Origin of the sequence: Alcaligenes sp. CHO6 (assembly GCF_037120595.1) — a bacterium.
Classification (GTDB): domain Bacteria; phylum Pseudomonadota; class Gammaproteobacteria; order Burkholderiales; family Burkholderiaceae_B; genus Alcaligenes; species Alcaligenes ammonioxydans.
On sequence record NZ_JBANCI010000001.1, the window covers coordinates 901,853 to 1,132,538 of the forward strand.

Genomic DNA, 230,686 nt, shown 5'->3' on the forward strand with positions numbered 1-230,686 from the left:
CCGCAATGGTCTGGACTGCGAGCGTGAAGCTTTGCTCAACCCTGAAGGCAAGGACCTGCCCGTACCGTACGTGACGGCCCAACTGGCCAAAACCGATGGCCCTATCGTGGTCTCGACCGACTACGTCAAGGCTTTTGGCGACCAGATTCGTCCTTTCGTGCCCAAAGATCGTACCTTCAAGGTGCTGGGTACCGATGGTTTCGGTCGTTCCGACTACCGCTTCAAGCTGCGTGAGCACTTTGAGGTTGACCGTCACTTTGTGGTGTTGGCCGCGTTGCGCGCACTGGCTGAAGAGGGCAAGGTTCCGTTCAGCAAAGCGTCCGAGGCCATTGCCAAGTACGGCATCAATCCTTCCAAGGCCAACCCGCAGCACGCATAAGGGACTGAACCATGAGCAATATCATTCAAGTCAAAATCCCGGATATCGGTGCTGACGACGCAGTCGAAGTGATCGAAATCCTGGTCAAGGAAGGCGAGACCATCGAGGTCGAGCAAAGCCTGATTACCGTGGAGTCCGACAAGGCTTCCATGGAGATTCCCTCGTCCGACGCGGGCGTGGTCAAGTCGATCAAGGTCAAGCTGGGCGACAAGGTTAAGGAAGGCAGTCTGGTTCTGGAACTGGAAGCCGCCGAAGGCGCGCAGGCCGCGCCTGCCGCTGAGCCTGCCAAGGCCGACGCTGCTCCTGCTGCTCAAGCTGAAGCGGCGCCTGCCGCTGCCGCGGCAGCTCCCGCCGGTGTCGAGCAGCAAGTGACCGTGCAGGTTCCTGATATCGGCGACGCTCGCGATGTGGACGTCATTGAAATCATGGTGCAGGTGGGTGACACCGTTGAGGTGGATCAAAGCCTGATTACCGTGGAGTCGGACAAGGCCTCCATGGAAGTGCCGTCTTCCCACGCTGGCGTGGTGACCGCCATCAAGGTCAAGCTGGGTGACAAGGTCAGCCAGGGCAGCGACATCCTGGAGTTGACGGTGCAAGGTAACGCCGCAGCGCCTGCGCCAGCCAAAGCCGAGGCCGCCCCCGCTCCCAAGGCCGAAGCGGCACCCGCTGCAGCAGCTTCTGCTGCCAGCTCTTCGGTGGTGGTGGGTGCGGGTGCTCCCGCCCCAGAGCGTGTTTCGCCTACTGCAGCGTTTGCGGATGCCGAAGTTTCCTTGCGCAATCTTCCCCATGCGTCGCCCAGCGTTCGCAAGTTCGCTCGCGAACTGGGCGTGGATCTGGCCAAGGTCCATGGCTCCGGCGACAAAGGCCGGATTACGGCGGACGACGTGCGCGGCTTTGTCAAGCAGGTCATGGCGGGCGGTGCCGCTCCGGTTACCGCTGCTGGTACTGCTGCCCAGGTCGGTGGTCTGGACGTGTTGGCCTGGCCCAAGGTGGACTTTGCCAAATTTGGTCCTGTCGAAACCCAAGCCCTGTCGCGCATCAAGAAAATCTCGGGTGCCAACCTGCATCGCAACTGGGTCATGATTCCGCATGTCACCAATAACGATCTGGCTGACATCACGTCGCTGGAAGCGTTGCGCAAAGAGCTGAACGAGGAATACAAGAAGTCCGGCGCTCGCGTCACCATGCTGGCTTTCGTCATCAAGGCTGCCGTGGCTGCCCTGAAGAAATTCCCCGAGTTCAATGCGTCGCTGGACGGCGACAATCTGGTGCTCAAGCAGTACTACCACATCGGCTTTGCCGCTGATACGCCTAACGGTCTGGTTGTGCCTGTCATCCGTGATGCCGACAAGAAAGGCATTCTGGATATCGCGCGTGAAACAGGCGAACTGGCCGCCGCGGCCCGTGACGGCAAGTTGAGCGCAGCTCAGATGCAGGGCGGTTGCTTCACCATTTCTTCGCTGGGCGGTATTGGCGGCACGGACTTCACACCCATCATCAATGCGCCAGAAGTGGCCATTCTGGGTCTGTCGCGCTCCTCCATACAGCCAGTCTGGAATGGCAAGGAGTTCGAGCCACGCTTGATGTTGCCGCTGTCCCTGTCCTACGACCACCGTGTTATTGATGGTGCCTCTGCCGCCCGTTTCAATGCCTTCCTGGCAACGATGCTGGCTGACTTCCGTCGCATCGCATTGTAAGGAGTTGTCATGAGTCTGATTGATCTGACGGTCCCGGATATCGGTGACTCCGGCGAGGTGGATGTTATCGAAGTGCTGGTGCAGGTCGGTGATACGGTCGAAGTCGAGCAAAGCTTGATCACCGTGGAGTCCGACAAGGCCTCCATGGAAATTCCTGCCGCTCAGGCAGGGGTGATCAAGGAATTGCTGGTCAAAGTGGGTGACAAGGTCTCCCAGGGGTCGGCCATTGCCAAGATCGAAGTAGCGGAGGGCCAGGCGGCCCCCGCTGCAGCACCCGCCAAACAGGAAACACCTAAAGCAGCGGCTCCTGCCGCTGCCGCTCCGGCCGCGGCACCTGCTCCGCAGGCTGCCAGCCATCAGGGTGCTGCGGATGATTCCGTGGATGTGGTCGTTCTGGGCGCGGGCCCGGGCGGTTACAACGCGGCTTTCCGTGCCGCTGACCTGGGCCTGAAAGTGGCTCTGGTCGAACGCTACAGCACCCTGGGTGGTGTGTGTCTGAACGTGGGTTGTATTCCTTCCAAGGCCTTGCTGCATACCGTAGCGGTCTACGAGGAAGCCAAGTCCCTGGCAACACACGGCATCAAGTTCGGTGAAGCGCAAATCGACATCGACGCGCTGCGCGACTACAAGAACAAGGTGATCGGCAAGCTGACCGGTGGTCTGGCCGGTATGGCCAAGGGCCGCAAGGTGCAGGTTGTGGTCGGTAACGGCCAGTTCCTGGATCCCAATCACATCGAAGTGACCGCCAACGACGGCACCAAGAAAGTGATCAAGTTCGCTTCGGCCATTATTGCGGCCGGTAGCCAGTCGGTAAAACTGCCGTTCCTGCCCGACGATCCACGCGTAGTGGACTCCACCGGCGCGCTGGAACTGAAGTCTGTGCCCAAGCGCATGCTGATCGTGGGTGGTGGCATCATCGGTCTGGAAATGGGTACGGTGTACTCGGCGCTGGGCGCACGCCTGGACGTGGTGGAAATGCAGACTGGCCTGATGCCGGGCGCAGACCGCGACGTGGTCAAGGTGTGGGAGAAGATGAACAAGCACCGCTTCGACCACATGATGCTGGAAACCAGCACGGTGGCTGCCGAAGCTCGTGATGATGGCATCTGGGTGACATTTGAAGGCAAGAATGCGCCAGCCGAGCCGCAGCGTTACGATCTGGTTCTGCAAGCCGTGGGCCGCTCGCCCAATGGCAAGAAAATTGGTGCTGAGAAAGCGGGCGTACATGTCACCGACCGTGGCTTCATTCCGGTTGACAAGCAACAGCGCACCAACGTGCCACATATCTACGCTATTGGCGATATCGTGGGGCAGCCCATGCTGGCACACAAGGCCGAGCATGAAGCGCATGTGGCCGCTGAAGTCATCGCCGGCGAGAAATCCTTCTTTGATGCTCGTGTGATTCCTTCGGTGGCCTACACCGATCCGGAAATCGCCTGGGTGGGTCTGACCGAAGATCAGGCGAAAAAAGACGGTATCAAGGTCGAGAAGGGCGTGTTCCCCTGGGCTGCGTCTGGTCGTGCCATTGCCAACAACCGCGATGAAGGCTTTACCAAGGTTCTGTTCGATGCGGAAACCCACCGTATCGTGGGTGGCGGCATTGTCGGTACCAATGCAGGCGAGCTGATCGGTGAGCTGGTGCTGGCCATCGAAATGGGGGTGGACCCGGTCGATCTGGCCAAATCCATTCACCCGCACCCCACCTTGTGCGAGTCGGTCAGCAAGGCTGCGGCCGTCGCTGAAGGGACGTGCACGGACTTGCCGCCAACACGTCGCAAGTAATACCAGTATTCGCCTGATAGTTAAGGCGTATTGGCTCACGGCAGGTGCTATCATCAGCGCCTGCCGTTTTTATTTTGTAATTGGTGTTGTCCATGACTCATCCTGTTCTGAAAGCCGACTCTTCGCTAAGCGATTGGCTGTCCTATTTGGAAACCTTGCATCCGTCGACCATCGACCTGGGTCTGGGCCGGATTCGCGAGGTTGCCCAACGTCTGAACATCAAATTGGATGGGGTGGTCATCACCGTGGGTGGTACCAATGGTAAAGGGTCGACCTGTGCCATGCTGGAAGCGATTCTGCTGGCCGCGGCCTACAAAGTAGGGGTGTACGCCTCCCCGCATCTGGTGCGTTATAACGAGCGCATCCGCTTAAATGGCGAGATGGCGGAGGACGCGCAGATCACGGCGCAGTTCGCTCGTATCAACGAAGCCCGTGGTGATCTGACGCTCACCTATTTTGAGTTTTCCACGCTGGCTGCCTTGATGCTGTTCCAGGAGCAGCGTGTGGACGTGGCGGTGCTGGAAGTCGGTCTGGGCGGGCGTTTGGACGCCGTCAATATCGTGGATGCCGACTGTTCGATCATTACCAGCATTGATATTGATCACGCAGAATACCTGGGCAATACCCGCGAGCAGGTGGCTTGGGAAAAAGCCCATATTTTCCGTCCCGGTCGTCCCGCCATTTGCGCCGATCCAGTGCCACCACAGACCATGCTGGATTACGCCCAGGAGATTGGCGCCGAACTCTGGTTGTTTGGCAAGGATTTCAACTACTCCGGCGACCGCCAGCAATGGGCGTATGGCGGGCGTAGTCAACGACGGGCTGCCTTGGCCTATCCGGCCCTGCGTGGCGCCAATCAGCTGCTCAATGCATCTGCCGCCCTGGCGGCGCTGGAGTCCTTGCATCCTCGTTTGGCCGTCCCTGCCCAGGCGGTGCGTGCGGGCTTGCTGCGTGCGCATATGCCGGGACGTTTCCAGATTCAGCCAGGTCAGCCTTGTGTCATTTTCGATGTGGCGCATAATCCGCATGCTGCTGCCGCTCTGGCGCAGAACCTGGACAATATGCCTCCTTACCCCAAGACAATTGCCGTTGTGGGTATGTACAAGGACAAGGATGTGGATGGCGTCATCGCACGTCTGGCAAGCCGTATTGACCACTGGATGTGCGCCAGCCTGGAAGGGCCGCGCAGCCTGTCGGGTCACGAGTTGGCGGAGCATGTGCGTACCGTTCTGGCCAGCGATCAGATGCCTGCTGATGTGTTGGCACCTGAAGCGGAAAGCAGCGGGCATCGACCCGGTGTGCGCCCTGTTGCGCGTGCTTCGGTCAGTAAAGCGTCAGCGGTCGTATCCAGTTACAACAGTCCCCGGCTCGCTTACGAGGCGGCATTAAAAGAGGCCGGTGACAATGATAGAATTGTCGTGTTTGGCTCGTTTGCGACAGTCGGGCCGATTCTTGAAGCCGCAAACGAGCGCACATCTTCCTGATTATCGGCAAGACTGCTTATTTCATAGGTCTAGGGCTCATGGGTTTATTTTCACGTAACGATACTTCCTCATCGTCGGGTCGCCGCTCCAGTGCTTCCAGCGATTCACAATTATCGGAACTGCGTGGACGGGCTCGTCGCCGTCTGATCGGTGCGCTGGCGCTGGTGCTGGCCGTGGTGGTGCTGGTGCCCATGCTGACTGCTGACAAAACTCCGCCCGAGCCGGAACAGTCGCTGGCGCTGGGCCCGATTACTCAGCCCGCAGGGCAGGGTACGACGCAGACTCGCCCTGGCGAGCTGGTGGTGCAGGAAAACACGCCCACCCCGGTGATTGAGCAGCCCGACGAACCCTTGGTCGCCGACCCTGCTACCAGTAGCGATGGTGGACTGGCCGTGGTCGATCCCGGCTTGCAAACCGATCCGGCCCAGACTGGCACGCCTGCTGTACCAGCGCCTGAGACTAGCCCTCCAGAGCCCGTCAAGCCCGTGGAAAAACCCAAGCCTGTTGAAAAACCCAAGCCAGCTCCCGCCCCGGCTCAAAACGGTCGTACGGATGATGGTTCGTATGCCTTGGCTCTGCTGGAGGGGCGTGTACCCAACAAGCCTGCGCCTGCCGCTAAACCGGCCGCGCAACAAGGCAACTTCATTTTGCAGATTGTCGCCTACTCCAATCAGAACGATGCCCAGTCGCGCCGTGATCAACTGGTATCGGCCGGTGTGACCAATGCCTATGTGGAGACAGCGCAAAGCGGTGGCAAACCAACCTATCGTTTGCGCGTGGGGCCATTCCCTACGCGCGAAGCGGCTCAGGCGGCCCAGGCGCGCTTGCGTTCGCTCGGTTACGAGAACAGTTTTATCTCGGCTAAGTGAGCAGCTTCGACTATATCGTCCTTGGGATTGTGGGTGTGTCAGGCCTGCTGGGCCTGATACGCGGATTGATCAAGGAAGTGCTTTCGCTCAGCGCCTATTTGCTGGCTTTCATGGCCGCAATCTGGTGGGGGCCACGCACATCAGGCTGGATACAAGTCTGGGTAGAAAACGGCTTATTACGTACGGCTTTGGCTTACGGAGCCGTTTTTTTTATGGTCTTGCTGCTGGTGGGGCTGTTGAACATGCTGCTGGCCAGCTTGATCGAGCAAACGGGGCTGACGCCTGCCGACCATGGTTTGGGCGGCCTGTTTGGCGTGGCCCGTGGCGTGCTGCTGGTGCTGATATTGGTCATCCTGGCCGGGCATACCGATTTACCTAAAGAGCCGTGGTGGGAGCAGGCCAAGCTGGCTGAACCTGCAATCCGCGCGGTGCAGTCGATTAAGGCCATGCTGCCGCCGTCTTTGGCAGAATGGCTACCTTATTGAGAACACACTAACGGGAACCAATCATGTGTGGAGTTGTAGGGGTTGTTGCGCGCAGCCCTGTAAATCAGTTGATCTATGACAGTTTGCTCTTGCTGCAGCACCGTGGGCAGGATGCCGCGGGGCTGGCGACCTGGCACGACCAGTTCTTCAGCATGCACAAGGCATTTGGCCTGGTGCGGGACGTATTCCGTACTCGCAACATGCGCTCCTTGCCCGGCAATAGTGGTATTGGCCATGTGCGCTACCCCACGGCCGGCTCCAGCCAGAGCGTGGAGGAGGCGCAACCTTTTTACGTGAACGCCCCCTTTGGTCTGAGCTTTGTGCATAACGGCAATCTGACCAATTGGCGTGAGCTGCGTGAAGAACTGTTCACCATTGATCGTCGCCACATCAACACCAACTCGGACTCCGAGGTTCTGCTGAATGTGTATGCGCACGAGTTGCAGCGTGCCGCTACCGGCCCTGAACTCTCTCAGGACGAAGTGTTTGAGGCCGTGGCTGCCGTGCATCGTCGTGCCCGGGGCGCCTATGCGGTGGTGTCGCAAATCGCGAACTTCGGTCTGGTTGCCTTTCGTGACCCGAACGGGATTCGTCCCTTGTGCCTGGGTCGCAACGTGACCCCGAAGGGTGAAGAATGGATGATCGCCTCCGAGTCCGTAGCCCTGACGGGTTGCGGTTTCGAGCTCGTCCGTGATGTGGAGCCCGGCGAGGCCATCATCGTGGATCTGGACGGTAATCTCAGCAGCCGTCAGTGCGCCGAGAACCCACGCCTGAATCCCTGTGTCTTTGAATACGTGTATTTTGCTCGTCCTGACTCCACGGTCGACGGCGTATCGGTTTATGACGCCCGCTTGTTAATGGGTGAGTACCTGGCCGAGAATGTCGCCAAGAACCTGCGTCTGGCCGATATTGATGTCGTCATGCCTATCCCTGACTCGGCCCGTCCATCGGCCATGCAGTTGGCGGCTCACTTGAACCTGAACTACCGCGAAGGGTTTATCAAAAACCGTTACGTGGGCCGTACCTTCATCATGCCCGGTCAGGAAGTGCGCAAGAAGTCGGTGCGTCAGAAACTGAGCGCCATTCCCATGGAGTTCCGTGGCAAGAATGTGCTGTTGGTGGATGACTCCATCGTGCGTGGCACAACCAGCCGTCAGATCGTGGATATGGCCCGTGCCGCGGGTGCAAACAAGGTGTTTTTTGCGTCGGCCGCGCCACCGGTTCGCTTCCCGAACGTTTACGGCATTGATATGCCTACGGTTTCTGAGCTGATCGCCACTGGTCGCGATGTGGACCAGGTTGCCAAGGAAATTGGGGTGGACGGACTGGTCTATCAGGACCTGCACGACCTGGAGCAATCACTGCGTGATCTGAATCTCCGCTTTGCTGGATTTGAGTCTTCCTGCTTTAGTGGCGACTACGTAACTGGCGATGTGGATGAGGCATATTTGAATCTGTTGGCGGAAGGTCGTAAAAGTGGCCGTGATGTTCCGGATGTGACCGATTAAGCGGATGCCCGCTCGTTGGAGAAAAGCCCGCTCTAAAGCGGGCTTTTTCTATTCCCTGTTCCGGATGCCTTGCGTGTAGGGTGATGTAAATTTTTCTTGTTCGCCAGTAGTGCGCCTGCTTCTTTGGCTTGGTGTCATGTGCTTGGCGTCACGGGCCCCTAATAGGCCTGTTTTCGCTTTTGGGGATTGCTAGGCTCTGACAGGGGTATGGAATCGAGCGCAGCACTTTGCGCGTTCATAGGAGTGCTACGGTTATCCACCCGATGTGCCGATTGACACCGTAGCCGTGGTGCGTAGAGCTGAACTGGGCTGTGCTTTGCTGTGCTTGTGTCAAGGGCAATGCGCTTTGAAAAAAAGCCCTGCAAGACTGCAGGGCTTTTCAGGAGGGCTGGCTGTATCAAGCACGGCGTCGCGTGAGCAGGGTCAGCAGCAAGCCCAGCCCCAATAGCACAAACAGTCCCAGGCTCCAGTAGGCATATTCAATGCCCAGCAGGTCTTGACGGGCATCCATGCAGGAGGCGTAAATGCCAAACAGCCAGGGCAGGCTGCTTTCCAGGCCGGACTGGGTGATGAAGCGGTCCGCAAAGGTCTGGTCGCAGCTGAATAAATGCTGTGCGACCGAAACCTGATACCAGGCCGCCAGCACACCGCCCACGCTCGTCGCCAACCCTAGCAGGCTGAACAAGGTGGAGCTGCCCGAATGGCCGAGCTGACGCAGGACGCCGGCCACCAGGCTACATAGACCCAGCACAATGAAAATCAGACGTTGCAGTACGCACCATGCGCAAGGCGGGATGCTAAAGACGTGCTGCGATAGCAGGGCGATACCCACACCTGCGAAGGCGAGCAGGGCAATCAGATAAAAGGGTGCAGCGGACTGGCGGAAAGAGGCGGCCATGGTATCAAGATGCATTTAAAGAATGGAAGGTAGATGCTTCGTGCAGCAAACCCAGGAAAAGTTCATGGAAACCGGCCCAGGTAATCTGCACGCCCAGGCACAACAGGATGAAGGCGGATAGACGCATCACGACAGCCGTGCCATTTTTACCCAGTTTGTATAAAAACTGGGAGGCAAAGCGCAGGGCCAGAAACACGATGACGCTGGCTGCGGCAATCGCCGGTAAGGCCCCCGCGAGCTTGCTCATGGTGCCGGTGACCGAGTTGTCGTGCAAGGTCGCGCCGACCGTGAGCGCCGCCGATAGCGAGCCAGGGCCGCACAGCATGGGAAAAGTCAGTGGATAGAAGGCTTTGGAGCGAATCTGCTCCCAGGAATAGGACTCGGCCATGTTCTGGGCATGGGCCGCGTCAAAGTCCGAGGCATTGATCAGGCGCCAGGCGGTGCCGATCACCAGCAGGCCCCCGCCAATGCGAATGATAGGCAGGGAAATGCCAAAAAAGTTCAGCACGATATTGCCAGCGACCATTGCAATGGCCAGCATGATGAAGATGTTGACGGCCACTTTTTTGGCCAGGCGGGCACGATCGGGCACGCTGGCGCCTTCGGTCAGCGTCAGAAAAATAGGAGCGGCCGCAGGCGGGTTGAGCATGGGCAAGAGCGTGGCCAATGCAAACAGGAAGCTGCGGCTGACATCGGCGAATACGGAGGAGAGTTCCATTAAAGGGGGCGGGCTTATTGAGAAAGGGCTAAACGGACATCGCGCTCCAGGCGCAATTGATGACGGTTGTGTTCGAGGGCGGCGCCACTGAGGATAAAGACGTCTTCGACGCGATCACCCAAGGTCATGACCTTGGCCGAGCGCAGCCGTACGTCGTGGCGCTCGAATACCTGGGCGAGACTGTACAACAAACCGCGCCGGTCCGTGGCGCTAAGTGTCAAAATCCAGTCTTGTCCCTGCTCGTCCTGACGCAGGTCCACGGTAGGCTGGATAGGAAACACACGGGCCCGGCGAGAACGAATGTCGCGGTAGGGGTCATGAGCTGGCTCTGAGGGCAGCACTTCCTGCTCCAGTGCCTGACAGAGCTCGGTTTCGATCAGCAACGGGTCGCGTCGCAGCGCATGGTCGTAGGCGGGCAGCATGACAACAAAGCTGTCCAGCGCCCACCCATGCCGGGTGGTGTAGATACGGGCATCCTGAATGCTGACGGACTGGCTGTCAAAGTAGCGGCAGATGCGCAGAAACAGGCCGCTGGCATCCTTGGTATAGACCAGCACTTGCAGGGCGTCGGTTTGTCCGGCCGGCCGTATGCGCACAATGGGCGTCTGGCTGTGCGACTGGTGGTAGAGCTGAATGGTATGCCAGGCGATTTCGCTGGCGTCGTGGCGCAGGAAATAGGGTTTGTCCAGCCACTGCCAGAATTCCTCGCGAGCCTCGTCCAGCAAGCCCGCCAGACGGATTTCCCCTGCGGCATCGCGCTTGCGCTGATCCAGGACGGAAACCCCGTCCTTAGCCTGCCTCCCCAGCGCTGCCAGCGTCAGGTTGTACAGGTCCTCCAGCAGTTTGCCTTTCCAGGAGTTCCAGACGGTCGGACTGGTGGCGCGGATGTCGGCGACGGTCAGCAGGTACAGCGCGGTCAGGCGTCGTTCCGTTCCCACGGTCTGCAGGAACTGGAAGATGACATTCGGGTCGCTCAGATCGCGTTTCTGGGCGACCTGAGACATGGTCAGATGTTCCCGCACCAGAAACACCACCAGTTCCGCGTCCACGGGTATCAGATTGTGATCCAGGCAAAACGCCAGTGCGTCCTGTGCGCCCAGTTCGGAGTGATTGCCGCCACGGCCTTTGGCGATGTCATGGAACAGGGCGGCAATGTAGAGCAGCCAATGACGGTCAAAGCCGCTCATCAACTGATTGGCCATGGACAACTCTTCGCTGTGCTCGGCCATGGTGAAGCGGCGCAGATTGCGTATGACCTTCAGCGTGTGCTCGTCCACGGTGTAGGCGTGAAAGAGGTCATGCTGCATTTGTCCGACCACGCGCCGGAAAACCGGCAGGTAGCGGGGAAGCAGATTCAGTAGATTCATCAGCCGCAGGGTATGCACAATCCCCTTGTTCTGTTGCAGGATCTCCAGAAACAGGCGTCGATTTTTGGGCTCGGCCCGAAACTTGGCGTCGATCAGCCGCCGTGCATGCCACAGGGCCCGCAAGGTGTCGGCCTTCAGGCCGCGCAGATTGGGCTGCTGCTGCAAATGCAGCATGGCCACAAAGATCAGCGACGGGTCCTGCTCGAAGCCGTCGGGCTGGCGCAGCTCAAGCTGGCCGTGATGAATCTGGAACTGGCTGTCCAGAATGATCGGGTCCTGATCGGTTTGCGGAAATAAATGTTCCTCAATGCTGCGCATCAGGATCAGATTGAGCTGGCTGACAATTTTGGCGGCCCAGTAGTAGCGCTGCATCAGCAATTCACTGGCGCGGCGGGTGGCGGTGGGCTGGAAACCGTAGATTTCTGCCAGACGCGGCTGAAGATCAAACAGCAGCCTGTCTTCGGCGCGGCCCGTTAACAGATGAAGCTCAATGCGCAGGCGCTTGAAGGCTTGCTCGACGCGTTGCAGGGCGTTCAGTTCGGATTCGGTCAGTAATTCTGACTGGGCCACAGCCGCCCAAGTGCGTCCCAAGCCGGCGGCCCGGGCCATCCACAGCAGTACCTGCAAATCGCGCAGGGCACCTGGAGACTCTTTGCAATTGGGCTCCAGCGAATAGGGGGTGTCCTGCAGATGGGCATGACGTTGCTGCTGCTCGGCCTGCTTGGCCAAGAAGAAGGCCTGCGGGTCCATCTGGCTTTGTAGCTGCCGTTGGGCGTGGCGCAGCAGGAGTGATGAACCCGCCAGCCAGCGACTCTCCAGCAAGGCGGTTTCCGTTGTGATGTCCTGGCTGGCCTGTTCCAGACATTGAGCGGGCGTGGCCACATTGTGGCTGGGTGCCAGCCCGATGTCCCACAGAGCGGCAACCAGAGCCTGAATGCGATCAATATCCTGCGCATTAGGTTCGCGCTGCAGGAGGATCAGCAGGTCTACGTCCGAATGCGGGTACAGTTCGCCGCGCCCATACCCGCCCAGAGCCGCGAGGCTGGCCTGGCGGGGCAGGGGATAATGCTCCAGCAACTCACGCAGGCCCTGATCGCAAATCCTGCACAGGCTCTTGAGCAAGCGGTCGCAATGCAGATCCTGTCTGAAGCGCTCGTAGGCCCGAGCCCGGCGGCCAGCAATTCTGTCGCGAAGCTGGGCCAGGAAAGACATGGTTCAGGCCTTGTTGATGATGGCTGGAGGGGCCGGCATGCCGGGCGAGACTGTCAGCACTTCGTAACCGGTGTCGGTCACCAGGACTGCGTGCTCCCATTGGGCTGACAGGCTGTGGTCGCGGGTCACCACCGTCCATTGGTCGGCCAGGGTGCGCAGTTCACGACGACCGGCGTTGATCATGGGCTCAATGGTGAAAATCATGCCCGGTTCCAGTTTTACACCGGTGCCGGGCTTGCCGTAATGCAGCACTTGCGGGTCCTGGTGGAATTTCTGGCCCACGCCGTGTCCGCAGTATTCGCGTACGACGGAAAAGCCCTGCTTTTCGGCGTGCTGTTGAATGGCGTGACCAATATCGCCCAGCGTGGCGCCCGGCTTGACCTGGTCAATGCCCAGCCACATGCATTCGTAGGTGGTCTCGGTCAGGCGGCGGGCCAGGATGCTGGGTTCGCCCACGTAGTACATGCGGCTGGTATCGCCAAACCAGCCGTCCTGGATGATGGTGACGTCCATATTGAGAATGTCGCCATTTTTCAACACTTTATCGCCAGGAATGCCGTGGCAGATCACGTGGTTGACGGAGGTGCAGATAGAACCGGGAAAAGGCGGGTAACCGGGAGGCGCGTAGCCAACTGTGGCGGATTTGACTCCCAGCTCATTGATCCGCTCCATGCACAGACGGTCCAGTTCGCCCGTGGTGACACCTGCTTTGACAAAGGGGGTCAGGTAGTCAAGGATGGATGCCGCCGTCTGGCAAGCGGCGCGCATTTTTTCGAGATCAGTGGGGTCTGTGACGAGAATACTCATAGCAACTTGAACAGGTCTATTGAAAAATAGTAGAATTATAGGCTTTTGTGAATTTTGCAGTTGTGCGCTGGGTCGGTTTAGCCCCGCTTTGGCTCATTCGGACGGTTTGGTTAATCCGAATAAGTGGCTTAAAGAAGAGCCGGAAGGGAGCCCGAACAACGGGTTTCAAACAACGGCGTGCAACAACAGGGCTTGCAAATAACAGCTTACCCGGCAACGGGTGCCAAGCAACAGCCGCCAGGCAAAGCGGGCCACAGGTTGATCCTTCAGGCTTGCTGGCTTGTAGACGCTGGCAGGACCAGGAAAATACGGCCGGACAAGTGCTTGGATCAAACTCAGGCTTTATCCAGTCTGCCCGGACTAGCCGGAACTGAGATAAACGTGCTGCTGTTTTAAAAAGAAGCGTGTTGTGTAGCACAGGCATGATTCACAACGAATATATGGTCAGCCAGCGTTGCCAGGCCTTGCAAGAGCAACTTGGGCAACGCCCGGTTCTTGTTCGGGCGGTGCTGGCTAGGCAATCCTCTAGGATACACCTGCAAACCCGGTGCTGTATGCAGGCGGTGGCCAGAAAAGTTACAGATTTGGGCCTGGGTGGCGGACGTGTGGTCCGTTACAAGGTGCAAATCCGTTGTAGTGCAGGCGTATGCCCATGTTGGGCTGCGTTTTTATGTTTTAAGTTGTAAATCGCGTGATTGCCCGTCTCGGGGTGTCTGGAATGCAGCCTAGGCTGCGGCCCTTACCGGATACCGGGCAGTTACAAGACCAAACCCTTGGAGAACTTTATGTCTTTGATGCGTGAAATGCTGGAAGCCGGTGTGCACTTTGGCCACCAAACTCGTTACTGGAATCCCAAGATGGCTCCGTTCATCTTCGGTCAGCGTAACAACATCCACATCATCAACCTGGAAAAAACGGTTGTTCAGTACGAAGAAGCAACCAAATTCTTGCGTCAACTGGCCGCTCGTGGCGGCAACGTGCTGTTCGTAGGCACCAAGCGTGCTGCTCGCGAACTGGTGGCTGCTGAGGCCGAGCGTTGCGGTATGCCTTACGTTGACAGCCGCTGGTTGGGTGGCATGATGACCAACTTCAAAACGGTCAAGACTTCCATCAAGCGTCTGAAAGAAATGGAAGGTCAGATGGCTGAAGGCCGTCTGGAAACCATGAGCAAGAAAGAAGCCTTGATGTTCGAACGCGAACTGGAAAAGCTGAACAAGGCCATCGGCGGTATCAAGGACATGAACAACCTGCCTGATGCCCTGTTCGTGATCGACGTCGGCTACCACAAGATTGCCGTGGCTGAAGCCCGCACGCTGGGTATCCCCGTTGTGGCCGTGGTTGATACCAACCACTCCCCAGAAGGTCTGGATTACGTGATTCCTGGTAACGATGACTCGGCCAAGGCAATCGCTCTGTACGCCCGTGGCATGGCTGACGCCGTGCTGGCTGGCCGCGAGCAGAACCTGAACGGTCTGGTTGAAGAAATTGCCGCTGACGAAGAGTTCGTTGAAGTTCAGGCTGACTCTCAGGAGTAACAGGCTCACGGCTGCCTGTCAGACGCCATAAGTTGTCATGGCAGGCAGTTACAGTGACCTTTCGTATCGCCCCGGCTTGGCCGGGGCACGTTCTACAGAATTGGAGAAAACCGTGGCTCAAATCACCGCATCGATGGTTAAAGAATTGCGCGAGAAAACCGACGCGCCCATGATGGAATGCAAAAAAGCACTGACTGAAGCCGACGGCGATATGGCTCGTGCTGAAGAAATCCTGCGCGTGAAGCTGGGCAGCAAGGCAAGCAAGGCAGCTACCCGCGTTACCGCTGAAGGCCTGGTGTCGGTCTACATCGCTGAAGATGGCAAGACCGGTTCCGTGGTTGAAGTGAACTGCGAAACGGACTTTGTCGCCAAGAACGATGATTTCATCGGCTTTATCAACGATATCGCTCAGTTGGTTGCCAAGAATAATCCTGCTGATCTGGCCGCTCTGGCTGAATTGCCACTGGCTGACAGTAACGTTGAAACCGTGCGCGCCGCTCTGGTGGGCAAAATCGGTGAGAACATCTCGATCCGTCGCTTCCAACGCTACGAAACAGCTGGTCAGCTGGCCAGCTACGTTCACGGTGGCAAGATCGGCGTGCTGGTGGATTTCGCCGGTGGCGACGAAGAAGTGGGCAAGGATCTGGCCATGCACATCGCGGCAACTCGCCCCAAAGCCATGGACGCGTCGGGTGTTGACGCTGCCGAAATCGAAGCTGAGCGCTCTGTGGCAGCTCAGAAAGCAGCTGAATCCGGCAAGCCTGCTGATATCGTTACCAAGATGGTCGACGGCGCTGTAGCCAAGTTCCTGAAGGAAGTGACGCTGTTGAGCCAGCCTTTCGTCAAGAACGACAAGCAAAGCGTGCAGCAAATGCTGGACGAGAAAAAAGCATCGATCGCTGGCTTTACCCTGTACGTAGTGGGTGAAGGCATTGAGAAGCGTGTTGAGGATTTTGCCGCTGAGGTAGCAGCCGCTGCCGGCCAAGCCTAATTCAGCTTGTTTTTTCAGGGCAGGCACCGTAGTGGCGGTGCCTGCCCTGCTGCTTTACACTCTCTTCTGTCTTCGTCACTTGGAATCCCACCCATGACTACCCCTCATTACAAACGTGTTCTGTTGAAGCTCTCCGGCGAAGCGCTGATGGGCGAGGACTCGTTCGGTATTAATCGCAGCACAATCATTCGTATGACGGAGGAGATCGCCCAGGTTGCCCAGTTGGGGGTACAACTGGCTATCGTGATTGGCGGGGGCAATATCTTTCGCGGCATCGCTCCGGGTGCCCAGGGCATGGATCGTGCGACAGCCGATTACATGGGCATGATGGCCACCGTCATGAATGCCCTGGCCTTGCAAGATGCCTTAAAGCACCGTGGCCTGGATGCCCGGGTGCAATCCGCCCTGAATATTGAACAGGTCGTAGAGCCTTACATTCGTCCCAAGGCGCTGCGTTATCTGGAAGAAAACAAAGTTGTTATTTTTGCGGCTGGTACGGGCAACCCGTTCTTCACCACGGACACGGCAGCGGCTCTGCGCGGCGCCGAAGTGGGAGCGGAAATCGTACTGAAAGCCACCAAAGTCGATGGCATCTACAGTGCCGATCCCAATAAAGATCCAGGCGCGACTCGTTATTCGCGTATCAGCTTTGACGAAGCGATCGTGCGTCGTCTGGAAGTGATGGACGCCACGGCCTTTGCGCTGTGTCGCGACCAAAAACTGCCCATTAAAGTGTTTTCGATCAACAAGCCCGGTGCGTTGACTCGCGCGGTCTCTGGCGAGGACGAGGGCACCCTGGTTCACGTTTAAAGTTATAGGAATTTAGTCCATGAGTCTTTCCGAGATCAAAGCATCGACCGACAATCGTATGGGCAAGTCCATCGAGTCTCTCAAGACGGGCCTGGCCAAGATCCGCACAGGCCGCGCCACTGCGGGCTTGCTGGATCACGTGCAAGTGGAGTACTACGGCTCTATGGTTCCCGTCAGCCAGGTGGGCAATATCACGGTGGTCGATGCCCGCACGCTGAATGTGCAAGTGTGGGAAAAGCATATGGCCGGCCCGATTGAAAAAGCCATTCGCGACAGCGACCTGGGATTGAACCCGATTTCCATGGGCGAGAGCATTCGTGTTCCCATGCCTGCCTTGACCGAAGAGCGTCGTCGCGATCTGGCCAAAGTGGTGCGTAGCGAAGGTGAAGATGCCAAGGTCGCCATCCGTAATCTGCGCCGTGATGCCAATGACACGCTCAAAAAGCAAGTCAAGGACAAGGAAATCTCCGAGGACGAGGAGCGTCGTGCCCAGGACGAGGTCCAGAAGCTGACCGACAAGTATGTTGCCGAGGTCGACAAGTTGATCGCCCAGAAAGAAGCCGAGATCATGACGGTCTAACGGCTTTTGCACAGGTGGCTAGGTGATTTCATTCAGTTCTACCCAAACGATTCCGGAACACGGTCAGGTTCCTGGCCACCTGGCGATTGTCATGGACGGCAATGGACGATGGGCGACCCGTCGTCTGTTGCCTCGCACGGCAGGGCACTTGCGGGGTGTGCAAACTGTCCGGCGTGTTGTTGAAGCCTGTGGCGAGCTTGGCGTGCGCTATCTGACCCTGTTTGCGTTCAGTTCCGAAAACTGGCGACGCCCTGCGGAAGAGGTGTCCCTGTTGATGGGCCTGTTTGTCAAGATGCTGCAAAAAGAAGTGGCAACACTGAAAAAAAACGGCGTCCGACTTCATGTTATTGGCGAATTGTCTGCGTTTAGTGAAGAGTTGCGCGGCCTGATTGCCGACGCTCAAGAGCAGACTCGCGATAACGACACCTTACATTTGACGATTGCCGCCAACTACGGCGGTCGTTGGGATATTTTGCAGGCGACGCAAAAAGCATTGGCTGCCAATCCCCAGCTGGTCGATCATCCCGAACAACTGGATGAGGCCCTGTTCAGTCCCTACCTGGCGATGTCCTACGCTCCTGAGCCGGATCTGTTTATCCGCACGGGGGGCGAGCGCCGTATTTCGAATTTTCTGATCTGGCAGATGGCCTATACCGAGCTGTATTTCACAGACGTGTACTGGCCGGATTTTGACCGGGCGCAGCTTGAACAGGCCTTTGAGTGGTATCGTGGGCGCGAGCGGCGCTTTGGGCGCACCAGTGCCCAGGTGCAGGGTACCCTCGCGCCTTGACGGAGCCTAGTCTATGTTGAAACAACGAGTCATTACCGCCCTGGTCCTGCTGGTCATTCTGGGCGCGGCCATGCTCGCTCCCGTACGCTGGCCTTTGCTGGCGATTTTTGTGCTGATGAGCACCTTGGCCTGCTGGGAGTGGGAGCGTTTGAGCCTGTCTCAGGCGCAGCAGCGCTGGGCCTGGCCGCTGGCCTTGCTCAATGGTGCCCTGATGCTGTGGCTCAGTGTGTACTGGTATGAAACCGGTCCGCAGGGGCAGGCTGCTGACCTGGTGTACCGGGGGCTTGTACCAATAATGGCGGCCTTGTGGGTGGTGGGTGCCACTGGGCTGGTGCTGCAAGGTCAGGCCACACAACGTGCTCAAGGTGTTTTGCTCAGTGTGATGGGCGTACTGGCGCCCCTGGTCGCCTGGGCCAGTCTGTATTTGTTTCTGCATACGCAGGGCATGGTCTATGTGCTCTCCCTATTGGTCCTGATCTGGGTGGCGGACATCGCCGCTTACTTTGCGGGCCGTGCCTTTGGCAAAGCCAAGCTGGCTCCGCGTGTCAGTCCCGGCAAGACCTGGGCCGGGGCAGTGGGTGGTATGGTTGCCGCTTCCGCCTGGATGCTGATCAGCGCCAATTGGCCCGGGAGTTTTGGTGCTGATGTGATGCAGCGCTGGGGCTGGGTGGCCACGGCGGTATTGGGTGTTGCCCTGGCCGCCCTTTCCATCGTGGGTGACTTGTTCGAGTCTTTGCTCAAGCGCCGTGCTGCAGTCAAGGATTCCAGCCAATTGTTGCCTGGCCATGGTGGCGTATACGATCGTATCGATGCCTTGTTGCCGGTTGCTCCTGTGGCCTTGTTGTTAAGTGGGGCGTGGCTCTTTTAGTCCGGTGTGACTTGGACGAGTATGCGTCAAGGAAGAACTCATGAGTTTCCAGCAAGTATGTGTGTTAGGGGCCACTGGCTCTATTGGTGTCAGCACACTTGATGTGATTGCTCGTCATCCTGATCGGATGGCGGTATATGCCTTGAGTGGCCATAGTCGCATGGAGCTGCTCGCCCAACAGGCTCAGGACAGTGCGGCTCGCGTTGTTCTGGTGCCGGACGAGGCGGCTCGCAGCCGTTTTCTGGATGCATGGCAGGGTGGTGCTTTGCCGGAAATCCGGGTAGGCGCACAGGCGCTGGCCGACACGGCTGCCGACCCCCAGGTAACTACCGTCATGGCGGCCATTATTGGCGCGGCTGGTTTGCCTTCGGCCTTGGCCGCCGCGCGTGCCGGTAAGCGGGTATTGCTGGCTAATAAAGAGGCCTTGGTCGCCGCAGGACGTATTTTCATGCAAGCTGTGCAAGAGGGCGGGGCACAGTTGATGCCCATCGACTCCGAGCACAGTGCCATTTACCAATGTCTGGCGGGCGAACTGCCTGCCGAGCCTGGCCAGCCGGTTGCCGGCTTGCGTCGTTTGTTGGTGACGGCTTCGGGTGGGCCCTTTCGCTCGCGCGCACTCTCTGAGCTGGAGACGGTTACACCGGAGCAGGCATGTGCTCATCCCAACTGGAGCATGGGTCGCAAGATTTCGGTGGATTCGGCCACCATGCTCAACAAGGGTCTGGAGGTCATCGAGGCGCATTGGCTGTTTTCTGTGCCCGTTGACCAGATTGATGTGGTGGTGCATCCGCAAAGCGTGATTCACTCCATGGTCGAGTATATAGACGGGTCCGTCATGGCGCAGTTGGGGCAGCCTGATATGCGTACGGCGATTGCCTATGGTCTGGGCTTTCCGGAGCGCTTGTACAGTGGCGTGGGTCTGCTCGATCTGGCCACGATGGGACGCCTGGACTTTGAACAGCCCGATTTTCAACGTTTTCCCTGCTTGAAGCTGGCGTATGAGGCCTTGCGCGACAGTCAAGCCGCCTGTGTGACCCTGAATGCGGCCAATGAAATTGCCGTGGACCGTTTCCTGGAAAGGCAGATTGGCTATACTCAAATTCCGGCGGTGATCGAGCACTGTCTGGACAAGCTCAATGGCCGGGCCAGTCAGGCTTTGGATGCCCTGGATGGGGTTCTGGCACTGGATAGCGAGACACGGTCACTGGCGCTGGACTATTGTCGATTTTCAGCGCGTATTTAACAGGAATTAACATGCTCTTCACCGTTCTGGCTTTCCTGGTGGCCCTGGGCGTGCTGGTGACCTTTCACGAGCTGGGTCATTACTGGGTGGCTCGTCGTTGTGGAGTCCGTGTCGAGCGCTTTTCCATTGGTTTTGGCAAGGTGTTGTACCGTCGTTTCGACAGGAACGGCACTGAATGGGCCGTATCGGCGCTGCCCTTAGGTGGCTATGTGGCCATGCAGAACGATCCACCTGCTCACGCGACGCAGGCGCAGATCAACGAATCCTTCAATCACAAACCCTTGCGTCAGCGGGCCGCCATTGTGCTGGCCGGTCCCCTGGCGAACCTGATCCTGGCCGTGGTGATCTACGCCGTGGTCGGTTTGTTGGGCACGCAAGAGCCCATTGCGCAAATCGGCCCCGTGCCTGCAGGGACGCCTGCTGCACAGGCCGGCTTTCAGGCGGGAGACCGTTTGGTGTCGGTCGATGGCAAGCCTGTTGATTCCTGGTTGCAGGCGCGTTGGGCATTCATGGATGCCTTGTCTTCCGGCGGCGAGCTGGAAGTGGGGGTGAAAGACCAACTGGGGCGGGAACAAAATCGTTACCTGACTTTGCCGGCCGGCGAGATTTTGCCGGATGGACAGGACCTGATGGCCCAGGCAGGCCTGGTTCTGCGTCCGGCTCGTTCGATTGTGCAGGAAGTGTTCAAGGAAAGTGCGGCCGAGCAGGGCGGGTTGAAAGAAGGGGATGTCATCGTCCGCCTGGGTGATCTGGCCGAGCCCGGCATCACCCCGTTTGTCCAAAAAGTGCAACAATCGGCCGGCCAGACCCTGGAGCTGGATGTACTGCGTGCGGGTGAGCTTGAGCGTTTGCTGGTCACGCCCGCGAGCGATTCGCAAGGGCTGGGACGCATTGGTGCGCAGGTGGCGGCAGACATGCCCATGACACTGGTACGTTATGGCCCTATCGAGAGCGTGGAGCGCGGATTTACCCGTACGGCTCAGACATTCTGGTTCTCTTTGAAGATGATTGGGCGCATGATTACCGGGGAAGTCTCTGTACGGAATGTCAGCGGGCCGGTTACTATTGCCGATTATGCGGGTCAGACCGCCAGAATAGGCTTGATCGCCTACCTGAATTTCCTGGCGCTGATCAGTATTAGCATTGGTTTACTGAATTTATTGCCCGTACCTATGCTGGATGGCGGGCATCTACTGTACTATGCCATCGAAGCCGTACGCGGCAAGCCCGCTTCGGAGCGCATGATGCTGCTGGGTCAGCGCCTGGGTTTGGCCTTGTTGGCCGTACTGATGAGTATTGCTTTTTTTAATGACATCACCCGCCTTTTCAGTTGAGAGCGGGTGGCATACAATTTCCAACCATTTGACCGACCAAGGATTGTCCAGGATGTCGTTTAGCCGGAAACCTACTTTTGCGTTGCGTGTTCTGCCCGTATTGGTGGCAAGTTTGCTTGCTCCCGCCTTGGCGAATGCATTTGCACCGTTTGTCGTGCGCGATATTCAAGTCAACGGTATCCAGCGGGTCGATCCCGGCGCCGTGTTCGCGTCTTTGCCTGTCAAGGTTGGTGAGTCCTTCTCGGAAGAGCAGGCCGCAGATGCCATTCAGCGTCTGTACGCCACAGGCTTTTTTAGTGATGTGCAAATTGACACGGGCACCAATGTGCTGATCGTCAATGTCAAAGAGCGCCCAACCATCGCCTCCATATCTTTTAACGGCATGCGCGAGTTCGATGCCAAGAATATTACCAACTCCCTGGCTCAGGTAGGCTTTGGAGAAGGGCGGGTTTTTGACCGTTCCATGCTGGAACGGGCCGAGTTTGAGCTGAAACAGCAGTACTTGTCCAAGGGCAAGTACGGGGTGGAAATTACCCCTATCATCACGCCGTTGCCGCGTAACCGTGTCGGCGTCAGCTTTGACATCTTTGAAGGCGGTCTAGCCAAGATCAAGGAAATTCGCATTGTCGGTACCGAGGCGTTCTCGCAAAGCGATTTGCTCGACCAGATGGAGCTGACCACCTCGGGCATGATGACCTGGTACACGGGCACCGACAAGTATTCCCGCGAGAAGCTGGAAGGTGACATGGAACGCATCCGTTCCTACTACCTGAATCGAGGGTTTCTGGAGTATTCCGCCGAGCCGCCTCAGGTGTCGATTTCGCCCGATCGCAAAGACATTTACATCACCCTGACGATTCACGAAGGCAAGCCGTACACGCTGAGCAGCGTGAAGCTGGCCGGGGATTTGCTGGGTCTGGATGATCAGATTCAACCACTGGTTCAGCAAAAAGAGGGGGAAGTGTTCTCCTCGGAGAAAACCAGCGGTACGGTGAAAGCCATTACCGAATACCTGGGTGGCCTGGGCTATGCGTTCGCCAACGCCAACCCCAATCCGGTCCTGGATCGCGAAAATCATACGGCTGACCTGACCTTCTATGTTGATCCGGGCCGTCGCGTGTATGTGCGCCGTATCGAGGTGGGCGGCAACGTCCGCACGCGTGACGAGGTCGTGCGCCGTGAGATGCGTCAGCAGGAGGCTGCCTGGTACGATTCGGACGCCATCAAGTTCTCCCGTGATCGCGTGGATCGTCTGGGCTACTTCAATGAAGTGGATGTCAATACCAAGCCTGTGCCCGGCTCGCCGGATCAGGTGGACGTCCAGGTGGACGTCAAGGAAAAACCCACGGGTCTGGTCAACCTGGGTGTCGGGTATGGCTCCACCGATAAGCTGATGCTCTCGGCCGGGATCAGCCAGGACAATATTTTCGGTAGTGGCAATAGCTTGTCCTTGCAGGTCAATACCAGCAAGGTGAACCGTACAGCGGTAATCAGCCATACCAATCCGTATTGGACAACAGACGGCATCAGCAAAACGACCTCGATTTACTATCGTCGTACCACGCCCTACCAGTCCAATGACGGCTGGGGCGACTACCAGAACACCGCGATCGGTGCCGGTTTGAACTTTGGTGTGCCCATCTCGGAATACGACCGTATTTTCATGGGCGTCAATTTCGAGCAGAACAAACTATCGCGTCTGAGTCCTCAGTACACTCCGCTTGCCTACCAGGATTACGTGCAGGAGTATGGTGAGCGTACCAACACCTTCATTTTCAATCTGGGTTGGTCCAAAGATACCCGTGACAGCGCGATTGCTCCCAAGAAGGGAAGCCTGACCAGCTTGTCGGCCGATATGGGTACGCTGGATTTGCGCTACTACATGCTGCGCGCCAGCCATCAGCACTACATTCCATTGGGTCGCGCATACACGCTGGCCTTGAATGGAGCGATTGACTATGGTCGCAGCATTGGCAGCAAGACTTTCCCGGTTATCAAGAACGTTTACGCCGGTGGTATCGGTTCGGTACGTGGTTACGAGGGTGCGTCCCTGGGCCCACGAGACACCCTGACCGGTGACTATCTGGGTGGTTCGCGCCGTATGGTGGCCAATGCCCAGCTGTACCTGCCGTTCCCAGGCGCATCACGTGACCGCACCTTGCGTTGGTTCGTTTTTGCCGATGCTGGCAAGGTCGACAACACGAGCGGTGGTTGTGCAATGGGTCGCCCTGATCGTCGATCTGAAGATCCCTGCGGCTGGAAGTACGCCGCCGGTCTGGGCTTGTCGTGGGAATCCCCGCTGGGTCCTTTGCAGCTGTCCTACGGTCGCGCCTTGCGCGCCAAGGAAGGCGACGACAAACAAGCCTTCCAGTTCCAGATTGGTACCGCTTTCTGATGTTCGTGTTTAGTGGCACAATTGCACTATTCTGCAGCCTAATTTGCAAGGTAGATTTTTCATGAAGTCAAACATCGCATTAAAACTTACAAACATCGCCCGCAGCTTGTCGCGTGGCAATAAAGCGCTCGTTCTGGCTGCCGCGCTGGGTGTTGGCGCCATGACCGCTGCACCTGTTGTTCAGGCACAGACAAAAATCGGTTTTGTCAGCACAGAGCGCATTTTGCGCGACTCCAAGCCAGCCAAAGCGGCCCAGACCAAGATCGAGGCAGAATTCAAGCGCCGTGACGAAGAGCTGGAGCGCATGGCCAACAACCTGCGTTCGCAAGCTCAGAAATTCGACAAGGACGCTCCTGTGCTGTCCGAGTCTGATCGCGTCAAGCGTCAGCGCCAGCTGGCTGATCTGGATTCCGACCTGCAGCGCAAACGCCGTGAGTTCCAGGAAGACTTCAATCGTCGCCGCAACGAAGAATTCTCGGCCATTGTTGAGCAGGCTGATGCCGCCATCAAACGTATTGCTGACTCCCAGGGCTACGACCTGATCATTCAGGACGCCGTAACGGTTAGCCCACGTGTGGACATCACCGAGGAAGTTCTGAAAGCATTGGGCGGTTGATGCACTATGCCGGTATTGCTGAACGTTGATCAGGCTGTACAGCTGTCTGAACTTATAGACGCCATCAACAAGACCGGACTGGATTGCAAGCTGCCAGAAGGCGTGAAAGAGCCTATGCCCCGGATTCGGGGCCTAGGCTCTTTGCTTTCTGCGGGCCCGGAAGAAATCAGCTTTCTATCCAATCCCAAGATGCAGGATCTGCTGCAGCAGACTGCCGCCGCGGTGGTGATTTTGACGCCGCAAGTCTACGAAGGTCTGGACGTTGAGCCCTCCTTTATCCCGGTTCTGTGCTCTCAGCCGTATTTGATGTATGCGCTGCTCGCACAGCGTTTTGATCAAGTGCGGATGGCTCAGTTGCCCACGGGTATTCACCCCAGCGCTGTGATTGATCCCAGTGCTGCATTGGGCGACGGTGTGTCGATCGGTCCATTTTGTGTGGTGGAGGCAGGCGTCAAGATCGGACGGGGCACCCGTTTGGGTGCGCATTGCGTGATTGGCGCAGGCTCTACCTTGGGGCAGGACTGTTTGCTGCATGCGCGCGTGACCCTGTATCACGAGGTGCATATTGGTGATCGCGCCATTTTGCACTCGGGTGTGGTGCTTGGTGCAGACGGCTTTGGCTTTGCTCCGGACCCCGTCAAGGGCCAGGGCGCCTGGGCCAAGATTGCGCAGATCGGTCACGTGCGGATTGGTGATGATGTTGAAATCGGAGCCAACACCACGGTGGACCGAGGAGCGTTGGACGATACGGTGCTGGCCAATGGGGTCAAGCTGGACAATCAGATCATGATCGGGCACAACGTGCAGGTCGGTGAACATACGGCCATGGCGGCCTGTGTGGGGGTGGCCGGCTCAACCCGGATCGGGGCGCGGTGCACGATTGCCGGGGCGGCCATGCTGTCCGGGCATCTGGTCTTGGGTGATGATGTGCACATCTCGGGCGGTACCGCCGTTACCTCCAGCATCAGCCAGCCCGGACGTTACACCGGAGTTTATCCCTTTGCGGGGCATCAGGACTGGCAGAAAAATGCTGCCGTGCTGGGGCAATTGAGCGGTTTGCGCCGTCGCCTGCGTTCCTTGGAACGGCAGCAGGCGGATGGAGCAAATGAATCATCTGAACATATCAATAAAAATTAAGCAGGACAGGACATGGAACTCGACATTCGACAAATTATGGATCGCCTTCCTCATCGTTACCCGATGTTGCTGGTGGATCGCGTTTTGGAACTGGTGCCTGGCAAGAGCATCGTCGCCATCAAGAACGTGTCGATGAATGAACCCTTTTTTACTGGCCACTTTCCGCACATGCCGGTTATGCCTGGGGTCTTGATCATTGAAGCCATGGCCCAGGCCGCCGCCTTGTTCTCGTTTACTGATCCTGAAGATCCGTACGCGAAAGTGGACAACAAGCTGGCTTACTATCTGGTCGGTGTGGATGGTGCGCGTTTTCGCAAACCCGTGATGCCGGGCGATCAACTGCGCCTGGAAGTGACGGCTGACCGCATCAGCCGCGCGTTGTGCAAGTACACGGGTCGCGCATTGGTGGACGGCCAAGTGGTCGCCGAAGCCAAAATCATGTGTGCTATCCGACAATTGGAAGAATAGTTTATGCGTATTCATGAAACGGCCATTATCGAAGCGGGCGCTCAGCTTGCCGATGATGTCGAGGTCGGGCCCTACAGCATCATTGGGCCCAATGTCACGATAGGGGCGGGCACCAAAGTAGGCCCGCACTGCGTGATAGATGGCGTGACCACGATCGGTCGCAACAACCATTTCTACCGTTTCTGCTCCATCGGGGGCATGCCGCAGGACAAGAAGTACGCCGGGGAACCCACTCGTCTGGAAATCGGCGATGGCAATATGGTTCGTGAATACGTCACCATTAACACCGGCACGGTGCAGGACGTGGGAGTGACCCGTGTTGGCAACGACAACTGGATCATGGCCTACACCCATATTGCGCACGATTGCCAGATCGGCAGTCATACGATTATTGCCAATAGTGTTCAGTTGGGCGGCCATGTGCATATTGGCGACTGGGCCATTCTGGGCGGCTTGACCGCCGTGCATCAGTTCGGTCGCATCGGTGCGCACAGCATGATTGGTGGCACCAGCTCGGTCCGTCAGGACATTCCTCCTTACGTGATCGGTGCAGGTGATCCATTCCGTCCAGTCGGTGTCAATAGCGAAGGCCTGGGTCGTCGTCACTTTTCTGCCGACGCGATTTCGGCCGTCAAGGAAAGCTACAAGCTGCTGTACCGTCGTAAATTGACCGTCGAGCAGGCCGTTGAGCAGATGCAGGCCTTGCAGCAGGCGCAGCCCGACTGCCGGGCAGCGGTTCAGGTCATGATCGATTTTCTGAACGATTCCAGTCGGGGTATTTGCCGACCATGAGCAGCGCCTCCAGCCCAGTAGCGGCACGTTCAGGCGGGTCGGGGCAGACAGGGGTCAAGCAGGATTTGCGCATTGGGATGGTGGCGGGTGAGCCCTCTGGCGATTTGCTGGCTGCTCGCATCATTCAAGGCTTGCGCCAAGGCCATCCCGACTTGCGGGTAGAGGGCATAGGCGGACCCGAAATGGCGGCGCAGCAATTTCATCAGTTTTATCCCATGGATGCCTTGACGGTATTCGGTTATGTCGAGGCGCTGAAACGCATTCCCGGGCTGGTTTCTACCTACCTGGGCATGCGCAATCAGTGGTTGCGGCAACGCCCTGATGTGTTTGTAGGCATCGATGCCCCCGACTTCAACTTGCGTCTGGAACATCGTCTGCGTCAGGCCGGGGTTCCAACGGTGCATTTTGTGGGGCCCTCCATCTGGGCCTGGCGCTATGAGCGCATCCATAAAATCCGCGAAGCCGTGTCTCACATGTTGGTGCTGTTTCCTTTCGAGACCGAGATCTACGAGAAGGAAGGCATTCCCGTGACCTATGTGGGTCACCCCCTGGCGGCGAATATTCCCTTGCAGCCGGACAAGGCCGACGCGCGTCGGCGGCTGGGCTTGCCCGAGACAGGGCGTATATTGGGCGTCTTGCCTGGCAGCCGGTCTTCCGAGGTCAAGATGCTGTCACCCCGTTTTTTGCAGGCGGTGCAGATCTTGCAGGATCAGGAGCCGGATTTGATGATTCTGGTGCCCATGGTCAATCCTAAGCGCCGTCAGGAATTTGAGGAAGCACTGGCCCAACACCCCGTCCGTAACTTGCACATTATTGATGCCAATACAGCCGGTATTCGTCAGCCTGATTCGGAAGGCGTGGTTCGTCCACCCGCCTGGACGGTGATGGAAGCCAGTGACGCTGTGCTGGTGGCCAGTGGTACTGCCAGTCTGGAAACCGCCTTGTACAAGCGGCCTATGGTTATTTCATATGTGCTCAGCCCCATGATGGAGCGCATCATACGGTGGAAGTCTGGTCAGGACCGGCCTTATGTGCCTTGGGTGGGTTTGCCTAATGTGCTGGCTCGGGATTTTGTCGTACCAGAACTGCTGCAAGAAGACGCCGAGCCCAGGAAGCTGGCGCAAGAGTGCTGGAAAGCCTTGAGCGATCAGAGCTATGTGGCACATATCGAGCAAGTCTTTACCGAAATGCATTTGATCTTGCGTCGGGACACACCCGCGTTGGCGGCCGAGGTCATTGTGAATATGGCGCGTGCATGAAGCAGCTGGATTTATTAGTCAGTAATGCCTCGACGGGTTTGGTGGCGGGGCTGGATGAGGCAGGACGTGGCCCTCTGGCAGGTCCCGTCTTTGCCGCTGCCGTGATTCTGGACCCGAGCAATCCCATTGAAGGCCTGAATGATTCCAAGAAGCTGACCGCCAAACGGCGTGAAGCCTTGGCGGTGTTGATCAAGGAAAGGGCGTTGGCCTGGGAAATTGCCAGCGCTAGTGTGGCGGAAATTGACGACATCAATATCTTGCACGCGGCCATGTTGGCGATGCAGCGAGCCTGCAATGGCCTGAGTGTCAAACCCGAACAGGCCTTGGTGGACGGCAATCGCATTCCCACTGGCCTGTGTTGCCCGGCAGAAGCCATCATCAAAGGTGACGCCAGCCATGCTGCCATTGCGGCTGCATCAATTTTGGCGAAAACAGCGCGGGATGCAGTCTGTCTGGAATTGCACCGAGACTATCCCGAATACGGTTTTGACCAGCACAAAGGCTATGGGACGGCCTTTCATCTGCAACGTTTGTCCCAGCACGGGCCGTGTCCCGAGCATCGTCGAAGTTTCGCGCCGGTACGCGCATCTCTAGTTAGGTAAGTTGAAGAAAATGAGGCTGATTGAATCCAAAGATAATGCGCTTTTCAAACGAGTGCAGCGCCTGGCTCACGACAAACGCGAGCTGGATGGGGGCGATCAGCTGATTTGGTTGGAAGGCATCCATCTCTGCCAGATGTGGCTGGAGCGCCGTGGCTTGCCGGAACTGGCGGTGTTTGAAATGGATCGCCATTCGGACGAGCTGTTGGAACTGGCTCGTTTTTTACCGGGTCATCTCAGTGTGACGTTCAATGCCACGCTGATGAATGCGGTGTCCCAGGTAGGCCAGGGGCAAGGCGTGGGCTTTATTGTGCGTGTGCCGCGCGGGCAGGCGTGGACAGCGCCTGCTGGAAGTGCAGTCTTGCTCGATCAGGTGCAGGACCCCGGCAATGTGGGCACCGTACTGCGAACCGCCGTGGCGGTGGGCATGGAGGCGGTCTACTTGACGCCGGGCTGCGCCAGTGTCTGGTCCCAGAAGGTGCTGCGTAGCGCACAAGGCGCGCATTTTTCTATTCAGATTCATGAGCAGGTCGAGGGCCTGGAACTGCTTGAGAAAGCCGGCTTGCCGGTTTTGGTGACCTCTCTGGGGCCTGACACTCAAGACCTGTATGAATCTGCCTTGCCTGCACACGCAATATGGGTGTTTGGCAACGAGGGGCAGGGCGTCAGTCCTGCTTTGCTGGTCAAAGCCAGCCAGCGTTTGTTCATCCCCCAGGCGCCCGGGGTGGAGTCCCTGAATGTGGCCATTGCCACGGCGCTGTGTTTGTACGAACAGCGTCGCCAGCATAGAAAGTAATAGCGCTGCTGTGGGTGGGTGGCAGCGGCATGCTCCTTGCGTGGCCTGGGCAAGACGTGGGTTGAATTTGTCGTGGCACGGGTCGGACAGACAGCCTTGAAATTCCCCTCTCCACGACCTTGACGATGTCGCGTGCGGCGTGTCTTGAGGGGCTAAACAAGCGGTGATGACTCTGCCGTCCAGCGTGATGGGCATGCTCGCGCCTGAGAGCCGGGGCGAAGGCTGATCAGGGGGGGGTACATTCTGCCGTACATACGGCTGGTGCTGCGGGATAAGTGGGCCGGAGAAGGATTAAATAAAAAAAGCCCGAGTTCGGTGAAACACCGACTCAGGCCTTACGCTCATTGCCGCTCCGCTTTGTTGCACTGCGGGCAAACACTGGCGTCGACTTCAGTAAGAACGGCGGTCCAAACCTACATCATCCAGAATCTTGGTGGAGATTTCCTCAATCGATTTGGTCGTGGTCGACAACCAAGGGATGCCTTCCATGCGCATCAGGCGTTCTGCCTCGGCGACTTCCATGCGGCACTGCTCAATCGAGGCGTACTTGCTGTCGGGACGACGTTCATTGCGCACTTCGGACAGGCGGTCCGGATGAATGGATAAACCAAAGATCTTTTTTCGGTAGGGGGCCAGGGTGGCTGGCAGGGTGCCGCGCTGAAAGTCTTCCGGAATCAGCGGGTAATTGGCGGCCTTGACAGCGTACTGCATGGCCAAGTACAAGCTGGTCGGGGTTTTGCCGCAGCGTGACACGCCCACCAGAATCACATCGGCTTGTTCCAGGCCATTCACATACTGGCCATCGTCGTGGGCCAGGCTGAAGTTGATGGCTTCAATGCGGCTGTTATAGCGCTTGGACATGCCGCCCGAGTGCGAACGGCCTACGGAACGGCTGGATTTCACGCCCAGGGCACGCTCAATGTGTCGTACAAAGGCACCAAACAAATCCAGGAAAGTGCAGTTGGCCGCGCCAATGATGTGGGCCATCTTGGGGTCGACCAAGGTGCTGAACACCAGGGGCTGCTGACCCTGGTCCTGGGCACACTGATTGATGCGGTCTGCGACAGACTGGGCTTTCTCGATGGTGTCGATGAAGGGAATCCGGACGGCCTGAAATTCGAATTGAGCGAATTGCGACAGGACGGAGTTGCTGAAAGTTTCGGCGGTAATGCCCGTGCTGTCGGAAACGACAAAGACGGTACGCTCAATAGGAGAAGAAGACATGGAATAAGTCGTGCACAAAGCTCGGGAAACGGTACAATTTGCAAGATTACCATTTACCGCTCGAATCGGGGTATGGAAAGGCAGGTTTGCTTAAGACAGATTGCACAGACACCGCTGTGACGGTCCCTGTCTTAAGCAAACACGCTTTTTTTTCTATTCAAGGTGACTTATGTCTTACGTAATTGGTTTCGACAAGCTCCGCATGACGGACGTCGACACAGTAGGCGGTAAAAACGCCTCGCTGGGTGAAATGATCAGCCAACTGGCCGATGCCGGTGTGCGCGTGCCAGGTGGTTTTGCCACCACAGCCGAAGCATTCCGCGTTTTCCTGAAAAACAACGATCTGGACAAGCGCATTCAGCAGCGTCTGGACGCTTTGGATGCCGACGACGTTCGTGAACTGGCTGCGGCCGGTGCCGAAATCCGTCAGTGGATCATCGACACGCCGTTCCCGGCCGAGTTTGAAAAAGCCGTACGTGAGGCGTTTGCCGAGCTGGACGCTGACGGCAAGGGTTCCTTTGCCGTGCGTTCGTCCGCCACCGCCGAAGACTTGCCTGATGCTTCCTTTGCCGGTCAGCAGGAAACCTACCTGAACGTGGTGGGCATCGACGAGGTGCTGAGCAAGATTCACCACGTGTTTGCTTCCCTGTACAACGACCGCGCTATTTCTTACCGCGTCCACAAGGGCTACGCCCACGCTGAAGTGGCTCTGTCTGCGGGTATTCAGCGTATGGTGCGCTCGGACAAGGGCAGCGCTGGTGTGATGTTCACCCTGGACACGGAATCGGGCTTCAAGGACGTCGTCTTTTTGACTTCCTCCTACGGTCTGGGCGAAACCGTGGTTCAAGGTTCGGTCAATCCGGACGAGTTCTACGTGTACAAGCCAACCCTGGCTTCCGGTCACTACCCCATCATCAGCCGTCGTATCGGCTCCAAGCTGATCAAGATGGAATTTGACGAAAGTCGTACCACCGATCACGCTGTGCGTACCGTGGACGTACCTGTGTCCGAGCGCAATCGTTACTCCCTGAGCGACGAAGAAGTGATCGAACTGGCCCGTTACGCCACCATCATTGAAAAACACTACCAGCGTCCTATGGACATTGAGTGGGGCCGTGATGGCATCGATGGCAAGATCTACATCCTGCAAGCCCGTCCCGAGACTGTGAAGTCCCAGCAAGGCAGCAACGATGTGCAAGAGCGTTACCGCCTGAAAGCCACGGGCGAGGTGCTGGTCACTGGCCGCGCCATTGGCCAGAAGATCGGCTCGGGTAAAGTCCGCATCGTGGCTGACGCCTCCGAGATGGATCTGGTCAAACCCGGCGACGTGCTGGTGACTGACATGACGGACCCCAACTGGGAACCCATCATGAAGCTGGCGTCGGCTATTGTCACCAACCGTGGCGGCCGTACCTGCCACGCTGCGATTATTGCTCGCGAACTGGGCATCCCCGCCGTGGTCGGTTGCAACAACGCCACCGACGTGCTGAAAGAAGGTCAGGAAGTGACGGTGTCGTGTGCGGAAGGCGACGAAGGCCGTATTTACGACGGTCTGCTGGAAACCGAGATCGAAGAAGTCAGCTGGGGCCAGATGCCCGAGATCGGTCTGAAAATCATGATGAACGTGGGTAACCCACAACTGGCTTTCGATTTCTCGCAAATCCCCAACGATGGTGTGGGTCTGGCTCGTCTGGAATTCATCATCAACAACAACATCGCCATTCACCCCAAGGCGGTTCTGGACTACCCGAATGTGGATAGCGACCTGAAAAAGGCGGTGGAATCGGCTGCTCGTGGCTACGCCAGCCCACGTGCTTTCTTCGTGGAGAAACTGGCTGAAGGTATCGCGACCCTGGCCGCTTCCTTCTACCCCAAGCCCGTCATTGTGCGTTTGTCGGACTTCAAGTCCAACGAATACCGCAAGCTGGTGGGTGGTTCGCGCTACGAGCCCGAGGAAGAGAATCCCATGCTGGGCTTCCGCGGTGTGGCTCGCTACCTGTCCGAAGACTTCGCAGAATGCTTCAAGATGGAATGCGAAGCCCTGAAGAAAGTGCGTGACGAAATGGGTCTGACCAACGTCGAGATCATGGTGCCATTTGTGCGTACCCTGGGTCAGGCAGAGCGTGTGGTTGATCTGCTGGCTTCCCACGGTCTGGCTCGTGGCGAAAACGGCCTGCGCCTGATCATGATGTGCGAAGTACCTTCCAACGCCATTTTGGCCGACAAGTTCCTGCAATACTTTGACGGATTCTCCATCGGTTCCAACGATATGACTCAGTTGACTTTGGGTCTGGATCGCGACTCCGGTATGGAACTGCTGGCTGCCGACTTCGACGAGCGCGACGAGGCGGTGAAGTTCATGCTGAGCCGTGCCATCAAGGCATGTCTGGCCCAGAACAAATACGTTGGTATTTGCGGCCAAGGCCCCAGCGACCATCCTGATCTGGCCAAGTGGCTGAGCGAAGAGGGCATTATTTCGCTGTCGCTGAACCCTGACACGGTTGTGGACACCTGGCAGCGTCTGGCCAAGGCTTAAGTCCTGATTCCTGCCAGCGTCTGCCTGGCAGGGTGCTGGCGGAAGCCAGTGGCTAAGCGCCACAACAACACCTCGGTGTGCAATAGGCAGGCCGGGGTGTTGTTGCATCTGGGGGCAGGGTTATCTTGCTGGCGGTTCAATCCCTGTGAGTGACTTTGCTTTTGCCTTAGCCGCTCCTTCGATATTGCGAAACGTCTCTGTAGGCCGCTACGGTTTTTCAACGCACCGTTCGCGAACACGGACACGGTCAGGCCTAGGAGGGGCAGTTCCTTATCGATCGGACAGGGTAGAGGGAGGGAGGGGTGTAAGCCCCTTTGCTAGGCTGCCTTCGCGCAGAGGGCGGGCTCGGTGTGTGGGGTGCGTGTGCCGGGTTGGCGGCGCAAAGACGCTGCGGGCGGCGCAGCGTAGTCGGGTAGGTTTCCAGGAAGCCAGTGTCTTAACTGGCTGGGTCAAGCTGATAAACGTGTAGGAACATATCCAGAATGTGTTCGGTTTCGTTTTGAATGCGTTCTTCGTTCCAGGGCTCCATGGCTCCCATGAGCAGCAGCACAATCTCGCTTTCACTCAGGCAGCGAAAGTGTTCCACCATTAAGGTCGGGTCCAGCTTGCGCAGGGTGCCGCGCTCGATGTGGCGGGCAAAAAAACGCTTCACACCATCCCAGATCTGGTCGTCCAGCATGTCCATGAAGCGCTTGCCAATATCGCTATGGCCACCTACCGAAACTACAATACGTAGCAGTTGAGCCGTTTGCTTCGAGTACAGGTTGCTCAACATGGGAAGCAGGAAACGCCGCAACTCCTCGCGAATATCACCTTCATAGTCCAGCTTGGTCAGGACCTGCTCGGTAAATCTCTGGGCTCCCGTCAGCAGGACAGCCAGCAAGAGGTCTTCTTTGGAGGGGAAGTAATTGTAGAGCGTGCCCTTGGAACCGCCTGCCAATGCGGCGATTTGGGACATGGACGTAGCCTCAAAACCATTCTCACGAAAAACCTCGGAAGCGACTTCCAGGATTTTGTCGCGGCGTTCGCGCCCCTTTCGAGTCGCACGTTGGGATTTTCGGGGAACATCGTCATGCATAGTGGCAGGCAGAAAGGAAGTGAACAGGACAAAGTCAGCATCATACCGTATCAATGGCTGTTGTGCTGCTGCCCTATTTCGATCGTTAAGGGAAGGCAAGACTAACGTCCCGATTTTACGCCATGCACCACGCAAAGACGTATTTCTTTGCGTCAGTCTTTGATCTGCTACCCATTCAGGCCTCTAAAAACAGCACGGGTCCTTGGCGGTCCACAAGCTCGTCTGGCTGAGTGACCCAGATCGTGTTTGCGTATCGCTATAGTCCTTATCTGTTTTGATTTAAAGTATAAGGCGACGGTTCTGATACTCTCTTTGCTTGAGGTAAGTCCCAAGGAGTTTTGGATGTCTACTACGCAGCCGTATCAAGTGGTAATCGTTGGGGGTGGGGCAGGTGGGCTGGAGCTGGCCGCCAAGCTGGGGCGTCAGTTCGGGCGCCAACATATCTTTTTGGTCGATAAAGACAGCGACCATATCTGGAAGCCGTCCTTGCATGAGGTTGCTGCGGGCACCTTGGATATTCATCGCGAGGGCCTGTCGTATTTCATGCTGGCGCGCGATTGTGGCTTTACCTTTATTCAAGGTGAGATGACCGGCATAGACCGTGCCCGACGCACGATCACGCTGGCCCCGGTTCTGGGGCCCGATCATGACGAGGTCTTTCCCGAGCGCAGCCTGAGCTACGGCACCTTGGTGATGGCTGTGGGTAGCAAATCGAATTTTTTCAATACGCCGGGCACCCATGAGCATGCGCTGGCGCTGGACTCGACACATCAGGCCGAGCGTTTTCGTTTGAAGTTGCTCAATGAACTGATCAGTGTGACCCGTCGCGCGCAGCGAGAACCGGGGGCGCCACTCTATATCAATATTGTGGGGGGCGGGGCAACCGGGGTGGAACTGGCCGCTGAGCTGCTCGAGGCTCGTGCGGATTTGAGTATTTACAGTATTCCAGGCAGCAGTTCTGACCGCGAGGTGTGCATTACCCTGTTGGAAGGTGCTGATCGTATTCTTTCAGCCTTGCCGCCCAAACTGTCTGCCACCGCGCAAAGTTTGCTGGCGCAGCGTGGCGTGGCCGTGCGTACCTCGGTCAGGGTCAGCCGAGTGGCCGCTGATTACATTGAGGACGCGCAAGGGGGGCAGTATCCCAATGATCTCTGCGTCTGGGCGGCTGGAATTGAAGCCCCCGCCTTTTTGGCGCAGTTGGGTCTGCCCGTTAACCGAATCAATCAACTGGTGCTCGATGCCTGCCTGGCCACGCCGGACCCTTACATCTGGGCCTTGGGAGACTGCGCACAGGTGCCATGGGACAAAGAGGGTCAGTTTTTGCCTGCCCGTGCCCAGGTCGCTCACCAGCAAGCCAGCTATTTGCGCAAGCGGCTGGCGGCACGCATTCAGGGCAGGCCGGTTGATGAAGCGCCCTTTGTTTACAAGGATTATGGTTCGCTGGTATCGGTGGGCCACAGTCGCGGTGTCGGCAGCCTGATGGGGGTGCTGTCCGGCAAAAGCTGGTTTGTGGAAGGGCTGCTGGCGCGCATCATGTACATGAGCCTGCACCTGATGCATTACATGGCGATTTTGGGGTTTGCACGTACCGCAACCCTGGCTTTGGGCCGCTTGCTCAGCAAACGGGCCGCCCCTCGTGTTAAATTACATTGAGATTTAGAACAAAACGGGCTTTTCAGCCCGTTTTATTCATTTGTCTTACGGCGGGTGTCGTGTTTCATCAAGCGTTCTTGTTCGCGCTTCCAGTCTTTGTCGCGGGAGACATCACGTTTATCGTGCAGTTTTTTACCGCGCCCCAGACCGAAGTCCAGCTTGATACGACCTTTTTTGTAGTGGAGGTTCAGGGGAACCAGGGCGTAACCGCGCTGCTCAACCTTGCCGATCAGTTTACTGATCTCCTCGGCTTTGAGCAGCAGTTTACGGGTACGAGTCGCGTCGGGCCGGATATGGGTTGAGGCGGTGGGCAAGGCACTGACGTGCATGCCCAAAATAAACAACTCGCCCTCGCGCACGATGACATAGCTTTCTTTGAGCTGGACATGCCCAGCCCGGATCGCCTTGACCTCCCAGCCTTCCAGGACCAGACCGGCCTCAAAGCGCTCTTCGATAAAGTATTCGTGGGTAGCCTTGCGATTATCAACAATACTCATGAATTAATTGCCAACCATAGATTGTAAAATCAGAACATTCTATCTATTAACCAGACCTGATGCATACAGTAAAACGCTCCGTCCTTCTTCCTTATAGCTGCGAACAGATGTTTGACCTGGTTGCAGAGGTGGAAAAATACCCTGAGTTCATGCCTTGGTGTGGTGGCGCCAGTGTCAGCCAGCGCGACGAAAAGGGGATGGAAGCCTCAGTCACCATCAGCATCGCGGGTATTCGCCAGACCTTCACCACCCGTAACGAACACGACTATCCTAACCGCATTGTGCTGCGCCTGGTCAAAGGGCCGTTTTCTGCCCTGACGGGGGACTGGCAGTTTACGCCCTTGGGGGAAGACGGGTGCAAGATCGTGTTCACCATGGAGTACGAGTTTTCCAGTCGCGCCCTGGAGATGGTGGTCGGTCCCATTTTCAACCGTGTTGCCAACAGTTTCATCGACTCCTTCACCCGTCGCGCACAAGAGGTGTACGGTGACTGAATTATCCGTTAGCGTTGTGGTGGCAACCCAGGCCCAGGTCTGGAAAGCCGCCTTGCGCTTGCCGGCTGGCAGTTGTGTGCGTGACGCTTTGCTACAGGCCGGTATTGCGCAAGGATTGCGTGAATGTGGCTTGCCGCCCCTGGATGAGGCGTCGAGCCTGGAGGGCTTGAAGGTCGGCGTCTATGGCCAGCGCTGTCAGCTCGATCAGGTGTTGCGTGATCAGGATCGCGTTGAGATCTACCGTGAACTGGTCTTTGACCCCATGGACTCCCGCCGCCGCCGCTATGCGCACAAGCTGGCGGCTCGCGCTGCTGCCCGACCCCGCCGCAAGCCCGTCCGCGCCTAGTTCTTCTGCGCCTGCGCGTCAGGCCGCTACTTTCGGCTAGACTGTCGCCTCCTGCCTTGCACTGCCCCCTATGAAACGGCTGATTGTCATCAGCACGACAACTAAAGGGGGCAGCTCGCATTATGGTGGGTAAAAATAAGGAGACGGACATGATACTGACAGACGATCAGAACGCGTTTGCGCAAGCGGCTCGCGAGTTTGCGCAAGGTGAGCTGGCACCCCATGCGGCGCATTGGGACGAGGAACAGATTTTCCCGATCGAGGCCTTCCGTAAAGCGGGTGAATTGGGTTTTTGCGGCTTGTATGCTCCGGAGTCCATCGGCGGCCTGGGGCTGGGGCGTCTGGAGTCCAGCCTGGTGTTTGAGGAAATGGCGGCGGTTGATCCCTCGACCACGGCATTTCTGACGATCCACAATATGGTGACCTGGATGGTTGGCACCTGGGGCACGGATGAGGTCAAGTCCCAATGGGGCGAACTGCTCAGCAGCGGACAGAAACTGGGCTCATATTGCTTGACAGAGCCTGGTTCGGGTTCGGATGCGGCGTCGCTGCGTACCCGTGCCGAGCGTGACGGCAATGACTATCTGATCAGTGGCAGCAAGGCCTTTATTTCCGGAGCGGGCGATACCGATGTGCTGGTGGTGATGGCCCGTACCGGAGGCGGTGGTCCCAAAGGCATTTCGGCTTTTGTGGTTCCTGCGGATGCGGCGGGTATTACCTATGGTCGCAAAGAACTGAAAATGGGCTGGAACAGTCAGTCCACGCGCGGCATTACCTTTGAGCGCGTGCGCGTTCCTGCCTCGGCCATGCTGGGCCAGGAAGGCGAGGGCTTCAAACTGGCCATGAAGGGCCTGGACGGTGGGCGCATCAATATCGCCTGCTGCTCGGTAGGCGCCGCCCAAGGCGCTTATGATGCGGCCCGTCAGTATATGCAGGAGCGCCGCCAGTTCGGCAAGCCGCTGGATCAGTTTCAGGCGCTGCAGTTCAAATTGTCCGATATCCTGACCAGCGTTGTGGCTGCCCGCCAAATGGTGCGGCTGGCGGCCTCTCATCTGGACGCCGGTAGCAGCCAGGCCAGTACCTACTGCGCCATGGCCAAACGTATGGCCACCGATCTGGGTTTTCAGGCCTGCGTGGATGCGCAACAGCTGTTTGGCGGTTATGGTTACCTGAAGGATTATCCTGTCGAGCGTCTGGTGCGCGATACGCGGGTGCATCAGATACTGGAAGGCACCAACGAGATCATGCGTGTCATCATTGCACGACAAATCATTGATCTTGGAGCTGATATTCGATGACGGATTCTGTTTTGTTTGATCGGCTGCCCGGCCAGAACGGGAAGGCGATCGGTGTTGCTACGCTGAACCGCCCGCAAGCCCTGAATGGACTTAATCTGGAAATGTGCCAGCTGCTGTTCAAGCAGTTTCAGGAATGGGCGCAGGACGCCAGTATTGCCATGATCGTCTTGCGCGGTGCCGGAGAAAAGGCGCTGTGCGCAGGGGGCGATCTGCATTCGCTGTACGCCTCGATGCAAAAGAACCAGGGGGGCTCGGCCTGGAATAATGAGTATGCCCGCGAATTTTTCGATGTGGAGTACCGCCTGGACTATCTGATCCATACCTTCCCCAAGCCGATTTTGTGCTGGGGTGACGGTATCGTGATGGGTGGGGGCGTGGGCCTGTTCAACGGCGCCAGCCATCGTGTGGTGACAGATACCACGCGTTTTGCCATGCCCGAGATCTCCATTGGTCTGTTCCCGGATGTGGGCGGTACCTGGATGCTGTCGCATCTGCCTGCGGGGATCGGCCATTTCCTGGCCCTGAGCGGCGCGCAAATCAACGCCTCGGACTGCCTGTTCCTGGGCTTGGCGGATGCGTACTTGCCACGAGCGCATTTCGACGCCTTGCTCAAGGCCCTGCAAGCCACGGATTGGTCTGATGAACGCGCTGCTCGTGACAGCAGCCTGCATCAGGTCCTGCGCACTCTGGCAGAGGGCGCTCGCCCCGATAGCGGCCCACTGGAGCAAAATTACGCCATGCTGCGTGATGTCTGCGCCAGCCGTGAATTTGAACGCATGACACAGGCTCTGCAGCAGTGGCAGGATAGTGCCGACCCCTGGCTGTCGCGTGCTGCACAAACCTTCGCCAAAGGGGCTCCTGGTTCGGCTCGCTTGTCCTTTGAGCTACTGGAGCGCGTGCACCACCTGTCCTTGGCCGATGTTTTCCGTCTGGAATACATCGTCTCGCTCCAGTGTGGCGTGCAAGGCGATTTCCAGGAAGGCATACGCGCACTGCTGATTGACAAGGACAAACAGCCACGCTGGAATCCGGCGTCACTGGAACAGGCCGATGCCCGCTGGGTGGAACGCTTTTTTGTTCCGGCGTGGCCTGCAGACAGGACTCATCCCTTGGCTGACCTGTAATTCAGGCAGACCGCTGCGGCGCCTGACGGCGCCGTTTTCATAATGACGAGGAGACAAAATGAGTAACACGATTGCATTTATCGGGCTGGGCCATATGGGCAAACCCATGGCGCTGAATCTGCTCAAAGCCGGTCATCGTTTGAAAGTCTTTGACCTGAATGCGGAAGCCATGAAGGAATTGCAGGCGGCGGGGGCGCAGGTGGGCGAGTCAGCCGCGCAAATCGCCAAAGAGGCACAGATGGTCTTTACCATGCTGCCCGCTGGCCGCCATGTTCGTCAGGTTTACGAGGTCGAGAACGGCTTGCTGCAGGCGGTGGCCCCGGGCACGGTGCTGGTCGATTGCAGCACGATTGATGCGCAAACCAGCCAGGATCTGGCGGCCAAGGCAGCCAAGCTGGGCTTGTTGATGCTGGATGCGCCTGTCTCCGGTGGTACGGGTGGCGCAATTGCCGGTACCTTGACCTTTATGGTTGGGGGTGAGGATCAGGCGCTGGAAAAGGCGCGTCCTTATCTGGATGCGATGGGCAAGAACATTTTCCACGCCGGTAAAGCCGGTGCGGGTCAGGTTGCCAAGATTTGCAACAATATGCTGTTGGGAATTTTAATGGCGGGTACCGCTGAAGCCTTGGCGCTGGGCGTTGCCCATGGTCTGGACCCTGCCGTGTTGTCGTCCATCATGGCGCGCAGCTCGGGGCGCAACTGGGCCACCGAACTGTACAACCCATGGCCCGGTGTCATGCCGGATGTGCCGGCCTCGCGTGACTATCAGGGGGGCTTTGCCACCGGTCTGATGCTCAAAGACCTGGGTCTGGCTGCGGATGCTGCCGTGAGCCAAAATAGCGCGACGCCGTTAGGCGAACTGGCCCGTAACCTGTTCGCCTTGCATGCGGCCCAGGGTCAGAATGCCGGACTGGATTTTTCCAGCATTCTTAATTTGTACCGTCAGAGGCGCTAAGTTCTGGGAGAGCGTAGGGCAGGGGCTGCAATTCCAGTGCCTGTCCTTGCTCCAGTTGAAACTGGCCTTGCTCCAGGTCCGCCAGTACCACTTCCATCAAGACATACAGACGCTGCTGCTGGGCCTGCCAGGCACGATTAATGATACGGGCGGCAACGATCGGCTCGGCCCCTCCCTCGGACGGGACTAAGAATACGTCTGCTGCTTCCTGGCCCGCAGGGGGCGCATCCAGCCGGTCCGTGCGGGCGGCCATCATGCGACGCTTGATGGTGCCCCGATAGTGGCTGCGCGCCACGACCTCCTGGCCGGGATAACAGCCTTTTTTGAAGTTGATCCCGTCGATCAGGTCCAGGTTCAGGGTCTGGGGAATGAACAGGTCCTGCGTAGCGGCGCTGATCCAGGGCAAGCCCGCCAAAATATCTGCTGTTTCCCAAAGGCCTTCAGAAGCCTGCGCGTTCGCATCTTGCTGCGAAGAAATCCGCCAGTGCCGATTCATGCCCTCCAGCGTGCCGGGGGCTTGAATCAGGGTGTCGCCACCCTCGCGCTGCAAATTCCAGACGGCTTGGGCGGCAGATTGATCGGCCACACCATAAACCTGCAATTCGGCCAGGCTGATGGTGACCTTGCTGCGCAGCACGAACATGCGCAGGCGCTTGATCAGCGCTTCGCTGAGATCACGACGCACCAGAGCAAATACGGTGTCGGTCGCTTCGCGCCAGAGCACCAGGGTCGCCAGGCTGCGCCCTTTGGCGGTGCAGTAGGCGGCCAGACAGGCACGATCGGCAGCCAGATGCTCCAGGTCATTGCTGACTTGGGCATGAAGAAAGGAGACGGCATCCGCTCCCTGAAACTGGAGGACGCACAAATCGGGCAAGGTGAACGAGAGAGGGGCAGACATTCCGGTCATGGCTGAGCGAAAGAATAAATTTAAACATCAATCATACCGTGGGTAGGGCCTGTTCCAGGCTCATATCCCCGCTGACAACAGGGCATGTGCGTGTTCGCGTGTTAAGGGGACGATCGGCGCACGTCATTTCCATGCCGCCTTGTGACACATCGTCAAGAACAGGCCGCCCCATTCTGTTTACAATAGCGCTCGCATGAAAAAAAACGTCAAAATCTTCTCTGCCCTGTTGGGCCTTGTGGTGGTTGCCGCCTGTGTTCTCGCGGGTGGCGCCTGGTATTGGGCCAAGAAGCTGCCCGTGAACATGAGTGCTGAACGCATTGATTATGTGGTCCCTGCCGGTTCAGGGCCGCGTGCGATTGCGCGCAGCATGCAGCAGGCTGGCATTGATATCCAGGAGGACGCCTTCGTCTGGATGGCGCGCCTGACGGGTCTGGATACCTCGCTGCAGGCCGGCGCCTATGAGGCGGTGCGTGGTGATACCCCCTGGACAGTGATGGAGCGGATGTCCAGCGGCAATATGCTGCAGACCCGCCTGACCATTCCGGAGGGGTGGACCTATCAGCGCATTCGTGACACGCTGGCGAACAACCCGCAGGTTCGACAGACCTTGGGCGAGGTCAGCGATGCCGATTTGTTAAGCCGCCTGGGTGTTGAAGTCGGACATCCCGAAGGTTTGTTTTACCCCGATACCTATGTCTTTGTTCCGGGTACGGCTGACGTGGATATCTTGCGACGCGGTTTTCTGGCCCAGCAGGAGCTCTTGGAGCAGTTATGGGCCGACCGTGATCCTGATTTGCCGTTGAAAACGCCTTATGAGGCGCTGATCATGGCCTCCATTGTGGAACGTGAGACGGGTCACAGCCAGGATCGGGCGCGAGTGGCGGGGGTGTTCATGAACCGCTTGCGCGTGGGTATGCCTTTGCAGACGGATCCGACGGTGATTTATGGAATGGGTTCAGCCTATGAGGGTCGTATCCGCAAGCGTGATTTGACAACCGATACGCCCTGGAACACGTACACTCGTGCGGGTCTGCCGCCCACTCCGATCGCCAGTCCGGGCAAGGCCTCCTTATTGGCGACTTTGCATCCGGAAAAGCACGATTTTTACTATTTTGTGTCGCGGGGTGACGGTACCAGCGAGTTCTCGGCCAATCTGGCGGCGCATAACCGGGCCGTGGCCAAGTACATTCTCAAGCGTTAGCGCCAGAGTGCAAGACAGGCCGGCGCTCGATGAAGGAAGGCCGGCCATGGCAGATCCTGTCCGACCGGGGCCGAGCTGGCGGCCTCTTACGCCAGCAAGCCGTGGCGCTGGGTAAATCCGCGCCAGAGGTCATGGACCTTGTTTGCCAGCTCTGGCAAGCCGGCATCGTTTCGGATCAGGTAGTCTTGCGGGGCACGCGCGATCCCCCATTCCGAGGAGTGCTGGCTGATGACCGGGTTGCCAGGGCGTTCAATATGCCATATCTCCCCGCCATTTTGACGGATGAAGTCGGCTTCGTTTTCGTAGCGAATATCTTTAATCAGCAGGCAGCGTGCCTGGCTCATATCCGGTAGCTGGTGGCTCGGTGCACGCAGGGGCAAGGCCTGACGGCGTTGCTCGAAGTCGGGATACTGCGACAGGACCCGGCTGCGCAGGTGTTCAACGGCCTGACGTGGACTGAGTCCCCAAAAGCTGTCCACACGGTCGGCTTGCTCGCCGTCCAACTGTTCGGCCGACAAGCCGTAAAGAGCGGGCAAAGCCAGGGCCCAGACCGAATAGTCCTGCGGTTTGCGAACCAGGGCGGCGCCTGGCCCGAACTTCAGCAGATGTTGGGCGCGGCGCAACCAGTGATCGGGATCGCGTTCGCGCATCCAGTCTGTTCCCAGCAACTGAAAGCACTGCCGCGGGGAGCGCTGCCATAGCGCGATAGGGACTTCTTTCAGGCTGTCGTCAGTCCAGGCCTGGGCGGGACTCAGGCCAAACAGCACCTCGCAGCCCATTTTGACAGGGTCGGCCAAGGCATAGGCAGCCAGTAAAGGGGTGTGGGCCAGCAAAAGATTGGCCACGGTATCTTTGCCTGAACGCGCTTTGGCGGCCAGCCCGATCAATAAGCTCACTTCATCATCCTTGGTAGTGGAGCAGGCATTTTACCGGTTCATATTACAATGTGCGCTGAGCCGTTCAGGCAAGGGAGACCATCTTGTCTTTCTGGCGTGAATCAGGCCTGTTGATGTGCAACCTTGAGGCAATACGGTGTCTGATAGTTTGACTTTTCTACCCTGGCAAATCGAGACGGCTCAGGCCTGGCTGGGTAATCGAGAGCGTTTTGCCCATGCCTGGCTGATCCATGGTCTGCCCGGTATCGGCAAGACGCAGTTCGCCCGGGCGGCTGGAGCCAGTTTATTGTGCGAGCAGCCTGTTCAGGGACTGGCTTGCGGCCACTGTCAGGCCTGTCAGTGGGTGCGTGGGGGCAATCACCCGGATTTGCGTCTGTTGCGTCCTGATGCGATTGCCTTGGAGGAGCAGGGACCCGACATGCAGGAGGGCGATCTGGCCAAGGACGCGGCAGCCCGTAAAAATCCGTCTCGGGAAATCCGGGTGGAGCAGTTGCGACAGTTGCAGCACTGGTTCAATACGGCCACGCATCGGGGAGGCTGGCGCGTCGCGGTCGTGTATCCGGCTCAGGCCTTGAATCTGGTGTCTGCCAATGCCTTGCTGAAGGTGTTGGAGGAACCGGCCGATCGTACTGTTTTTTTGCTGGTGGCCGATGCCCCCGATCGACTGCTGCCAACGCTTGTCTCACGCTGTCGCCGCTTGCCTTTGCCGGTACCGGATGCTCAGCAATCGGTGCAATGGCTGCAGCAGCAGGGGCTAGAGCACGCATCTGATTGGTTGGCAGCCTGGGGGGGAGCTCCCTTAAAGGCGTTCAGCGCCAGTGAGGCGATGCAGGCGCCGTGTCCGGACTGGCTCAGTGCCTGGATCGAGGGTGTCTTGAAAGCTGGCCGTGAAGCGGACTTGTCGCTGGCCGATACGCTGGAAAAACTTCCGGTTCAGGAATGGGTCGATCATTGGCAACGTTTGTTCGTTGATATTCAGTTAAGTGGTTTTGCCCAGTCGGCGCGTTACTATCCCTCGTTGCAAAAACAGATTGATGCGCTGGCGGCTCAGGCCAATTCGGCGGCCCTTACCGAAGCGCTCAAATGGCTGGCCCAGCAAAAGGCGCTGGGCAATCATCCGCTCAATGCTAAATTGTTGGTTCATCATGCCTTGGACCGCTTGCACCAGGCATGTCGTCGTGTTTAAGAAAAGTACCTCTCATCATGTTTGTTGATTCGCATTGCCATCTTAACTTTCCCGAACTTGCTGAAAATCTGGACGCCATTCTGGATAAGATGCGTCAGAACCAGGTGGGCTGTGCGCTAGTGGTCAGCGTCGATATGGACGACTGGCCCGGTTTGATGGAGTTGGTCCGTCCGCATACCCATTTGTTTGCCTCGGTCGGTGTACATCCGGACTACGAAAAGGTGACCGAGCCCACCGTGCAGGAGCTGGTGACGCTGGCTCAGGACCCGAAAGTCGTGGCTATCGGAGAGACGGGCCTGGATTACTACCGTTTGCAAGAGCCGTTGGAGTGGCAGCGCGAGCGCTTCCGTACCCATATACGGGCCAGTCGTGAATCGGGCCTGCCCTTGATTATTCATACGCGTTCAGCCAGTGAGGACACGATTGCGATCATGCGCCAGGAGCAGGCTCAGCTTGCGGGGGGCGTCATGCATTGCTTTACGGAAACCTGGGAAGTGGCGCAGGCGGCCCTGGACCTGAATTTCTACATTTCCTTCTCGGGCATCGTCACCTTCAAAAATGCCACCCAGCTCCAAGACGTGGCGCAACGGGTGCCGCTGGACCGCTTGCTGATTGAAACCGATTCGCCCTTTCTGGCTCCAGTTCCGTATCGAGGTAAAACCAATAATCCTGCTCTGGTCATTCATGTGGCCGAGAAGATTGCAGAATTGCGGGGTATTTCCGTCAAGGAGGTGGAAGAAGCCAGCACAGAGAATTTTTTCAGATTATTCAATAAGGTACGGCTCTAAGTTAATCTGAATGAGAGATTCGTTTATTACTCTGCGGGATTGAGTAGAGCATAGCCAGCAGAACGTGGGATGCCTTTTGATTCTTAGGCAATGTGTCAAATAGTCAGGCTAAGTGATTGATTTTAAATAAGTAGTGCCTGTGTTTTCGGGATGAGGCAAACGCGGATAAGCCCTCGCTCCAGACGGAGCAATAGGCGGTGACATTGACAAACAAGGCGGCGCGGTCATGCTAGTCACGCACGGCTTTGACGGGCTCCTCGTGTCTGAGACATGCTCAGGTTTTTTGATATTAAATTTCTGTTTATTATCAATTGCTTAGCGGATTTATATGATCCTTTTTCTGAGAAAATACCTACTGCCAAGAGGGAACGGCTTGAGATTCGAAAGAGCTTGTTTTTCCGCTTCAATACCTCATCAAGCACCTTAAGAAAAGGACTTAAGATAATGATTTTTAATAAAAAAGTAATAAGAAAGCCTGTTCTTTCCATGATGCTGCCTCTGGCCCTGCTGCTGTCCACCTCTGTGCAGGCGCAGGAGCCTGAGTTGGAAAGCCGGAACTGGTATTTGGCGCTGGAAAATGATCGCCCCAACATCATTGAGCAGGAGTTCATCAAAGGGGCGAACCCTAATGCGGTGGACTCCAAGGGCAATCCCTCTTTGATGCTGGCGATCCGCAACAAGTCCTGGAAAGTGGTGGATACCTTGCTGGCCAATCGCCAAACCAATGTGAACATTGAGAACGAGGCCCGTGAAACCCCCATGATGTATCTGGCCCTGATGGGGGAAACCGACCGTTTACGTGATTTGCAGGCACGAGGAGGGCAAGTGAACCGAGTGGGTTGGTCGCCCTTGCACTACGCAGCCTCTAAAGGCCATGAAGACACGGTACGCTACCTGCTGTCGCAAAAAGCGATTGTGAATGCGCCCGCACCCGACGGTACCAGTCCCTTGATGATGGCGGCCTTATCGGGCAAACGTGCGGTGGTGGATCTGTTATTGGCGGCCGGTGCAGACCCAGGCATGCAAAATGCCCAGGGTTTGAGCGCTGCAGACTGGGCGCGTTCAGCCAACCACGATCAATTGGCCGCCTATCTCGAACAGACGCTTGCCCGCAAGGCCGGCTCGACTCCTCCTCCCGCAGGATCATCTTCGGGAGAGAGTGTACAGACCTATGGTGTGCCCGAACGCGTGGAGCAGCCCGATCTTAATCGGGTCCAGACTGTCACGGTCGAGCCTGCCGCTTCGCCTGCGGCGGACAGTACAAGTCCTGCTCCCGCCGCTTCCAGTGGTACCAGTCGTTACTTTGATCTGGATCGTTTCGACAAGCCCGTTCAGCCTTAAGCCTTGGGCAATAAAAAAGGAGCCTTCAAGGCTCCTTTTTGCTGAGACGGCGAACTTGTAAGGCTTGCTGGTGCTGGTCCCACCGTTTTCTGTTGTACCTGTGCGTGTCGATTTGCTTTGTAAAAGCGATCAGGCCACCTGGCACTTCTGGCCGTGTCGGCTACGCGCTTGTTTGATGTGCTCTGCTTGGCTGGGAGGCCTGGACAAAACGGTGGAAACCCTGCAGATACGTGCTCAGCAGGTTCAGGGTGTGCTCATCGTGTAACGTGCCCGCTGCGTCAAAGGAGTTCTGTGCGCGAGACACCATCAAAGATCCCCCGCTGTAGAGGGACACACCCAACATTTTCAGTGTGGGCAGCCAGGCCGCCTGGGATGAAATCGTGCCAAATCCCCCCATGGAGGCACCGACCAACCCCGTTAAACGTCCTGAGAAAATGGCGTTCCTATCAGTGCGTGACAGCCAGTCAATGCCGTTCTTGAACACGCCGGGTACGCCATTGTTGTATTCGGGGGTGACCAGAAGGAGCGCGTCTGCATTCAGAATTTTTGCTTTCAAGCTCAGTACCGCCTCTGGAATGCCGTTGCTGCTTTCGAGATCGCCGTCATACAGGGGGATGCCGTGCAAGGTTGCCACTTCAACCGTCATGCCCTGAGGGGCCTGGGCTTGGGCTGCATGAGCCAAGGCGGTATTGAAAGAGCCCTGGCGCAGGCTCCCAGAGAGGGCCAGCACACGACAAGGCCTATCTGAACTTACGACGTCCCTGGTCTCACGCAGCGCTTCGCTGAGTTGATCAATGACCTGAATCCATTCGGGCGCATCCTGCAGGCGTTTTTCCCGAATGAAATCCGCCTGGGAGGCATCCCAAAAAGGGGCATCCGCCAGCAGGACGTCGTTGGGCAAGGGGCGGTGTTCGTTCAGAAAGCGGGCAATCGCCTCAGGTGAGTTCGGCAAACCCAATTGGGCAAACAGGTCGTGAAAGCGGAACAAATTATCAGACATGATGGCGGGACCAGGTAAAGAGGGAACAGGGCGCTGGCAGCAGGCTGGGTTTCGGATCGGCAGGGCAGCGATGCCGGGCTTGGGGTAGCGTGCAACAGCGTGTGGGCTAGGACAGGCAGCCAGAGGAAGGCCGCCTGTCTGCTCAGTCAAGCGGTTTGGCTAGTTGGCGGGCAGATAGTCGGGGCGCAATATGCCTTTCAATTGGGAGTAAGGCAGCAAGAACTCAGGCTGACCGAAGGAATAGGGGGCGATCTCATAGGGGTTGTACTTCACCAGCAGCCCCTGGTCCGTCAGCGCAACATTCTGAGCGGGCTGGAAAGGCCACATTCTGTCCCAGCCGGCGCGATCCTCGCGCGCTTCGCTCAGGCCGGAGAGCCAGTTCTGATGGGCTTGACGTACCAGTTCCTGGAAAGGTTTGATCTGGCCTGGGGCGATAATACGATCCAGGGGCAGGGCCATTTTCAGGCGATTGTCCCAGTTGATGAACTGCGTGGCCGTAATACCGTGAGCGGCACCGGTCATGTAAATGCCTGAACTTAGCTCTACAACGGTCAGATCGCGGTTGCGGTAGCGCGTACGGGCTGACAGATGAACTTCATCGCGATGATTGGCCGTGGCCCAGTAGTAGTTCTCGAACTCTTTCAAACCACGATAACCGGGATGACGGTCGGTGATGACGGTCATGTGTGCCAGGCTTTCATCGACCAGCCCGGTTAGCTCAGGATTACCGGGGAAAATCAGGGATTTGACTTCCAGGCGCGGGCATTCGCCGGTACAGCCAGGCTTGATGTGCTTGTAGTTCAGGGATTGGGTAAAGACACCGTCTTTCTCCGTCTGATCCTGGGTTTGCGTGGGGATCAGGGAAATATTGGAGCTTGGCGTGCTGGAGCACGCCGACAGAGCCAGGGTTGTCAGGCCAATAAGCAGCAGCTGATAAGGGCGCTGTAAGGTCATGGAGTCGTAGTCCTATCGAATGGTTTTGGAATCTTGGCCAAAAAGGATTTGACGGGCTTTCTCATCATGGACGGGAGAGCCAGGGTTGATTGTCTCGACCAGTGCGTAGGCACGACCCGTAGCAGGCCGTTCGGCAATACGCTGGAACCAACGCTTCAAATGGGGAAAGTCGTCCAGGTTCTGGCCTTGGCGCTCATGCGAGACAATCCAGGGGTAACTGGCCATGTCCGCAATGGAATAGTCTCCAGCGATAAAGTCGCGCTGCGCCAGATGCTTGTTGAGCACGCCATAGAGGCGACCTGTCTCACGCACATAACGGTCTATCGCATACTCGATTTTTACCGGGGCATACACATTGAAATGATGGTTCTGACCGGCCATGGGGCCCAGCCCTGCCATTTGCCAGTAGAGCCACTGCAAGGTTTCGGTGCGGATGCGCAAGTCTGCGGACAGGAATTGTCCGGTTTTTTCGGCCAGATACTGCAAGATGGCGCCTGACTCAAACAAGGAGATGGGCGCGCCGCCGTCTTGCGGAGCGTGGTCGACAATGGCGGGAATGCGATTATTGGGGGCGATACGCAGGAACTCGGGTTTGAACTGGTCGCCCTGAGCAATATTGACGGGGTACAGGGTGTAAGGCAGACCGGACTCTTCCAGAAACATCGTGATTTTATGTCCGTTGGGAGTGGTCCAGTAATACAGGTCGATCATGGGTTCTCCTGGCTGAATGAAGATGCGGGCCTGTTTGCCGCAAGCAAGCCGGATGACGGGGCCGGCAGCACTGGGCTACTATTGTTTGCCTGAATACGGTTTATAGGAAGTCAAAGACTGTTATGAGCAAAATCTATCATAATCCGCGCTGCAGCACTTCGCGCAATGCCCTGGCCCTGATGCGAGAAAAAGGACGGGAGCCCGAGATCATTGAATACCTGAAAACGCCCTTGTCGCGCAGCGAACTCAAAGCGCTGATTGCGGCCACGGGTCTGACGGTGCGTGAGGCCATGCGCAGCAAAGAAGCGATTTACAGCGAGTTGAATCTGGATAATCCGGATTTAAGCGACGAGGAGTTGCTCGCTGCCCTGGAAGCCAACCCCATTTTGCTGAATCGTCCCATTGTGGTGACGGAAAAAGGGACGCGTCTGGCGCGTCCCCTGGAAGTGGTGCAGGAAATCCTGTAACTGGATTTCCTGCAACGGCGGGCAGGTCTGGATCAGGGCGCGATGGCCTCCAGGGCGATGCGGATGGTGACCTCATCACCGACATGGGGCACATTGGCAGCCATGCCAAAGTCGCTGCGCTTGATCTCGATCTTGCCATCCGCACCCAGGGCGGGTTTATTCAACATCGGGTGCTTGGGCATGGTCAGGAACGACTCAATGTTCATGGTAACGGGCTTGGTAATGCCCTTGATGGTCAGATCGCCTTTGGCGGACACAGGCTTGTCGCCGTCGAATTGAATTTCCTTGGATACGAACGTGGCTTCAGGAAACTGGGCCGTATCAAAGTAATCCTTGCCTTGAATGTGTTCATCGAACAGGGGAAAGCCGGTGCTGACCGAACGGGTGTCGACTTTCATGTCGATGCTGCCGGTTTTGGCTTGCTGATCCAGGGTAACCGTGCCTTGTGCTTTGTCGAAACGCTGGTTTTGAGTGCTCAGGCCCAGGTGCTTGTAGCTGAAGTGTACAAAGGTGTGGCTGGGCTCAACCTGATAGCTCACCGGCGCGGCTTGAGCGGCAAAGACAAGGAGGAAGCTGGCGGACAGAGCAATCACTGGTTTGATCATGAGGGTGTAATCCTTGCTGATGCGGGTAGAAAAGAGGAATGAGGGCTGATGCGTCGGTTTACCGGGCATCAATCTTGAAATTGACGGTGATCTCGTTGGCCACGATGTCGTAACTGGACCAGGAGCCTTCACCGATCGAGAAGTCGCCACGCTTAATGTCAAAAGCGCCGCTGAACGTAGCTTTATCGCCTTCGGGTGCCATGGTTGCCATGACAGTAACGGGCTGTTCACGGCCTTTGATCTGCAGCGTGCCTTGCACTTCATATTGCTGGGCGCTGACGGCACGGAAACGCTTGGAGCTGAAAACGGCCTGGGGATGCGCGTCAATGTCGAACCAGCGTACGTCCTGCAATTCGTCATCGGCTTCTTCCGAACCGGTATCCACGCTATCCAGTGCCACTTTCAACACCACCTTGGACTGATCCAGGGCGTCGGGGTTGAAGTTCAGCTCGCCTTCAAACTTGCGAAATTGGCCATCCAGCTTCACGCCCATTTGCGAATACTGAAAGCCGATTTCGCTATTTTGGACATCCAGCGTCTGGTAGTTCTTGGCATTGGCCGCCAGACTGAGACTGAGACCCAAGGAGCCGGCCAGAAGGGACACGAAGACAGATTTTTTCATGATTTGGCTTTGCCTAAAGTAAAGGTGATGCGGCCGAGCAAGCCGTCACGGTCAATGAACTGATGCTTGAGGGCCGCCAGAACGTGCAGGCTGACCATGGCAATCAGGGCGTAATTCAAAAAGATGTGTACTTGGACCAGCAACTCTCCCAAAGGTTTGTCTTTGGAGACCAGATCGGGCAGGGGGATCACGCCAAACCAGACCGTCTGGAATCCTTTGGCCGAGCTCATCAGCCAGCCGGTCAGAGGGATGGCCAGCATCAACAGATACAGGAGGGCATGGCCGCTATGCGCCAGCGCCCGGCTCCAGAAAGACATGCTGGCGGGCAAGGCAGGGGGGCGGTGCAACAAACGCCAGATCAGGCGCAGCACCAGCAGTAGCAGCAGGGTGATGCCAGCCCACTTGTGCCAGGAATAGACTTGCAGTTTCAGGGGGGACAGCGGCAAGGTTTTCATGGTGTAGCCCACGATGACCAAGGCAGTCAGCGCCAATGCCATGATCCAGTGCAAGATGCGGGCGATGCGGGTGTAACGGGGCTGATCCTCTGGGACAGAAGTGTTGCTCATTGATAATGCCTTTCATTTACGAAGCCTGGAAACTTTAACCTGTTTGTAAGCTTCCTAAAAGACCAGATTTTGCAATGCAGTAATGCAAATTTGAGGGTAGTCGCGCTGCGACCTTGCTATCGGCGTCTTTTCTTGTCAGCGTGTGACAAGGCTGTTAGGGTGGTGCGAGCGCGGGATACACTCGATTTTTCAGCTCGCGAGCAAGGAAGTATCTATGTGGAAGACAGCGTTGGTCGTTGGGGCAGCCGCCTTGTTGGCAGGGTGTCAGGACTCCAGGCAGGCCAATGAGGAAAATTTCAGCACAGCTATCCAGTCTTATCTGGATAGCCGGGATGGTTTATGTGTCGGTGTGCCGGGACGAAGTTATCCTTACCAGGCTGAGCATGACTCGCCCCTGATCGTGGAGGATCGGGCTCGTCTGGCGGCCTTGGCCTCGGTGGGGCTCGTGCGTCAGGTGGGGACAGAGCAGGCACCGCGCTACGAATTGACGCCTCAGGCCGATACCTATTTGCGACGTGCAGGCTCCGAGCCGTCCCAGGGCGAGCGTGATGCCTTTTGTACGGGCCGTCTGGTTCTCAAACGCATCAACTACTTCACAGAGCCGGCCAGTGCAGGCGGATTTACCGTCAGCCAAGTTAACTATGTTTATCATCTGGCTGATGCCGCGCCGTGGATTACGGATGGAGCCGTTCTGGATGCCTACGAGGACCTGCGTGCACTGACAGCACCAGAAGTTCAAGGGCAGGCACGGTTGATTCTGACCAATAAGGGTTGGGTACACCAAAATCTCTTTCGTTAAGTCAGGCGGTCTGGCTGCCGTCTGTCTTGCCTGGGGGGCGGCGCGCCGGACTTGAACAACCAAGACCAGGGGAGGGCACCGATGGCAGTACCGCAAAACAAACAGGAGTTACTGCAGGCTATCTCTAGTAGCTATCAACAACTCAGGGCAGAGTTGCTGACGGTTCCTGAGGAGCGATGCCGCGAGCGCAGCCTGCAAGGGCATGTCAAAGGAACACAGATGAGCGTGTCGGATCTGGTGGCTTATTTAATCGGTTGGAACGAACTGGTATTGAAGTGGAGTCACGCCAAAGCCCGGGGGGAAGCGGTCGATTTTCCCGAACGTGGTTTCAAATGGAACGAGCTGGGGGCCTTGGCACAGAAGTTCTACGCGGATTATGCCGATCTTTCTTATTCGGAACTGCTTACCCGTCTCCAGGATGTCTATGGCCGGATTGTGGAGCTGGTCGGACACTGTACCGACCAGGCCTTGTACGGTGCCCCTTGGTACAAGACCTACTCACAGGGGCGCATGATTCAGTTTAATACGGCCTCGCCGTATGCCAATGCGCGAAATCGGCTGCGCCAATGGAAGAAAGCAAATTCACTGGCCTGAGCCGGCCATATTGCACGCTGCTCCCTGGGGGCTTATCATAAAATGCAATTAACGGAAAAGACGGGCACGCCATGAAAAAAAGGTCTACACGCGAAGAAGGGCAGTTTGACCTGCCACTATTGGGCGTAAAAGCCGCCGACATTTCGGCGGAAGCCTTGTTTGATACTTGGCTGCAGCATCAGCGTCCCCCCATGGCAGCCAGTACGCAACGAGTGTATCGAACCTTATGGCGGCGCTTTTTGCAGGCCCTTCATGAGCATCAAAAACAGTACACGCAGATTCAGCCCACGGATATTCGTGACTTTTTGAGCAATCTGGACGATGTGCGCCGACCTCAGCGCGAACGCTATCAACAAGTCATCGCCCGCGCCTACGAGGAACTGTGTCGTCAGGATGGTCGCTCCGAAAACCCCGCTCTGGCGCCAGCCATCAACGATCCCTTCAAGGAAAGCTGGCGGCAAGCGCCCGACAATCAGGCCACTCAATTTCTGTCGGTCGAACAATGTCGGGCGACGATCAAGTCATTGCGTCATCGGCGCCGCGTTCTGGAGCTGGCCACTGATATGACGGTCGCCACCCGGTGGCGTGAATATCGGGACATGACCATTGTGGCGGTGATGCTGGCGACGGGTCTGCGTCCGGTAGAGTTGGGACACCTGCATCCCTCGGCCATCAGAGCCACCCAAGTGGGGGTTGAACCCCTTTCTGACGGGCAGGCCGATGAGGACGAGGGCATGGCCCTCTGGCGCGATGGCTCCCTGCTCATCAGTCTCCCGGGCGCGGCAAAGCGCGATGTCAGGGTGCCCGTATGGTGTGATGAGATGTTGCGTAGCTGGTTGATCTTCAGTGGCCTTCAAGACGCTGGAGCCTGGGTGAAAGAGAGTCGCGTCTTTCCGGGCAGCCGTCAGATCAGCGCGGCTCGTCCCCAGGCGCAGATGAATCCAGCCACCCTGGCGCGTATCGTCAGTAAATGGGGCATCAAGCAGATGGATTTGTTGATGACGCCACAACGCTTGCGCAACACCTTTGGTGCTGGCCTGATTGAACGCGGCTTTTCTCTGCCTGAAATTGAAGAGGTGATGGGTTACGCCCCGGGCGCGGCCAGCGCCTGGCGTCTGCAGGCTGCCTGGCTGGCTTGGTTGCAGGCGCAAAAAGTGGTGGCGACCTCATTAACGAGGCCCAGTACGCAATCAGACTGAAGGGCTAGTCATGGTTTGTTCGCTTCCAAGGGGCATAATTTCAAATCCATTAAGCCGGTTTTTTTGACCAAGGAGTTTGAATTGACATCCACACCTGTTTTTCGTCGGGCGCTTGCAACCGATCTTGAGGCGATCGTCACCATGTTGGCCGACGACATTCTGGGCCAAAAACGCGAAGATACACGCTTGCCCCTAGCCCGGTCCTACCTGGATGCCTTTGCCGCCATAGAGGCTGATCCCAATCAGTATCTGGTCGTGGTGGAACTGGATGGTCGTGTGGTGGGTACGTTGCAGATCAGCTATATGCCGGGACTCTCTCACCAAGGCGCATGGCGGGGCGAGATCGAGTCTGTTCGTATTGCCAGCTCGGCCCGTGGTTCCGGCCTGGGCCGTTTGATGATCCAGTGGGCCGTCGAGCAGTGCCGTCAGCGCCAATGTCGTATTGTGCAGTTGACTTCCGATATGGCCCGAACGGATGCACATCGGTTTTATGAACAGCTGGGCTTTACGGCCAGCCACAAGGGTTTCAAGCTGACTCTGTAAACCTGTCTTGTTGAGGCAGTTTGCCAGGGAGCGCGGTGCGAACAAGAACGATAAAGACCGCTCAGACAGCAAGGAGTTTTTTCGAATTCAAGAACAAGCGCTCGAGCCTGTCTGTAGGCAGAATAAGGCGCAGCCGAGGTATTATGGTTTTCTGACTCTGAGCCATTTCATTGAACATGGATTTTATCTATTCTTCGTTCAAAAAATATGTTCTCGTGTGTGCGCAAAAAAATCCGGCGTGACGCTGCCTAATGATGAACCCGGCGTTATTTCTAAAGGGCCTGATAATAAGGAATCAATGAAACTGAGTATTCTGGTTTGATTGACGTTTGACTCTTGCTCGATCTATCTTTCCTGTTGCTGCTTTCTATTCTTAATCACCATATAGTCAAAGACGGAATGGATTGACGCTGCAGTACATGTCTTAGACAGGGAGAGAGTCCGATGAGTGTCAAAGCGAAAACAAGGGAGATCGCCATTGAGCCCGGCCCGACCGGCGTGTTTCTGGGCTACAAGTCCGCTGGTGTCAGCGCCAATGACAAGCGCTATCGCAGCACGATCAAGTCTTATCCGGAAGGCAAAAAAGACGATTGGTCGGGTTTGTATGTGGCTGAGGATAGACTCACGGCAGAAGGGTATTTACCGGACGCTTTACCGCCGGATGGTACCGGCGAAGCCTATATCAATCTGATTTATATAGAGACCTCAACCGTTAACAATTTCGCAGGTAAGGGGAAAAAAACCCATTTTGTTGATATTGCCGGTAATGAAATAGCAGACCCTGAAATTCCGCAATCAGAAAAATCAAAATTGGTCAGGGAAGCATTAAGTGAAATTGGTATAAAAATTCCAGATGACAAACCGCTGATTCAGAGTCTGGGACTGCAAGGTTTCATCTATCGAGGGCCGCATACCGCCAGTGAAGAGGAAATTATCATCCCTTTCCATTTTATTAATGGTATACGGGCGATTTCATTGGCTAATTTTCAGACTTTCAAATTCAGAGATCATATGCCGGTAGGAAGTCCGGTACTGAACCCTGCACTTGGCATTCGCAACCCCGATGCCTCCATGCGATCCAATGCGGCTCTACCCTTAGCGCCTTGAGAAAACAGCCCCAGAAATAACCGGTTCCCGTCTTATCCAACCTTCCCGCCCCCAGACTCCTTGATGATGTCAAGTGGCACTGTTGTCTAGCACATCCGCTTTGCGGGAGCTGCAGCCAAGCTGCGGGTGTAAACGGCTGAGCGTTTACCAAGTGTTTATTGAATCGTCTCAAACGGTGAAACAGCAACAATAAGATTTGGACGGTCATTAAACGTGACATTTCTACACTAGGTTCATCAGTAGCAGATCGCCGTTTTTCCGGTGATCCGACTCAGGGAGCACGTAGAGATGTTGGACAAGCAGCTAGGCGTACGGGCCATCAATGAAACACTCACTCATGGGCACATGCCGCGTGACGGTGAGACATTTGCGTCGCTTCAGGCTGAAGTCGGAAAGCGTGTGGACATGCATGCCGCCACGCCGGTGGACTGGTCACTGGTCGCCTCTCTGGCAACTCAGGTACTGGATAAAGAGGGCAAGGATTTGAGTGCCGGGGTGTGGTTGTGCGCAGCCTGGTTGCATGAGTACGGTACGCGTGGTCTGGCAGCTGGACTGCAGGTGATCCGCGATCTGCATACGGTGTACTGGGACGTCATGAGTCCGCCTGCGGCACGCATTCGTGGCCGGCGCAATCAGGTGCAATGGCTGCTGGACGAATGTGACGCAGTATTGTCCGAGCCCGATTGGGACACAGAGGGACTGGATTCGCAGCAACGCGACGAGGTTCTTGCCCTGTGTGATGAGCTGGATGCGTTCTGGCAGGCTAAAGACGATGAACCGCCGGCGTGGTGGCGTTTAGGCAAGCGTCTGGGAGAGTTGTTGCCGACCGCCCAGAGCGAGGCCCCTGATGCACAGACTTCGTCTGAAACGCCTGTTCCTGATTTCCCGCGTTCTGAACCGGCTCAGGACGAGCCTGCGGTAGCGACCCAGACGGCCGCCCCGGTACGTGTAGCCAAAGAAGTCGCTCAGCCTGTGCACTCTGAGGTGGCGCCTGATTCCGTGAGCGACAAGGCCCTTGCCATCGCTGCTGCAACGCTAAGCGACGTGGTCGCGGCCGAGCGCTATGTAGAGCAAAGCGTCGCGACGATCCAGGAGTCTTTGCTGACTCTGGACGATGCACTATTGGCTACGGCCTGGCTGCTGCGGTTGAACCGGCAAAGCGCCTGGCTGTTTCTGGATACCTTGCCGCATGCCCAGGAAGGGGTGACGCGTGTTGCTCCGCCGCCTGTCGCGGACTTGGCAGTGCTGGAGCGCCTGAGCGAAGCCCAGGACCCGGCGGCGATATTGCGCTTTGCAGAGTCGCGCCTGGGACGCATGCGTTTCTGGCTGGATTTGAACCGCCTGTCCTATCAGGCGGCGCAGGCTTTGCCTCAGGGACAGCCCGGTGCGCAAACCATTCTGATCGAAACGCAAGCGATCTTGCAGCGTTTACCGGGGCTGGAGCGCTTGGCTTTTAGCGATGGGCGTCCCTTTGCCGATGAGCAGACGCGTGCGTGGCTGACCGCGTCCGGGACGCGGGTGACTGAGCCTGCACCGGCCGCTGGCCATGCCGAACCGCCTACAGAGACGGCGCGGGACGGTGAAGGATTGGATGTGTTTGGCCTGACCTCTCTGGTCATGGCGGCTGGAGCCGAGGCCGAAGCTGCGCGACGCTTGCTGGATGGAGCGTTGGCGCGGTTAAAGACGGGTGGCGAGCAACTGATGCGCGCCCGATGAAAGAACAGACCCCGATTTTCTAAACAGGAGAAACCGACATGGCTGCTGATGGTTCCGTCGCCCCCAAAGAGCGCGTCAATATTGTGTACAAACCCGCCACGGGTGATGCCCAGGAGCAGGTGGAGCTGCCGTTTCGCCAGTTAGTGCTGGGCGACTTTACCTTGCGCGAAGACAGTACGCCCCTGGATGCGCGTACGCCGGTCAGCGTGGACAAGGATACGTTCAACGACGTGCTCAAGGCCCAGAATCTGTCGCTGACCTTGCTGGTGCAGGACAAGCTCAATGAGCAGGCCGGGCCGGACGATCAACTGACTGTGGACCTGCGGTTTGAGTCCATGCGCGACTTTCAGCCCGATGCGCTGGTCGATCAGGTGCCCGAACTGCGCCAGTTGATTGCCTTGCGCGACGCACTCAAGGCATTGAAAGGGCCACTGGGCAATCTGCCTGATTTTCGCAAGCGTCTGCAGGGACTGGTACAGGACGAAGGCACGCGTCAGCGTCTGCTGGCTGAGTTGGGCGTACAGGACAAGCAAGGGGAATAAACATGACTGCAAACACACCGGAACAGCAGGCTCAGACTGCGCAAGGCGCCCAGGAAGGCGGTTCGCTGCTCGATGAGTTGATTGAATCGACTCGCCTGCGTCCTGATGATGAGGCCTATGCCATTACCCGCCAGGGGCTGGAAGCCTTTGTAGCCGAGCTGCTTGAGCCAGGTCGCCAAAGCGAGAAGATCAGCCAGGGCCTGATCGATGAAATGATCGCCAATCTGGATCGCAAACTGTGCCGTCAGGTGGACCAGATTTTGCACCATGCCGATTTTCAACGTCTGGAGTCGGCCTGGACAGGGCTGAAATTTCTGGTCGATCGCACGGATTTTCGTGAGAACAACAAGCTGGCCATTCTGAATGTGTCCAAGCAGGCACTGCTGGAAGACTTTGAGGATGCCACCGATATCACCCGCTCGGGCTTGTATACCGCTGTCTACACGGCGGAATTCGGACAGTTCGGTGGTCAGCCGTTTGGTTCGATCATCGGCAATTACGAATTTGGTCCCGGCACCCAGGACATCAAGCTGCTGCAGTCCTTGGCCAGCGTGTCGGCCATGGCGCACGCGCCCTTCATTGCATCGGCCGGACCGCAGTTTTTTGGCGTGGATAATTACTCGGCACTGCCCAATCTGAAAGATCTGAGTGCGGTTTTTGAAGGCCCGCAATTTACCAAGTGGAATTCATTTCGTCAGTCCGATGACGCCCGCTTCGTGGGCCTGACCTTGCCGCATTTTCTGCTGCGCGTGCCTTATGGCGAGGACACGGTACCGGCCAAGACCTTCAATTACAACGAAGATGTGTCGGGCGGCAATCAGAACTTTCTGTGGGGCAATGCGGCCTTTGCGTTTGCAGACCGACTGGCCGACAGCTTTGCACGTTATCGCTGGTGCGCCAACATCATCGGTCCGCAAGGCGGCGGGGCGGTCGAGGATCTGCCTATTTACAACTACGAGGCCATGGGCGAGACCCAGACCAAGATCCCGACCGAAGTGCTGATCTCCGAACGACGCGAATTCGAGTTGGCCGAACAAGGCTTTATCGCCCTGACCATGCGCAAGAACACGGACAATGCGGCCTTCTTTTCGGCCAATTCCTCGCAAAAGCCTAAGTTCTTTGGCAACAACAAAGAAGGCAAGGTGGCCGAGACCAACTACAAGCTGGGCACGCAACTGCCTTACATCTATGTGGTGAGCCGTCTGGCGCACTACATCAAGGTGATCCAGCGCGAGAACATCGGCACCTGGAAAGAGCGCAATGACCTGGAAGCCGAACTGAACGAGTGGATTCGTCAGTACGTGGCCGATATGGATAACCCGAGCGCGGGTGTACGCAGCCGTCGGCCTTTGCGACAGGCCGAGGTGACCGTTTCGGATGTGGAAGGCGATCCAGGCTGGTACCGCGTGGGCTTGAAAGTGCGTCCGCACTTCAAGTACATGGGCGCATCGTTCACCTTGTCGCTGGTGGGCAAGCTGGACAAAAACTGAGTTTGAGGGCGGGCGATCCTGCTGACACAGGATCGCCGCCTTGAGGCACCGGCGCGACGCCAGCCAGACGTCGTGGTGTACCCGGTATTGGCAACTACTGCTTAAGTCATCACACAGTCAGTTAACAACAGGAGTAATTTACCATGCCTATGCCATGCTATCTCACGCTTGAAGGCGAAACCCAGGGCAAGATCGAAGGGTCCTGCGAAGTTCAGGGTCACAGCGGCAAGATTCTGATCCAGGCCGTCGATCATCGTATTGAACTGCCCAAGAGCCCCCAGACGGGCCTGCCCTCGGGCAAGCGCCAGCACCTGGGTATTACCTTGACCAAGGAAATCGACAAGTCCTCGCCCAAGATCTTCCAGGCACAGTGCTCGGGCGAACAACTGAGCAAAGTCGAGCTGGAGTTTTACCGTATTAGCCCCAAGGGCACGGAAGAAAAGTACTACACGATTCGCCTGGAAAAGGCCGTCGTCACCAGCTCGCGCACCTGGGTCCCTAACTGCCTGGCTCCCGAGAACCGCCAGTTCGGCCACATGGAAGACATCGCCCTGACCTACGAAAAAATCGTCTGGACCTGGGAGCCGGACGGCATCGAGGCCGAAGACTCCTGGCTCACACCAAAGTAAGAGGGAAAAGGGATGCGCGAGTTGCGTCTGCTGGAGCGCATTGCTGCGCTGGAGACGGGACAGATCCAGACCCAGGCCACGCGTGCCCAGGTGCTGGTGGTCTCGATACGCGAGCATCTGCAGCGCATCCTCAATACCCGGCGCGGCAGCGTGCCACTGGACCCGGAGTTCGGGGTGCCGGATTTCACCAATCTGGCCGGCTCCTTTAGCAGCGGGTCCACGCGCGAGATCATCGACAGTATCACCCGCATGATCGAACGCTACGAGCCGCGCCTGAAAGCGCCCAAAGTGCAGGTCAGCGAGCAGGGCAGTGAAGTGCTGTCCTTGAGCTTTTCGCTCGAAGGTCTGGTGCAGGTAGACGACCACGAGCTGCCAATACGGCTGGCTACGTCAATCTCCTCGTCTGGCCGGGTGTCGTTGCAAGCGCAATGACAAACGTGTTGGCCATTGCGTGTGCTCCAGGGAAATGGGAATGTTGAATCGATACTACGAACAGGAACTGCATAATCTGCGCTCCTTGGCCGCTGAGTTTGGGCGTCGCAATCCCGCTCTGGCCCCCTTGCTGGGCAGTGCGGCCGCGGTCGATGCGGATGTAGAGCGTCTGCTCGAAGGCGTGGCCTTCATGACGGGGCTTGTGCGCCAGCGTCTGGACGACGATTTTCCTGAGTTTGTGCAAAGTCTGGCGCAACTGATGTTTCCGCAGTTCCTGCGGCCGGTGCCGTGCATGACCATCATGCAGTACAGTCCGCGCAGCGTGACAGGTGAAACCTTGCAGGTGCCGGTCGGTACGACTTTTTCCTCTTCCGGCGAGCGCGGTGAACGCGCGGTATTCAATGCGATTTATCCAGTCGCTGTTGAGCCTTTGCGTCTGGAACACGCCTATTGGGATGCAGGCCAGCGCGCCAGTCAGGTGCCGGCGCTGGTGCTGGAACTGGCTCTGACAGGCTTGGATGCCGCTCAATGGGAAGGGAACTCGTTACGGCTGTGGCTGGGCGGCAGCGAGACGGTGGCCAGCGGCTTGTTTCGAATTCTTATGCGTGACACGCGCGCCATCTATGTCGGCTCGCCCCAAGGCAGCATGGTGCGGCTGGAGCCGGCGTGTCTGCGTCCGTTTGGCTTTGACCCCGCCTATCCCTTATTACCCTGGCCGGCAGGCGCGCATCCGGCCTGGCGCATTTTGCATGAATATTTTGCCCTGCCTGAAAAGCTGCGTTTTCTGGAACTAAAGGGACTGGAGCGCTGGCGTGCCCGCCAGGGGACGCGGCTGGTGTTGCGTTTTGAGTTTGACCGTCTGCCCGACTGGGCTCCTGAGGTCAGTGTGGACAATTTTGTCTTGCATGCGAGCCCGGCCGTCAACTTGTACCCCCTGGATGGCCAGCCCTTGTACGTGGATCACCGGCAGCCGGAATATCGTATCCGGCCAGTCACGGGGCGTCAGGGTGCTCAGATTTACAGTGTGGACCGGGTGGACCTACGCAGTGCGGATGGGCTGGAACAAGGCTATCAGCCGGCCAGCGACTGTGTGCCGGGCGCCCAGTCCTATCACATTCGCGTACGTGCCTCGGCACTGGGCTCGGGTTGTGAGCATTATTTAAGCTTGCCAGGCGCTGGGCTGGTGCAAGACGGTGAGCAGGTCCTGTCCTTGCGCCTGAGCTGCACAGACGGCAGCGGGCCGGATGATCTGCGCCTGGGCGAGATCTGCGAGGCGACCGACCGGTCGCCGGTGCGGGTGACCTTCTCCAACATCACCGGGGTCACCTCCTATCGCGAACCCTATCTGGCGCAGGATTTGCTCTGGCGCGTGCTCTCGCACATGCAGGCCAATCAGATGGCGCTGTCCAGTGCCGAGAGTCTGCGCAAATTGCTGTTGCTGTATCTGCCCGAGCAACGCGGGGAGTCCGGGCAGCGGGCCGCCGGATTGCGCCAGATCGAATCTATTCAGCAGGTGCAGGTGCAAAGCCAGCGGCGCATGGTGCGCGGCATGCCTGTGCAGGGCAGTACGGTTCGCATCGAGTGCGCAGGAGATCATTTCTCAGGTCCCGGCAGCCTGTATCTGTTCGGTTCTGTCTTGAACGAATTTTTGTCCGGCTGCGCCACGATGAATACCTTCATCGCCTTGACGCTGCATGACACGGTCCATGGGGAGACGCTGCAATGGCCAGCGCAAATCGGTCAGCAACGCCTGTTGTAGAGGCTGGGCTGCTGCAGGATTTGCAGGCCCAGGCCCCCCAATACAGCTTTTTCCAGGCGGCGCGTTTGCTGCGCCAGCATCTGGGCGACGATGCGGCCTTGCGCGAGCGCGTGCGTATTCGGCCGGCACTGACATTGGCATTCCCCGAGTCGGATCTGGCCAAGGTCGAACGCGGTGTCGATGGCCGTTTTCATATTGAAGCCAATTTCTTTGGCTTGTATGGGGTGACCTCGCCGCTGCCCACGTTTTATACCGAGGACCTGATTCAAGAGGCGATGCAGGGATATTCGGCCCGCCGCGACTTTATCGACATTGTGCATGCGGCGCTTTATCCGCTGCTGTATCAGGCTTGGGAAAAGTATCGCATCTGGCTGGCTGTGCACGAGCGTCGTGACGGCCAGCGCCTGCGCCAGCTATATGCCCTGGTAGGGCTGCGTGAGACGCCTGAGCGCCAGGATGATGCGCAGGCGCTCCTGCCTTTTGCCGGCAATCTGGGCATGAAGTCACGTTCCGCCTTGGGTTTGCAAAGCCTGTTGGCAGGTTTGTTGGGGGGCTTGCCGGTGCGGGTCCACCCCTGTGCACCGCGCTTTGTCCGCATTGCCCCGGTCTATCGCAGCCGCTTGGGCGGACAGGCCTGTAGTTTGGGTGAGGACAGTGTGCTGGGCGAACAGGTGCTCGATTGCGCCGGCAATGCCGATATCGAAATTGGCCCTTTGCAGGCCGAGTTGTTTCACGACTTATTGCCGGGTGCGCCCTTGTTTGATCGGGTCAGCCGCACCGTGGCCTGGTATTTACAGGCTCCGCTGCAGTGTGAGCTGCAGTTGTGGCTGGAGCCGCAGCAGCGCCAGGGGGCCTGTCTGGGCCGGGGTTGGCAGCGGCTGGGATGCAATACATGGCTGGGCCAAGGCCGTAGCCGCGTACTGGCCGAGCGGCCGGTGCGTTTCGGCTTGAATCTTTTTACTGCGGAGAACGATGATCATGATGCTCGTTGACTTAAAGCCTTTGTTTGCCAGGCTCAATCCCTTGTGCACAGCGGCCGTGGAGTCTGCCGCAGGCCTGACCCTGGCACGGGGGCATTATGAAATCAGCATTGAGCACCTGTTGCATCGCCTGCTGAGCGAGACGGGCAGCGATCTGGCTCACATTCTGGCCCAGAGCCAGATTGATAGCCTGCGACTGGCCGCCCAATTGGAGGATGCACTGGCACGCTTCAAAAGCGGCAATCCGGGTCGCCCGGTTTTCTCGCCCATGCTGACGGAGTGCTTGCAAGACAGCTGGCTGGTCGCCTCGGTCAATCTGGGGGGCCGCCATGTGCGTAGTGGTGCCGTGTTGCTGGCCTTGTTGATGCGGCTGGGTTATTACGCCGCAGGTACACCGTGGGGCGAGAGTTTGCGCGCCCTCTCCAGTGAGCAATTGCACAAGCAGTTTGCCGCCTGGACCGGGACGTCGGCTGAGCAGGCTTACGAGCCGCTCGACGCGTCCAAGGGGGCACCGCCCACGGCGACCTCGGCCGCTGATAGCGCACTGGCGCGGTTTTGCGAAGATTACACCGCCAAGGCGGCGCGCGGTGAGATAGATCCGGTATTCGGGCGTGACGATGAGATCCGCCAGATGATCGACATTCTGGCGCGTCGTCGCAAGAACAACCCCATTTGCGTGGGTGAACCCGGCGTGGGCAAGACAGCGGTGGTCGAGGGGCTGGCCTTGCGCATCGAGCAAGGCGATGTGCCGGAGTTTTTACGCGGTACCCGCTTGCTGGGCCTGGACCTGGGGCTGCTGGAGGCCGGGGCGAGCGTCAAGGGAGAGTTTGAGCAACGGCTACGTGGTGTGATTGATGCCATCAAGGCCTCACCGCAGCCCATTATCTTGTTTGTCGACGAGGCGCATATGCTGATTGGCGCCGGTGGCGCCAGCGGTGGCAGCGATGCCGCCAATCTGCTCAAACCGGCCTTGGCGCGTGGTGAGCTGCGCACCATTGCCGCGACCACCTGGGCCGAGTACAAGAAGTATTTCGAGCGCGATCCGGCCCTGACGCGACGGTTTCAATTGATTCGACTGGACGAGCCTGACAGTGCCACGGCGGTGCAGATACTGCGTGGGCTCAAGAGCCGCTACGAGGCGGTGCATGGTGTGAGCGTGCGCGACGATGCCTTGCAGGCCGCAGCCACCTTGTCGGAGCGCTACATCACGGGTCGACAGTTGCCGGACAAGGCTGTGGATTTATTGGATACGGCAGCAGCCCGCGTGCGTATCAGTCTAGGAGTCAAGCCTGCCGGGGTGGAGCGGATAGAACGTCGTCTGGCGGGTTTGGCCCGCGAGCGTGAGGCCCTGGAACGCGATCAGGCGCACGGTCATCGTATCGAGGCGGCGCGTCTTGAGCAGATCGATGCACACGTGCAGCAGGACCAACAGGATCTGGATGCGCTGGTCGAACGCTGGCAGGCCGAACGGGCAGCTGCCGAGCAGGTCCTGGATTTGCGGCAGCGTCTGGCCCGCTTGCAGGCAGACCCCGACAAGGCCGGACCTGAACACGGTGATGCGGCGGTGGAGCCGGACTTGTCGCCCGAGGATTTGACCCAGGCGTTGAGCCAGGCACGCGAGCAATTGTGCCGCCTGCAGGGCGATGCCCCTCTCTTGTTTACGGAGGTCGGGCCCGATACGGTCGCGCAGGTGGTCTCGGACTGGACCGGCGTGCCACTGGGCAAGATGCAGCGCGATGGGGCCAGTGCCGTGCTGGGACTGGCGGGGCAGTTGTGTCAGCGCATCCGGGGTCAGGATGAGGCCCTCGCGCAGATAGCCCAGGTGCTTAAGGCGGCGCAGTCCGGCTTACGCGATCCGCGCCAGCCGCTGGGCGTGTTTCTGTTGGTCGGTCCTTCGGGGGTGGGCAAGACAGAAACAGCGCTGGCGGTGGCCGATGAGATGTTCGGCGGTGAGCAGGCGCTGACCACCATCAATATGAGCGAATTTCAGGAAAAACACACTGTCAGCCGGCTGGTCGGCTCACCTCCCGGCTACGTGGGCTATGGCGAAGGCGGCGTGCTGACCGAGGCTGTCAGAAAACGGCCCTACAGTGTGGTGCTGCTGGACGAGGTGGAAAAGGCTCATCTGGATGTGGTCAATCTGTTTTATCAGGTGTTTGACAAAGGCTCGCTGGCCGATGGCGAAGGTCGGCTGATCGACTTTTCCAATACGGTCATTTTCCTGACCAGCAATCTGGCCACCGACATCGTGACGGCCGCCCGGGTCGAGACCCCCCCGCCGCAGACTGATGAACTGGCCGAGCGTATCCGCCCGACACTGTCGCAGCATTTCAAGCCGGCTCTGCTGGCGCGCATGACGGTGGTGCCCTACGGCACGCTGTCGGATGAGGCTTTGGCGCAGATTGTGCAGATAAAACTGGCTCGCATCGTGCAGCGCTTGCAAGTTAGCAATGGGTTGAGTCTGGAATTTACCCCCGCAGTTGCTCAGGCCATTGCGGCGCGTTGTACCGAGGTAGACAGTGGCGCGCGCAATATCGACTTTATTTTGCGCAAGAGCCTGTTGCCGGCGCTGTCTGACCGGGTGTTGGCCTGGATGGCCGACGGTGATGGCTCGACCGCCTTGAGTGTAGATGTGGGCCCGCAGGCATCGCAGCCCTGGGTGATACGGATGGGGAGCTAAGGCATGCTCAATGACTACGATACCGAACAGGCCTTGGCCAGCTTCCGTTGTGGCCTGGCCGATCCTGACCTTTTTCTGGTGACGCGCTGGTCCGGCGAGGAGGCCGTGTCGCGGCCTTATCGTTTCGAGATCGAGCTGGCCTCCGCACGCGACGATATCGATCTGGAAGAACTGCTGGGAGCGCGTGCTACCTTGAGCGTGCTTGATGCGCAGGAGCGTTGGCTGCCCTGGCACGGCATTATTACCGAATTGCGGCAGACGCATCGTGATGATGGCTTTGCCCATTATCGAGCCGTGCTTGAGCCGCAAATGGCGCTGCTGCGCATGTTTCGCCTGTCGCGGGTCTATATGGAAGCCGATGCACAGGCAGGCGGTAAACCTGATCTGGGCACCATCATTCGCATGGTACTGGCGCAGTGCGGCCTGAGCCGGCAAGGCGAGCCAGCCCAGGATGCCGGCGCGCAGTATTGCCTGCGTTTGCCCTCCGACCTGTTGATGGCGACGCGCACTGCGTTTATTTGTCAGTTCGAGGAGAGCAGCCTGGACTTTCTCTCGCGGCGACTGGAGCACGAGGGCGTCTACTACTGGTTCGAACAGGGCGCAGACCATGAAATTCTGGTGTTTGGTCATGAGCGCACGGACCAGCCTCGGCAGGCTGTCCCCCTGTATTGGCGACCGGCCGGTGCCTTGAGCGGTGAACAGAATCGGATTGGGGTTTCGCGTTTCGATCATGCGCTGAGTGTGTCGCCGCGCTCGGTGGTGCTGCGGGATTTCTCGGTTAGCCAGCCTTCATTGAATCTGACCATGAAAGCGGCTATCGACCCGCAGGGGCAGCCGCCACAAGACAGGTTCGATGGCGTGGGAAGTGTGGAGATCTATGGGGCCCACTTCAGCAAGCAGGACGATGGCGAGCGCATGGCGAGCTTGCGTGCCGAAGAAATTGCCTGCCAGCGTAGTCGTTTTCAGGGTGTGGCTTTGGCGCCGGGAGTACGGGCCGGTTATCCCGTGCAGTTGCATGAGCATTTCCGCCACGATTTCAACCAGCGCTACTTTGTGATTGCGCTGCGCCACGAGGGGCGCCAGCCCTTGCCGCGCCAAAGTGGTGCGGCGGGGCATGAGCAGGTTTTTTATCAGGCTTCCTTGACGGTGCTGCCCGAGGTGCGTCAATTTCGCCCGGCGCGCGTCACTCCCAAGCCCCGTGTGGTTGGCTTCTTGAGCGCGATCGTCGTGGCCGAAGGCCAGGGCGAATATGCCCAGATCAACGAGCACGGTTGTTACCGCATACGCTTTTTGTTTGCCCCTGTTGATGCGAATCGCCCCGATGGTGGCAACTCCGCCTGGGTGCGCATGGCCACGCCGTATGCGGGCAGCCAGCATGGCATGAATTTTCCTTTGCTCAAGGGAACGGAGGTGCTGGTGTCGTTTCTGGGCGGCGACCCGGACCGGCCGGTGATTGTTTCGGCCATTCCAAACGAAGAAAATCCTAGCATTCGCAATCAGGATACGGCGACTCAGCCGGGCTTGCGCACGGCCGGTCAGAATGCTCTGGAGTTCGAGGACAGACTGGGCGCCCAGCATACGCGTTTGTCCTCGCCTACGCTGGGGAGCACTTTCCATCTGGGCGCGGACCCGGCCAGCCCCCATCGCTCGGGCGTGCGTCTGAGTACACAGGGGCATATGGGCCTGCTGGGACGCTCGTTCATTCAACAAGTGCCTGGTGTTTACCACCTGGAAGTGGGCAACAAGGGCAATGTTGATACCGATCCCGAACCGCGCGAACGCCTGAAGCAGGCACAGAATCAGGCCATGGCCGACTTTCTGGAAGAGGAGGCCAGCTTGCCGACGGCCACCGCGCCCGTGCAGATGAAAGCCCTGGAGGCCAAACGGGCGCTGTTGGCGCAGATGTTGGCCCAACTGCAAAAGAATGCGCAGGCCACGGCAGGCGGGCAGCCTGATCTGGATGGGGCCTTAAAGCAGTTGCAAGCCCTACTGGCCAAACTAGATAGCGCTTTGGACAGGCTCGAGCAAGGCAAGTCCGTATCTGAGGAACCGAAAAAAGAAGGGGAGGCAGCGGGCGAGGATACCGGAGACAAGAAGGATACGACGGAGGCAAAGAAGGAAAAAACGTCCAGCGAAAAGTTCAAAGAACTGATGGATGAGATCAATCAATCGGCCAAGAAGGTCAAGGAAGGGACCGATGGCTGGGTGGATGTGTCCTACATCAAGGCACCGGAAAAGGTGCTGGATATTTCGCTGCTGAATGTCAATCCCATCAAGATATCCACGTCGCTGGGCGCGGAAGTCAGTGCCTCAGCCTCGCTCAAAAGCAGCATTACCGTGGGCTATAGCGTGGGGATCAAGTATAGCGGCTCCAAGGAGCTGGATCTGCGCGACTACACCAAAGTCGAGTTGAGCGATCAGAGCCGCATTACCAAAGGCGATGAGAAGAAGATCATCCTGGGGGCCGAGAAACGGGTGGTGCGCAGTCAAAGCACCAAGGTGGTGGATATGGAGGGCACCTATGGCAAGCAGTCCATTACGGTGGCCAATGCCTACTCGCTGACCAGCCGCACAATCAAGTATGTCGTGGGAACCGGAGGAATCGATACGCTGGTCGCTGGCAATGCCACCGTAACTGGAGCGCCCACGTCTTTGCTGTCCTGGGAAGTCCTGATCTCCAAGATCAAGATCAGCAAGGCTCAGGTCGTGATTAAAGCGGGTAATGCCGGTGTGATTCTGGAATCCATGTCCATGACGGGGCAGCTCAAGGTGAAAGACACGGTGGTTTACATGAAGGCTCCCATGATTGATGTGGCCGGCCAGAACGTACGCATCAATGGCACGGCCTCGGTCAATATCAAGGCCAACGGCATTGTGAAGCTCAATTAGGAACATTGCCCCTATGGATATCGACAAACCCGATGATGTGCTGCTGATGCAGGCCTACCATGCCCAGGCAGGGCAAGCGCGCTGGGTGGTGACCTTGGGCTATGTCTGGCAAGCGGGCGGATGCCTGCCCGAAGCCCAGGCCTGGCCGTGGTTGCTGGCGCATTTTCCGGATGAGGCCTTTGATGCGGGTTTGAAAAAGACACGGGGCAGTTATGGCGTAGCGGGACAGGCCTGGGCGCCCCCTGGGCAGCACACGACGGCCATGGCGGTCCAGGTCCAATTGGGCCACTTGCAAAAAACCCTCCATGTGCATGGCACGCGTCGCTGGCAACACACGCTGGCAGGTTGGCGTGCCAGTGCTGCCGAGCCGTTTCAGTCGCTGCCCTTGACCTTGCGCCAGGCGTATGGTGGCGCAGGCTACAACGAAAACCCATACGGTTGCGGGTGGTTGAAAGACCCGGAGCAGGCGCAGGGTGTCTTGCTGCCTCATACCGAACATCCGGATACGCCGGTGCTTTCGCCGGCTGACCGATGGGGGCCGGCGATATTGACGCGTCTGCCCGCTGGCGCTGGCTCACGCATGCGTTGGGTGGGGACGGTGGATGAACGCTGGGAGAAAGAGCGCTTTCCCTGGCTGCCTGATGATACTGATCCGCGATTGTTCGATGCTTTTCCTCAGGATCAGGTACGGGATGGTTACTGGCAAGGCACGGAGTCCTGGCGTGTGCAGGGGATGCATCCGCAACGACCGGAAGTGTCGGGCCGCCTGCCAGGCCTGCGCCCCCGTTTGCTGCTGCGCAGAAAAGGGAGTGAACGGATTGAGGAGGCGGTCCTTGATCTGGATACGGTGTGGCTGTTTCCTCAAGATGAACGTGTCCTGATGCTGTATCGGGCCAGCATCCCGGTCCAGCGTGCCGATGCGGCCGATGTTGCCGCTGCGGCAGTCTTTACCGAGTACGCGCACGAGCCGGCTGGCAGCCTGCCTGATCTGCAGGCACGTTGGACAGCGCTGCATGCAGCCGCTGGTGCGCAGGGTATGGCGCACGAAACACCGCAGGACAAAGAGATGGAGCCGTTGAGCGACCTGCCGCAGATGGCCGACGCGTCGCAGGCGGACCCGCAGATCCTGGCCCAGTTGCAGGACAGCCTGGAGCAAGGTCGAGCGCAGGGCAATGCCTGGATTGCGGATATGGAAGAACGTCTGGCTCCGTATAGCCCGGTTTCCTTGCCGCGCATTGCGCCTTTGGCCGCTCTGGTTCTGAGCGAAAAGGCCGAGGATAGCGATCCGCTGCAAAGCATCGAACATGCCTTGCAACAGGGACAGGACCAGTTGCTGGCGCAGGTCAAGGACGTGGCCACGCGTCTGGAGCTGGATGAAAAGCCCTTGCTGGCGCTGGCGCAATTACCTCGCGCCCCCTCGACCTCCGGACCGGTGGACATGCTGGCCGAGATACAGGCTGCCAAGGCCGGTTGGGCCGATGTGCCGCCTTCCGCCTTTGATGCCTTGGAGGAGCAAGGGACTAGCCTGCACGCTGAGTTGGCCGAAATGGATCAGCGTCTGGACAGTCTGGCTGCCGAGCTGGCCGTGTTGCAGGCTGGGTTGGCTGCTCAAGGAGCACCGCAGCAGTTTATCGACACGCTGGAGCAATTTCATGCCCACCGACAGGCGGGCCATAGCCTGCGCGGGTGTCATCTGATGGGGCTGGATCTGCGGGGTGTGGAGCTCGACGGGGCCGATCTGAGCGGCGCCGTGTTGGAAGCATGCATTCTGGCGGGCAAAAGGATCGATGCATTGAATCTGACCGGTGCTCGTTTACAGAACTGTGATTTGCAGGGCGTTGTTCTGAGCGCGGCCCGACTGGCTGCTGGGCAATGGGAAAACTGTTCGCTGGAAGGTGGCGGCTTTGCCCAGGCACAGGCCGAGCGCCTGGGAATGACGAGTTGCCGTCTGGCAGGCAGTAATTGGCATGCCGCACAGTTGGATGGCGCTGATCTGTCGCAATGCACGCTGGATCGGGCGTGTTTCTCGCAAGCGGTATTACGGCGCGCCACTTTTTCCGGCGCGCAGGGCCACGATGTGGACTGGGTGGGCGCGCAGATGGCCGATGTGCGCTTGGACAGTGGCTGCATCTTGCGTGAGGCCGATATGCGGTCTGCCGATATGCGGGGGGCCAGTATGCAGGACAGTGACTTGCGCGGCAGCCGCTTCGACCAGGCTGATCTGAGCGATGCTTTTTTACAGATCTGCGATTTACGCGCTGCGACGGGCTGGCAGGTGCAAGCTGCACGAAGCATTTTCAAAGAAGTGAATTGGACAGGAGCGCGCTGGCCCGGCGCCAATTTTCTGGATGCGGCGTTTGATTACGCCTTGATTGACCAAACCGATTGGCGTGGAGCCAATCTGTATGGAGCGCAACTGGGCAGTGCCACAGTGCGTAGCGTGGACTTGGAAGGGGCGCTGCTAGGCCATTTGCCTGACTGGGCCCGACACACACAAGGAGGTAAATCACGATGAGTTTGAGTGCAGAGCAGTTGCTGGCCCTGATCGAACAGGGCCCAATTCGAGATCTGGATTTGTCCGGCGGTCAATATAGTGGTTTGAAATTCGACGGTTTGCGGGCGGACGGATTGAACCTGCGCGGTGCCGATCTGAGCGCCTGTGATTTATCGGATGCGGTGCTGGTCGACTGCCAGTTCCAGGGGGCGCGCTTGAGCGGGGCCGCACTGAGCCGGGCGCACTTTGAGCGCTGCGATTTCAGCGGCGCGGATTTGAGCGCGGCCTCTTTGGACGATGGCTGGTGGCTGCAGTGCAATTTGAGCCAGGTGCAGGCTAGTCAGGCACTCATGCACGGCGTGACCTGGCAACACTGCGATCTGAGGGGCTTGCGCCTGCCCGAGCAAATCGGGCCGGCCTTATGGATGGATTGTGAGGCGGCTGGCTTGCAGGCGGTGGCCGCGCAGTGGTTTCAGGTTCAGGTGCGTCGCACCAGTCTGGCGCACGCGCATCTGGCACAAGGCCGTTTCGAACAATGTGCGTTTGAGCATTGTGATCTGGAGCGAGCCGACCTGTCGCAGATTGTGGCTCCGTTTCTGTCGCTGGCTTACAGCACGCTGGATGGAGCCTGCCTGGACGGGGCCCGTCTGGAGGGGGCCATATTCAATTATGCACGCTTGCCGCAGGCCAGTGCGCGCGGAGCCCGTCTGGCACAGGCCAGACTGGGGCATACGCATGCGCAGGGGCTCTGCCTGTCGGGCGCCTGTCTGGAATATGCCGATGTGAGCTATGCGCGTTTGCAAGGGGCTGATCTGAGCAGCGCGCAGGCCAAAGGCATGCGCGTACACGGAGCCGATCTGCATCAGGTGTGCTGGGATGGCTGTGACAAGCAAGACCTGCAGGGTGACGATATCCCACGCCTGCAGGCCGAGCGCTGGCGTGCCGACGCGCGCTGGACTTTGTCGGCTCTATAAAAAGGAGATGCAGATGTCTTGTCTGAGTTCAGGTTCTGAGCAGCCGTCCATCGCGCAGGAGCCCTCGCAGGTCGCTCAGTGGCAAACCGTGCCGGCCAAAGTCTATGTCCAGGCCGGCCAGCGCTGGGGCGTGCTTGGCACGATGGGCAGTTGCTTTGCACCGCTGGCAGCCTCCTGCCTGTTGCAGCCACAAGTAGGCGATCTGGTCTTGCTGACGTTCGATGGGCGGCAGGCCTACATCCTGGCGGTGTTGGAGCGCTCCGGTCAGACGGCGCAGCTGCAGCTGCCCGCTGATACCGTGGTGCGCAGTGCTGGCAGCGTCCGTGTCCAGACTGGCGGCGGTTTGCATTTTCAAGCGGCGCAGGCCGTGGTGCTGCAAGGGGCGGATGTGGCGCTACAGGCGGAACAGTATCTGTTACAGGCCCGGAACGTGCATCTGGCCGGACAGTCCCTGCACAGCTATTTTGCACAGCGGCAGGAGTATAGCGGCCAGCGTCAGCAGGTCGATGGCCAGAGCCAGCTACATGCTGGTCAGCGCGTTACGCGTGTGGCGGGACACGATGACTATGCGGCTGCCTCTCAGCGGCTGGTCATCGAGCGGGATTGGCGTGTGCGGGCCCGCAGCGCTGAGCTGCGTGGCGCCCAACGTGTGGTCGTGGACGGCCAGCAGGTGCATCTGGGCTAGGCCCGGTATTGCCAAGGAGATTTTTATTTATGTTCATGCTCAACAATGGCGGGGCGCAGGCCAATGCAATTCCCGATGTGTGCAAGGTGCCGACTCCGGCCGGTCCCGTGCCTACGCCTTTTCCCAATCTGGCGACGACGCAGATGGCCCAGCCCTCGGGCTTGGTGCGCAATGTGCTGGTGGTCAATATGCCGGCTTTGAATCAGGCCAGCAAAATCATGATGAGCAGCGGTGATGAGGTTGGCACCGTCGGCGGCGTAGCCAGCAATCGAATCAAAGGTGAAGTGCAGTTCATGAACGGCAGCATGACGGTGATGGTGGGTGGCAAACCGGCTGTGCGGATGGGCTGCATGACGGGCCACAACGGCATGCCGGTCAATTCGGTCGGGACGGTGATCAGCCCTAGTCAAAGTACGGTGATGGTGGGGAGCTGAGGATGAGGCACAGTCATAGTGTTCGTATGGGTCGCCGCGCCGCGCTGGTCTTGCTGGCCGCACTGGTGTTGACCGGCTGCGGCATGTTCAAAACCAAGTCCAAGGACGAGGCCTTGAAGGATCTGCAGTGGGAGTACGAGCGTGATGCGCTGGTGCTGGAGGTCAATGCCGACCCACAGTTGAACACCTGGGGAGGGCAGGCGCATACGGTGCTGATGGTGGTGGCGCAGATGGTCGAACCCTCAGTGTTTGAGCCGTATTCAAGCAGGCCCGATCAGCTCTCCAGTCTGTTGATGGCCGATAGCGCGCCGACGGGTTTGCTCAGTCTGGATCGTATTTTTATCGAGCCGGGCGTCAAGCGGCGCATCCGGCTGGCACGCATGGACAAGGCCCGTTACGTCGCCGTCGCGCTGGGCTATCAGCACCTGGACCCCGCCCGCAGCACCCGTCTTTATCAGTTTGGCGCCAAGCTTGACAGCCATGGCCTGATGTTCCGTGAGTACGAGGCCCGGCCCGAGCCGTTGCGCATTCGTCTGCGGCTGGGCCCGCAAGCCATCATCGAGAGTCAGACTGATACTGTCATTCCGCCCCCGGCCACCTTGCCGGCAGCGGGCCCCTGGCCCGTCGGTCACCAACACCCATAGAGATTTCATGAGCGTTCATCCTTTGCAACCGATCTTCTGGCACCAGGGTCTGTTTTTGCAGCCCCAGCATTTCCAGCATAACGACAATCTGTTCTACCAGCGTCTGGCTTTATTCATGGCCCAGACTCAGCCGTACCCATGGGGTGTGCTGCAACTGGAGTTGGACGAGGCGGCATTGCAGACGCTGGATTTCAGGGTGCTGGCCTTAACAGCGCGGCTGCGCGACGGCAGTTTCATTCAGTATCCCGGCAATGCCGTGATTGAGTCGCGCGGTTTTGAACTGGCGGATCTGGCCACTGGCCGTACGGTGTACCTTGGACTGCGGCGCATGATGCCTGGCCAGGCCAATGTGAGTGTGGTTGACGATCCGGGCCAGGCTCAGACGGTGAGCACGCGCATGGTGGCGGCTGCCGATCCGGTCACGGTGGCGGATGATTACGCGCAGGGCCCTGAGGGGCAACTGGACTTGATGAATTACGTCTTGCGCGTGTTCTGGGACGAGGAATTGCCTCAGCTGGGTCATTATGAACTGCTGGCTGTGGCGCGGCTGGAGCAGGACGGCGATCAGGCGCGCTTGCAGCGCCAGTACATCCCCCCCAGCCTGAATTTGTCGGCCAGTCCCTGGCTGATCGAGACGATACGACGCATCCGCGACGAGCTGACCGGACGCGCACGGCAGTTGGAAGTCTTTAAACCTGGCGGCTTGGGCAGGACGGAGGATTTGGACGGTAACCACCTGAGCTTGCTGGTGGCTTTGCAGGTGCTCAATCGTTATGGCCCCATGCTCAATCATGTGCTGGAGGCTCCGCAGACGCATCCCTGGCAGGTCTACGGCTTGTTGCGGCAGTTGGTCGGCGAGCTGTCCACGTTCTCGGAACGCTACGACATGATGGGCGAGACCCGGGACGGCAAGGTGCTGGCCCCGCCGTATCAGCACGAAGATCTGGCAGCGGGGTTTCACGCCATGAGCACCCTGATCAGCGCCTTGCTCAATGAAATTGTTGCGGCTCCTGAATTGCTGATCCGTTTGCAGCCTGTTGGCGCCAGCGCAGGCTTGTACGAGGCTGAGCTGCCGGACGCGTTTTTTGCCGCTCGGCAACGCTATCACCTGGTGGCCTATGCCGGAGTCGAGCAGCAAGAGCGTTTGCAATCGCTGGCGGGCGACTTCAAGCTGTGTGCTCCCGATCAGGTTGAATTGCTGGTGACCCATTCGCTGGGAGGGGTCGAGCTGCTCAAACTGGCCGAACCGCCACGTGGCATTCCTCGTCGTCCGGGAGCCTTGTACTGCTACATCGATCCCATGTCGCCGGGCTGGGCGGCACTGGAGCAGACACGCGCAGTGTCCTTGGTTGCGCTGGGCGCGCCCGAGAACCTGCAGATTGAACTGATTGTCAGCAAATGGTGAGCGCGATGCCCATGATACAGGACAGTAGCCTGGCTTCTTTCTTTTTGACGGTCATGCGTCAGGCGCGTACTCACTTTTCTCAGGAAGCCGATTCAGCCCAAAGCGGTGCGGCGTTGATCGAGGCGCTGGATCAGGCCTGCGCGCGCGCCCGTGAGCGCGGCTATGAACAGGCCGAGGTCGGCGCCGCCCTGTTTGCCATTGTGGCCTGGATTGACGAGGCGGCCATGACCAGTCCCTGGCCCGGAGCCGGACACTGGCGTTTGACGCCGTTGCAGCGTCATTACTTTGCCACCACGCGCGCTGGCAGCGAGTTTTATCAACGGCTGCAGGCCCTGCCCGAGAATGCCACGCAGGTGCGTGAGGTGTACGGCCTGGTGCTGGTTGCCGGATTCCAGGGTGAATATGCGGCGCGCGCGCCCGGTGAGTTTGAGTCCTGGCGAGTGCAGTTGCTCGAGCAGATACGTCATGAGCAGGGCATGCCGGGTTTTGCGGCGGGACAGGCGCTGTTTCCGCAGTCGGGTACCGGACAGGCCACGCCCCCGCGGCCAGCCGGGCGATTGACGGGGCGGCCCAGTGGATACACGGTGACGCTGCTGCTGGCACCCTTGCTGCTGGTGCTGGTGCTGTATCTGTATCTGGATCACTCACTGGCCAATCTGGCCAGCGCTTTGTTGATGGACCATTGATATGTTGAAACGAAGTTTGCGTGTGCTGGGCTTCTTGGCGCTGCTGCTCGTGCTGACGGGGCTGGCCTGGTTGTATGTGATGCACAAGGGCTGGCCGCTGTGGGCCTTGCCAACGCTGGTGCTGGTCGCGCTGTTGCTGATCTGGCTGGCTGCGGGGCTGCGTCGGCGCTGGCTGGCGTGGCGTTTGCGCCGGCGTCTGGCGCGGGACATGCCGCGTGTGGCGGGCAGCCAGCATGCCGCGTTTGACGCCCAATGGGGAGCCGGCTTGCAGGTGCTGCGTCAGGCACGACTGGGGGGACGGCGTTCATCGTTGTATGCCTTGCCCTGGATGCTGAGCCTGGATGTTGGACCTTGCCAGACTCAGGACGATTATGCCCGGCTCGCGGTGCAATCGCTGCCCGCAGCGGGGCCAGGCCTGGATCAGGGCGTGGGCTGGTTTTTCATGAAAGCCAGTGTCATGGTGTGGGCTGGGCCGGTGCTCGGCGCGGATGAGCACACGGCCCAAGAAGCGGCATGGTCGCGTCTGTTGCACCAACTGATGCGCACGCGCCGACGCGAGCCGCTTAACGGCTTGGTTTTCAATATCGACTTGTCCTGGCTATTGCAGGCCAATCAGGAGCAGTTGCAGGCGGCGGGCAAGCAGATGCGGGCTCGCCATGATGCCTTGGCGCGTGTTTTTCAGGCGCGCATTCCTGTCTGGCTGATGTTGCAAGGGGGTGAGAAGGTTCCCGGTCTGTCTGCCTGGCTGCAGCAATTGCCGCCCGAGGTCTACGATCAGGCGCTGGGCTATATGGTGGGCGGACAAGGGGCCGAGCAGGGCTCGCTGCAGTTTCTGGCGCAGGCGTTCGAGTCCGTGGGGCGACGAATGGCGCAATTGCGGATTGTACTCGGTCAGCATGGAGTGCAGCCTGCGCCGGTGTTTGAATTGCCCGAACGTATCGCGGCACAACAAGCCATCCTGCAAGACTTGCTGGCCCCGGCTTTCGAGGCCACGCCGTATTCGGCCACCCCTTTATTGCGTGGCCTGTACTGGCAGGTGCGCACTCCGCATCAAACTCGTGAAGGCATTGCCTTTGCCCGCGACGTGCTCGATCGCATCCTGCCGTCTTGCCGGTATGGCTGGCAAGTCTTCGACCGCTGGTCGCCCTGGCGCCGTGTGTTGCGTCATTCTCTGGTTCTGGCCTGGCTGCTCTTGTGTGGTGCGCTGGCAGGTGGCTTGTTTTACTCCAGTGAACGCGCCCGCTCGAGTTTGCAAGCCTTTGCGGCCCAACCGTTGCAGCAGCTCGAAACACGCATGCAAAAGGGTGCGCTGGACGAAGATGTGCAGTCGCTCAATATCTGGCGCAGTGCCATTGGCAGGCTGGACAGCGCCAATCACGGCATCCAGGCCTGGTTGCCGTTTCAGGGCCATGTGCGCCAGGTACAGCAGTTTTACCAGCAACGTTTTGTGGATGCGTTCCGGCGCGAAATCCTGCAGGCGTTTCTGGACCCATTGATTGTGCAGGATCTGCCACGCGTCAGTCGTAGCGGCAGCGAGACAGAAGTGGCTGCCTGGAGTCAGTATTTGGTGCGTCGCATCAATCTGGTGGCCGGCCAGTTACGCGGCAGCCCGCTTGAAGGTCGGCCTTTGCCGGGCATGGAGCTGGCGACCTTGTATGGCGACTCGGCCTCCCGGCAAGTCGGTCTGCAGACGGGTGTGCTGCTTGGTCAACAATATGTGGATTATCTGCGCTGGTCCCCCGAGCGGGTTCAACTGCAAGGGGAGCTGGATGCGTTGCAGGCTGCGCTGCGCCAGCTGGGCTTGCGTGCTCGCTCGCCCTCCTGGTTGCTGGCCTGGGCGGATTTTCAAAACAGCATCCGCCCGATTACGCTGGCGGATTTCTGGAGTGTCCGGCCCGATGCTAGGGCGCCTGTGATCGCTGCCGGTTTGACGCAGACCGGTACGGCAGCGATCTCGGGTTTTGTCCAGGAGCTGGCCGAAGCCTCGGGTGAGCGCAGTTTCTGGATGGGGCAAAGTGATGTGCTGGAACAGGGTTTCCGGCAACTGTCCTACGACGCCTGGTATCGCTTCATTGTGCGCTTTAACGATGCCCGTTTTTATTTGCAGACCGAATCGGATTGGGATGGCGCCATCAGCAGTCTGTTTTCAGTGGCTGATCCCTATGCCCGTCTTTTTGAAGCGGTCGATGGGCTGTTTCAGCAGGTGCCTGCCGGAGAACGCCCGGCTTGGGTGGCTAGCATGCTGACGTTGCAGCAACTGCGTCTGGCCGCCCGTCAGGCCCCCGCCCAGGAGGGTCTGGCAGGCTGGCTGGATCAGGCTCAACGCGTCAATGCACTGGGGCATGTGGGGCTGCGCTCGGTGCAGCAGGGGGAGTCGTTGACACAAAGCGTGCAGGGCGTCAGCGCCAGTCTGGCGGGCATTGCGCCGTTGCGTGCCTATCAGACTCAACTTGCCGATGCGATCAAGCGCTTGTTGCAGGGGCCGGGCAGCGCGCAGGAACTGGCACGCCAGACCTGGGGGTTTGGACAGGACCCGCAAGTGCAAGAGTCGTTGCTGCACGATGCCCAACACAGTCTGGATGACTTGCGCACCCAGTTGCAGCGCGATACAGCCCGTGAGGATGCCGTGTGGACTCTGATGCGTGGTCCGCTGGCCTTGGTGCTGGATTACACCGCCCGGCGCACCGCCTGCGGTTTGCAGGATCAATGGGCCGCTTCGGTCTTGAGTGTGGTACAGGGTGTGCGCAGTCCCGTCCTGGCCTATGAACTGTTGTACGGTGATCGTGGCACCGTGCCTCAGTTCTTGCAGGGTGATTTGCGCTACTTTGTGAGCCGTGATGCGCAAAGTTACGGACCGCGCAGTGCGCTGGGGCAGAGCATGCCGCTTAGTGGACAGTTCTATGCCTACGCGAACGCCGTTCAGGCGCGGCAGGTGGCGCATGCCGAAACGCGCCTGCACGATGAACAGGCGGCGCGTGCGCGCGGTAGCCAGATCGAAACCTTGCAGCAGGAGCTGGCTGAGCTGGATAAACAGGCCAAAGCGGTTCAGTCCTTGGCCGCGGCCGTTGTGATCGATGCCGAGCCGCCGCTGCTCAACACCGGGGCGCGTCAATTGCCTCAACGCACCCGCTTGAGTTTGCAATGTGCCAGCGGTGTGACGCGGCTGGATAACTTCAACTTCCCCTCCAGGGCTACCTTTGCATGGGCACAGGGGCAGTGTGGTGATGCAGTGCTGCAGATTCAGTTTCCAGGCTTTGTGCTGGAGCGGGTCTATCCGGGCGCAGAAGGCTTTATCGACTTTTTGCACGAGTTCAGCAGTGGTGAGCACCGTTTCCAGGCCAGCGACTTCCCGCAGCAAGAAGAGCGTCTGATCGATGCCGGCGTACAGTGGCTGGTCTTGAACTGGCGTTTGCAGGGGCAACGTAATCTGGTGGATAACGTGAACCAGTTGCATCGCATTCAGGCCCGACAGGCTCAGATCAACGAGCAATTGCTGACCCTGCGCGAGGCGCAGTCCGGCGTGAGCAGTCCGATGGCGCAACCGAGCTGGACGCAGGATCTGGTGCCCGAGCGCATTGTGACCCAGTGCTGGCGTTCGCCAGTAACGGTGTTTCAGAAGGAGGGACCATTGCCGCCCGATTCGGCCCCGACTGCACCGGCACCGCAAAAGCAGGCTGTTCAGCCCGCTTCAAAACGGGCCGCCAAACCTGCGCCCGAGCAAGTGGCGGCCTCATTAGCGACGCCGGCTCAGGAGCGGTCGCAGCAGGGCTGGCGTGTTCAGGTGGGGGTGTTTGCCGATCCCCGCGCTGCCGTGGAGCAATTGGATGCGCTGGGGATTGACGCCGTGCAGATTCCCTTGCCTCGTCCGGGACGCAAAGATCTGTACCGGGTGCAAAGCCCGGTTTATGACAGCCGCGAACAAGCCCGCATCGTGGCCGGGCAGATTGCCCAGGCCTTGCGGGTCAACCCGGAATTAGTGCCTGGCGATCGTTAAGCCAGTGCTGGTAGGCCAGCAGCCCATGCTGGTCCATGCTTTCCCGGGCCTGCTGCCAGTGTTGGCTGGCCAGGTCCGGGCATTGGCGCTGTAGCCAGATATCGCCGCGCAGACACTGTATTTCTGGAAGCATCAGCACGGAACCGTGTTGTTCGCTGATCTGTTCGGCTTCGGCCAATACGGCAAACGCGGCGTCGTCGCGCGCCAGGCTAAGCAGGGCGCGAGCTAGCATGCACAGTTGTCCTTCCACAGCAACAGGCATATCCATGCGTATACGTTCGATCGCGGCCTGCATGGGCTCAATCAGGTCCGCGTTGCGGGTCTGTAGCACAGCGGGTAGTAATTGATGCATCTGCGCCAGTGCAATCCAGACCGTATCGGGCTTGGCCGGTGACTGCGTTCCAGTCAACGCCAAACTCTCCTGAGTCATTTCCTGCAGATTTCCGGCCAGGTAGTAAATACGCATCAGATGTAGCCGGGAGGCAATGGCGCCCGCCAAAGGATGATGGTGGTAGCTGGCCAGGGTGATGGCGTGGCGGGCATTTTGCAAACCAGTGGAAAAATGGCCTTGTAAGGCCTGACACAATCCCAACGAGGCATAGGCCAGCGCCTGCGAGGGCTTCTGGGATGGCAGGGCCTGGGCATCCTGGGGTTCGGCCGACATGCCGATCAACGGCAGGGCCCGCACCAGCAACGTTTCTGCCTGTACCGGATCGCCCCGCCACAGGCGATGCTGGGCCAATGCGTACCAGGCCCAGCCTTGCCAAGCCTCGTTGAGTTGATCCTGGGACAAGCGCAGTACTTTTTCGGCAATCGGCAAGGAACCGTCCAATTGTCCGCGATTGTGACGGGTCAACCATTCGCCCCACAGGCTGGCCAGCAAGGTCAGGGGCTCTTCAGGGTCCCTGAGCTCGTTGACCTGCTCGAAGGCTTCTACCGAACGGGGAGAGCCCGGGCCCGTGGCCGCGGTGCTTAAGGAGGCTTTAGTCAGGTGCAGTGCAAAACTGGTTTGTGAATGCACGGTGGGATCGGCGATGAAGCGCCGGCTGCGTAAAGCCTGTGACAGGTAGCGCTCGGCTTCCTGTAACTGGCCGTGTTCGAGTGCGTGCTCGATGGCGCGTTGCCACCACTGGACCGTATCCTGGTAGCGAACTTGCCCCAGTAGGGTGGCAATAGCCGATGGCGCGTGATTATGCTCGACCATATGCTCGGCCAGCCGTCGTCCGAGTCGTTCGCGCTCGGGACGGATAATGAGCTGGCGCAGACAGTTGCCCAGTATATCGGGGCAGCGCCAGCGGGATTGCTCGGTGGACATCAACCATTCATGCTGCTCCAGGATCTGCAAAGCGGTACGGATGGTCGATTGGGGTTGCTCCAGCAAACGGCTGGCAAGGCGCTCGTCAATATCGGGCAGCAGGGCTGCCAAGTAGGCCAGTTCGCGTTGGAGCGGCGTCAGGCGGCGCAAATGGGCGGCGCACTGGTCCAGCAAGCGCGGCACCAGGGTCAGGTCCTGACCGAGCTGATATAAGTGCAGCAGTTCGCGTGCCAGCATGGGGCTGCCTTCACTGTGCTCGATGATGTGCGTGCGAATATCGCGAGGCAGCTTGATCGAGCGGCTGCGCTGACTGATCAGTTCATTCATGTCCTGGTGGGCGAGTGCGCCAATCCGCAAGGGCAGGACAGGCCAGGACTCGGGCAAGGCCTGGCGAGAGGTGGCCACGATGCGCAGCCGCTCCTCGCCTGCCAGCAGACGCTGCAACAATTGTAGGCTGGCGGCATCACACCAGTGCAAGTCCTCCCAGGTCAGCAACAAGGTCTGGTTCCGACAAAGCGCGTGCAACAGGGCCAGCAAGACGTGTTGCGTTTGTTCACGCACTACGCTCTGGCCGAGTGTGGACGGTTCAATCAAGGTCTGATGCAGAATATCGGCCTGCGCAACGCTCAGGTCGTACTGGGCCATCAATCGTTGATGTAGCTGCGCGTCCTGCTCGCCGTTACGGGTGTCGGCGGTATTCGGTGTGACATATCGCAGCTCTTTTTGCAGCCAGCGCAGTACCGGCGCGTAAGGGTTGCGTACATCATTTTCCTGGGTCTGCAGCGCCACGACGGCACCTTCCACATTGCGCACATAGTCCTGCAGCGAACGCAGCAGCTTAGTCTTGCCCATTCCGGTATGACCATGCAGCAACAGCATGCGTGGCGCCGCGCTAAGACGACCGCTCCAGTATTGAAGCAGAATATCGAACTCGCGCAGCCGTCCGTGAATGCGGCCGGTATCGGTGGCGGTTTCGCTCAGGCGTAACTGGTATGAGGATGGTTCTTTGCCTGATGGCAAGGCCTCCAGAGACCAGGACGACAGGCGTGCAGCCGCCTGACTGCTGAGCAAGACCGCCCCATTGTCTGCTTGCCAGGCCAGGGAAATGACGGATTGGCAGAGCAAATGGTGTGCGTTGATGGGCGTGGTCGGATCAATGGGCAGTACATCAGCATGAACGGCCAGGCCAAGACTGACTTGGGCTGGCCGGCTGAGACCGGCCAGCGTGCGCGCCAGGGTCAGGGCAGGGGCCACGGGACGCTCATTGATGGCGGGGTAGCCGAAATGCGCCAGCAAGGTGGCGTTATGTTCCTGTTCTATCCAGGCCCCGTGTTCGCGAGCACAGCGCACCACACGCTCATGCGTTTCGCGCAGGAGAAAGGTTCTGGTTTCGTAATCCGTCTCCATGGGATCGTCGCCGCTGTCCGGGTTGGGGCGCCAGCCAATCGCAATGGCTACCGTAGCCATGGCCCGAAAGTGGTAGCCTTCGGGATCGGACGGCCCATGTAAGGCGGGCGCTGCGTTAACACCGGTGCCCAGCAAAGCGCGCGTCTGTGCGTCAGGTTGTACACCCAGACGCTGCTGGAGCACATCACAGCATTGCTGATAGGCCAGCATGGCCGCGTCATGATCATTGTCCTGCACCAAAAGTCGGATAAGTAAGCGGTGGCAGGATTCATCCTCAGGCCACAGATTGACCCAGGTTTTGGCATACGCCAGGGCTGCCTGCTGCTGTTCGCTGGCCATCAATGCCTTGATCAGATGGTGTCGGCATTGCGCCAGCTCGATGTCCAGGCGTGCATTCCAGTTGTTGTGCCAGCTCATCAAACTGTCACTACCGGGCAATTTAAGGCCCTCCAGAAATGGACCTTGGTACAGGCTTAGTTTGTTGCGCGCTTCGTCCAGCTCGGTCGCCGTGGAACTGCCTATGTACAGAACGTCACTCCAGACGGTATCGGACTCCAGTGTCAGGCTTGCCGTGGAGCTGAGCAGCACCTTGGACAGGGGGGCCAATGCCTGACGCAACACATACAAGGCATGGCGCACCCGAGCGCGCCCCTGCTCGGGGTCGCTCTCGGGCCAGAGCATATCGGCCAGCTTGACTCGTGCTATTGCCTGGCCCTGTGCCAGCACCAAAAGAGCGAGCAGCAGCTTGACCTTGTCATAACTTAACAGGTGACTGCGGTCCTGCCCGTCGATCAATAAACGAAAGGTTCCCAAACAATAGAGTTCAATTCGGTTGGGACCCTGTCTCGAGATCCCCGTTTGCATTCCCATCTTGTTTTCCATCCCTGCCGACTGCACCCTGCGTTAGTAAATGTTAGAGTGATGCAACAAAAGGCTTCATTCTGGTTTGCAGGCGTTTATTTTTGGTTTAACCGGGAAGGAAACCTGATCCCCAATACCGCTATGAGGGATCCATCAAGCTTGGCCGCGCGAACACAAGGCATGCAGCGGGCCGCGTCGGCATGTAACAAAACTAATTAGGCCTCTGATTTATTACGCGGCTGTGGCAAAACACAGATCACATGGGGGGCGATAATTGGCTGTTAGTTGCTTTGTGAGGATTACGGCGGCTCAAACGCGACATCACATGGCGCTGAAAAAACGACTATTGGCGGGCCGGTCTGCGTAGCAGGATCGACGGAGCAGGGTACAGGTCCCGATAGAATGGTGTTGCTCCGGCCGTGCTCAGATTCGCCAGAACTGTCGCGCATGGCTGGTCTTGCGCTTTGCACGCAAGGCTCAGGGCGGTTGCCCTTGTCGGCTTGGGTCTGTGCCCCAACCTTATGGTGCTTTCCTTGTCGGGATTTGACGTGTACTCAGAACGGCTGGGGCACCGGAAGTCATTGTTTCTCTCTGTACTGGGCACAGACCGTTCCCTCCATGTGGGATTGTTCAATGCTAGTTACGAGTAAATCACTACACGCCGTATGCAGTGGGTGTCCGCTTCCCTCTAGAAGGCAAACAACCCAGATACTTTTGACCTTGCGTTTAAAAGAAGGGGCTTGCCGTACACAGTTGCGTATTAAAACGACTATGGCGATTGTGGAGGCTTAATGGATATGGGCTGAGTCGTTGAGTGCTTAGCCAGGCGTTCCGTCATAGCCTTGCAACATGGCTATGAGTGAAAAAGAGTGCAGATTCTCTTAGAGTTTTTTTATCGAGCATGCTTTGGAAAAGAGAAAAATTTTAAGCCTGAGCTTGCAGAATGTGTGTTAAAAACGCATGGCTTTTGGAATTATGCCAAGCTGATCGTTTAATACAATTTGTATCTCTTTATATAAAATGACACACATCATAAAATTAATTATTTCGTTTTTAACCCTGATAAGTCTTGGTGGCTGTGCTGCTGAAATAGGCTCCGCGTTAGGTATTCAGCTTATAGAAAAACCGATGGTAAGGGGGGAGAGCATAGAAAAATATCGTGATGCTTTTGGTCGTAGCGGGGAAGTTGAAACCGTTTTGAATGGAGAGCCTGCCTATAAGTGGAATCTTTCCTACTACCAACGAGTCACCGTGGAGGCAGATACTTACGCATACCATAACTTGGATCGACCAGGAATGACGACAGGTATTATTTATGAGGACAGAGACATACTCCGTCCCTGTCAGTTAACGATGTCCTACGATCCAAAGACGCGTTTAGTGACGGATTTTGAACTCACCAATCCCGCAAAATGTGGCGAAGTCCGACGTGCATTGCGGGAAATTTAACAACAAAAAACAGTAATGATAATAAAAACCAAGAATCAAAAAATAAGAGTGTAAATAGTAATAAATAGCGGTTTATTTTTATAATTTAAATATATGTTAAAGACAATTTTATCTTTCGTGTTTCTGGTGTTGCTGATAGTGGATACGCCAGCTGTTTTTGCCGCTGACGTCAAAGGTTCTAGCGATCATCCGCTTTTGAGTCGATTCCCAGAGGCAGAGATTCGCAACTATTTGAGAAAAAACTACGATGCCGCCGTGTTGCCTGCGGGAATCATTAAGGACAAGAAAGCACCGGGGCAATTGCTTGAATTGGAGGGTAAGGTCACTCGCATCGCTTACCGGATTCCGGGTGAGCATTCAGCATTGGAGGTTCTGCGAAATTACGAGGAAGCGCTGCAGCAAGGCGGGTTTGAAACGCTGTTTGCCTGCCATGGCCCAGAGACGTGTGGTCCGGATATGATGCCCTTTATTTCCCTTGAGGGACGCGTTCGACCTACTGCATTTGGCGATGCGGTCTTTGGTAGTTCAAGTGAGCGTGTTTTGCTCACCCGTCGTAGTGATGAGGCAGGAGAGGTCTACGTTTTTCTGCATGTGGTGGATGATGCGTCCAATAACAGGACCTATCTCTATCAGGAAATCGTAGAAGGTGCCCAATTGGAACTGGATCAAATTAAAGTGCTACAAGCGGACGAGTTGCAACAATCACTCGAACGCCAAGGGTATGTCACGGTTCCAGGAATTTACTTCGATAGCGCTAAAGCGGAGATAAAACCAGAATCGGATACGGCCTTATCAGAAATGGCTAAATTGCTCTCTAGCCATCCAGACCTAAAAGTATATGTGGTGGGCCATACGGATAATCAAGGTTCGCTTGATGCCAATCTGACTTTGTCGCAGAGTAGAGCTCAGGCAGTTGTTCAGGCTTTACATACTTCATATGGTGTTAAGGCGGAAAACTTGCTGGCTAAAGGTGTCGCATCTTTTTCTCCGGTAGCAAGCAATGCAGACGAAAAAGGGCGCGCGCGCAATAGACGAGTTGAGCTAGTAGTGCAGTAAAAGGCCATCTCAGTCGCAAGCAACGAGATGACCAGAACCAGTGTGCTGGCTGCGGGCTCGGGCGATCAGGGATAGGGCTTGCGTTCGTTCCGTCGTCCTACACCGCTCTGTATGTGTGGCGGGTTGATCTTGAGCGGCTGTGCTTGGCGTGCTTGTGGTGGCTACACTCATGCCACAAAACACATCGAGCCCAGCCCTAGGGGCAATCAATCCGATATAAGGGAACTGAAAGCGCGCATTGCCCAGGATTGGGTGTAGACCTTATGGGTGCAGGTGGCCGGTGCACCGAAGCAACGACAGGCGGCCGGATTTTGACTGTATTGAATGCTTTTTTGCTTGAAAATCAGTTGCTTGAAGGTCCCGCGAGATTGCTGTGTGGGACAAATAAAGACCTCTTGTTTAGTTCGCTGGCAATTATCGCATAATGTGGCTTTATGTTAAGTCGCCTGTTAATTAGAGTTTTTTATACAGTAATTTAAGCAGAGATTTCGTTGGTTTTTCAACGAGGTTTTTTAATGCTTACATTCACAACTGTTGCCACTAAAGGTGGCGTTGGCAAAACCACATTAACTGCCAATTTGGGCGGATTGCTTGCTGATTTCGGATATCGCGTTCTTTTAATTGATGCGGATATTCAGCCATCTCTAACACGCTATTACAAACTGGCTCATCAAGCTCCTCATGGCTTAACGCAAATGGTGATGTCGGGAGCACTCACCACGGACTGCATTAGTCACGTCGAATTTCCACCTGCTGAATTTGAGAGTGATCGTTCAAGTTTGAATGTGCAGGGCGGTTTCTTGCATATTGTGTGCTCCGACACTCAGCGTGACGACAGCCCCCTTCAAATCTGGTTGTCTAATCAGCTTGATCGCCTGGTGCGTATTCGGATGGCCCTAAGTAACCCGGATATTCGTGCTCAGTACGACGTCTGCATCATCGATACCCAAGGGGCAGTGGGCCACCTACAAGACGCCGCCGTCAATGCGGCGGATGTGCTTCTCGCTCCTGTAGCCCCTGATGTTCTGTCGGCCCGTGAGTTTGTTGACGGCACGATTAAACTGGTGGCTCGTCACGAATCTGCCTCCAATCTTGGCTACAAGGTGCCCGCCATTCAGTGCGTGATAAATCGCACCGAAAATACCGTCGATAGCCGCACCATGTCCAGCCTAATCCGCAATCAGTTCATTGAAATGAGCGGGCGTGTCACCGTGCTGGCCACCCAGATTCCACAAGCGGTCGCGTACAAAAAAGCCGCTACCGCTCAAGTCCCGGCTCACTGGATTGATCCGGTCAGGGCAGGCGATCACATGCACAGTTTGCTATGGGAATTGATCCCCAATCTGAGCAATAAATTCACTCCCAATCACCGCAATGAGTTAGCTCCCGCGCTAGCGGCATTGCATGTCCCTATCTCCACGTCTGAAGAGCCAGACAGCCCGCTAACGACTAACTCGTAGAGCGTGCCATGTCTAAAACTCCGGAATTGCTGACCGCCAGTCAGCGTGCCGCGCAGTTGCGCATGAACGCTGAGTTGGGCTCAACATCAAGAGAGACCAGTCCCGTGTCCTCAAAAAAATCGAACTATCAAGACATTGCAAAACGCTCCCTGATGGGTACGCCTCCACCACTAAATGCCATGGGAGCTATGACGCCCATGGATGTGGTCGATGGCAGTATCTCAAATTTGGCGATTACCGATATTGATCGGTACGAATTTGATCCGCGTACCGAAATTAACCCACTCTATGACGAGATCAAGGCGTCGATTCGGGCCAATGGCATCTTGAACCATATCAGCGTTACTAGGCGTCCTGGTCAGCCGCGCTATATGGTTTACGGTGGAGGAAATACACGGCTGCGTATTGCGAAAGAGCTTTACGAAGAGGGTGACCAACGCTTCGCACGCCTGACGGTTATCGTCAAGGTCTGGAAAGGGGATGCTCCGACTATTGCGGCGCACCTGGCTGAAAACGAGCAGCGTGGCGACATTTCGTTTTGGGAAAAAGCCCAGGGAGTGCTGTCGTTTAAGGAGCATTTTGAGAAGGAATCGGGCAAAACACTTTCGACTACAGAATTGAACCGAGAGTTGCGCCAGGCCAGTGGCCTGAATTTCGGCATGAGCATGCTGCAAAACTTCCTTTTCGCTGTGGAGTATTTAGCTCCAATAGGTCCTTGGCTCAAAATTAGTGACGTTAATCTGGTTCTTAAACCTCGTGTAACACAGCTTTTAAAACTAGCTGACAAATTCAACCAACAGCCTATTGCTGAAACAGCATTACAAACAATCCTGCACAAGTATGCCGCGTTACTTAGCCAGCAATCCGCTGCCCGTCAATTGAGTAACCGTACTAGTGCGGAAGAGGTCAGCGATCGGGATGTACCTGCACTTTTACAAGTGGAGCAACTACTCGAAGAGGTCACCATAGCGGTTGCTGCGGCTTTGGAAGTGATTCCCGATAAGTTATTAGCCATGGCTCAGGCTTTGGAAGCTAACCCACGTATGGCGGTTGAAACCCTTACGTTGATTGAGGCGACAGTTTCAACCTCCGTAGGCCAATCGTCCGCTGTTCCTGAACCGTCAATAAAGCAAACTCCAACGCAACCTCCGCTAGGTCGAATGTTGGCCAGTGTGCCTGCTCCTATGAGTAAGCCCGACAGTTCTGGCGGTGCCTTCCTACCAGTCTCCCCATCGGTTTCGCAGAGCGTGATTATGAGCGGGGAGAGCGAAGGATTTGATCCACAACCGATATTTACGGTGTTAGGAGAGTTTCAAAGTCTGATCGATATGTCTGATGTGCTTTTTAAAAGCGATCAGCCACATCACATCTTTGGCTTTTATCTGGACTTCCCTGCCCAAGGTATTGGATATGTCGATGGGATTGAGCTGGAGCCAGAATTGGTCATTTATCGCAGAGCCCTCTGGAAAATCCTGATCAGTCTCACCGGTCAGCTTGATCGTCGATTTACGCAGCTCATTCCACACGAAGCCGATGGCTTCACCATTGCTTGGAAACAGCTTTGGGAGCAGGGCGAGGAGCAGTTTCAGGAAGGAGCGCTGGAGTTACTGGGCGAGGCATTCGACCATGTCTCGCTCCAAAGCGTGAGCCTGGTATTGCGGCATGAGCAATTGGGGCCGTTGGTGACTCGTCTGCTCACAGAAATGGAACGGGTTCGTACTCGTTACCCAGAGCGCCAACTGGACGGGTTTATGCCCTTGTTCATGCCGGATGTGACGGAGGAAATTTCATGAATAAGATTCCTATTCAATGTCCTGTTCTACGGCGCATGTTACTAGCCCACATTATTGAGCAAATCGATGGCGGGCACATGGACTCTCTGCTGCGTGCAGGCTACTCCCCCGAGTTTCTTGATGATCTGCGTTACCGGACTACTCGGGACATCACGAATCTGGCCAACTCACCACAGGAAATGTGGTTTTCACTGTCTGAGCAGGTCATTAGCAAGGGGCTACATCTGCTCGATATGCGTCGTGAACACGCCAAGTTACGCGAATACTTCGTGATTCATGGCGCTTCGCGTCGGATGGTGTGTGCGTATTTCAAGTTGTCCCACGAGGAGTATCGGGACTTGCGCGCACAGCTCAGACCGGGAGGGGAGCCCGGTGGCCGTACAGCCCTACCTCCAGTCGCTGTGCGTGATGCCATCCATCGAGCCTGGTTCGATATTCAGCAATCGATGTCTGATAAACCCTGCCGAGACCGAATCTACGCCTTACACCAACAGTTTCCTGAGCTGCGAATCAGTGTACTCCAGCAAACCATTGTCGAGTTTGCTGAAGATGATGAGCTTGGTTTGGAAATAAAGCCGACGACGCCACCGCTGCAAGGATAAAGCCACATGGACGAAATTATGACTATGCCAAGTACTTCTACAACTGCGTTACATCCGGCGACTGTCCCTGCGTCAGAGCGTGATTACTGCGGTCAGGCTCAGGGCGAGTGGGCCTTACCGTCTCCTCATGTCGGTGACTCTCAGAACAGTAAAGACGCGCCAAGGGAAGACTTTCTAGCGCAGGCGGCGCTGTTGAATTTGATGGGGCAAACGCCAATCAGCTTTCATCGTCTGTATGTCGACATTACGGGCAATGTCATCACGGGCTTATGGCTTTCGTCTGTGTTGGAACGGGTTGCTCAAGCTAAGCCTGAGGAGTTCCAGGAGGATGATTATGTGTTTCGACTATCAGCGACGCAGTGTCATCAGGTCACAGGGATTACTGCCTCTCAGCAGCGGACATGCCGACGAGATTTGATCTCATTGGGCATGCTAAGTGAACAGTCCGGACCAGGTCGTGTACCGGAATACCGCTTGCATCTGAATGTTGTCGCAGATGCCATTCTCCAAGCGTCCGCTTCTTTGGCCAACTCGCTCGAGGAGGTTCATAAACAACAAGGCTCATCGTCGTCACAACCCGTTCTTTCCAAGCGATACGGATGAGATGGCTATGGGTGCCGCATTAAACACCGATACAACAACGGCGTCTCTAATTGATGAGGCTATGCAGTTGCTCACCAGCCAAGGGTTTGTGCAGTACTACCCAAACCTGGCTGAAACGCTGGGCAATTTCAAAGCTGCTTTGTTTTTGGGGCATGCGCTCTATTGGGCTCGGCATACTGCCGTTCACTATAAAAATCGTGATGGCTGGTTCTTTCTGACGGCAAAACAGTGTACGCAAGCAACGGGATTGACCACCCGAGAGCAGGAGAGCGCTCGTCTCTTGCTCGTTCAACATTCGCTGATCCAGGAAAAGTTGGCTGGTAGACCGGCCAAGCTCCACTATCGTATCAACCTTGATCGTCTCGCTTCTTGCCTGGGGATCTCAGTTGTTGATCAGAAAGCAAACTGGGCGCAACTCGCACCATTGCTGAAACGCTACGTGAGCTTCTATCGGCCATTGGCGGATATTGCGGGCAATGTGGCCTCTGGCTTGTACCTATCGTATCTGCTGATTCAGCAACGGCATGTTCTTACTTACAGCCGAAGCATCGAAGGTGAATTTACGCTGTCTCAACAGGCGATTCGTAACGCTCTATGCTTGACCAGTAAAACACAACGCAATGCCCGTGATCGCCTGAAACAAATGGGTTTACTCCAGGAGGCAGGTAATCGCATACGCATTAACTTGTTGGCCTTATGCCCTTTATTGCACGGTCAGGAGCAGTACCCCCTCAAGTCTGAGTCTACTGATCAGCCACCCATTGCTGCTACACCGAAACTGACATCGGCATCCAAACCTGACCCTGTGAATGGGCAGAAGCCTGCGCCATCACGATCAAGCAAATTATTTGGAGCTGGCACACAGTCACAAAGGCCGCTGTTTGATTTGGATAGTGCTGGCGCAGCACGGGCAAACGATACCCTCCAGCACGCGCTGCGTGACCCTGCCAGTATGAATCCTGGACGTCTCTTTGCTCAGGCCTCAGTCAGTCCTGGTGCAGCTTGTGGACAACTCACAAAAGCAAGCGACCTCACAACTCGCCCAGTTGCCCAAACCGCGAAACTTGATGCCCAAACCGCAAAACTAACTTGCCCAAAACGCGAAACTAAGCTGCCCAAACCGCGAAACAACAATACAACAATATCTCTTCAAACAACTACAAGACCCGCCATCACCACGGCGTCTGCAGGGGATAAGTCCAAGGCACTGGCCGAGATAGCGGGTTGTCGTCGTGATGATTTGAATTTTCAAAACGACGAGGTTGATATCAGCCTACCCAGTGTGCTTGGCAAGCAATGGCATGAGGCTGTACGGAAAGTGCTGGCCACAGCTAAACCCGAACATCGTCAGTGTTTACTGGATGAACTGGAAGGCCAGTTGCGCAATCCAGGTAAGCAAATCGCAAATCCTCCTGGTTACTTGCATTCGCTGCGTGTTGGCTTGGAATCGGGGCGTGTGCATCTGGCGTATGCACAAAGCATCGCGAGCCAGCGTGAACAAAATCGACATGCGCAGGACGCCGTCCAAGAGCACATCAAGGCGCTCAATACAAACCTAACGACTTCTCTGCCTCCAATGACAAAAGAGGAGGCTTTTGCCCAGTTGCGCCAGCAAGTGCAAGCCATGAGGAAGCAGTCATGAGGACCTGGCTGACCAGAACTTCATTCAGTAGGACATTTTGTCCTAATCCCCAACAGTTGGGAGGTAGCCCATTTTGGGCCACCGCACACAGTGTGGGAGGTGGCCCGTTTTGGGCCACTTAACAGAACACATTCAGGAGATCGTATTAATGACCAACGAACAATTGTTTATCCATCTTCTGCATAGACTACAGAAATACAGCGATGCCCTGGTTCTTCATGTACTGCTACAAGACCACGGAGATGAGCGCCGAGTTCGGACGTCCGCTACCAAGATGGCTTTGGACTCATTGTTAGGTCAAATCAACCGTCGTCAAGTTCAACGCGCCTTAGAGCGATTGGAGACGATGGGACTTATTAATGTCATGCCTCAGCCCAATTACCGCACCTTGGTCACAGTCAACAGTGACGCCTTGTTGGAGTTCCTCAATCAAGACCCTTTGAGCGGCATGTTACCTGGATTTCGTGCCAATACGTTCCCGTTTCTGGATGCTGTCAACGCAACACCGCTGGCAGATTTCAAGGGTTCGACGATCTGATGATGTCCATCACCACCCATTCATTTTTCTCTTCTCAGTGACTACCTATGCCTACTTCGACTGATAAGCAGCCACGACTCAAGTCCGGCGACAAGCCCGCTGCCATTCCCGCACCCAAGTCTCTTATTGGGTTCTCTACGGAGGAGAACTCCCCATTCACCGATGGGTATTCGATTACCGGCGAAGAAGCTTTGCTGGCTGCGTATATGGCAGGTCCGATGCATGAGGATGATCCTCTTTATGAACGGTATATCGAACTGGAAGATCGCAAAGATCAATTGGCTCGTATGCAGGCCAAGTTCCACACACGCAAGGGGTCTGATCCCGACGTTAAGCCTGCTGAGTTCTTCGCTATGGATGACCTGGGCTCACTGGTTGATTCAGAAGACGATCTGATGACCTTGCATACCAAAGAAGCGTTCAGGTTGTTTATGGGGCGAGTTCGTGAGCCTGGCTCGGATGTGGCACCTATTGTGGGTGGTCGCCGTGTCGCCAGTTCGTTGCGCAGCTTATGGCTGCTAACGGGCAATGACAATCCCTATGCCGATTGGTCTTTGCTGCGTCATGAGCAATCCATGGAAGAAGTGAATGAGCGGCTGCAAGAGGAGATCAAGGCTGCCGAGACTTTGCTGTCTAGTCAGCAGCAACGAGGGTTGAGTTATTCCGTCCTGAAGTCTGCACAACCGCAGTCTTTGCAGCTGGGGTTCCGATCTCCCTACGGATACAGCATCAGCCGCTTGATTGTTGATTACGACTACTTCATCCGTTTGCAAAAGACCCTGGGCCGCAAGACGCTCTTAAGCGATCAGCAGATGCGCCGCTCAATCACGGAAATGACTCGCTTTATCCGTCGCGTATTCAATGAAGTCGCCAGGTTTTCACGTTGGCTCATGCAGCCAGATATTAATGCGCTGTCCCGACTGGACTTCATTACGGAACATGCTTCAGAAGAAGGCAAGCAGCGGGTAGAGTTCGTGCGCGAAGTATTCGGCATGGTGCCTGCCGATGTGTTCACCGCCAAGCTGCAACCACGGCACTCTCGACGCCGGTACACATTGACTGAGAAGGAAAGGAACCTGTTGCAGTCAGTTGGTGTGCAACTGGCTGAAGCTGAAGCAAAGCGCGCAGCCGATGAGTATCAGGATGCCGATTCTGATTTGGTGTGAAGAAAGGGTTTTGTGAAGAAAGGGTAAATGAATGGCAAAGCAGACTCGAAGTCAACGTGTCAATGTAGTTGAGTGGGCAAGGGGGACCTTGGAGAACGAAACGTGTCAGAGCGTGATTGACACAAAGCCCTTTACGGGTAGGGGCACCGCCCAGACGCTGCGCCACCATCTTACGCAAGTTGACCAGGTTGAGGCAGACATGGTCGCTCTCTGTGCTGCCACAAAGAAAGTGGCTGGCTATTCCATGTATCTGGCCGAGCACCGTCGTAAAGCGGATGGCTATATGGCTCTGCGTTGGCGAGAGATTGGCACAAGAAAGCATCTGTCATGGGAAGAGGCGCATGCAAGATATTCAGTCTTACCGACCGTGCTGCGGCAGTGGTACGAGCACGCCAATGCCCAGGCACAAGAATTCAATTCGCAACACCTCAAATTGCGCGGGCTCGTACGTGAACTGAAGTTATTGAGCCAGCAACGCAAAGTGCCCACTTTTGCTAGGCCAATTCCGAGTCGAAGTAGGGCGTGATCCAGTTAACGCAGGGCAATCCGACCATATGGTCAAGTCGTTTGTTTTTCACCGAAAGGAGTTGATATGCAGAACTTGTTTATTGGTAAGGGCAACCTGGGCGACTCACCCACCTTGAAACGTATTCCTCGTAAGAACAATTCGGGGGAAGAGTTTAGTGTGTGCAGTATGCGTGTGTATTTTGGGCGTTATGGGGTGGACCAGGCCACCGGCGAAGTTGGGCAGATTGGGGGCTTCTGGCGCGAGGTCGAGATCTACGGCAGCAAGGCCGAGGCGTGTGCACAGTTCTTGCGCAAGGGAGCTCGCGTACTGGTAATTGGAGAGGAGCGGGATTTCTTTGCCAAAGATGAGACCACGAATGCCGAGGTACAAGTCATCAAGATCGTTGCTGAGGATGTAGCCCTGCAGCTCACTCGTATTGAGTCGATCACCTACAAACAAGCAAACCGACCTTCGTCAGCCCGTGATCAGGAGGCATCGTTGGATGAGGATGTGCCCGCTTGATCAGTAAAACAGTGGCCTGGTCTACAGAAACGGAGGAAATATGCAAGTAAAGTTGGCGTGGCTTGTTACGCAGGTGTCAGTGTTAACAATGACAGTAGTTGTGATTTGTTACGTATTCAATAGTGTTCTTGAGATTGAAATCAATGGCGGCTTTCTTTTCTTGGCCTTGTGTTCGTTAATCTTAGCGGTTGTGGTTCCGATTGTGCGTTTTCTGTATCTGCTTGAAAGGGAAAGAGAATCGAGTGTTTGAGTGGGAGGCAGGCGCCCTGGTACCAGCAGGGTGCTTGCGCGGGAATGGTCCCGATTCACTAAAAAGAGGAAGAGGTGATGAAGCCTAAATATGACGTAATTCTCATTACGGGCAAAACAGGTGTGGGTAAATCTAAATTGATTGCTTCTGTATTTACCGGGGAGGGCATCTTGCTACTCGATCCCTTGGTGAACCCCATTGAAAACTGGCTGTGGCCAGATCCAAAAAAAACCAAAACGATTGTTATTGATCATGCCCTCCATCTCGATAAGGAAATATTGAATGAGGTTATCGGTTGGTGTAAGTGGAAGGGCGTTGCTCTCTGGATTGCGGAGCAGAATATTTCTGAATTGAGGACGCGTGGCATTCAATTGGACGGAGAGGTTTTCGAATTAAATTTAGTCTATAAATCTGAGCGGGAAAGGGAGGGAGCTGTAAGAGATCATCGAGGCATTGCGCTTGCCAAGCAGCTTCATAAAACAAATTGTGCCACACAAGCGATCTCACCCGAGATGCTGGATACCGTACTTGATAACACAAGCACAAGAATCGTTCTCCAACCTGATAGTGCTCTAAAGGGTTCAATATGAATTATGCAGCTATGCAGGACGCATTATTTTGGATAGTTGTTTTTTTAGCTGTAATCGCTTTAATTGCAAGTCTCGTATATATTTTTTGGGTTCCAGACCCTAATCAACCGGCAGAGAAAAGAAGGATAAGGAAAGCAATACGTATCCATCCACAAGTTGAAGTCTTAGTTCGGAAAAGACTTGATAGCGGCGAGGTGGTGACGAATTTTGATTTAGACAAGATTGTTGAAGAAGTTAGCTTAAATTGCTGGAAAAAAACAAATATTGAAAGACAGCGCCAAGATGTTGGCGAAGTCTCTTCTTAATTGGTGCCTGGAGCCTTAAAAATGTTAATTTTTGGGATATCTGCGATTGTTTTTTCAATAGGTGCTCTTGCCCTAATCTATGGGCTAAGCATGCATGGCAGTGATTTAGGGCTCTTCTCTTTCAGTATTGGTGGTGTTACTTCAGCCCTCGGTTTGATTGCTATGGCTGTTGCTTCGTTTTCGGCGTTTTAGGTGCTGCCATTGAGTATTGCGCCAATCTCCCTCAAGGCCCCTGAGTTACTGATTCAAGCCGTTTTTGACGGTCGTAGGCTTGGGCTACAGCTGTTCAATATTTCAGGAATGGCTGCCCGGTTGTCCAAAGCTGGAGCATGGTGGTGTCCAGGACGGCGAATGTGGGTATTGGAGCAGGCTAACGCGGACCATGCCCTGGCTTGGTTAGAAGCGCTCTATCTGCGTGAGCATGTTGAGTTTGACGGGGTTGCTGCGCTATTAAAAGCAGCTATAAGGGCACCCGAGCCTGATTACTTTACCCAACTGCTCGACGTCCAAATTTTTGAGCTGGCCAGAGGCGACCTCAACCATGGCCAACATGCCGTCAGCTTTTCGTACGATGGGCTGTGCGTGCGTGCCATGCGTGCGCTACAGGGGAGATTTCATAAACCCGCTGCAGCGTGGCAAGTACGTGGTGACGTAGCTCACATCCAGAAGATGCTCCGTGACCTGGCAGGCGTGGCCCCTGAATTTTCGTTCGTGCATGAGCAGCCCGTCGTACTCGAAGAGCTGGTATCACCGAATGCTGACGAATCTCCCATTCAGGTTCCTGCTGCAACACCTGAGCGAGGAGATGGCAGTCCTGGTCAAGATGTAGACGGCGCGGGTTTTTTGTCTGCTGACCTGGAACAAAGTAGTTCAGTTGACATCGATGAGGCTGTGCTGGCCGCTGCTGCTGTGGGCGCGGGCTTACGAGACTATCAGATCGAAGGGGTACGTCACCTTGCTGGGCAGACAGGAGCATGCTTAGGCGACGATATGGGTCTGGGCAAGACACGCCAGACAGTTGTGGGTGCTCGCCTGGCAGCAGGGCAGGGAAGAGTGCTTATTGTCTGTCCCGCCTCTCTGCGTATCAACTGGGAGCGTGAGATCCATGCCGTGTACCCCGATGCTATTGTCGGCTTTGCAGGGGATGATCGAATCTCGACGTTATACGGCTGTCAGTGGGTCATTGCGAACTACGAACGATTGGGTGGCCTGGTACGAGAAGTCGGGTTGGCGTTCGGGGCCATGGCTATTGATGAAGCGCATTACCTGAAGGAGCATAAATCTGGGCGTACACGCAATGCCTTTGTGATGGCCACGCGTATTCCGAAGCGCTATGTGGTGACCGGTACACCGCTTCTGAATCGTGAAATTGAGTTGCACACGCTTTTGCGTTTGACGGGCCACTCACTTGGCCATATGGAGCTGAAGGAGTTCCGCAAAGAATTCACTGGATCCCGTGATCGTCGAGCTGCATTAGCCCGTGCCTTGGGCGGTTGGATGCTGCGCAGGCGAAAGGACGTGCTCGACCTTGGCGCCAAAACGCACTCGGTGCGCTATATCTCACCTAGCGAAGGCTTGGCTGCCTACAAAGAGATTTACGATGACATGAGCCTTATGGCCATGCCTAAGATCACTAAGCTGCGCCAGTGTCTTGAAACGCTTAAAACACCGTTCCTGATAGAAACGGTTGAGAGCCTACAGGCCGAAGACAAGATCATCATCTTTTGCGAGTACATGAGCACGGTCAATGCCATGCATGATGCCTTTACGGCCGCTGGTATTAAGGCTGTGCGTCTGGTCGGAGCTGACTCTGCTATCAAGCGGCAAAAGGCCATCGACACATTCCAGGATGACCCCGAGGTCCGGGTGTTTATCGGCACTACGATGGCAGCTGGTGTCGGTATTACTCTAACCGCTGCTAACTACGTGGCCTTTGCATCGATGCCCTGGACCCCCGCGCTCATGCGCCAAGCCGAGGATAGGGCGTACCGGCTGGGCCAGCAGCGCGATGTGATGGTTATCGTGCCGCTCATACCCGACACGATCGATGAGGCTGTGTGGAAGATCCTGGAGGGCAAGCGTGAGACAGAAATTGATGTCGTAGAGGCTGTGACAATGACACAAGCAAATGAAGCCGCTGCGATCACGAATGCAGCATTGCAACGATGGATGCAAGGGGAGTCCGCCGCGCTTGCTCACGCTTGAAATCTGGTTAAAGCCAGTTTGACTGCTGCGATTAAATCGAGTAGGTTGATTCTGTACCGTTTACCGATTGAAAGCGGTTCAGATGTGCTCAACCCTGAAAGTGCATCGAGGCATTGCCTGGGCTTTTTACACCCTTGCGGGCAGCAACCCGCAAGGGCTGCTGCTCCTTTTTTTTTAGGAGCGAATATGCTTTTAATTACATCCTCTCCAGGGGACATTCTGATGGCCAAACTTCACCTGGTTTATGCGGACTGGGATGCCGAGGCTGGTGTTTGGGTCGCAACGTCTCAGGACGTACCTGGCTTAATCACCGAGGCACCTACGATGGAACAACTGACACAAAAGTTGGACGTAATGGTGCCGGAGCTTTTGGACGCCAATGGTGTTCATAAGGATGCCACTGGTGAGAGTTTTGAACTCATTGCTAGGCGTGTTGCACCCCTCCAACGTAGCCAAGCTTGAGATGGGTGCGAGCTATACGCCGCAGCTGATAAAAATTCTCATACAAGCAGGCTGCGTCGAAGTACGCAAAGGGAAGGGCGACCATGTTATCTGGTATTCGCCTCTTACTGAAACCCACTTTCCAGTGGACTCTAAGATATTGTCTCGACACACTGCCAATGGTGTGCTGAAACAGGCAGGGCTGCCTAAGCAGTTCTGAGGCATCCTTTGTTTTTTGGCTCACCCTTTCCGTGGGGTGGGCCATTTTTATTATTCCGGTCATTAAATGGTTGAAACGTAGAATTGACTTCGACATTAATCGCTGATAATTTACTGTCGTGAATCGCCATAAGGCACCCCACAGCGGCGTCTCAACTCTTGAAAGACGCACGTACTGATCCTCTAAGACAGTACCAGAGTACATCTTCTTCTTTGCTACCCGGACAGGGAACCCGCTTTCCCTGTCCAGGCCATTCGGCTCTTGGGTGGGTGCGTGTTCCTCCAGTCCATTTTTCTGGAGTTCACTATTATGACTAACGCTTCCACTCAAACTTCTAACCACTTCAATCTTCACGTTAACGGTGTCGGTTATCTGAACCGTATTCGCTGGGTTGAAACCAAGGGTTCTGGCCGCAAAGCAAAGCCTTTTCTTTCTTGCTCGATTTCTGCCATGCGTGGAAAGACGGACGAACCTGACTACACCTACTTTGACCTCCGGGTCTCGGGGAGTGAAGCCATCGAAATGGTGGAAAAACTCAAGGGTGATGTCGAGGCTAAACGCAAGGTTTTCGTCTCGTTCCGTGTGGGTGATATTTACGCCCATTCCTACATGCGCAACCTTCGAGATGAGAATGGGCGCACTACTGGCGAGCAAGAGCCTGCCGCACTGATCAAGGGACGTCTGTTGTTGATCAACAGTGTCACTGTTGATGGCGTTAATATTTTCCGACGTGAATCGCAAGAAGAGTCCAGCGTGGATGACACTCCTTTTCAAGAGGAGGCTCCTCTGCAGAACCCCTCGACCGATGATGAATCTTCTCAGGATGTGCCTGAGCAAGTGCAGTCTGAAAATAAAGCACCACAGGAAAACGCTCAAGGTCCAGCAACGCCAAAGTTCAACAGCAACAGCACTCCGGTGCCGGTGAACCAAGGCGCTGCGGCATATCAAGCAGGATATGGAGCAAGTAGTGCGCTTCAATACGCTGCAAACTATGCTTATCAGAGCGTTGCTTAACCTACGCCTCATCAAAACCCTCGTCACTGTTCCCATTTGGACGGTGCGAGGGTTTTTTCTTCGGAGCTGCTATGACACAAAATAATCGACAGTTCTCTCAGTCTGCTTGCTTTGATCGCGAGAACCTGATGAGAGCAATCGTAAAGGCAGGGCAACGAGCTGGGATTATCCGTCTGGATCTGGAAACATGTAGTGTTGCTGAGTGTTTACATATCCTGGATTGTTTAAGTGAGCCTATGGTAAAAACAGACAACTAATTTCAGTTGGCTTTTTTCTTGAAGTCGTGATGATTAGCGACTAAACTTCTTCGGTTTTGCGAGTGTTTTCAGGTGTCACTTGAATAACCTGGTCGCCTTCGGGCACGACACGTCAACCCCTGAAACGTGAACGCTCTGTATAGAGTTGGGGTACATATCACACGAGTACGTCCGTTGAATTGCACGTTCAAACAGGAACCTCACGTGCTCTAAATTACTATCCGATCGCAAGTTGGATAGCCACCATTTAAGCCCCCCTGTACCCGTCCGGCGTATGCTGCACGGGTACTTTCATTTCACACCCCACCGGGAGATCTCTTCCGGCTGGATTTGGTCTCCCTGTCTTTATGAAGGAGATCACGATGATCCGTATAGATGGAGCGCAGCTGCGCGTAAAACGGATTCGACAAAGTCGAAATGGTGCGTTCTGCGTTGCAGACCTCTCAACTGCTTATGGTGAGTTCAAGGTCAAAGACCCCCTCCTGGATCAGTTTGAGGAAGGTGAGTACCAGGCAACTGTGTGGATTAGTGAAATCTATCTGTCGCAATACATCGCGTTTGGCAAAGGTGTGACAGAAATTCGTGCTCGTTTGCACGATTTACAAGTTGAGAGCCAGGCCGAATTATCGACTGCTCATGAGCAAGCTGAGCCTGACCCCATTGACGAGCAAAGACCTGTACGGGTTGCACCACCTAAAAAGCCAGTTCCCCCTCCATCTACCGCAAAAGACTTTAGCCACTTTAACAAGGGTGGGAAGCCCCAGTCAGGGTCTTCGGGTTCTGGACCACAAGAGTCAACGCAGGGAGGGCACGATGGGTTGCTTGACGCGGAGATGCTCCGAGCCATTGTCAACCGAGATCCCATCAAACTTGATGCGACTGTAGAACGTGCGCTGCTACGACGGCAAGCAGCTGAACTTGGCCAACGTCATGGCTACCGTTTCGATGCGAAACAACAAATCTGGTTTGCCCAGTAAACCCTCATTTCTAAACCGCCCAAAGGTGGCGGTTTGACTTATGTTCTTGATGCTATCGAGACCATGAGCCAGACCGCACAGTGCATTGGTGCATCGTTGAATCTGGGAGGCGGCGTCCTTATGCGTCCGCAGCTTTTGCGCTAAGCCGGAGCTGGTGATAGCAAAACCAGCCACGTACCTTGCGCGCCGTTTCTTTTGTCACCAGGACCTCCATTTCGGTGACGCACACCTTGGATTCGCCAAGGGGAGTGAGGGGGTATGAATTTTAATTTGTTATTTAAGCCCGGAACCTAGATGGGTTCCCTTGCGAGCCAGGTTAATCATGCCCGGCCTTCAAGGGAAATCATCTAAGCAAACCAACGATGGTTTCAAACAGGTGCGTTCAACCCTGGAAACGCACCAAGGTGGCTTTGGCTACCTGGGTATTTGCTTTTAACCGATGCACGCGGGGTTCTCCTGCGCTTCTTATTCACCCCATGGGGACACCGTGTCCCTGGGGGCTTGGTCGTCCCCTTTTCTTAGAGGACGATCATGGCTCAACTGCATTTTTTTCCTATCACCGTGGCTCAGCGTAAGAATCTGCACTCGATCTTCAATGACTGGCTCTCTCAGGCGAGTGATGAAGGTTTTGAACAGTTCCTGGCGGTTCGACATGAGCTTGCACCTGCACAGGTGTGCTCCTTCGTACGCCTCGTTCAAGGTTGCTCCGTTCGGCAGGATCTGGCTCAACGTCTACCTGGCGATCTCAAACAACGTCTGCAAGCTCATCGTTGGCTGCGATTCGGGGCTACAGTCGTAGCCGCTTAACGTATTAACCCACCCTTGAGGGCTTTGACCCTCAAGGGTAATAGCCCTCTTTATTTTTAAAGAGGTACGGTATGTCACTACAGCCATCTGACTTGTTCCTGCTACGGCAAGGTCTGGTCGATGCCGGTATGAAGCAAGAGGTTGCCGAAAACAGTGTTAAACACGACATTGCCATGCTTCGCACTGAGCTGCAGCACGACATTGCTATGTTTCGCATTAAGTTGACGCATGACATTGAGGTGAGAAGGCGGGAGATGATCACCCTCGTCTGTTTTATCTTGCTACTTGTTGCTTGTGCCAGCCTGATTGGCATCGTCATAAAGGCGCATTTCGGTGCGCCGCTATGGCAAGTGCTACTGCGGTTAGCCGCTTAATATTTAATCCACCCTTGAGGGCTTTGCCCCTCAAGGGTAATAGCCCTCTTTATTTTTTAAGAGGTACTATATGCCAATGAGTCCATCTGACTTGTTCCTGCTACGGCAAGGTCTGGTCGATGCCGGTATGAAGCAAGAGGTTGCCGAAAAGGTGGCCATCGCAATGGAGGGTGCTATGGCACTCACACTTGATCAAGTGCTGGAGAAGTGGTCAGCCAAGGTTGAACACGACATTGCCGCGCTTCGCACTGAACTGAAGCACGATATTGAAGTGACCAGAAAAGACATTGAGGTGACCAAGCGGGATATGACCATCCGTCTTGGCTTGATGCTGGCTGGTTTTGCCGGTCTGATCCTAAGCGGCATGAAAATGTTCATGCTCTAGCGTTTAGCACGCGATTGTTTCCGCACACCTCGGTGTGCCTTGATGAGGAGTGCGCTCCTCCTAACTAGCGAATGTATGCCAGGTCTTTCATCGGTCTGGTGACATTCGCTTTTCTTTTGTCTTTCCATTTTCACCCCTGCGGGCACAGACCCGCATGGGTATGGCCTGCGCATTTTTAGTGAGGCCGACTATGACTGAACAGACTCAACCTGTGTGCAGAGATTCCTTCGATCTCTCGCCTCTTGCCAATGTGCTGCCGCGCTTTGAACTCGGTGTGGTTGTGGCTACGCCAGGTGTTACCAAGCTGGATCAAGAAGGCACGATCAACGCTTGTGAGTACCTGGCTCGTCACGCTGTTGGTGATTGGGGGGATCTGTGCCACGAAGATTGGCGATTTAACCAGCGGTCCCTAGCGTGTGGAGGGCGACTGATGTCGTCGTATCGCGTCAATGACCAACTCAAAATCTGGATCGTTACAGAATCGGATCGATCCTGCACCACGCTGACATTGCCATCGGAGTACTGATCCTCTAACCCATGCAAACCCATCAGAATGGGTTTGCATTATCTCTATCACTTTCCCGGCGGGATGATCCGTCTGGGTCTCTCGTCGTTTATTTTTCGGAGGCCCACATGATCGTTGTCCGCTATTTCACCTTACCGCTTTACACCACTGACAGAAACCGTACCGATGATCGACTGATCTGGACCGGGCCAGAGCCTGTTCCAGCCATTGGCGAAACTGTGATGGTCAGGCTCAACAATATTGGTAAATGCAGAATCGTTTGCTTTGCCTCACAAGGTCCGTACCTTGGGCTGCTTGTTTACCCCCTTCAACCACCCAGTTGGTGGGTTTCTCAGAATGGCGAGCCTTCACCTGAAACAGCAGGCCTGGTGTTTGGCCGTGAGATCTCGCTCATTGATGCTCAGGAGGCGTGACATGGCTCTTTTGTTCACTCGCTTGGCACGTAACTTCGTCAAAGCCGGATACTACCCGACCGATGATGAGACTTTGCAGCGGATTCAACACTTCCTCATGCCAGCATCAAGACCCATGCGATTGCTTGATCCATGTTGCGGGGAAGGTGCGGCGCTGGCTGACATCCGTCTTGGCCTACAGGAGCGCGCTGGTGACGCTTCAGTAAGCATTGAAGCTCTGGGGGTTGAGTTTGATAAAGAACGCGCCTGGCACGCGAAAACCCTCTTGGATCGGGTTATTCACGCGGACCTTCATGACGTCGTGGTTAAGGCTCGCAGTATTGGCCTACTGTTTCTGAATCCTCCTTACGGGTTTGGGATCAGTGATGCGGCGAACCTGGCCAACGCTGATTCTGACAAAGCCGAGCGTCTGGAGCGCACGTTCTTAAAGAAAACGGCATCATTCCTGGTTGAGGGCGGGGTGCTTATCTACATCATTCCGTATTACGCCTTAGATGCTGAGATTCGGACATTTTTGGCCCGTAATTTCGACAATTTACGGTTCTTTATGGCCCCCGAGCAGCAATTCAAACAATGTGTGATCTTCGGGACCAAAATCCGAAGCACACATCCACGTAAAAGCGTTCTTGATTGGCTTGCGCAGGCTCAGGCCGGAGAGTTCGTAGATCAAGTATTGCCAGAGGTCTGGGATGATGAGCCCTACCAGGTGCCAGCAGCTGATGCGGAGCTTGACTTTCATGCGGTGCGAATCGATTCTGCTCAATTAAAAGACGAGCTCAATACATGGAAGGCGAGTCTGTTGTGGCAAGGCTTTGATGTTCATTTCTCTCAGGTGCGGACCAGTCACAGAAGGCCGCTTCGTACGATGACTCAATGGCACCTGGCGCTTGCGCTGGCAGCCGGACAGGTGACTGGCTGCATTGAATCCAAAGACGGGCGAGTTTTTCTGATTAAGGGGGATACCTTTAAGAAGAAAGAACGCATCCAGAACCTGGAGGTGGATGAGAAGGGGAATGTTTCAGAGACCATCACGATGCTGGATAAGTTTGTACCTACGATCAATGCCATTGAATTTACTGCCGATCATCGGCTTGGTCAGATAGTAAAGATCAGCTGATGCTTTATCCCTCGGTGCCAATAGGTGGCGCTATTCACCCTTCATTAGAAGGGTTCCTCAAGGGGCCTGGTCCAGACCATTTGGGGAAACCTTCTCATCAAACCTAAAGGGGTTTCTATAGATGCGTTCAACCCTGTAAACGCATCAAGGTGGTCTTTTACTGCCTGGGTAGTTTTTCTTATCTGCTGCAGTCATGCATGGCATGTCAGCAGCCCGTCTTATCCCTTGGGGACATCCGTCCTCAAGGGGCCGGCTGTCTCCACTTTTTGGAGATACCCATGTCTTCTTTTGATACGTCGATTTTACCCATTGCGCCGCCTGTATACGCTCAGGCAGCGCCTGAACCCGCGCAACTGCATGTTGCTGATGCGCATGGGCACTACGTGTTGGCGACTCCAGAGCAGATATTGGAGGCCGCACGTGAGGCGATTGTGTCTTTAGTGCCTTCGGGAACTCCCATGTCAACGCCGAGCATTGCGGAACGCTATGCCGTTGCTCGTTTGGCTGGCCTAGAACACGAGGTTTTCGCTGTCTTCTTTTTAGACAACCAGCTTCGCCTGATCCAGTATCGGGAATTGTTCCAAGGCACCCTGAATCAAACGGCTGTCTATCCTCGTGAGGTCGTTAAAGAGGTGCTCAGGAGCAATGCTGGCGCGGTCATTTTGGCTCACAACCATCCAAGCGGAAAGTTAGAGCCTAGCCAGGTAGACCGCCAAGTCACTGAGCGGCTGAAAAAAGCATTGGAGCTGATCGATGTAAGGGTTCTGGACCATTTGATCGTCGGGCCTTCAGCCGATACCACTAGCTATTCGTTCGCTGAGCACGGCGACCTGTAACTTGAGTCATTTCTTGTTTGTTTAGCCCGCATTTGGGCGTTTTTAACCTGTACCCATGGGGTCGCTGCGGCCCTTATGGGGCGTTGCGACTCATTTTCTGGAGTTTGTCATGAGTCGTCATTACTTTGAAACCACCTATAAAGATCATCCCGTTACCGTGCTGTTAGGTTGGGATAGGGCTTTGGGGCATTATTTTTTGGTCATCGAAAAGCAGGTGGATTTTGTGGATCCGGATGTGACCGGGTTCGATGATCAGTATCTGTATAGCAATCTTTATGAGTCCAACCCATTTGGTTTGAGCCTGGAGCATTTTAAAGCGGTGTTGCACCGGCTCAAAATCACTGTGCCAGCAAATATGTTCACTGAGGTCCAACGCGACTCCTGGAACAACGTGGGGAATCGAGACATCACCTATCAAGCTGACGGCTCATTTGCCGTGCGCTCGGCTTGACCATCTCTCTAAACGGCGCGGCCTGGCCCCTTCCTCCTTTGTGCGAGGAAGGGGCCAGTCGCATAACTATGGAGCTCGGTGATGTACCAAGTAGAGGAGTTTCCTGAGGTCTGGGCAGATGCCTGCATCCGAGAGTCGGACGGTCGCTTTTTGTTCGTTTCGCTGTATGGACGCGATGGATCGCTGATGCAATTCATGGCTGCGATGCAGTTGGGCAATAAGGAAGGCGGTATACAACGCTTTCACTTGCGCGGCGATGATGGCCAACGCCACTTAGTGGAGGTTGGCGGTGTGGATCGCTTAGGCAAACACACCGGCAGGTTGCCTAAGCAAAACCTGTTTGGTCCTTTGGGGCAACTGTGGGTATTTGACAAGAATCTACAGGAGCCAGACCGTGCCAATCGAATCGGTTGGGTTCTTCACTATTCAGCAGTGAGCGACTTGGTCAGCCTTAACGAGGCTCAGGAGAATGATCTCGATGATCGTGCCTGGCAACTGATTAAAAGCTTGTCGCCGGTGGCCCTTCTGGACCATTGGCGTGCAGAGGTTTTGGCGTGGTGCCGTGATAAGCAAGCTGTGCAGATAATGGGCAGCGATCTGTATCCCACGCTTGGCCCTGTCAAGGCAGTTCGGGTGAGTCTAAGTGAGCATTTTCTTGATTTCATCTCTGATGGGGTCAGGGTAGGGCGCCTACGTTTGCAGTTGTAGTTTTTCTAAGCTGATTGGCTGATTTCCGGATCCAGCCTTTTCTACATTTTTTTCTAACCCATGCGGGGAGCAGCCCCGCTGGCTCCCCGTATTCCTTTTGTGGAGAGCCAATATGGGCGCTATACATCCCCAGCTAGATACCCCAGAGCAAAATGCCGATGAGCTGCATATGCCTCTGGCCATTTTTATTGATCAGTTTGGTGAGGGCTTGTTGGAGCAAGTCCGTCGCCAGAACCCGCCTATTTACGATCCGGACCTGGACACTCAAACTCGCGTTTGGCGTGCGCGGCAACACGTTCTGGACAATCTGACCCGTCAGCCATTTGAGGCCCAGGCCCATGCTGTACACGCCGTTGTGAAGCTGTTGTTGGATCACAATGAACCGGCAGCGGTACTCAATGCGGATATGGGCACGGGCAAAACCATGATGGCCATTTGTGTTGCGGCTTTAATGCAGAGTACGCATCCACGTACCCTGATCGTTTCGCCGCCTCACCTGGTCTATAAGTGGCGACGTGAGATCCTGGCCACCGTCCCTGGTGCTAAGGTTTGGATTCTGAATGGGCCAGATACGCTACGCAAACTGTTGGCGCTACGAAATGCCCTGGGTTTGAAAACCAGTAAGCCAGAGTTCTTTGTGCTTGGGCGTGTGCGTATGCGCATGGGGTTTCACTGGAAACCGGCATTTTTGACTCGCCAGGTATTGCAAGATGGTCAACGGTTTAGGTTTGCTTGCTGCCCTGATTGCATGGAACCCATCGAACGTGAGAATGCGGATGGTGAAATGATGCCGCTCTCCGTTGAGGCGGCCGCACTCATGCTTGCTGATAGACGCTGCAAATGCAGCCACTGCGATAGCACGCTTTGGACGTTGATTCGTGCAGGTAAGCGTATCGACTCCATGCACGATCTGGTGTTGGGTGCTTTGAAGCAAATGCCGACGATCGGAGATAAAACCGCTCGCAAATTGCTCTCGATTTTTGGAGAGGATCTGCTTGGGGGAATGCTCGACGATAACGTCTATGAGTTTCTCAACCTCATGGATGAGTCTGGCGAGCTTGTTTTCTCCGATCGGCAGGCCATGCGTATGGAGCGATCCTTCGCGTCCTTTGAGTTCAGTATAGGGGAGGGGGGCTATCAAGCCACTGAGTTCATCAAACGCTACTTGCCTCGTGGGTATTTCGGTCTTTTGGTTGTAGATGAAGGCCATGAATACAAAAATGAGGGCTCAGCCCAGGGCCAGGCCATGGGCGTGCTGGCCAGCCAATGCCAAAAAACACTGCTGCTCACTGGGACACTGATGGGGGGCTATGCCGATGACTTGTTTCATCTTTTGTGGAGAATAAATCCGACACAGATGATTCAAGATGGCTTCAAACCTGCTCGTAATGGGTCAATGGGAAGCGCAGCTATGGCGTTCATGCGTGAGCATGGCGTGCTCAAAGACGTGTACAAGGAAAGCACTGGCCCATCGCATCGCACCGCTAAAGGTAAGCAGATGACGGTACGGACCAGTAAAGCTCCTGGCTTTGGTCCGGTTGGCATTATGCGGTATGTAGTGCCGATCACTGTTTTCCTGAAGTTGCGCGACATTGGCCAGAACGTCTTGCCTGACTATGACGAGCACTTCATTAACGTACCAATGAGCCAGGCGCAGGATGAGGCCTATCAGCGCATGGCAAAGCACCTGGTGTACGAGCTCAAGAAGGCGTTGGCCCAAAAGGACAATAGCTTGCTTGGGGTTGTGATGAATACGCTACTGGCTTGGCCAGAGTGCTGCTTTCGCCCAGAAACCGTCCGGCACCCTCGAAGTAAGGCAGTCTTGTTTTCTCAAGGGCCTGTTTTTCAGGAGTCAGAGCTTACCCCCAAAGAGCAACAGCTCTTAGATCTGTGCAAACAGGAGAAGGCCAAAGGAAGAAAGGTGCTGGTGTACTCGATTTACTCGGGTACACGTGACACCACCGCTCGGCTCAAAAGCCACCTTGAGATGAACGGCTTCAAAGTTGCTGTGTTGCGTGCTTCTGTTGACGCAGCTCGACGCGAAGACTGGGTTGCTGACCAGGTGGAGCGGGGTATTGACGTCCTTGTCACCAATCCAGAGCTGGTCAAGACTGGCCTGGATCTGCTGGAGTTTCCTACGATTGTGTTCATGCAGTCTGGCTTTAACGTCTACACGTTAATGCAGGCGGCCAGACGGTCATGGCGGATTGGCCAGAAGCATCCAGTCAAGGTCGTGTTCTTGGGCTACTCAGGTTCCAGCCAGGTGGAGTGTTTAAGGCTGATGGCCAAGAAGATCGCTGTTACGCAGTCAACGTCAGGGGATATGCCTGATTGTGGCTTGGATGTTCTGAATGATGCCGGTGACAGCATTGAGGTCCAGTTGGCCAAGCAGTTGTTGGCCAACGCATAGCATACTTTTCCTTTTCACTTTGCCCCTCAATATGAGGGGCTTTTTTTTTGGCGACGGATGATATAAATCTCCGGAGAATGCAGGTGGTGATCGAAGCGCAAACACCAGCCTGTCAGCTATTTCCAGACGTCAATTATCTGACCCCAATCTGTCGTGTACGCCGGTGTCATGCGTTCTTGCTTCATCTTCCACACAGCATCAACTGGTGCGAACGAACTAGCCGCTGAAATCGTGCTGCGACCGTACCGTTGATTGATGCCATCCAGCACAGCCATCAGCGCAGATCGGTCGGAGGTATCGACCACTGCACCGGAAGAGAATAAGGTGCGCTGCGCATCCGCTTGCTGCTGCGTAGCGAGATCCAACAGGCAAACCCCCGCTTTTGCGTATTTGAAACCTTCACGATAGATTTGATGCAGGCCCTGCAGCGCAGCTTGTACCAAGCTGGCCGTGCTGTCCGTCGGCGTCAACAGGCGTGCCACTGTGCCGCCGGAGTACTGGGGATCGTTGCGAAAATAGCTAGTGCGAATGAACACGAGAATTGACGCTGTCACGCCCTCCTGGGCACGCAGCTTCTCAGCGGCGCGACTCGTGAACGTGCTGATGGCCTGTTCAAGATCCTGCAGATCAAGAACAGGCTTGCCGAACGAGCGTGAACACATGATTTGCTGCTTGTCTGCTGGCACTTCTTCCCATTCGAGGCAGCTTTCTCCGAATAGCTCCCTGGCGGTCTTGGCCACAACAATTGAGAATCGGTCCCGCATTACACGCCAGTCGGCTTGGGCCAGGTCAGCAGCGGTATTGATGTTTAAAGCCTGCAGCTTGGGCGCCAGCTTCCTGCCCACACCCCAGACCTCGTCAATTGGCACATGGCGGATTGCACGCATCAAGTCCGCCGTGGCCAGCCCTGACAAATCGCACACACCCTGTAAGCGCGGCATCTTTTTAGCCAAGTGGTTTGCCAGCTTGGCCAACGTCTTTGTCGGCCCGATGCCCACGCATGTTGGAATCCCAACCCACTGCCTTACGCGCTGGCGGATCTCGCTTCCAATCTCTCGCCCCGTGCCGGGCACCCCGGTCAAATCAAGAAATGACTCATCGATCGAGTAAATTTCTTGGAGTGGTGAGAATTGGCCAATCACATTCATCATCCTGCTACTCAGGTCGCCGTAAAGGCTGAAATTCGCAGATAGTGCGATCAGGCCATGAGTATCGGCCAAGTGCTTGATCTGGAACCAAGGGGCACCCATTTTGATACCCAAGTCTTTGGCCTCTTGCGTCCTGGCGATAGCACAGCCATCGTTGTTGGAAAGCACAACCAACGGCCGCCCTTCATATGCTGGGCGCATCGCACGTTCGCAGGAGCAATAAAACGAATTCCCATCGATGAGTGCTATGCGGGTAACAGGCCTTTGAGCGTCCATGTCACTACCCCCCAAACGATCAACTCTTGCCCATCACGGAACTCGATATCGGTAAATGTCGGGTTCGCTGCCTGTAGCTTCACCCGACCAGCCCGACGAAACAAGCGTTTGATCGTGAACTCACCATCGATAACGGCTAAGACGACATTGCCGTGCTTTGCCTCCAGAGATCTATCGATTACCACGTAGTCCCCGTCGTCTATCCCGGCGTCACGCATGGATGGGCCACGCACGCGCATGAAAAATGTCGCGTCAGGCTGATGAATCAGCAACTCATTGAGGTCGAGCCGTTTTTGGGTATGGTCTTCCGCAGGGCTTGGGAATCCACACTGTACAGTCGCAGAAATTGCCCAGACCTGAACTGGAAGCTGCGTCACAGGAAGTGGAGTATTCATAATTCTTACTGGATAAATAAACAGTGATTTTACAGAATAAAACTGAAAAGTCATTTCTGCTTGTATCTCAGTAAGTTTTTAGAGCATGGGACACTACGACCCGGCCGACCGCGCCAATGGTTGATGAAGCGCCCAAACTCTCTTGACCTGACTTGCGCTGCATCCGGCCAATCTTGCCGTAGCAGCAATACTGTGGCCTGCAGACCGCAGCGCAATAATCCGATCGTGCATTTGGGTGTCAGCTTTGCGGCCAGCATAGCGCCCAGCATCCTTGGCCAGCGCCACGCCTTGTCGCTGCCGCTCGCGCCGATCTTCATAGTCGTCGCGAGCAATCTGCAACGCCAGCTTCAAAAGCATGTCCTGGACGGATTCCAAAACAACCTTGGCCACGCCTTTCGCCTCGGCGGCCAGCTCCGTCAAATCCACAACACCAGGCACTGCCAGCCTGGCGCCTTTGGCCCTGATCGAGGCTACCAGGCGTTCGGCCTCTACTAGCGGCAAGCGGCTGATTCGGTCGATCTTTTCCGCAACCACGACTTCACCTGGTTGCAGGTCGGCAATCAGGCGCAGTAGCTCGGCGCGATCGGCCCGTGCGCCGCTGGCTTTCTCGCGGTAAATGCCGGCGATGTAAAAGCCGGCTGCTTTCGTGCTCTCTACGATGGCATCCTGCCGGTTTAGGTCTTGGTCCTCCGTGCTCACGCGCATGTAGATGCGTGCCACCTTGAGGGCAGCGCCCGGTGCCTGGTGGTGTTCACTTGGACTCATTATTTATATTTCGCCTAGTAAGCAGAGCAACAATCGCAAAGCCAAAAGCTAGCACTGCGGTTGCTGCATGCCATAGAAATTGTTGGAAGTCCGTGCGAGCCATAAAAAGATGGATGGCCGATACTGCGTTGGCAACGCCACCGCTAAAACAGAGCAATGCCATAAACACCGTAATACTTCTCTGCCTATTCACGCCGTCACCTTTTTGACTGGTCATTTTGGGTATACCCATCTTGTCCACCCTTGGGAAGGGTAGCCAAAAATACTGCTTCCCGATCCTATTGAGCCAGGCGGTTCTTGGCTACTTAAATGAACCATTTTTATGGCTAACTCCCTTTAGAGCCAAAAAACTGACTTCTCAACCCTTCGCTTGTACCGCGTAGTCTTTCTGCACTACGCCATTGTTCGAACCTGTATTGACCATTACAGGTCGTACCCAAACTACTTTGCTTTTCAGGCGTCGTAAATGACCGCGTCGCAGATGCATGCGGGGGCTTGCATGCGTTCCACCAGCTCTGTCGTTTTCAGAAGACGGCTGCACTGAACGTCAGAAGCCGACTGCACTATAGCAGCGGAGGGGTTGGATCCATCAGGCAACGACGGGCTGCTGCCGGCCATCAGCGGACGCAGGGAGGACTTTCCGCAACCGGCCGTTCGATGCGGCACCGATGGCCTTCGCGCAGGGGTAGTGAATCCGCCAGGATTGACTTGCGCTGCCCTACCTCTCACTAGTGAGGGGCGGCAGCGCATCAAGCGGTGAGCGCACTCCGGCACCGCCAACTTTCAGCACATGCGTGTAAATCATCGTCGTAGAGACGTCGGAATGGCCGAGCAGATCCTGCACGGTTCGAATGTCGTAACCGCTGCGGAGCAAGGCCGTCGCGAACGAGTGGCGGAGGGTGTGCGGTGTGGCGGGCTTCGTGATGCCTGCTTGTTCTACGGCACGTTTGAAGGCGCGCTGAAAGGTCTGGTCATACATGTGATGGCGACGCACGACACCGCTCCGTGGATCGGTCGAATGCGTGTGCTGCGCAAAAACCCAGAACCACGGCCAGGAATGCCCGGCGCGCGGATACTTCCGCTCAAGGGCGTCGGGAAGCGCAACGCCGCTGCGGCCCTCGGCCTGGTCCTTCAGCCACCATGCCCGTGCACGCGACAGCTGCTCGCGCAGGCTGGGTGCCAAGCTCTCGGGTAACATCAAGGCCCGATCCTTGGAGCCCTTGCCCTCCCGCACGATGATCGTGCCGTGATCGAAATCCAGATCCTTGACCCGCAGTTGCAAACCCTCACTGATCCGCATGCCCGTTCCATACAGAAGCTGGGCGAACAAACGATGCTCGCCTTCCAGAAAACCGAGGATGCGAACCACTTCATCCGGGGTCAGCACCACCGGCAAGCGCCGCGACGGCCGAGGTCTTCCGATCTCCTGAAGCCAGGGCAGATCCGTGCACAGCACCTTGCCGTAGAAGAACAGCAAGGCCGCCAATGCCTGACGATGCGTGGAGACCGAAACCTTGCGCTCGTTCGCCAGCCAGGACAGAAATGCCTCGACTTCGCTGCTGCCCAAGGTTGCCGGGTGACGCACACCGTGGAAACGGATGAAGGCACGAACCCAGTTGACATAAGCCTGTTCGGTTCGTAAACTGTAATGCAAGTAGCGTATGCGCTCACGCAACTGGTCCAGAACCTTGACCGAACGCAGCGGTGGTAACGGCGCAGTGGCGGTTTTCATGGCTTGTTATGACTGTTTTTTTGTACAGTCTATGCCTCGGGCATCCAAGCAGCAAGCGCGTTACGCCGTGGGTCGATGTTTGATGTTATGGAGCAGCAACGATGTTACGCAGCAGGGCAGTCGCCCTAAAACAAAGTTAGGCAGCACAGAGCGACCATTTCATGTCCGCGAGCACCCCCCCCATAACTCTTCGCCTCATGACCGAGCGCGACCTGCCGATGCTCCATGATTGGCTCAACCGGCCGCACATCGTTGAGTGGTGGGGTGGTGACGAAGAGCGACCGACTCTTGATGAAGTGCTGGAACACTACCTGCCCAGAGCGATGGCGGAAGAGTCCGTAACACCGTACATCGCAATGCTGGGCGAGGAACCGATCGGCTATGCTCAGTCGTACGTCGCGCTCGGAAGCGGTGATGGCTGGTGGGAAGATGAAACTGATCCAGGAGTGCGAGGAATAGACCAGTCTCTGGCTGACCCGACACAGTTGAACAAAGGCCTAGGAACAAGGCTTGTCCGCGCTCTCGTTGAACTACTGTTCTCGGACCCCACCGTGACGAAGATTCAGACCGACCCGACTCCGAACAACCATCGAGCCATACGCTGCTATGAGAAGGCAGGATTCGTGCGGGAGAAGATCATCACCACGCCTGACGGGCCGGCGGTTTACATGGTTCAAACACGACAAGCCTTCGAGAGAAAGCGCGGTGTTGCCTAACAACTCATTCAAGCCGACGCCGCTTCGCGGCGCGGCTTAATTCAGGTGTTGGGCGTCAAGGAAAACTTAATGGCAATCCGAATCTTCGCAATACTTTTCTCCACTTTTGTTTTTGGCACGTTCGCGCATGCACAAGAAGGCATGCGCGAACGTTCTGACTGGCGGAAGTTTTTCAGCGAATTTCAAGCCAAAGGCACGATAGTTGTGGCAGACGAACGCCAAACAGATCGTGTCATATTGGTTTTTGATCAGGTGCGGTCAGAGAAACGCTACTCGCCGGCCTCGACATTCAAGATTCCACATACACTTTTTGCACTTGACGCAGGCGCTGCACGTGATGAGTTTCAAGTTTTCCGATGGGACGGCATCAAAAGAAGCTTTGCAGCTCACAACCAAGACCAAGACTTGCGATCAGCAATGCGGAATTCTACTGTCTGGATTTATGAGCTATTTGCAAAAGAGATCGGTGAAGACAAGGCTCGACGCTATTTGAAGCAAATCGACTATGGCAACGCCGATCCTTCGACAAGTAATGGCGATTACTGGATAGATGGCAATCTTGCTATCGCGGCACAAGAACAGATTGCATTTCTCAGGAAGCTCTATCATAACGAGTTGCCCTTTCGGGTAGAACATCAGCGCTTGGTCAAGGACCTCATGATTGTGGAAGCCGGTCGCAACTGGATACTGCGCGCAAAGACGGGCTGGGAAGGCCGCATGGGTTGGTGGGTAGGATGGGTTGAGTGGCCGACTGGCCCCGTATTCTTCGCACTGAATATTGATACGCCAAACAGGATGGATGACCTTTTCAAAAGGGAGGCAATAGTGCGGGCAATCCTTCGCTCTATCGAAGCGTTGCCGCCCAACCCGGCAGTCAACTCGGACGCAGCGCGATAAAGCCGCGCAGCGCCGGTTACTTCTACGTTAGACGGCAAAGTCACAGACCGCGGGATCTCTTATGACCAACTACTTTGATAGCCCCTTCAAAGGCAAGCTGCTTTCTGAGCAAGTGAAGAACCCCAATATCAAAGTTGGGCGGTACAGCTATTACTCTGGCTACTATCATGGGCACTCATTCGATGACTGCGCACGGTATCTGTTTCCGGACCGTGATGACGTTGATAAGTTGATCATCGGTAGTTTCTGCTCTATCGGGAGTGGGGCTTCCTTTATCATGGCTGGCAATCAGGGGCATCGGTACGACTGGGCATCATCTTTCCCGTTCTTTTATATGCAGGAAGAACCTGCATTCTCAAGCGCACTCGATGCCTTCCAAAAAGCAGGTAATACTGTCATTGGCAATGACGTTTGGATCGGCTCTGAGGCAATGGTCATGCCCGGAATCAAGATCGGGCACGGTGCGGTGATAGGCAGCCGCTCGTTGGTGACAAAAGATGTGGAGCCTTACGCTATCGTTGGCGGCAATCCCGCTAAGAAGATTAAGAAACGCTTCACCGATGAGGAAATTTCATTGCTTCTGGAGATGGAGTGGTGGAATTGGTCACTGGAGAAGATCAAAGCGGCAATGCCCATGCTGTGCTCGTCTAATATTGTTGGCCTGCACAAGTATTGGCTCGAGTTTGCCGTCTAACAATTCAATCAAGCCGATGCCGCTTCGCGGCACGGCTTATTTCAGGCGTTAACCTCTGAGGAAGAATTGTGAAACTATCACTAATGGTAGCTATATCGAAGAATGGAGTTATCGGGAATGGCCCTGATATTCCATGGAGTGCCAAAGGTGAACAGCTCCTGTTTAAAGCTATTACCTATAACCAATGGCTGTTGGTTGGACGCAAGACTTTTGAATCAATGGGAGCATTACCCAACCGAAAGTATGCGGTCGTAACACGTTCAAGTTTTACATCTGACAATGAGAACGTAGTGATCTTTCCATCAATTAAAGATGCTTTAACCAACCTAAAGAAAATAACGGATCATGTCATTGTTTCAGGTGGTGGGGAGATATACAAAAGCCTGATCGATCAAGTAGATACACTACATATATCTACAATAGACATCGAGCCGGAAGGTGATGTTTACTTTCCTGAAATCCCCAGCAATTTTAGGCCAGTTTTTACCCAAGACTTCGCCTCTAACATAAATTATAGTTACCAAATCTGGCAAAAGGGTTAACAAGTGGCAGCAACGGATTCGCAAACCTGTCACGCCTTTTGTACCAAAAGCCGCGCCAGGTTTGCGATCCGCTGTGCCAGGCGTTAGATGCACTAAGCACATAATTGCTCACAGCCAAACTATCAGGTCAAGTCTGCTTTTATTATTTTTAAGCGTGCATAATAAGCCCTACACAAATTGGGAGATATATCATGAAAGGCTGGCTTTTTCTTGTTATCGCAATAGTTGGCGAAGTAATCGCAACATCCGCATTAAAATCTAGCGAGGGCTTTACTAAGCTTGCCCCTTCCGCCGTTGTCATAATCGGTTATGGCATCGCATTTTATTTTCTTTCTCTGGTTCTGAAATCCATCCCTGTCGGTGTTGCTTATGCAGTCTGGTCGGGACTCGGCGTCGTCATAATTACAGCCATTGCCTGGTTGCTTCATGGGCAAAAGCTTGATGCGTGGGGCTTTGTAGGTATGGGGCTCATAATTGCTGCCTTTTTGCTCGCCCGATCCCCATCGTGGAAGTCGCTGCGGAGGCCGACGCCATGGTGACGGTGTTCGGCATTCTGAATCTCACCGAGGACTCCTTCTTCGATGAGAGCCGGCGGCTAGACCCCGCCGGCGCTGTCACCGCGGCGATCGAAATGCTGCGAGTCGGATCAGACGTCGTGGATGTCGGACCGGCCGCCAGCCATCCGGACGCGAGGCCTGTATCGCCGGCCGATGAGATCAGACGTATTGCGCCGCTCTTAGACGCCCTGTCCGATCAGATGCACCGTGTTTCAATCGACAGCTTCCAACCGGAAACCCAGCGCTATGCGCTCAAGCGCGGCGTGGGCTACCTGAACGATATCCAAGGATTTCCTGACCCTGCGCTCTATCCCGATATTGCTGAGGCGGACTGCAGGCTGGTGGTTATGCACTCAGCGCAGCGGGATGGCATCGCCACCCGCACCGGTCACCTTCGACCCGAAGACGCGCTCGACGAGATTGTGCGGTTCTTCGAGGCGCGGGTTTCCGCCTTGCGACGGAGCGGGGTCGCTGCCGACCGGCTCATCCTCGATCCGGGGATGGGATTTTTCTTGAGCCCCGCACCGGAAACATCGCTGCACGTGCTGTCGAACCTTCAAAAGCTGAAGTCGGCGTTGGGGCTTCCGCTATTGGTCTCGGTGTCGCGGAAATCCTTCTTGGGCGCCACCGTTGGCCTTCCTGTAAAGGATCTGGGTCCAGCGAGCCTTGCGGCGGAACTTCACGCGATCGGCAATGGCGCTGACTACGTCCGCACCCACGCGCCTGGAGATCTGCGAAGCGCAATCACCTTCTCGGAAACCCTCGCGAAATTTCGCAGTCGCGACGCCAGAGACCGAGGGTTAGATCATGCCTAGCATTCACCTTCCGGCCGCCCGCTAGCGGACCCTGGTCAGGTTCCGCGAAGGTGGGCGCAGACATGCTGGGCTCGTCAGGATCAAACTGCACTATGAGGCGGCGGTTCATACCGCGCCAGGGGAGCGAATGGACAGCGAGGAGCCTCCGAACGTTCGGGTCGCCTGCTCGGGTGATATCGACGAGGTTGTGCGGCTGATGCACGACGCTGCGGCGTGGATGTCCGCCAAGGGAACGCCCGCCTGGGACGTCGCGCGGATCGACCGGACATTCGCGGAGACCTTCGTCCTGAGATCCGAGCTCCTAGTCGCGAGTTGCAGCGACGGCATCGTCGGCTGTTGCACCTTGTCGGCCGAGGATCCCGAGTTCTGGCCCGACGCCCTCAAGGGGGAGGCCGCATATCTGCACAAGCTCGCGGTGCGACGGACACATGCGGGCCGGGGTGTCAGCTCCGCGCTGATCGAGGCTTGCCGCCATGCCGCGCGAACGCAGGGGTGCGCCAAGCTGCGGCTCGACTGCCACCCGAACCTGCGTGGCCTATACGAGCGGCTCGGATTCACCCACGTCGACACTTTCAATCCCGGCTGGGATCCAACCTTCATCGCAGAACGCCTAGAACTCGAAATCTAACGTCCGTTCGGGCATCGAGGTCCATGTCGGGGTGGGACGGGCCCGTGGCTTCAAGATCACTTGCAGTCCGACCGCGATGTCTTGGTTGCGCGAGAGGTTGTCGATATCCTCCACTTCCATCATCAACCCTGGATAATGCCGCCGCCGTCATCGCCGCCGACGCCCGTGCCGGGCTTTTCGGGCCTGTCAGGCTTGCTCGGCCTTCAGCCTGCCTGGGCGAGATCTCCGGCGGACGGATTAACGGCGGAGCTTCGCCGCCTTTCGTGCGTGTGAAGGCCGAAGATAGTTCTCTCAAAAACATCCGTTTATGAGAGATACCAAATGTCATTTTCAGAAGACGACTGCACCAGTTGATTGGGCGTAATGGCTGTTGTGCAGCCAGCTCCTGACAGTTCAATATCAGAAGTGATCTGCACCAATCTCGACTATGCTCAATACTCGTGTGGGCTCTGTTGCAAAAATCGTGAAGCTTGAGCATGCTTGGCGGAGATTGGACGGACGGAACGATGACGGATTTCAAGTGGCGCCATTTCCAGGGTGATGTGATCCTGTGGGCGGTGCGCTGGTATTGTCGCTATCCGATCAGCTATCGCGACCTTGAGGAAATGCTGGCGGAACGCGGCATTTCGGTCGACCATACGACGATCTATCGCTGGGTCCAGTGCTACGCCCCGGAGATGGAGAAGCGGCTGCGCTGGTTCTGGCGGCGTGGCTTTGATCCGAGCTGGCGCCTGGATGAAACCTACGTCAAGGTGCGGGGCAAGTGGACCTACCTGTACCGGGCAGTCGACAAGCGGGGCGACACGATCGATTTCTACCTGTCGCCGACCCGCAGCGCCAAGGCAGCGAAGCGGTTCCTGGGCAAGGCCCTGCGAGGCCTGAAGCACTGGGAAAAGCCTGCCACGCTCAATACCGACAAAGCGCCGAGCTATGGTGCAGCGATCACCGAATTGAAGCGCGAAGGAAAGCTGGACCGGGAGACGGCCCACCGGCAGGTGAAGTATCTCAATAACGTGATCGAGGCCGATCACGGAAAGCTCAAGATACTGATCAAGCCGGTGCGCGGTTTCAAATCGATCCCCACGGCCTATGCCACGATCAAGGGATTCGAAGTCATGCGAGCCCTGCGCAAAGGACAGGCTCGCCCCTGGTGCCTGCAGCCCGGCATCAGGGGCGAGGTGCGCCTTGTGGAGAGAGCTTTTGGCATTGGGCCCTCGGCGCTGACGGAGGCCATGGGCATGCTCAACCACCATTTCGCAGCAGCCGCCTGATCGGCGCAGAGCGACAGCCTACCTCTGACTGCCGCCAATCTTTGCAACAGAGCCCGCCGTGCTAGTCTGCTCGGTGATGGTGGAGTGAAGCCAACCCGCAATCGGGTTATGAATCTGCATCGCGATTCGCAATCAGCTGTCTCTTGAGCATGTCGAACTCCTGCGATGTTATCTCGCCGTGCTCGTGCTGCTACACCAACTTGTCCAACTCATCCGCCACACCGCTCCCCACCACCTGCGATGGCCAGGTTGTTTGCTGGGCGCATTGGCGGAGTATCGTCTCGACCCGGGACACCCACACCGGCACAACCTTACGGGAGTGATTCACTGTCAAAGAATCGGCCCGGTGCTCTGACGCAAGTATCGGGATGGTCACCATTTGTAAGCCGTAGACCTGAGTGGTGATCAAGACTTCGATACCACCGACCGTACCGGTACTAATCGACGACGGTCGTGTTCGTCGCCTGCCGCAGGGACTCTGCACACCTCCGTTTACGCATGTGCCTGGAGGAGTTGGAAATCGTCGTGTTCGGGAAACATTAAACACAGGATGGCAGCGATCTGAGCCAGCACATGATCAGCTAGCTCACCATCCGGATCGACGGCCCACTGCATCGTCGCGCCAGCGATGACCGAGTGCAGGAGCAACTCAGCTGCCGCAGGAGCACCTGGGGGCAGTCGCTTGCGGATCCCCTCCACCACCGCGCGGTTCCGCTGGATCGCAAGCGTGCGTAGCTCCGGCACCTGGAGCTCGTACCAGGAGATGAGATAGTTCACCGAGAAGTCGTTGCGAGTGTTCATGCTCCGAACGAGCACCTGCAAAAATTCCCAGAGCCCTTGCGGCCCTGCGCCTATCGGTATCGCATTCAGGTAATGCCGCACCTGCTCGACGCCGCGCTCCATCATCCTCACCAGCAGCGTATCGCGGTTGGTGAAGCGCTGGATTAACGCTGCGCGGGAGAGCCCCACCTCCTTTGCTACTCCGCTGAGCGTGAACTCTATGGGACCGCAACGCTTCAGCACTACGGTGGCGGCCTCGAGTACCTCGTCATCGGACTTGAGCTTGGGGCGGGGCATCAGTGTTCACCTTCTGTATGGGTTGGGGCGGAGGCTGTGGCTGCCGCCGCCATTGTAGCAAATTGAAGACGGAGCGAGAGTAGAGCCACGAGCCCCGCAAACACGGCCGATACAACGAGGCCAGGGAGCGGACCAGCAAGGTCGACAAACGCGCCGGCCGCAAGCATAACCATGGGCGAGGCTGACAGCATCACCGCCGAGACCGTGCCGAGTACCCGGCCGAGAAGTTCTGGCGGCGTGCGGTTGTAGATGGCAGCGTTGAGAATGGGAGAGACTGAGCCGGTCAGCAGTCCCACGAGCGCGCCCAACAACATCAGCACCGGCACGCCTGGCAACTGTGAAAGCAGAAGCGAGCCCACCGCAGAGCCACAAAATGCCACCGCCAGCCAGTTCTGCGCTGATATCCGGGCGCCGACCGACGCATGAATGGCAATGCCAAGGAGACCACCAGCCCCCATCATTGAGGAGAACAGCCCGAGCTCTGCTACTTGGCGTCCTGCATCTACAAACAGCGCAGGCATGATGACGCTGCCGTTGGCGCCAACGATGCCCACGAAGATCATCACTATACCAAAGAGAGGGCGCAGCAGGGGTTCGCTCCAGAGAAAAGCGACGCCGGCGCGCATGGAGAGAGTCGCCGTCGTGGTCATCGTCCGAGCGGCACGCGCGGGAAGCACCCACGCGCCGAGCAGACCTGCAAGGACGGAGCAGAACGCCGTCAGCCCGAGCGTTGGCGCAGCGCCAAGCAGGCCGATTGCGGCCCCCCCAAGGGCCGGGCCACCTAGAATCGCGACGTTCCCGATCACCGCTTTCAGTGACGAGACGCGCTCAACGGAGAGCCCGGCGACGTGGCCGAGTTTGGGCAGCTCACTGTCCTGCGCGGCCATACCGGGTGCGTCGAACGCGGCACCGAGCACCACGCAAGCGATCAGCCCAGTGTTCGAGAGGGCGCCAACGGCATCGAGCAGTGGGATGCTCGCCATGGCCACGCCGCCCACCACACCCGAGATCAATGCGACGGGCGCGCGCCCGAACCGATCGACGAGGCCACCACCAACCCACGCGCCGATGATGGTCGCGATGACGCTGCTAGCGGCCGTGGCGCCCGCCCAGGCCGCGCTCTTTGTATGAGACAGGACGAACCATGGAAGCGCGAGGGCCGCCACCGCGTTGCCGATCCGGAAGAGAAAGGTCGCCGCGAACAGCGTCGCGAGCGGGCTATATCGACGTTCGCTCATTCCGCTGCGGCGAGCTGCGCCTTCGCCGCAGCGAGGTACTCTTCGTTACCCGAGTCGAGGGCGAAGAGTGCGTAGGTGACCGCCCCGAACGCAAGGCGCTCCGCGATGTGGTGGGCGAGCCGCGGCCACACCCGGCCACCGGCCGCTTCATACGTGAGGAGGAGCTTCGCGAGCCCCTCTTCACCAAAGACCATAAGGTGCGCGGCCATGTCGATGGCAGGGTCATCAACGCGGGCCTCGCTCCAGTCGATCATCCCGCTGACGCGCTCCGTGTTGTCGATGAGCACATGGCCCACGTAGAGATCGCCATGCACCACCACGGAGAAATCTGGCCACGACGAATCGTCGTCGAGCCAGCGCTGCCACCGGTGGAGGCGCTTGTCGTTCACCACGAACTCGCGTCGGACGCGGTCAACGTCGTCGGCCACCTTCTGACGGGCCTGCGTCGGTGTACGGATGAGCATCCCCGCATCCACGGCGGCGGAAATGGGGACGGCATGCAGGGCGGCGAGCGCGGTCGCGAAGCTCTCCGCGAAGACCTCCGAGTCCTGCGGCACGACCCAGTCGGGCGTGGACGAACCAGGCTGGATGACCATCGCAGTCGAGTCTTCGAGCATGGGATAGGCAACGAGCTCGGCGTTGGCCACGCGCCAGTCCGGCACCGCGAACGGCAGGCGATTCTTGAGCATTGCCAGCACCCGCGCCTCTGGTTCGACCTTCGCGCTTACCTCGGCTCGGCGCGGGATGCGCAGCACCCACCGACGTCCATCGTCGACGGTGGCGATCACGATCCTATAGTCGAGCCCAAGCTCATTGACAGTCAGCGGGCCATGGAGCTTGAGCCCATGTCGGGCTGCAAGTGCGTACAGTTGGAAGGTATCGGCGGTCGTGACTACGGTCATGATTCACTCCTGAGGGCTTGACGGGTTTAGCCACCTAAATATAACAGTCACGTCGGTTATATTCAATCCTCATGCGAATCGGGGTACGACCCACAGCCCCCTCAGTACAGGTCCATCGTCACACCCGAGATCGTTGGGGTCCAGCTCCCAGTGGTTCGGAGCAACGGGCGGCAGGGCAATGATCCGAAAATTACCCCTTCCTTTGCGTCACCACAGCTTGCACCAACTGACCCTGAATTAAAAAATTGAAAAACTAACTTTTGGGTGTTGACTTAAAGCAAACCAAGCATATGCTAACCAATAGTTAGCAAATTGATTTCGCACGATGGACAACCCCAGCCGGAGGACCAGCACAACACTGGCAGCGGTGGCAACAAACCGCTTGGGGAAATAACACCGGCAACCGGGCTGACTAACCTCCCCGCTCTCCCTTGGCAAGGCTGGAATGCATGCCGACCAAGGTGAATGGAAATTAAGGCAGTGACCGGCTGACAGCTGGAAAGACAGCACAGTTGAAGTGATAGCGAACACAGCGAGTGGCGGGTCTGACTCCCCAGCCACCCACCCGGTGAAAGGCCGGGACACAACCGGGATTGCATTGCAGGTGAGCCAAGGCCCATGGGGTACCGCACGAGAGACCCGGAGACCAATGCAATCCACGGTTGTGGTGAATGGGAAGGTCTTTGCGCCAACCGGCATTCGTAGGGATGCCCCCTAGACCTCGGCCGGTGTCAGACCCGGCCACCACAACCAACCGATATGACCACCCCAAGGAGGTGATCACATCTCCCACCGCAGGGTTAAGCGGATGCCTGGTCCCGCTGTGAAGCGCCACCCAGGCCCTCGCCGAGAGGCGACCGTTTCGAATGGTAGGTCTGCCCGTGAGGGCGCACCGGTACCGACAGCAAGAACGGCTGACTCACTGTGAAGTGCTCAAGCCACCACCACAGGTGCAATGCATGTGGTTACAGCTCTCTCCTGGCCCCGTCAACGGGGCCTTTATCCCACAAGCGATAGCGGCCCGACAGCGGGTCACGGACTCCTATTGCCTGTCGTTTGTGTGATGAGACCAGTTTCTGGAAGAACGGAGGCATCCATGCACCCACGCGAGTTCATTGCCAAGCACATCAAGGCAACGCTGGAGAAGGAGGAATTTCCCCCTCATGCGGTCTCGCTGGGGGTGAAAGAAGCCACCTTCTTTTTCGACCGAACACCCAGCTTCGCAAAGGGGAAAGTGTTCGATGAGTGCCTCAAGGCGGCCCGTGCAGTAGCCAGGGTCGCGAAGAAGGCCAAGCCATGATCCGGGGAGCGGGTCATATCTCAACAAAGGGGCGAATAGAGAAAACGGAATCTATGGTCACTCCCGTTTTTGCAACACCGATTTTGACGACAAGTTGGCTTGCTTGAATCTATCCGGCGTCTGAATGGGATTTTATTCCCGCGCCTCGATGAGTTCCGCGCCTGATGAACCTCCAGAAAATATACGGCTTCAATGAGCCTTTCCGTTTTACAGGTTCCTCAACAGGCCGGTGGGCCGTTAGTATCATCAATATCAGTATTCGCAAAACCAGATGAATGATTGTTTAAACTGGTGTATTTCTGCCTTTATGCTTCGTAAGTTTGCTGTCGCGCCGTCAGTGCCCAGGCTATTCTGGCCAGCTTGTTTGCCAGAGCACAGGTGACGACAAAGTTGCTTTTCCGACACAACAACTCCCTGACCCAGTCGGCCAACTTGCCAGACTGGTGTTCCAGTTTTTGTATGAATACCCTGGCACACTGAACCAACAAAGTTCGGATCTTTTTGTTGCCCCGCTTGCTAATCCCTAACAATGTCGTCCGACCTCCCGTGCTGTACTGTCGGGGTACCAGCCCTGTTGCCGCCGCAAAGTCACGGCTGCTGGCGTACTGCTTCCCGTCGCCAATCTCAGTTGAAATAGTACTGGCAGTCAGCGTTCCAACGCAGGGAATACTCAGCAAGCGCTGTCCAACCTCATCTTCGTCCAACTTTCGTTTCAACTGAGATTCCAGATCTTTAATCTGCTCAACAAGATAGTGATAATGCTGTTGTAATTTCAGCAGTAACTGGCTGAGATAAAGAGGCAAACTACTGTCCTCAAGAAGGGTACTCAGTCGACTAATAACGGCAGCACCTCGCGGAACGCTGATACCAAATTCCAGCAGAAAAGCATGCATCTGATTAGTTGTTTTCACCTTATCCTGAACCAGGGATTCACGGACACGATGCAGAGCTCGCATTGCCTGCTGAGATTCGGTTCTGGGCTGCACGAAACGCATAGATGGACGTGATGCTGCTTCACAGATAGCTTCAGCATCAACGAAGTCATTTTTGTTGCTTTTAACGAATGGGCGGACAAATTGCGGTGATATCAGCTTTGGAAAATGCCCTAACTCTGCCAGCTTGCGTGCCATAAAGTGAGAACCGCCACAGGCTTCCATCGCGATGGTTGTTGCCGGGCATGTCGCCAGAAATTCGATTAGCTTTGGTCGGGTGAATTTTTTACGGTAAACGGCCTTCCCACGATGATCCTGACAATGAATATGGAAAGAGTTCTTACCCAGATCGATACCAATAAGCGCAATGTTTTCCATGATGGTTCTCCGAATGAAAGCCTGTCCTCAGCATAGTACTGGGAAGGAGGGAGTGACCATCTCATTAAAAATCGTACGTTAAGGTTTTCCGGGCAGCCTTAGCGGCCGAAACTTCCCGTCCTCCAGCCTGCGGCTCTGCCGCCAGACATAATCGCCGGTCAGGTTGATGTGCTCCCACCCCAGCGGCGACAGGTATTGCAGCAGCTCGCTATCCACCGACTTCCCCGCTTCGCTCATCGCCTGGGTGGCGCGTTCCAAGTACACCGTGTTCCACAGCACGATGGCGGCCGTCACCAGGTTGAGACCGCTGGCCCGGTAGCGCTGCTGCTCGAAGCTCCGATCCCTGATTTCGCCGAGGCGGTTGAAGAACACCGCCCTGGCCAGGGAGTTGCGCGCCTCGCCCTTGTTCAGTCCGGCATGCACGCGGCGACGTAGCTCTACGCTTTGCAGCCAGTCGAGGATGAACAGCGTGCGCTCGATCCGGCCCAGTTCGCGCAAGGCCACGGCCAGACCGTTCTGGCGCGGGTAGCTGCCGAGCTTGCGCAGCATCAGCGAGGCAGTGACGGTGCCCTGCTTGATCGAGCTGGCCAGGCGCAGGATGTCGTCCCAGTGGGCGCGGACATGCTTGATGTTCAGGGTGCCGCCAACCATTGGGCGCAATGTCGGGTAGTCCTGGACGCTATTCGGAACATACAGCTTGGTTTCGCCGAGGTCGCGGATGCGCGGTGCGAAGCGGAAGCCCAGCAGGTGCATCAGGGCGAAGACGTGATCGGTGAAGCCAGCCGTGTCGGTGTAGTGCTCCTCAATCCGTAGGTCGGACTCGTGGTACAGCAAGCCGTCAAGCACATAGGTGGAATCGCGCACGCCGACATTCACCACGCGGGTGCTGAACGGTGCGTACTGGTCGGAAATATGGGTGTAGAACAGCCGCCCCGGCTCGCTGCCGTACTTCGGGTTGACGTGCCCGGTGCTTTCACCCCGACCGCCCGCCCGGAAGCGCTGGCCATCGGAAGAAGAGGTCGTTCCGTCGCCCCAGTGAGCGGCGAAGGTATGACGGTACTGGTGGTTGACCAGCTCGGCTAGGGCCGCCGAGTAGGTTTCGTCTCGGATGTGCCAGGCTTGCAGCCAGGATAGCTTGGCGTAGGTCAGGCCGGGGCTCGACTCGGCCATCTTGGTCAGCCCGAGGTTGATCGCATCGCCCAGGATCGCTGACAGCAGCAATGTCCGGTCTTTGGCCTCGGCACCGTCCTTCAGGTGGGTGAAGTGGCGGCTGAAGCCCGTCCAGTCGTCCACGTCCATCAGCAGTTCGGTGATCTTGATGCGCGGCAGCAACTGGCTGGTCTGGTCGATCAGCGCCTGCGCGGTATTGGGCACCGCGGAATCCAGTGGGGTGATCTTCAGCCCCGACTCGGTGAGGATGGCATCGGGCAGCTCGTTGTCCTTGGCCAGGCGGGTGACGGTGGCCAGCTGCTCGTCCAGCAGCTGCAAGCGCTCTTCCAGGTACTGGTTGCTGTTCGGGTTGATCGCCAGGGGCAGAGCCTGCGCATGCTTGAGCGCGGCGAACCTCTCTGCCGGCAGCAGGTAGTCGTCAAAGTCGCGGAACTGCCGCGAGCCCTTGACCCAGATGTCGCCGGATCGCAGCGCGTTCTTCAGCTCGGACAGGGCGCAGATTTCGTAAAAGCGCCGGTCGAGGCCTTCCGGGGTGATCACTAGCGGCTTCCAGCGCGGCTTGATGAAGGCGGTGGGCGCATCGGCCGGCACCTTGCGCAGGTTGTCGGCGTTCATCTCGCGCAGGGCCTGCACGGCCGCCAGCACGCCTTGCGCGGCCGGCCCGTGCTGTTCCCCAACTTTTCGCTCGGCGAAGAGTATGAACATGCGCCGCCGGCGACGAATCGCCAAATCTCACCGTATCTCCCGAGCGGACGATTTCGCACCGGTCTGCCCGTCGAAGGGCTTGCGATCGAACGGGGCGACCTTTTCTATGCATGTCCGCGAGCCAGCGTCTTTTATGGCACGGCGCTCGACGCCGACCTTCGGACGCGCGGCGTAAGCACGCTTGTCATGGCCGGGATAAGCACCACCGGCGTTGTTCTTTCAAGCGTCGCCTGGGCTAGTGATGCGGACTACGACGTGCGTTTGGTCCAGGACTGCTGCTACGACCCGGATCGGGATGCCCACGAAGCTCTGTTGCGTTCCGGGTTCGGCGGACGTGTACAGGTCGTGTAATTTTCGGGCCTCGCATGATCGCGGCCATAGCCGCAGGTGGATTGGTGCGAGGCAGGGCCAGTCCAAGTCAGGGTGCGGTCATCGCGGCGCCTGCAACTCTCAAAAACCCATCGCCGTAGCGGAGGTCTTGTAATCGCATGTCATTACGCACGCCCGATTTATTGTTCACAGCGATAGCACCTGCCATTTGGGGCAGCACCTACATTGTCACCACCCAATACCTGCCGAACTTCTCACCGATGACGGTCGCGATGCTGCGGGCGTTGCCGGCGGGTTTATTGCTCGTGATGATCGTCCGACAGATTCCAACGGGAATCTGGTGGATGCGCATCTTCATCCTCGGCGCACTTAATATTTCGCTATTCTGGAGCTTGTTGTTTATTTCGGTCTACCGCCTGCCGGGCGGGGTCGCGGCGACGGTAGGCGCTGTGCAGCCGCTGATGGTCGTGTTCATCTCTGCCGCTCTGCTAGGTAGCCCGATACGATTGATGGCGGTCCTGGGGGCTATTTGCGGAACTGCGGGCGTGGCGCTGTTGGTGTTGACACCAAACGCAGCGCTAGATCCTGTCGGCGTCGCAGCGGGCCTGGCGGGGGCGGTTTCCATGGCGTTCGGAACCGTGCTGACCCGCAAGTGGCAACCTCCCGTGCCTCTGCTCACCTTTACCGCCTGGCAACTGGCGGCCGGAGGACTTCTGCTCGTTCCAGTAGCTTTAGTGTTTGATCCGCCAATCCCGATGCCTACAGGAACCAATGTTCTCGGCCTGGCGTGGCTCGGCCTGATCGGAGCGGGTTTAACCTACTTCCTTTGGTTCCGGGGGATCTCGCGACTCGAACCTACAGTTGTTTCCTTACTGGGCTTTCTCAGCCCGGGGACCGCCGTGTTGCTAGGATGGTTGTTCTTGGATCAGACGCTGAGTGCGCTTCAAATCATCGGCGTCCTGCTCGTGATCGGGAGTATCTGGCTGGGCCAACGTTCCAACCGCACTCCTAGGGCGCGTATAGCTTGCCGGAAGTCGCCTTGACCCGCATGGCATAGGCCTATCGTTTCCACGATCAGCGATCGGCTCGTTGCCCTGCGCCGCTCCAAAGCCCGCGACGCAGCGCCGGCAGGCAGAGCAAGTAGAGGGCAGCGCCTGCAATCCATGCCCACCCGTTCCACGTTGTTATAGAAGCCGCATAGATCGCCGTGAAGAGGAGGGGTCCGACGATCGAGGTCAGGCTGGTGAGCGCCGCCAGTGAGCCTTGCAGCTGCCCCTGACGTTCCTCATCCACCTGCCTGGACAACATTGCTTGCAGCGCCGGCATTCCGATGCCACCCGAAGCAAGCAGGACCATGATCGGGAACGCCATCCATCCCCGTGTCGCGAAGGCAAGCAGGATGTAGCCTGTGCCGTCGGCAATCATTCCGAGCATGAGTGCCCGCCTTTCGCCGAGCCGGGCGGCTACAGGGCCGGTGATCATTGCCTGGGCGAGTGAATGCAGAATGCCAAATGCGGCAAGCGAAATGCCGATCGTGGTCGCGTCCCAGTGAAAGCGATCCTCGCCGAAAATGACCCAAAGCGCGGCCGGCACCTGTCCGACAAGTTGCATGATGAAGAAGACCGCCATCAGGGCGGCGACGACGGTCATGCCCCGGGCCCACCGGAACGAAGCGAGCGGGTTGAGAGCCTCCCGGCGTAACGGCCGGCGTTCGCCTTTGTGCGACTCCGGCAAAAGGAAACAGCCCGTCAGGAAATTGAGGCCGTTCAAGGCTGCCGCGGCGAAGAACGGAGCGTGGGGGGAGAAACCGCCCATCAGCCCACCGAGCACAGGTCCCGCGACCATCCCGAACCCGAAACAGGCGCTCATGAAGCCGAAGTGCCGCGCGCGCTCATCGCCATCAGTGATATCGGCAATATAAGCGCCGGCTACCGCCCCAGTCGCCCCGGTGATGCCGGCCACGATCCGCCCGATATAGAGAACCCAAAGGAAAGGCGCCGTCGCCATGATGGCGTAGTCGACAGCAGCGCCGGCCAGCGAGACGAGCAAGACCGGCCGCCGCCCGAAACGATCCGACAGCGCGCCCAGCACAGGTGCGCAGGCAAATTGCATCAACGCATACAGCGCCAGCAGAATGCCATAGTGGGCGGTGACGTCGTTCGAGTGAACCAGATCGCGCAGGAGGCCCGGCAGCACCGGCATAATCAGGCCGATGCCGACAGCGTCGAGCGCGACAGTGCTCAGAATTACGATCAGGGGTCTGTTGGGTTTCACGTCTGGCCTCCGGACCAGCCTCCGCTGGTCCGATTGAACGCGCGGATTCTTTATCACTGATAAGTTGGTGGACATATTATGTTTATCAGTGATAAAGTGTCAAGCATGACAAAGTTGCAGCCGAATACAGTGATCCGTGCCGCCCTGGACCTGTTGAACGAGGTCGGCGTAGACGGTCTGACGACACGCAAACTGGCGGAACGGTTGGGGGTTCAGCAGCCGGCGCTTTACTGGCACTTCAGGAACAAGCGGGCGCTGCTCGACGCACTGGCCGAAGCCATGCTGGCGGAGAATCATACGCATTCGGTGCCGAGAGCCGACGACGACTGGCGCTCATTTCTGATCGGGAATGCCCGCAGCTTCAGGCAGGCGCTGCTCGCCTACCGCGATGGCGCGCGCATCCATGCCGGCACGCGACCGGGCGCACCGCAGATGGAAACGGCCGACGCGCAGCTTCGCTTCCTCTGCGAGGCGGGTTTTTCGGCCGGGGACGCCGTCAATGCGCTGATGACAATCAGCTACTTCACTGTTGGGGCCGTGCTTGAGGAGCAGGCCGGCGACAGCGATGCCGGCGAGCGCGGCGGCACCGTTGAACAGGCTCCGCTCTCGCCGCTGTTGCGGGCCGCGATAGACGCCTTCGACGAAGCCGGTCCGGACGCAGCGTTCGAGCAGGGACTCGCGGTGATTGTCGATGGATTGGCGAAAAGGAGGCTCGTTGTCAGGAACGTTGAAGGACCGAGAAAGGGTGACGATTGATCAGGACCGCTGCCGGAGCGCAACCCACTCACTACAGCAGAGCCATGTAGACAACATCCCCTCCCCCTTTCCACCGCGTCAGACGCCCGTAGCAGCCCGCTACGGGCTTTTTCATGCCCTGCCCTAGCGTCCAAGCCTCACGGCCGCGCTCGGCCTCTCTGGCGGCCTTCTGGCGCTCCTGCTGCGGCGTCCGCTCGTGGGCCGTGGCGCGGGTCCGCGCGCCGGCCTCGTGCGCCTGGCGCTCGCGGGCGAGGTCCAGGGCGGCCGTCTTCACGTTCTGCCTTGCGCAGATGAGATAGGGGAGCCCGCAGAATTCGGAAAAAATCGTACGCTAAGGTTTTCCGGGCATCCGTAAGGGCCGAAACTTCCCGTCTTCCAGTCTGCGGCTCTGCCGCCAGACGTAATCGCCGGTTAGGTTGATGTGCTCCCAGCCCAGCGGCGACAGGAATTGCAGCAGCTCGCCGTCCACCGGCTTGCCGGCCTCGACCAACCCCTGGGTGGCGCGTTCCAGGTACACCGTGTTCCACAGCACGATAGCCGCCGTCACCAGGTTGAGGCCGCTGGCCCGGTAGCGCTGCTGCTCGAAGCTCCGATCCCTGATTTCCCCAAGGCGGTTGAAGAACACCGCCCTGGCCAGCGAGTTGCGCGCCTCACCTTTGTTCAGGCCGGCATGCACGCGGCGGCGCAGTTCAACACTTTGCAGCCAGTCCAGGATGAACAGCGTGCGCTCGATCCGGCCCAGCTCGCGCAGGGCCACGGCCAGTCCGTTCTGGCGCGGGTAGCTGCCGAGCTTGCGCAGCATCAGCGAGGCGGTGACGGTGCCCTGCTTGATCGAGCTGGCCAGGCGCAGGATGTCGTCCCAGTGGGCACGCACGTGCTTGATGTTCAGGGTGCCGCCGATCAGCGGGCGCAACGTCGGGTAGGCTTGCACGCCCTGCGGCACGTACAGCTTGGTTTCGCCGAGGTCGCGGATGCGCGGCGCGAAGCGGAAGCCTAGCAGGTGCATCAGGGCAAAGACGTGATCGGTGAAGCCGGCCGTGTCGGTGTAGTGCTCCTCGATCCGCAGGTCGGACTCGTGGTACAGCAGGCCGTCGAGCACATAGGTGGAATCGCGGACGCCGACATTCACCACGCGGGTGCTGAACGGCGCGTACTGGTCGGAGATATGGGTATAGAACAGCCGTCCCGGCTCGCTACCGTACTTCGGGTTGACGTGCCCGGTGCTCTCGCCCCGGCCACCCGCGCGGAAGCGCTGGCCATCGGAGGATGAGGTCGTGCCGTCGCCCCAGTGGGCGGCAAAGGCGTGGCGATACTGGTGGTTGACCAGCTCGGCCAAGGCCGCCGAATAGGTTTCGTCGCGGATGTGCCAGGCTTGCAGCCAGGACAGCTTGGCGTAGGTCAGGCCGGGGCTCGACTCGGCCATCTTGGTCAGCCCGAGGTTGATCGCATCACCGAGGATTGCGGACAGCAGCAACGTCCTGTCTTTGGCCTCGGCCCCGTCCTTCAAGTGGGTGAAGTGGCGGCTGAAGCCCGTCCAGTCGTCCACGTCCATCAGCAGTTCGGTGATCTTGATGCGCGGCAGTAACTGGCTGGTTTGGTCGATCAGCGCCTGCGCCCGATCCGGCACCGCCGCATCCAGCGGGGTGATTTTCAGCCCTGACTCGGTGAGGATGGCATCGGGCAGCTCGTTGTCCTTGGCCAGGCGGGTGACGGTGGCCAACTGCTCGTCCAGCAGCTGCAAACGCTCTTCCAGGTACTGGTCGCTGTTCGGGTTGATCGCCAGGGGCAGGGCCTGCTCGCGCTTGAGTGCGGCGAACTTCTCGGCCGGCAGCAGGTAGTCGTCGAAGTCGCGGAACTGCCGCGAGCCCTTGACCCAGATGTCGCCGGAGCGCAGGGCGTTCTTCAGCTCGGACAGGGCGCAGATTTCGTAGAATTTCCGGTCGAGGCCTTCCGGGGTGATCACCAGCGGCTTCCAGCGCGGCTTGATGAAGGCCGTGGGTGCATCGGCCGGCACCTTGCGCAGGTTGTCGGCGTTCATCTCACGCAGGGTCTGCACGGCTGCCAGCACGCCTTGCGCGGCCGGCGCGGCGCGCAGTTCCAGCACCTCCAGCAAGGCCGGCGTGTAACGGCGCAGGGTGGCGAAGTTCTCGCCGACCAGGTGCAGGTGGTCGAAGCCTTCCGGCCGGGCCAGCAGCTCGGCCTCGCTGACGCTCTCGGTGAACTCGTCCCAGGGAATCACCGCCTCGATGGCGGCATAGGGGTCGCTGCCGCTTTCCTTCGCTTCCAGCAGCGCCTGGCCGATCCTGGAGTACAGGCGCACCTTGTCGTTGATCGCCTTGCCCTGCTTCTGGAACTGCTGCTGATGCTTGTGCTTCGCGCCGCTGAACAGCTTGACCAGGATGCGGTCATGCAGATCGACCAGCTCATCGATCACGGTCGCGGTGCTCTCCAGCACCACGGCGGCCAGGGTCGCGTAGCGGCGCTGCGGCTCGAACTTACCGAGGTCTTTGGGCGTCATCTGCCCACCCTCGCGGGCCAGCTTGAGCAGGCGGTTCTGGTGGATGTGCCGGCCCAGGCCTTCGGGCAAGTCCACCAACTGAAATGTCTTCAGCCGCTCGATGTGTTCCAGCATGTGCCGAGAGTTGGGTTTCAGCGGTGCCTGGCGCAGCCAGGTCAACCAGGTGATGCTGCTGCCGGCCTTGAGCTTCAACAGCTCGTCCAGCTTGGCCCGATGCGAGTCCGTGAGTGGTTCGACCAGGGCGCGGTAGACCCGCCGATTGGCTCGCGCAATGGCTTCCGAGCAGGCCCGGTCAATCACGCTCAGCGCCGGCAGGATGCGTCGTTTCTGCCGTAGGCTCTCCAGGGCCTGACCGGCCAGCAGCAAGCCTTTGTCGGTCTGCTGGGCCAGCTCGGTTAGCTCGCGCACCAGGGCGCGGAAGTCGGACAGGCCGAACGGGGCCAGTTGCAGGTAGGTGCGCAGTTCCTGGGCATGCTCGCGACGGGTCACGTCGCGCTCGCCGTACTTTGCCCAGCTCGCCGGCTCGGCCTGGACTTGCTTCGCCACCCACAGGATGACCGGCTCGGGCAGCTCGCTGTCGGTTCCCAGCGCGTAACCGGGGTAGCGCAGCAGGCAGAGCTGCACGGCGAAGCCGAGGCGGTTGGCGTCGCCGCGTCGCTGGCGGATCAGCGACAGGTCGGAGTCGTTGAAGGTGTAGTAGCGGATCAGGTCATCCTGGCTTTCCGGCAGCGCAAGCAGGGTGTCCCGCTCCGTGGCCGAGAGGATCAAGCGACGCGGCATGTGTCAGTCGTCCGTGCGGAGGTACTGGTAGAGGGTTTCCCGGCTGATGTTGAACTCGCGGGCAAGCTGCGCCTTGGGCTCGCCGGCCGTCGCTCGCTGCCGCAGGGTAGCAGCCTGCTCATCGGACAGGGCTTTCTTGCGGCCCCGGTACGCGCCACGCTGCTTGGCCAAGGCGATGCCCTCACGCTGCCGCTCGCGGATCAGGGCGCGCTCGAACTCAGCGAAGGCCCCCATCACCGACAGCATCAGGTTGGCCATCGGCGAGTCCTCGCCAGTGAACACCAGGCCCTCCTTCAGGAACTCGATGCGCACGCCGCGCTGAGTCAGCTTCTGTACCAAGCGACGCAGGTCATCGAGGTTGCGGGCCAGCCGATCCATGCTGTGCACCACCACTGTATCGCCTTCGCGGACGAAGCTCAGCAGCGCTTCGAGCTGGGGGCGCTGGGTGTCCTTGCCCGATGCCTTGTCGGTGAACACCTTGCTCACCTGGGTTTGTTCCAGCTGGCGTTCCGGGTTCTGGTCAAAGCTGCTGACCCGGACGTAGCCGATGCGGTGCCCCTGCACGATGTCTCCTTGGTTGAAGGCGGCTTAAGTGCACTTTCTGTTCCGTTGTGCCTCAAAGCCCATTTCTGTCAGGCTGAAATCTATAACCTTCGCGGGCATGTGTCAAAAAATGGGAAAGCAGACTCTATTCTGACGAAGCGGCGCGGCCCTGCCTGACATCAAGTTAGGGTATAGCCTAGATTGACATGCGCGATGCAACCCTTAACTTGCTTGCACCTATCGTTTCCATGCTAGCTTTATCGTAACGCTCAAGAAATTGGGCTTAATGCCGAAAACAATAAAATAAAACAGCCAACCCTTGAGGTTCTTATGCGCCAGAATTTACCAGTGACGGGTCGAAACTTAGAACTCCCAAAAGATGCCAATATTCTTTCGACTACCTCCCCTCAAAGCCATATCACGTACGTTAATCCTGACTTCATTAAAATCAGTGGTTTCACTGAGGAAGAACTATTAGGCCAGCCTCACAACATCGTAAGACACCCAGATATGCCGCCTGCTGCATTTGAGCATATGTGGAGTACATTAAAATCTGGCCGCTCATGGATGGGGCTAGTAAAAAATCGCTGTAAAAATGGCGACCACTATTGGGTAAGTGCTTATGTAACGCCAATAGCTAAGAATGGTTCGATTGTTGAATACCAGTCTGTAAGGACCAAGCCTGAACCTGAGCAGGTTTTGGCTGCGGAAAAATTATATGCTCAATTGAGAAGCGGGAAGGCCGCGAGGCCGAAATTGGCTGCTAGCTTTTCCGTGAAAATACTCTTGCTCATATGGGGTAGTATTATATCAAGCGCAATGGCTGCCGGCATGCTTACTGATACATCAATAAGCAGCTTATTGTTAGCCACTTTAATGTCAGGAAGCTTAAGCTCTGTTAGTGTTTTGGCTATTCTCTCTCCTCTTGGAAGACTGGTTGAAAGAGCCAGGAATATTTCCAATAACCCATTAAGTCAATCCCTCTACACTGGGCGCACCGATGAGTTTGGCCAAATAGAGTTTGCTTTACGAATGATGCAAGCTGAAACAGGCGCCATAGTAGGTCGCATAGGTGATGCATCAAATCGGCTTAGCGAACACACCCGAGGCCTACTAAAGGATATTGAGTCAAGCAATGTACTTACAGTTGAGCAGCAGGCAGAGACAGATCAAATAGCAACGGCAGTAAACCAAATGGTGGCAAGCATTCAAGAGGTTGCGAGCAATGCACAGCATGCTGCAGATGCGGCCGGAAGAGCAGACACTGAGACGGCATCTGGCCAGCGTCTGGTAGCCCACACAAGCCAGTCAATCACTGCCCTTGAAGGTGAAATTAGGCAAGCCACTCAGGTTATTCATGAGCTTGAAGGTCAAAGTAACGAGATATCAAAAGTTCTTGACGTTATACGAGGGATCGCCGAGCAAACGAATTTGTTGGCACTCAACGCAGCAATTGAGGCCGCGCGTGCTGGTGAGCAGGGGCGTGGTTTTGCTGTTGTCGCCGATGAGGTTCGCAGTCTTGCTGCTCGCACACAGCAATCGACAACGGATATTCAAAGCATGATCAGCGCTCTACAAGAGCGAGCGCAATCCGCTGTTACAGTCATGGAGCAAAGTAGTCGGCAAGCGCACACGAGTGTAGCTCACGCAGAGGAAGCAGCTACAGCTCTTGATGGAATTGGCCAACGCGTTAACGAAATTACCGACATGAACGCGCAAATAGCGACTGCGGTCGAGCAGCAGGGAGCAGTAAGTGAAGACATAAACCGCAGTATTATCAATATACGCGATGCTGCTGATACCAATGTACAGACCGGGCAGAATAATTTGCAAAGTGCGAAATCTGTCGCTCAGTTAACTAGCGCTCTGAGCGAACTGGCAAAACAGTTTTGGGAAAAACGAGGATAACGCTTTTCAGTATCTCGACAGGGATAACTTACTTTACCATCGGTTATCCCTTTTAGCCGCACAAATTTTAGCCATGGCTTTTCAGGAAGTCAGGGCTATCAGAATGGCCTTAGAAAGCCTAGTCAAAGAGCTGTCACGAGAACACCGTTAGCTTAGCGTACGATTTTTTCCGAATTCTGCGGTTCCCCCAATACCGACAAAGCGCCGAGCTATGGTGCAGCGATCACCGAATTGAAGCGCGAAGGAAAGCTGGACCGGGAGACGGCCCACCGGCAGGTGAAGTATCTCAATAACGTGATCGAGGCCGATCACGGAAAGCTCAAGATACTGATCAAGCCGGTGCGCGGTTTCAAATCGATCCCCACGGCCTATGCCACGATCAAGGGATTCGAAGTCATGCGAGCCCTGCGCAAAGGACAGGCTCGCCCCTGGTGCCTGCAGCCCGGCATCAGGGGCGAGGTGCGCCTTGTGGAGAGAGCTTTTGGCATTGGGCCCTCGGCGCTGACGGAGGCCATGGGCATGCTCAACCACCATTTCGCAGCAGCCGCCTGATCGGCGCAGAGCGACAGCCTACCTCTGACTGCCGCCAATCTTTGCAACAGAGCCTCCGTCGCCATGCTCACCTCGCTTTGGTGCACACGAGTATTGAGCATAGTCGAGATTGGTGCAGATCACTTCTGATATTGAACTGTCAGGAGCTGGCTGCACAACAGCCATTACGCCCAATCAACTGGTGCAGTCGTCTTCTGAAAATGACAAGCTCCACGCTTGTGAGTTTCGTGTTGCTCATCAGTTAGCTGCAAGATTTTGTAAGTGAAAAACGGTTGCTGGCCTTTCTTCATGCGTTTCTTGTTCAATGCGGCCGGTGCACTGATTTCTTCCGTTGTTACATTGGAGCAGTTGATGACGCTGCAGGCCTGCACAACCGCCTGCACTTCGTCCCTTGAGTCAAGGATGATTTGTGCATATACCTTCTCAATGTCACCACCATAGTTGGACAAGGCTTGCTCATAAAACTCGGGAAACAGATAGAAAGGCTCAGCTCTGAAATGCTTGGCTTTAGAGTTGGATAGACCTGCCTCGATGGTGGCTTTGTGGGCGATGCGGCTTGCTGGTAAGGTCTGCTCTAGATCCACCTCTTGGAGGGTGTTTTCGTAGGGAAGGAACGAACCACCGAGAGCAACTGTCCATTGTCGATGCTCAGGTCCCCAATAGATAGGGAGAACGAAAACGCCTCCTTCAGGAAAGGCTTTAAGAATATTGTTTAGCCCAGGCAATAATTCATACTCTGGACTGGCCTCCCAACAAAGAGCAATACGTTTAGTCGATCGTGAAAATTGAAAGTCGCCTAATTGCTCAACCTCCCCATCTTTCTCCCATGGCGCTTCAAAGGTCACGCATGGGAAGGGGAGGCGAGTAAGGTCTAGGTGGGCTTGTCGAAGGTCTTCCGGGGCAATGAGATCACAACAGTTCGGCAAGATAAATTTAACGCTGTGTTGCAACATCTCTATCAAGCGTCGATAAACTCTGGCTGATTGCGGGGCCGCGCTTCGCAAAGAGAATTCAAGATCACGCAAGTCTTCGATGGCGTGTGCAGAGTAGTTCAATGGCTGCGCCACATTATTTTTCATGGTTGATGCCGTGAGTAAAAGAGTGGTCAATGGGGGGCAATAGAGGCTCAACGGATAATCGAACATATTCCCGAAATTTAAACTTCTGTGCTTCCTACCCAGTGGTGCCCGAGGTAAGCATCTGCTCCCCATCTGGTTAGAGGGATGAGGCGCTCTGCCTCTGCGTTCAATGTTTCTGTAGTCCAGCCTTGTTGGGGAGCAGAGAGGCTGCCCAAGACCTCGCCTTCGAGAGAAGTCACGAGTAAACGAGAATAACGGATAGAAGTCAGGATATTGGTCTCACCAGGTCTGACGTCTGTAATGAAAGTGATCATTGATTTTGAAAAACAGAAATCGCTTTTTGGTCAATGATTAATCTGTATCAGCGTTATTTCCTCAACGGTATCCACTTAGCCTCCTTTTCATTGATATCGCGCTAGTCACAGCATAGAGAGTCATCAAAGCACCGATTAACACAAAAATATAGTATGGGTAGGGGCCTAGCGCTCCTCCAATGGTCACAAAAGCTGAGTCAGGTGGATCTGGTTTCCACTCATAGATGGCGATTAATCCAAGAATTAACGAGGCTAAGCCTCCCACAAATGTTAAGCCGTAGAAACGAAATAAAAGAATTACTGTGGATGTACCCATTTTAGTTGGCTCCTTCGCAGGTTTGTGTATTTAGCAAGTAATGACCCCGTGGGATTTCTAGTCAGCCTATTTCCAAATTATCCTTAGCCACCTTTATTGGGTCGGCTCGATTAGTGACGGTCACGGATATACCGTACTTTCGGCCTCGGGCATGGTAGAGGTTCAGAACAGCCGTTTCCATAGGGGACAGCGTTGAAGCGACGCGTCCATCCAGGGCTTGGATTTCTGCTATTTGTGGGTTTGAGTTGAGCATGTTGCCAGCCTCCATAGTTTGAGTTCAATTACTGCTAACAGCAAAGTCTTCACGGGAACGGCCTTCCGATTCAATTTGCTTGATCCATGTCGGCGTGCGTCCTCTACCAGTCCACGTATGACCATCTGGGTGCTGATACCTGATTTTCGATACTGCTTTCGTCTTTAACGGGTTTTTGTGAAACGCCTGGGCAATATCTTCAGGTGTTAGGTCGTGCTCCTTCATCGAGCGAAGAATATCGCTGATTACTTTAGATCTTGTTTTCTGTTTCAATTTATCGGCATCACGTTGCAGTCGAGCAATTTCATTTTTTATTTCGGTGATGGAATTAAATTCTTTTCTCATGCGTTCCTCTTTATTATCTCTCAACCGGCGAAACTGAGAGGTGGCCTTTCTAACGTGGATGTTGGCCAGGCACCAGCGGCCTGGCTAACTTTTTTTCTTGAGTTAGAACAACGACATCACAACAATGAATGACATTCCGATCATGATGGTTTTCTGTACGCCACTTACAAGCTCAACCTTTTCGATTGAACCAGTTGAGTAGTTTCGAAAAAGCGCCGTAATAAACGACATCAAGATAAGGGTAACAAAAGCAGTTGATATCGCAAAAATGATCGCTCTTAAATTGCCCATGCTGACGCCAGATCCAGATGCAAATCCTTGCTCCAGGCTTTCGGTTAAAGGCAGGCAGGCTTCACCTTCACGGATACACGGATCGATGGGTGGTCGGTAGGTGCCACCTTGATCAGGGTTTGGTCGAATGATGTCGTCTACTGGATCGCCGTTATTACCCGTAGGCGGGCCATTTCGTATTCGGTCAGCCATTTTGCAGATGGTCGTCCCATTGATATCCGCAAAGCCGTTACAACTGCCTGAGTTGATCATTTTCTGGCAATTCCCGATTCCGAGCTGGACGCATGCCAGTACCATATCACCATCGACTTCTCGGCCATCGAACGTTCCCAGTCCCGCAAGAGTCTTGGGAGCCCGTGCTTGCATGGCATCAGTGGTCAGTTTTGTCCAAGCATCGACTTGGCGTTGCAAGTCCCAAGTTGCAAAATCATCAGGGGTTGTTTTTGCATATTCACGGATATTGGTTTTGTTCATCTGCAGGATGCCTGTACAACAAGACCCGTTATAGATGTCAAGCTGCCCACTCGATTCAAACATGGCCAACCGGCCTACGGCATCCGCATTTGCCTTGAGCCATGGGCTGGCGTTGGGTGAGTTGCGGACAGCATCCGCCACTTGTGCTGCCGTAACAAGTGCTGCTGCGAATGCTACCGCTGAGGCTGTATATAAAAGCCACCCTGAGATCGATCGCTTGCGTATCACTGTTTTGCCTTTTATTGGATTCGTAGGGTTCTATCGCACGATTTCACGTGCTTGCCATGTTGGATAATGCGAAAATAAGCAGTCATCGTGTTTCGGTCGAAAGCAATTTGAGATTGATTGATTTCTCCCGGTTTATCAGCTGGCTCAGGATAGAGATGGCAGTATTCAGGAAAATCCTTCGATACGGACTTGCTGCTATTCATTTGAGTCACGCGCATCGGGCAGACGGAATACATATCTTCAATTCCACGACCGTTGGCGGGAGGAATGCAGCCATTAGAAAAACCGGAGCTAAAGATTGAAAAAACGAATTGGCTGCCGTTTACTGAATACGGTTTTATTAAGATGAAAGACGCCATTTTCGATCCGGGCGTTAAGCCAGATCCAGTTGATTCAATTTCCTTTTCCCAAATATTTCTAGCAAGACTCATTTCCGCACGAGAAGCGTGAGGAAGCTCCATAGATCCTGTATTAAAACCGACCACCGTCATCGGCTCCCACTTAAGCCCAGGCGGTAGATTGCTTTGGCTGTTAGTGCCTTGTGCCTGTGCTAGGTTAGAGATTACTAGCGAGAACGTAAATGCGATGCTGGCTAATTTATTAAACTTCATTTTTATCTTCCCTTAGTTTTTTGATAACTCTGAAGCATCTAATTCTGCAATAAATTGCTCTGGAGGTGTTGCGCCAACTAACCGCTTTCCGTTGCCCAATATAACTGTAGGTGTGTTAGCGATATTGTTTGCTTCTCCAAACTTTAAAATCTCCACCAAACCAGAAATGTCGCAGTCCTCACGGCCATCAATATTTCGACCATTCATGACCATGTTCCAAGCGGTGTTTCGGTCTGTTGAACACCAAGCTTTACGGGCAATGGGGGCTGATTGCGGGTCAATAACGGGAAAGACAAATCGATAGACCGTTACGTTTTCAAGCTGATCGACGAATTTTGTGAACACGCGGCAGATGGGGCAGAGCGGATCCTCAAAGACGGCCATCTTGCGTTGTCCGTTGCCATGGACCTGCACAATGGCTTGACTCAGCGGTAGTGATTCCCATGGGATCGTGTTGAGCTTCTCAAGGGCTGGTGCGGTCACATCACGGCGGTCTTTCATGTCCATGAGGGCGCCGCCGACAAATGCGTACCGCCCGGTCGAGTCGCTGTAGAAAATCTCGTTGCCACTAGTGACCTGGTAGATGCCGGCAATAGGCGTGGTTGAGATGCTATCGATGGGGACAGAACCTTGAGTGTGTTCCTCAATAGCTGCTTGCACGTCAGACGGTACGCTTTGAGCCCAGGACGCTGTGGCCAGTCCCAGGCTAAGGCTTGCACTGGCTGCCAGGCGAATCAGCAAAGAAGAAGGGGAATAGGTTGAGGTAAGCATTGTTCGGAAGAATCCTGGTTGTCAGTAATCAAAGGCGCGAACGCCTCGGGCGACACGGCATTGTTCGACCGCGTCACGAATAAGTTGGGAGACGTGCTGAGGGCTAGCGATCGCGCTGATGTGCACGGTCGGCGTCGAGGCGTCAGTGGTTTGCAAAACGACACGGCCACGGCCGAACAGGGCTTGAAAGAGGGTGCCGGAAACGGCGATGTCTTTTACCCGGTATAACTCCAGGGTTTCGACACGTTTAACGAGGATCCCGCTGTACTCCAGTAGGCGTTGGTTCGTCAGTTCATAGCGATGATTGGCAACCTTAAGGTATCGGTAGATCGCCCAAAGGACAGGAATGACTGTCCAGCAGAACAGGATAGCGACAATGAACCAGCCCGCATTGATGAGCTGGCCTTCTGTGCCTACCCAAATAAGTTCTGTCTCTCGCGTGGATGCAGGAGGCGCAATGTGGCTGGCAGCTGCCTGTGATAGTGGAGTAGGAGTGTCGAATGGGTCCATGTGGCCACTGTAGGGCCGCATGAAGTGTGTGTCTGTTCAAACCCTTGGGCACATAACCAAGGGTTTCGACTTGACAAGCCTTTAAATCAATTCTAGGCCGATTCGCTGTTGGTGCTTAGTCGAGCTGCGTCCGGCGATGTGAAAGGGCTTTCACAGGATCCGCAGATAATCTTCAACTTTGGTTTACCCCAGACGCTTGTGCCGCATGGGCAGACGTACTTCCATCGGTTTGAATTGCCGGTGGGTTTTACCGGCAGGCTCTCGTCGCCCTGGGCGCCGTTGCTCGTGGAGGTGGCACTGGATGCCAAAGCTTGAGTGAGTGCTGGAAGTGCGATGTATGGAGGAGCTCCACCTCCTACTGAGATGTCCAAGCGCTCAGCGGCACTACGAGGTGCGTCGGCATGTGAGAAGCGATCGTACCAGGTCAGACAGAATGACTGGGTGAGCAGATCGGCGCACGCTTTCACAAATTTGCCATCCTCAATCGCATAATCAGCCATGAGTTGGCCAGTGCGAGCGCCACCAGGTTGGCCAGTCGAAGAGGGCATCAGTCCAATCGCTTCCATCTTCGAGGCCCACTCTTCATTGTGATACCTGCCACGCCCAGGCTTGCCGAAATGGAATTGCCAGAGATGGCACATTTCATGTACCAAAGTCTGCATAGTTTCGATCAAGGGCACGACGGCAAAGTAGGCCGGGTTCATCGCTATTTCGTCTGTATAGGTGCCTTGAGCATCTACAAATCGCTGGCTTGAGAAATAGCCCATTGAGCGTTTCTCGCGTTGTAAGGTGATCAGACAGTTGGGCAACCCTCCGTCGAACAGGGCATTATTGAAGTGATCGTAAGCCTGTTGCAGCTCGGCATAAGTTTGATGAGTCGGTACTTTTCTGATGCTCATAGCAGCTTTAAAAGAAGGGTTTGTATTGCACAATACACTAATTTTACTTGGCTTGGCTGTGACTTCGTTGTGTCGCTAGAGCTTCACAACGAAGTCAGTGAGAGGCGGAGTATTTTGTTGGGAGCAAGCAGTTGGATTTATGCAGTTTCCACAATGAACATTTGGGCTTGTTGAGCCTCTCTTCGTTCAGCTTTAATCGGTGCATATTTATCCGAGTTGTAAAACTCCAATGCCTGGGCCAAGGTTGGAAACTCAAATACGCCTGCTAATGGGTATTGGGGGGCTTCGCCTTCTAAAACTTGCGCAACGGGTCCAAAGTGCAGAATTCGCCCGCCCGCCTCTTGGAGAGCTAGCTGGAAGCGGGGCGCAAGCGCGGCCTGCTTAGAAGGGTCTATCACTCGAAGATTTATATGCACGTATGCAGGCATAACCTGATCAACTCCATTTATTTCGTGATTAACGAGTCTTAGATACTCTGAATCTACAGCTGCACTGTGGAGGTCTGGGATAAATTCATCAATTTGAATAAAGGCTTTTTTTCTCTACGAGAGTGGAGACCATGGGGACACACGCAGGCCTTATCTGGACAGTCACATGGGTGTAGCCAGCATCTAGCAGGGCGTAAAGTCGATGGCGACCATCCATGATTCTTGTACGGCCTTCATCGAAATACAACCAAGGCATATAGATTGTTTCTTTATTTGAGATGGAGGCGACAGCCTGTTCGTACTTGAAAGGCTTATAGGATTCACCTGGCCGTCGGTCTACCCGATTTGTGCACCAGCTCCTGTCTCCAGTCAGTGCATTAGCGAGAAGACTCATGTCGATGGTGAGTGCCAGGAACGATTCATGTTCCGGGATGGGATGATAGCTTTCGTATTCGCGACGGGGAGGAGGAGGCGAAGGGATGAAATCTTCCAGGGAAAAAGTTCGACTCATACACCGATTCCTTAAGTTCCTTTGTGGATGTGAAGAGAGTTGCGCATGATTTCTATCAAATGTGCGCAGGATTAGTGTAAAATGGTTCCTGCTTGATAGGAGGGCATACTATGCGTTTTATCACACTTGAACAGCTACGAGCCACCGCAGATGCGGGAGGCGTGACTGGCGTAACACTCAAAGGCCAAGGCGGTGGTTTCTTCGTTGAGATTGCCACTCGAAGTGGCCAGGACGCTGTCTTGACCAAGGCAAGAAGTAAGGAGCCACGCCGTTTTGGCAATCCGACATCTGCTTTGGTGATGTTGCGTGACTTAGGGCTCGCCATAGCAAAGCTAGACGTGACGAACTGGGACCCTACGCAAAAGGATATGACACGTAGCCGACAAAGTCGGGCGGAGGCCTTACGTGATGCGCACGAAGCGGCCGCTTATAACGGTTGGCTTGCTGCTGAAATTGCCGACTCTTTGGAAGATGAGCGACCAAGCGTGCCACATGAGGATGTAATGGCCAGGATGGGATCCCGCATTCAACAGATTAAAACAGCAGCAGTGCGTAATAAATGATTCAAGCTGCGCGTTTCTACCAAATAGTTTGGCGGCCAAAGGCTGAGGAAGATCTGGTTAAGATCATTGACTACATCGCTTTGGATAGCCCAGTACGTGCGGATACCTTTGGTCATGAGCTGCGAGACAAAATCCACCCTTTGTCTAAGCATCCAGAGATGGGCAGGGTAGGACGACCAGGCCTTCCTGCATATGTGCGGGAGCTGGTTATCCATCGAAACTATATTGTGTTCTATCGAGTGCGAGAGTCGGAGGCGACTGTAGAAATTCTACGTCTGAAGCACGTAGCACAGCGGATGCCGTAGGGTTTTGAGCAAATAGGCAGAAATTGTTTTTGTAAGGCGTTGTACGTTAAAACTGACAGGGTAGGTGAGACCTTTAAAAAAGGTGCTGATACACTATAGAAATTGAAGTGTCCCCAACTGTTTTCGTGATCTCGTTAAATAATACTGGGTGTGAGGAGAATTAGAGCATATGAAATATGCCCTGAAACTAGCACGACATGGAAGTATTTTTCTTGCACGAGTGGCATGGATAGGGGTGGTGCTCGCCGTTGAGTTTCTTCTTATGTTAATAAATGCAAGTAGTAGGAAGGAAGATCATACTTCAGGGGCAGAGATCCCCGACCCGTTTGATAGGATGCATCCTAATTGGCGGTATTACTGGGATCAGCAAAAAAGTGACCTAGATTAATGATAGGTACCGGAAGCAATCCATCTACAGCCTAAAGTGATCTATGCTGGCTTGAACTTAGCAAGCATAGACCCAGTCTTGATTTACCAGTGCCGTTGGAATCAAGTCTTATTTAGGCAGATAAGACTTTATTTCTTACCTCCAAATAACCTACCCAACAACGGGGGCTTGCCCGACCCTGCAGCAGAGTTCCCGTTCCTGGTCATTAGCTCGTCTATACCGCCTGCTACTCTAAATCCAGCCCACGCCATCATCGAAGACCAAATAACCGGTAGCCCGACATACAACGACAATAATATCGTGTTCAGCACCATTCGTTTGTAGCCTGCTGGAATCGCTCCTTTGCCGATCATCATGGCTTCTTGAACAAAAATATTGCCTAGCGCGCCAGGATACATCGCATTGATTAGATGACCATCGATCCAGGTGGCGATGTACCACATCGATGCCCACATTTTGATTGTAAGAATGGCCATGGCTCCTAGGAACAACACCCGAAGACTGAAGCCGCTGACCAAGGTGGCCAAGGGAAGAAAAGCGTAGATGCCCATGAGGACCAATGCTTGAATCATAGGTAACGAAGTCACTAATGGCATCCATGCCATGCTGGCCATGAAAGCTGCGCCTCCTACACCGAGCGTGCTCCCGGCGCCTGTTATGGTTCGACCTGCGACTGTAGCAGCGTCATAAGGGTTCCCCATCATTTGGTCAAAATCAACAAAGACGGGATTGGCTGCGGTTGATGCTAGCCGAGCCACTTCATCCTTTTGCTTATCGAACGACGTAAATGTGAGGACGTTCGCCGCTCTGGATGCGAACGCTCGAACACCTGGGCTGCCATCGATCAGCTTTTCTCGTAGCTGATCCTCCCACCATTGCTTGCAGGTTGGGCGTCCAAACTCTGGGTTTACGGCACCGGTAACTTGTGGGTCCACGTCGCTCGATGGGTCGTAGTACTCAGTATCGCGGGAGTAATCGATCGCAAAACCGGTGACCGGAGCACGGCTGCGCATGGAGGCGTAATACCCAGGCTCAGTTCTGAAAAACTGGCTGCCCATCCAATCCACATCGGTAGGCCCATAGTCGGTATTGGATTCTGCCAAGATCGAGGCACCTGATGCACTGATTCTGCTGCGATCGCTGCGCAAATACTGACTGCGTGCCGGGATAAAGCATTCGCTATAGAAGCGTTGCACATCACCGAGCAAGGCGGGGTCTTCGATTGTGGCATTCTTGGCCATATCCTCCAGAACCCGCATATCAGATCCAGAATTATTCATGCCATTTCGAAAGGCATTGTTGATCCCAGAGCTGATGGACATGATGGAATACCACCATAGGGGCACGTTACTCAGCCCGCTGGCCTGGCTCATGCTTCCATCAATAGCATCGCGTAGTGCCGTATCGTAGGTGCTGCCACTGGCTCCAGGCGTGGCCTCCACAGGGTTAGGGTTGTCAATTGAAGGAGGAGGCACGTACGACAAGCGAGCGTACGTTAGGCTTGTGATGGGTGAAGTGAAAAAGCAGACCGACATCACAAACAACATGACGATAAGCTGGGTTTGTACGCTTTTGATGACCCCCATAACGCCGATGTCTTGCATTCCTCGCTGGCCAGCTTCGCGCCAGGCATTGAGGACGACCACCAGAAAGGGGATGACGACCAAGCCGGTGCCGGTCACGATCTCGCCAAAGATATTGGCAAAAGCCCACCCGTAGAAAGTGGTGAAGAGCTCAAGATAACTGTCTAGTTGCATGGCTTATTCCCCAGCTAAACCGCAGTGAACGCTGTTACCCAGCGCCAGATACGGTCAAGGCCAATCGGGATCAAGATTAAGTACAGCGTGGCATATGTAGCCACCTTGCGGCGGCTGGCCAGCACGGCGTCATATTCGAATTCTTGAACAATGTGTCTGGCTTGAAGCCAGCGAACGACGGCTGGCCAGCGCCCGATTATGAGTAGTGCTGCCACACATTGAGCGATAGCACCGATATCTCGCACTGACGACGTTCCATCAAGAAGGGTCAGGAGTTTATGTTCCTGGCCGATAAACGACTGCGCTAGTGCGCCGAGCAGCCCAATGAGCAGGAGAAATCCGGCCAAACCGATGGCGAGCCATATCAGTGCTCGCCACAGCCAGCTGCGTTTTTTGGTGAGAGAGACTTGTGTCATAGCCCAGGCACCCGTCCACCCACTGCTGGGGCAGGATCAACAGGGTTGCCACCCGGTACGTTCAGTGATTGTGTATCAATGGCGGACTGGGTGTTGATGATCGACAATGCCGTCTGGGACGTTAGATCCTTGCGGATTCGAGCCTCATACATCAAGTCGTCAATGTAGCCACTTAAGCGATCGACCGAAGCCTGGGTGTTTTGGATGGCATCTCCTGCGGCCGTCACCTCCGGTAAGGTTAGACCTGTCATCAACACGCTACGCGCCACCAATGCTTTATTGATCACCCGGTGCATCGCCATTTCCTGAGCAATGCGGTTCACAGCGATGCTGCGGGTGTCAGGCGGCATTGCTCGTAATGAGTCAAGCAACTGAGGAGACACGGCAAAGCCAGGAGCTGAAATTTCTGCGAGATCGGCGTACGTGGCCGAGTTCGATGGGTTGGCCATTGCCTCAAGCTTAGGCTGGACGAAATCGACTTCGGCTTCATATTTGGGCCCCAGGCCGCTGGAGGTCACGACCGTGGTTGGGGCAGGGCAGTGATGTTGCCCGCAGGTATAGACCTTCTGATCCCCAAGGACTTCGGTTGTCCATTGGGCAAGTTCTGCCGGTGATTTAAACGCACGAACCAGGCGAGAGTTTTTCTCGGCAGGTGAGTTACTGTAGTCCGTGGTCTCTGATGCTGTGATTGGTTTGTTGAGGGTAGCGTTATAGCCTGCCACAGAGAGATCTCGTACCGGCTCAATAGGTCGGCCTCCTACACCCCCGGCATTCTGGCCAAACACCCATGGCACACCAGCTTTGTTGGCCTCTTCATTCTTCTCAATGTCGATTTTCGCCTGGTAAATATCACCTTGCGCAGAGGCCTTGATTTTCCAGCCTTCACCTTTGGCCATCTTGATCCAATCTTCATAGGGGTTCTGCCCCGCTTTGACCATGGCCTCCATTTCTTCGCACGACTTCAAGCTGGCCCCAAGCAGGAGATCCACTTTTTGTGAATAGTTTTGGAAAATCTGATACAGGCCTGGCTGTGCCCGTTGCAAGACGTACAAGGGGAGGGCAGCGATACCAGATTGAATCGCCCCAGTCACTGTCTGGCCCAGGTTGTTGAGGTTGTTCATGATGTTGGCCCAAGATAGGCCTATATCAAACTTGCCACATGAATAGTTCAGTCGAGCATTTCCTCCAAAGCCTAAGTTGTGAGCGACCTGGCCGCGATAATTTGCAGAGCCGCCGGGCGAGCCGCCTCCCATTCGGTAATACAGCGAAGAGCCGCGTACGGGTTGCGCGTAGGCGTCGGGCATCACGCTCATGGAGGTCAACGCAAGAGCCAGCATCATGGCGGCTGGTTTCAAGCGCAGTGTGAACGGGCGTTGTGGTTGTTGCATAGATATTCTCGTCCTTCGCTTAAGGGATGCTGTATAAAAACTCACCACGGATGCGGCAGCAGTCATAGTGGTTCCACATATTCCACATATAGCCATCGGCACCATCGGTTTTGTAATCGCCAAAGCTGGCCAGGCTCATTGAGTCATCTGCACCAAAGGTCATGCAGGACCGTTGAGCGCTCGGATAGATCATCTGCCAGGTAGTGGGCTTGGAGGTGGGGAAGTACTTGTAGCCACTACCGGGTTGCAGACGCTTGTAAATGTGGGGCTGTGCCGATTGCGAGATGATGCTTCCGACACGCGTGGCCAGCACGGCGGAGGCCTTTACTGGGTGTGACTGCACAAGCTCGCCGTTACGTGGGTATATAGGCCCCCAGGTAGTGGAAAGGGGCGAGGTGCTTACTTCCCCTGTACCAGGCACCCATGATTGGGGGTAGAGCATCTCTAGCGGCCAAAACCCTCGCCAGCTCATCGCGTCCATGTCTGACTGAAAATGCAGATTGAACACCGACGCTGAGCCGGGGCAGAACATCTCAGATAGCCCACCAGAGGCACCCAGGCGCTGAGCGATCTGCACCATGTCTCTGATTGGCCCAAGATCTGCACCCACCATATCGACGCCGGACAAGCCAATGGCTTGGGTGCTAACGCTTCCACCAAAGACATTGCCCAAATTTCCAATTGATGAGCTCAGCTCGCCAAGTTTTGCCGGAAATGCAGAGACGGAGGAAATAATGTCTGCTGGTGCATTGGCCATGGCACGGGCTGCTTCGATGAATTCGTTGCCCAGCTGTTGGGGGACTTGCCGCCAAGACTGCGCGATACGAGGCAGTTCTGTGCGAGTGAAGGCCAACAATTCGCTATAGCCCGGAAACTGGAATGAACTGCCAAAGCTGGGGATGTAACCGCTGGCGATGCTAGCAATCAAGCCTGCGGGGTTACCAATGGCGTCCGCACTTTTATATGTAGTCACCTCTGTGCCCTCGCGCTGTGTTCCTGCTGATGCGTCGATCGGGGCGCCGACTACGGCTGATCCCACTGAGGATATAGCTGTCGCCAATGGCTTACCCACCTCAGCCCAAGGGTGAGCCAGAGGATCGTTGTAGGTGCTGATCACGACATCGGGCACGTAATGTGCAACCCGAACCGACGTCCGGATGAAGCAGCCAATGAGCGGGATGCAAACCAGCCAGACGCAAATGCCTTTGACCTGATAGGACGTGCAACTGGGGAGTGCTGCGACCGTATTGGTGACGACGCCCGCCGTGGTTGTGGCAGCTGTTGCTGGAACAGGCCGCAGCGCGGTTGCCAGTACCAGCAAACTAATCGCAAGCATGTGCCGAAAGCGCAAAGTAGTGATTGACATGAGTGCCCCTTAATTTTGGCTGTCACGCCAGGCCATAAGCGCCTGGTCAACGTCGACATAGCCAAAGACTACATAGCGCTGGTTGATGACCACCGCTGGTAATCGGTCAATCTGATAACGCTGCGCGCGTGCCAGGCCGTTAACGGCACTCGCGACCATGGGTTGGATCATTTGTCGTAAGCGAGCTTCATTGTTGGCAACCCATAGACGCGCTTCTGCTTCGTCTTGTGGCATTCCTTCATTCATCTGGGCTTCCAGATTACTCATCGCATCCAAGCGATAGATGGAAAGAGCATAGTGAGGAGACGTAGTCGGGGTGACTGGCATCGCGGTATTGGCAAACACCTCTACGGTCATGACGCCTGTATACAGATCCTGGCCAAACTGTTGTGCAAACGATGGTGTAATAACTGCAGAAAGTGCAGACATCACTACCATGCGAGCTGTAAGACGAGAGGCGGCGATGAAAAATGAGCGTGTCTTAGTCATGAACGACTCCGCGCCAGCTCTTGTGCCACCATTTGAGCAGCCCCCATTTCGTTGATCCCATGCTTTTCCATGAGGCGACGTCGGTGTGCTTTCTCATGGCCCTCAGTCATGGCCAATGCAATCGGGAGAGCTGGAGGGACGTTGCGAAAGAGCATCTGGCCGGTCGCAGAAATCAGAACCCCTTCCGTGTATTTCGGGGGCTCCTTTTGGGCGGATTCCATCATGGCTCGCTGCTCGTTGGTGAGCGACCGAAACCGCACCACCTCTTCAATCTCCGCTTTGTCCATGGTCAGCAGCATCCAGTACTCACACATCGAGAGCACGCGCTCCATGGAGTCGGGGAAGTCTTTCAGGTTTTGTGTGGCAAGCCAGAACCAGGTATTGAATTTGCGCCACATTTTGGTGCCCTTGGCTATCTTGGGGCCAAGCAGCTCATTGGTTGTGATCAAGTGACCCTCGTCCGTAAGGAACACCATCGGGCGACCAGAGTGTTGGTTCAGCTCGGCACGGGACTGTACGGAGTCGATGAGGCTTGTGTATGCAACTGCCAAGGCGTCTTCATAGCCGTCTTGAGTGAGCGTACCCATCTCAACTAGAGTGACATCTGCATCAGGCCAGTCCTGGCCCTCGCGATTGAATAACTTGCCTCGCAGTGCCTGAGTGAATGTCATCATGGACTGGCCCATTTCTTCGGCGCGGGCCCGCCGCGCCGGTGACATAGTCTGGTCTTTATTCATGTGCATGAGCTGCAGGGCCACATCTTGCGTCAACGGGTGCTTGGCTCCCCGTTCCTTGCAACTGATCGCGGCCATAATGATGGCGCGTGATACCAGGTAGCGGTCGGCTCGACTCATTTGTGCGACTTCGTCCGCTTCACCTCCTGTGATCATCAGGATCGCGGCAATCAGCATCTCGCCCAGCAAGTCCCTTTTATCCAGTTCGTCGTCCTGCTCTTCGTCCTCCTCCCTGGCCTGGAATGTTTCATGAAAGGACACGCCGTCAGTCGATGGCTCATCATCTTGGCCAAGCAGGGCATTGAGCAGCTCGTCATCGGGCAGGCCTGCGTTGCTTCGTGCCTGCTGCTCGGCCGCCACAAAGCTCTCCATTACTTCACTATCATCTAGTAGTTGGTATGCATGAACGAACGGTGGCAAGGACACTTTTGCACTACTGTTCAGTTCAACTTTGTAGGTCGATAGCCCTCGGTCTTTAAAAAAATCCACCAAAAGACCAAAGGAGTTCCCGGCATCGACAATCACCAGCCGTGGCCGATGAATGGCCATCGTCATCATGGCGATGTAGTTCAAGGTGGCCGATTTACCGGCTCCGGTCGGTCCCAGCACCAGCATATGCGCGTTCTTTTTACGATCGCGTTTGTTGAGCGGATCCACAAACAAGGGTTCCCCGCCGCGATTCCAGAACCACATGCCAGGGTGGGGTGTGCCACGGGCACGGCCATACAGCGGTAAGAGACGCGCAATATGGGAGGCGAAGGTCAGACGGGATCGACGAAGTACCTGGTTATCGAAGGCGGGGTCATAGTTAAACGGCAGAGCACGCATGAATGTGTCCAGCGGGACCAGGTCATGCTGATTGCTGATGAACTTCAGGCCTGATGGGATCAACAGCGCATTAATCGTGTTGATGTTGCTATCGAGTTCATCTGTGCTGGTGGCAGTCGCGTACAGGGTCACCATCATTGGAAACAGGTGGTTGCCCCGAACTATTTCATTCAAAACGTTGGTGCATTCCCGGTAGGTTTCGATGGCCTGCGCAGTCTTGGCGCGTGAGGCATCCCGGATCCGCTCAATTTGTGACTCGACGATGTGTTGCGGCGCGATGGTAATGGACACTGAGAGCATCGAGCCAGGAGGCAGACGGTCAAACCGTGCAAATCGCTCTTTACCGTTGGCCAGCTCCGCCGTGAAATGACCAATCTCAGGCTGCTTGCGCATATTTTGCAGGGTCAACGCCTTGACGGGTACGCCATCAAACTCAAACAATCCCTGTTCCAGGTTCGAACGGGGCTCATTGATGCTCAATAGCTCTGACAAGTCCCATCCAAAAATGGGCGTATCCTCGTCATCGGTCAACGGGGTGTCGCCGGGATAGGGTAATTCACGCATCATTTGCGTGCCTGGCGCCCAAGGCAGATCACGGTTAAAAAACGGCAGTAGCCACTCATACAGGTCTTTGCCGGTACAGCGGCGAACGGCCACACCGGCCTCGGAAAACGTGGCCATGATGGTGTTGGCCACCGACTCGATTTGCTGCACCGGCGTTTGTGGATCATCGGCTGCGCCGCCAAATCGACGATACAGGCAACAACGAACACGGCGGATTTGCCCGCGCCAGACTTGACCGGTGACAAGCGTATCGGTGAACAGGCCATTGGGTTGCGAGACATTCGACAGGTGAGAGCGCACCTCATCCAATACCGCCTGGGTAAACGGCGAGTTCAGGATCTCCTGGCCCAGGCCATCGTCCTTGTGTTGCTCCAGGATATAGTCGGTAAAGGTGTCATTAAGATGATCCAGGTTACGGTCATCATTGACAAAAAACTGTGCGATCCACGGTGCGCCGTTGACCGATGGCATGGCTTGCAAGGCCTCCTGAATCTTCTGGGCGTGTTCATTCAGAATTTCGATAGGCATGGCCTCGGTCGCAATCGGAGAGAGCTCAAACAGTGCACCGAGCGTATTGCCATCACGCAACACGAAAATGCGCTCATCAGGGGCATAGCTGATATAGGGCAGCATGTCGGTAAACGACGGTGGCCGTAGGGCCATGCGTCGACGATCTGCAACGGTCTGGCCAGGAGACGATGCCTTTGCGGTGACTTGAGGAGCGCGCTTACTGTCTGGTTGCGCTGCACGTTGACGCGTGAATCCGAGCAAGCTGGCCACATTAGCGATCATCTGCGCCTCCCTTTTTCTTGGCGCTGGATTTAGCCTCAAAGTAGTCACCTCGCCACTGCAGCAGATCTTGGGTGACTTCACCAGGTAGCGCATACTGTGTCTGGTCATACATCGGGAAGACGGTCACGTAGCCAGGAACCGGATACTGGCCCTTGGCCAAGTGAGGAAACACCACCATTACCAGGTCAGGGTTGGGCAGCCGAGCGAATCGCTGGTTCATGGAATCAACAGCTGACCAATATCGCTGGGTTAACTCATCACCTGGATTAATCGGTCTAGCCTGAGTGCGCTCACGCATCCGCTCCTGGGGGGTAATGCGCGACTGACGAGTCGCTTCGTTTCGATAATCAGTACCCCGGTAGACGTCCAGCACCGTTGGCGAATCCTTAGTGACCTCATTAAGTGGGGATTCGCGATCCATCATGACGGTGCAACCGCTGAACATGGCGGTGGTGATTAGAGTCAGCGCCAGGCGTTGGGCAGTTTTATTCCAGACCATAATGTGCTCCACGAGAAAGCTGCTGCGTCCCTTGCTGGCGGTACACCAGCTTGCGGGCGTTGGGCATCTTGTCAATTTGCAGTTCTTTATCCAGGTGAATAACTATTTGCTTGCCAGCCGGGGTTACAACGGCGTCGAAGCTATTCTTCAAACGGGAGGTCATCCATGCGACGATCTCATTGGTTGCGCCAGAGGCCGCTTGCCCCATGGCGTAGCCACTGCGTGAGCCGGTGATTTGAGAGGTGGTATTGCCCGTGCCCAGATTGTTGGAGACGGTGCGCTGGGCATCGGAGTAAGCTTGTGCGGCGACATCCAGCCCCTTGAGCATGGCCAGGTCGGCCAGATAGGCCGGGGCATTGGTGACGAATTTGCCGGGAATGCAGGGATTGCCGTGTACGTCAGAGATGTAGCCCAGGTCCTGGGTGCTACCGCCGCCATTGACGTTGGCATTCCCCCCGCCTTTGGAGCGCTCAGAGATGGTGCGAACCGTGCCGTCATTAAAGACAAAGGTGACCGAGCGCACTTTTCCTTCTGAGCACGACAGCGCCATATCGCCGATTGCCACACCGGTGACGATCATCCCCTCAATGTCTGCTGGTAATTCAAAGCCATTGGCTGCCAGGTTGTCGCGGCCGACAATCGCTTTAAACTGCATCGGGTCAGTGACACGGCCATCAATGGGCACACGTCCGATGAGACTGGTCATCGATACTGCGCCGACCAGTGTCGAGTTCTCGGGAACAGTAAAGTACGGAATCGGTTCAGGCTTGGCGGCTTGTGGTGCTGACCGTGTTTGTGTGGCGGTGGTCCTGGACACAGGGCCCATGGAGCTATTGGCATAGGCCTGATTGCCACTGGTGCGGACATAGCGCGTAATGGCTGGTCCGTCATTGCCATTGCGGCCCTGCTCGGACTGCGTTACCGCGCTATACCCCATGGGAGGTAAAACACGGTATGGCCCTGATGAGGTAACAGTCGGAGTGGGCGATTCTGTTCCCAGGGAAAATGATTGTTGTGGGACCAGGGGAGTCGTTCGCGTCTGAGCAGCTCGATTGGCTGCTTCGGTCTCAGAGCGGGCCGGTGACAGTTGAAAGGCGCGTGAAAACGTATCGACTGCTTCGGAGCCACGCTTCAAGGTGAGGTTGACTGCGTTTTCGGCGCCCGTCTCGTCGCCGGTTGGGTCGATCGAGTCCGTACGGGGTCCGTCAAGATTGAGCGTGTCGCGTTGCTCTTGTTCGATGCGACGCGAGACCGTGGCATTAGCACCGCCCACGCGCTTATTCTCGGCGATGAGTTGATTGTTCATCTCGATCACGCGTGCCACATCACGCCGCAACTGTTCATTGCTGGCGGTGACGGTGCGTAGGGTTTCGGCGGCGTTGTCGTTGTCCGCTCCTTGCGCGGTAGGCAGTGTGGCACTTTCAGGTGTAGGAATGGAGGTCAATACCGAGTTGGTAGATTCTCCTGAACCCGTAAATTGCCTGTATATCACCACGCTGACTATTAAGACGGCGACACCACCGAGGATGGGGATCAGTTTGTTGCTGGACGTGCTGCTCATGCTGTTGTTCCTTTATTACCGGCAGGCTTCAAATCGGCGCTGGCACACCAGATAAATGGCGGTGGTGTCCGTCTCGGAACCGGCTGGGCCAATTCGACCGTGCTGCGCGGTGGCTGCAATCCATTGGCCGCGCACTTGCTCAAGTGGAATCTCCAAGGGGTTATGTGACCGGTTCTTGATGAGAACGGCTGTCACATAGAGCTGGCCAGAACGCCACTGACCAACGGGGGTGGATACAACAGGGACGCCACGTATTAGGTTGGCAATTGGCTCAGCAGTGACTTCGACCTGCTGCACACCTGAGAACGGGGTGGCAAGCCGCTTTGGGGCATAAAGCTGGCGTGCGGCGTAGCGGGTGAGCTGGACCATATCTGTCGGTGCTGATTCCGCCATTTGCTGGCTCAATGTGTGCTCATTGGCCATGCTGGTCGCTTGCGCTGCCGCTTGGGAAGCGGGACCATCACCTCCGATCTCCTCTGAACCAGGCGATGAGGAAGCAACGACAAAAACCTGAAGTTCGCTACGGGCACTGGCTGTTGTGCTGTCGGCAACCAGATCGAAGGGAATTTGCTGCCCAGAGTCAATGAGCTCAGCAATGATTCGCACGGGTGTGAACTGCTGGAGGGCCGTGATGTACATCGTGCGATCAATGACTTCGATTCTGGCAATCTTGGACATATCCGATGGCACATGCAGGGCGGCAGGCGCAGGCAAGGTAATCATGCGTTCGATGCCCACAGGCAGTGGCGCACGTACCGGAGCTCGATTAAACACGGCTCGCTCGACGCCATGCGGTTTGTTTTGTGGCGGTTTGCGGATGGTCGTGCCGCTTTCGTCCTGATTATCCTTGGCCTGTTGAATGGCCGCATCCACAGTGCTCACCACCATAGCTTGGTCACCCATCACATTGACGCCAGGGGTTTGATACTCAGCGTTAGAGGGTGAGGAGCCAAGATTGGGAATCTCTCCCAGATCGGGCGCGTTATTCACTGCTGCGTTTGTTGCAGAACCCACATTGACACTTGAGTTGACGCTGTCAGGGGCTGGAGCAATAAGATCTGCTGGTACGCTCTCCAAGTTTGGCCCCAAGTCTCGCACTTGTGCCTGTGCGTACTGGGCCAGCCCCAAAAGAGCGCAGGCCAGAGCTGTTTTGCGAATGCTAAGAATGGCTTTCATGGATGACAATCTCACTCGCTTTGAGGTTGGACGGGTCGCACCTGGATAGGTGTCGGAGCGGGGTCGGTCACGTTGGTTGCCGGGTCGGTGATCGTGCCGGGCAATGTGGCGGGCACGATTTCTGACTCAGTTGGCAGCTCGGGACTTTGGTTGTTCTTCTGGACTGCGGCGACTTCGTCAGGATTCAGGCGGGCAGGGCGGTTGTTGCCATAGCAGTCAATGGCCAGCTTCCAGGGGTTTTTCTCGGGGTCAACGTCATATCGCACGACACGCATCGGATACCGGATGTAGATGTCTTTGATTTGTTGACCACGAAATGTCTCTTGCAATTGCATGTCGAGCAGTACTGTCCAGGTGCTGGTGCCTTGCGAAATGACTCGTCTGGGTGAAAACCCAAACCCTGGAATCTCGGTCATGATGCGTGTGCGTGATCGCAACTCACCGGCTCTATCTCTTGTGTTCATGTCGTTCTCTAGCTGAGCGCGACAAGACGGGGTGATGTAGGCCTGGTAGTAGTAGATTTGCTTGCCGTAGTCCTTGTACCCGTCGGCTTGCCAGCGGTTGACCTGCTGCCAGATGTAGTAGGCAAAGCCATACACATTGACGTCAGGGACCGGCGACTGGCCGTCGGTCACGGTGACGACATCCCCGCCTTGAATGTTGGGGTGCAAATTGACGTCGATTCGATGCGGTGTGCGGGCAGCAAAGTACATACCCACAGCCCCAAGAGCGGCGACAACTAAAACAAGTGCGCCCAGTCTTTTATTTGTCGCCTGAACAGTGGCCAGGGCGTTTAAATATTTTGAACTCATACGTTGTTGCTCGCTTTATCCGCTATCGGTGTCACACCTTGAGCAGCGCAAGAAGAGGGGATGGCCGTTTCGCCCGTAGAAACAACGTTCTGACGGGACGGTTTAGGGTTGAATGAAGTGGACAAGCTAAAGGGCAAGGTCCGGCCCAAGCTCCAATAACCGTTGTGGCGGATGAATTTGGCTTTCACCCACCCACGAGAGGCCATCCAGTGGTGCATAGCCTGGTTGTAATAGCCGTCAGGACGGTTGCGCTTAAGTCCCGCCAGGTATTTAGAGGCAAACCACAAAATGACTAATGGTCCAAATAGCATGATGGCCAAAAGTGTTTGCCAGAAGCCGGTTATGGCCAGCAGTACCAAGCCCAGCAGCAGACACACCACGACGGAGATCAGACCGATGATTTGTGCTTCATCGACCGTCATACCGTTCAGAATGGCTGGTTGAACATTCACGCGATCGGTTATCGGCGTAGCGATGCCCTGGGTAACTTGCTCATCTAGCTGTTCAAGGTGTGGGGCAGAGGGCTTGCGAGCCATATCGACTTTTCCCCTTTACCCGAGCGTGGCGATGGCATACGTTGCCATGGCAACGAGTGCAATGGCCAACACGCCACCAGTAATTACGTACTCTTTCAGGTCACTGATATCAGCTTGACCGCGGGTGTATTGGTTCCACTTCGTGATCGCACCCATGACGACTTTCAGGAAAAAGTAGCCGACAAAGATCATGGCCAGAATAGTGATGCCCTGTTTCCAGTAAGCGCCCATCGCTCCAAGCCAATCGCCATCGGCAACTTGAGCCCCGTCAATGCCAGAACCCGGTGTGGGCATTGTGGGCAAAGCCGCCCTGGCAGGTGACGAAAGTAACGCTACAGCAGGGATCAAAGCGGCTTGCGCGAAGTGACGCTTGGCTTTTTGCCACCCCGCTCGGGGTGCCGCCAACAGAGCGTTCAGTGTGGTCATAGCTAAACTCCGTATGGTTTGATGTGTTAAGAAGTCCTGTGAGCGTCAAACCAACACCCACAGGATTAAGGACAACAGCACAACTAATTTGACGCAGGCCCAGACCACCTCTTCCTGCTTGAGTTGGCCCTCCCGGTAGTTATCCAGGGCGGTCATCACTAGCCAGGCAAAGAACAGAACCACAATCGCAACCGTGATGATCGTCAGCACGACTTTCATGGCGTTTGGGTCAACACCCGAGCCCGCTGCAAACGCCTCTCTCATGCTCGAACCCAGCTGTGCATTGTTCATGCCCATAAGGAGATCTCCTGAAGCTGCGTCATTGGCGGTAGTCGCCTCGCAGTGGCTCGACCGGGCGCGGCTGCATAGGGGCATTAAGGTGTTGTTGAATTCCCCGACGCATCACGTCCAGATCATTGATCAACCACTCATATCGAAAATTGACACGTTGAGATGGAGGGGCATCACGAGAGGCCGCGGCCACCATCTGCTGTACGACGGCCAGCTCGTTTTCAATTCGTGCCAGACTTTCGCGCTCACTATCGGCATCACCAGCCTGAACGGTGGCGCATGCGACGAGCATGAGCGCGGCTGCCCAGGCGCGATGAGTCTTACGTTCTGAGGGGCCAGATTGCTGTGGTTTCATTTCTGTCGTTTCTCCAATGTCGTGATGTGAGCGAGAGGCGCTACATATACTTTTTGAGGGAAGCCACTGTGGTGCTGAGCGTTGCAGCAACCAGCGCGGTGAAAATCAGAACCATGTAAGCGGGGTTGAAGCCACCGAAGGGCCAAGTCAAATACAGTCCGAATCCGCCAGTCAGCGCCCAGGCGGTGTATCGCTTAGCGTGGTGATATACAAAGGAGGACTCACGGCCGCCGCTCCACCGGCGCAAGTCACGCCGTACCAGGCCATCGACCGCACCCACTAGGCACGCAAGAACGAAGGCTGGCAGCGCATAAAGGGCAATCGAAAGTCGAAGCGCTACATCCATGGCGACATACATGGAAAGCACGAGTACCGTGCTGATAAATTGGCTGGCATCAGCGCCAATCGTTTTCAGCCTGGAGGAGAGGCTGTTGCCGTTAGCCTTTATTTCTTGTGCACGACGAAGGGCCTGTTGACGCTGCATGGCGGGGTCATGGCTATTGGCATACCACTGCAAGATTCCGAACTTCTCGTAAGGCCATGAGATGTAGCCGAGCATCTTGTTTGAGAAGGCCACTGTATTGGGAATAATCAGGCTCTTCGGGGCAGCCTCGATATAGCTCAGGTCCTGCTCCACGATAGAGCGAGCATGGCCTGTGCCTTGGTCCTTCCAAATCGTATGAATGCCGGCCAGTTCTATGAACAATCCCAGCACACACGCTGAGACAGAGACCATAAGCAAACCCATGACCATCTCAAATGTCATCAAAATGGGGCCGCGAGTGGTGGGCTTAACAGGGCGGCTGGTCGAGTTGGTACTCATCCGTGCCCCCTTGTGATCAGGCCCATCGTGTCAGTGCTTATCGCGCTGTTGCTTTGAGTGTCGTCATCGGGGTCAGGATCCTGCACCGCCAGATCAGTGGCGATCATGCCCGTGCCATCGGCGATTGGCTGGCTATTGAGCCAGTTTTCAGTGAACCAGTCGGTTTCACTGGCCCATTGCTCGGAAGTCCGGTAGCGGGCCTTCATTTGCGCGGCGACGTTTTGCAAAGACTGCGGTACAAATTCGTCGTTTCTTGCATCAGCCAACGGGATTCGGATCTTGAAGCGTCGATTGCCTTCAAGTAGCGCAAAGGCTTGGCCTTGCGGTAGTTCCAGCACATCGGCTGGTTCAATCATAGGGACCTTGGTTTTGGTCCAGATATCATCGTTGCGACTGATGAAATCGACGCCGGTGCCTTGGGCGGCGGTGTCTGTGACGCCTGACATTGGCGTGAGATGGACCACCTCGACCTCGGGAACCTGGTCCGTCAGTAGCTTGGCCGTAGTGACACTACGCACGCGCAGCATGACCAGGTGGTTAAAGTTGTCCAGGATCTGGCCCGCTTTGGCCTTATCTCCGACTTTTGCCTCAATATCAAATGCTGACTGTGTGTACGCGGTGATCCGAAAGCCCGAGCCCCCCAGCTTGTTCACCATGGGCACAAATTCAGGGCCTGCAATCTCATTGACCTCGTCAAAGTGCGCACAAATGGTCGGCAACACGATTTTTCCGTCTGGGGCATGAGGGTCCAGTCCGGTCTTGTAGAGTTTGCCGCCCACGCTGACCAAGTCGGCCAGCATGGAATTACCGACCGCAGAGCTGACCACGGAATCAGAGAGGGCATCTAAGCCTACGTAGACCACGCCTCCCTGCCGGATGACGCTCATCCAGTCGAAGATGGGACGCTTATCGGTTTGGTCGTAATAGTCAGGTGAGATCAGTTTGCCTACTGCGCCGGTGGTCAACTTCTCCAGGAATGGCCCCAAGGACGCGATGATCTTTTCGTAGAAACTACGCTCATAGCTAAAGGCGGCTGCCAGTCCTGCGAGGACCGTATCGTTGATCTTGGCCTCTTTGATGAGCAAAAACATTGCTACAAATTCGGGCTGTCGATCGGCCAAGGCTCTTGGCACCGGAGGCGCGGTTTTGCGATCCTGCAGCGCGTGCTCAAGGCTGGCCAGTCTTACTTCCCAGTCGATCAGACGGCCTTGGCGGGCTTGTTGGCCAAACACCATGCGGGCATAGTCCATGAACAGACCATCAATGCCGGTCACATCTTTGAGCAAGGCTTCATAGGTCGGGACACGACCCAGCGCAACTTGGGCCTGAGCCACAATATTGGTAAAACGCCAGGAGAACTCTTTAAAAGCGGCGGAGTTTCCGCTGCTGGGCAAGGCGTTGGTGGCACGAGTGGCGACTTCGGTGATACGGGAGAAGTTGCCGATGCCGTTGTACCTGGCTGAGATCTCGGGGTAGCCAAGATGGAACATGTAGAACTGGTCCAGGCGGCCTGCACGAGCGCATTCGGCATACATACGCAGCATCAGATCGGCATCCCCCTTGGGATCGATCACGATAGTGACGTGCCCAGCATGAATGTCCTGGGTGGCAAATAACTCCAGCAACCTGGTCTTGCCCACGCGCGTGGTGCCCATGACCAGCATGTGTCCATTGCGAGAAGATTGGCGAATCTTGACGGGGGCTTCGTCCATGCTGCCCACGCCATGCACGATGGGTGAGCCACCTAAGTCTGGATGAGGCTGCAATGGGTTGAGCCAATGATCAATGCCCGCAATTCCTGCAATGGCTCGCACAATGGGTTTGACGGGGCCTTTGCCTTGCGCTTGTTCGATGGCTTTTGAACCTAGGCTGCGTAGAGCCAGCTCTTTGCCCGATGGACGCACAAAACGCTTGGCCTGCGGTTGCAAGGCCTCACGTTTACGTTGTGTGTGCGCTTGCGACCACTCGAACCCTTCGCCCAGGTAAAACTCGCCCGGTGCCACGGGAATTTTGGCGGGAGCAATTTTCGTGACTTTGTAGTATTTCAGGTGATGGTGATAACGCTTGATCCGCATCGCCTGCTTAAAGCGGACCCCGCCAAAGTAGCCCGATCCTGCTGCTGCAACGTAGCCCAAAGAAGGGGGCATCATCAGCGCCCAAGGCGCCAGGGCAGCCGTGGCCGTGACGGACCAGGCCGTTGCCGCACTCCAAATTTCGACAGGTGGACGCAGTAACGCTTCCAAGACGGCGTTATTTTTCATGCGCTTCACCTCGTTCAAAACCTTCTGAAAAGATGATCTGTCGCGCTTGACCGTCCAAGCCAATCAGCACGGGATAGACAGTCACATGCGCTGCGGCAAGACGGCTCTGTAACCAGTGGCCCGGATCAGGGACGATTGGCAATGCGTTGGCTTGTCGCTGGATGTCTTTAAAGCGTTTTTCACTGGCTGCGGATACCACAATGACAGTGGCCTGCAGAGAAAGCAGGCGTTCCAAATGGAGCTTGAGCCATTCTTCTGAGCCTTTGTCGTCACCCACAATGGCTAATGTTTGGGTCATCCATTTTGGGTTAAATACTGGAACAGCCGATGGCTTAAGCACGCCAGGTTGTAGCAAGTTCGACGTCAGCGGAAACTGGATGCCGGCACCAACACCAGGTTGGTCTGCACCTGAAATTAAGGCCGAATAATAGGAAACAGCCGGAACCGAATCGTCCAGGACGACCGGTGCAGTCTGAGCGTTGACCGAGCTGGAGATCAGTGTGGTCGCTGCAAAGAAGGCGAGGGCGAGATTACGGTGCATATCGCCTCCAACCGGTTGAAGTGGCCAGTTCCGACGCATCTAAGCCCAGGTTGGCTAATTTGTTGAAAACGCCACGGCTATAGCGATTGCCGCGGCTGATTCGTTCTTGCGTATTTCTGGAGCCCGTGTGATAGAGAGCGACCGCCAAACGCCAGGAACTGTTGCGGTCAAAGTGTTCACGCAGAATTTGTGCACCTACATCGAGATTGGGGTAGGGATCCAGAGCACGTTCAAAGCTTTGGAGCTTGTCGTTGTGGTAGCCCCAGTTCACCTGCATCGCACCGCAATCCACATTGCGGATACCTCTGACATCCACATACTTGCGCAAGGCCTTGAGGGTGGCCTCATAGGAGCCATAGCGCTTAGCAGCACCTCTGACGCACAGAGTCCAAGGGTAGGGCAGCGTCTGCCGACCAAATTTCATTTGCGACTCTTGCAGTGCCACGCCGTAAAGCAGCCACGGATCTATGTTCCAGCGCTGTCCCGCCCAGTCATAAGCGCGGGGTGGCAACAAGGATGCCGTCACGATCGGCGCACCAGGACGGGTGCGTGTGCGAGGCATCTGACGAACATAGCCGTGGGGGATAGTCGTCTGCTCCTGGGGTGTGATCTTGGGCTCAATGCGCACAGCCGTATCTGACCAATATGGCCACCATTGCGGGTCCAGGCCTTCAGGCTGCGCCAGCTCCGATTGCGCAGGTGCAGCCATTGCCCACGAGCGCGTCATGACGCCACTGGCCGTCAGTGCCGTGAGGGCGCCAAGAAACTGTCGGCGGTGCATGGGGGTACCCATCACTTTGCAGAGCCCTGTGCTGGCACACTTTGAGTCAGAGGTGTGTAGCCCGGAGCGGGGGTCTCGATGATGGCCGTGCGCGGCACGTTCAATGTGTCAGCCGCACCTACCGTGGCGGGAACGGGTGGGATTTGACTGAAATTGACAACTGGCTCATTTGGGTAAAGGCGTGCCATCGCTTCGGTGAAAGCACGATTCCATGCCAATGAGCGCTCCACGTCGGCATGAAAGGCGCGGGCGAACATTTCGGCATACTTACGGCGCTCTGCTTCCGAGGTCGCGTGAATGCCCAGCGCTTCGATAGGCGAGAGGTTTTCCACCGAGAATGCTTTGCGAGGGCCTTCCAGCAAGGTTTTGGCGCGCAACATTTCTTCGTCGGTTAAGCCCCAAATATTGGCGCGCAGGCGATCTACGGCATCCAGCGCAATCGGATTACGCCCTTGTGACTGCGTAGCATTGGCGACTTCTTCGGTACGCTGCTGAGCGGTGGCCTGGGTTTGCGAATGCGCCATCGCAGGGAAAAACAGGGGCAGGCTGATGGCTACTGCTTTGATTTTCATAAGGCGCGGCATCACTGGCCCTCCACAGTTAATTTGGTGGTTTTTCCGTTTACGAGAAAAGAGGCGCTGCGCTCGGATGCGCTTGCGCTTTGCAGCGTGACGCCGTTGACGGTGTCACCTGGTCGCATCACTAAGGTTTGGTTGTCGCCTGCGCGTGTACTGGCGACGACAACGGAGGGTTTGCCATCCCACATATCGACTGAGACCAGACGAACGCTTGGCTTCGGTGCGGCCTTGGCTCGACGAGTGACCGGCTTTTTCACGGGGGCAGGTTCAACAACTGGCACCGCCTCTGGTTCTGGTTCAGGTGTAGGTGCAGGTGTGGACAGAGCAATCAACTGTTCGTTTTGTTGTAAGAGCTCATTGAGTAACTGCCTGATTTCGTTGACATCACGTTGCAGGGACGAGATTTGCACCTCAAATGTTGGTGTTTCTTGAACGGCGTACGAGGCTTGCGATGTTTCAAGGTTCGATGGGAACGACTCTCCGAGATCAATGGAAAGTTCTTGGAATTCCGTTGACTCTGCCGTGTCTATCGGATCTGTTCCCATGGGCATGTCAGAAGCTTTCTCTACATTGCCTAGTTCACTGGTGGTGGGAGCAGGGGAGGGCTCAGAACCCTTTTCCTCATCCTCAACAGGGGCGACCTGGTCTTCGATTTCAGCCAGTGAAGGTTCGGCTGCCGACAAGGCGGCTGTTTGCTCAACCACAGGTTGGTTAAACAGGTATTTCCAGCTCAAGAAAAGGACAGCAAAAAGCACCAACGCCAGGATTAGCTTCCACGGATAGCCTGTCTTTTTCTTGAGCGTTGGAGCATCGGTAAGCGCTGCGGATGCCAATGGGGATGGCGTAATGCTGGCTGCTTGCGGTTGATTTTCTTGTTCAGCAAAGAAATCGGTGACTGCTTCATTGTTTTGCGTCTCGGTCAGGGGATCCACTACAGACGAAAACACGGGCTCCACGTTCTGTTTTTCAACGCTTGCCGTTGGTTCTTTGCGAGAGAACAAAATTTGCATGACTGTTCGCAAGACACCTGGCTTGTTTGGGGTAGCGTCCTCCAACTCACGACGGGAGTCATAGTCGTGCTGATCCAGCTTTTCTTGGCGTTCACGCTCAAGCTGCTGGTCTTGCTCCATTCGTTCATGTTCCAAGCGCTCGAGCCGTTCACGCTCTAGCTGCTCGGCTTGCTCCCGGCGGCGAAGATCGTCTTGCTGCTGTTGCCATTGTTGATCTTGTTGGTTCATGGCTGCACCCCGCTGATGCGCTCGGTCAGGGGCAACCACGGCTTTTTAGGGTCAACTGTGACGGGGTAGGTTTGGGCGTGGAGCCAATTCTGTGTCAGTTCGACGCCTGACAGAGTCGGCTGTGCCGCTAGACTGATCCACAGTCTGCGACGGATGGGGTCCTCGTCCCAGCGCCAGGTCTCACCTACGAGTGCATTTAGGACATCACGCACTCGATACGTGCCCAGCGACCGCTGGGACTCTGGAAGGGGTAAGCGAAGAAACTGCGCGGCTTCTAGCGACAGCTTGGAGCGATCAAGCTGCCAGCCAGTCCGTTTGAGGGTGTACTCAATCGCACCATCAATGGTGGCTACGTCTTGACGTGGGTAAGTCAGTGCCACAAACACAGACAGGGGATCAGAAACGCTATGCCCTGGTGTGCTGGCTTGTGTGCTGTATTGTCCTATTCGCACCTGTGTGCCGTTGTCGTAGGTATCCCCGACCTGGGCTTGGGCCTGCAACGCCAAAACAGCCAGTGGCGCGGCAACAGCGAGTCTAGCTGTCCAGCTCATGAAGTACTCCATCCGATTGAGAATGGCGTTCAGTGTTGCAAAGGCACCCCAAGGTGTCGCTCGTTAACCCAAGGTCACGTAACACGGGGTTTCAGCTTGACGAAAACAGTTATGTGCGTTATCCGCGCGGCCTGCTATATGCGTTTTTGAGTAAGTGAAGAAAGGGTATTCAAGTTAAAATGTTTTGCATTGCACAATACAACTAGAACAAGAATGTGTTGACGGACTGCCGGGGCGTCAATCCGCTACTGGGAAAAGGTTGCTACGGGTCAAGGGCCTTATCCAAAGGGCCGCCGTCCACCTAAAAATCCGGTGGCCGTCGGGAAAGGCTTTACAGGTAGGGGAAAAGGGGGCTTACGGGTTACGCAGCGCTTCACCCAGGGGCTGGGTGAAGCGCTACAAATGGCCTCGGCCAGCATAGCGGGCTGTGACTTATCAGAACTTAACGTTGCGCGCAAGCGAGAACCCTAGGTTACGTCGCACCCGGTATCGCGTTGAGTGATAGCAAACCGCTTTGTAGAGTGGCCGCTATGACTATCCTCGCCCACCTCGCTGAAAACGAGCATCCATACCCCGATCCTGGGTTCCCCCATTTTGGGCGTGATGCGCACGACCGTGCTCATGCGATTTACCGCATTGTCGAGCTCCTGACTGAGCTCGGATTGGCTGAATGGGTCCCCCATTTTTCAGCCTGGCTATCGCGTTATGACGGATTAGAAATTTATGCTGAGGATGAAGATGATCCTCATCTGTGTGTGAGAGAGATTTTGAAGAATCATTGTCAGAACCTGGCGCAAGAAAGCAGCCAGGCCGTAGATCTCGCAGGGCGCAAAGAGAGCATTGTTGAAGATATTTTGCAGCAGCCATTTGTCCATTATCGGGCCCACTGGGGCAAAAATATGCTGCCTGATCCTGATTCAATTCAATGGAATCCACTGCAGATGAGCTGGTTCCATTTCCTGCAGCTGGGCGATCCGCAACATCCCACTGAGTCACTGCATATTTTGCTCACATTGCGACATCCTCGTCCGACTCTGGAGACGTTGCGAGCCGATTTGCTTGAACGTTAGAGCATGACTCACCGCCGAACCCCGCCTTGGATCTCGAAGTTCTCCACTTTTATTCCGCGACGCGCCTCCAGTACGACTAAGCCCGCACCGGTTCCGCCACCTCCAAGCCCCCCACCAGTTCCAGTTGCCCAACGTGTAGCAGGGCGGGAGGAAGGGTGGTTGCGTGTTCTTGAGTCTGATGACTTGATCCGTCTGCTGAAAGCTCAAAAAGCGGTTCATCAAATGTTCCTGCAGTCTCGCGTAGCAGATCCTGTTTTTCGACGAGATTTCATCCCAGCTATCCGACGATATGCAGAATACGTCCAGCTTATGCCTGCCTCAGAAGCACACCATCACGCCCACGCTGGTGGTTTGTTGGCCCATACGCTGGAGATGGTATTGGCAGCCATGACCTGGCGAAACGCGCATTTTTTACCTACGAATGCTCCCGTTGAGCAGATTGACGCCGAGCGTGATCAGTGGACCTATGTGGTCTTCTACGCGGCACTGCTTCATGACATTGCCAAACCGATGACAGACCTACGGATCTTATGGCGAGGCGGGGCGATGGATGAACCGTTGCGATGGAAACCGCTGGCTGGCTCCTTGTTCGAAGTGGGGCAGGGGCGTCTGGATCTGGAGTATCGGGTCGAGTTTGAGCCAAAAGCCAGCCGGGACTACCAGGCCCATAATCGCCTGGCACTGACCCTGCTTCATCAGATTGCACCAAAATCTGCCTTAACTTTTTTGTCCCAAACGCCTCACGCCTTTGATGCGCTGACTCATTATTTGTCTGGCCACAAGGATGGATTATTGGCTGACATTATCAAACGCGCTGACCAGGCCTCCACCAGCAACGCATTGATGAAGGGCAGTAAGGCTCGTTTTGCGACAGCCAATGCAGTACCGCTGGTGGATTTACTCATGCAAGCGCTCAAAAGCATGTTGCAGTCTGGAACGGAATTGCCGCTCAATCGTACTGGAGCTGCCGGATGGGTGTATGACGGCTCTGTGTGGTTTGTGGCTAAGCGTTTGGCCGATGCCACGCGGGCCTGGATTAAAAAGCATGAGCCTGACGAGTCTGTACCTGGAGAGGCCAAGAACGATAGGCTGTTTGACACATGGCAGGAATATGGAATCTTGCAAGTCAGTCCTCATTCTGGCCAAGCTATTTGGCACGTTGAAATCAACGGGCAAACGCCGGCAACAGAAGAGGGCACAGAAGCCCATCAATATCGACACAGACTAAGTGTGCTGCGCTTTCCACTGTCAAAGCTCTATGATGAGCCAAACTTATACCCACCGGCGATGTCCGGAGAGATCCATGTCCGGGCCAAGCGTGGCGATGATGAGTTTGAAACAGAGGCTGATCCAGCTGCGGTTGATTGTGAGCACAGCGCTGACACAACAGTCATTCAAGCCAAAGCTGCTCCAGAACACATTGATGAAGGAATATTGCCGCAAAAGGTGGCCACAACGGCCAAAACTGCTTCAGCTCGTTCCCAAACTGCAGCACCCAAGCGTAATCTCGTACCAGCAATGGAGTTTAGAAAGCCCAAAAATGCGTCAACTGGCGCAGCCAAGCGTCAAACACCGAAAAATGGCGCAACGCAAAGCGGCAACCAGCCCAAACCTGTGCCAACCTCAAGCAATACTCACCAAACTGCTTCGATTCAGGCATACGACGACGAGACGGTGATTTTGCCAGCCGAACTCGCCGTAGATGGCTTTGATGTTGACGATGACTTTCTGGATGAAGCTGATACAGCATCCAACATTATTCATCGCAGCCCACCGCAAGCGTCGCATAAACCCACGCCTGTGCCAGGCAAAAAATTACATAAACATGAAGCAACAGCCCTAGCTGCAGCACAGGCTAAAAGTGTTGAGCCAGCCTCTGTTGAGCACACACTTGGAGCATTACCAGCCTTACCGACGCCTAAAGCGCCGGTTCTTGAGCCTGAGTCTGCTCCAAAGACACAGGCAAAATCGCAACGCATGTTCAGCCAGGCCAACACCACGCCTGTCGTGTTGACCCCGAGCCTGCCTGAACTACCGCACGAAGCTCCTGTGAAGGAACCCAGTGAAGCCGCGACGGCGTTTATACAGTGGCTGCAGCAAGGCTTGGCCAGCCGTGAGATTAAGTACAACGAATCCGGGGCACCCGTGCATTTCGTAGAGGAAGGCATGGCACTGATTTCACCCAAGATTTTCAAGCTCTACGCGGCTCAAACAGGGCCTGAAGAACAGGCCGACGCCATGGGGATGCAGATTCAGCGAGAGGTTATCAAAGCTGGGTGGCATCGGATGCGGCAAGTAGAAGGTGGTGGCAAGGTCAACATCTTGCGCTACCAGATCATTGGCAAAGGAAATGTGCCGATCGCCTCGCTGGCGGCGGTGGTGTTGATGGACCCGGACCGGTTTGTTTTACCCGTGCCGCCCGTCAATCCAGTATTAAAGTTGGATCGTTGAATGAAGGGGATGTTTGACACAGGATAAAGTGCTGTGCTACCGTCCGATCAGTCGTGCAATTCAACGTTTCGACGGGGTTTCGGTTTAGATTACTGTGAGGTGCCTAACTTCACATAATGCAAAAGACTGCTGAACAGGCTCGTTTTCCTCCCTAGAGGACGGCTGGGAAACATCGCATAATGTATATTATGTAAAGTCGCGAATCGATCAATGTTTCTGGTTGAGGCGCAGTTCCGTTTCGGTCTCCCCTCCGTTTATCTTTCGCCGATTATTTTTACGCCCAAGGTAGTTAAGTTTTCCCTGGCGTGGTTATAGTGGATTGCTAAGTAAAACGGAGCAAAAACACGATGGGCCATGTACTACAGTTTGCTGAACGCGACCCCAGCTTAAGTGATGAGTTGGCCAAGGCGCAGATCGAAACACTGCGCGAAGCCTTGTTGCTCAAACAGTACGAACGGCTGGAAAAAGCCGATCAAACCTTGCTGATTGTGGTGGCCGGCATGGACGGTGTGGGGAAAGGATCTGCCATCAACACCCTGAACACCTGGTTGGACCCGCGTCATGTGCATACCTTGGCGTTCGGCAAACTCAGTGAAGAAGAAGCCATGCGTCCCCTTATGTGGCGTTATTGGAATCGCTTGCCGGCACGGGGTCAGACCGGACTGGTGTTTGGCTCCTGGTATGCACCCCTGATGAAAGAGCTGGCGCGTAAAACGCCCGATCCGGCCAGGATTGCGTTATATACCCACTTGATTAACCGGTTTGAGGCGCAATTGGCCTATCAGGGTGTGCAGGTGCTCAAGTTGTGGTTCCACCTGTCTGCCCAGGCGCAGCTGGATCGTTGTGCCATGCTGATGGCTGACCCCAATACGGCATGGCGCGTTAGCAAGGCTGACCTGAAAGTTCACAAACAATTCAAGACCTTGCGTAACGCCGCCACGCAGACCATCAATCTGACTCATCGTAACTATGCGCCTTGGGTGGTCATCCCCAGTGCGGACAAGAATCTGCGTGATGTGTCCTTGGCAAAAGTGGTATTGCAAGCGATGGACAAGCCTATTGTCCCGCGTCAGGTCAGAGAGCCGCATGCCTTCCCGTTTCGCTTGAATGTTCCGGCCGCTTCCTTGCTGTCCCCTCCCCCTGTAGAGCCTGTGCTCGATTACGACACGGAACTCCTGCATTGGCAGGGGCGTCTGTCGACCGCGGTACGCAGCAAGGCGTTTCGTAATCATTCTCTGGTACTGGTGTTTGAAGGGCGCGATGCCGCTGGCAAAGGCGGCACGATTCGTCGTCTGACCGAAGCGCTGGATGTTCGCACTTACGATATTCATCCTATTTCCGCTCCCAATGCGGTGGAACGGGCACGGCCATATTTATGGCGCTTCTGGCGTAAGTTGCCGCGACTGGGCGAGGTCGCGATTTTTGATCGCTCTTGGTATGGCCGAGTTCTGGTGGAACGGGTGGAAAAGCTGATTTCCCGGGCCGCCTGGCAACGCTCATATGAAGAAATCAACGAATTTGAGGCGCAATTGCTTGCCAATGGCACGGCCGTGATCAAGTTTTGGTTGGATATTGATAAAGATGAGCAACTCAAGCGCTTCAAGGCCCGTGAGCAAACGCCCTTCAAGAATTACAAGATCACGCCAGAGGATTGGCGCAATCGGGAAAACTGGGCGGCTTATCAACGGGCGGCTGAAGATATGTTTGCTCAGACTGACACTCATATGGCGCCTTGGCATATTGTGCCCAGTAAAGATAAAAAAGCCGCTCGCATCCAGGTATTGCGCACCGTGGTCGAGACTCTGGAATCTTTGGACGAACATATGATCAGCCTGAATGAGCCGGCTTTGGCCGATCAGGTCAGTGAGCAGGTATAAAACAGCGGGCTGCTAATGATCCGCCCCAAATGCAGTCATCCTGCATTTGGGGCGGATTTGTGTGGGAATGGTGGGCGGCCCTGGGAACACGCACACCGGATCGTGATGATGTGTCTTGACGCTACGCTCACAGGCTCGTCAGCACCGCGTTCATTTAGCGCTGTTTGGCCTGGTCCCGCAGTGCGGACGCCGCTTAGAGATCCTGGCTGGCGGCAAGACGAAGTATTTTGTGCCAACGTCGGAGATCGGCGGCATTGGTGGGACGGATATGCCAAGGCTGTACGGGGTTGCGCAGTAGCAGCGTCAAGCCCCTGCCCTGCACTTCAATGGTGTCAATATCCGCAAAAATAAAGGCGCGGCTCCCCTGCCCGGTCTGAATATGGCCCCGCTTTTGCAGGGCATCCAGTCGTAAGGAACCATCAGCGAATGCCAGCTCCACAATGCGTTGGCCATGCTGTTTTTTTCCGTGAATAGCCAGGTGATGACGACGCCAGAGGATGAATGGTGTCAGCAGTATGGCCACTGCCACCAGTAGACTGAGGATAGCGGCCATTACACCCGCGCTGGCGTTCACCCGATTGAAAAGCTGCACGCCGCCCTGCATCAGCCCCGCAAGAATGCCGATTAGCAGCAGGACGACGATAATGGGCATGGCGACGACCGGTCTTTGGACTTAGCGGGCTTGAACGGTCACCGTGGCCGCCGCCTGACGCGCATTTTCACGAGCAGTTTCCAGGTCGTCATGTGCCGCCAGAGCGACACCCATGCGTCGTTTCTCGAAGCTTTCGGGTTTGCCGAACAAGCGGATATCGGTTTGCGGAATGCGTAACGCCTGAGCTACGTTCAGGAAATCGACCTCTTTGGCGTCTACTCCTCCGTAAATCACTGCGCTGGCACCGGGCATACGCAAGGCGGTGTTGACAGGCAGGCCCAGAATGGCACGTGCGTGCAGCTCAAACTCCGACTGCCATTGAGTTGCCATGGTCACCATGCCGGTGTCGTGGGGACGCGGGCTGACTTCGCTGAACCAGACCTGATCGCCTTTGACGAAAAGCTCGACACCAAACAGACCTTGACCGCCCAGGTTCTGAGTGACCGCCTGGGCAATCTCGCGCGCGCTTTGCAACGCTTGGGGACTCATGGGCTGCGGCTGCCAGCTTTCCACGTAATCGCCATCCACTTGTTGGTGACCGATGGGATCGCAGAACTGGGTTTCAATCTGACCATCGGCGCCGACAGCGCGCACGGTCAGCAAGGTAATTTCGTAATCAAAATCGATGAAGCCCTCCACGATGACGCGGCACTGGCTGACGCGGCCACCGGCCATCGCGTAGTCCCAGGCTTGGGCAACGTCCTCGGGGCCGCTGATTTTGCTTTGGCCTTTGCCTGAACTACTCATCAACGGTTTGACTACGCAGGGGTAGCCGATTTTGCTGTCAATGGCCGCTTGGAGTTCTTGCAGTGATTCACAGAACTGATAGGGGCTGGTGGGCACACCCAGAGTTTCCGCGGCAAGACGACGAATACCTTCGCGATCCATGGTGAGTCTGGCGGCACGAGCGGTAGGGATGACACGGACCAGACCTTGCGCTTCCAATTCTTCCAGCACGCCCGTGGCAATTGCCTCGATTTCCGGTACCACTAAGGTGGGCTTTTCTTTTTCGATCAGGGCGCGCAGTTGGTCGGGGTCACTCATGGTGATCGTGCGCGCGTGATGGGCGACCTGTTGCCCCGGCGCATTCTCGTAGCGGTCGACCGCGATGGTTTCCACCCCAAGACGTTGCAGCGCAATCAGCACCTCTTTGCCCAGCTCTCCCGAGCCCAGGAGCATGATTTTGTCCGACGACGACGATAAGGGGGTGCCCAACAGGCTCATGGTGCATGCTCCGCAGAAAATGAGAAAGTCAAAAGCGCTATTGTAATGCAGACCGTGCCTGCTTTTTAAAAGGGGGGACGGCTTTGTCCGCCCTGCCGGCACACACACCGGCAAGGCGGACTTTGTTGACCGAGACCGCAGGATGCGCGGCCTCTATTCCACCATTAACTGAGCCATCATGCCCAGGTCCTCATGCTCCAGGATGTGGCAGTGGAACATTCGCAGGCCCGGTAGTTCCTGTCGGAATGCCAGACGCACGGTTTCTCTGGGACGCAGATTGACAGTATCTTTCCAGGCGCGGAACGCCTCTGGAACCGACTGCATCCCGGTTTGTCGGGCGAGGACCTGAAACTGGGTCCCATGCAGATGGAAGGGATGGTCCATGTGAGAGTCGTTGATCACGTCCCAGTATTGCCATTGCCCGGTCGGACAGCGCAGGTCTATGCGGTTCATGTCATAAACCTGATCGTTGATGCGGAACATGGAACGCAAAGCTGCCATTTCAGGCATCATGGCATCGCCGTCCATGGTGCTGGCGATATTCATTGCGCCCATGTTCTGATGGTGCTGGTTCGATGTCGCCCCTGAGCCGTGTTCTGACGACATGGGCATGTCATGATCCATGGGCATCAATTCGCTAAAGACCACTTTCGTGGTGTTGGAGGCACCGGGCACAAGGGGAATGGCCCGTAACTGCTGTGGAAGGACGAGTTCCTCCTGGCGTATTGTCAGGTGTGCGAGGGTCAATGTTGTGGGCTGCTCCTGGACCAACATTTTTTGTCTGTCGTAGTACAGGGCTTGCAGGGTGCTCTCCAGATTTCGATCAGTCTGAATGAAAAACTCGACCCGTTCGGCTGGTGCAAGGAGAATGGAGTCGACCGCCTCCAAGGGCTGCTCCAGCAGGCCGCCGTCCGTGCCCACCTGAATCAGGCGAGCGCCGGGAATATGCAAGTTCAAATAACGGGCTGAGCAGGTATTCCATACGCGGATGCGCTCTCGGGAGCGGGTTTGTATCACTGGCTGGCGCTGGCCATTCAGTAAGACAAACTGCCCCTCCCTACCGTTCATCCAGTCCAGGCCCGTATTGGGCGGAATATGGCCCGTGTTGTCCAGTCGTATGTCGCTGATAGCCCAATGTTGCTCCGCGAACTCTCTGAGTGGGTCAGCGTGTGAGCGTACGATAATGGTTCCGCCCAGTCCGTGTGCGACCTGCTCTCCGCTTTTGCCATGTGGGTGTGGGTGGTACCAATAGGTTCCGGCACTTCCCTCTGGCAAGGTAAAACGGTAGTGACGCCGTTGTCCGGGTAAAACGGTGTCTTGAGGATTGCCGTCCTGATCAGAGGGAACTGGCAAGCCATGCCAATGCAGGGTGGTTGCCTGATCCAAACGGTTTTCAAATTCAATTTCTACTTGATCGCCCTCATACAGTTCAATCAAGGGCCCTGGCATTTGCCCGTTATACAGCCAAAGTTCTGTGTTTTGGCCATCCGCCAATACTCGTCGATGAGCGGCGGCGGTAATGTTGGCCTGAAACAGACCAGGTTTATCGCTGCGGTTTTGAAGCACAGGCAAGGCCTGCAGGGCCTGGCCGGCTGGCATTTTCTCTACAGGCATCAAGCCCGTACGGGTGGTCACGCCCTGTTCGGCCATCCCGTGTGACATGGGGTTGTGATGCCCCATCCTGCTTTGTGCCCAGCTCCGTAACGGCAAGCTGCCCAACAGGCTTGCGGTCACGCTCAGTTTAAAAAAATCGCGTCTTTTCATGGGTTTGCCCCAGTAGATCATCACTGTTCATGGGCCGTCCGCCTTTCCCTAGCAAAGAGCATGGAGGTGCGGATCGGCAATGGAATGGAGGAGATCAGGACGCGCGTGGAGGCGGTTGTGCGGGGCCAAACAGCCGCGAGAGATAGTGTTGATGCAAAGGTGCTGGCGGAAAAGCTGCCTGTGCTACAGTCGCGGCCGGCAAGCTCACCTGACTAGCCAGACAGGCACAGCAGCTTATTTTGAGTGGGGTGTTGCAATGATGGGGGGCACGATGAGGTGATTGGCCCAAAACGGAGGATTGCGCGTGAGCAACAGGATGCCCTGCATCGTGAATCCTTGCTGCCTGTGCGTCTCGGCCAATACTCAAACCCATACCCAACAGCAGCACCAGCAGGCCGGTCAATAAGAGCCAGCCGACGGTTTTGCGAGGAGAAATGGGCGTGTGCAACATGCGATAAAGCTTAGCATGGGCCTTGCGGCTCTCGTTGCTCTTAAAACAGTCCGTTACACCGCGTGCTGCTGCGATCGAAGACTGGTCGCCCGGCGGATTGATCCAGATTCTACAGCGTTCAAGGGACTGCCATGATGGCAAGGCCCTGCCTCGGCTTGCTCAGGTGTTACAGCGCCATCCGATCTGTTTTATAGCGTTCATTGCGTAAGGAGCCAGGACTATTTATTTTTCAGAATCACTCTTGATCAGGCGCCGCTTCAAGCGCAGCGATCTGACGGGTTGTGACTGTGCCTGTTTCAGTTCCTGGCTGAGCAACTGGGCTTTCTTGCGTAACTCGTCATTTTCGCGCTCTAGCAAGGCGGTACGAGTGCGCAGCATCTGCACCTGTCCTTGTATTTCTTTGGCCAGACTATGGCTGATATCCAGAGCAGCTTGCAGGGCACGGCGTTCGCCCTGCTCCTGTCCCAATTCCTGACGCAGCTTTTGCAGGAGGTCTTGTTGCTGGTTCAGTTCTTGCTCGTGAGCCTGACGCAAGGCTTTATTCGTTTGCTCGGCCTCTTCGATGTGCTGACGCAATCGTGTCTGAATCGAGCGTTCCTTGTCGATCTCCAACAAGGCTCGGCGTTCGTTAGCCTGGGCCCGCTCCTCGGTCAATTCAATGGCTTTTTGCAGTCGTTCCAGGTCCAGGGTGAACTGTTCGCTTTGACGACGAAGCTCTTGCTGCAGGCCTTGTTTCTCGATTTCCAGCTCATTTTGACGCTGGTTTGCGTGCAGCAAGTCTTGTTTCAAAGCCGCCTGTTCCTGCCCTGCTCTTTGCAAATTGTCGTGATACTGCGCTATCTGTGCCTGGGCGCGTTTCAGATCGCCCTGCCCTGCCTCCAGTTCGCTTTGCGCTTGCCGAGTCTGTGCCTGGGCCTGGGCAACCCGCTCGTCAGCCTGGATTTGATAATGCTCCATCTGCTGTTTTGAGTGGCTCAAGGCCTCTTGCCAGATACGAGCCAACAGCTCCCCCGTCAGCGCTTGCAACTCTTCCGGCATATCGGCCACGTCCAGGCGAACCCGGCTTTTGTCGCGCAACTCCTCCCAGAACGTCTGTAGCGCCTGAGCGGGTGCGCTCATGCTGCCCTTGCGGACCAGCTGATACAGCTTGTTGGCGGTGGGTGTGACGCCATAGCGAAAAAAAAGCAATGCCGCCACTTCTTTGTACAAGGTCTGCGTATGGCTGAAGCGATCCCGTAATTCAGCGACGTCAGCCAGAATTTGAGACTCATTAGGCTGCTTGGGCTCCATTTTCATACTCTCATCAATTATTTGGTTAATAATACAACGTAATATATAAAATTATCAACTAAATGGATTTATAAATTTGACATTATCTCTATAATGTCAAATTATTAAGTGTCTTAGGTCCTTGACGGCTGCGATACGGCCTTGGGCCGCGCCCACCTCCCTTTTTTCTCCTTCTTTCCCTGTTTGCATGGAAATAATCCCCTCCTCGTCGTCCACCGAATTGGGTTCGGACGATATTGCGCAACTACTGGCTCGGTTTGACGGGCGGCAAGGTGTTAACCGCTCTATGAGTGGACGGGCCCAGATTGAAGCTCAAACCGATATCGAAGCGCTACGAGCCTGGCTGGCGCGCTATATCGATAGCCCACGCACCTACGCGAACTACCGTAAAGAGGCCGAACGTCTTTTGTTATGGGCGGTACTTGAGCGTCGCAAGGATTTGTCCTCTCTGAGTCTGGAAGACATTCTGGCCTATCGCCTGTTTCTGGCAGATCCGCAGCCCGCTCATCGCTGGGTGGCGCAAGGTCGCGCGCGCCCTGCCCGTCATCATGCAGCCTGGCGCCCCTTCGCAGGCCCCTTGTCTGAAAGCAGTCGCAATCAGGCTTTGTTGATTCTGAACTCCTTGTTCAGTTGGCTGGTCCAGGCTGGTTATCTGGCGGGAAATCCCCTGGCTCTGTCTCGTCAAGGCCGACGTCAGAAGAAAGCGTCTGCGCCACAGCAACGCTATTTGAGTCGGCAGCAGTGGCGTTGGGTACAGGACTATATTCAATCCTTGCCCGAGGACACCCCCAGCGAACATCGCCATAAAGCCCGCGTGCGCTGGCTTTTTTCCATTTTGTATGGCGGCGCCTTGCGTATTTCTGAATTGATCCAGGCCCGTATGGCTGATGTTCAACAGCGGCCAGAGGCCCCGTCATCCGCGCAGTGGTGGCTGCAGATTCATGGCAAGGGAGACAAGTGGCGGCGCGTGCCCTTGACGCAAGAGCTGTATGAAGAGTTGATGCGTTATCGACAAGCGCATGATTTGCAGGGGCCTCCCCAGGCCTTGGAGCCATATCCTTTGCTGATGTCATCGGGGGCGAGTGATAAACACTTGAGCCGTGCGATGGCGCATGTGTTGGTCAAACAGGTTTTTCAAGGCAGTGCCGATCGTTTACGGAGTTTGTACCCCGATCAGGAGTCCCAGGCCCGTGTGCTTGAGCAGGCTTCGGCACACTGGTTGCGCCACTCGGCGGGCTCTCATTTGGCGGATCAGGGGGTGGATTTACGGATCATCCGTGACACCCTGGGCCACGAATCCATCGCCACCACCAATATCTATCTACATGCGGATGACGATCAACGCCACCGCGCGCTAGAGCAATCACATCGTCTGGGCTGGGACTGAAGGCTTGGCCCAGAGCGGGAGCGATGGCTGCGCTTATGTCGGTCCTTGCGCTTGCTTCTGTGTCGATGCTGGATAAGCACTATCGTGTTTGCCTGCTGCCGGGCGGCGTTCAATGTGCTACTGTTAAGCGGGTTTGAATGCGCCGGGCGCCTGAACAAAAGGCGTCCGGCTTTTCTTTATGGAGTGCGTAATGACTTACACCGTGTATCTGTCCGGCGAAATTCACACCGACTGGCGCGAGCAGATTGCTCAAGGAGCCAACGCCGCTGGACTGGATATCCTCTTTACCAGCCCTGTCACGGACCACGATGCCAGCGATGCGGCGGGCGATCACTTGGGCCCTGCCAGCGAAGGGTTCTGGCGTGACCACAAATCCTCCAAGATTAATGCCATCCGTACCCGAGCCTTGATTGAACAGGCGGATTTGGTGGTGGTGCGCTTTGGGGATAAATACAAACAGTGGAATGCCGCTTTTGATGCTGGATTCTGTGCCGCCTTGGGCAAGCCCTATGTCACCTTGCATGCCGAAGATATCATTCACCCCTTGAAAGAGGTGGATGCCAGTGCACAAGCCTGGGCAAGTACTTCTGAGCAAGTGGTCGAAATTTTGCGCTACACGCTGAAGGCCTGATACTCGGTCCGCTCATTGTGTGTCATCGACAGCACCACTGAGTCATCGTCCTGCCGCCCATCTCGGGCGGCATTTTTTCGCGTTTGCAGGCAGTAAAACCCGCTGCTCTACTGACAACGGGTTCATGAGCCTCAGGGGCGCTGAGGCCTGAACGGTTATTCCTGCAGTTTCACCCGGCGTAAACGCAGGGCATTGCTGACCACAAAAACACTGGACAGGGCCATGGCCCCCGCAGCGAACATCGGTGAGAGCAAAGTGCCATTTACGGGGTACAGAACGCCGGCGGCGACTGGAATCAGGGCGACATTGTAGGCAAATGCCCAGAACAGGTTCTGACGAATATTACGCATGGTGGCGTGAGACAGGGAGATGGCGGTGACCACGCCCTGCATATCGCCCGACATCAAGACTACATCCGCCGCTTCAATGGCGATATCGGTGCCGGTGCCAATGGCAATTCCCACGTCGGCTGCGGCCAAGGCAGGAGCATCGTTAATGCCATCGCCCACATAGGCCAGGTGCTGATGAGCTTGACGCAAGGTCTGAACCGCCTGCACTTTACCGTCTGGCATCACTTCGGCGACCACCTCGTCAATGTTCAGACGACGGGCGATCGCATGGGCCGTGTGGCGGTTGTCGCCGGTAATCATGACCACCTTGATGCCGCGGGCATGTAACTGTTCAATCGCGCGTGGTGTGGTCTCCTTGATCGGATCTGCCACAGCCAGTAACGCGATCACCTGCTTGTTGCGGGCCGCGTACATGGGTGTCTTACCTTCTTGGGCCAGGATCTGAGCCTGTTCGCTGAAGTCGGACACGTCAGCACCCAGCTGCGTCATCAAGCGGTCGGCGCCGACGTGCCATTGATCAGTACCAATCTGAGCTCTCACCCCTAGACCGGTCAGGGATTCAAATTGTTCGGCTGCAGGAAGGCTCAGTTGTCTGCTTCGGGCGGCGCTGACAATAGCCTGGGCAATTGGGTGTTCAGAGTAATTCTCAAGGGCCGCAATGGCTGCCAGAGCCTGAGCCTCATCCTCTCCAGAGACGCAAATAAAATTGCTCAGCTCAGGCGCGCCTTTGGTCAGCGTGCCGGTTTTATCTACGGCGACCACTTTCACATCACGCAAGGCTTGCAGCGAGTCCCCTTTACGAAAGAGCACGCCGGCTTGCGCAGCACGTCCTGTTCCCACCATGATTGAGGTGGGCGTTGCCAGGCCCATCGCGCAAGGACACGCGATAATCAACACAGCAACCGCGTTGACCAGCGCAAAGCTTAGGGCCGGCGACGGACCAACAATCAGCCAGACAATCGCCGTCAAGACTGCCAGCGCCATGACAGCAGGGACAAACCACAGGGTGATTTTATCGACCACTGCTTGAATAGGCAGTTTGGCGCCTTGAGCCTGTTCAACCATGGACACAATATTAGCGAGTACCGTGTCCTGGCCTACGGCGGTCGCCTTAAATTCCAGCGAGCCCTTTTGGTTGACGGTTCCCCCGATGAGCGCGTCGCCTTGAGACTTGGATACGGCTATGGGCTCTCCTGTCACCATGGATTCATCTACATAGCTTTGGCCAGCGACTACGTCACCATCGACGGGAATGCGCTCGCCGGGTCTGACCAGCACAATATCGCCTGTGAGCAGATCGGCCAGCGGCAACTCCAGCTCTTGGCCCTGGCGACGGACTCGGGCTGTTGGCGGCTGCAGACTTAACAAGCGTTGAATGGCTTCGGAAGTGCGACCTTTGGCGCGCGCTTCCATCATGCGGCCTAACAGGATCAAGGCCACAATGACGGCGGCAGCTTCAAAGTACACATAGACTGACTCGGCAGGCAGCCAGTGTGGTGCGAAGGTGGCCACCAGCGAGAATGTGTACGCGGCCAAGGTACCAACCGCCACCAGCGAATTCATATCCGGGCTGCCTCGCAGCAAAACAGGAATGCCTTTGGTATAAAACTCACGACCGGGAAACAGTAAAACCAGCGTGGTGAGGACAAACTGGATCAGCCAGCTGTTTTTTGTCCCGATCGTGCCTGCAACCCAATGATGAAAGGCGGGCACCATATGTCCGCCCATCTCTAAAATAAAGACCGGCAAGGCCAGCACCGTGGCCAGCCAGAAGCGCTTGCGCAAGGTCTCGTAGCTTTGCTCGGCACGCTCAAACTGATCGTTGCTGGCAGCAGCCTGAGCCAGACGAGCGGGATAGCCGGCTTTGCCCAGCGCCTGAATCAGCTCGGCAGGCTTGACGTCCTGGACGAGCTGCACATGGGCTTTGCCCGTGGCCAGATTGACCGAGGCTTTGTGAACGCCTGGCACTTTCAACAGAGCTTTTTCCACCCGGCCTACGCAGGAGGCGCAGCTCATGTCCTGGACGTCCAGAACCATCTCCTGGAGAGTCACTTGATAGCCACCCTTTTCCACTGCCTGCATAATAGCGTCGGTGGGGGCAGAGCCCTGAAACTGGATGGTGGCTTTGTTGGTGGCCAGGTTCACTTGAACCGACTGCACGCCAGGGACCTTGCCAATTATTTTTTCCACTCGGCTCACGCAGGAAGCGCAAGTCATGCCTTCAACATCCAATGTCAGATGCGAGTTCTTATTTGAAGCGCTTGTTGTCATCGAAATCACCCTTCAATGAATCATGAATGAAGTCACTTTAGGGCTTGACCCGATGGTAAGGTCAACTCGTTACGAAAAAAACGCCTCCGTGGAGGCGTTTTAAGGGGGAAGTCAGGACTGCTCAGTGCTGAGCACACTCAATAAGCGACGAAGCTGCCGTTATTGTTGTTCCAGTCTTTTGCTTCGGCGCTAACCTGATCACGGCTCAGCTGCGAGCGGGTGTCAATACGGGGATAGTCGACCATGGAACCTGTGCTGATAAAGCCTTGTTCCTGGGCTGCTGCCAATTCCTGCACGACTTGCTGTCGGCTCAATGGGGCATCGTTCGACTGAATCGTGGGGTAATTCAGGTTCTCGCCGGTGGCGTCGTTATTGATGGCTGCCATGGCGGTGCTGCTCAATGCAGTGGCGCCCAGAATCAGGCTGGCAACGGTGGCACGTGTGATATTTTTCATTATTTACTCCAAGTCTATGGTGTGTTTTTCGGTCGTTCGCCTTGTCTTCAATGCGAATCGTTAGATGGAGTATGAGCCTTTCTAAACCTAGTAAAAACCCTTAATATTGCAAACGTATTTCCATTCATGGAACAATTCAAATGAGTACCATTATCGCTGGTCCCTTATTAAACGACATCGCGATTTTCGTGGAAGTGGCCCGTGCCCGCCACTTTAGCCGCGCTGCCCTGGCCCTGGGCATGCCTGTCTCCACCGTGTCACGTCGTATTCGTGAATTGGAAAAAGAAGTGGGTGTGGCCTTGCTCAAACGCAGCACCCGCAATGTAGATGTCACCGAGGCTGGGCAAGTGTATTTCGAGCGTTGTCTGGCGATCGTCGAGCAAGCCCGTCTGGCTCATGAGCAATTGCTGGACGTGTCGCAAACACCTAAAGGACGCTTGCGAGTTTCCATGCCGGCCAGTTTCAGCATTGTGCTGATGCCGGCCATTATTCGTGGCTTTAATCAGCAGTATCCTGATATCGAACTGGAGTTTGATCTGACCATCCGGCCCATTGACTTGCAATCGGATAATTACGATTGCGTCATTCGGGTGGGTGCCCAGCCCGACTCCAGTGCCGTGGCCACATTGCTCGGGCAAATTCGTCTGGGTCTGTACGCCACCCGCAACTATCTGGACCGCAAGGGTCGCCCCAAGCATCCCTCGGAATTGACAGGGCACACCTGCATCTGTGCGCGTCCTTCCGGTCCAGATCGGCTCTGGTCCTTGCGAGGTCCCAATCAGGAACGGTACGACGCCATCGTGGACGGCTCGATTACCGTCAATAACGCGATCATGATGCGCAAGCTGGCGGTGCATGATTTGGGAATTACCGCCTCTTCTTTGCTGGAGCGCCGTCTTGACCCCGATTGTGCCCAGCTCGAGCGTGTCTTGCCCGATTGGGAGTTTGCCCCCTTCCCTGTTCTGGCCCTGTTGCCGTCGCGTCTGATGCCTCAGAAAACCCGGGTGTTTCTGAATTATTTGCGCAGTGAGCTGGACAGATTGATGTCTCACGCGGAGCTGGATGTGGCGGCCGCCGGGCAGGCGTATCCATAAAAAATAAGGGCTATAGCCTGGAATCGGTGTTGGCCATGGTCTAACTATGCTATTTATAGGCCTCTGGTCCATGAGGACTGCGGTGATGACAGGGGGACGCATGAGAGGAACATTGCAAAGCTTGCTGACCGGGCTGGCGATGAGCCTGATCTTGGGCAGTGGCAGTGTCGGGGCACAAACCGTTTTGCTGGAAGCCGTAGAGCAAGGTGACAGCGCCAAAGTGCGCGAAATTCTATCGGACAAGCGGGCGCGGACGACGGTGAACATTGCCGACGATCAGGGGCAGAGCCCTTTGCTGCGCGCTACATGGTTAAACCATATCGATATTGCCCGACAACTGATTCGTGCGGGGGCCGATGTGAATCAGGCCGACGCTATCCATGACAGCCCCTATCTGCTTGCTGGTGCACAAGGCCGGCTGGAGATTTTGCGTATGACCCTGGAAAACGGGGCGGATTTGCGCAGTGTGAATCGTTATGGGGGGACGGCGCTGATTCCGGCGGCTGAGCATGGGTATGTAGAGGTCGTTCGTCTTTTGCTCAAGGCTGGTGTGGACCCGAATCATGTCAATTATTTGGGCTGGACAGCTTTGCATGAAGCCATTGTGCTCTCTGACGGAGGGCCGGCGCATCAAGAGGTATTGCGACTGTTGATCCAGGCCGGGGCCGATGTGAATCTGCCCGATCGTCAGGGCGTGCGTCCCCTGAGTCTGGCGCGTCAGCGCAGCCAGACCGAAATGGCCGAAATCTTGGAGCAGGCCGGCGCCAGACCCTAAGTTCGGCATAGTTGCCGCTTATTTTTCTTCCAATCACAACACGCATTTTATGTCTTCTTTTCAGACCGCCCCGTCCGCCACGTCGACGGGCGCACAGGCCAGCCCCGGTTTGTGGCTGGCTTTCGTCATTTTGGTGGGCCTGAACCTGCGCCCGTTTTTTACTTCCAGTGGCACCCTGGCCCGTCAGGTAGCCCAAGGATTGGACATGCCCTTGAGCAGTCTGGCATGGCTGACCTTATTGCCTATGATGGTGATGGGCCTGGGCGCGTTTTGCATGCCCTCGCTGCGGCGGGTTCTGGCCCTGCGCCATGTCCTGATCACCTCTTTGTGGTTGCTGTGCCTGGGCTGCGCGTTGCGCTGGTTTGTGCCCAATGGTGCCAGCCTGATCGCAACGGCACTGCTTTGTGGTTTGGGTGTGTCTTTGCTGCAGGCGGGGATGCCCGGTCTGATCAAGGAGCAGTTCCCGCGTCATATTGCGCAGGTAACGGGGGTGTATTCAGCGACCCTGATGGGTGGCGGTGCGCTGGGCGCGCAGATTACCCCTTGGGTAAGTTCCCTGACCGATAGCTGGCGTATTGCCCTGGCCTTTTGGGCCCTGCCCATCAGTGTCGCTTTGTGGATTGCCTGGAAAGTCGTGCCCCGGCAGGCTCCTGGCGCGCAGCTGTCTCCCCCCTCCTTGTCCTTGCTGGCCCGACCCCGCACCTGGACGCTGATCGTGTGCTTTGGTCTGATTAATGGCGGCTATGCCTCCTTGGTGACCTGGCTGGCCACCTTTTATCAAGATCGGGGCTGGACGGCAGAGAGCAGCGGTAGCTTGGTGGCGGTGCTCTCGGTTGCACAGGCCTTTGCCGCCTTTGGCCTGCCTACGCTGGCCGCCAGGAACAAGGATCGGCGCCGGTGGGTATGGCTGGCGCTGGCTTGCCAGGTGGCCGGCTTTCTGGCTTTTGCCTTTGTTCCTGATCTGGCACCGTATACCTGGGCGATTGTGATCGGTATTGGTTTAGGGGGCTGCTTTTCCCTGCTGCTGCTGGTGGCTCTGGATCATTTTCCCGACGCTGCCCGTGCCGGTACCTTAAGCGCGTTAATGCAAGGTGGGGGGTTCCCGATCGCCGCTCTGTTTCCTATGATCAGCGTGCAGCTGCGCGAGTTGAGCAATGGCTTTCAGACCGGTTGGATACTGCATGCAGCCATGGCTTTGTTGGTGGCGGTAATGGCCTGGCGTTTTCAGCCGGCTCACTATGCCGAGAAGATGAAGCAACAGGGGCATCAGTCCTGACTCTGACATAGCGATCAGCCGGGCCACGCAGCCTAAAACATACGGCCCTTCACAGACGGCCGTATCTGGGCGCAGTGGCCTTGATTCCTGCTATTGGGGGGCACCCGCCATGATCCAGTCGACCACGGCTTGGATGTCCTTATCCGAGATGACCGGGTTGGCCGGCATCGGCAAGGGGCCGTACACCCCTTTGCTGCCTTGCCGTATATGTTGGGCAAGTATTTCAGCGTTGGCCGGATCGTCTTTACGCTTGGCTGCAATATCCCGGTAGGCCGGTCCCACCACCTTTCGCTCGACGGTATGACAGGACAGACAGGCGTTTCTTGTCAGTATGTCTTTGACTGCCTCCAAACCAGCATCAGCCGCCGAGGCGTTGAACGCGGTACTTAGTAAAGCCGTACAGACCAGCCACTGCTTGAAGGCCATAAGAGGTTCTCCTGAGTAAAACGAAGTTGGAAAGGAAGGGGGCATGATGCCTCTACGCTTTTTTCCGTGCATAAGACGCACAGGGTGGCATTCATAGGGTGATCATACGGTTATGATAGAACCGTCTTTTACAAATAGCGGTTGCGCTTGATGCGAATCAAGCGAGCCAGTCCGCTTATTCTGTAATGTCCTAGTAGAAGTTATTGCTTCATATTTAAACAGTTCACACACCACAAGAGGTCTTCATGCTTAATGTTCTCGTTCCTGTCGATGGATCTGATGCTTCCACGCGCGCTCTGAAAACAGCGGTTGACATACTAACGGGCAAGCCGGAAGCCACTTTGCACGTGCTGGCCGTTCCTACCCCTATCGTTTCTGGCAACGTCAAACGATTTTTTTCGGAAGACGTGTTGCAAGCCTACTACCAGGATGAAGGAAGCAATGCCTTGCTGCCCGCTCGTGCCGTGCTCGCCAATTCGCCCTTGAATGTTAAGGAAAGTATTATTGCCGGCAACGCCGCCCAGACCATCAAAGAGTATGTGGACAATAACAATATTGACCATATCGTCATGGGTACCCGTGGCTTGAGCGCCCTGCCCGGCCTGGTATTGGGTTCGGTCACGACCAAGGTGTTGAGCCTGGTGAAAGTGCCGGTGACCTTGATCAAATAAGTTGAACTGAGCGTTTGCTTTGTGAAGGCCGTCCTTGAGACGGCCTTTCTGCTGGACGCCGCCTGGGCTGGGCGTTTTTTGAACGGACGTAGGCCATCGACAATATGCGGCGTACCTCTGTCGCCAACAGGGCGGCCCCTTTACTGAGCTCCGGGCACGGATCAGCGGAACCGTGTCGTGCCTGGTTCACGGCTTGGCTTGAATCCGCAGGAGCTGGCCGTTCTGGTCATCGGTCAGCACGTAGACCGCACCGTCTGGTCCGATCCGAACATCCCGGATGCGCTGCTGCAGATCTTCAAGCAGTCGTTCTTCACCGACAAGGTAGCCGTCTTCCTCGTCAAACTGCAGGCGAATCAGCGCCTGTTCTTTCAGGGCCCCCACAAACAGGCTGTATTGCCAGCCCGGGACCTCTTGCCTGTCATAAAAAGCCATGCCGCTAATGGCCGGTGAAACAGACCAATAGTGCAACGGTTCGGTAAAGCCTTCAAGTGGGGTCGCGCTGGCGCCTGGAACAGGCTTTCCGTCGTAGCCCAGGCCTTCGGTACGCAAGGGCCAGCCATAATTTGCCCCGGCCTGAATGACGTTTAGTTCATCCCCGCCTTGCGGACCATGTTCGGCCACCCACAATTCATTCGTCCAGGGGTTCCAGGCCAGACCTTGGGGGTTGCGGTGTCCATAACTCCAGATTTCCCCTCTGGCGCCGCGCTGACTACGAAAAGGATTGTCCCTTGGCACCATGCCATCAGGGCGGATGCGAACAACCTTGCCCTGCAAGTGATCCAGTTGCTGAGCGGCGGGAGGCTGATTGTTCTCACCCAAAGCGATATACAAGTCCCGACCACCCGGATCGAAAGCCATGCGCACACCGTAGTGTTGCCCGGTCGACAGGGCGGGCTCTTGACGGAATATGGGACGAAAGGCGTCCAGCCGTGTCAGGTCGGAAGACAGGACCCCAAAACCCACGGTGGTGGCTGAGTGCTGTTTGTCGCGACGCTCGGCGTAGGCCAGATAAACGCGACGGCTACGAAAAAAATCTGGTGCCAGGGCGACATCCAGCAGCCCCCCCTGCCCTTGGGCGTGGACTTTAGGCACGCCGCTGATAGGGGCGGACAGGCCGTTCTCCTTGGTCCAGACGCGCAGTGTACCGGGACGCTCCGTAATCAGAATGCCTGCGTCATTTGGCAAAAAAGCCATGCCCCAGGGGTGTTCCAGTCCGCTGACCACTGTCTCTACCGAGACCGCTGGCCCTTCGATTGCCGGAACGGGGTCAGATTGTGCGCGGCCCGCTAGGGGGGCCAGGGCTGCTAGCAGTCCCAGTGTGGTGGCGACTATTGCCAAAGACAAGCTGAAATTCTTCGTTATACGCATAAGGCAGTGAAAGGCAGACAGGTGGGATCAACACTCCCCTAGTCTTTCATAGGGACAAAAACCGCTTTGTTACATATTCGTCCCCTGACGGGGACGAATATGCTCCAGCCCAAGCCAGGCAGGTGCTTAGCCTGGGTGGGTCATGTCCAGCGGCACAATCCACTGGTCGTACTGCTCCTGGGTCAGGTAGCCCGATTTCAGGGCGGATTCGCGCAGTGTCAGCCCTTCTTTGTGGGCCGTTTTTGCAATCGCAGCGGCTTTGTCGTAGCCGATATGGCGGTTCAAGGCCGTCACGAGCATCAGATTCTGATCCAGATTGTGCTGGATTTTCTCCATGACCGGCTCCAGACCCTGAGCGCAATGCTCGTCAAAGGCCAGGCATGCATCGCTGATCAGAGCAATGCTTTCCAGCACATTGTGAACCATCACCGGCTTGTAGACGTTCAATTGGAAATTGCCTTGACTGCCTGCAAAACCCACAGCCGCGTCGTTACCGTAGACCTGAACGGCCACCATGGTCAGTGCTTCGCACTGAGTGGGGTTGACCTTGCCGGGCATGATGGAGGAGCCGGGCTCGTTCTCGGGGATTTGCAGCTCGCCAATTCCGCAACGAGGGCCACTGGCCAGCCAGCGTACGTCATTGGCCATTTTCATCAAGGCGCCGGCCAGGGTGCGCAGGGACGCCGACAGGTTCACCAGCGCGTCGTGTGCCGACAGAGCAAAAAACTTGTTTTCGGCAGCCTGGAATGGCAGACCGGTGATTCTGGCAATATGGGCTGCGGTGCGTTCGCCAAACTGGGGATGAGCGTTCAGGCCAGTTCCCACGGCGGTGCCACCAATAGCCAGCTGGTAAATACCGTCCAGGGCCTTATCCACCGTTTGCAGGCCAAAATCGATCTGCGCAACCCATGCCCCAATTTCCTGGCCGAGCGTAATGGGTGTGGCATCCTGCAAGTGGGTGCGACCGGTTTTTACAATAGTATTGAACTGCCTGGCCTTGGCCGCCAGCGTGTCGCGCAACTGGCCCACGTCTTTGCGCAAACGGCGCTGACATTCCAGACCCACGGCGATGTACATGGCCGTGGGGAAGGTATCGTTGGAGGATTGGCCGCGGTTCACGTGGTCATTGGGGTGGACGGGTTTTTTGCTGCCCTTCTGGCCACCGGCCAGCTCAATGGCGCGGTTGGAGATGACCTCGTTGACGTTCATATTGCTTTGGGTGCCCGAGCCGGTCTGGAACACCACCAGCGGGAACTCAGAGTCCCATTTGCCTGCGATGACTTCATCGGCCGCCTGCACGATCAGGCGGGCCAGATCCTCGGGAAGCTCGCCCAGCTCCTGATTGGCCAGCGCTGTCGATTTCTTCAGGATGCCCAGCGACTCGATCATGCTGCGACCCCACTGGAAGCGGTCACGGCCAATCGGAAAGTTCTGGATGGAGCGCTGTGTCTGCGCGCCCCAATAGTGTTCGGCCGGAACCTCAATGGTCCCCATGGAATCCTGTTCAATACGTGTCGTACTCATCATGGCTCCTGAAAAAATTAGGATGACAGCTTAGTGTGAAAAAGGGGTGTTCACGGCTGGCGCAAAAAGCGCGCAGCCCACACACAGGCAATATCGACCATGCGGTTGGAGAATCCCCATTCGTTGTCAAACCAGACCAGCATATTGACCAGCCCGTCCCCATTGGTTCGGGTTTGCGAACCGTCCACCACACCAGAGTGCGGGTTGTGATTGAAGTCGATCGAAGCATGGGCCTGATCGGAGTAGTCCAAAATACCCGGTAAGCGTTGCGCCGCCTGCTGAAACAGGCGGTTGATTTCGTCCCGACTGGTGTCGCGCTCCAGGTTGACCATCAGATCAATCGCAGACACGTTCAGAATTGGCACGCGAATGGACTTGGCCTGTACCTTGCCCTTGAGCTGTGGCAAGAGACGCTCCACCCCAGTTGCCAGGCCCGTAGAGACCGGAATCATGGACTGCAGAGCCGAGCGGGTACGGGCCAGATCGCTGCTGTGGTAGCCATCAATCATGGGCTGATCGTTCATCACCGAATGCAGCGTACTTAAAAAAGCGTGACGAATGCCGAACGTTTTATCCAGCTCGGCCAAGACCGGAATGATGGCATTGGTGGTGCATGAAGCGTTGGAGACAATACGCTCATCGCCCTGCAACTGCTCATGGTTAATGCCCAGCACAGCGGTGAAATCGACGTCATGAGCGCTGTTGCCCGGATTGGAGAGCAGCACACGCGGGCATCCAGCATCCAGAAACTGCTGCAGCCCCGCACGGCTGCCAAAAGCGCCACTGCATTCGATCAGCATATCCAGCTCCAGGGCGGCCCAATCAATCGCTTTGGGGTCGGTTTCGTGCAGCACTCGTATGGCGGTGCCGGCCACAATCAGCTCGTGCTCATTGTGCTCTACCGGCGCCGGAAAGACGCCGTGGGTCGAGTCAAAACGGGTCAGGTAGGCCATGGTGGCAATCGTAGCTGGCTCGTTGATGACGACGACTTCAAATTCCTGGCGTCGTGGAGATTCGTAAATGGCACGCAGCAGGCAACGGCCGATGCGGCCATAGCCATTGATCGCGATGCGGATGGGACGAGGTAGCGGCATGATCGGAGAAACTCAGAAAGTAATGGAAAATCCGCCGTCTACAACCACAATATGGCCATTGACATAGGAGGCAGCCGGTGAGGCCAGAAACACAGCGGCAGCGCGGATTTCATCCGGCCTGGCCCACCGCCCCAGGGGGTTGCGGCCAACTACCAGCGGGCCTTTGACCGGGTCCTGGGCCAGAGCCGCATTGCTCTCGGTGGCAAAGGTGCCGGGGGCGATGCCGTTGCTGGTAATGCCCTGCCCGCCAAATTCTACCGCCAGCGCTCGCACCATCCCTGCCAGTCCCTGCTTGGCAACGGGGTAAATGGCGTCGCCTGGTCGAGCCAGGGGGCCAGCGATGGAGGTCAAGGTAACAATACGACCTTGTCGGGCTTGGGCTTGCAGCATGGCCTGGGCGGCGTACTTTGATAGTTTCAGCGTCGCCAGCAGGTCTACCTGCAGCAAATGCTCAATATCGTCCCAGGCCGCCTCCTGCAAGCTGCTGCGCAATCGCACGCCGACATTGTTCACCAGAATATCGGGCGTGCCGACGCGCTGACATAGGGCCTGGTAAGAGTCAGGCAAGGCGTCCAGATCGGCCAGATCCTGTTCCCAGGTATCGACCTGGGCACCGGCGGTTTTCAATTCCTCGGCAATCGGCAGGAGCTTGCTGGCGTGACGGCCATGCAGAATCACATGGGCGCCGTGAGCGGCGTAGGCACGGGCGATGTCCAGGCCCAGGCCGGCGGACGAGCCGGTAACCAGAGCGCAGCGACCGGCCAGGGAAAAATTGGCTTGATAGGAGCGTAAATCAGTCATTATTTACAGCGTATGGCGTGCTTGGCCACGATGGAAAGCCGCAATGTTGTCGATCAGCTGGTTTGCCAAAGCCTGCATGGCTTCCTGACTGGCCCAGCCTATGTGCGGGGTCAAAATGTAATTGGGTAAGTCTAACAAGCGCATCAGGGTATGGTCAGCGGGTGGCGGCTCGGGCGTGCAAACATCAATCCCTGCGCCTCCCAGCCAGCCTTGTCGCAAGGCGTGTTCCAGCGCCTGATTGTCAATCAGCCCGCCACGGGCAGTATTGATCAGTAAGGGACGGCGGGGGGCCATGCGTTCGAATTCGGCCATACCCAGCATGTTCTGCGTGTCAGCGGTCAAGGGGCAATGCAACGAGAGAATGTCGGCTTGTTCTAGCACTTGCTCAAAGGGCAAGCGGTCATCGGCATTGCTGACGATGGTCTGACCACGGCGCTGCGCAAAGATGACTTTCATCCCCAATGCTCGGCCCATGGTGGCGACGGCCTGACCCAAAGAGCCTGAGCCAATCACACCCAGGGTGGAGCCGGCCAGATTGCGGATGGGATAGTCGAAATAACAAAACTGCTGGGCTTCTTGCCAGCGTCCTTCCTTGACGGACTGGCGGTAGGCGCAGATATTACGACGCAAGGCAAAGATCAGTGCAAAAACGTGCTCTGGGACACTGCGTACGGCATAGTCGCGGATATTGCTGACCACAATCTGGCGTTCGTGGGCGGCATCAAGGTCAATGTTGTCGCTACCCGTGGCGGCCAGTGCGATCATTTTCAAGTGGGGCGCGGCCTGCATATGCTCGCGTCGCAGCGCCACTTTATTGCTGATGACAATGTCGGCATCAGCAATACGTTCGGCCACTTGATCGGGAGCCGTACGTCCGTACACTTGCAGTTCATGCTTAAAGGGAAGCTGCGGCAGCTTGACGCTGTCAGACAGTGTTTCCCTATCCAGAAAAACGATACGAGTCAAAGAAGTCATGCCTGTCCTTGTCCTGAGCGGTAGCGGTACGTTGCGGCCCTATTATCAGCGGGTTCTTGCCTTTGCTTGGGATCATCATCCGATATAGTAATGGGATTGATGCAGGCTTGTCCCTGGTCTCCTTCCATAACCCTGTTTTATAGGTTCGTGCTTATGCTCTTGTCCCTCTTGCTTTCTTTGGGCGCGCATGCCCTGGTACCGGAGAACGTCGCCAGCGTCACTCCTCCCCTGTACGACATTCGGGATTTTTTTCAGAACCCCAAACGCAGCGGTTTCCGGATTTCTGATCAAGGGCGCATGATCGGCTTTATGGAGCCGGTCAAGATCGACGGACATCCCGCTCGTCAGAATATTTTTGTGCAAGAGCTGGAAGGCAGTGAACCGGTCGGCGAGCCTCGTCGCGTGACCGCCGAGCATCAACGCGATATTGCCGAGTACTTCTGGAAAGGCGACGAGACCGTAATTTACGCCAAGGATGTCAATGGCGACGAGAACTATCACGTTCTGGCCGTCAATGTGAATACGGGCAAGATCACGGACTTGACGCCTTTGAAAGGGGTGCGAGCGGGCGTGCAAGATGATTTGCCCGATGATCCGGACCATATTCTGGTCTCGCACAATGGTCGCAACCCGGAAGTCTTTGATGTCTACAAGGTCAACGTGCTGACCGGTGAAAGCACGCTGGCGGCCGAGAATCCGGGAGATGTGCTGGGCTGGAGCACGGACCATCAGGGCCGCGTACGCCTGGCCATGGCCATTTCCGGTGTGGATTCCGAACTGCGTTATCGTGACAGCGAATCCGAGCCCTTCCGCAGCATTTTGCAAACAGATTTCCGCACCGAAGTCAGCCCCCTCTTTTTTCACGCCGATAACCAGCGCTTTTATGCCCTGAGCAATCGTGGGCGTGACACCTTGGCATTGGTCTTGATTGACCCTGCCAGACCCGACGTGGAAGAGAATGTTTATGAGCTGTCCGATTACGACCTGATGGGGGCCGGGTATTCACGCCTGCGCCAGGTGCTGACGTCGGTGGATTACTATACCGACAAGCCCGGTCAGCATTTCTTTGATGAGCAAAGCGAGAAAATTCACGCCGCGATCGCCCGTCAATTGCCGGGCTATGAAATCAGCGTGCAGTCCATGACACGCGACGAGAAGAAAATGATTGTGGCCAGCTACAGCGACCGCAACCCTGGCTCGCGCTATTTGTACGATGTGGACAGCAACAGCCTGCACAAGCTGGCCGTCATCAATAGTGCTTTGCCGGAAAGTGATATGGCGGTGATGAGGCCCATCGAATTTACGGCCCGCGATGGCATGAAGATTCATGGCTACTTGAGCCTGCCTTTGGGTGTGCCCAACCGCGACCTGCCGGTGGTCATCAATCCGCACGGGGGGCCTTGGACGCGGGACTATTGGGGCTTTAACCCCGAAGTCCAGTTCCTGGCCAACCGTGGCTACGCTGTTTTGCAGATCAACTTCCGTAGTTCGACCGGTTATGGTCGCAAGTTCTGGGAAGCGGGCTTCAAACAATGGGGGTTGAGCATGCAGGACGACATTAGCGATGGCGTTCAGTGGCTGATCGATCAAAAGATTGCTGACCCCAAACGCATTGCTATTTACGGTGCCAGCTACGGTGGTTACGCGACCTTGGCCGGTATTGTCAAAACCCCTGACTTGTACGCAGCGGCAGTGGACTATGTAGGCGTGTCCAATCTTCTGACCTTCATGAACACCATTCCACCCTACTGGAAACCGATGCTGGTGAAGATGCATGCGATGGTGGGTGATCCCGTCAAAGACAAGGAGCTGCTGGAAGCCAATTCGCCTGTTTTGCATGCCGACAGGATCCGCACCCCGTTATTTATTGCCCAGGGCGCCCACGACCCACGGGTGAACAAGGCAGAAAGTGATCAGATGGTAGAGGCCTTGAAGGCTCGCGGCGTGGATGTGGAGTATATGGTCAAGGACAACGAAGGCCACGGCTTTCACAATGACGAGAACAAGTTCGAGTTTTACGAACGCATGGAGCGCTTCCTGGCCCGCCACCTTCAAGCTCGATAGTTTTGGAGTGGCGCGATGAGCTCGCGCCATTTGTTTACCGCACTTTTGGAAAGAGAACGTATGAAACTGTATTACATGACAGGCGCTTGTCCTTTGGTGACCCGCATCGCACTGGAGTGGATCGGCACACCGTTTGAAGCTCAGCGCGTCAGCCGCGACGAGCTGCAGCAAGAGGCATTCTTGAGGCTGAACCCTAACGGGGCCGTGCCGGTTCTGGTCGATGGTGATTTGGTCCTGACGCAAAGCATCGCTATTCTGGAGTACCTGAACGAAAAATTTCCTCAGGCCAATCTGCTGGGCAACACCATCGAACAACGCTTTGAGGCCCGCCGCTGGTTGGCGTTCCTGAATGCCGAAATCCACCGCAACGTAGGTGTCATGTTTGGTACGCATCGCTATGCAGATCAGGAATCGACACAGGCCGAAATCAAAGCCAAGACGGCCGTCCTGCTGACCAAGCAGCTTGGTGTGATCGACAAGCACCTGGAAGGCAAAGAAACCCTGTCGGGTTCCTTGTCTGTGGCTGATGCTTATCTGTACGTGGTGCTGCGCTGGGCGGGTCTGATGAAGCTGGACCTGTCAGGCATGAAGAACCTGAACGCTTTCTTTGCCCGTATGGAGCAGAACGAAGGTGTGAAGGCGGCGCTGCGTGGTGAAGGCTTGTTGAAGGATTAAGTTGTATTGCAGCTAGCGATTCAGGCGTTCAGGGGATGCGGCCGTGCTTTACTCCCCTGACACTGTGGGCAGGAATGTCGACGGTTTTTAGCGTTGGTGCCGCCATCCTTTTCCCTGCTGACTCTCCGAATAAAAAACCTGAGTCCAGCCCAAGCTGAGATTCAGGTTTTTTTTACAGCCCGTCAATTAAAGCGATACTTCAAATGCGCGGTGCGGTACGGCGCTGAGGCTATGAGGGCTGGCTGTTTACGCGCCCAAGTACGCCTTGCGAATATCCGGATTGGCCAACAGATTGGCCCCGGTATCCTGCATCACCACCTTCCCGGTTTCCAGCACATAGCCACGGTCTGCGACTTGCAGGGCCTTGTTGGCGTTCTGCTCGACCAGGAACACCGTCACGCCTTCATCACGAATGGTGCGGATGATGTCAAAGATCTGCGCGATGATCAGCGGAGCCAGCCCCAGCGTCGGTTCATCCAGCAAGAGCAAAGAGGGTTTGCTCATCAGGGCACGACCAATAGCCAGCATTTGCTGTTCACCACCGGACATGGTCCCGGCACGCTGGGAGGCGCGCTCTTTCAGACGGGGAAACAGTTTGTAGACATGCTCTTCCCCTTCTTCGATCTCACTGCGGTTCAGAAAGAAACCGCCCATCTTCAGGTTTTCCGACACGGTCAGGTCCGGAAAGACGCGGCGGCCTTCCGGGGAAATGGCGATGCCTTTGCGCATGATGCGGTGCGTGTCAGCGTGCGTGATGTCCTCGCCCATGAAGCTGATGCTGCCCGAGCTGGCTCGGGGCGAACCGCATACCGTCATGAGCAAGGTGGTTTTGCCTGCGCCGTTCGCGCCAATCAGGGTGACGATCTCGCCCTGATTGACGTCCACGCTGACTTGGTCCAGCGCCTGAATCGCGCCGTAATGGGTAGATACGGAGTCCAGCTTGAGCACTTATTCTTCCCCCAAATAGGCTTTGATGACGCGCGGATCATTGCGCACTTCTTCAGGTAGGCCGGTGGCAATGGGTTTGCCATACTCCATCACCAGAATCCGGTCCGATACGCCCATAACCAGGCTCATATCGTGCTCGATCAGCAAGACGGCCACGCCAAATTCGCGACGCAATTGGTCGATCAGAGCCTGCAGGTCACGTTTTTCCTGGGGGTTCAGGCCGGCAGCCGGTTCGTCCAGCATCAACAGGCGCGGCTGGGTAATCATGCAACGCGCGATTTCCAGGCGGCGCTGGTGACCGTAGGCCAGGTTGCCGGCCTCGCGATTGGCCAGGTCAGTCAGCCCCATGAAATCCAGCCATTGCACGGCACGTTCTTTGGCCTGCTTCTCGGACTGTTTGTATCGTGACAGATTCAGCAGCCCCGACAGGAACCCGGCCTTGAGCTGGCTGTGCTGGGCAACGAGTAGGTTCTCCAGCACGGTCAGCTTCTTGAACAGACGCACGTTCTGGAAAGTGCGCACCAGCCCTTTCTGAGCCACTTTGTGGCTGGGCAGGCCGTGAATGGGCTGACCTTCCAGAGTGACCGAGCCGGAAGTGGGATTGTAAAAACCGCCTACGCAGTTAAACACCGTAGTCTTGCCTGCCCCGTTGGGCCCGATGATGGCAAATACTTCGTCTTTGGCCACATCAAAGCTGACGGAATCCACCGCCAGCAAGCCGCCAAAACGCATGGACAGGTCTGATACTTGCAGTAATGGACTCATGTGCGCAACTCCACATGAGGACGCTGCACAGGCAACAAGCCCTGCGGACGCCATACCATCATGGCCACCATGACCAGACCAAAAATCAACATCCGATACTCCGCAAACTCTCGGGCCAGCTCAGGAACCACGGTCAGCACAATGGCCGCCAGGATGACGCCGATTTGTGAACCCATGCCACCCAGCACCACAATGGCCAGGATCAGGGCGGATTCAATAAAGGTGAAAGACTCTGGATTGACCAGACCCTGACGGGCAGCGAAGAATGCCCCGCCAAAGCCGGCAAACATGGCGCCCATGGTAAAGGCAGACAGCTTGATGGTGGTCGGGTTCAGCCCCAGCGAACGGCAGGCAATCTCGTCCTCGCGCAAGGCTTCCCAGGCACGGCCAATGGGCATACGCACCACGCGGCTGGAGACCAGCAAGGTAATCAGGGCCAAAGCCAGGGCCATCAAGTACAGATACACCACCACGTCCTGGTTGCTGAAGGTCCAGCCCATCAAGTCGTGGAACGTGGTCTGCCCTTCTGGCGCACGACGCGCCATGGGGAAACCGAATACGGTTGGTTTGGGTATGCCGGAAATCCCGTCAGGGCCGCCGGTCAGGTCATACATATTGATGAGCAAGAGGCGGATGATTTCGCCAAAACCCAGAGTGACGATGGCCAGATAGTCGCCACGCAAGCGCAGCACGGGGAAACCCAGCAGAAAGCCAAACAGGGCCGCCATGCCACCAGCCAGCGGCAGTGCTTCCCAGAAGCCCCAGCCTGCGTAGTGATAGAGCAAGGCGTAGGTGTAGGCACCCACCGCGTAGAAACCCACAAAACCCAGGTCCAGCAGGCCGGCAAAGCCCACCACAATGTTCAAGCCCAGACCGAGCATGATGTAGATCAGCACCAGGGTGGCAATGTCCACCTGGGCTCGACCGCCAAAAAAGGGCCAGACCACGGCGCAGGCAATCACGATATACAGCAGAATCTTTTTGTGCTGCATGCTTAGCGTCGGCAGTGTCCAGCGGCTTTCTCGCACTTTGGTGCGATTGACGTTGGGCCGGATCAGCTGAACCACAAATACCAGGGCCATGCCAATCAGGACGATCTGCCAATCGCTCTCCAGATGGGTAGTCATTCCGGAGCGCACAATTTGCAGCCCAAAGACGGGAGCCACAATGATGCCTGCCAGAACAGCGGCGATAAATGCATTGCTAAAGCGGTTCATCATCAGACTTTCTCCACCTCGGGTTTACCCAGCAGGCCCGTGGGGCGGAACAGCAGGATAAAGACCAACAGCAAAAAGGCCACGATGTCCTTGTACTGCGACGAAATAAAGGCAGCCGCAAAGGTTTCTGCCAAACCCAGCAAGACACCACCCAGCATGGCGCCAGGGATGCTGCCAATCCCGCCCAGCACGGCGGCCGTAAAGGCTTTGATGCCGGCGATAAAGCCGATAAAGGGGTTCAGTTTGCCAATCGCGGTGGCAATCAGCACGCCGCCCACGGCGGCCAGCATGGCACCGATGATGAAGGTAAAGGAAATGATCTTGTTGGTATCAATACCAAGCAGATTGGCCATGCGCAAGTCTTGGGAACACGCGCGCGAAGCCCTCCCCAGTCGCGAATACTTGATGTAGAGGCTGAGCATGATCATCAGCACCACGGTCACGACGATAATCATGACACGCGAGTATGGCGCTGTAACGGTAAAGCCGTCCGAGCCCAGGCTGAACTGGAAGGAACCCGACAGCAGCGTTGGTACGGCCATGTCGCGCGCGCCCTGACCCAGGGCCACCCAGTTCTGCAGAAAAATGGACATACCAATGGCCGAGATCAGCGGAACCAGCCGGGGGCTGCCACGCAACGGCGCATAGGCGACTTTTTCAATCGCATAGCCGTAAACGGCGGTTACCAGGATGGCAACCAGCAACATGATAAGAATGATCAGCCAGATGGGCAGACCCGAGCCTACGCCAATCGCAGTCAGGGTCACCAGCCCGACATAGGCGCCGATCATATAGATCTCGCCGTGGGCAAAGTTAATCATTCCGATAATGCCATAGACCATTGTGTAGCCGATGGCGATCAGTGCATAAATAGCGCCCAAGGATAATCCATTGAACAGCTGTTGCACGATCTGAGGGAGTAAATCAGACATGCTTGTTTTTTTCCGTTGAGTCCGTCGTTTTGTTCTGAGGCTTTGTGGGCATCCAAAAGCAATGCCCCCGTTCTTCATAAAGAGCGGGGGCACATCATCCAGTCTTATTTCTCAACTAGATCAAAGTTGCCATCTTTATCCCACTTGAAAACGGCAAATTCGAAGTGCTTCAAATCACCCTTGGCGTCGTATTCTACCTCGCCAATAGCGGTATTGAACGCATTTGCGTGCATGTAGTCAGCGCCCTTGGCCGAATCCTCGCCGACGGCGTTGATCGTATCGGCAATAATTTGTACTGCTGCATAGGCCGGGAACGTGAAGGCCCCGTTAGGGTTGCGCTTGTATTTGCTGAAGTTCTCCATCACCTCTTTGTTGGCCGGCATCTTGGTGAAGTCAGTTGGCAAGGTCACCAGCAATCCTTCCACTGCCGGGCCGGCAATGGCGACCAGGTCACGGTTGGCAACGCCTTCCGGTCCCATGAAGGTGTTTGTCATGCCCTGCTCACGAGCCTGACGCAGTAACAGACCCAGTTCGGCGTGATAGCCGCCAAAATAAATCAGGTCTGGATTGACGCCCTTGAGCTTGGTGATCACGGCTGAATAATCGCTGTCACCGACGTTGATGCCTTCGTACATGACGATGTTCATGTTCTTTTTCTTGAGTGCGTCACGCACTTGCGTGGCCACGCCCGAGCCGTAGGTTTGCTTGTCATGCAGCACGGCGATGCTCTTGGGCTTGACCACATCAGCAATGTAGTCGGCCGCAAAAGGGCCTTGCTGGTCATCGCGCCCGATGGTGCGGAAAAAGTAATGAGGTTTGATGGTGTCGGTCACCAGCGGCGAGGTGGCGCCGGGAGTAATCGCCACAATCCCTTCCTGTTCGTAGATGTTGACAGCTGGTACGGTCGTGCCCGAGCACGCATGGGCGACGGCGAACTTGGCGCCGGAGTTGACCACGCGGTTGGCAGCCGGTACGGCCTGCTTGGGTTCACAGGCATCGTCAATCAGAACGGCCTCCAGCTTTTTGCCCTTGACCCCCCCTGCTGCATTGATCGCGTCAATCGCGGTCAAGGCACCGGCCTGGATCTGGTCCCCGTATTGAGTCGATGGGCCGGTCATGGGTTGAGGAATACCGATTTTGATGGTGTCCGCCGCGTAGGCGGTACCCATGGCCATTACCGTGGCCAGGGCGGTCAGAGCGGGGGTAAAGCGTCGAGTAAAGGTCATAGCAGCTGTCTCCCGAGGCCGGGGTCTACCGGCATTGCTTTTTAGAAAGTGCTTTTTCTGGTGCCTGGATAATCGTTGTTCTGCACCAGGGGAACCCATTTTGGGGTAGCCGCCTAAACGTTGTCACTTCGTATAAGCCCTAGCGCCGAGCAACGGTGTTTACCGAATAAGCCTGCTTTGTTAAAAACCTGTTTCCTGAAAATACCTCGCCTGTTCAAGGCCTTATGGCTAAAAAACAAAAAGCATCCCGGAGGATGCTTTTTGTTTTGCCTGTTCAGGGCGCCCGATTAATTCCGCTTGGGGTAAAGAAAATCAAGCAGGTATCAGGAAAACTCTTTAGCCAGCTCACCGGCCCGCAGTTTGGCAGCCTTGACCGCTTGTTGTACCAGTGGCGTAAATCCCCCTTCGTTAAAAACAGCCAAAGCTGCAGCCGTGGTCCCGCCCTTGGAGGTGACCCGCTCGCGCAAGACGGAGGGCGCTTCGGGAGACAGGGTTGCCAGCTGGGTGGCTCCATGCAAGGTCGCCAGTGAGAGCTGGCGGGCCTGTTCGGGCGACAAGCCCTGCTCAATTCCGGCTTTGATCAAGGCTTCGATGAACAAAAAGACGTAAGCTGGGCCACTGCCCGAAACGGCGGTGACGGCATCAATGGCTGCATCATCCTCAACCCAAACCACCTCGCCAACGGACTTCAACAATTGCTGAGCAATGGATTTGTCGCTGTCATCCACCTGTTCCAGAGCCATCAGACCGGTAATGCCACAGCCAATAAAGGCCGGCGTATTGGGCATGCAGCGGATAACACGCTGGTACGGCTTGCCAGGCTCACCCAGCCACTGGGCCAGCGCGGTGGCGGGGATACCGGCAGCGACACTGATCACCAAGGTATCGTCCTGCAGATAGGGTTTGCAGGCCAGCACGGTCTCTTTCATGACCTGGGGCTTGACGGCGAAAACCCAGATACGTTGCTTGGACAGGGCCGGACCGGGCTCATGGGCGATGTGTACGCCTTGCTGGGCCCAGGACTCCAGGGCGGGCGGGTAGATATCGATTGCCAAAACGTCCGAGCCGCCGCAGCGTTTCCCGATCAAACCAGCGGCCAGCGCGCTAGCCATATTGCCTGCGCCGATAAACGCCAGCTTAAAAGAGGTATCGTGTGGATTCATCATCGCTCCCATTTAAAATCTGTCCTCTGACACGTTTTCTTAGCGTTTGAGGGTAATTAGTCATTGCTTATATGACGAACCCATGGATACATTCACGAGAGCGTCATAAACAAGTCATAAGCTTGAGTTTTAAAACCTGCTACACCTTAGCGGCACCTTTTATACAGGAGAAAACCTGATGCGAACAAAACTATTTGCTCTGTCTCTGGCCGGTCTGATTGCTTCGATTGGCACTGCGCAAGCGGCCACGGAAATTCAGTTCTGGCACTCAATGGAAGGAGCCTTGGGCGAACGGGTTAATGCATTAGTCAAAGACTTTAACGCATCTCAGTCGGACTACCAGGTTAAGGCTTCGTATAAAGGCAATTATGGCGAGTCCATGAATGCTGGCGTGGCCGCTTTCCGGGCGGGAAATGCACCCGATATCCTGCAAGTCTTTGAAGTGGGCACAGCCACCATGATGGCAGCCAAAGGCGCTATTCAGCCCGTTCAGGAGATGTCCGAAAAAGTGGGCAAACCGATCAACCCCGCTGATTTTCTGGGCGCTGTGGCCGGCTACTACTCCTCGAACGAGGGCAAGCTGATCTCCATGCCGTTCAACAGCTCCACTCCCGTGCTCTACTACAACAAGGATGCGTTCAAAAAGGCTGGCCTGGACCCCGAAAACCCACCCAAGACTTGGCAGGAACTGCATGCCACCGCCAAAAAACTGCGTGAGTCCGGTCAGGAGTGTGGCTATACCTCGTCCTGGCCATCGTGGATTTTGCTGGAAAACTTTGCGGCCTGGCACAACATTCCGTATGCCAGTGAAAACAACGGCTTTGGTGGCCCCGGTGCCCGCCTGCAGCTGGACAATCCGCTGTTTCTCAAGCACATGACCTTCCTGGCGGATATGTCCAAGGACGGCTCCTTCTCGTACGGCGGTCGGGGTGATACGGCCAACGCCCTGTTTACCAGCGGCAAGTGCGGCATGTTTACCGGCTCCAGCGGCAACCGCGCCAACATCATCAAAACCGGCGAGTTTGAGTTTGGCACCAGCAGCCTGCCCTATTACAGCGATGTGCAAGGCGCCCCTCAGAACTCCATTATTGGTGGCGCCTCCCTCTGGGTATTTGCCAAAAAGTCGGATGATGTCTACAAAGGCGTTACCGAATTCTTCCAGTTCATCTCCAGCCCTGAGCAGGCTGCTGCCTGGCACCAGAACACCGGTTATGTCCCTGTGACCAAGGCCGGCTTTGAAAAGACCAAGGAGTCCGATTTCTACGCTAAAAACGTAGGTGCGGATGTGGCGGTCAAACAGCTCGATGCCAGCACGACCGATAACTCCCGCGGTATCCGACTGGGTTATTTGCCCCAGATTCGCGATATCGAGGACGGTGTGATGGAACAGATTTTTGCAGGTAAAGTCACGCCTGAAGAAGGTTTGAAAGCCATGCAAAACCGTGGCAATGAACTGCTGGAGCGCTTTGAAAAGAGCGTGAAGTAAGCCGGGCCCGCCTTTGTGCGGGTGGTTTACAATCGAGCGTATGAGCGCAGCGCCTGACGACGTTCCTTCCGGCCCCTGGCCCTACTAAACCGTCAGCAGGCCGTCCTGGCTGCTCATACGCTTTTCGTTTCACCTGAAATCTGTCCACCCTGATGGTGGCGCTCCTTTCCCCTTGCGCGCGAACCTATGGAAAAACGTGTCGTCTTTCGTCATAAGACACTTCCCTACCTGCTACTTGCTCCGCAGCTGGCCATTACTGTGATCTTTTTTTTCCTGCCTGCCGGGCAAGCGCTGTGGCAGGCTTTTCATTTGGAAGATCCGTTTGGTCTGTCCTCGCAGTTTGTCGGCCTGGCCAACTTTACCGAGCTGTTCAGCAGTACGGAATACAGGGCCTCGTTCAAGACGACCGCCGTGTTTTCCCTTGCCGTGTCCGTTCTGGGCCTGGTGGTGGCGTTGCTGTTGGCGGTAATGGCAAATCGTGTGGTGCGTGGCGCCCTGCTGTATCGCAGCCTGCTGATCTGGCCTTATGCCGTGGCAACCGCCGTGGCCGGTGTGTTATGGCTATTTCTGTTTTCGCCGTCCGTGGGGATTGTGGCGGTTTTTCTGCTGGAGCAGGGCTTTGAGTGGAACCCGCGTTTGAATGGTAACGATGCCATGTTGTTGGTGGTGATTGCCTCGGTGTGGAAACAGATCTCTTACAATTTTTTGTTCTTTCTAGCGGGTCTGCAAGCAATCCCTCGCTCTCTGATTGAAGCAGCCGCCATGGACGGTGCCGGGCCAATGCGCCGTTTTTGGGGCATTGTGTTTCCCCTGCTGGCGCCCACGACCTTTTTCCTGTTGGTCGTCAATATTATTTATGCCTTCTTTGATACGTTCGCCATCATTGATGTCGTCAGCCAAGGCGGCCCAGGTGAAGCAACGTCGATCCTGGTCTACCGAGTCTATAACACCGGCTTTCGAGGCCTGGATATTGGCTCCTCGGCGGCTCAGTCCGTGGTGCTGATGGCGATTGTGGTGGCACTGACCGTGATTCAGTTCCGCTACATCGATCGCAAAGTGACGTACAGCTAATGCGCAGCAAGGAACACAGTCATGGTTGAACGACGCCCTCTTCTCGATTTTTTCACGCATCTTATCCTGATCCTGGGTGTGATCGTGATCGCCCTGCCCCTGTACATCACCTTTGTGGCCTCGACCCAGACCAGTGCCGAAGTGGCCCGTGCGCCCATGTCGCTCTGGCCGGGCTCGCACATGGTGGAGAACTACCTGACCGCCTTGCAAGGCACGGCGACCAATTCTCCGCCCGTGGGCCGCATGCTGCTGGTCAGCATGGTGATGGCGCTGGGCATTGCGGTTGGCAAGATCATTATTTCCATGCTCTCGGCATTTGCCGTGGTGTATTTCCGCTTCCCCTTTCGCATGCTGTTTTTCTGGATGATTTTCATCACCCTGATGCTGCCTGTGGAAGTGCGAATCATGCCCACTTACAAGGTGGTGGCCGATTTGCAATTGCTCGATAGCTACGGAGGCCTTATTTTGCCTCTGATCGCCTCGGCAACGGCCACCTTCCTGTTTCGCCAGTTCTTTCTGACCGTGCCGGATGAGTTGATCGAGGCAGCGCGTATTGATGGGGCTGGCCCGATGCGGTTTTTCAAGGATGTGTTGCTGCCTCTATCCAAAACCAGCATTGCCGCTTTGTTTGTGATTCAGTTCATTTACGGCTGGAATCAGTATCTGTGGCCGTTGATTATCACCACCAAAGAGGATATGTACCCGATTGTGGTCGGTATCCGGCGCATGATTTCCGGTGGTGACAGCGTGACTGAATGGAATGTGGTGATGGCAACGGCCCTTTTGGCGATGATCCCGCCCGCACTGGTGGTGATGCTGATGCAAAAATGGTTCGTCAAAGGTCTTATCGACTCTGAAAAGTAATTCTCTACAGGCTTTATTGAATGGCTAGCTTACGATTTGAAGGCGTCAAGAAAACCTACCCGAACGGGACGGTCGTTATTCACGGCATTGATGTGGACGTGAACGATGGCGAGTTCGTGGTCATTGTGGGCCCTTCCGGCTGCGGGAAATCGACCTTGATGCGTATGGTGGCAGGCCTGGAATCCGTTACGGCGGGCCAGGTTCTGATTGACGGTAAAGTAGTCAATGATCTGGAACCGGCTGAACGCGACATCGCCATGGTGTTTCAGAACTACGCCCTCTACCCTCATATGTCGGTCTTTGACAATATGGCCTATGGTCTGAAGATCCGGAAATTCTCCAAGGACGAGATCAAGCAACGGGTCAATGCGGCGGCGGCCATTCTGGAGCTGGGTGCGCTGCTTGAGCGGCGTCCCGGCCAGCTATCCGGTGGTCAGCGCCAACGGGTGGCGATGGGGCGTGCGATTGTGCGTGAGCCCAAGGTGTTTCTGTTTGATGAGCCGTTGTCAAACCTGGATGCCAAGCTGCGAGTCCAGATGCGCCTGGAAATTCAGAAGCTGCATCGTCGCCTGAAAACCACCAGTCTGTATGTGACGCACGATCAGATTGAGGCCATGACCTTGGCTGAGCGCATGATTGTGATGAACCAGGGCATGCCCGAGCAGATCGGCACTCCGGTCGAGGTGTTTGAAAAACCGGCCTCGGTGTTTGTGGCCACGTTTATTGGCTCGCCGCCCATGAACCTTTTACCGGTGCAAGTGAGCGAGCAAGGTCAGATTCTGCAGGACAATGGCCAGTCTGTGCAGTTTGGCCCTGAGATGGTGCCTGCCTCCGTCCGAGGCCGCAAGGTGTTTTTGGGCATTCGCCCTGAACACATCAGGCTGCATGTGCCGGGTGTGACGACGCAAGTTGAAATGGTCGAAGTTCTGGGCTCCGAGCAGCTCTTGCATCTGGGTTGTGGCGACTACCGCATTATTGTGCGCTGTCCGATTGAACAAACGCGCGAGTATCCGATTCAAATTGGGGAGGCCATCCAGATTGGTCACATGCCCCCCCACCCTTTGCACTGGTTCGATCGCGAGACGGGGTTGCGCATTGATGCCTGAATGGGCTTGGGCGCAAAACCTTAATAAAAAAAACCGACCTTCGGGTCGGTTTTTTTTGCACACAAGTATCAGAGATTACTTGCTGTAGACCGATTTGCTACCGTCTGCGTGCCAGCTGAACACATCAAATTTGAAATCGTTCAGGTCGCCCTGCTTGTTCCAGCTGATAAGACCGATAGGTGTTTTCACACTGTTGGCATGCAGGTACTCTGCCACCTTGACGGGGTCGTCAGCGCCAGCGCCCTTGATGCCTTCGGCAATAGCCAAGGTGGCAGCATAGGCGGACAACTGGAACGCACCGCTAGGATCGCGCTTCTTGTCCTTGAAGGCTTGTACGATGGCCTGGTTGTCGGGATCTTGCGAGAAGTCCGCAGGCAAGGTCAGCAGCATACCTTCCACGGCCTTGCCGGCAATGGCGTTGATATCGGGGTTGCCTACCCCTTCTGGGCCCATGAAATGAACTTTCACGCCTTGCTCAGCTGCCTGACGCAGCAACAGCCCCATTTCGGGGTGATAGCCGCCAAAGTACACGAAGTCCACACCTGTGGATTTCAGTTTGGTGATTACAGCCGAGTAATCACTGTCGCCCGCATTGATCCCTTCGAACAGGACCACGTCCGTACCGGCTTTTTGCAGTTCAGAGCGGACCGAGGCGGCAATACCCTGACCGTAGGACTGCTTGTCGTGCAGCACCGCTACTTTGGTGGGTTTGATCTGTTCCAGAATGAACTTGGCAGCAGCCGGACCTTGCTGATCATCGCGACCGATGGTGCGCAGGATCATTTCATAGCCTTTGCCATCGGTGACCGCAGGAGCCGTAGCCGATGGGGTGACCATCAATACGCCTTCGTTGTTGTAAATGTCCGTGGCCGCGATGGTCGCACCCGAACACACGTGGCCGACAACATAATGGATCTTGTCATTCACGATACGGTTAGCGGCGACAGGCCCTTGCTTGGGTTCGCAGGCGTCGTCAACAGTGACCAGTTCGAGCTGTTTGCCCAGAACGCCACCGCTGGCATTGATCTGTTCGATGGCTGTGTCGACACCTTGTTTGACCATATCGCCGTATTGGGTGACCGAGCCTGTAAAAGGGCCCGCCAGCGCGATACGGATATTGTCAGCGTGAGCAGCACCGGACAGGAGCAGACCCGTTGCCAGGCTCATGGCCGCTGCAACAGGAGTGAAACGAATTTTCATAGAAAACACCTCCGTGAATATGCAGGAAAGCATACACCGATAACGAGGCTTTATGCCTGCCTTGCGGCCCAATTCAGGGTTTTCTATAGTGGAAAAAAGAAGGGCCACCTTGCGGCGGCCCTTTTTCTTGCGCTTGGACAGCGACAACGAACGAATTACTGCAGCAAACTGCGCAGCATCCAGGCGTTTTTCTCGTGCACGTCCAGACGCTGGGTCAACAAATCAGCCGTGGGCTGGTCGTCGGCAGAGTCGGCGCGATCAAAAGCCGTACGGGCGGTACGAGCCAGCGCTTCGTTACCCTTGACCAGCAATTCGATCATGGTGGTGGCATCCGGCACGGAAGTGGGCTGCGTAATCGAGGAGAGCTTCTGGAATTCGGCGTAGGTGCCTGGCGCGTAATGACCCAACGCGCGGATACGCTCAGCGATGTCGTCCAGGGCCTGCCACAGTTCCGTGTACTGGGTCATGAACAGCTCGTGCAGAGTCTTGAACATGGGGCCAGTGACGTTCCAGTGGAAGTTGTGTGTCATCAGGTAGACGGTATAAGAGTCGGCCAGCACCTTGGACAGCTCATTGACCACCGCAGCACGATCTGCCGTGGAAATGCCGATATCAATCTTCAGCGCGCTGCTGGTGGACGTCGCGGGGGCAGCGGGTTTGGTGGCGGCCGGTTTTGCAGCCGCCGGTTTACGGGCGGCGGCGGGTTTGGCCGCCGTTGTAGCAGGCTTTTTGGCGACGGCCTTTTTAGCAGTCACTTTCTTGGCGGGGGCCGGTTTTGCTTCAGCCTTTGCATCGGCTGCAACTGCGACCTTGGTATCAGTGTTCGGGGCTTCTTCGGCCTTGTTGACCTTGGCGGTTTTACTCACTGCTTTCACGGCTTTTGCCATAGTGGACTCCTGTTAAACAGAGGGCTAAATAAATACTGAAGCAGAATAACACGCAGTGGCTGCGCGGCTTACGCTAGTTCAGGATACGGGAAATTGCTGTTGTATTCGACTTTTAAGTAGTTCACACAAGCTAACCCGCTTTCCATGATCCCACGGGTCAGCGCATCAATGGCCGAGAGACGTGGAAAACTTTTGCGCCAGACCAAGGCAATGCGCCGATCTGGAATGGGTTTTTTGAAGGGAACGTAGGCCAGCAGTTCGTTAGCCTGTCCCGGGGCCGTCAGTGAACTGGCAGGCAGGACCGTCAAACCGATCCCGGTGGCGACCATATGTCGGATGGTTTCCAGCGACGATCCTTCAAAGGTGCGCTGTATCCCTTCACTGGAGGCCGAAAAACGGGATAGCTCGGGGCAGACATCCAGCACCTGGTCGCGAAAGCAGTGGCCGGCGCCCAGCAGCAACATGGTTTGGTCTTTCAGTTGCTCGGGGTCGATTTCCTTACGCTTGGCCCAAGCATGATCATGCGGCATAGCCACCACAAAGGGTTCGTCATACAGCTCGCGGATGACCAGACCTGTCTCGGGCAAAGGCAGGGCCACAATTGCACAATCAATCTCACCTTGACGCAGCAGCTCCAGCAGGCGCACCGTAAAATTTTCCTGCAATAACAGCGGCATTTGCGGAGTCAGTTCGATCTGCTTGGGAACCAGCTTTGGCAGCAGATACGGCGCTACGGTGTAGATAATGCCCACGCGCAATGGACCGGCCAGGGGATCATGGCCCTGTCGGGCAATTTCGCGCAAATTGGCCCCCTCTTCCAGGACCTTCTGTGCCTGGGTAACAATACGCAGCCCGATCGGGGTAATCGCCACTTCGGGCCCGCCACGCTCGAAGATGACCACGCCTAATTCGTCTTCCAGCTTCTTGATGGCCACCGATAAGGTGGGCTGGCTCACAAAGCAGGCTTCGGCGGCACGCCCAAAATGGCGTTCGCGTGCCACGGCAACGATGTACTTCAGCTCGGTCAATGTCATGACAATTCCTTGTGCAAAACAGCATTAAGACCTTGGGTAAAGAGCGCTGGCCGGACAGGCTGAGCATCTTCACCACAATACAGGGGCGCCTATGGCGCCATATCCATCCTGCCTGGCTTAGCACGCCGTAAACGGTGAAGCTTGTAGGCAGGCTCATGGTCAACTACGCAGTAACTCTTCCCGTCCCTTCATCCAGCGCTGCAAATGCTGGTGAGCGTGGTCTGGATAATCACGTCGAAAGGAGCTGGCCAAGTGTTGGGCCTGTTCGATCAGGTCCTCATCAGACTGCAAACTGGCAAAACGCAGGCCGGCCTGTCCGGACTGGCGCATGCCCATAAACTCGCCAGGGCCGCGTTGTTCCAGGTCGCGGCGGGCGATCTCAAAGCCATCCGTGGTTTCATACATGGCCCGCAAGCGCAAGCGGGCCACTGCCGAGAGCGGTGCCTGGTACAGCAGCACACAAACGGACTGGATCTGCCCGCGCCCTACCCGACCGCGCAGCTGGTGCAGTTGAGCCAGACCGAAACGCTCGGCATGCTCAATAATCATCAAAGAAGCGTTAGGGACATCCACCCCCACTTCGATGACGGTCGTGGCGACCAGCACGTCCAGATTTCCGCTGCGAAAGGCTTCCATGACCTCCGCTTTTTCTGCCGAGGACAAACGGCCATGAATCAGGCCGATCCGCAAAGGAGCCAGGGCTTGTTCCAGCGCCGCATGGGTGTCGACAGCGGTTTGTAACTGCAGGGCCTCGCTTTCCTCGACCAGGGGACAAACCCAATAAGCTTGTCGTCCCTGCGCGACTTCGGCTCGCACGCGGGCCATGATCTCATCACGACGATTGTCCGCCGCCAGTTTTGTGATGATGGGACTGCGCCCGGGCGGCAACTCGTCAATCGCGGACACATCCAGATCCGCAAAAAACGCCATGGCCAGCGTGCGCGGGATAGGGGTCGCACTCATATTGAGTTGGTGGGGCAAATAGGCTTGGCCTTTGTTGTCCTGTGCATCGCCCTTGCGGTTCAGCTCCAGACGCTGGCCCACTCCAAAGCGGTGCTGCTCGTCCAGGATCACCAGCCCCAGCTTATGAAACTGAACATTGTCCTGAATCAGGGCCTGAGTGCCGATCGCCAGACGGGCTTGCCCAGAACGAATGGCCTCATACGCAAGGCGTTTGGCCTTCACGCCCAAACTGCCGCTTAACCAGGCTAGTTCCACGCCCAGCGGTTCCAGCCACGTACGCATTTTCAGATAGTGCTGCTCGGCCAGGATCTCTGTGGGTGCCATCAGGGCTACCTGGAAACCGCTGGCAATGGCCTGCACCGCAGCAATAGCCGAGACAATGGTTTTTCCGCTACCCACGTCGCCTTGCAAAAGCCGGTGCATGGGATAGGAGCGCTTCAGGTCCGCACTGATCTCTTTAACGCAGCGCTGCTGAGCTGCCGTCAGGCTAAACGGCAAGGAGGCCAGCAAGGATTGGAGCAAATCGCTCTTGGCTTCACGCATCGGCCTGGCGCGTTGAGCCTGACGGGCCGCGCGAGCTTGCGCCAAGGAGAGCTGCTGAGCCAACAGCTCATCAAACTTGATGCGGCTCCAGGCGGGATGGCCCTGCTCGAACAATTCGTCGTAGCTGAGCTCTGGCGGCGGGTAATGCAAGAGCCGGATGGCCTCGTTAAACGGCATCAGGCCATATTCGGCACGGACTTGCTCGGGAAGTGTGTCGCGCAGGTCCGCGGTATTGAGCGCATCGGCAATGGCTTTGCGCAGTTGGGTCTGACTCAAGCCGTCCGTGGTGGGATAAACAGGCGTTAGTGCGCGCGCCAGGGGTTGGCCGGCTTTGGTGACTTTGGGATGCACCATTTCCAGGCCATGAAAGCCCTGGCGCACCTCGCCACGCACCCGCAAGGGCAAATCGCTTTGCAGTTGTTTGAGCTGGCTGGGATAGAAATGCAGCCAGCGCAAGGCCAGCTCGCCACTTTCATCGGCAATACGGGCATGCAGTTGCGCCCGAGGCCGAGCCTGGACATCTGTGCTGAGAATACGTCCTTCGATCTGCGCCATCTTGCCGGGGTAAAGATGGGCAATAGGCTCGACCTGGGTTTCGTCCTCGTAGCGCAAAGGCAGATGGACCACGAAGTCGGCAGGCTCTCGCAGACCGAGCTTTTCAAATTTCTGGTCCAGACTGAGCGCTTTACGGGGCGCAGTCCGTTTGGCCTGAGGCGCAGGCCGACCTGCGGTCATGGCAATACGTCTTTAGAAATTGAGGATTGCCTCGACCTCGAACTGAGCGCCTTTGGGCAGGCTGGCCACACCGATGGTCGAGCGTGCGGGGAAAGGCTGCGGAATCAGTTCGGCCATGATGGCATTGGCGCTGGCAAAGCGGGACAGGTCTGTCAGAAACAGCGTCAGTTTGACGATGTCGGTCAGGCTGGCGCCAGCTTCTTTGACCACGGCTTCCAGATTGGCGAATGCCTGACGTACCTGACCTTCAAAATTTTCAGATACCAGTTCGCCGGTGGCCGGCTCCAAACCGATTTGACCAGACAGAAACACGGTCTTGCCGCCCGATGCAATGATGGCCTGAGAATAAGGGCCTACGGCAGCCGGAGCGGCGTCGGTGAAGACAACTTGCTTAGTCATAAGAAACCTCTGATGAGTGTTGTACTATCAGAGTTTAAGCGCCTATAGCTAAAATTAACAGATCTTGGCGTGATTATTTTTCCACGAAGGCGCGTTCAATCACGTAGTCGCCGGGTTGTCCAACACCAGGCGATACTTCAAAGCCGCGCTCATCGAGCATGGCGCTGATGTCGGCCAACATGGCGGGGCTGCCGCACAGCATGGCGCGATCCTGAGCAGGGTCCAACGGGGCAATGCCCAAATCCTGGCACAGCTTGCCGGTTTCGATCAGTTCCGTGATGCGGCCCGTATTGCGGAACGCCTCGCGCGTAACCGTGGGGTAATACAGCAGCTTTTCGCGCACCATCTCGCCAAAGTACTCGTTTTGGGGCAGCTCGTGCTGGATGAAATCCGAGTAGGCCAATTCGCTCACATAGCGAACACCGTGTACCAGGATCACTTTCTCAAAGCGCTCATACGTGTCCGGATCTTTGATGATGCTCATGAAAGGAGCCAGACCGGTGCCCGTGCCAAACAGGAACAGATTGCGCCCGGCCCGCAGGTCGTCGATGACCAGCGTGCCCACAGGCTTGCGGCTGACCAAAATGGTGTCGCCTTCTTTCAGGTGCTGCAGGCGCGAGGTTAATGGGCCGTCCGGCACCTTGATACTGAGAAACTCCAGGTTCTCTTCGTAATTGGCGCTGGCGATACTGTAAGCACGCATCAGCGGCTTGCCATCGACTTCCAGACCGATCATGACAAAGTGCCCGTTATGAAATCGCAGGGCGGCGTCGCGGGTAGTGGTAAAGGAGAACAAGGTGTCGTTCCAGTGGTGGACGCTAAGCACTTGTTCGGTATTGAAAGCTGCCATGGTAGTTATCGTGTAAAGGGGCCACAAAGCCCGGATCAGTAAGCAAATATCTGCCCATTGTACCGAGTTCAGCAGGTAAATCCATGCTCGAACATCAATGCGATTTGATCGCAATCAGGACAAACCATTAAGTTTTCAGACGGGGAATTGTCGCTCTCCGGGCGGGCTGCTGAACCGCAGATTTGACTGTTTTGCGTACTGACTGCCCAAATAATTCTTGCCTACTTCCTGCATACGTTTGATAATCATTCACATTTTCCGGCTTTAAGCTAACTGCGCCTGTTTCTGGAGTGTTGATGATGCGCTTTACTCTTCGTAGTCGTGCCCTGACCCAAGCCCTGCTTCTGTCCGCGATGGGTACTGTGTCGATGGCGGCTTTTGCTTCTGGCGAAGTCAATCTCTACACCACCCGCGAACCCGGACTGATTACTCCTCTGTTGGAAACCTTTAGCAAAGACACGGGTGTGAAGGTCAATACCGTGTTTGTGAAAGATGGCCTGATCGAGCGTGTCAAGACAGAAGGTGACAAATCCCCTGCCGACATTCTGATGACGGTAGACATTGGCAATCTGCTGGATCTGGTCGAAGCGGGTATTACCCAGCCGGTGGAATCCGCAGCCCTGGACAGTGCCATTCCCGCCAATCTGCGCGGCGCGGACAAACAATGGTATTCCCTGTCCTTGCGTGATCGCGTCGCTTATGTTGCCAAGGACGTGGATGTGAAAAGCATTCACTACGAAGATTTCGCCGACCCCAAGTGGAAAGGCAAAGTGTGCATCCGTTCGGGCCAACACCCTTACAACACGGCCTTGGTCGCCGCCATGATTGCTCATGATGGGGCCGAAGCAACGGAAAAATGGTTGCGTGGCGTCAAGGACAATCTGGGTCGCAAAGCCGCCGGAGGGGACCGTGACGTTGCCCGCGACATTCTGGGCGGGATTTGTGATATCGGTATCGCCAATGCCTACTACGTGGGCCGCATGAAAAATGCCGAGCCAGGTAGCGACGCCTACAAATGGGGGGAAGCCATTAATGTGGTGCGTCCCACCTTCGCGGATACCAAAAGTGGCGGCACGCACGTGAACATTTCCGGTGCGGCGGTGGCTAAGCATGCTCCCAACAAGGACAATGCCGTCAAATTGCTGGAATACCTGGTTTCCGAGAAAGCGCAGAGCCTGTATGCCAAGGCCAATTACGAATACCCCGTGCGCGCCGGTGTTGAACTGGACCCGGTCGTGGCCAGCTTTGGGCCCTTGAAGGTCGATCCCTTGCCGCTGACTGAAATCGCCAAGCATCGCAAGCAAGCCAGCGAGTTGGTGGATAAAGTTGGCTTCGACAACTAAAATCGCCCTACTCTTTTTCTACGACCGCCAGCTTTGAGAAATCAGAGCGGCGGTCGTCGCGCATTGAAGCGCCTGTAACACCTAGCCTTTCATAATGCCCTTTTTTCGTCGTCTGCCCCTTTGGTCCCTGGCCGCTGCTGTGATTGCCCTGATTGTGGCTGCGCCTGTGATTACCCTGCTGACCCACGCCTTAGGCGGCTCGACCGAGCACTGGTCGCACCTGTTCCAGTTCGTGTTGCCCCACGCCATGAGCAATACCTTATTGCTGCTCCTGGGGGTGGGAGTGGTGGTCAGCTGTTTAGGGGTGGGCGCTGCCTGGCTGATTACCGCCTACGAGTTTCCAGGCAGGCGGGTTCTGCAATGGGCGTTGCTGCTGCCTTTGGCGGTCCCGACCTATATCGTGGCCTTTGCTTATCTGGATTTGCTGCATCCGATCGGGCCGATTCAATCGGCCATACGCTATGTGCTGGGTTACAGCAGCCCGCGTGAATTTCGTCTGCCGGACCTGCGCTCCCTGGGCGGGGCCATTTTTCTGCTGGGCTCGGTGCTCTATCCTTATGTTTACCTGAGTACACGAGCCATGTTTGCCACTCAGTCGGCCAGTCTGCTCGAAGCGGCACGCATTATGGGGGAGTCCGGACGCAGTGTCTTTTTCCGGGTTGTGCTGCCGATGGCCCGCCCCGCGATTGCTGTGGGCGTCAGTCTGGCCTTGCTGGAAACCTTGAATGATATCGGCGCTTCCGAGTTTCTGGGTGTGCAGACCTTGACGGTATCGATCTACACCACCTGGGTGACCCGTTCTGATCTGGCAGGTGCCGCTCAAATCGCTGTTTCCATGCTCTGTCTGGTGGCGGCCTTGATCAGCATTGAGCGTTATGGCCGTCGTCGCCAGGCGTATTCCAGTAATCAACGCTCCGAGCCTATCCGACCCACTCGGTTGAAAGGCTCGGCGGCCTGCATCGCGATTGCCTTGGGTGCGGCCCCCGTGCTGGTAGGGTTTGTGGCTCCTTCCCTGTATCTGCTTAACGAGACAATCAAACATGTGACGCAAACCGGCGGCATCTCGGCGCAACTGCTCAACAGTGCCTGGAACACCCTGTATATCGCTGCCCTGGCTACGCTTGCGACTCTGTTCTGTGGTCTCGTGGTTGCCTGGGCTGCCCGCGCCGTCCGTTCGGGACGCAAGCCTCGTCTAGCCCGTTTTCTGGCCGGTGTCAGCAGTCTGGGCTACGCCATTCCCGGGACGGTGTTGGCGATTGGTCTGTTGACTCCCCTGGTGATGTTCGATTCTTTTTACAACCAGCTCCTGTCCTGGTTGGGCATTTCGTCAAGCGGACTGCTCTTGATGGGCTCTACTCTGGCCTTGGTGCTCGCGTATACCTTGCGCTTTCTGGCGATCTCGATTGGCGGCATCGAGGCTGGCCTGGCTCGTATTCCCGCTTCCTTGGAGCAGGCCTCCCGCCTATTGGGTGAAACGCCGGCCGGCACGCTCAAGCGCGTGCATTTGCCTTTGCTGCGCCCGGCCATGGGTGCGGCTGCCCTGCTGATTTTTGTGGATGCCATGAAGGAGCTTCCGGCTACCTTGCTGCTGCGTCCGATGAATTTCGAGACCCTGGCAACCTGGTTGTATGCGGAAGCGGCGCGGGGAACCTATGAGGAAGGCGCGGTGGCGGCTCTGGCCATTGTGCTGGCCGGTTTGATCCCCGTTATTTTATTGGCTCGTACTCAATTGATGGCCTCTGGCCCACGCGCATCATGAATGATTTTCTGGATTTACAGGCTATTACCCTGTCCTACGATACGTCCGAGGGATTTCGGCCGGTCGTCGACCAACTCAGTTTGCACCTGCCACAAGGGGAAATTGGCTGTTTGCTTGGCGCGTCCGGCTGTGGCAAGACCACGGTTCTGCGTGCGATCGCCGGCTTTGAGCCTTTGCGCGCCGGGCATATTTTGCTCAATGGCCGTGTGCTATCCGCTGTTTCTCAACAGGTTCCACCGGAAGACCGGCATGTCGGCATGATGTTTCAGGATTACGCGCTTTTCCCTCATCTGACCGTAGAGAACAATGTGGCGTTTGGCCTGCGCAAATGGGGCCGGAACGAACGACAAGAGCGGGTACACGACATGTTGGAGTTGGTGGACCTGTCCCGCTTGGCACAGCGTTATCCGCATGAGTTGTCCGGTGGTCAGCAACAGCGTGTTGCTCTGGCGCGAGCGCTGGCTCCCAAGCCGTCCTTATTATTGCTTGACGAGCCGTTTTCCAATCTGGATGTGGATACCCGTGAGCGGCTGGCCTTTGAGGTCCGCGAGATTTTAAAAAAGGCCGGCATCACGGCAATATTGGTGACGCATAACCAGGCAGAGGCCTTCGCGATTGCTGACCGCATCGGCGTGATGCAGGCGGGCAAAATTATCCAATGGGATACGCCCTACAGCCTGCATCATCATCCCGTGAATGACTTTGTCGCGGACTTCATCCGGCGGGAGGCCATTATGGCGCAGCGTGCCCAGGCCTTTTTACGTGGGGAGCCCGTGGCACTGTGACTGGGGTCGCGTTCTCCCGCGCCGCGCTGCGGCCCTGACCGAACAGGGCGCCCTTTTCTGTCTGTGGGCGTTGCACGCTGGATTGCTACAAACCTAAGCGCCTAGCCGGGTGGTCTTGATGAGCATCCATACTGCCATCGACGGGAGTCGCTGGCTTGACCATGTCAATATGAGCAATGCCATCTTCGTCGTAGATTTCACCGACGGGTTCAAACCCTAAAGATCCGTAGAACTTCTGCAAATGAGCCTGTGCGCCAATGCGAATATCCTCGCCAGGATATTGAGCATGCGTAAATCGTATGGCTTCAGCCACTAGGGCGTAACCGATCTTCAAACTGCGAAACTTGGCCACAGTCAGGACGCGGCCAATGGACGGTTCGGCATACTTCAGTCCCGGCTCGACAACGCGGGCATAGGCCGCCAGCTCTCCATCCTTGAACACCGACAAGTGCCAGGCAGTCAGATCCAGACCGTCTACTTCCTGATAGGCGCACTGCTGCTCCACCACAAACACGGCTTCGCGAACCTGGATGAGGGCGTACAGCTCCCGAGAGGAGATATCATCCAGTCGTTTCCATTGAAAATCCAGAGCCATCTTTACTTCCATATCAATAGGGTTTGCGTGACTGCGTAGGGTCATGGTCTGAGCGCGAGTCGCAAGCATAAATTGCCAGAGCCCAGGCGCTCCGGGCGGCTTGAACAGCGCGGTTACTGAGGCTGCGGATTGCTCAGTGACAGCGTTTCTGCGTTTGCCGTGTCCATAAAAAGAGCGGCCGAAGGCCGCTCTTTTTGACCGCACTGGCACAAGCCAGCGCCCGCGATCTTACAGGCTGTAGTACATGTCGAATTCGACCGGATGCGGCACCATGCGCAAACGGGTGATTTCGGCTTGTTTCAGTTCGATGAAGGCATCCAGCATTTCGTTGCTGAACACACCGCCCCGGGTCAGGAACTCGCGATCCTTGTCCAGAGACTCGATGGCCTGTTCCAGAGAAGCGCACACGGTTGGGATCTTTGCATCTTCTTCGGGAGGCAGATCGTACAAGTTCTTGTCGGCAGGATCGCCAGGATGGATCTTGTTTTGCACACCGTCCAGACCGGCCATCATCAAGGCCGAGAAAGCCAGATAAGGGTTGGCCATTGGGTCGGGGAAACGTGCTTCCACACGACGAGCCTTGGGGTTGCTGACGTAAGGAATGCGGATCGAGGCCGAACGGTTACGGGCGGAGTACGCCAGTTTGACCGGTGCTTCAAAGTGCGGAACCAGACGCTTGTAGGAGTTGGTCGTGGGGTTGGTGATGGCGTTCAGAGCGCGAGCGTGCTTGATGATGCCGCCAATGTAGAACAAGGCAAACTCGGACAGCCCGGCGTATTCATTACCTGCAAACAAGTTCTGGCCATCTTTCCAGATGGACTGGTGAACGTGCATGCCCGAACCGTTGTCGCCCACGACAGGCTTGGGCATGAAGGTTGCCGTTTTTCCATATACGTGAGCCACGTTATGGATGGTGTACTTCATGATCTGGTTCCAGTCTGCGCGCTCGACCAGGGTCGAGAAACGCGTGCCGATTTCCAGCTGACCGGGAGCCGCCACTTCGTGGTGATGGATTTCAACAGGAACGCCCTGCTGCTCCATCAACAGACACATTTCTGCGCGCAGATCGGCAAAAGAGTCTGTGGGTGACACAGGAACGTAACCGCCTTTGACCCCTGGGCGGTGACCCAGGTTGTTGCCATTGAGTTCCAGACCGCGCGACCAAGGGGCTTCTTCGGAGCGAATCTTCACGAAGCTGCCCGACATGTCGTCGTTCCAGGTAATCCCATCGAACACGAAGAATTCTGGCTCGGGACCAAAGTACGCGGTATCGCCCAGGCCGCTGGAGCGCAGGTAGGCTTCGGCACGCTTGGCCAGCGAACGGGGATCGCGGTCATACCCTTTCAGGTCGGACGGTTCGACCACATCGCAGGTCAGAATCAGGGTGGGCTCTTCACGGAACGGGTCCATACGCGCGGTTTTGGCGTCCGGGATGAGCAACATGTCCGAGGCTTCAATTCCTTTCCAACCAGGCAAGGAAGAGCCGTCAAACGCGACGCCGGACTCAAAGCGATCCTCGTCCACCGCGTGTGCGGGGGTGGTCAAGTGGTGCTCACGGCCCAGGGTATCGGTAAAGCGGAAATCGACAAACGTGATTTCGCGTTCGGCGATGATCTTCAGAACATCTTCGGGGGTGGACATGGTTACTCCAGCGTCAATGACGTTAACAAAAAGTGAGGAGGAGTGGCGCGGATCATTGTGTAACCCACTACGGCAGGTCTTAATTACGTTTACCGGGATCAGATCTGAATTGATCCAAACAGGCCGATTTCGATAAAGTAGTTATGGCATAGGACTTACCAGAAATTAATTGTAGAGCAATTGTGCAGATGCACAATAAAAAATGTCTTAAATAAACAATTAAATGTCAGGAACCTGCATCAGGAAGGAATGCTTCCTGTAAGTCATTTAGAAAGCGCCAGCCTAAATCCGTAGTTCGAATACGCAGCGGATCGGCAGCCAGCAAACCTTTTTCAATATTGCGCCTGATGGTGGGCAGGATCTGTGCCAGTGGCACGCCCGTGCGCTCCTGAAAGTATTGGGACGGCACCCCGGCTTTCAGACGCAACGCGTTCAGCATGAACTCAAAGGGCAGGTCCTGAGGGGACACACGCGCATTGTGCGCATAGTGGCTGCCATCCCGTTTGACGGCGGTCTGCATCCACTGGGCTGGGCTGCGGGTCGTGGCGGTACGAATAATACGGTCGTGAAAGGACAATTTGCCATGCGCACCGGGACCGATACCGATGTAGTCGCCAAACTCCCAGTAATTCAGATTATGGCGGCTGTGACCACCCCGCTTGCTGTAGGCGGATATTTCATACTGCTCCCAGCCGCGACTGGTCGTCAACTCGATCAGCCTGTCCTGCATGGCCGCGCTGTCATCGTCATCAGGCAAGGCAGGCGGATATTTGGCAAAGACGGTATTGGGTTCCAGCGTCAAGTGATACAGCGACAAATGCTCCGTTTCGTAAGACATGGCTTGCAAGATGTCGTGTTCGGACTGGGCGGGTGTTTGCCCCGGCAAGGCGTACATCACGTCCAGGTTCACGCGGTCTACCGCTTTCAGGGCGGCCTCGATGGCCTGGCGTGCTTGCTGACTATCGTGAATGCGTCCGAGCGCTTTCAGGGCCTGATCGTTAAAGCTTTGGATGCCCAGAGAGATACGGTTTACGCCACTGTGCGCATAGTCCATGAAACGCGAGGCTTCCGAAGCGCCGGGATTGGCTTCCAGTGTAATTTCAGCATCGGGCAGCAGGTTCAGATGAGCGCGCAGCATGGCCAACATGCGGTCCAGCGCCTGGGCCGATAAAAGACTGGGTGTGCCGCCGCCGATAAAGACGGAAATGACCTGTCGGCCCCAGACCAGGGGCAAGGTTTGCTCCAGGTCGGCTTGCAAGGCGTCCAGGTACTCGTTTTCGGGCAACTGCGCCGGTGCTTCGTGTGAGTTGAAGTCACAGTACGGGCACTTGCGGACACACCAGGGCACATGCACATAGACCGATAAGGGAGGCAGGCTGGGCAAGAGAGTCGCCGGCCCCGAGCCGGGCCGGATTCGTACTTCGGGAGAAAAAACGCTCATGTCTTTACTCGGCCGCAAGACGATGCAGCAACGCTCGCATGGCCTGCGCCCGATGGCTATATTGGTTTTTCACCTCGGGCGCGAGCTGTGCAGCGGTTTGCCCAAGTTCGGGAAGATAAAAGTGCGGGTCATAGCCAAAGCCGTGCTCGCCGGCGGGCTGATCCTGAATCTCTCCTTCCCAGACCCCTTCAATCACGATGGGCCGTGGGTCCTGAGCATGGCGCACATACACCAGAACGGCCACATAACAGGCGCGGCGGTCGCTTTGTCCTTGCAGACGCTGGACCAGCAAGGCGTTATTGGCAGAGTCGGACTTCTCACCACCTAGCTCGCGAGCGGCAAATCGGGCGGAGTACACGCCGGGGGCTTCGTCCAAGGCGCGCACGCACAGGCCAGAGTCGTCAGCCAAGGCGGGCAAACCGCTTAACTGGCTGGCATGACGGGCCTTGGCCAGCGCATTCTCGATAAAAGTGGCAAAGGGCTCCTCGGCTTCGGGAATGTTCAATTGGCCTTGCGGAATCATGCTGATACCGGCCTGGGCCAGGATGGCGGAAAACTCCTTGAGCTTGCCGGCATTGTTGGAGGCCAGGACAACACGCTTGGATGTAGTGTTCATAAGTGGCAACAGGCGGCAAAGCGCCCTGTTCAGTAAAAAGGACAAAGCGCCGTGCCAGGCAGTGTGTGCTGCATGGGACGGCGTCCCAATAGCGGTTTGTCCCGCTGCCTGGCGGTGTCGCGCAGGGAGCAGGACAGACCCGTTTCATCGTGATCAGCCCTGCAAGGCCTGTTTCTGGGCTTGCATCAGCTCGGCAATGCCCTGCTCGGCCAGATCCAGCAAGCGGTTCAAGGTGGGGCGCGCAAAAGTTTGGCCTTCAGCGGTGCCCTGCACTTCCACCAGATTGCCGCTGCCTGTCATGACGATATTCATATCCACGCCGCAGGCGGAGTCTTCCAGATAGTCCAGATCCAGCACGGGGTGGGATTCGAATACACCGACCGAAACGGCCGCCAATTGATCCAGAATGGGCGAGGCTTGCAGTTTGCCCTGCTCTTGCAGGTTGCGTACCGCCAGACTGGCGGCAACCCAGGCACCGGTGATGCTCGCGCAGCGGGTTCCGCCGTCGGCTTGCAGCACGTCGCAGTCAATGTGAATGGTGCGCTCGCCCAGAGCTTTCAGATCGAAGACGGCGCGCAGGCTGCGGCCAATCAGGCGCTGAATTTCCTGGGTGCGGCCATTTTGCTTGCCACGGGCCGCCTCCCGGTCGGAACGGGTGTGGGTGGAGCGTGGCAGCATGCCGTATTCCGCGGTTACCCAGCCCTGCTCCTTGCCTTTCAGAAAGGGAGGCACTTTGTCGAGCACGCTGGCATTGCACAGAACATGGGTCTCGCCCAAGCGGATCAGCACCGAACCTTCGGCGTGACGAGTGAAACCAGTCACCAGTTCGACAGGACGGCATTGTGTGGCAGATCGACCCGAGGGGCGTGCAATCGTAGCGTTTTCAGACAAGGCTAGGCTCCGTACAAAATTGAAAACATCTATTGTACGCCTTGCGGCACGGGCCGTAGCGCCACTCCCATGTCCATCCACTTGTCGGCCTGGCAGGTGAAAAGCAGGATCTGATGGCGCTGGGCAGCGTCGTGAATAATGCGCTTCATGGCTCCCAGGCGATCGTTGTCACTGTGGACCAGCACGTCATCCAGAATCAGCAAGGTAGGACGGCCTGCCTGTTGCAGCAAATCCGCATAGGCCAGACGGGCAATCAGGCCGATTTGCTCGCGTGCGCCAAAGCTCAGGCCATCAATATCGTCGGCCAGGCCTTGCCCACTGTCGCGCTGCAGCCAGCGTGGAGCCAGGTGCTCGTCCAGCTCGACGCGTGCTTTGCCCAGCAGCAGGCGTAGATAGTGGTTGATATGCTTTTGCAAGGGTTCGTGCAGTTGCTGGGTCAAGGCGCTGCGCTGTTCACGCAGTACAGATAGCAACAGCCGTAGCGCTTGCACGCGGCGTTCGTACGCTGTACAGCGGCGCCGACAGTCGTTCAGTCGCAGCACGGTCTGATCGATTTGTTCTTCCAGACCTTGGGCGCCGTGCGTTTCCAGCTTGGTTTGCACAAGCTGGGCAGCCAGGCAGGCCTCGTTGTAGCTCTGCTCCTGCTGTTGGGCGCTGCGCTCCAGCCGCTGCAAGTCTTGTTCCAACACGGCCAACGGCAGGGAGGCAAGTTCAGCGTCCAAGGCTTTCTGATCGGCCAGCAGTTGATCGCGTTGCAGGCGCAACTGTCCCCACTGCTGTTCGCGCTCCTGCTGCGCCCGCTGGCGTTGCGGGTCCGCCCATTGCTGTTCCAGACTATTGGCTTCGGCCTGGGCCTGTTCCAGACGGGCCTGAGTGCGGGCAACGGCCTCGCGGGCATCATGCCACTCACTTTCGAGCGCCCGGTACTGCTGCTCAGCCAAAGTGGCAGCTTGGACGATACGGCTCAATTCCGACGCCTCAATCGCTTCGCCTTGTGGACGCAGCGGTGCGAGGCGCTGTTGGGCTGCCTGAACCAGACCTTGCAAATGTGCTTTTCCTTGCGGAGCCAGCGCTTTCATGGAACTGCGTAACAGTCGGTCCTGTTGTTCTTGTTCCCGATATTGCTCGCGGCGGCGTTCCAGTTCTTCCAGGCTTCTTCCGCCCAACTGTCCAAGTGCCTGTGCGTATTCTTGCTGAGTTTTCGCCAACTGCTGTTGCACTTTACCCAGGTCTCGACCACCGGGAATGATGCGTAGCTGGCCCATTCCGGGCAGTTCAATCAGGGTGCTGACGCTCAGGTGAGCGCGGTGTCGGCCTTGAATGGATTCGCCATCCAGCACCAGACTGGCTCCGTCTTGCAGTTCGATCTGCACTTCGGTGGAAATCGTCTCCAGCTGGTGTTGCAAGCGCTGAATGAGCTGGTGCTGCTGACGCAATTGCTCCAGGGCCTCGTCGGCGATTTTCAGCTGCACCAAGGCGGCACCGCATTGCGCCAGTTGGGCTTCCAGCTTACCCAGTTCCTCCAACTGCCCTTGCATCTGCTGCAGCTGCTGCTGTGTGCTGTCAAAGCTGGCTTGATCTTGAAACCATTGTTGCCAGGTACGGGCGCGTTCCTGCTCCTGCAGACTGGCGTCTTTATGGCTGCGCGCCTGCTGCAGGCGCTGGCTCAGGCTGCTGAGCAGGCTCTGTTCCAGCTCCAGCTTGGCACGCAGGGATTTCACCTGCTCAGCACGCTGACTACGTTGGCTGGCCCACTCCTGGTCGCGTTCCCCGGCTTGTTGATAGAGCTTTTCACGCTCCGCCAGCATGGTCAGGGTTTGTTGCAACTCTTTGGCTCGCTCCTGCAATTGGCGGGCTTGAAGCAACTGAACCTGTACCTGTTTGGCCTGCTCACGCAGTTGTTCCCAAGGGCGCTTCGCTTCGGCGTGGGCAATGTGCTTGCGGGCCTGCGCCAGTTCGTCCACCCATTGCTGATATTGCTGCAAGGCGGATTGCTGGCTCTGCAACTGGTCTTCCAGCTCCTTGGCTTCCTTCTGCGCTGCCAACCAGACGCCACGAGGCTGTCCTTGAGCCTGGGTCACATATTGGTCCAGCTGTTGCTGGGCCTGTTCGATCAGATAATCCCCGTCTGCACTAGTCAGATCGGCAATTTCGCTACCCAACGCCTGCTGCAGGGTGCCGCTGGCGTGCTCGACCGAGCTACGCAGGTCCTGGCCTTGCCCTTGCTCAATCCACAAAAGGCCCGGCACACCCCAGTTACGGGGCTGACTACTGCCTTTGGCGGCATACTCAAACCCCATTTGCTGGGCCAAGTACTGCTCGGCCTCATCATTATCCAGATGCTGATTGCCTATGTATAAATCGCAGCGTTTGCGCTTCAGGAAACGCTTGCTCAGGCGCATGTCCTGGCCGTTCAGACTGAAATCCAATTCGATTTCTGGCGCGGCCGATGAATCGCCCCAGGGCAGGATTTTTGTCAGACTACCGGTGCCATAACGCTCGAAAAACACCGTACGCAGGGCTTCGGCCAAGGTGCTTTTACCCGCTTCGTTCGGCGCGCTGATGATATTCAGGCCCGGTTCCAGCTTGTCCAGTGATACAGGCTGGCGAAAACGTTTGAATTGTTCAACACGTAAAGACTTAATGTGCATGACCACCTTCCTTGTCGCGCAGCAGACTGGCCAGAATCAGCAAGGCATCCTCGGCAGCCTGCTGCTGGCTGCCGTGACGCAGCGCCTGCAATTGGTTCAATGCGGCCTGCAGATAGCCATCCGCTTGCAAGGCATCCAGGTCTTCTTCGGAAGGCGCCAGCCGCAAGGCCTCGCGCTGGCAGTCCCAGGCGCGGCACCGGGCCTGGGACTGTCCCAGAAGACTCTCCAGCCGCTCAAAACCACTCAGGCTCAACTGGCCTGATAGTTCCAGCTCCACCACGCTTTGATCGGCCAACGCATTGAGCTCCCGCTCCAGCAGGTCCAGATCCGTGTCGTCATTCAGATGGTATTGAATGCTGCGCCACAGGTGCTGCGCAACCGGCAAGGCTTGAACGACGGGCGTGGCGCCCGGTTCGCTGATGTCCACCAGCAAGGCCTGGCCTGAGTCATTATCCCGAAAGCGATCCGGCTCGGGCGTACCGCTGTAGTAACAGCGCTCGTTGACTTTGACCGTGCCGTGCCAGTCGCCCAGTGCCAGATAATCCAGCTTGGCGCGTTGCACGCGGTTTTGGTCAATCAGGTTATGGCTGTCCAGATGTTCCAACACGCCGCTGACACTGCCGTGCGCCAGACCCAGGCGCCAGTAACCGGCCGGGCTTTCCGCCTGATCGAACCAGTCGCTCAAATCCTGGTAGGTCTGGCGCTGAGTCAGGGGGGCCGGCAGGACGGCGACCTTGAGGGAGTCCAACAGAAACAGCTCGGGCGCATCGAGCACATGCACATGATCGGGAATGCAGTTCAGGCGCCGGGCCCGTGTCCAGACACTTTCGCTCAGAGCCGCATCATGATTACCAGGCAGCAAAAGCCACGGCCCTTTGAATCCGGCCATGGCATTGAAGCTGCGGCGCAGATTGCGATCACTCAAGGTCTGGGAGTCGAACACATCACCCGCCACCATCAGCAGGTTCACGCGATGCTCGGTGGCCAGCGCGGCCAGCTTCTCGATAGCCTTGAAACGCGCCTCAGCCAGGGCAGCCGCGTCCTCCAGCTCAAAGCGCGCGTATTGGCGCCCGATTTGCCAATCGGCGGTATGCAAGATTCGTAGCATGACAGCTTGCCTTAAAAAAGAGCCTCCGTGTTGCACCGGTGAACTGCCGCCCTCTTGGTAGGAGCGCTAGTCATGCAGGAGCAATTCGGCGGTTACGCCCAAAACCCAGGCCCCTATCTGGGACGGCCACACCTCAGGGAGGGAAGGCTCCGTGGGGCAGACAGGCGGTAAAAAACGGTCACCACCCTGCTTCCCTGCCCTGCCTTTGCGGTACGGATGGGAGTGTAAGGACAAAATTGGCCGCCATCGGCCAAAAGCCTAAAGTATAGAGCTTTGCAGACGCTTGGGGAGCCGCCAAAGCCGGGGCGTAAGAGTACAATCGGTGGCTTTATTCCATTCTTAAAGTGACCCCCATGATCCGTAGCATGACCGCGTTTGGCAGTGCCAAGGCCGAGTCCGAAGCAGGCACCATCACTATCGAGATGCGTAGCGTCAACAATCGCTTTCTGGACCTGAATCTGCGTTTGCCCGAGGAGCTGCGTTTTGCGGAGAATCTGCTGCGTGAGCTGGCCGCACAAGGCGTACAACGCGGCAAGCTGGAGCTTCGGGTCAACTTCGCCCGCAGCGGAAGCGATCAGCAACGCACCCTGGATCTGGAAGCGGTCGAGCGCACGGCACAGATGCTGCAGATTGCCCGCGTCAGCATTCCCGATCTGCCGGCACCGGAGCTGCAAACCTTGTTGAGCAATCAGAGTGGTAATAGTTCGGGCATGGACCCGGAGTTATGGTTGCCGATGATCAGTGAGGCTTTTCAGGCTGCTTTGCAGGATTTTCAGGCCACAAGAGAGCGAGAAGGCCAACGTCTGGCTCAGGCCATGCTGGAAATCCGTGAGGATATGAGTGCGATTGTCGACGAAGTTGAACAGCACTTGCCGTCCATTTTGACCGAGCAAAAGAACAAGATCGCCAGTCGTTTACACGATGCCTTGCTGCAAGCCAGCCCCGACGGTTTTGCCCTGATATCGGGGGAAGAGTTGTCAGCACGGGTGGCGCAAGAGGCGGCTGTTTTTTCCCTGCGTATTGATGTGGCGGAGGAACTGGCTCGTTTGCGTTCCCACTTGAGTGAACTGGAATTGATCCTGAACGGAGACGTGCTTGCCGCTCCCGGCAAGAAAAGCGCCCGGCAAGGCAGTACCGGCAAACGCTTGGACTTTCTGTTTCAGGAGATGAACCGAGAGGCCAATACCTTGGGCTCCAAGGCCGTTAGCATGGACATGACACGGGCCTCGATTGATCTGAAGCTGTGCATTGAGCAGTTGCGAGAGCAGACTCAGAATATTGAGTAGCAAGGGGCCTGCTGCCTTTAGCTGCTGAGGGGTTTGCTTTTTTCAGCCACGCAGCACCGCCCCGTCTCCTGGTAGGCCATTTTTTCTCCAAAAAGCCGTCTTGCTCAAAGCAGACGGTTTTTTTTTGAGTCTTTTTGCAGCCTATCCCAATAAGATAGTCTCGTTTTTTTAAAGTGGCCTGATAAATTGACGAAACAACATAAACACTTTATCAGCCGCCTTAATATATAAAAATAAAATAGGATTTTTAAAAATAAAAAATTAAAACAAAAAATCGACCATGGTTTTTTCAATAATAAAAAAATATTTGGGATTGAAAATTAATTTTCTTTTTTTAATTGATTTTCAGTTAACCATATGCCCACTAACTAGTATTTTTCAACTTTTCCCCGCTTATTTTCTTGAGAGCTTGAACACCAACGCAAGCTTTTTTCCTGTTGCTGCCCGTTTTAGGACCGCAGGTTTTTGCTACGCCCTACCCCGCCTCTCCACTTTTTCAGCGGTGATTTTCTTCGCTGTTTTGCGTCCCGTACCTTCCCGTACAATAGCGGGCTCGGTGCTTCGCTTAGGCGGCGTATTAAAGGACAGGAAACACATGAATTTCATTTTTCGTGGAAATGAAATATTGGTCAGCAGTCAAGACGGACAGGCCTTGATTCCCGCCAAACCCGCGCTGGATATCCCACCGGCACAATGGCATGCGCTTTTTTCGGGAGAGGATTGCCAGGATTTTGCCTGCCATGTAGCTGCACAGACTCCTGCTCCCGATGGCTTTGCCTTTCGTCCCCTGCGTGGCGTTCTGTCGCAACTGGACGAACTGGCCAGCATCGCCAACCGGGCGTTCCAGGTATCCGAGTGGGCTCGAAGCCATCGATACTGTGGTGTGTGTGGTTCGGCCATGGAGCGTGTAAAGCATGAATTGTGCTTTCGTTGTACTTCTTGTGGCTTCTCGGCTTATCCCCGAATCTCCCCGGCCATGATGGTGCTGATCCGCGACAAGAACCGTATCTTGCTGGCCAGCCACTCCACACCTATGCAACGGCGCGCTACACCGCCCTGGCTGGTTTTGTGGAGGCGGGAGAAAACCTGGAAGAAGCCATTCACCGCGAGGTCATGGAAGAAGTGGGGCTGCGCGTGGACAATATCCAGTATTTCGGCAGCCAGTCCTGGCCGTTCCCGCATTCGTTGATGGTGGCTTATACCGCCGAGTATGCGGGCGGGGAATTGTGTATCCAGGCAGACGAAATCAATGATGCGCGCTGGTTCGGGCCAGAGGACGCCTTGCCCGACCTGCCCCATACGGACTCCATTGCAGGTCGTTTGATTCGGGCCAATCTACCGGGTCAGGCTGCTTGCAGGCGTCCAGTCAATTTGCCAGATGCGTAGCCATTGAGCGCAACATACGGCCCAAATCCTGGCGCTCGTCCACGGTCAGAACAGACAGGGCGTTGTCAATCATTGCCTTGGCAGGCGGCCAGACCTGCGCGTAGCGCTCGCGACCTGTGTCGCTCAGAAAGACGCGCATGTAGCGACTGTCCGTCTCATCCGTGCGACGCTGCACCAGCCCACGATCCTGCATTTGGTCAAGCACCCGACTGAGGACTGGCTGATGGACCACAATAGCCTTGGCAATTTCTCCTATGCTGCACCCATCCTTATCCCACAGGTATTGCAGCACCCTGAAATGCACGTAGGTCATATTGTGTTCACGCAGGGTGGTGGATCTAAGGGTCTGGTCCAGCTTGTAGATAATGGTGGCCATTTGAAAAGCCATATTGGTCTCTACATTGCTGTCCAGGATGGAAACGGGGGATTTGCTCATAATGCCTTGGTGAAGTCTGTCCTGCGGGTACCGCCTCAGGAAAGCAGAGCCGTCAGTATACTAGCCCAGCCATGTGTAGGAACGAGGGCGCAAGCCATCAACAAGACAATGCCCCAGTTGGACGCCAATGACCCTTTCCCCGAACTGACAGGACGTCATGTGCTGGGCATCGCGGCGCGCCTGGCGCAGCATGATTCCGGTATGCATCAGCTACCCCTGAGGGCAGATTCTGTACACTCACAGCGGCTGCATGACCGTGACTCTGGATCAACACCTGTGTTTGTTGCCGCCAAGCTGCTTGATCTGGATTCCGGCTCTGCTTGCCCCTCAGGTACAACTGAGCGAACAGGTCAAGTACCGCTCGGTTTATCTGGCCGCGGATTGAGAGCAGCCGCCACGACAGCATCTGATATTGCTGTTGCTCAATGAGCTGCAAGCCGCGCACGAGCGGGCTCTTTTTCTGCCCTTGCCTCGTGATAGTCGTTTGCGGCCGCTGGCTGGGGCCAAGCTGCCACCGGCCCTGAAAGACCTGTCGGTGGAGCTGGGCCTTAGCGAAAAATAATCAGTCGTCTGTTCAAACGGGACACAGGCCTGAATTATCAGCAGTGGCGACAGCAATGGCGTGTATTCAAGGCGATCGAACAGCTTGCGAGCGAGCAGCGCGTGACGTGGCTGGCCTCGAACCTGGGTTTTGCCAGTGACAGTGCTTTTATCGCTTTCTTCAAAGAACACACGGGACTGGCCCGAGGGCATTCGGGCATTCACAGTGGTATAGGTGTCAATTAACTGCGCCGATGACAGGCTGGGCCGGTGCTATGATCAATCGCTATGACACTAAAAAAGCGAGGAGACAGTATGAGACACGCATTTCGCCTGAGCCTATTGGTGACGAGTTGCCTGCTGGCCGGGACGGCGTTGGCACAAACCAGCCATCCGATGGTGGAAACCGCGATGGGCAAGGCCGATGCCCTGGAGGAAAAGGTGATCGAGTGGCGACGCCACCTGCATCAGAATCCTGAGCTTTCTTATCAAGAGCATAATACGGCGGCTTATATTAAAGCGGCACTGGAGAGCATGCCCGGCTATCAGATTCAAAGCGGGATTGCACAGACCGGGATCAAGGCCGTCTTGAAAGGCGGAAAGCCTGGCCCTGTCGTAGCCTTGCGTGCCGATATGGACGCCCTGCCTGTACAGGAACGCAATGACCTGCCCTTCAAGTCCGTTGCCAAAGGCACCTGGCAAGGCAAGGAAGTGTCGGTATCGCACGCGTGCGGCCACGATACGCACGTTGCCATGCTGTTGGGTGCTGCCCAAGTTTTTTCCGACATGCGTGAGGAACTGCCGGGTACGATTGTGCTCTTGTTTCAGCCCGCCGAAGAGCAAGGTCCTGGTAAGCCCTTGAGCGGCGCCAATGCCATGATGGCCGAAGGCGTACTGGACAAGCCTAAAGTGGATGTGGTCATGGGCCAGCACATCGGACCTTCCTACCCCGCAGGGAGCATTGGCTACCGAAAAGGCAGCCTGATGGCCAGTGGTGATGTGTTTTCCATTTCTTTGGCGGGTAAAGGCGGCCATGGTTCCTCGCCCTGGACGGCCGCCTCCCCGCTTGTTGCCGCTGCCGAGACGGTGGTGGCGCTAAATAGCATCATCGCCCAGCGAACGAACCCACAGGATGGCACAACAGTGGTGACGGTAGGCTTGTTGCAAAGTGGTAACCGTCCAAATGTGTTGCCTGAAACTGCGGATATCAGCGGCACGGTGCGCTCACTGTCCAAACAAAATCAGACAAGGGCTCACGAGTTGATTGAACGATATGCCCAAAATATTGCAGCCAACCATGATGTGAAAGCGACCGTTCGCATCGACACGGGCTATGAGGTCCTGGTCAGCGATCCCAACGTGACTCAAACCATCATCCCTGCTCTGGAACTGGCCAGCGACCGTATCGGGGCCAAAGAGGTGCCGCCAGGTATGGGTTCGGAGGATTTTGGCGCGTTTGGCAAGAACGTACCCGTGGTTTTCTGGCGGCTTAATGCCTCACCCTATCCGGATAAAATGGGTGCGCCCAATCATTCACCTGAGTTCATGATTGATGAAAAGGCCCTGCGCATCGGAACGCGTGCTTTGCTGGCCAGTTCATTGAC

General features: G+C 56.4%; 212 protein-coding genes and 3 pseudogenes (2 of these 215 cut by a window edge). 124 read left to right on the forward strand and 91 right to left on the reverse strand.

What is annotated here, in order from left to right:
* The 7 genes from aceE to purF all read left to right on the forward strand — a co-directional run.
* Positions 1–379, forward strand: the end of a protein-coding gene (gene aceE, locus V6936_RS04225) for a pyruvate dehydrogenase (acetyl-transferring), homodimeric type (RefSeq protein ID WP_003799716.1). The gene continues 2,330 nt to the left of window position 1, outside the view; 379 of the gene's 2,709 nt are visible here — the last part of the coding sequence; its start codon lies off the left edge, out of view; the stop codon is at positions 377–379.
* 11 nt (positions 380–390) lie between these two features.
* Positions 391–2,076 carry a dihydrolipoyllysine-residue acetyltransferase gene (gene aceF / locus V6936_RS04230; RefSeq protein ID WP_336579469.1) on the forward strand — a complete coding sequence of 562 codons (1,686 nt, stop codon included), beginning with the start codon at positions 391–393 and terminating at the stop codon, positions 2,074–2,076.
* Positions 2,077–2,085: 9 nt separating this feature from the next.
* Positions 2,086–3,858: a dihydrolipoyl dehydrogenase gene (gene lpdA, locus V6936_RS04235; protein WP_003799719.1), complete on the forward strand. Its 1,773-nt coding sequence runs from the start codon at positions 2,086–2,088 to the stop codon at positions 3,856–3,858.
* A gap of 86 nt (positions 3,859–3,944) precedes the next feature.
* Positions 3,945–5,342, forward strand: a complete 1,398-nt coding sequence (gene folC / locus V6936_RS04240) for a bifunctional tetrahydrofolate synthase/dihydrofolate synthase (protein WP_415301720.1) — start codon at positions 3,945–3,947, stop codon at positions 5,340–5,342.
* Positions 5,343–5,380: 38 nt separating this feature from the next.
* Positions 5,381–6,211: an SPOR domain-containing protein gene (locus V6936_RS04245; RefSeq protein ID WP_003799722.1), complete on the forward strand. Its 831-nt coding sequence runs from the start codon at positions 5,381–5,383 to the stop codon at positions 6,209–6,211.
* The gene (locus V6936_RS04250; RefSeq protein WP_003799724.1) at positions 6,208–6,696 is read left to right on the forward strand and encodes a CvpA family protein; all 489 of its coding nucleotides are present in this window, start codon (positions 6,208–6,210) and stop codon (positions 6,694–6,696) included. Before V6936_RS04245 ends, V6936_RS04250 begins: the two co-directional genes overlap by 4 nt.
* A gap of 23 nt (positions 6,697–6,719) precedes the next feature.
* Complete coding sequence (purF, locus tag V6936_RS04255) at positions 6,720–8,204, forward strand: amidophosphoribosyltransferase (protein ID WP_336579471.1); 1,485 nt, start codon at positions 6,720–6,722, stop codon at positions 8,202–8,204.
* Positions 8,205–8,601: 397 nt separating this feature from the next.
* On the opposite strand, the gene V6936_RS04260 is transcribed toward purF, so the two are convergent.
* The 4 genes from V6936_RS04260 to map are packed head-to-tail and all read right to left on the reverse strand — an operon-like array spanning position 8,602 to position 13,206.
* The gene (locus V6936_RS04260) at positions 8,602–9,102 is read right to left on the reverse strand and encodes a disulfide bond formation protein B (RefSeq protein WP_100214794.1); all 501 of its coding nucleotides are present in this window, start codon (positions 9,100–9,102) and stop codon (positions 8,602–8,604) included.
* Positions 9,103–9,106: 4 nt separating this feature from the next.
* Positions 9,107–9,820, reverse strand: a complete 714-nt coding sequence (locus tag V6936_RS04265; protein WP_003799729.1) for a MarC family protein — start codon at positions 9,818–9,820, stop codon at positions 9,107–9,109.
* Between the two features lie 14 nt (positions 9,821–9,834).
* Positions 9,835–12,399 carry a [protein-PII] uridylyltransferase gene (locus V6936_RS04270; protein WP_059317596.1) on the reverse strand — a complete coding sequence of 855 codons (2,565 nt, stop codon included), beginning with the start codon at positions 12,397–12,399 and terminating at the stop codon, positions 9,835–9,837.
* Between the two features lie 3 nt (positions 12,400–12,402).
* Positions 12,403–13,206, reverse strand: a complete 804-nt coding sequence (map, locus tag V6936_RS04275; protein ID WP_059317597.1) for a type I methionyl aminopeptidase — start codon at positions 13,204–13,206, stop codon at positions 12,403–12,405.
* 785 nt (positions 13,207–13,991) lie between these two features.
* On the opposite strand from map, the gene rpsB reads away from it, so the two are divergent.
* The 16 genes from rpsB (at position 13,992) to V6936_RS04355 (ending at position 29,419) form a co-directional block, all read left to right on the forward strand.
* Positions 13,992–14,741, forward strand: a complete 750-nt coding sequence (gene rpsB, locus V6936_RS04280; protein ID WP_003799736.1) for a 30S ribosomal protein S2 — start codon at positions 13,992–13,994, stop codon at positions 14,739–14,741.
* A 112-nt stretch (positions 14,742–14,853) separates the two neighbouring features.
* Positions 14,854–15,732: a translation elongation factor Ts gene (gene tsf, locus V6936_RS04285; protein WP_039943062.1), complete on the forward strand. Its 879-nt coding sequence runs from the start codon at positions 14,854–14,856 to the stop codon at positions 15,730–15,732.
* A 93-nt stretch (positions 15,733–15,825) separates the two neighbouring features.
* The gene (gene pyrH / locus V6936_RS04290) at positions 15,826–16,542 is read left to right on the forward strand and encodes a UMP kinase (protein WP_003799741.1); all 717 of its coding nucleotides are present in this window, start codon (positions 15,826–15,828) and stop codon (positions 16,540–16,542) included.
* Between the two features lie 19 nt (positions 16,543–16,561).
* Positions 16,562–17,122, forward strand: coding sequence for a ribosome recycling factor (frr, locus tag V6936_RS04295; RefSeq protein WP_003799742.1), 561 nt, complete (start codon positions 16,562–16,564; stop codon positions 17,120–17,122).
* 25 nt (positions 17,123–17,147) lie between these two features.
* Positions 17,148–17,912: a polyprenyl diphosphate synthase gene (uppS, locus tag V6936_RS04300; protein ID WP_039943063.1), complete on the forward strand. Its 765-nt coding sequence runs from the start codon at positions 17,148–17,150 to the stop codon at positions 17,910–17,912.
* A gap of 13 nt (positions 17,913–17,925) precedes the next feature.
* A complete protein-coding gene (locus tag V6936_RS04305) occupies positions 17,926–18,780 on the forward strand; it encodes a phosphatidate cytidylyltransferase (RefSeq protein ID WP_003799747.1) in 855 nt (284 codons plus the stop codon).
* Positions 18,781–18,820: 40 nt separating this feature from the next.
* Entirely contained in the window at positions 18,821–20,023 is a 1,203-nt protein-coding gene (locus tag V6936_RS04310; protein WP_003799748.1) for a 1-deoxy-D-xylulose-5-phosphate reductoisomerase, read from the forward strand.
* An 11-nt stretch (positions 20,024–20,034) separates the two neighbouring features.
* Positions 20,035–21,357, forward strand: coding sequence for an RIP metalloprotease RseP (gene rseP / locus V6936_RS04315; RefSeq protein ID WP_003799750.1), 1,323 nt, complete (start codon positions 20,035–20,037; stop codon positions 21,355–21,357).
* 52 nt (positions 21,358–21,409) lie between these two features.
* On the forward strand, positions 21,410–23,752 hold the full coding sequence (gene bamA / locus V6936_RS04320) for an outer membrane protein assembly factor BamA (protein WP_003799752.1): 2,343 nt from the start codon (positions 21,410–21,412) through the stop codon (positions 23,750–23,752).
* Positions 23,753–23,813: 61 nt separating this feature from the next.
* Complete coding sequence (locus V6936_RS04325) at positions 23,814–24,368, forward strand: OmpH family outer membrane protein (RefSeq protein WP_003799754.1); 555 nt, start codon at positions 23,814–23,816, stop codon at positions 24,366–24,368.
* A gap of 6 nt (positions 24,369–24,374) precedes the next feature.
* A complete protein-coding gene (gene lpxD, locus V6936_RS04330; protein ID WP_003799756.1) occupies positions 24,375–25,505 on the forward strand; it encodes a UDP-3-O-(3-hydroxymyristoyl)glucosamine N-acyltransferase in 1,131 nt (376 codons plus the stop codon).
* Positions 25,506–25,517: 12 nt separating this feature from the next.
* Positions 25,518–25,973, forward strand: coding sequence for a 3-hydroxyacyl-ACP dehydratase FabZ (fabZ, locus tag V6936_RS04335; protein WP_003799758.1), 456 nt, complete (start codon positions 25,518–25,520; stop codon positions 25,971–25,973).
* A gap of 3 nt (positions 25,974–25,976) precedes the next feature.
* Complete coding sequence (gene lpxA, locus V6936_RS04340; protein WP_003799760.1) at positions 25,977–26,765, forward strand: acyl-ACP--UDP-N-acetylglucosamine O-acyltransferase; 789 nt, start codon at positions 25,977–25,979, stop codon at positions 26,763–26,765.
* Between the two features lie 77 nt (positions 26,766–26,842).
* Complete coding sequence (gene lpxB / locus V6936_RS04345; protein ID WP_039942943.1) at positions 26,843–28,024, forward strand: lipid-A-disaccharide synthase; 1,182 nt, start codon at positions 26,843–26,845, stop codon at positions 28,022–28,024.
* Positions 28,021–28,626, forward strand: a complete 606-nt coding sequence (rnhB, locus tag V6936_RS04350) for a ribonuclease HII (protein WP_003799764.1) — start codon at positions 28,021–28,023, stop codon at positions 28,624–28,626. Before lpxB ends, rnhB begins: the two co-directional genes overlap by 4 nt.
* A 10-nt stretch (positions 28,627–28,636) precedes the next feature.
* Positions 28,637–29,419: a TrmH family RNA methyltransferase gene (locus V6936_RS04355; RefSeq protein WP_003799767.1), complete on the forward strand. Its 783-nt coding sequence runs from the start codon at positions 28,637–28,639 to the stop codon at positions 29,417–29,419.
* 390 nt (positions 29,420–29,809) lie between these two features.
* On the opposite strand, the gene ppsR is transcribed toward V6936_RS04355, so the two are convergent.
* Positions 29,810–30,643, reverse strand: coding sequence for a posphoenolpyruvate synthetase regulatory kinase/phosphorylase PpsR (gene ppsR, locus V6936_RS04360; RefSeq protein WP_003799769.1), 834 nt, complete (start codon positions 30,641–30,643; stop codon positions 29,810–29,812).
* Positions 30,644–30,812: 169 nt separating this feature from the next.
* On the opposite strand from ppsR, the gene ppsA reads away from it, so the two are divergent.
* Positions 30,813–33,179, forward strand: coding sequence for a phosphoenolpyruvate synthase (gene ppsA, locus V6936_RS04365; protein WP_003799770.1), 2,367 nt, complete (start codon positions 30,813–30,815; stop codon positions 33,177–33,179).
* A 436-nt stretch (positions 33,180–33,615) separates the two neighbouring features.
* Here ppsA and V6936_RS04370 read toward each other — a convergent pair whose 3' ends face one another.
* Positions 33,616–34,257 carry a TetR/AcrR family transcriptional regulator gene (locus tag V6936_RS04370; protein ID WP_336579472.1) on the reverse strand — a complete coding sequence of 214 codons (642 nt, stop codon included), beginning with the start codon at positions 34,255–34,257 and terminating at the stop codon, positions 33,616–33,618.
* A 342-nt stretch (positions 34,258–34,599) separates the two neighbouring features.
* Between V6936_RS04370 and V6936_RS04375 the strand changes: the two genes are divergently transcribed.
* Complete coding sequence (locus V6936_RS04375) at positions 34,600–35,910, forward strand: NAD(P)/FAD-dependent oxidoreductase (protein WP_003799776.1); 1,311 nt, start codon at positions 34,600–34,602, stop codon at positions 35,908–35,910.
* A gap of 32 nt (positions 35,911–35,942) precedes the next feature.
* Here the strand turns inward: V6936_RS04375 and smpB are convergent, their stop codons facing one another.
* A complete protein-coding gene (gene smpB, locus V6936_RS04380; RefSeq protein WP_003799781.1) occupies positions 35,943–36,407 on the reverse strand; it encodes an SsrA-binding protein SmpB in 465 nt (154 codons plus the stop codon).
* A 59-nt stretch (positions 36,408–36,466) separates the two neighbouring features.
* Here smpB and V6936_RS04385 point away from each other — a divergent pair, with 59 nt between their 5' ends.
* From V6936_RS04385 to mmsB, 5 genes are all read left to right on the forward strand, one after another.
* Positions 36,467–36,901, forward strand: coding sequence for a type II toxin-antitoxin system RatA family toxin (locus V6936_RS04385; protein WP_003799783.1), 435 nt, complete (start codon positions 36,467–36,469; stop codon positions 36,899–36,901).
* A complete protein-coding gene (locus V6936_RS04390; protein WP_003799785.1) occupies positions 36,894–37,247 on the forward strand; it encodes an RnfH family protein in 354 nt (117 codons plus the stop codon). Before V6936_RS04385 ends, V6936_RS04390 begins: the two co-directional genes overlap by 8 nt.
* A gap of 149 nt (positions 37,248–37,396) precedes the next feature.
* A complete protein-coding gene (locus V6936_RS04395; RefSeq protein WP_059317602.1) occupies positions 37,397–38,545 on the forward strand; it encodes an acyl-CoA dehydrogenase family protein in 1,149 nt (382 codons plus the stop codon).
* Positions 38,542–39,669: an enoyl-CoA hydratase/isomerase family protein gene (locus tag V6936_RS04400; RefSeq protein ID WP_059317603.1), complete on the forward strand. Its 1,128-nt coding sequence runs from the start codon at positions 38,542–38,544 to the stop codon at positions 39,667–39,669. Before V6936_RS04395 ends, V6936_RS04400 begins: the two co-directional genes overlap by 4 nt.
* A gap of 58 nt (positions 39,670–39,727) precedes the next feature.
* Positions 39,728–40,624 (forward strand): 3-hydroxyisobutyrate dehydrogenase, encoded by an 897-nt coding sequence (mmsB, locus tag V6936_RS04405; RefSeq protein ID WP_336579473.1) that lies wholly within the window; start codon positions 39,728–39,730, stop codon positions 40,622–40,624.
* Here the strand turns inward: mmsB and ygfZ are convergent.
* The gene (gene ygfZ, locus V6936_RS04410) at positions 40,599–41,522 is read right to left on the reverse strand and encodes a CAF17-like 4Fe-4S cluster assembly/insertion protein YgfZ (RefSeq protein ID WP_336579474.1); all 924 of its coding nucleotides are present in this window, start codon (positions 41,520–41,522) and stop codon (positions 40,599–40,601) included. The genes mmsB and ygfZ overlap by 26 nt on opposite strands.
* 202 nt (positions 41,523–41,724) lie before the next feature.
* Between ygfZ and mltG the strand changes: the two genes are divergently transcribed.
* Complete coding sequence (mltG, locus tag V6936_RS04415; protein WP_003799795.1) at positions 41,725–42,732, forward strand: endolytic transglycosylase MltG; 1,008 nt, start codon at positions 41,725–41,727, stop codon at positions 42,730–42,732.
* An 86-nt stretch (positions 42,733–42,818) separates the two neighbouring features.
* Here the strand turns inward: mltG and V6936_RS04420 are convergent, their stop codons facing one another.
* A complete protein-coding gene (locus V6936_RS04420; RefSeq protein ID WP_003799796.1) occupies positions 42,819–43,628 on the reverse strand; it encodes a deoxynucleotide monophosphate kinase family protein in 810 nt (269 codons plus the stop codon).
* Positions 43,629–43,764: 136 nt separating this feature from the next.
* On the opposite strand from V6936_RS04420, the gene holB reads away from it, so the two are divergent.
* The 3 genes from holB to V6936_RS04435 all read left to right on the forward strand — a co-directional run bounded on the left by holB (position 43,765) and on the right by V6936_RS04435 (position 46,943).
* The gene (holB, locus tag V6936_RS04425; protein ID WP_003799797.1) at positions 43,765–44,814 is read left to right on the forward strand and encodes a DNA polymerase III subunit delta'; all 1,050 of its coding nucleotides are present in this window, start codon (positions 43,765–43,767) and stop codon (positions 44,812–44,814) included.
* Between the two features lie 17 nt (positions 44,815–44,831).
* Positions 44,832–45,602, forward strand: coding sequence for a TatD family hydrolase (locus V6936_RS04430; protein WP_059317606.1), 771 nt, complete (start codon positions 44,832–44,834; stop codon positions 45,600–45,602).
* Between the two features lie 444 nt (positions 45,603–46,046).
* Positions 46,047–46,943 carry an ankyrin repeat domain-containing protein gene (locus tag V6936_RS04435; RefSeq protein WP_336579475.1) on the forward strand — a complete coding sequence of 299 codons (897 nt, stop codon included), beginning with the start codon at positions 46,047–46,049 and terminating at the stop codon, positions 46,941–46,943.
* Between the two features lie 160 nt (positions 46,944–47,103).
* On the opposite strand, the gene V6936_RS04440 is transcribed toward V6936_RS04435, so the two are convergent.
* The 3 genes from V6936_RS04440 to V6936_RS04450 form a co-directional block, all read right to left on the reverse strand.
* On the reverse strand, positions 47,104–47,943 hold the full coding sequence (locus V6936_RS04440; protein ID WP_131070595.1) for a DUF2789 family protein: 840 nt from the start codon (positions 47,941–47,943) through the stop codon (positions 47,104–47,106).
* A 159-nt stretch (positions 47,944–48,102) separates the two neighbouring features.
* On the reverse strand, positions 48,103–48,897 hold the full coding sequence (locus V6936_RS04445; RefSeq protein WP_336579476.1) for an RsiV family protein: 795 nt from the start codon (positions 48,895–48,897) through the stop codon (positions 48,103–48,105).
* A gap of 12 nt (positions 48,898–48,909) precedes the next feature.
* Positions 48,910–49,608 (reverse strand): glutathione binding-like protein, encoded by a 699-nt coding sequence (locus V6936_RS04450; RefSeq protein WP_003799802.1) that lies wholly within the window; start codon positions 49,606–49,608, stop codon positions 48,910–48,912.
* Positions 49,609–49,730: 122 nt separating this feature from the next.
* Here V6936_RS04450 and arsC point away from each other — a divergent pair, with 122 nt between their 5' ends.
* Entirely contained in the window at positions 49,731–50,075 is a 345-nt protein-coding gene (arsC, locus tag V6936_RS04455; RefSeq protein WP_336579477.1) for an arsenate reductase (glutaredoxin), read from the forward strand.
* A gap of 32 nt (positions 50,076–50,107) precedes the next feature.
* Here arsC and V6936_RS04460 read toward each other — a convergent pair whose 3' ends face one another.
* The 3 genes from V6936_RS04460 to V6936_RS04470 are packed head-to-tail and all read right to left on the reverse strand — an operon-like array spanning position 50,108 to position 51,868.
* Positions 50,108–50,680, reverse strand: a complete 573-nt coding sequence (locus tag V6936_RS04460; protein WP_336579478.1) for a YceI family protein — start codon at positions 50,678–50,680, stop codon at positions 50,108–50,110.
* Between the two features lie 58 nt (positions 50,681–50,738).
* Positions 50,739–51,302 (reverse strand): YceI family protein, encoded by a 564-nt coding sequence (locus tag V6936_RS04465; RefSeq protein WP_336579479.1) that lies wholly within the window; start codon positions 51,300–51,302, stop codon positions 50,739–50,741.
* Positions 51,299–51,868 (reverse strand): cytochrome b, encoded by a 570-nt coding sequence (locus tag V6936_RS04470; protein WP_240208663.1) that lies wholly within the window; start codon positions 51,866–51,868, stop codon positions 51,299–51,301. Before V6936_RS04470 ends, V6936_RS04465 begins: the two co-directional genes overlap by 4 nt.
* Before the next feature lie 214 nt (positions 51,869–52,082).
* On the opposite strand from V6936_RS04470, the gene V6936_RS04475 reads away from it, so the two are divergent.
* From V6936_RS04475 to V6936_RS04580, 22 genes are all read left to right on the forward strand, one after another.
* Positions 52,083–52,667, forward strand: coding sequence for a hypothetical protein (locus V6936_RS04475; RefSeq protein ID WP_003799807.1), 585 nt, complete (start codon positions 52,083–52,085; stop codon positions 52,665–52,667).
* Between the two features lie 81 nt (positions 52,668–52,748).
* The gene (locus tag V6936_RS04480; RefSeq protein WP_003799808.1) at positions 52,749–53,261 is read left to right on the forward strand and encodes a ClbS/DfsB family four-helix bundle protein; all 513 of its coding nucleotides are present in this window, start codon (positions 52,749–52,751) and stop codon (positions 53,259–53,261) included.
* Between the two features lie 71 nt (positions 53,262–53,332).
* Positions 53,333–54,460 carry a site-specific integrase gene (locus tag V6936_RS04485; protein ID WP_336579480.1) on the forward strand — a complete coding sequence of 376 codons (1,128 nt, stop codon included), beginning with the start codon at positions 53,333–53,335 and terminating at the stop codon, positions 54,458–54,460.
* 81 nt (positions 54,461–54,541) lie between these two features.
* Positions 54,542–55,003, forward strand: a complete 462-nt coding sequence (locus tag V6936_RS04490; RefSeq protein WP_336579481.1) for a GNAT family N-acetyltransferase — start codon at positions 54,542–54,544, stop codon at positions 55,001–55,003.
* A gap of 444 nt (positions 55,004–55,447) precedes the next feature.
* The gene (locus tag V6936_RS04495) at positions 55,448–56,110 is read left to right on the forward strand and encodes a hypothetical protein (protein WP_336579482.1); all 663 of its coding nucleotides are present in this window, start codon (positions 55,448–55,450) and stop codon (positions 56,108–56,110) included.
* 288 nt (positions 56,111–56,398) lie between these two features.
* Positions 56,399–57,826, forward strand: a complete 1,428-nt coding sequence (locus tag V6936_RS04500; protein ID WP_003799815.1) for a TssA family type VI secretion system protein — start codon at positions 56,399–56,401, stop codon at positions 57,824–57,826.
* A gap of 38 nt (positions 57,827–57,864) precedes the next feature.
* The gene (gene tssB, locus V6936_RS04505) at positions 57,865–58,368 is read left to right on the forward strand and encodes a type VI secretion system contractile sheath small subunit (RefSeq protein ID WP_003799817.1); all 504 of its coding nucleotides are present in this window, start codon (positions 57,865–57,867) and stop codon (positions 58,366–58,368) included.
* 2 nt (positions 58,369–58,370) lie between these two features.
* A complete protein-coding gene (gene tssC / locus V6936_RS04510; protein ID WP_003799819.1) occupies positions 58,371–59,858 on the forward strand; it encodes a type VI secretion system contractile sheath large subunit in 1,488 nt (495 codons plus the stop codon).
* 143 nt (positions 59,859–60,001) lie between these two features.
* Positions 60,002–60,487, forward strand: coding sequence for an Hcp family type VI secretion system effector (locus tag V6936_RS04515; protein ID WP_003799821.1), 486 nt, complete (start codon positions 60,002–60,004; stop codon positions 60,485–60,487).
* A 12-nt stretch (positions 60,488–60,499) separates the two neighbouring features.
* Entirely contained in the window at positions 60,500–60,919 is a 420-nt protein-coding gene (gene tssE, locus V6936_RS04520; RefSeq protein ID WP_003799822.1) for a type VI secretion system baseplate subunit TssE, read from the forward strand.
* Positions 60,920–60,959: 40 nt separating this feature from the next.
* Complete coding sequence (gene tssF, locus V6936_RS04525) at positions 60,960–62,678, forward strand: type VI secretion system baseplate subunit TssF (RefSeq protein WP_336579484.1); 1,719 nt, start codon at positions 60,960–60,962, stop codon at positions 62,676–62,678.
* On the forward strand, positions 62,642–63,670 hold the full coding sequence (gene tssG, locus V6936_RS04530; RefSeq protein ID WP_336579486.1) for a type VI secretion system baseplate subunit TssG: 1,029 nt from the start codon (positions 62,642–62,644) through the stop codon (positions 63,668–63,670). Before tssF ends, tssG begins: the two co-directional genes overlap by 37 nt.
* Positions 63,657–66,338, forward strand: coding sequence for a type VI secretion system ATPase TssH (gene tssH / locus V6936_RS04535; protein ID WP_336579487.1), 2,682 nt, complete (start codon positions 63,657–63,659; stop codon positions 66,336–66,338). The genes tssG and tssH overlap by 14 nt, the downstream gene beginning before the upstream one ends.
* A 3-nt stretch (positions 66,339–66,341) precedes the next feature.
* A complete protein-coding gene (tssI, locus tag V6936_RS04540; RefSeq protein WP_336579488.1) occupies positions 66,342–69,227 on the forward strand; it encodes a type VI secretion system tip protein TssI/VgrG in 2,886 nt (961 codons plus the stop codon).
* Between the two features lie 13 nt (positions 69,228–69,240).
* A complete protein-coding gene (locus V6936_RS04545) occupies positions 69,241–71,742 on the forward strand; it encodes a DUF2169 family type VI secretion system accessory protein (protein WP_336579489.1) in 2,502 nt (833 codons plus the stop codon).
* A complete protein-coding gene (locus V6936_RS04550; protein WP_131070585.1) occupies positions 71,739–72,695 on the forward strand; it encodes a pentapeptide repeat-containing protein in 957 nt (318 codons plus the stop codon). Before V6936_RS04545 ends, V6936_RS04550 begins: the two co-directional genes overlap by 4 nt.
* A 13-nt stretch (positions 72,696–72,708) precedes the next feature.
* Positions 72,709–73,380 (forward strand): DUF3540 domain-containing protein, encoded by a 672-nt coding sequence (locus V6936_RS04555; protein WP_336579491.1) that lies wholly within the window; start codon positions 72,709–72,711, stop codon positions 73,378–73,380.
* Between the two features lie 29 nt (positions 73,381–73,409).
* A complete protein-coding gene (locus V6936_RS04560; RefSeq protein WP_094196774.1) occupies positions 73,410–73,814 on the forward strand; it encodes a DUF4150 domain-containing protein in 405 nt (134 codons plus the stop codon).
* A gap of 2 nt (positions 73,815–73,816) precedes the next feature.
* Positions 73,817–74,458, forward strand: a complete 642-nt coding sequence (gene tssJ, locus V6936_RS04565) for a type VI secretion system lipoprotein TssJ (RefSeq protein WP_094196773.1) — start codon at positions 73,817–73,819, stop codon at positions 74,456–74,458.
* A 7-nt stretch (positions 74,459–74,465) separates the two neighbouring features.
* Positions 74,466–75,863: a type VI secretion system baseplate subunit TssK gene (tssK, locus tag V6936_RS04570; protein ID WP_240208674.1), complete on the forward strand. Its 1,398-nt coding sequence runs from the start codon at positions 74,466–74,468 to the stop codon at positions 75,861–75,863.
* A gap of 5 nt (positions 75,864–75,868) precedes the next feature.
* Positions 75,869–76,549: a DotU family type IV/VI secretion system protein gene (locus V6936_RS04575; protein ID WP_336579494.1), complete on the forward strand. Its 681-nt coding sequence runs from the start codon at positions 75,869–75,871 to the stop codon at positions 76,547–76,549.
* A 1-nt stretch (position 76,550) separates the two neighbouring features.
* Positions 76,551–80,543 (forward strand): type VI secretion protein IcmF/TssM N-terminal domain-containing protein, encoded by a 3,993-nt coding sequence (locus V6936_RS04580; RefSeq protein WP_336579495.1) that lies wholly within the window; start codon positions 76,551–76,553, stop codon positions 80,541–80,543.
* Here V6936_RS04580 and V6936_RS04585 read toward each other — a convergent pair.
* Positions 80,512–84,078 carry an AAA family ATPase gene (locus tag V6936_RS04585; protein ID WP_336579497.1) on the reverse strand — a complete coding sequence of 1,189 codons (3,567 nt, stop codon included), beginning with the start codon at positions 84,076–84,078 and terminating at the stop codon, positions 80,512–80,514. The two genes, V6936_RS04580 and V6936_RS04585, sit on opposite strands and share 32 nt — an antisense overlap.
* 1,068 nt (positions 84,079–85,146) lie before the next feature.
* Here V6936_RS04585 and V6936_RS04590 point away from each other — a divergent pair.
* The 27 genes from V6936_RS04590 (at position 85,147) to V6936_RS04715 (ending at position 109,751) form a co-directional block, all read left to right on the forward strand.
* Positions 85,147–85,575: a hypothetical protein gene (locus V6936_RS04590; RefSeq protein WP_336579498.1), complete on the forward strand. Its 429-nt coding sequence runs from the start codon at positions 85,147–85,149 to the stop codon at positions 85,573–85,575.
* Between the two features lie 93 nt (positions 85,576–85,668).
* Positions 85,669–86,631, forward strand: a complete 963-nt coding sequence (locus V6936_RS04595; protein WP_336579499.1) for an OmpA family protein — start codon at positions 85,669–85,671, stop codon at positions 86,629–86,631.
* Positions 86,632–87,146: 515 nt separating this feature from the next.
* On the forward strand, positions 87,147–88,091 hold the full coding sequence (locus V6936_RS04600; protein ID WP_131070579.1) for a ParA family protein: 945 nt from the start codon (positions 87,147–87,149) through the stop codon (positions 88,089–88,091).
* Positions 88,092–88,099: 8 nt separating this feature from the next.
* The gene (locus V6936_RS04605) at positions 88,100–89,884 is read left to right on the forward strand and encodes a ParB family protein (RefSeq protein ID WP_131070578.1); all 1,785 of its coding nucleotides are present in this window, start codon (positions 88,100–88,102) and stop codon (positions 89,882–89,884) included.
* On the forward strand, positions 89,881–90,486 hold the full coding sequence (locus V6936_RS04610) for an STY4526/YPO1902 family pathogenicity island replication protein (protein ID WP_026484871.1): 606 nt from the start codon (positions 89,881–89,883) through the stop codon (positions 90,484–90,486). The genes V6936_RS04605 and V6936_RS04610 overlap by 4 nt, the downstream gene beginning before the upstream one ends.
* Positions 90,487–90,492: 6 nt before the next feature.
* Entirely contained in the window at positions 90,493–91,089 is a 597-nt protein-coding gene (locus V6936_RS04615) for a hypothetical protein (RefSeq protein WP_131070577.1), read from the forward strand.
* Positions 91,090–91,096: 7 nt separating this feature from the next.
* Positions 91,097–92,731, forward strand: coding sequence for a hypothetical protein (locus V6936_RS04620; protein ID WP_230406158.1), 1,635 nt, complete (start codon positions 91,097–91,099; stop codon positions 92,729–92,731).
* Positions 92,732–92,879: 148 nt separating this feature from the next.
* Complete coding sequence (locus V6936_RS04625; RefSeq protein WP_051316415.1) at positions 92,880–93,269, forward strand: hypothetical protein; 390 nt, start codon at positions 92,880–92,882, stop codon at positions 93,267–93,269.
* A gap of 47 nt (positions 93,270–93,316) precedes the next feature.
* Positions 93,317–94,435, forward strand: coding sequence for a PFL_4669 family integrating conjugative element protein (locus tag V6936_RS04630; protein WP_131070576.1), 1,119 nt, complete (start codon positions 93,317–93,319; stop codon positions 94,433–94,435).
* A gap of 592 nt (positions 94,436–95,027) precedes the next feature.
* Positions 95,028–95,465: a single-stranded DNA-binding protein gene (locus V6936_RS04635; RefSeq protein ID WP_026484866.1), complete on the forward strand. Its 438-nt coding sequence runs from the start codon at positions 95,028–95,030 to the stop codon at positions 95,463–95,465.
* A gap of 327 nt (positions 95,466–95,792) precedes the next feature.
* Entirely contained in the window at positions 95,793–96,305 is a 513-nt protein-coding gene (locus tag V6936_RS04640) for a hypothetical protein (protein WP_131070574.1), read from the forward strand.
* Positions 96,302–96,610 (forward strand): hypothetical protein, encoded by a 309-nt coding sequence (locus tag V6936_RS04645; protein ID WP_131070573.1) that lies wholly within the window; start codon positions 96,302–96,304, stop codon positions 96,608–96,610. Before V6936_RS04640 ends, V6936_RS04645 begins: the two co-directional genes overlap by 4 nt.
* A gap of 351 nt (positions 96,611–96,961) precedes the next feature.
* Entirely contained in the window at positions 96,962–98,815 is a 1,854-nt protein-coding gene (locus V6936_RS04650) for a DEAD/DEAH box helicase (RefSeq protein ID WP_230406157.1), read from the forward strand.
* An 18-nt stretch (positions 98,816–98,833) separates the two neighbouring features.
* The gene (locus tag V6936_RS04655; protein WP_219234834.1) at positions 98,834–99,277 is read left to right on the forward strand and encodes a DUF1902 domain-containing protein; all 444 of its coding nucleotides are present in this window, start codon (positions 98,834–98,836) and stop codon (positions 99,275–99,277) included.
* Position 99,278: 1 nt separating this feature from the next.
* Positions 99,279–99,476 carry a type II toxin-antitoxin system HicA family toxin gene (locus V6936_RS17355; RefSeq protein WP_026484861.1) on the forward strand — a complete coding sequence of 66 codons (198 nt, stop codon included), beginning with the start codon at positions 99,279–99,281 and terminating at the stop codon, positions 99,474–99,476.
* A 309-nt stretch (positions 99,477–99,785) separates the two neighbouring features.
* Positions 99,786–100,490, forward strand: a complete 705-nt coding sequence (locus V6936_RS04660) for a DUF3577 domain-containing protein (protein WP_131071818.1) — start codon at positions 99,786–99,788, stop codon at positions 100,488–100,490.
* A gap of 619 nt (positions 100,491–101,109) precedes the next feature.
* Positions 101,110–101,724 (forward strand): DUF3275 family protein, encoded by a 615-nt coding sequence (locus V6936_RS04665; RefSeq protein WP_026484859.1) that lies wholly within the window; start codon positions 101,110–101,112, stop codon positions 101,722–101,724.
* 531 nt (positions 101,725–102,255) lie between these two features.
* A complete protein-coding gene (locus V6936_RS04670; protein ID WP_086060033.1) occupies positions 102,256–102,531 on the forward strand; it encodes a hypothetical protein in 276 nt (91 codons plus the stop codon).
* Positions 102,532–102,602: 71 nt separating this feature from the next.
* Complete coding sequence (locus V6936_RS04675) at positions 102,603–102,905, forward strand: hypothetical protein (RefSeq protein WP_131070571.1); 303 nt, start codon at positions 102,603–102,605, stop codon at positions 102,903–102,905.
* A 76-nt stretch (positions 102,906–102,981) separates the two neighbouring features.
* Positions 102,982–103,290 carry a hypothetical protein gene (locus V6936_RS04680; RefSeq protein WP_021446568.1) on the forward strand — a complete coding sequence of 103 codons (309 nt, stop codon included), beginning with the start codon at positions 102,982–102,984 and terminating at the stop codon, positions 103,288–103,290.
* A gap of 190 nt (positions 103,291–103,480) precedes the next feature.
* Positions 103,481–103,816, forward strand: a complete 336-nt coding sequence (locus V6936_RS04685) for a hypothetical protein (protein WP_131070570.1) — start codon at positions 103,481–103,483, stop codon at positions 103,814–103,816.
* Positions 103,817–103,923: 107 nt separating this feature from the next.
* On the forward strand, positions 103,924–104,229 hold the full coding sequence (locus V6936_RS04690) for a hypothetical protein (RefSeq protein ID WP_131071817.1): 306 nt from the start codon (positions 103,924–103,926) through the stop codon (positions 104,227–104,229).
* 1 nt (position 104,230) lies between these two features.
* The gene (locus tag V6936_RS04695) at positions 104,231–105,346 is read left to right on the forward strand and encodes a DUF6094 domain-containing protein (RefSeq protein WP_230406156.1); all 1,116 of its coding nucleotides are present in this window, start codon (positions 104,231–104,233) and stop codon (positions 105,344–105,346) included.
* Positions 105,347–105,624: 278 nt separating this feature from the next.
* Positions 105,625–106,182 carry a RadC family protein gene (gene radC, locus V6936_RS04700; RefSeq protein WP_131070569.1) on the forward strand — a complete coding sequence of 186 codons (558 nt, stop codon included), beginning with the start codon at positions 105,625–105,627 and terminating at the stop codon, positions 106,180–106,182.
* Positions 106,183–106,291: 109 nt separating this feature from the next.
* Positions 106,292–106,633, forward strand: a complete 342-nt coding sequence (locus V6936_RS04705) for a hypothetical protein (protein ID WP_131070568.1) — start codon at positions 106,292–106,294, stop codon at positions 106,631–106,633.
* An 81-nt stretch (positions 106,634–106,714) separates the two neighbouring features.
* Positions 106,715–107,341, forward strand: coding sequence for a hypothetical protein (locus tag V6936_RS04710; protein WP_131070567.1), 627 nt, complete (start codon positions 106,715–106,717; stop codon positions 107,339–107,341).
* Between the two features lie 112 nt (positions 107,342–107,453).
* Positions 107,454–109,751 (forward strand): DEAD/DEAH box helicase, encoded by a 2,298-nt coding sequence (locus V6936_RS04715; protein WP_131071815.1) that lies wholly within the window; start codon positions 107,454–107,456, stop codon positions 109,749–109,751.
* Positions 109,752–109,867: 116 nt separating this feature from the next.
* On the opposite strand, the gene V6936_RS04720 is transcribed toward V6936_RS04715, so the two are convergent.
* The 4 genes from V6936_RS04720 to intI1 form a co-directional block, all read right to left on the reverse strand.
* Positions 109,868–111,175 carry a Y-family DNA polymerase gene (locus tag V6936_RS04720; RefSeq protein WP_131071814.1) on the reverse strand — a complete coding sequence of 436 codons (1,308 nt, stop codon included), beginning with the start codon at positions 111,173–111,175 and terminating at the stop codon, positions 109,868–109,870.
* The gene (locus V6936_RS04725; protein WP_329956466.1) at positions 111,145–111,624 is read right to left on the reverse strand and encodes a LexA family protein; all 480 of its coding nucleotides are present in this window, start codon (positions 111,622–111,624) and stop codon (positions 111,145–111,147) included. The genes V6936_RS04720 and V6936_RS04725 overlap by 31 nt, the downstream gene beginning before the upstream one ends.
* 39 nt (positions 111,625–111,663) lie before the next feature.
* The gene (locus V6936_RS04730; protein WP_207307420.1) at positions 111,664–112,335 is read right to left on the reverse strand and encodes a recombinase family protein; all 672 of its coding nucleotides are present in this window, start codon (positions 112,333–112,335) and stop codon (positions 111,664–111,666) included.
* Between the two features lie 718 nt (positions 112,336–113,053).
* A complete protein-coding gene (gene intI1 / locus V6936_RS04735; RefSeq protein WP_000845054.1) occupies positions 113,054–114,067 on the reverse strand; it encodes a class 1 integron integrase IntI1 in 1,014 nt (337 codons plus the stop codon).
* A 161-nt stretch (positions 114,068–114,228) separates the two neighbouring features.
* Between intI1 and V6936_RS04740 the strand changes: the two genes are divergently transcribed.
* The 8 genes from V6936_RS04740 (at position 114,229) to V6936_RS04780 (ending at position 120,187) form a co-directional block, all read left to right on the forward strand.
* Positions 114,229–114,783, forward strand: coding sequence for an aminoglycoside N-acetyltransferase AAC(6')-IIa (locus tag V6936_RS04740; protein ID WP_023622803.1), 555 nt, complete (start codon positions 114,229–114,231; stop codon positions 114,781–114,783).
* A 69-nt stretch (positions 114,784–114,852) separates the two neighbouring features.
* A complete protein-coding gene (locus V6936_RS04745) occupies positions 114,853–115,680 on the forward strand; it encodes an OXA-2 family oxacillin-hydrolyzing class D beta-lactamase OXA-21 (protein ID WP_014386432.1) in 828 nt (275 codons plus the stop codon).
* A 61-nt stretch (positions 115,681–115,741) separates the two neighbouring features.
* A complete protein-coding gene (locus V6936_RS04750) occupies positions 115,742–116,374 on the forward strand; it encodes a type B-3 chloramphenicol O-acetyltransferase CatB3 (protein ID WP_000186237.1) in 633 nt (210 codons plus the stop codon).
* Between the two features lie 68 nt (positions 116,375–116,442).
* Positions 116,443–116,916, forward strand: a complete 474-nt coding sequence (gene dfrA1, locus V6936_RS04755; RefSeq protein ID WP_000777555.1) for a trimethoprim-resistant dihydrofolate reductase DfrA1 — start codon at positions 116,443–116,445, stop codon at positions 116,914–116,916.
* A 191-nt stretch (positions 116,917–117,107) separates the two neighbouring features.
* On the forward strand, positions 117,108–117,455 hold the full coding sequence (locus tag V6936_RS04760) for a quaternary ammonium compound efflux SMR transporter QacE delta 1 (protein WP_000679427.1): 348 nt from the start codon (positions 117,108–117,110) through the stop codon (positions 117,453–117,455).
* On the forward strand, positions 117,449–118,288 hold the full coding sequence (gene sul1 / locus V6936_RS04765) for a sulfonamide-resistant dihydropteroate synthase Sul1 (protein WP_000259031.1): 840 nt from the start codon (positions 117,449–117,451) through the stop codon (positions 118,286–118,288). The genes V6936_RS04760 and sul1 overlap by 7 nt, the downstream gene beginning before the upstream one ends.
* Before the next feature lie 127 nt (positions 118,289–118,415).
* On the forward strand, positions 118,416–118,916 hold the full coding sequence (locus V6936_RS04770) for a GNAT family N-acetyltransferase (protein WP_000376623.1): 501 nt from the start codon (positions 118,416–118,418) through the stop codon (positions 118,914–118,916).
* Between the two features lie 506 nt (positions 118,917–119,422).
* Positions 119,423–120,187, forward strand: a complete 765-nt coding sequence (locus V6936_RS04780) for an IS6-like element IS6100 family transposase (protein ID WP_001389365.1) — start codon at positions 119,423–119,425, stop codon at positions 120,185–120,187.
* 492 nt (positions 120,188–120,679) lie between these two features.
* Here V6936_RS04780 and mphR(A) read toward each other — a convergent pair whose 3' ends face one another.
* From mphR(A) to V6936_RS04795, 3 genes are read right to left on the reverse strand one after another with little or no spacing between them, the layout of a single operon-like run.
* On the reverse strand, positions 120,680–121,264 hold the full coding sequence (gene mphR(A) / locus V6936_RS04785; protein WP_001137892.1) for a macrolide-binding transcriptional repressor MphR(A): 585 nt from the start codon (positions 121,262–121,264) through the stop codon (positions 120,680–120,682).
* Positions 121,264–122,502, reverse strand: coding sequence for a macrolide resistance MFS transporter Mrx(A) (mrx(A), locus tag V6936_RS04790; protein WP_000004159.1), 1,239 nt, complete (start codon positions 122,500–122,502; stop codon positions 121,264–121,266). The genes mphR(A) and mrx(A) overlap by 1 nt, the downstream gene beginning before the upstream one ends.
* Positions 122,499–123,404: an Mph(A) family macrolide 2'-phosphotransferase gene (locus V6936_RS04795; RefSeq protein ID WP_000219387.1), complete on the reverse strand. Its 906-nt coding sequence runs from the start codon at positions 123,402–123,404 to the stop codon at positions 122,499–122,501. The genes mrx(A) and V6936_RS04795 overlap by 4 nt, the downstream gene beginning before the upstream one ends.
* Positions 123,405–124,500: 1,096 nt before the next feature.
* Between V6936_RS04795 and V6936_RS04800 the strand changes: the two genes are divergently transcribed.
* A complete protein-coding gene (locus tag V6936_RS04800) occupies positions 124,501–124,704 on the forward strand; it encodes a hypothetical protein (RefSeq protein WP_000553518.1) in 204 nt (67 codons plus the stop codon).
* 305 nt (positions 124,705–125,009) lie between these two features.
* Here the strand turns inward: V6936_RS04800 and V6936_RS04805 are convergent, their stop codons facing one another.
* Positions 125,010–126,014: an IS110-like element IS5075 family transposase gene (locus V6936_RS04805; protein WP_000427614.1), complete on the reverse strand. Its 1,005-nt coding sequence runs from the start codon at positions 126,012–126,014 to the stop codon at positions 125,010–125,012.
* Between the two features lie 78 nt (positions 126,015–126,092).
* Positions 126,093–127,844, reverse strand: a pseudogene (locus V6936_RS04810) (Tn3 family transposase); the annotation flags it as partial.
* A gap of 3 nt (positions 127,845–127,847) precedes the next feature.
* On the opposite strand from V6936_RS04810, the gene V6936_RS17360 reads away from it, so the two are divergent.
* Both V6936_RS17360 and V6936_RS04820 read left to right on the forward strand, forming a co-directional pair.
* Positions 127,848–128,240, forward strand: coding sequence for a cysteine hydrolase family protein (locus tag V6936_RS17360; RefSeq protein WP_001351729.1), 393 nt, complete (start codon positions 127,848–127,850; stop codon positions 128,238–128,240).
* A gap of 137 nt (positions 128,241–128,377) precedes the next feature.
* Positions 128,378–129,262 carry a DMT family transporter gene (locus V6936_RS04820; protein ID WP_000058717.1) on the forward strand — a complete coding sequence of 295 codons (885 nt, stop codon included), beginning with the start codon at positions 128,378–128,380 and terminating at the stop codon, positions 129,260–129,262.
* A gap of 31 nt (positions 129,263–129,293) precedes the next feature.
* On the opposite strand, the gene tet(A) is transcribed toward V6936_RS04820, so the two are convergent.
* Complete coding sequence (gene tet(A), locus V6936_RS04825; protein WP_000804064.1) at positions 129,294–130,493, reverse strand: tetracycline efflux MFS transporter Tet(A); 1,200 nt, start codon at positions 130,491–130,493, stop codon at positions 129,294–129,296.
* A 105-nt stretch (positions 130,494–130,598) separates the two neighbouring features.
* Between tet(A) and tetR(A) the strand changes: the two genes are divergently transcribed.
* On the forward strand, positions 130,599–131,249 hold the full coding sequence (gene tetR(A), locus V6936_RS04830) for a tetracycline resistance transcriptional repressor TetR(A) (protein WP_000164043.1): 651 nt from the start codon (positions 130,599–130,601) through the stop codon (positions 131,247–131,249).
* Between the two features lie 331 nt (positions 131,250–131,580).
* Here the strand turns inward: tetR(A) and V6936_RS04840 are convergent, their stop codons facing one another.
* Both V6936_RS04840 and V6936_RS04845 read right to left on the reverse strand, forming a co-directional pair.
* A complete protein-coding gene (locus tag V6936_RS04840) occupies positions 131,581–134,547 on the reverse strand; it encodes a Tn3-like element TnAs1 family transposase (protein WP_001138014.1) in 2,967 nt (988 codons plus the stop codon).
* A gap of 3 nt (positions 134,548–134,550) precedes the next feature.
* Positions 134,551–135,111: a recombinase family protein gene (locus tag V6936_RS04845; RefSeq protein WP_001161490.1), complete on the reverse strand. Its 561-nt coding sequence runs from the start codon at positions 135,109–135,111 to the stop codon at positions 134,551–134,553.
* 309 nt (positions 135,112–135,420) lie between these two features.
* On the opposite strand from V6936_RS04845, the gene V6936_RS04850 reads away from it, so the two are divergent.
* The gene (locus V6936_RS04850; protein WP_001323889.1) at positions 135,421–136,998 is read left to right on the forward strand and encodes a methyl-accepting chemotaxis protein; all 1,578 of its coding nucleotides are present in this window, start codon (positions 135,421–135,423) and stop codon (positions 136,996–136,998) included.
* 189 nt (positions 136,999–137,187) lie between these two features.
* Positions 137,188–137,550, forward strand: a pseudogene (locus V6936_RS04855) (IS6-like element IS6100 family transposase); the annotation flags it as partial.
* Positions 137,551–137,714: 164 nt separating this feature from the next.
* Here the strand turns inward: V6936_RS04855 and V6936_RS17365 are convergent.
* The 9 genes from V6936_RS17365 to V6936_RS04900 all read right to left on the reverse strand — a co-directional run bounded on the left by V6936_RS17365 (position 137,715) and on the right by V6936_RS04900 (position 144,580).
* Positions 137,715–138,629, reverse strand: a complete 915-nt coding sequence (locus V6936_RS17365; protein WP_207307419.1) for a hypothetical protein — start codon at positions 138,627–138,629, stop codon at positions 137,715–137,717.
* Between the two features lie 907 nt (positions 138,630–139,536).
* Entirely contained in the window at positions 139,537–139,857 is a 321-nt protein-coding gene (locus tag V6936_RS04865; RefSeq protein ID WP_045931302.1) for an H-NS histone family protein, read from the reverse strand.
* Between the two features lie 102 nt (positions 139,858–139,959).
* Positions 139,960–140,850, reverse strand: a complete 891-nt coding sequence (locus V6936_RS04870; protein ID WP_052695811.1) for a hypothetical protein — start codon at positions 140,848–140,850, stop codon at positions 139,960–139,962.
* 11 nt (positions 140,851–140,861) lie between these two features.
* On the reverse strand, positions 140,862–141,461 hold the full coding sequence (locus tag V6936_RS04875; protein WP_131071810.1) for a hypothetical protein: 600 nt from the start codon (positions 141,459–141,461) through the stop codon (positions 140,862–140,864).
* Positions 141,462–141,473: 12 nt separating this feature from the next.
* Positions 141,474–142,232 (reverse strand): DsbC family protein, encoded by a 759-nt coding sequence (locus tag V6936_RS04880; RefSeq protein WP_131071809.1) that lies wholly within the window; start codon positions 142,230–142,232, stop codon positions 141,474–141,476.
* 21 nt (positions 142,233–142,253) lie between these two features.
* Complete coding sequence (locus tag V6936_RS04885; protein ID WP_222668007.1) at positions 142,254–142,742, reverse strand: PH domain-containing protein; 489 nt, start codon at positions 142,740–142,742, stop codon at positions 142,254–142,256.
* A 92-nt stretch (positions 142,743–142,834) separates the two neighbouring features.
* On the reverse strand, positions 142,835–143,641 hold the full coding sequence (locus tag V6936_RS04890) for a SprT-like domain-containing protein (RefSeq protein ID WP_045931306.1): 807 nt from the start codon (positions 143,639–143,641) through the stop codon (positions 142,835–142,837).
* 137 nt (positions 143,642–143,778) lie between these two features.
* The gene (locus V6936_RS04895) at positions 143,779–144,069 is read right to left on the reverse strand and encodes a DUF1330 domain-containing protein (protein ID WP_045931307.1); all 291 of its coding nucleotides are present in this window, start codon (positions 144,067–144,069) and stop codon (positions 143,779–143,781) included.
* 88 nt (positions 144,070–144,157) lie between these two features.
* Positions 144,158–144,580, reverse strand: a complete 423-nt coding sequence (locus V6936_RS04900; protein ID WP_131071808.1) for a hypothetical protein — start codon at positions 144,578–144,580, stop codon at positions 144,158–144,160.
* Positions 144,581–144,690: 110 nt separating this feature from the next.
* Between V6936_RS04900 and V6936_RS04905 the strand changes: the two genes are divergently transcribed.
* Both V6936_RS04905 and V6936_RS04910 read left to right on the forward strand, forming a co-directional pair.
* A complete protein-coding gene (locus V6936_RS04905; protein ID WP_045931309.1) occupies positions 144,691–145,143 on the forward strand; it encodes an antitoxin PaaA2 family protein in 453 nt (150 codons plus the stop codon).
* On the forward strand, positions 145,140–145,448 hold the full coding sequence (locus tag V6936_RS04910; RefSeq protein ID WP_045931310.1) for a type II toxin-antitoxin system RelE/ParE family toxin: 309 nt from the start codon (positions 145,140–145,142) through the stop codon (positions 145,446–145,448). The genes V6936_RS04905 and V6936_RS04910 overlap by 4 nt, the downstream gene beginning before the upstream one ends.
* Before the next feature lie 516 nt (positions 145,449–145,964).
* Here the strand turns inward: V6936_RS04910 and V6936_RS04915 are convergent.
* From V6936_RS04915 to pilL2, 21 genes are all read right to left on the reverse strand, one after another.
* Positions 145,965–147,593 (reverse strand): conjugal transfer protein TraG N-terminal domain-containing protein, encoded by a 1,629-nt coding sequence (locus tag V6936_RS04915; RefSeq protein ID WP_045931311.1) that lies wholly within the window; start codon positions 147,591–147,593, stop codon positions 145,965–145,967.
* Positions 147,594–147,607: 14 nt separating this feature from the next.
* Positions 147,608–148,009: a hypothetical protein gene (locus V6936_RS04920; protein ID WP_045931312.1), complete on the reverse strand. Its 402-nt coding sequence runs from the start codon at positions 148,007–148,009 to the stop codon at positions 147,608–147,610.
* Entirely contained in the window at positions 148,006–149,463 is a 1,458-nt protein-coding gene (locus tag V6936_RS04925; RefSeq protein WP_223254038.1) for an integrating conjugative element protein, read from the reverse strand. The genes V6936_RS04920 and V6936_RS04925 overlap by 4 nt, the downstream gene beginning before the upstream one ends.
* Complete coding sequence (locus tag V6936_RS04930; protein WP_026482545.1) at positions 149,417–150,763, reverse strand: TraU family protein; 1,347 nt, start codon at positions 150,761–150,763, stop codon at positions 149,417–149,419. The genes V6936_RS04925 and V6936_RS04930 overlap by 47 nt, the downstream gene beginning before the upstream one ends.
* Positions 150,764–150,772: 9 nt before the next feature.
* Complete coding sequence (locus tag V6936_RS04935) at positions 150,773–151,252, reverse strand: TIGR03757 family integrating conjugative element protein (protein ID WP_131071807.1); 480 nt, start codon at positions 151,250–151,252, stop codon at positions 150,773–150,775.
* Positions 151,249–154,170 carry a conjugative transfer ATPase gene (locus V6936_RS04940; RefSeq protein ID WP_045931314.1) on the reverse strand — a complete coding sequence of 974 codons (2,922 nt, stop codon included), beginning with the start codon at positions 154,168–154,170 and terminating at the stop codon, positions 151,249–151,251. Before V6936_RS04940 ends, V6936_RS04935 begins: the two co-directional genes overlap by 4 nt.
* Positions 154,160–154,669 carry a TIGR03751 family conjugal transfer lipoprotein gene (locus tag V6936_RS04945; RefSeq protein WP_045931315.1) on the reverse strand — a complete coding sequence of 170 codons (510 nt, stop codon included), beginning with the start codon at positions 154,667–154,669 and terminating at the stop codon, positions 154,160–154,162. The genes V6936_RS04940 and V6936_RS04945 overlap by 11 nt, the downstream gene beginning before the upstream one ends.
* Complete coding sequence (locus V6936_RS04950; RefSeq protein ID WP_131071806.1) at positions 154,656–156,230, reverse strand: TIGR03752 family integrating conjugative element protein; 1,575 nt, start codon at positions 156,228–156,230, stop codon at positions 154,656–154,658. The genes V6936_RS04945 and V6936_RS04950 overlap by 14 nt, the downstream gene beginning before the upstream one ends.
* Positions 156,231–156,245: 15 nt before the next feature.
* Positions 156,246–157,406, reverse strand: coding sequence for a TIGR03749 family integrating conjugative element protein (locus V6936_RS04955; protein ID WP_131071805.1), 1,161 nt, complete (start codon positions 157,404–157,406; stop codon positions 156,246–156,248).
* 11 nt (positions 157,407–157,417) lie between these two features.
* Positions 157,418–158,218: a PFL_4703 family integrating conjugative element protein gene (locus V6936_RS04960; protein WP_131071804.1), complete on the reverse strand. Its 801-nt coding sequence runs from the start codon at positions 158,216–158,218 to the stop codon at positions 157,418–157,420.
* Complete coding sequence (locus tag V6936_RS04965) at positions 158,215–158,754, reverse strand: TIGR03750 family conjugal transfer protein (RefSeq protein WP_009454033.1); 540 nt, start codon at positions 158,752–158,754, stop codon at positions 158,215–158,217. Before V6936_RS04965 ends, V6936_RS04960 begins: the two co-directional genes overlap by 4 nt.
* 15 nt (positions 158,755–158,769) lie before the next feature.
* The gene (locus V6936_RS04970) at positions 158,770–159,180 is read right to left on the reverse strand and encodes a DUF2976 domain-containing protein (protein ID WP_081045521.1); all 411 of its coding nucleotides are present in this window, start codon (positions 159,178–159,180) and stop codon (positions 158,770–158,772) included.
* 45 nt (positions 159,181–159,225) lie between these two features.
* Complete coding sequence (locus tag V6936_RS04975) at positions 159,226–159,477, reverse strand: TIGR03758 family integrating conjugative element protein (protein WP_045931317.1); 252 nt, start codon at positions 159,475–159,477, stop codon at positions 159,226–159,228.
* A gap of 22 nt (positions 159,478–159,499) precedes the next feature.
* A complete protein-coding gene (locus V6936_RS04980; RefSeq protein WP_131071821.1) occupies positions 159,500–159,763 on the reverse strand; it encodes an integrative conjugative element protein, RAQPRD family in 264 nt (87 codons plus the stop codon).
* A 103-nt stretch (positions 159,764–159,866) separates the two neighbouring features.
* Positions 159,867–160,649 (reverse strand): TIGR03747 family integrating conjugative element membrane protein, encoded by a 783-nt coding sequence (locus tag V6936_RS04985; protein ID WP_003799956.1) that lies wholly within the window; start codon positions 160,647–160,649, stop codon positions 159,867–159,869.
* Complete coding sequence (gene traD / locus V6936_RS04990) at positions 160,646–162,910, reverse strand: type IV conjugative transfer system coupling protein TraD (protein ID WP_131071803.1); 2,265 nt, start codon at positions 162,908–162,910, stop codon at positions 160,646–160,648. The genes V6936_RS04985 and traD overlap by 4 nt, the downstream gene beginning before the upstream one ends.
* Positions 162,900–163,451 carry a PFL_4695 family integrating conjugative element protein gene (locus V6936_RS04995; RefSeq protein WP_045931319.1) on the reverse strand — a complete coding sequence of 184 codons (552 nt, stop codon included), beginning with the start codon at positions 163,449–163,451 and terminating at the stop codon, positions 162,900–162,902. The genes traD and V6936_RS04995 overlap by 11 nt, the downstream gene beginning before the upstream one ends.
* A complete protein-coding gene (locus tag V6936_RS05000; protein WP_021446581.1) occupies positions 163,441–164,232 on the reverse strand; it encodes a transglycosylase SLT domain-containing protein in 792 nt (263 codons plus the stop codon). The genes V6936_RS04995 and V6936_RS05000 overlap by 11 nt, the downstream gene beginning before the upstream one ends.
* 11 nt (positions 164,233–164,243) lie before the next feature.
* A complete protein-coding gene (locus V6936_RS05005; RefSeq protein WP_223254036.1) occupies positions 164,244–164,804 on the reverse strand; it encodes a hypothetical protein in 561 nt (186 codons plus the stop codon).
* Positions 164,805–164,815: 11 nt separating this feature from the next.
* Positions 164,816–166,048 carry a hypothetical protein gene (locus V6936_RS05010; protein ID WP_109088543.1) on the reverse strand — a complete coding sequence of 411 codons (1,233 nt, stop codon included), beginning with the start codon at positions 166,046–166,048 and terminating at the stop codon, positions 164,816–164,818.
* Positions 166,045–166,599, reverse strand: coding sequence for a PFGI-1 class ICE element type IV pilus protein PilL2 (pilL2, locus tag V6936_RS05015; RefSeq protein WP_045931322.1), 555 nt, complete (start codon positions 166,597–166,599; stop codon positions 166,045–166,047). The genes V6936_RS05010 and pilL2 overlap by 4 nt, the downstream gene beginning before the upstream one ends.
* A gap of 530 nt (positions 166,600–167,129) precedes the next feature.
* Between pilL2 and V6936_RS05020 the strand changes: the two genes are divergently transcribed.
* From V6936_RS05020 to pap, 3 genes are all read left to right on the forward strand, one after another.
* Positions 167,130–167,669, forward strand: a complete 540-nt coding sequence (locus V6936_RS05020; protein ID WP_336579514.1) for a hypothetical protein — start codon at positions 167,130–167,132, stop codon at positions 167,667–167,669.
* A gap of 159 nt (positions 167,670–167,828) precedes the next feature.
* Positions 167,829–170,120 carry a MobH family relaxase gene (mobH, locus tag V6936_RS05025; RefSeq protein WP_045931324.1) on the forward strand — a complete coding sequence of 764 codons (2,292 nt, stop codon included), beginning with the start codon at positions 167,829–167,831 and terminating at the stop codon, positions 170,118–170,120.
* Between the two features lie 347 nt (positions 170,121–170,467).
* Complete coding sequence (gene pap / locus V6936_RS05030) at positions 170,468–171,997, forward strand: polyphosphate:AMP phosphotransferase (protein WP_336579515.1); 1,530 nt, start codon at positions 170,468–170,470, stop codon at positions 171,995–171,997.
* Positions 171,998–172,190: 193 nt separating this feature from the next.
* Here the strand turns inward: pap and V6936_RS05035 are convergent, their stop codons facing one another.
* From V6936_RS05035 to V6936_RS05050, 4 genes are all read right to left on the reverse strand, one after another.
* Positions 172,191–172,649 (reverse strand): hypothetical protein, encoded by a 459-nt coding sequence (locus V6936_RS05035; RefSeq protein WP_219234808.1) that lies wholly within the window; start codon positions 172,647–172,649, stop codon positions 172,191–172,193.
* Between the two features lie 21 nt (positions 172,650–172,670).
* Complete coding sequence (gene purT, locus V6936_RS05040) at positions 172,671–173,873, reverse strand: formate-dependent phosphoribosylglycinamide formyltransferase (RefSeq protein WP_003799976.1); 1,203 nt, start codon at positions 173,871–173,873, stop codon at positions 172,671–172,673.
* A 153-nt stretch (positions 173,874–174,026) separates the two neighbouring features.
* A complete protein-coding gene (locus V6936_RS05045; RefSeq protein ID WP_336579516.1) occupies positions 174,027–175,637 on the reverse strand; it encodes a multicopper oxidase family protein in 1,611 nt (536 codons plus the stop codon).
* A 673-nt stretch (positions 175,638–176,310) separates the two neighbouring features.
* Positions 176,311–177,378, reverse strand: a complete 1,068-nt coding sequence (locus V6936_RS05050) for a DNA-binding protein (protein WP_336579517.1) — start codon at positions 177,376–177,378, stop codon at positions 176,311–176,313.
* A gap of 187 nt (positions 177,379–177,565) precedes the next feature.
* On the opposite strand from V6936_RS05050, the gene V6936_RS05055 reads away from it, so the two are divergent.
* Both V6936_RS05055 and V6936_RS05060 read left to right on the forward strand, forming a co-directional pair.
* The gene (locus V6936_RS05055; protein WP_336579518.1) at positions 177,566–178,765 is read left to right on the forward strand and encodes a tyrosine-type recombinase/integrase; all 1,200 of its coding nucleotides are present in this window, start codon (positions 177,566–177,568) and stop codon (positions 178,763–178,765) included.
* Between the two features lie 190 nt (positions 178,766–178,955).
* Complete coding sequence (locus V6936_RS05060) at positions 178,956–179,396, forward strand: YtoQ family protein (protein WP_336579519.1); 441 nt, start codon at positions 178,956–178,958, stop codon at positions 179,394–179,396.
* Between the two features lie 155 nt (positions 179,397–179,551).
* On the opposite strand, the gene V6936_RS05065 is transcribed toward V6936_RS05060, so the two are convergent.
* Together V6936_RS05065 and V6936_RS05070 are read right to left on the reverse strand one after the other, a co-directional pair.
* The gene (locus V6936_RS05065) at positions 179,552–182,017 is read right to left on the reverse strand and encodes a heavy metal translocating P-type ATPase (RefSeq protein ID WP_336579520.1); all 2,466 of its coding nucleotides are present in this window, start codon (positions 182,015–182,017) and stop codon (positions 179,552–179,554) included.
* A 137-nt stretch (positions 182,018–182,154) separates the two neighbouring features.
* Complete coding sequence (locus V6936_RS05070; RefSeq protein WP_003800006.1) at positions 182,155–182,472, reverse strand: DUF4148 domain-containing protein; 318 nt, start codon at positions 182,470–182,472, stop codon at positions 182,155–182,157.
* 140 nt (positions 182,473–182,612) lie between these two features.
* Between V6936_RS05070 and V6936_RS05075 the strand changes: the two genes are divergently transcribed.
* The 3 genes from V6936_RS05075 to V6936_RS05085 all read left to right on the forward strand — a co-directional run bounded on the left by V6936_RS05075 (position 182,613) and on the right by V6936_RS05085 (position 185,617).
* The gene (locus tag V6936_RS05075) at positions 182,613–183,566 is read left to right on the forward strand and encodes a LysR family transcriptional regulator (RefSeq protein WP_003800007.1); all 954 of its coding nucleotides are present in this window, start codon (positions 182,613–182,615) and stop codon (positions 183,564–183,566) included.
* A 100-nt stretch (positions 183,567–183,666) separates the two neighbouring features.
* Entirely contained in the window at positions 183,667–184,341 is a 675-nt protein-coding gene (locus V6936_RS05080) for an ankyrin repeat domain-containing protein (protein WP_051010394.1), read from the forward strand.
* A gap of 49 nt (positions 184,342–184,390) precedes the next feature.
* Positions 184,391–185,617 (forward strand): cyanate transporter, encoded by a 1,227-nt coding sequence (locus V6936_RS05085; RefSeq protein WP_003800012.1) that lies wholly within the window; start codon positions 184,391–184,393, stop codon positions 185,615–185,617.
* A 90-nt stretch (positions 185,618–185,707) separates the two neighbouring features.
* On the opposite strand, the gene V6936_RS05090 is transcribed toward V6936_RS05085, so the two are convergent.
* Positions 185,708–186,043, reverse strand: coding sequence for a c-type cytochrome (locus V6936_RS05090; protein ID WP_336579523.1), 336 nt, complete (start codon positions 186,041–186,043; stop codon positions 185,708–185,710).
* 245 nt (positions 186,044–186,288) lie between these two features.
* On the opposite strand from V6936_RS05090, the gene V6936_RS05095 reads away from it, so the two are divergent.
* Positions 186,289–186,714: a universal stress protein gene (locus V6936_RS05095; RefSeq protein ID WP_003800016.1), complete on the forward strand. Its 426-nt coding sequence runs from the start codon at positions 186,289–186,291 to the stop codon at positions 186,712–186,714.
* Between the two features lie 186 nt (positions 186,715–186,900).
* On the opposite strand, the gene V6936_RS05100 is transcribed toward V6936_RS05095, so the two are convergent.
* From V6936_RS05100 to V6936_RS05120, 5 genes are all read right to left on the reverse strand, one after another.
* Positions 186,901–188,082 carry a PQQ-dependent sugar dehydrogenase gene (locus V6936_RS05100; protein ID WP_442892566.1) on the reverse strand — a complete coding sequence of 394 codons (1,182 nt, stop codon included), beginning with the start codon at positions 188,080–188,082 and terminating at the stop codon, positions 186,901–186,903.
* A 126-nt stretch (positions 188,083–188,208) separates the two neighbouring features.
* Positions 188,209–189,606: a class II fumarate hydratase gene (gene fumC / locus V6936_RS05105; RefSeq protein WP_219236108.1), complete on the reverse strand. Its 1,398-nt coding sequence runs from the start codon at positions 189,604–189,606 to the stop codon at positions 188,209–188,211.
* A 50-nt stretch (positions 189,607–189,656) separates the two neighbouring features.
* The gene (locus tag V6936_RS05110) at positions 189,657–190,700 is read right to left on the reverse strand and encodes a type I glyceraldehyde-3-phosphate dehydrogenase (protein ID WP_336579524.1); all 1,044 of its coding nucleotides are present in this window, start codon (positions 190,698–190,700) and stop codon (positions 189,657–189,659) included.
* Positions 190,701–190,712: 12 nt separating this feature from the next.
* Positions 190,713–191,501: an SDR family oxidoreductase gene (locus V6936_RS05115; RefSeq protein WP_003800026.1), complete on the reverse strand. Its 789-nt coding sequence runs from the start codon at positions 191,499–191,501 to the stop codon at positions 190,713–190,715.
* 3 nt (positions 191,502–191,504) lie between these two features.
* On the reverse strand, positions 191,505–192,476 hold the full coding sequence (locus V6936_RS05120; RefSeq protein WP_336579525.1) for a D-2-hydroxyacid dehydrogenase: 972 nt from the start codon (positions 192,474–192,476) through the stop codon (positions 191,505–191,507).
* A 153-nt stretch (positions 192,477–192,629) separates the two neighbouring features.
* On the opposite strand from V6936_RS05120, the gene V6936_RS05125 reads away from it, so the two are divergent.
* Entirely contained in the window at positions 192,630–194,540 is a 1,911-nt protein-coding gene (locus V6936_RS05125; RefSeq protein WP_301605635.1) for a S9 family peptidase, read from the forward strand.
* A gap of 60 nt (positions 194,541–194,600) precedes the next feature.
* Positions 194,601–195,215 (forward strand): glutathione S-transferase family protein, encoded by a 615-nt coding sequence (locus tag V6936_RS05130; RefSeq protein WP_336579526.1) that lies wholly within the window; start codon positions 194,601–194,603, stop codon positions 195,213–195,215.
* Between the two features lie 246 nt (positions 195,216–195,461).
* Here V6936_RS05130 and V6936_RS05135 read toward each other — a convergent pair whose 3' ends face one another.
* The 6 genes from V6936_RS05135 to proC all read right to left on the reverse strand — a co-directional run bounded on the left by V6936_RS05135 (position 195,462) and on the right by proC (position 201,478).
* Positions 195,462–196,163: an ABC transporter ATP-binding protein gene (locus tag V6936_RS05135; RefSeq protein ID WP_003800034.1), complete on the reverse strand. Its 702-nt coding sequence runs from the start codon at positions 196,161–196,163 to the stop codon at positions 195,462–195,464.
* Positions 196,164–196,928 carry a high-affinity branched-chain amino acid ABC transporter ATP-binding protein LivG gene (gene livG, locus V6936_RS05140; protein ID WP_003800036.1) on the reverse strand — a complete coding sequence of 255 codons (765 nt, stop codon included), beginning with the start codon at positions 196,926–196,928 and terminating at the stop codon, positions 196,164–196,166.
* Positions 196,925–198,148 (reverse strand): high-affinity branched-chain amino acid ABC transporter permease LivM, encoded by a 1,224-nt coding sequence (livM, locus tag V6936_RS05145; protein WP_039942987.1) that lies wholly within the window; start codon positions 198,146–198,148, stop codon positions 196,925–196,927. Before livM ends, livG begins: the two co-directional genes overlap by 4 nt.
* Complete coding sequence (livH, locus tag V6936_RS05150; protein WP_003800042.1) at positions 198,148–199,077, reverse strand: high-affinity branched-chain amino acid ABC transporter permease LivH; 930 nt, start codon at positions 199,075–199,077, stop codon at positions 198,148–198,150. The genes livM and livH overlap by 1 nt, the downstream gene beginning before the upstream one ends.
* A 104-nt stretch (positions 199,078–199,181) precedes the next feature.
* Entirely contained in the window at positions 199,182–200,303 is a 1,122-nt protein-coding gene (locus V6936_RS05155) for a high-affinity branched-chain amino acid ABC transporter substrate-binding protein (RefSeq protein WP_336579527.1), read from the reverse strand.
* A 323-nt stretch (positions 200,304–200,626) separates the two neighbouring features.
* A complete protein-coding gene (gene proC, locus V6936_RS05160; protein ID WP_336579528.1) occupies positions 200,627–201,478 on the reverse strand; it encodes a pyrroline-5-carboxylate reductase in 852 nt (283 codons plus the stop codon).
* Between the two features lie 166 nt (positions 201,479–201,644).
* Between proC and ugpB the strand changes: the two genes are divergently transcribed.
* The 4 genes from ugpB to V6936_RS05180 all read left to right on the forward strand — a co-directional run bounded on the left by ugpB (position 201,645) and on the right by V6936_RS05180 (position 205,993).
* Positions 201,645–202,952, forward strand: a complete 1,308-nt coding sequence (gene ugpB / locus V6936_RS05165; RefSeq protein WP_059317629.1) for a sn-glycerol-3-phosphate ABC transporter substrate-binding protein UgpB — start codon at positions 201,645–201,647, stop codon at positions 202,950–202,952.
* Between the two features lie 186 nt (positions 202,953–203,138).
* Positions 203,139–204,023 carry a sn-glycerol-3-phosphate ABC transporter permease UgpA gene (gene ugpA, locus V6936_RS05170; protein ID WP_003800049.1) on the forward strand — a complete coding sequence of 295 codons (885 nt, stop codon included), beginning with the start codon at positions 203,139–203,141 and terminating at the stop codon, positions 204,021–204,023.
* A gap of 21 nt (positions 204,024–204,044) precedes the next feature.
* Entirely contained in the window at positions 204,045–204,887 is an 843-nt protein-coding gene (ugpE, locus tag V6936_RS05175; protein ID WP_003800051.1) for a sn-glycerol-3-phosphate ABC transporter permease UgpE, read from the forward strand.
* Positions 204,888–204,907: 20 nt separating this feature from the next.
* Positions 204,908–205,993, forward strand: coding sequence for a sn-glycerol-3-phosphate import ATP-binding protein UgpC (locus V6936_RS05180; protein WP_003800053.1), 1,086 nt, complete (start codon positions 204,908–204,910; stop codon positions 205,991–205,993).
* Between the two features lie 75 nt (positions 205,994–206,068).
* On the opposite strand, the gene V6936_RS05185 is transcribed toward V6936_RS05180, so the two are convergent.
* The 6 genes from V6936_RS05185 to V6936_RS05210 all read right to left on the reverse strand — a co-directional run bounded on the left by V6936_RS05185 (position 206,069) and on the right by V6936_RS05210 (position 212,604).
* Positions 206,069–207,193, reverse strand: coding sequence for a branched-chain amino acid ABC transporter substrate-binding protein (locus tag V6936_RS05185; RefSeq protein ID WP_336579529.1), 1,125 nt, complete (start codon positions 207,191–207,193; stop codon positions 206,069–206,071).
* 155 nt (positions 207,194–207,348) lie between these two features.
* The gene (locus V6936_RS05190) at positions 207,349–207,816 is read right to left on the reverse strand and encodes a Dps family protein (protein ID WP_039943084.1); all 468 of its coding nucleotides are present in this window, start codon (positions 207,814–207,816) and stop codon (positions 207,349–207,351) included.
* Between the two features lie 332 nt (positions 207,817–208,148).
* Positions 208,149–209,114 (reverse strand): LysR substrate-binding domain-containing protein, encoded by a 966-nt coding sequence (locus V6936_RS05195; RefSeq protein ID WP_336579530.1) that lies wholly within the window; start codon positions 209,112–209,114, stop codon positions 208,149–208,151.
* A 159-nt stretch (positions 209,115–209,273) separates the two neighbouring features.
* Complete coding sequence (recG, locus tag V6936_RS05200) at positions 209,274–211,355, reverse strand: ATP-dependent DNA helicase RecG (protein ID WP_131071788.1); 2,082 nt, start codon at positions 211,353–211,355, stop codon at positions 209,274–209,276.
* 12 nt (positions 211,356–211,367) lie between these two features.
* The gene (locus V6936_RS05205) at positions 211,368–211,754 is read right to left on the reverse strand and encodes a Rid family detoxifying hydrolase (RefSeq protein ID WP_003800063.1); all 387 of its coding nucleotides are present in this window, start codon (positions 211,752–211,754) and stop codon (positions 211,368–211,370) included.
* Positions 211,755–211,827: 73 nt separating this feature from the next.
* Positions 211,828–212,604 carry a ferredoxin--NADP reductase gene (locus V6936_RS05210; RefSeq protein ID WP_131071787.1) on the reverse strand — a complete coding sequence of 259 codons (777 nt, stop codon included), beginning with the start codon at positions 212,602–212,604 and terminating at the stop codon, positions 211,828–211,830.
* A 299-nt stretch (positions 212,605–212,903) separates the two neighbouring features.
* Here V6936_RS05210 and V6936_RS05215 point away from each other — a divergent pair, with 299 nt between their 5' ends.
* The 3 genes from V6936_RS05215 (at position 212,904) to V6936_RS05225 (ending at position 216,491) form a co-directional block, all read left to right on the forward strand.
* On the forward strand, positions 212,904–213,947 hold the full coding sequence (locus tag V6936_RS05215; RefSeq protein WP_003800067.1) for a Fe(3+) ABC transporter substrate-binding protein: 1,044 nt from the start codon (positions 212,904–212,906) through the stop codon (positions 213,945–213,947).
* Between the two features lie 94 nt (positions 213,948–214,041).
* On the forward strand, positions 214,042–215,706 hold the full coding sequence (locus tag V6936_RS05220) for an ABC transporter permease (protein ID WP_003800069.1): 1,665 nt from the start codon (positions 214,042–214,044) through the stop codon (positions 215,704–215,706).
* Entirely contained in the window at positions 215,703–216,491 is a 789-nt protein-coding gene (locus V6936_RS05225) for an ABC transporter ATP-binding protein (protein ID WP_336579532.1), read from the forward strand. Before V6936_RS05220 ends, V6936_RS05225 begins: the two co-directional genes overlap by 4 nt.
* Before the next feature lie 85 nt (positions 216,492–216,576).
* Here the strand turns inward: V6936_RS05225 and V6936_RS05230 are convergent, their stop codons facing one another.
* The 7 genes from V6936_RS05230 to V6936_RS05260 all read right to left on the reverse strand — a co-directional run bounded on the left by V6936_RS05230 (position 216,577) and on the right by V6936_RS05260 (position 225,434).
* Entirely contained in the window at positions 216,577–217,155 is a 579-nt protein-coding gene (locus V6936_RS05230; RefSeq protein WP_336579533.1) for a GNAT family N-acetyltransferase, read from the reverse strand.
* A gap of 159 nt (positions 217,156–217,314) precedes the next feature.
* On the reverse strand, positions 217,315–218,727 hold the full coding sequence (gene glnA / locus V6936_RS05235) for a type I glutamate--ammonia ligase (protein WP_059317635.1): 1,413 nt from the start codon (positions 218,725–218,727) through the stop codon (positions 217,315–217,317).
* Positions 218,728–218,953: 226 nt separating this feature from the next.
* On the reverse strand, positions 218,954–220,168 hold the full coding sequence (gene hemW, locus V6936_RS05240; RefSeq protein ID WP_240208700.1) for a radical SAM family heme chaperone HemW: 1,215 nt from the start codon (positions 220,166–220,168) through the stop codon (positions 218,954–218,956).
* A gap of 4 nt (positions 220,169–220,172) precedes the next feature.
* On the reverse strand, positions 220,173–220,784 hold the full coding sequence (gene rdgB, locus V6936_RS05245; RefSeq protein WP_131071783.1) for an RdgB/HAM1 family non-canonical purine NTP pyrophosphatase: 612 nt from the start codon (positions 220,782–220,784) through the stop codon (positions 220,173–220,175).
* Between the two features lie 153 nt (positions 220,785–220,937).
* Positions 220,938–221,675: a ribonuclease PH gene (gene rph / locus V6936_RS05250; RefSeq protein ID WP_059317637.1), complete on the reverse strand. Its 738-nt coding sequence runs from the start codon at positions 221,673–221,675 to the stop codon at positions 220,938–220,940.
* A gap of 29 nt (positions 221,676–221,704) precedes the next feature.
* Positions 221,705–224,326 carry an AAA family ATPase gene (locus tag V6936_RS05255; RefSeq protein WP_336579534.1) on the reverse strand — a complete coding sequence of 874 codons (2,622 nt, stop codon included), beginning with the start codon at positions 224,324–224,326 and terminating at the stop codon, positions 221,705–221,707.
* The gene (locus V6936_RS05260; RefSeq protein WP_131071781.1) at positions 224,316–225,434 is read right to left on the reverse strand and encodes a metallophosphoesterase family protein; all 1,119 of its coding nucleotides are present in this window, start codon (positions 225,432–225,434) and stop codon (positions 224,316–224,318) included. The genes V6936_RS05255 and V6936_RS05260 overlap by 11 nt, the downstream gene beginning before the upstream one ends.
* Positions 225,435–225,787: 353 nt before the next feature.
* On the opposite strand from V6936_RS05260, the gene V6936_RS05265 reads away from it, so the two are divergent.
* A complete protein-coding gene (locus tag V6936_RS05265; protein ID WP_240208702.1) occupies positions 225,788–226,720 on the forward strand; it encodes a YicC/YloC family endoribonuclease in 933 nt (310 codons plus the stop codon).
* A 595-nt stretch (positions 226,721–227,315) separates the two neighbouring features.
* A pseudogene (nudC, locus tag V6936_RS05270) lies at positions 227,316–228,106 on the forward strand (NAD(+) diphosphatase).
* Here nudC and V6936_RS05275 read toward each other — a convergent pair.
* A complete protein-coding gene (locus V6936_RS05275; protein ID WP_003800086.1) occupies positions 228,087–228,542 on the reverse strand; it encodes a MarR family winged helix-turn-helix transcriptional regulator in 456 nt (151 codons plus the stop codon). The pseudogene nudC and the gene V6936_RS05275 sit on opposite strands and share 20 nt — an antisense overlap.
* A gap of 60 nt (positions 228,543–228,602) precedes the next feature.
* Positions 228,603–228,749, reverse strand: coding sequence for a hypothetical protein (locus tag V6936_RS05280; RefSeq protein WP_336579535.1), 147 nt, complete (start codon positions 228,747–228,749; stop codon positions 228,603–228,605).
* Between the two features lie 43 nt (positions 228,750–228,792).
* On the opposite strand from V6936_RS05280, the gene V6936_RS05285 reads away from it, so the two are divergent.
* From V6936_RS05285 to V6936_RS05295, 4 genes are all read left to right on the forward strand, one after another.
* Positions 228,793–228,927 carry a hypothetical protein gene (locus tag V6936_RS05285; RefSeq protein ID WP_268885619.1) on the forward strand — a complete coding sequence of 45 codons (135 nt, stop codon included), beginning with the start codon at positions 228,793–228,795 and terminating at the stop codon, positions 228,925–228,927.
* 27 nt (positions 228,928–228,954) lie between these two features.
* On the forward strand, positions 228,955–229,104 hold the full coding sequence (locus tag V6936_RS05290; RefSeq protein WP_240208704.1) for a hypothetical protein: 150 nt from the start codon (positions 228,955–228,957) through the stop codon (positions 229,102–229,104).
* Positions 229,105–229,112: 8 nt separating this feature from the next.
* Positions 229,113–229,328 carry a helix-turn-helix domain-containing protein gene (locus V6936_RS17370; RefSeq protein WP_442892575.1) on the forward strand — a complete coding sequence of 72 codons (216 nt, stop codon included), beginning with the start codon at positions 229,113–229,115 and terminating at the stop codon, positions 229,326–229,328.
* A 69-nt stretch (positions 229,329–229,397) separates the two neighbouring features.
* Positions 229,398–230,686, forward strand: partial view of a M20 metallopeptidase family protein gene (locus V6936_RS05295; protein WP_131071778.1) — the 5' portion only. It continues 28 nt past the right edge of the window; the window shows 1,289 of its 1,317 coding nt (coding positions 1–1,289); the start codon lies at positions 229,398–229,400; its stop codon lies off the right edge, out of view.

Bases quoted from the DNA above. Each gene is read 5' to 3' on its own strand.
- V6936_RS04675 (WP_131070571.1), top strand. From the start codon at position 102,603: ATGTCACTACAGCCATCTGACTTGTTCCTGCTACGGCAAGGTCTGGTC.
- V6936_RS04545 (WP_336579489.1), top strand. From the start codon at position 69,241: ATGGATATCGACAAACCCGATGATGTGCTGCTGATGCAGGCCTACCAT.
- recG (WP_131071788.1), bottom strand. From the start codon at position 211,355: ATGACCGCAGGTCGGCCTGCGCCTCAGGCCAAACGGACTGCGCCCCGT.
- livM (WP_039942987.1), bottom strand. From the start codon at position 198,148: ATGATGAACCGCTTTAGCAATGCATTTATCGCCGCTGTTCTGGCAGGC.
- intI1 (WP_000845054.1), bottom strand. From the start codon at position 114,067: ATGAAAACCGCCACTGCGCCGTTACCACCGCTGCGTTCGGTCAAGGTT.
- V6936_RS04325 (WP_003799754.1), top strand. From the start codon at position 23,814: ATGAAGTCAAACATCGCATTAAAACTTACAAACATCGCCCGCAGCTTG.
- V6936_RS04935 (WP_131071807.1), bottom strand. From the start codon at position 151,252: ATGACTAAGACACGCTCATTTTTCATCGCCGCCTCTCGTCTTACAGCT.
- V6936_RS05230 (WP_336579533.1), bottom strand. From the start codon at position 217,155: ATGCTTGCGACTCGCGCTCAGACCATGACCCTACGCAGTCACGCAAAC.
- V6936_RS04475 (WP_003799807.1), top strand. From the start codon at position 52,083: ATGTGGAAGACAGCGTTGGTCGTTGGGGCAGCCGCCTTGTTGGCAGGG.
- V6936_RS04265 (WP_003799729.1), bottom strand. From the start codon at position 9,820: ATGGAACTCTCCTCCGTATTCGCCGATGTCAGCCGCAGCTTCCTGTTT.
- V6936_RS05195 (WP_336579530.1), bottom strand. From the start codon at position 209,114: ATGACATTGACCGAGCTGAAGTACATCGTTGCCGTGGCACGCGAACGC.
- V6936_RS05010 (WP_109088543.1), bottom strand. From the start codon at position 166,048: ATGAACCAACAAGATCAACAATGGCAACAGCAGCAAGACGATCTTCGC.
- V6936_RS05045 (WP_336579516.1), bottom strand. From the start codon at position 175,637: ATGAAAAGACGCGATTTTTTTAAACTGAGCGTGACCGCAAGCCTGTTG.
- V6936_RS04450 (WP_003799802.1), bottom strand. From the start codon at position 49,608: ATGATCGACCTGTATTACTGGACCACTCCCAACGGACATAAAATCACG.
- lpdA (WP_003799719.1), top strand. From the start codon at position 2,086: ATGAGTCTGATTGATCTGACGGTCCCGGATATCGGTGACTCCGGCGAG.
- V6936_RS04690 (WP_131071817.1), top strand. From the start codon at position 103,924: ATGATCGTTGTCCGCTATTTCACCTTACCGCTTTACACCACTGACAGA.
- V6936_RS04560 (WP_094196774.1), top strand. From the start codon at position 73,410: ATGTTCATGCTCAACAATGGCGGGGCGCAGGCCAATGCAATTCCCGAT.
- V6936_RS04740 (WP_023622803.1), top strand. From the start codon at position 114,229: ATGTCCGCGAGCACCCCCCCCATAACTCTTCGCCTCATGACCGAGCGC.
- V6936_RS04770 (WP_000376623.1), top strand. From the start codon at position 118,416: ATGGACAGCGAGGAGCCTCCGAACGTTCGGGTCGCCTGCTCGGGTGAT.
- V6936_RS04965 (WP_009454033.1), bottom strand. From the start codon at position 158,754: ATGGCTCGCAAGCCCTCTGCCCCACACCTTGAACAGCTAGATGAGCAA.
- V6936_RS04495 (WP_336579482.1), top strand. From the start codon at position 55,448: ATGAGTGTCAAAGCGAAAACAAGGGAGATCGCCATTGAGCCCGGCCCG.
- V6936_RS04685 (WP_131070570.1), top strand. From the start codon at position 103,481: ATGACTGAACAGACTCAACCTGTGTGCAGAGATTCCTTCGATCTCTCG.
- V6936_RS04435 (WP_336579475.1), top strand. From the start codon at position 46,047: ATGATTTTTAATAAAAAAGTAATAAGAAAGCCTGTTCTTTCCATGATG.
- V6936_RS05205 (WP_003800063.1), bottom strand. From the start codon at position 211,754: ATGACTAAGCAAGTTGTCTTCACCGACGCCGCTCCGGCTGCCGTAGGC.
- V6936_RS05215 (WP_003800067.1), top strand. From the start codon at position 212,904: ATGCGCTTTACTCTTCGTAGTCGTGCCCTGACCCAAGCCCTGCTTCTG.
- pap (WP_336579515.1), top strand. From the start codon at position 170,468: ATGGGCCATGTACTACAGTTTGCTGAACGCGACCCCAGCTTAAGTGAT.
- arsC (WP_336579477.1), top strand. From the start codon at position 49,731: ATGAGCAAAATCTATCATAATCCGCGCTGCAGCACTTCGCGCAATGCC.
- V6936_RS05120 (WP_336579525.1), bottom strand. From the start codon at position 192,476: ATGACTTCTTTGACTCGTATCGTTTTTCTGGATAGGGAAACACTGTCT.
- V6936_RS04645 (WP_131070573.1), top strand. From the start codon at position 96,302: ATGAATTATGCAGCTATGCAGGACGCATTATTTTGGATAGTTGTTTTT.
- tssJ (WP_094196773.1), top strand. From the start codon at position 73,817: ATGAGGCACAGTCATAGTGTTCGTATGGGTCGCCGCGCCGCGCTGGTC.
- V6936_RS04600 (WP_131070579.1), top strand. From the start codon at position 87,147: ATGCTTACATTCACAACTGTTGCCACTAAAGGTGGCGTTGGCAAAACC.
- V6936_RS05055 (WP_336579518.1), top strand. From the start codon at position 177,566: ATGGAAATAATCCCCTCCTCGTCGTCCACCGAATTGGGTTCGGACGAT.
- purF (WP_336579471.1), top strand. From the start codon at position 6,720: ATGTGTGGAGTTGTAGGGGTTGTTGCGCGCAGCCCTGTAAATCAGTTG.
- V6936_RS04620 (WP_230406158.1), top strand. From the start codon at position 91,097: ATGGGTGCCGCATTAAACACCGATACAACAACGGCGTCTCTAATTGAT.
- V6936_RS05035 (WP_219234808.1), bottom strand. From the start codon at position 172,649: ATGCCCATTATCGTCGTCCTGCTGCTAATCGGCATTCTTGCGGGGCTG.
- V6936_RS04555 (WP_336579491.1), top strand. From the start codon at position 72,709: ATGTCTTGTCTGAGTTCAGGTTCTGAGCAGCCGTCCATCGCGCAGGAG.
- fumC (WP_219236108.1), bottom strand. From the start codon at position 189,606: ATGAGTACGACACGTATTGAACAGGATTCCATGGGGACCATTGAGGTT.
- V6936_RS04865 (WP_045931302.1), bottom strand. From the start codon at position 139,857: ATGAGAAAAGAATTTAATTCCATCACCGAAATAAAAAATGAAATTGCT.
- V6936_RS04500 (WP_003799815.1), top strand. From the start codon at position 56,399: ATGTTGGACAAGCAGCTAGGCGTACGGGCCATCAATGAAACACTCACT.
- V6936_RS04430 (WP_059317606.1), top strand. From the start codon at position 44,832: ATGTTTGTTGATTCGCATTGCCATCTTAACTTTCCCGAACTTGCTGAA.
- V6936_RS04890 (WP_045931306.1), bottom strand. From the start codon at position 143,641: ATGAGCATCAGAAAAGTACCGACTCATCAAACTTATGCCGAGCTGCAA.
- ugpB (WP_059317629.1), top strand. From the start codon at position 201,645: ATGCGAACAAAACTATTTGCTCTGTCTCTGGCCGGTCTGATTGCTTCG.
- V6936_RS04760 (WP_000679427.1), top strand. From the start codon at position 117,108: ATGAAAGGCTGGCTTTTTCTTGTTATCGCAATAGTTGGCGAAGTAATC.
- V6936_RS05075 (WP_003800007.1), top strand. From the start codon at position 182,613: ATGAGTACCATTATCGCTGGTCCCTTATTAAACGACATCGCGATTTTC.
- mltG (WP_003799795.1), top strand. From the start codon at position 41,725: ATGAAAAAAAACGTCAAAATCTTCTCTGCCCTGTTGGGCCTTGTGGTG.
- V6936_RS05125 (WP_301605635.1), top strand. From the start codon at position 192,630: ATGCTCTTGTCCCTCTTGCTTTCTTTGGGCGCGCATGCCCTGGTACCG.
- V6936_RS05095 (WP_003800016.1), top strand. From the start codon at position 186,289: ATGCTTAATGTTCTCGTTCCTGTCGATGGATCTGATGCTTCCACGCGC.
- livH (WP_003800042.1), bottom strand. From the start codon at position 199,077: ATGTCTGATTTACTCCCTCAGATCGTGCAACAGCTGTTCAATGGATTA.
- V6936_RS05000 (WP_021446581.1), bottom strand. From the start codon at position 164,232: ATGCACCGCCGACAGTTTCTTGGCGCCCTCACGGCACTGACGGCCAGT.
- V6936_RS04575 (WP_336579494.1), top strand. From the start codon at position 75,869: ATGCCCATGATACAGGACAGTAGCCTGGCTTCTTTCTTTTTGACGGTC.
- V6936_RS17355 (WP_026484861.1), top strand. From the start codon at position 99,279: ATGGGTGCGAGCTATACGCCGCAGCTGATAAAAATTCTCATACAAGCA.
- V6936_RS04660 (WP_131071818.1), top strand. From the start codon at position 99,786: ATGACTAACGCTTCCACTCAAACTTCTAACCACTTCAATCTTCACGTT.
- tssC (WP_003799819.1), top strand. From the start codon at position 58,371: ATGACTGCAAACACACCGGAACAGCAGGCTCAGACTGCGCAAGGCGCC.
- V6936_RS04385 (WP_003799783.1), top strand. From the start codon at position 36,467: ATGCATACAGTAAAACGCTCCGTCCTTCTTCCTTATAGCTGCGAACAG.
- V6936_RS05115 (WP_003800026.1), bottom strand. From the start codon at position 191,501: ATGACTGATTTACGCTCCTATCAAGCCAATTTTTCCCTGGCCGGTCGC.
- V6936_RS04915 (WP_045931311.1), bottom strand. From the start codon at position 147,593: ATGCAACTAGACAGTTATCTTGAGCTCTTCACCACTTTCTACGGGTGG.
- V6936_RS04590 (WP_336579498.1), top strand. From the start codon at position 85,147: ATGACACACATCATAAAATTAATTATTTCGTTTTTAACCCTGATAAGT.
- traD (WP_131071803.1), bottom strand. From the start codon at position 162,910: ATGAAAAATAACGCCGTCTTGGAAGCGTTACTGCGTCCACCTGTCGAA.
- V6936_RS04980 (WP_131071821.1), bottom strand. From the start codon at position 159,763: ATGCTCGTCGCATGCGCCACCGTTCAGGCTGGTGATGCCGATAGTGAG.
- V6936_RS05020 (WP_336579514.1), top strand. From the start codon at position 167,130: ATGACTATCCTCGCCCACCTCGCTGAAAACGAGCATCCATACCCCGAT.
- V6936_RS04615 (WP_131070577.1), top strand. From the start codon at position 90,493: ATGGACGAAATTATGACTATGCCAAGTACTTCTACAACTGCGTTACAT.
- V6936_RS04710 (WP_131070567.1), top strand. From the start codon at position 106,715: ATGTACCAAGTAGAGGAGTTTCCTGAGGTCTGGGCAGATGCCTGCATC.
- V6936_RS04470 (WP_240208663.1), bottom strand. From the start codon at position 51,868: ATGAGCAACACTTCTGTCCCAGAGGATCAGCCCCGTTACACCCGCATC.
- V6936_RS05265 (WP_240208702.1), top strand. From the start codon at position 225,788: ATGATCCGTAGCATGACCGCGTTTGGCAGTGCCAAGGCCGAGTCCGAA.
- glnA (WP_059317635.1), bottom strand. From the start codon at position 218,727: ATGTCCACCCCCGAAGATGTTCTGAAGATCATCGCCGAACGCGAAATC.
- V6936_RS04850 (WP_001323889.1), top strand. From the start codon at position 135,421: ATGCGCCAGAATTTACCAGTGACGGGTCGAAACTTAGAACTCCCAAAA.
- V6936_RS04635 (WP_026484866.1), top strand. From the start codon at position 95,028: ATGCAGAACTTGTTTATTGGTAAGGGCAACCTGGGCGACTCACCCACC.
- V6936_RS05210 (WP_131071787.1), bottom strand. From the start codon at position 212,604: ATGGCAGCTTTCAATACCGAACAAGTGCTTAGCGTCCACCACTGGAAC.
- lpxB (WP_039942943.1), top strand. From the start codon at position 26,843: ATGGTGGCGGGTGAGCCCTCTGGCGATTTGCTGGCTGCTCGCATCATT.
- V6936_RS04745 (WP_014386432.1), top strand. From the start codon at position 114,853: ATGGCAATCCGAATCTTCGCAATACTTTTCTCCACTTTTGTTTTTGGC.
- V6936_RS04515 (WP_003799821.1), top strand. From the start codon at position 60,002: ATGCCTATGCCATGCTATCTCACGCTTGAAGGCGAAACCCAGGGCAAG.
- V6936_RS04355 (WP_003799767.1), top strand. From the start codon at position 28,637: ATGAGGCTGATTGAATCCAAAGATAATGCGCTTTTCAAACGAGTGCAG.
- V6936_RS04705 (WP_131070568.1), top strand. From the start codon at position 106,292: ATGAGTCGTCATTACTTTGAAACCACCTATAAAGATCATCCCGTTACC.
- V6936_RS04820 (WP_000058717.1), top strand. From the start codon at position 128,378: ATGTCATTACGCACGCCCGATTTATTGTTCACAGCGATAGCACCTGCC.
- V6936_RS05260 (WP_131071781.1), bottom strand. From the start codon at position 225,434: ATGCTACGAATCTTGCATACCGCCGATTGGCAAATCGGGCGCCAATAC.
- V6936_RS04375 (WP_003799776.1), top strand. From the start codon at position 34,600: ATGTCTACTACGCAGCCGTATCAAGTGGTAATCGTTGGGGGTGGGGCA.
- V6936_RS04270 (WP_059317596.1), bottom strand. From the start codon at position 12,399: ATGTCTTTCCTGGCCCAGCTTCGCGACAGAATTGCTGGCCGCCGGGCT.
- V6936_RS04625 (WP_051316415.1), top strand. From the start codon at position 92,880: ATGACCAACGAACAATTGTTTATCCATCTTCTGCATAGACTACAGAAA.
- V6936_RS05275 (WP_003800086.1), bottom strand. From the start codon at position 228,542: ATGAGCAAATCCCCCGTTTCCATCCTGGACAGCAATGTAGAGACCAAT.
- V6936_RS05220 (WP_003800069.1), top strand. From the start codon at position 214,042: ATGCCCTTTTTTCGTCGTCTGCCCCTTTGGTCCCTGGCCGCTGCTGTG.
- V6936_RS05100 (WP_442892566.1), bottom strand. From the start codon at position 188,082: ATGCGTATAACGAAGAATTTCAGCTTGTCTTTGGCAATAGTCGCCACC.
- V6936_RS04445 (WP_336579476.1), bottom strand. From the start codon at position 48,897: ATGACCTTACAGCGCCCTTATCAGCTGCTGCTTATTGGCCTGACAACC.
- V6936_RS04920 (WP_045931312.1), bottom strand. From the start codon at position 148,009: ATGACACAAGTCTCTCTCACCAAAAAACGCAGCTGGCTGTGGCGAGCA.
- V6936_RS04985 (WP_003799956.1), bottom strand. From the start codon at position 160,649: ATGAGTACCAACTCGACCAGCCGCCCTGTTAAGCCCACCACTCGCGGC.
- V6936_RS05110 (WP_336579524.1), bottom strand. From the start codon at position 190,700: ATGCCGCTACCTCGTCCCATCCGCATCGCGATCAATGGCTATGGCCGC.
- rseP (WP_003799750.1), top strand. From the start codon at position 20,035: ATGCTCTTCACCGTTCTGGCTTTCCTGGTGGCCCTGGGCGTGCTGGTG.
- V6936_RS04670 (WP_086060033.1), top strand. From the start codon at position 102,256: ATGGCTCAACTGCATTTTTTTCCTATCACCGTGGCTCAGCGTAAGAAT.
- V6936_RS05065 (WP_336579520.1), bottom strand. From the start codon at position 182,017: ATGACAACAAGCGCTTCAAATAAGAACTCGCATCTGACATTGGATGTT.
- V6936_RS04950 (WP_131071806.1), bottom strand. From the start codon at position 156,230: ATGAGCAGCACGTCCAGCAACAAACTGATCCCCATCCTCGGTGGTGTC.
- V6936_RS04245 (WP_003799722.1), top strand. From the start codon at position 5,381: ATGGGTTTATTTTCACGTAACGATACTTCCTCATCGTCGGGTCGCCGC.
- V6936_RS04395 (WP_059317602.1), top strand. From the start codon at position 37,397: ATGATACTGACAGACGATCAGAACGCGTTTGCGCAAGCGGCTCGCGAG.
- livG (WP_003800036.1), bottom strand. From the start codon at position 196,928: ATGAGTCCATTACTGCAAGTATCAGACCTGTCCATGCGTTTTGGCGGC.
- rpsB (WP_003799736.1), top strand. From the start codon at position 13,992: ATGTCTTTGATGCGTGAAATGCTGGAAGCCGGTGTGCACTTTGGCCAC.
- V6936_RS04960 (WP_131071804.1), bottom strand. From the start codon at position 158,218: ATGAGTTCAAAATATTTAAACGCCCTGGCCACTGTTCAGGCGACAAAT.
- ppsA (WP_003799770.1), top strand. From the start codon at position 30,813: ATGTCTTACGTAATTGGTTTCGACAAGCTCCGCATGACGGACGTCGAC.
- V6936_RS05085 (WP_003800012.1), top strand. From the start codon at position 184,391: ATGTCTTCTTTTCAGACCGCCCCGTCCGCCACGTCGACGGGCGCACAG.
- mmsB (WP_336579473.1), top strand. From the start codon at position 39,728: ATGAGTAACACGATTGCATTTATCGGGCTGGGCCATATGGGCAAACCC.
- V6936_RS05060 (WP_336579519.1), top strand. From the start codon at position 178,956: ATGACTTACACCGTGTATCTGTCCGGCGAAATTCACACCGACTGGCGC.
- V6936_RS04900 (WP_131071808.1), bottom strand. From the start codon at position 144,580: ATGAGTCGAACTTTTTCCCTGGAAGATTTCATCCCTTCGCCTCCTCCT.
- tssG (WP_336579486.1), top strand. From the start codon at position 62,642: ATGGCCAGCGCAAATCGGTCAGCAACGCCTGTTGTAGAGGCTGGGCTG.
- V6936_RS04630 (WP_131070576.1), top strand. From the start codon at position 93,317: ATGCCTACTTCGACTGATAAGCAGCCACGACTCAAGTCCGGCGACAAG.
- rdgB (WP_131071783.1), bottom strand. From the start codon at position 220,784: ATGAACACTACATCCAAGCGTGTTGTCCTGGCCTCCAACAATGCCGGC.
- V6936_RS04800 (WP_000553518.1), top strand. From the start codon at position 124,501: ATGCACCCACGCGAGTTCATTGCCAAGCACATCAAGGCAACGCTGGAG.
- V6936_RS04720 (WP_131071814.1), bottom strand. From the start codon at position 111,175: ATGGACGCTCAAAGGCCTGTTACCCGCATAGCACTCATCGATGGGAAT.
- V6936_RS04955 (WP_131071805.1), bottom strand. From the start codon at position 157,406: ATGAAAGCCATTCTTAGCATTCGCAAAACAGCTCTGGCCTGCGCTCTT.
- V6936_RS05225 (WP_336579532.1), top strand. From the start codon at position 215,703: ATGAATGATTTTCTGGATTTACAGGCTATTACCCTGTCCTACGATACG.
- V6936_RS04370 (WP_336579472.1), bottom strand. From the start codon at position 34,257: ATGCATGACGATGTTCCCCGAAAATCCCAACGTGCGACTCGAAAGGGG.
- V6936_RS04260 (WP_100214794.1), bottom strand. From the start codon at position 9,102: ATGGCCGCCTCTTTCCGCCAGTCCGCTGCACCCTTTTATCTGATTGCC.
- tssI (WP_336579488.1), top strand. From the start codon at position 66,342: ATGCTCAATGACTACGATACCGAACAGGCCTTGGCCAGCTTCCGTTGT.
- V6936_RS05280 (WP_336579535.1), bottom strand. From the start codon at position 228,749: ATGCATACCGGAATCATGCTGCGCCAGGCGCGCCGCGATGCCCAGCAC.
- V6936_RS04595 (WP_336579499.1), top strand. From the start codon at position 85,669: ATGTTAAAGACAATTTTATCTTTCGTGTTTCTGGTGTTGCTGATAGTG.
- tssF (WP_336579484.1), top strand. From the start codon at position 60,960: ATGTTGAATCGATACTACGAACAGGAACTGCATAATCTGCGCTCCTTG.
- V6936_RS04925 (WP_223254038.1), bottom strand. From the start codon at position 149,463: ATGACTGCTGCCGCATCCGTGGTGAGTTTTTATACAGCATCCCTTAAG.
- V6936_RS04885 (WP_222668007.1), bottom strand. From the start codon at position 142,742: ATGGACCCATTCGACACTCCTACTCCACTATCACAGGCAGCTGCCAGC.
- V6936_RS04995 (WP_045931319.1), bottom strand. From the start codon at position 163,451: ATGCACCGTAATCTCGCCCTCGCCTTCTTTGCAGCGACCACACTGATC.
- ugpA (WP_003800049.1), top strand. From the start codon at position 203,139: ATGGAAAAACGTGTCGTCTTTCGTCATAAGACACTTCCCTACCTGCTA.
- V6936_RS04460 (WP_336579478.1), bottom strand. From the start codon at position 50,680: ATGATCAAACCAGTGATTGCTCTGTCCGCCAGCTTCCTCCTTGTCTTT.
- V6936_RS04970 (WP_081045521.1), bottom strand. From the start codon at position 159,180: ATGACCACACTGAACGCTCTGTTGGCGGCACCCCGAGCGGGGTGGCAA.
- V6936_RS04680 (WP_021446568.1), top strand. From the start codon at position 102,982: ATGAGTCCATCTGACTTGTTCCTGCTACGGCAAGGTCTGGTCGATGCC.
- V6936_RS04875 (WP_131071810.1), bottom strand. From the start codon at position 141,461: ATGAAGTTTAATAAATTAGCCAGCATCGCATTTACGTTCTCGCTAGTA.
- V6936_RS05090 (WP_336579523.1), bottom strand. From the start codon at position 186,043: ATGGCCTTCAAGCAGTGGCTGGTCTGTACGGCTTTACTAAGTACCGCG.
- V6936_RS04905 (WP_045931309.1), top strand. From the start codon at position 144,691: ATGCGTTTTATCACACTTGAACAGCTACGAGCCACCGCAGATGCGGGA.
- V6936_RS05180 (WP_003800053.1), top strand. From the start codon at position 204,908: ATGGCTAGCTTACGATTTGAAGGCGTCAAGAAAACCTACCCGAACGGG.
- V6936_RS04880 (WP_131071809.1), bottom strand. From the start codon at position 142,232: ATGCTTACCTCAACCTATTCCCCTTCTTCTTTGCTGATTCGCCTGGCA.
- purT (WP_003799976.1), bottom strand. From the start codon at position 173,873: ATGAGCCTGTTGGGCACCCCCTTATCGTCGTCGTCGGACAAAATCATG.
- V6936_RS04640 (WP_131070574.1), top strand. From the start codon at position 95,793: ATGAAGCCTAAATATGACGTAATTCTCATTACGGGCAAAACAGGTGTG.
- tssE (WP_003799822.1), top strand. From the start codon at position 60,500: ATGCGCGAGTTGCGTCTGCTGGAGCGCATTGCTGCGCTGGAGACGGGA.
- V6936_RS17365 (WP_207307419.1), bottom strand. From the start codon at position 138,629: ATGAAAAATAATGTGGCGCAGCCATTGAACTACTCTGCACACGCCATC.
- V6936_RS04400 (WP_059317603.1), top strand. From the start codon at position 38,542: ATGACGGATTCTGTTTTGTTTGATCGGCTGCCCGGCCAGAACGGGAAG.
- V6936_RS04940 (WP_045931314.1), bottom strand. From the start codon at position 154,170: ATGATCGCTAATGTGGCCAGCTTGCTCGGATTCACGCGTCAACGTGCA.
- V6936_RS04695 (WP_230406156.1), top strand. From the start codon at position 104,231: ATGGCTCTTTTGTTCACTCGCTTGGCACGTAACTTCGTCAAAGCCGGA.
- lpxA (WP_003799760.1), top strand. From the start codon at position 25,977: ATGCGTATTCATGAAACGGCCATTATCGAAGCGGGCGCTCAGCTTGCC.
- V6936_RS05005 (WP_223254036.1), bottom strand. From the start codon at position 164,804: ATGAAAATCAAAGCAGTAGCCATCAGCCTGCCCCTGTTTTTCCCTGCG.
- V6936_RS04310 (WP_003799748.1), top strand. From the start codon at position 18,821: ATGAGTTTCCAGCAAGTATGTGTGTTAGGGGCCACTGGCTCTATTGGT.
- proC (WP_336579528.1), bottom strand. From the start codon at position 201,478: ATGGGAGCGATGATGAATCCACACGATACCTCTTTTAAGCTGGCGTTT.
- V6936_RS05080 (WP_051010394.1), top strand. From the start codon at position 183,667: ATGAGAGGAACATTGCAAAGCTTGCTGACCGGGCTGGCGATGAGCCTG.
- V6936_RS05255 (WP_336579534.1), bottom strand. From the start codon at position 224,326: ATGCACATTAAGTCTTTACGTGTTGAACAATTCAAACGTTTTCGCCAG.
- V6936_RS04750 (WP_000186237.1), top strand. From the start codon at position 115,742: ATGACCAACTACTTTGATAGCCCCTTCAAAGGCAAGCTGCTTTCTGAG.
- frr (WP_003799742.1), top strand. From the start codon at position 16,562: ATGAGTCTTTCCGAGATCAAAGCATCGACCGACAATCGTATGGGCAAG.
- V6936_RS04895 (WP_045931307.1), bottom strand. From the start codon at position 144,069: ATGCCTGCATACGTGCATATAAATCTTCGAGTGATAGACCCTTCTAAG.
- V6936_RS04780 (WP_001389365.1), top strand. From the start codon at position 119,423: ATGACGGATTTCAAGTGGCGCCATTTCCAGGGTGATGTGATCCTGTGG.
- lpxD (WP_003799756.1), top strand. From the start codon at position 24,375: ATGCCGGTATTGCTGAACGTTGATCAGGCTGTACAGCTGTCTGAACTT.
- radC (WP_131070569.1), top strand. From the start codon at position 105,625: ATGTCTTCTTTTGATACGTCGATTTTACCCATTGCGCCGCCTGTATAC.
- fabZ (WP_003799758.1), top strand. From the start codon at position 25,518: ATGGAACTCGACATTCGACAAATTATGGATCGCCTTCCTCATCGTTAC.
- sul1 (WP_000259031.1), top strand. From the start codon at position 117,449: ATGGTGACGGTGTTCGGCATTCTGAATCTCACCGAGGACTCCTTCTTC.
- V6936_RS04715 (WP_131071815.1), top strand. From the start codon at position 107,454: ATGGGCGCTATACATCCCCAGCTAGATACCCCAGAGCAAAATGCCGAT.
- V6936_RS04945 (WP_045931315.1), bottom strand. From the start codon at position 154,669: ATGGTCTGGAATAAAACTGCCCAACGCCTGGCGCTGACTCTAATCACC.
- V6936_RS05070 (WP_003800006.1), bottom strand. From the start codon at position 182,472: ATGAAAAATATCACACGTGCCACCGTTGCCAGCCTGATTCTGGGCGCC.
- V6936_RS05155 (WP_336579527.1), bottom strand. From the start codon at position 200,303: ATGACCTTTACTCGACGCTTTACCCCCGCTCTGACCGCCCTGGCCACG.
- V6936_RS04725 (WP_329956466.1), bottom strand. From the start codon at position 111,624: ATGACTTTTCAGTTTTATTCTGTAAAATCACTGTTTATTTATCCAGTA.
- V6936_RS04795 (WP_000219387.1), bottom strand. From the start codon at position 123,404: ATGACCGTAGTCACGACCGCCGATACCTTCCAACTGTACGCACTTGCA.
- V6936_RS04465 (WP_336579479.1), bottom strand. From the start codon at position 51,302: ATGAAAAAATCTGTCTTCGTGTCCCTTCTGGCCGGCTCCTTGGGTCTC.
- V6936_RS04485 (WP_336579480.1), top strand. From the start codon at position 53,333: ATGAAAAAAAGGTCTACACGCGAAGAAGGGCAGTTTGACCTGCCACTA.
- pilL2 (WP_045931322.1), bottom strand. From the start codon at position 166,599: ATGAGCTGGACAGCTAGACTCGCTGTTGCCGCGCCACTGGCTGTTTTG.
- pyrH (WP_003799741.1), top strand. From the start codon at position 15,826: ATGACTACCCCTCATTACAAACGTGTTCTGTTGAAGCTCTCCGGCGAA.
- rnhB (WP_003799764.1), top strand. From the start codon at position 28,021: ATGAAGCAGCTGGATTTATTAGTCAGTAATGCCTCGACGGGTTTGGTG.
- V6936_RS04840 (WP_001138014.1), bottom strand. From the start codon at position 134,547: ATGCCGCGTCGCTTGATCCTCTCGGCCACGGAGCGGGACACCCTGCTT.
- smpB (WP_003799781.1), bottom strand. From the start codon at position 36,407: ATGAGTATTGTTGATAATCGCAAGGCTACCCACGAATACTTTATCGAA.
- V6936_RS04730 (WP_207307420.1), bottom strand. From the start codon at position 112,335: ATGAGTCCAAGTGAACACCACCAGGCACCGGGCGCTGCCCTCAAGGTG.
- V6936_RS04975 (WP_045931317.1), bottom strand. From the start codon at position 159,477: ATGGGCATGAACAATGCACAGCTGGGTTCGAGCATGAGAGAGGCGTTT.
- ugpE (WP_003800051.1), top strand. From the start codon at position 204,045: ATGGTTGAACGACGCCCTCTTCTCGATTTTTTCACGCATCTTATCCTG.
- V6936_RS04930 (WP_026482545.1), bottom strand. From the start codon at position 150,763: ATGTCAATCACTACTTTGCGCTTTCGGCACATGCTTGCGATTAGTTTG.
- V6936_RS04550 (WP_131070585.1), top strand. From the start codon at position 71,739: ATGAGTTTGAGTGCAGAGCAGTTGCTGGCCCTGATCGAACAGGGCCCA.
- ppsR (WP_003799769.1), bottom strand. From the start codon at position 30,643: ATGTCTTCTTCTCCTATTGAGCGTACCGTCTTTGTCGTTTCCGACAGC.
- hemW (WP_240208700.1), bottom strand. From the start codon at position 220,168: ATGAGCGTTTTTTCTCCCGAAGTACGAATCCGGCCCGGCTCGGGGCCG.
- V6936_RS04650 (WP_230406157.1), top strand. From the start codon at position 96,962: ATGTGGGTATTGGAGCAGGCTAACGCGGACCATGCCCTGGCTTGGTTA.
- tssK (WP_240208674.1), top strand. From the start codon at position 74,466: ATGAGCGTTCATCCTTTGCAACCGATCTTCTGGCACCAGGGTCTGTTT.
- tssH (WP_336579487.1), top strand. From the start codon at position 63,657: ATGATGCTCGTTGACTTAAAGCCTTTGTTTGCCAGGCTCAATCCCTTG.
- V6936_RS05130 (WP_336579526.1), top strand. From the start codon at position 194,601: ATGAAACTGTATTACATGACAGGCGCTTGTCCTTTGGTGACCCGCATC.
- V6936_RS04480 (WP_003799808.1), top strand. From the start codon at position 52,749: ATGGCAGTACCGCAAAACAAACAGGAGTTACTGCAGGCTATCTCTAGT.
- ygfZ (WP_336579474.1), bottom strand. From the start codon at position 41,522: ATGTCTGCCCCTCTCTCGTTCACCTTGCCCGATTTGTGCGTCCTCCAG.
- V6936_RS05285 (WP_268885619.1), top strand. From the start codon at position 228,793: ATGACCGTGACTCTGGATCAACACCTGTGTTTGTTGCCGCCAAGCTGC.
- V6936_RS04805 (WP_000427614.1), bottom strand. From the start codon at position 126,014: ATGGAAAACATTGCGCTTATTGGTATCGATCTGGGTAAGAACTCTTTC.
- map (WP_059317597.1), bottom strand. From the start codon at position 13,206: ATGAGTATTCTCGTCACAGACCCCACTGATCTCGAAAAAATGCGCGCC.
- V6936_RS04305 (WP_003799747.1), top strand. From the start codon at position 17,926: ATGTTGAAACAACGAGTCATTACCGCCCTGGTCCTGCTGGTCATTCTG.
- V6936_RS04610 (WP_026484871.1), top strand. From the start codon at position 89,881: ATGAATAAGATTCCTATTCAATGTCCTGTTCTACGGCGCATGTTACTA.
- V6936_RS04440 (WP_131070595.1), bottom strand. From the start codon at position 47,943: ATGTCTGATAATTTGTTCCGCTTTCACGACCTGTTTGCCCAATTGGGT.
- aceF (WP_336579469.1), top strand. From the start codon at position 391: ATGAGCAATATCATTCAAGTCAAAATCCCGGATATCGGTGCTGACGAC.
- V6936_RS05050 (WP_336579517.1), bottom strand. From the start codon at position 177,378: ATGGAGCCCAAGCAGCCTAATGAGTCTCAAATTCTGGCTGACGTCGCT.
- tssB (WP_003799817.1), top strand. From the start codon at position 57,865: ATGGCTGCTGATGGTTCCGTCGCCCCCAAAGAGCGCGTCAATATTGTG.
- V6936_RS04605 (WP_131070578.1), top strand. From the start codon at position 88,100: ATGTCTAAAACTCCGGAATTGCTGACCGCCAGTCAGCGTGCCGCGCAG.
- V6936_RS05185 (WP_336579529.1), bottom strand. From the start codon at position 207,193: ATGAAAATTCGTTTCACTCCTGTTGCAGCGGCCATGAGCCTGGCAACG.
- bamA (WP_003799752.1), top strand. From the start codon at position 21,410: ATGTCGTTTAGCCGGAAACCTACTTTTGCGTTGCGTGTTCTGCCCGTA.
- V6936_RS04580 (WP_336579495.1), top strand. From the start codon at position 76,551: ATGTTGAAACGAAGTTTGCGTGTGCTGGGCTTCTTGGCGCTGCTGCTC.
- V6936_RS04665 (WP_026484859.1), top strand. From the start codon at position 101,110: ATGATCCGTATAGATGGAGCGCAGCTGCGCGTAAAACGGATTCGACAA.
- V6936_RS04910 (WP_045931310.1), top strand. From the start codon at position 145,140: ATGATTCAAGCTGCGCGTTTCTACCAAATAGTTTGGCGGCCAAAGGCT.